The organism is Mycobacterium sp. NGS64, from assembly GCF_059812245.1.
The window spans coordinates 343193-570904 of the sequence record NZ_JCALCI010000004.1; the positions used below are offsets into that span (position 1 = coordinate 343193).

Sequence of the window (227712 nt, forward strand, 5' to 3'; positions counted from 1 at the left end):
GGCCGAACGGCAGGGCCGTTACAAGTTACTGATCTGCCTGCGGGAGGAATCTGTCCCGGATCTCGACGACTGGCGCCAGCTCATCCCGTCGCTCGGGCAGTCGCGGATGCGCCTTTTGCCGATGGGGACGAGCGAGGCAGTCGACGCGGTGTACAAACCGGCCGAAGAGATGATGCCCCGTTCGCTGGCCCGCCGGGTGGTGGGCATCGTCGCCGGCGAGGACCTGCACCGCGCCCGCGGCGCCCCATTTGCCGATGTCGATCGTGCCGCCGACGACTTCGACGCCCTGGAGGTCGAACCCGCGCTGCTCAGCCTCTTCTGCCGCGAGCTCAACGAGGAGCGGAAGCGGCGCGGGCAGAGCCACTTCGACGACCGGCTGGTCCAGGACGCCAGGCGGGACATCCTGTCGAACTACTACCAGTCGTGCGTGCGCGACCTTCCCCCGCGTGTCGCGCAGTTCATCGAGTCAGAGCTCATTACCGAAAAGGGATTCCGCGACAGCTATGTCCGCGAGGAAGCGGTGCCGTCGCGGCTGACCGAGGACGAACTGTCCCGGCTGATCGGGTCGCGGCTGCTACGGCTGCAGGAACGCTACGGCGCGCAACGCATCGAACTCACGCACGATGTGCTCACCGACGCGGTCCGCGAACACCGAGATCGGCGACGCACGGGAAAGACCAAGGCCACCTTGGCATCCCGCGCCGACGGCTCGCAAGTCGGACTCGAAGCCGCCCAGCGGCGCGCGGCCGCCCTACGGAAACGGTTACAGATTCTCGCTGCCGCGTTGGCGGTCACCGCCGTCGTCGCCCTCGTTGCCGTGATGCTCGGTGTGCAGGCCGTCCAAGCGCGACACGAGGCGCAGAGCCAGCTGCACCAGAAGCTGCTCACCCAGCGGCAGATCCTGATCGCCGAGGCGCAGGACATGCTGGCCGGCACCCAGCCCGGCGGGGACGCGCGCGCCTTCCAGCAGATCCTCGCCGCGCGCGCCCTGCTCACTCCCGCCGACGACGGCCCGCTCTACACCGCGGTGGCCCAACGAGCCAGCACCCTCAAAATCATCACCGGGCACACCGGCGCGGTGAACGGTGTGGCGTTCAGCCCCGACGGGCGCCGGCTTGCCAGCGTCGGCCTCGACAAGACGGTGCGGGTGTGGAACGCCGAGACCGGCCAACAGGTCGGCGCGGCGATGACCGGTCATCAGGACAACGTGATCGGCGTGGCGTTCAGCCCCGACGGGCGCCAGGTGGCTTCCGCGAGCATGGACAAGACCGTCCGAATCTGGGACGCCGAGACGGGCCACCCGGTCGGCGCACCCCTTCGCGGTCACACCGGTTCGGCGCTCGGGGTCGCGTTCAGCCCGGACGGGAACTGGCTGGCCTCCGCGAGCAGCGATCGCACCGTGCAGCTGTGGGATGTCCGGGCCGGCTACACGCCCGGTCCGCGGCTCGTCGGCCACACGGGTTCGGTGGTCGGCGTGGCGTACAGCCCCGACGGGCAGCGGCTGGCTTCGGCGAGCGACGACCAGACCGTACGCCTGTGGGACGCCCGGACCGGCCAACCGATCGGCGCCCCCCTCGTCGGGCACATCGGCCCGGTGCTCAGCGTCGCGTTCAGCCCCGACGGGCACCGGCTGGCTTCCGCGAGCATGGATACGACGGTCCGGATATGGGATGCCGACACCGGTCAACCGGTCGGCGCGCCCCTCACCGGTCACACCGGGCCGGTGCAAAGCGTGGCCTTCGACCCCGCCGGACACCGGTTGGCCAGTGCGAGCGCTGACCAGACCGTTCGACTGTGGGACGCCGACAACGGCCAGGACCGGGGCCCGTTGCTCGTCGGACACAGCGGCATCGTGAACGGCGTGATGTTCAGCCCGGACGGGCGCCGCCTCGCAACCGCAAGCAGCGACGCCACGGTCCGGCTGTGGGACGCCGGCCAGCCGTTCGGCGCACCGATGGTCGGCCACACCAGCAAGGTGAACAGCGTGGCGTTCAGCCCCGACGGACACCGCCTGGCCTCGGCCAGCGACGACCAGACGGTGCGGCTGTGGGACGCCGGCACCGGCCAACCGGTCGGCGCGCCCCTGCGCGGCCACACCGGCAAAGTGAACAGCGTGGCGTTCAGCCCCGACGGGCGGCGCGTCGCCTCGGCGGGCGACGACCAGACGGTGCGGCTGTGGGACGCCGGGACCGGCCAACCGGTGGGCGCGCCGCTGCGCGGTCACACCGGCCCCGTGCTCAGCGTGGCGTTCAGTCCCGACGGCCGCCAGCTGGCGTCGGCCGGCGACGACCAGACGGTGCGGCTATGGGACGTCGCCAGCGGCAAGTCGGTCGCCCTCACCGGCCACACCCGCAGGGTGGACAGCGTGGTGTTCAGCCCCGACGGCCGCCGGCTGGCCTCGGCCAGTGTCGACCAGACGGTGCGGCTCTGGGACGCCGGCACCGGCCAATCGCTCGCCGTCCTCGCCGACCACACCGGCCCGGTGTTTAGCGTGGCGTTCAGCCCGGACGGTCGCCGGCTGGCCACCGCGAGCGGCGACCAGACGGTGCGGGTGTGGGACGCGGGAACCGGACAACCGGTCGGCGACCCCTTGAGAGGAACTGGCGACACCGTGAACGCCGTGGCCTTCAGTCCCAACGGACGGCGACTGGCCACCGCGGAAAGCGAAGGCACGCTACAACTTTGGGATGCCACCACCGGCCAGCCGTTCGGCGCCTACCTCGAGGGACACACCGGCCCGGTGCTCAGCGTGGCGTACAGCCCCGACGGGCAACGGCTGGCCTCCGCGGGTGCCGACACCACGGCGCGGCTATGGCCGGCGGATGCGTCACCGGAGATGCTGTGCGCCAAGCTGACCTCGAACATGAGCCGCCAGCAGTGGCGCGACTGGGTGTCGCCCGACATGGGCTACGTCAAGCTGTGCCCGGGACTGCCGATCGCGGGTAGTGGCTAGCTCGGCACCGGATGCCGGACGAACGTCCGCGGCTGGGTGAAGGCCCGGATCCCGTCGACGCCGAGTTCCCGGCCGAGGCCCGACTGGCCGCAGCCGCCGAACGGCAGGCGCGGGTCTTGGGCGGCCAGGCCGTGGCAGTTGACGCTGACCGTGCCCGCGACGAGCCGGCCCGTGATCCGGTCGGCCAGCGCGTCGTCCCCGGTCCACACCGACGCGGTGAGTCCGAATTCTGTTGCGTTGGCGGCGGTTACGGCGTCGTCGATGTCGTCGTAACCGAAGATCGGCAGCACCGGGCCGAACTGCTCCTCGGTGGCCAGCCGCGAATCGGCGGCGAGCTCGGTGACGACCGTCGGCAGCGCGAAGTAGCCGCCGGAGTCGGCGTCGGCCTCGCGGATCCGCCCCGCGGTGCGCACCGACGCGCCCTGGGCCTCGGTGTCACCGACCAGGGCGGCAACCCTGTCGCGCCCGGCGGCGGTGTGCAGCGGGCCGAGCGTGGTCTCGTCGGCGAGCCCGTCGCCGATCACCTCGCGCTCGCAGCGCGCGAGCACCGCCTCGGCCAGTTCGCCGACCTTGCCGGCGGGCGCGTACAGCCGCTTGATCGCCATGCAGACCTGGCCGCCGGTGGTGTAGGTCGCCGTCACCAGCCGCTCCACCAGCTCGTCGGTGACCTCGATGTCCGGCGCGATGATCGCGGCGTCGTTGCCGCCGAGCTCGAGCAGCACCGGGGTGAGGCGCGCGGCGGCGGCCGCCATGACGGCGCGCCCGGTGGCGACGCCGCCGGTCAGCGAGATCAGGTCGATGCCCGGGTGGGTGACCAGCGCCTGGGCCAGCTCGCTGCCCGGTCCGGACAGGACGTTCACCACGCCCGGCGGCAGCGCCGCGGCCACCGCCCCGGCGAGCTGCAGTGCGGCCAGCGGACAGCTCGGCGGCACCTTGACGACGGCGGTGTTGCCCGCCGTCAGCGCCGACGCGAGCTTCGTCATCGTTAGCGCCAGTGGCCAGTTGAACGGCAGCACCAGCGCGGCCACGCCGTACGGCTCGCGATGCAGCCGCGGGTAAACGGAGCCGGGGTCGACCTGCTCGGGCGCCAGCGCCGCCTCGGCCATCGAGCCGATCAGCGCGGCGAGGCCCGGCCCGGTGCTGATCTCGAAGTTCGCCTCGGTGAGCACCTTGCCGTGCTCGCGGGTGTACAGCCGCGCGCCATCGCGGGCGGCTAGCTGTTCGGCGGCCGTGGCCGCGGCCACCGAGATGGCGGCGACGCGCTCGGCGACGCCGAGCGCGCGCCAGCCCGCCGCCGCCCGCTTCGCCGCCGACACCGCGGCGTGTAGTTGGGCACGGTCGGCGGCGGGTGCGTGGCCGACGATCTCGGCCGGCCGGGCCGGGTTGTGCACCGGGTAGGTTCCCGCGGCGCCTTCCTGCGGCTGGCCGCCGATGGTCAGGACCGAATCGGTCGCCGGCGCTTGGTGGACCGTAGTTGTCATCGCCCGTCTCCCTTGACCCGGTGCGGTTGTCCAGCCATGGTAAGTCGCTATGACGCCGATCACATTTTTGGTCCGATGAAAGCCGTCGTGCTGCGCGAGGTCGGACAGCCCACGGCGGTGGAGGAGCTCGCGTTGCGGCCGCTGGCCAGCCACGAGGTCCGGGTGCGGTTGCACGCCAGCGGGGTGTGCCACAGCGATCTGTCGTTGCGCGACGGGGCGATACCGACGCTGCTGCCGTCGACGCTCGGACACGAGGGCGCGGGGATCGTCGCCGAGGTCGGCGCCGACGTCACCACCGTCAGCCCGGGCGACCACGTGGTGCTGACGTGGAACGTGCCCTGCCGCTCCTGCCCGCATTGCCTGCGCGGCGAGGCCCAGCTGTGTGTGCACGGCTACGACCACGCCTACGGCGGCCCGTACGCCGAGGGCGCCGGCGCCCCGGTGTGGCCGGGAATGGGCGTCGGATCGCTGGCCGAGGAAACGCTGCTGCCGGCCGCGGCGGTGGTGCGAGTCGACGACTCGCTGCCGCTCGACCTCGCGGCGCTGCTGGGCTGCGGCGTCACCACCGGGGTCGGCGCGGTGATGCGCACCGCGGCCGTGCGCCCCGGGGAGAGCGTGCTCGTAATCGGTTGTGGCGGTGTCGGTTTGGCCGCCATCCAGGGCGCTCGGCTGGCCGGGGCGGCGCCAATCATCGCCGCCGACCGGGCCGCCGGCCAGCTGCCCGCCGCGGTGGCCAACGGCGCAACCGACACCATCGACGCCAGCGAGACCGACGTCGTCGCCGCGGTGCGCGACCTCACCGGGGGTCTGGGGGTCGACCACGGGGTCGAGGTGGTGGGCAAGCCCGCGACCATGCGCCTGGCCTACGAGGCCACCCGGCGCGGCGGCAAGGTGACACTGGTGGGCGCCGCCGGCATCGCCGAGGAGGTGACGTTTCCCGCGCTGTCGTTGATGGCCGACGGCAAGGCGATCCAGGGCAGCGTCTACGGCGCCAGCGACCCGGCGCGCGACATCCCGGTGCTTGCCGCGCTGGCCCAACGCGGCAAGCTCGACCTCGAAGCGTTGGTGACGCGGCGGATCGGCATCGACGACGTCGAGGCGGCGTTCACCGACATGTCCGCGGGGCGCGGCGCCCGCAGCGTGGTGTGCTTCGCGTAATCCTCAGGGCGACAGCGTGATTGCCTGCTCCGGGCAGTTCTCCTCGCCCGTTTTGGCCTGCGCCTCGAGTTCGCCCGCGACCTCCTCGACGAGCACGACGCAGTGGCCCACGTCGTCGGCGTCGAAGACGCCGGGCGCCAACGTGTAGCAGCGGCCGTGTCCCGTGCAGCGGTCGGCATCCACAGCAATGCGGGTCATGACGCCGGGAACACCAGCGGCAGCGACTCCACCGACCGCAGCGCGGCGGTATAGCTCAGCTGCGTGCCGGGCTTGACCTCGTAATCCGGGATGCGGCGGTGGAATTCGCGCAACGCCACCCGCAGCTCCATGCGGGCTAGGTGCGATCCCAGGCAGCGGTGTGGGCCACCGCCAAAGGCGCGGTGCCGGTTTGGATTACGCGTGAAGTCCACCAGCTCCGGGTCGGGGAACTCGGCGGGGTCGGTGTTGGCCGCGCCGAGCAGCGGGCTGACCCGTTCACCCTTGCTGATCGGGCACCCGCCCACCTCGGTGTCCTGGATGCAGACGCGGGCCACGCCCGGCACGGGCGTCTCCCAGCGCAACAGCTCCTCGATGGCGCTCGGCAGTATCTCGGGCTGCTCGACGAGCTGGCGACGGTGCTCGGGGTGGCGGGCCAGGAACACGAAAAAGCAGTCCAGGGAGTCGGTTACGGTGTCGAGCCCGGCGATCAGGAACAGGATGCAGATGTCGAGCAGTTCCTCGCGGGTTAGCGGTTTGCCTTCCACATTCGCCGCGATCATGGCGGACAGCACGTCGTCGCGCGGATTGGCGATGTGGTCGTCGATGGCACGGTCGAAGTACTCGTAGATCTGTTGCGCCGTCGGAGCACCGGACTCGTGGCGGCGGTCGTAGCCGGAGTCGCCCGGCGGGCGGATGATGCCGTCCTTCCACTCCAGGAACTGGTCGAGGTCCTCCAGCGGCAGGCCGAGCAATTGCAGGAAAACGGTGCAGGGGAGGGGGACGGCGAACTCTTCGTGGAAGTCGCATTCGCCGCGACCGGCGAAGCGGTCGATCATCTCGTTGACGAGCTCGCTGACGCCGGGTTCGCGCCGGGCCATCTCCCGCGGGGTGAACAGCGGGTCGAGGACGCGGCGGTATTTCGCGTGATCGGGCGGGTCGATTTGCAGCGGGATCATCGGTCGGACGTTCCCGAGGTCGACGGCGTCCATGTTCGACGAGAACAACTCGGTGTGCTTGAGGGCCATCTCGATGTCGGCCAGACGACTGAGAACCCACGCCGACGGCGACCGGAACACCGGGGTGGTTTCGCGCAACGCCTTGTACATCGGCTGCGGATCAGCGAGTCCCGCGAACGCCTGATCGACATACCCTTCGGTTTCTGTCATGCGGTCAATGTGACACCAACATCGCTATTTAGGCAATGATTGAATAAATGCGGCAACGGCCGAATGCCGCTGGTCAGCAGATTCTCCAGCGGGTACCGTGGACCGTCGCGGACGAGTTGGCCGGGCGGCCGCGGCTCGCATCGTCGAGTCGAGGAAAGTCCGGACTTCACAGAGCAGGGTGATTGCTAACGGCAATCCGAGGTGACTCGCGGGAAAGTGCCACAGAAAACAAACCGCCACCCTCGCGGTGGTAAGGGTGAAACGGTGCGGTAAGAGCGCACCAGCATTCCGGGTGACCGGAGTGGCTAGGCAAACCCCACCCGAAGCAAGGCCAAGAAGGCCGCATCGAAAGGTGCGGCCGCGCAGGCGTTCGAGGGTTGCTCGCCCGAGCCTGCGGGTAGGCCGCTCGAGGCACCCGGCAACGGTGTGTCCAGATGGATGGTCGCCGCCCCGCCGCCGTTGCTGATGCCGCGGCGGCGGGGAACAGAATCCGGCTTACAGGCCAACTCGTCCGCCCACCTGCTATGGGGGTTAGCGCACCGCCTTGGCGAGTTTGCGCAGCGCGTCGTCGAGTTGCTGACGGCACCGCTCGGCGAGGTCGGCCTCCTGCTGGTACAGCAGCCCATAGGTGAAGGTGTCCTCACCGGCCGTGTGCGCGGCCTCGGCCTGATGACCCAGGTGCTCGCGGCTGACGACGCTGTCCTGGTGATCGCCCAGCAGCGTCTGGATGACCTTCGCCTGCTCGGACACCTGCGTGGCGCCGGTGGCCGCGGCGGTGTAGCGAAGTCGCTTCGCGCGCTTGCGAATTCGATGCAGCGCCAGGTCTCGATCGTGCTCGTCGCCGGATTCCACCTGGGCGGCGGCCTTCGCCGCCTTGCGGACCTTGCGGTAAGCCGCATCGAGGGTCACCGGCGCGGCCTCCTCGCCCGGAACCGCCGCAGGAGCTTCGGCCACCCACGCCTCGAGGGCGTCGAGCAGCCGGAAGTATCGCTGCGAGCGCATCGCGATCAGCGACCGCCGCAGCCCGGTCTGGTAGCGGCGGCGCGCCCCGTCGACGAGGCGTTCGCGGATGCGTCCGCGCACCAGCTCGGGTGGCAGCTTGTCCAACGCCTGCTGGTAGCGCTCGGCCAACACCTCGGCGTCGCGGGCCGCGCCCAGCACGTTGCCCAGCTCGCGGAGCTCGTCGAGGATCCACGCGTTCTCGGACAACCCGAACGAGTCGCCGGAGTCGGCCAGCAGGCTGCGGATCTTGCGGATGGTCACCCGCATCTGGTGCACCGCATCGTAGGCGTCGGCGCGCACCGCCCGATCCCACACCAGCAGCTCGCCGACCTGCTCGGCCACCGCCCGGTGCACCGGGTCGGCCGGCTCGGCCGCGCCGTCGGAACGCGCCGGCGTGCCGAGCACGCGGGCCAGCTTGGAGGCGTGACCGGCGGGCGCGGCACCGGCGTCCAGCAGCCGGTTGCTCAACCGGCTCAGCAGCTCGGTGTCGGCAGCGCCGTTGCCCTCGGCGAGCTCGAGTTCCCACTCGCGCCACTCCTGTTCGGCGGGCTGGGCGTTGGAGTCGCCGGCCGCCCACGCGGTGACGTGGTCGTTGCTGAACTCGGCCAGCGCCGCCCCGTCCGCGCCGTAGAGCACCTGGGTTTCGCGTTCGGTGCTGATCCGGGCGACGGGTACGAGCGGGCGCTCCCGCACGATGGCGAGCACCACATCGCGCAACTCGCCCGGCACGGTGTCGGGCTCTGAGGCGTCCAGCGGTGCGCGAACCTCGGTGCGCGCCTCCGGGCCGGACGGCAACTTGAGGTGCCAGCCCGCGTCGTGACCGCCCGTGCGGCGGCGCAGGGTGATCTTGTTGCGCGCCAGGTCCTGCCCCGGCGTGTCGAAGTACGTCGCGTCCAGCGATTCGACCGCCGACTTGTCGACGTGAGCGATCGCGGCGATGCCTTCAAACGACGGCGACACGGTGGACTCCACGACGTCGAACTTGCGCTCCACCTCCAGATGACGCGAGGTTTTCGGCGCTTTTACAGGCATTCTCGGCTCCATTGAGGCGGCGTGGTGGGCAACCCATAGGGTGCCATATCGCGGTGCTACTGGTTGAGATGCATCGCCCCGCCGGTCAGCTGACGGAACGTTTGGATTTCGCTCTCCTGGAACGGCCGCCCGTCGGGTTGCAACAGGTCGTGGAACCACACGTCGGGAATCGAGGCGTACGGGTGATCCCATGAGTCCCACGGGAAGTACGTCTGGGTCTTGCCCGCGACGAGCCCCCAATTGATCGCACCGACCTTGCGGCGCTTGGCAATTGGCAGGATGTCCGCGACGGTGCTGCCCAGCGGCCGGGCCAGGTACTCGGTGCAGACGATCGGCCGGTCCTGCGAGGCGAGCTCGTCGATGCGGTTCTCGAAGCCGGCCGGCTCGCCGTAGGAGTGGAACGTCAGGAAGTCGGAGTTGCCCAGCTGAATGGCGGCGATCGCGCTGGTGCTTCCAGCGTCGGGCCATTCGCCCTGCCACACCGCGCTCGTCAACGGCTGGACGGGATCGACCGAACGGGCCCACGCGAACACCTGCGGCAGCAGGTCCGCCACGAGCTGCTCCTTGTCCGGCCGCTCGACCGACGCGTAGTGGTGCGAGGGGTTGTCGGGCTCGTTCCACAGGTCCCAACCCAAAACCCGGTCGTCGTTGCGGAATTGGGTCAGCACCCCCGTCACGTAGGCGCGCATGGTGTCGAGGTAGCCGCGGTCGCCGAGGCGTTCGGCGCCCGGGCCCTGCACCCAGCCGGAGTTGTGCACGCCGGGCGTCGGGGACCGCTGCGGCCCGACCTTGGGGAAGGGGTCCCAGCACGAGTCGAACAAGACGAACAGCGGCTTGATGCCGCGGTCGGCGGCGATGGCGACGAACTGGGCGAGGCGGGCCTGGAAGCCGCGCTGATCCTGGGTCCACAGCTGGTCGTGCAGAAAAACCCGCACGGCATTGAATCCGGCGGAGCGGGCCCAGCCCAGCTCGACGTGGATGCGCAGCGGGTCGAAGGTGTCAGGCTGGAACATCTCCAGCTGGTTGATCGCGTTAGAGGTGACGTAGTTGGCGCCGACCAGCCAGCCCTGCGCCCGGTACCAGCGGTCGGCGCGCTCGGTCGACCACCGGCTCGATTCCGGTGGGCCGGGCGGCGGTTGCGCGGCGGCGCGGGGCACTCGCGTCAGGGCGGCGCCGCCCGCCAATAGCAGCGGCAACGCCAGGACCGTTCGGCGGTGCACGAGGCCACCACGATTACTGCCGACGATTTCTTCAACCCCGCTCACGAGCCCCGGTCGCCCATAGCGGTAACCCTACCAGCGGTGTCACACAAGAGGTTTCAGCAATCTCCAGGATGACCGGGACCGCCGCTTCCAGCGGGGGAAAGGGCGGGTGGCGCGCCTTTCGGCTAAGCGGACGTCAGAAGCAGTGCTCCTCGGCGGGGAACGAGCCTGCGGCCACCTCTTGCGCGTATTGCGTTGCGGCCTTTCGCAATTCGGCCCCGACGTCGGCGAACCGCTTGACGAACCGCGGCGGCTTGCCGCCGCTCAGGCCGGCCATGTCCTGCCAGACCAGGACCTGGGCGTCGCAGTTGGGCCCGGCCCCGATCCCGATGGTCGGGATGGTGAGCTTGCCGGTGATCTGGGTAGCCAGCTCGGCGGGCACCATCTCCATCACGACGGAGAACGCGCCGGCCTCGGCGACGGCGATCGCGTCGTGCACGGTTTGCTCCGCGGCGTCACCGCGGCCCTGCACCTTGAAGCCGCCGAGGCTGTTCACGCTCTGCGGCGTGAAGCCGATGTGGGCCATCACCGGGATGCCCGCCGCGGTCAGGCAGGCGATCTGGTCGGCCACCCGCTCGCCGCCCTCGAGCTTGACGGCGTGCGCGCCGCCCTCCTTCATGAACCGGGTCGCGGCGGCCAGCGCCGCGGCCGGGCCGGCCTCGTAGCTGCCGAACGGCAGGTCGGCGACGACCATCGCCTGTTGGGCGCCGCGCGCGACGCCGCGCACCAGCGGGATGAGTTCGTCGATCGAGACCGGAACCGTGGTGTCGTAGCCGTACACCACGTTGGCGGCCGAATCACCGACCAGCAGCACCGGGATGCCGGCGTCGTCGAAGATCCGGGCGGTCGAATAGTCGTAGGCCGTGAGCATGGCCCACTTGTGGCCTTCGGCCTTCATTTTCTGCAGGTGGTGGGTGCGAATCCGGGCCGGCGGCTTGGCTTGCGCAGGCGGATTGGCACCATAAGGATTCTGCTCAGACATCATTGTCCCTGGTAGTTGGTCGGATCGATCCTCGTGGCCATTGCGGTCCCCGGGTTCGCTGACTCCCGCCATTCTGCCATCTCGGGTGCGCGGTTGCACCGCCTGTGTGGTGTGAGTCATACCATTTCCGCATGCAGCGGCTCAGCGGACTCGACGCCAGTTTCCTGTACCTCGAGACCGCCGCGCAGCCCATGCATGTTTGCTCGATCATCGAGGTGGACACATCGACGATGCCGGGCGGCTACACCTTCGACCGGCTGCGCGACGCGCTGACGCTGTTCCTGAAGGCGATGCCGCAGTTCCGCGAGAAGCTCGCCGACAGCGCGCTGAACCTCGATCACCCGGTGTGGGTGGAGGACGAGAGCTTCGACGTGGATCGCCACCTGCACCGCATCGGGTTGCCGCCGCCGGGCGGCCGCAGCGAGTTGTCGGAAATCTGCGGGCACATCGCGTCGCTGCCGTTGGACCGGAGCCGGCCGCTGTGGGAGATGTGGGTGATCGAAGGGGTGGCGGGCGCCGATTCCGATCGGCTGGCGGTGATGACCAAGGTGCACCACTGCGGGGTGGACGGCGTGACGGGCGCGAATCTGATGTCGCAGCTGTGCGCCACCGAGGCCGACGCGCCCGCACCCGATCCGGTGGACGGCGTCGGCGGCGGCAGCGGATGGCAGATCGCCGCGGGCGGGTTGGTCCGGTTCGCCCGCCGGCCGCTGCGGCTGGCCAACGTGGTGCCCCAGACCGTGTCCTCGGTGGTCGCGACGGTGCGCAAGGCCGCCGAGGGTCAGGCGATGGCGCGTCCGTTCGCCGCGCCGCGTACCGCGTTCAACGCCTCCATCACCGGCCGCCGCAACATCGCGTACGCGCAGCTGGACCTCGAGGACGTCAAGACCGTCAAGAACCACTTCGGCGTCAAGGTCAACGACGTGGTGATGGCCCTGGTGTCCGGGGTGCTGCGCCAGTACCTGGCCGAGCGCGACGCGTTGCCCGACACGTCGCTGGTGGCCTCCGTTCCGGTGTCGGTGCACGGAAAGTCGGATCGCCCGGGCCGCAACCAGGTTTCGGCCATGTTCTCCAACCTGCACACCGAGATCGCCGATCCGGTCGAGCGCCTCAAGGCCATCGCCGAGGCGAATTCCCTTGCCAAGGAACACAGTTCGGCCATCGGTGCCTCACTGCTGCAGGACTGGACGCAGTTCGCCGCGCCGGCGGTCTTCGGCGTCGCGATGCGGCTGTACGCCCGGACCCGGCTGACCGAGGCCATGCCGGTGCACAACCTGGTGGTCTCCAACGTCCCGGGTCCGCAGGAGCCGCTGTACTTCCTGGGCTGCGAGGTCAAGGCGATGTACCCGCTGGGCCCGATTTTCCACGGCTCGGGGCTCAACATCACCGTGATGTCGCTGAACGGGACGTTGGACGTCGGGCTGATCTCGTGCCCGGAGTTGCTGCCGGACCTGTGGGAGATGGCCGACGACTTCGCGGTGGCGATGGAAGAACTGCTCGCGGCCGTCGGATAGTTCGCCGCTGGAGGCGCACATCAGAATCTCAGGTTGGCTCTGGCAGCATATGTGGGCATGGGGTTGACTCGCCGCGACAAGGTCGCGCGCACGCTGCTGATCTGGATGGCGCTCGCCGCCGTGGCGATGCTGCTCGGCGGCTGTCTCCGCGTTGTCGGTGGGCGCGCCGTCATGGCTGGGCCCAAGCTGGGCCAGGCGATCGAATGGACGCCGTGCCGCTCGTCCAACCCCAAGGCCAAGATCCCCAGCGGCGCGATGTGCGGCAGGCTGGCCGTGCCCGTCGACTACGACCACCTCGACGGCGACGTGGCGACGCTGGCGATGGTTCGGTTTCCCGCGACCGGGGACAAGATCGGCTCGCTGGTGATCAATCCCGGCGGCCCCGGCGAGTCCGGCATCGACGCCGCGTTGAGCGTCGTGCAGACGTTGCCGAAGCGCATTCGTGAGCGCTTCGACCTGGTCGGGTTCGACCCGCGCGGGGTCGGGTCGTCGCGGCCGGCGATCTGGTGCAATTCCGACGCCGACAATGACCGGCTGCGCACCGAGCCGAACGTCGACTACAGCCCGGCCGGCGTGGCCCACATGGAGGACGAGACCAAGCAGTTCGTCGGCCGCTGCGTCGACAAGATGGGCAAGGACTTCCTGGCGAACGTGGGCACGGTCAACGTCGCCCGCGACCTGGACGCCATCCGCGCGGCGCTGGGCGACGACAAGCTGACCTACCTCGGCTACTCCTACGGCACCCGGATCGGCTCGGCCTACGCGGAGGCCTATCCCACCAAGGTGCGCGCGATGATCCTCGACGGCGCCGTCGACCCGAACGCCGACCAGATCGAGGCGGATCTGCGTCAGGCCAAGGGATTTCAGGACGCGTTCAACGACTTCGCCACCGACTGCGCCAAGCAGCCGACCTGCCCGCTGGGCACCGACCCGGCCAAGGCGGTCACCGTCTATCACAGCCTGGTCGACCCGATGGTGGACCCGAACAACGAGATGGTCGGCCGGCCGATACCCACCAAGGACCCGCGCGGGTTGAGTTATGCCGACGCCATCGTGGGGACCATCATGGCGCTGTACTCGCCGTCGCTGTGGCACCACCTGACCGACGGCCTGTCCGAGCTGGCCGACCACCGCGGCGACACCATGCTGGCGTTGGCCGACATGTACATGCGCCGCGACCCGCACGGCCACTACACCAACGCCACCGACGCCCGGGTCGCGATCAATTGCGTTGACCAGCCGGCGATTACGGACCGCGCCAAGGTGATCGACGAGGACCGCCGGTCCCGGGAGATCGCCCCGTTCATGAGCTACGGGCAGTTCACCGGCGACGCGCCGCTGGGCACCTGTGCGTTCTGGCCGGTGCCGCCGACGAGCAAGCCGCACGCCATCACGGCGCCCGGCCTGGCGCCGACGGTGGTGGTGTCGACCACGCACGACCCGGCGACCCCCTACAAGGCCGGCGTCGACCTGGCGCAGGAGCTGCGCGGCTCGCTGCTGACCTTCGACGGCACCCAGCACACGGTGGTCTTCCAGGGCGACAGCTGCATCGACGACTACGTGACGCAGTACCTGATCGGCGGCGACACGCCGCCGAGCGGCGCCAAGTGCTAGGGGCGTCGTTTCGCCGAGACTAGTAGCGACGCGCCGCCCTGGGCCTTGATTGTGAGCTGGCGGTTTTCGGTGTGCGCCTAGGGCGGGGTTTCGGCGATTTTCCCGCCCTGGGCTCACATGGAACCCCCACGATTCACACCCAACGCCCGACGACGCGACCAGGTCGCGACGCGCCGAGGCGAGATCAAGCCGTGACCGTTTCGCGTTCGGACGGGTATTCGGTGCTGCAAATATTGACAGCCATGTCGCGCCTGAGACCGCTGAGCTCGGCGCTGCTGTCGTTCGGGATTCTGGTTGCGGGACAACCGTTGCTGCCCCTGCCGGTGGCCGGCGCGACCCCGGAACCGGGTGCGGGCCAGACCCCGACCCCGGCTCCGCCGGCCGCTGCGGCGCGCCCGCAGAACTGGGGCAGCTGCAGCCAATTCCTGACCGACACCAGCGACGTCCCCACCGCCCAGTGCACCACCGTGTCGGTCCCCGTCGACTACGCCAATCCGGGCGGCGCGCAAGCCAAGCTGGCGGTGATCCGCGTGCCCGCGACGGGACGACGGATGGGATCGCTGTTGATCAACCCGGGCGGGCCGGGCGCGTCCGCGGTCGACATGGTCGCCGGCATGGCATCGGACCTGGAGAACAGCGATATCACCCGCAACTTCGACCTGGTCGGGTTCGACCCTCGAGGGGTGGGCCACTCGACCCCGCCGTTGCGCTGCCGCAGCGACGCCGACTTCGACGCGTTCCGCCGCGAACCGATGGTCGATTACAGCCCGGCCGGCGTGGCGCACATCGAGCAGATCAACCAACACCTGGCCCAGCAATGCGCCAGCCGGATGGGCAACGCGTTCCTGGCCAACGCCGGCACCGCGTCCGTCGCGCGCGACATGGACACGGTCCGCCAGGCGCTGGGCGACGAACAGATCAACTACCTCGGCTACAGCTACGGCACCGAACTCGGCACCGCCTACCTCGAGGCGTTCGGCGATCACGTGCGGGCGATGGTGCTCGACGGCGCCATCGACCCGACCGTGGACCCGGTCACCGAGAACATCAACCAAATGGCCGGATTCCAAACGGCTTTCAACGACTACGCCACCGACTGCGCCCGCGCGGCCGGATGCCCGCTGGGCACCGATCCGGCTCAATTCGTCAACCGCTACCACGCGCTGGTCGACCCGCTGGTCGCCAAGCCGGGCCGGACGTCGGACCCGCGCGGGCTGAGCTACGCCGACGCGACCACCGGCACCATCAACGCGCTTTACACCCCGGCGCACTGGAAGTACCTGACGAGTGGCCTGCTCGGACTGGCGCGCGGCACCGACGCCGGCGACCTGCTGATGCTGGCCGACGATTACGAGGGCCGCGACAAGACCGGGCACTACAGCAACGACCAGGACGCGTTCAACGCCGTGCGCTGCGTCGACGCACCGACACCGACGGATGCGGCGACCTGGGTCGCCGCCGATCAGAAGATGCGCCAGGTCGCCCCGTTCCTGAGCTACGGGCAGTTCACCGGAAACGCGCCGCGCGACCTGTGCGCGCTGTGGCCGGTGCCCGCCACCTCCAGGCCGCACGCCGCGGCGCCCGTCGCGCCCGGCAAGGCCGTCGTCGTCTCCACGACCCATGACCCGGCCACGCCGTACCAGGCCGGCGTCAACCTGGCCCGGCAGCTCGGCGCGCCGCTGATCAGCTACGACGGCACCCAGCACACCGCCGTGTTCAACGGCGACCAGTGCGTGGACACCGCGGTGGTGCGTTACTTCGTCGCGGGCGCACTGCCGCCCGCGTCGCTGCGGTGCCGGCCCTGAGCCAAACCTCGGGCCTGCCGTCGGCCGTCCTGCTACGTTGCTTGCACCTGACGGATGGAGGACCGCCGGGCTAGTGACAACCGGGGCTAGCTGGTAGGTGGACCGACATGTCGTTTCTCATCGCGGCGCCGGAGCTGATGGCGGCGGCCGCGTCGGATCTGGCCGGTATCGGGTCGACGCTCGGCGCGGCCCGCGCGGCGGCGGCCTCGACGACGGGGGTGCTGGCCGCGGGGGAAGACGAGGTGTCCGCGGCCATCGCGGCGCTGTTCTCCGCCCACGGCCAGCAGTTCCAGGGACTCGGCGCGCACGCGGCCGTGTTTCATGACCAGTTCGTGCAGGCCCTGCGTGCGGCGGCCGGGGGGTATACGGCGGCCGAGGCGGCGAATGTTTCGCCGTTGCAAGCCGTTTGGCAAGACGTGCGAGGGGCGATCAACTCGCCCACGGAGTTGTTGCTGGGGACCCCGTTGATCGGCAACGGCACCAATGGGGCGCCGGGGACCGGACAGCCCGGCGGGCCGGGCGGGCTCTTGTGGGGCAACGGCGGCAACGGCGGGTCCGGCCTGCCGGGGCAACCCGGCGGCCGGGGCGGTAACGCCGGGTTGCTCGGCAACGGCGGGGCCGGCGGGGCCGGTGGGGCCGGCGCAACCGGCGGCGTCGGGGGCGCGGGCGGCACTGGCGGCGTCCTCTTCGGCAACGGCGGTGTCGGCGGCACCGGCGGCGCCGGCCTCGCGGGCGGCGTTGGCGGAACGGGCGGGCCCGGCGGGGCGGGTATCGGTCTGCTGAGCATGGGCGGCACCGGAGGCATGGGCGGGACCGGCGGCACCGGGTTGTCGGGTACCGAGGGCTCCATCAACGGCGGCGACGGCGGGGCCGGCGGCGTGGGCGGGGCCGGCGGCGCAGGCTCGGGCCTGTTCGGCGAAGGGGGCACCGGCGGCGCCGGTGGCGATGGCGGCCCCGGCGGCTCTACCAGCTTCAATGGCGGCGTCGGCGGCACCGGTGGCGCCGGCGGGGCCGGCGGTACGGGCCTCAACGGCGGCCACGGCGGCAACGGCGGCGTCGGCGGCCAGGGCGTGCTCACCACCGCCAGTGGTGCCATCGCCGGCGGCGGTGGCGGCGGCGGTGGCGTGGGAGGCAGCGGCCAATTGGGCGGCTTGTTCGTCACCGGCGGCGCTGGCGGCGCCGCGGGAGCCGGGGGCCAAGGCGGCGGCGCGGAAATAATCGATCCCGCCCTCGGCCTCGACCTCACCAGCAGCGGCGGCGTCGGAGGTCAAGGCGGCGGCCCCAACCTGCTGATCCAGGGCGGTACCGGTGGCGGTGGCGGCGGCGGCGCGGCAGTCAATGTCGGTGCCACCACGATCACCGGCGGCAGCGGGGGCAACGGAGCGGGTCCCGGCGTCTTCGTGCTCAACGGTGGCGTCGGCGGCACCGTCAGCGGGGCCAACGCCTCTGCTGTGGACGCCGCCGGGGGCGGGGGTGGCGGTGGCGGCATCGGCGTCGCCAACGCCGGTGGCAGCGGCGGCACTGGCGGCGGCGTCGACGGCGGAACCGGGGGCAGCGGCGGTCCCGGCGGCATCGGTGGCGTCGGCGGAACCGGCGGCGGCAACGGCCACAGCGGCACCGGAAGCGGCGGCGCCACCGGTGGCGCGGGCGGCCTCGGCGACGTTCTCGCCGGTGGTGGCGGCGGTGGCGGTGGTGGCAGCGCCGCCGTCATAAGTGCCGGCAACGGCACCGCCACCGGCGGCCGCGGCGGCACAGGCCTCTAGCGCACCCGAATCAAGGGCGGAGCGCTGCAACGGTTCTGAGCGGGCGTCGGTAACACAAAATTAACAGCGGTTGCCTACTGTTCGAGTTATGGATCGACAGAAGGAATTCGTCCTCCGCACGTTGGAGGAGCGAGACATCCGCTTCGTTCGGCTCTGGTTCACCGATGTGCTCGGCTACCTGAAGTCGGTAGCCATCGCGCCGGCCGAACTCGAAGGCGCCTTCGAGGAGGGCATTGGCTTCGACGGATCCTCGATCGAAGGCTTCGCGCGTGTCTCCGAATCCGACACCGTCGCCAACCCCGACCCGTCGACCTTCCAGGTGCTGCCCTGGGCGACCCCGTCCGGCCACCACCACTCCGCGCGGATGTTCTGCGACATCACCATGCCCGACGGCTCGCCGTCGTGGGCAGACCCGCGGCACGTGCTGCGCCGCCAGCTGCAGAAGGCCAACGACCTCGGCTTTTCCTGCTACGTGCACCCCGAAATCGAATTCTTCTTGCTGGAGTCCGGCCCCAACGACGGGTCGAGGCCCATCCCCGTCGACAGCGCCGGCTACTTCGACCAGGCGGTGCACGACTCCGCGTCCAACTTCCGCCGGGACGCCATCGAGGCCCTGGAGTTCATGGGCATCTCGGTCGAGTTCAGCCATCATGAGGGCGCGCCCGGTCAGCAGGAGATCGACCTGCGCTTCGCCGACGCGCTGTCGATGGCCGACAACGTCATGACGTTCCGCTACGTCATCAAGGAAGTCGCGATCGAAAACGGCGCGCGGGCGTCGTTCATGCCCAAGCCCTTCGCCGAACACCCCGGCTCGGCCATGCATACCCACATGAGCCTGTTCGAGGGCGACGTCAACGCGTTTCACAGCACCGATGACCCGCTGCAACTCTCGGACGTGGGCAAGTCGTTCATCGCCGGGATCCTCGAGCACGCCTCGGAGATCAGCGCCGTCACCAACCAATGGGTCAACTCCTACAAGCGGCTGGTGCAGGGCGGCGAGGCGCCCACCAACGCGTCGTGGGGGGCGGCCAACCGGTCGGCCCTGGTGCGGGTGCCGATGTACACACCGCACAAGACGTCGTCGCGGCGGATCGAGGTGCGCAGCCCCGACTCGGCGTGCAATCCGTACCTGGCGTTCGCCGTGCTGCTGGCCGCCGGACTGCGCGGCGTGGAGAAGGGCTACGTGCTGGGGCCGCAGGCCGAGGACAACGTCTGGGACCTGACGCCCGAGGAACGCCTCGCGATGGGATACCGCGAGCTGCCCACGAGTCTCGACGCGGCGCTGCGCGCCATGGAGGCCTCCGAGCTGGTCGCGGAAACGTTGGGGGAGCACGTGTTTGACTTCTTCCTGCGCAACAAGCGCACGGAGTGGGCCAACTACCGCAGCCACGTCACGCCCTACGAGCTGCGCACCTACCTGTCGCTCTAGCTCACACCCTGCGCCGATCGGTCTGAGAGACGGGCGGCTTGCGCTACGGTCGTGGTCGTGACCAAACCCGCGACCGAACGCCCGCGGCTGCCCAGCGTGGGCCGCCTCGGGTTGGTCGACCCTCCCGCCGGTGATCGTCTGGCGCAGCTGGGTTGGTACGAGCGCGACGACCAGAACTACATCGACCGGTTGTGGGCGTTGTCGCGCGCGCCCGACCCCGACGCCGCGCTGCGGGTGCTGGTGCGGCTGTGGGAGAACCCGGACAGCGATTGGGACGAACTGAGCGCCGCGCTGCTCACCGAACGCGGGCTGCGCGGCCGGCTGTTCGGGGTGCTCGGCTCGTCGCTGGCCCTCGGGGATCACCTCGCCGCCAATCCGCAGTCCTGGAAGTTGTTGCGCGGCAAGGCCCGCCTGCCCTCGCGCGACGAACTGTGCGCGACATTCCTCGAGTGCGTCGACGAGGCGCTGAGCGGCCCCGGGTCGGCGCTGGAACGCCTGCGCATCCTTTACCGGGACCAGCTGCTGGTGTTGGCAGCCCTCGACCTGGCCGCCACGGTCGAGGACGAGCCGGTCCTCCCGTTCACCGTGGTGAGCGCCCAGCTGTCGGACCTGGCGGACGCCGCCCTGGCCGCCGCGCTGCGGGTGGCCGAGGTCAGCGTGTGCGGCGACCGCACGCCGCCCCGGTTGGCGGTCATCGCGATGGGCAAATGCGGTGCCCGCGAACTGAACTACGTCAGCGATGTCGACGTCATCTTCGTCGGTGAGCGCGCGGACGCGGTCACCACCCGGGTGGCCAGCGAGATGATGCGGGTGGCGTCGTCGGCCTTCTTCCAGGTCGATGCCGGGCTGCGGCCGGAGGGCCGCAGCGGCGAGCTGGTGCGCACCGTCGAATCGCACATCGCCTACTACCAGCGTTGGGCCAAGACGTGGGAGTTCCAGGCGCTGCTGAAGGCCCGGGCGGCCGTCGGCGACGCCGAGCTCGGCGAGCGCTACCTGGCCGCGCTGACGCCGATGGTCTGGGTCGCCTGCGAGCGTGAGGATTTCGTCGTCGAGGTCCAGGCCATGCGCCGCCGGGTGGAGCGGCTGGTGCCTGCCGAGGTGCGCGCGCGCGAGATCAAACTCGGCAGCGGCGGCCTGCGGGACGTGGAGTTCGCCGTGCAGCTGCTGCAGCTGGTGCACGGCCGCACCGACGAGTCGCTGCACGTGGCCTCGACGGTCGACGCGCTGGACGCGCTGGGCCGGGGCGGCTACATCGGACGCGAGGACGCGGCGAACCTGACCGCGTCCTACGAGTTCCTGCGGTTGCTCGAGCACCGGCTGCAACTGCAGCGGCTCAAGCGCACCCACCTGCTGCCGGAGGTCGATGACGAGGAGGCGGTGCGCTGGCTGGCGCGCGCGGCGCACATCCGGCCCGACGGCCGCCACGACGCGGCGGGGGTGCTGCGCGAGGAACTCCGGCACCAGAACGTGCGGGTGTCCGGCCTGCACGCCAAGCTCTTCTACCAGCCGCTGCTGGAGTCCATCGGGCCCGCCGGCTTGGAGATCGCGCACGGCATCACCTCCGAGGGCGCCGAGCGGCAGCTCGCGGCGCTGGGCTACGAGGGACCGCAGACCGCGCTGAAGCACATGTCGGCGCTGGTCAACCAGAGCGGGCGGCGCGGCCGGGTGCAGTCGGTGCTGCTGCCACGGCTGCTGAACTGGATGTCCTACGCGCCCGATCCCGACGGCGGGCTGCTGGCCTACCGGCGCCTGTCGGAGGCGCTGGGCGGGGAGAGCTGGTACCTGTCCACGCTGCGCGACAAGCCCGCGGTGGCCCGGCGCCTCATGCACGTGCTGGGGACCTCCGCCTACGTGCCGGACCTGCTGATGCGCGCGCCCCGGGTGATTCAGGACTACGGCGACAGCCCGGGCGGGCCCAAGCTGCTCGAGACCGACCCCGCCACGGTGGCCCGGGCGCTGATCGCCTCGGCGAGCCGCCACGCTGATCCGGTGCGGGCGATCGCGGCCGCGCGCACGCTGCGGCGCCGCGAGCTGGCCCGCGTCGGCTCGGCCGACCTGCTCGGTTTCCTCGAGGTCACCGATGTGTGCAAGGCGCTCACGTCGGTGTGGGTGGCCGTGCTGCAGGCCGCCCTGGACGCGATGATCCGGGCCAATCTGCCCGAGGACGGTAGGGCGCCGGCGGCCATCGCGGTCATCGGCATGGGCAGGCTGGGCGGCGCCGAGCTGAGCTACGGGTCTGACGCCGACGTGATGTTCGTCTGCGAGCCCGCCCACGGCGTCGACGACTCGCACGCGGTGCGGTGGTCGACGACGATCGCCGAGCAGGTGCGGGCGCTGCTGGGCACGCCCAGCGTCGACCCGCCGCTCGAGGTCGACGCAAACCTGCGGCCCGAGGGTCGTAGCGGCCCGCTGGTTCGCACGCTCAGTTCCTACACCGCCTATTACTCGCAGTGGGCGCAGCCGTGGGAGATCCAGGCGCTGCTGCGCGCGCACGCGGTCGCCGGCGACGCCGAGCTGGGCCAGCGGTTCTTGGTGATGGCCGACCAGACGCGCTACCCTCCCGACGGCGTGTCGGCGGAGGCGGTACGCGAAATCCGCCGCATCAAGGCCCGCGTCGAATCCGAGCGGCTGCCGCGGGGGGCGGACCCCAACACCCACACCAAGCTGGGGCGCGGGGGACTGGCCGACATCGAATGGACCGTGCAGCTCATGCAGCTGCGGCACGCGCACGAGGTGCCCGCGCTGCACAACACGTCGACGCTGGAATCCCTGGACGCCATCGCCGCGGCCGGCCTGGTGCCCGCCGAGGATGTGGACCTGCTGCGGCAGGCCTGGCTGACCGCCACGCGGGCCCGCAACGCGCTCGTGTTGGTGCGCGGCAAGCCCACCGACCAGCTGCCGGGGCCGGGCCGTCAGCTCAAGGCGGTCGCGGTGGCCGCGGGGTGGTCGTCCGACGACGGCGGCGAGTTCTTGGACAATTATCTGCGGGTAACGCGCCGGGCAAAAGCCGTGGTGCGCAAGGTGTTTGGAAGTTGAGTCAGGAGGCCGGCGCGTTGGACGCCACTTTCGAGGTGCTCAGCGCGGCGGAAGCCCAACGCGTGACGGCCCTGTACACCCCGCTGGCCGACGCGGTCCGCGATCTCATCGACGCCACGATCCGGACCGAGGCCGACGAGGGCGTCGTCGCCGACGCGCGATCCGCGATCGAGGCCGTCACCAAGTCGCTGCGGCAACGGACGCGGCCGATGGGGGTGACCTACCGCGTCGACGGCGGCCGACCGCTGACTCTGGGCAACGCCGCGATCGGCCTGGGCAACCCGATCGCCCCGCCGGTGATCGTGCACCACGACGGCGGCGGCCGGTGCTGGAGCGAGTTCGTCCTCGGGACCGCCTACGAGGGCCCGCCCAAGCTGGTGCACGGCGGGGTGAGCGCCCTGGTGCTCGACCACATGCTGGGCGAGGCGGCCAGCGAGGGGCTGTCCAAGCCGCGTTTCACGGGGACCATCACCGTGAAGTACCTGCGCGGCACCCCGCTGGGCCCGCTGCGCTCCGAGGCGTGGGTCGAGCGCAAGGAGGGCGTCAAAGTGTTTGCACGCGGCACTATTTCGGACGCGCACGGGGTCACCGTCGAGGCCGAGGGCGTCTTCATCGAGCCGTCGTGGGCGAGGGAAGCCGAATGAAGTTCTACGTCAGCAGCGCCTTCTTGAACACCCGGGAGATCGTCGAAATCGCCAGGGCCGCCGACGAACTCGGCTACAACGGTGTTGGCATCCCCGACCACGTCGTCAACCTGGAGACCCTGGACACCCCGTACCCGTACACCAAGGACGGCCAACGACGGTGGCAGGCGTTCACCGACTGGCCCGACCCCTGGGTCCTCGTCGGCGCGCTGGCCCAGGTCACCACCCGGCTGCGGTTCGTCACCACCGTCTACATTCCCGCCATGCGCAACCCCTACTCGGCGGCGAAAGCCATTGGCACGGCGGCGGTTTTGGCGTCCGGCCGGGTGGAGCTCGGGATCGGTGTCGGCTGGTGCCGTGAGGAGTTCGCCTTGATGGGTGAGCGGTTCGACGCCCGCGGCAAACGCACCGACGAGATCATCGAGCTGATGCGGGCGCTGTGGCGACCGGGCTGGGCCGAGTTCGAGGGCGCGTTCTATCGGACACCGCGCCTGGAAATGGAGCCGACGCCGCCGCCGATACCCGTGTACGTCGGCGGGCTCAGCGACATCGCGTTGCGCCGCGCCGCCCGCAACGACGGCTGGATCGGCGACCTGATCAAGACCGATCGGGCCATCGAGGCCGTGGGCCGGCTGCGGGAACTGCGGGCCGAACTCGGCTTGTCCATGGACGATTTCACCATCCTGACCCCGCTGACCGACGCCTTCACCACCGCCGACTATCAGCGCGCCGCGGACGCCGGCATCACCGGCATCATCACGATGCCATGGATGTTCTACTCCGGCCCGGACGCCACGCTCGCCGACAAGATCGACGGCATGCAGCGCTTCCGTAAGGACCTGTCGCTCGACCGCTAACCGCCCCGGGGGGTCCGAAAGCATTCCGTCTCCCGCTGGTTTGGCATAACGTGTCTGGGGTGGAGCTGTTTGGAAACCACGAAATAGTGCCGGTCGAACTGCTCTGCTCGCAATACGCTTAATCGCGAAAGTGAGCGGAAAACCCGATATCCGAGACTTCGCTGTGGTTGGCGCAGGTCTGGCGGGTCTGCGCGCTGCGATAGATCTCAGTGCCGCAGGCGCGACTGTGACCGTATTCGAAGCACGAGACCGCGTCGGCGGGCGGGTACTCTCCGCGCCGCCGAGCGACGCAAACGTCGCGGCGCCACCGCTGGTGCTCGACCTGGGCGCGCAGTGGGTCGGACCTGGCCAGACCGAAGTACTGCGGCTCGTGGAGGAGCTCGGGCTGCACCTCATCTCGACCGATGTGCCGGGCCGGGTGATCTGGGATCTCGACGGCCGGGTGACGCTGGGCGTTGGTTCGCACCCTCCGCTGCCTCCTCATGCTCTGGCGGAGGTGCTGGTGAATGCGGCGAAGGTGGCCTGGATGTCTAAGCGGATCCCGCCTGAGGCGCCATGGCGAGCTTCGAAGTCACAGCAGTGGGACCATCTCACGGCTGAGGAATGGATACACCGGCATCTCCGAACTGCGAGCGGGCAGGAATTTGCCCGCATGTATGTGAGGGGGAGTGCGTCGATCGAGCCGCGCGACACCTCTCTGCTGGGGATGCTCTTTGACCTGAGGTCGACGGGGACCGTGCGGCAATTGATCACTGCTGAGGCGTTCCGTGTGCAGGAAGGCAGTTATGAGCTCGCCCGACGACTGGCCGATCGGCTCGGTGAGCGAATCAGGTTTGCCGATCCGGTGCGCGCCATTACGCAGGATAAGCAGGGGCTTCTCGTCGAATCCGATAGCTGCGTGCTGCACTGTCGACGGGGAGCGGTCTGCCTTCCGCCGCCGCCGGCCGGCCGGATTTTGTACACGCCCGCCCTACCTGAGCAACGAAGCCGTTTGCTGGCCAACCTCCCAATGGCTCCGTCGATCAAGTTCCACGCCGTCTATCAGCGCCCGTTCTGGCGTGACCGGGGGTTGAGCGGACAGGCCTGGGGGGCCACAGGTGCCGTGGGTCTGACTTACGACAACTCACCGGACGACGGGACCGGGCGCGGTGCGCTGGTCGGGCTGGTGGTGGCCGATGAAGCCCGCCGGCTAAGTGGTCTCGATTCCGTTGGCCAGGAGCGGGAAATCCTTGCGTCGCTGGGTCACCTGTTTGGTCGGGACGCCGTGACCCCAGAGAGACTAGTGATCCAGAATTGGTGCGCCGAGGAGTGGACGGGCGGCTGCTTTGCCGCATATTTCCCGCCGGGCGCCTGGACCAGCTACGGGAAGGCGTTCTGCGCGCCGTGTGAGCGGATCCATTGGGCGGGGACGGAGACGTCTGGCGAATGGCATGGCTACATGGAGGGGGCCGTGCGTTCGGGAATCAGGGTCGCCAGAGAAATGCTGCTGGCCGACGCGGGAGCCGCCTGATTACTTACCACCGGAGCCGTTCCTGCGGATCGCGTGCGCGGCCGAGTTTTGCTTGCTGGCCTCGCCCGCCTTGCTTGGTTGCTTCTTTCGCCCTCGTAACCACCACCAAACGGCGGCGCCAAAAATAGTGAGCCAGCTTGCCACGGTACCTGCGCGGCACCCCGCTGGGCCCGCTGCGTTCCGAGGCGCGGATTGACCGCCAGGAGGGCGTCAAAGTCTTTGCGCGCGGGACTATTTCGGACGGGCACGGGGTCACCGTCGAGGCGGCGGGCGTCTTCATCGAGCCGTCGTGGGCGAGGGATACCGAATGAAGTTCTACGTCAGCAGCGCCTTTTTGAACACCCGGGAGATCGTCGAGATCGCCAAGGCGGCCGACGAACTCGGCTATGACGGTGTCGGGATCCCCGACCATGTCGTCAATCTGGAGACCCTGGACACCCCGTACCCGAACACCAAGGACGGCCGGCGGCGCTGGCAGCCCTTCACCGACTGACAGCGCTTCCGCAAAGACCTGTCGCTCGACCGCTAGAATTTGCCGGTGGCTTTCACGGTCGTTTTCAGCAACGGTGAACCGCGCGATTACGGCGCCTTCGACAGCTACGAGGTCACCGACGCGGGGGTGCTGATCATCTCGATGCATCGCGAAGACGTCGAGCGGCATTACGTCGCGCCCGGTGGCTGGCTGGAGGTCGTCGAAATGGCCGAGGGGCAACCGGTGCGGATGACCCGTGGGATCCTGGGCCGCCGCCCCGGTTGAGCCTGCGGCGGAGACAGTTTCACCGCCGAGCAGACGCAGAATCGCACCAAAGCGCGGCGGCGAGGGCGATTCTGCGTCTGCTCGCGACGGTTAGACGGGCTTAAACGTCGAAGTAGAGCGAGAACTCGTAGGGGTGCGGCCGGATCTGGACCGGCAGGATCTCGTACTCGCGCTTGAAGTTGATCCACGTCTCGATCAGGTCGGGCGTGAAAACGCCGCCCTCCGTGAGGTATTCGTGGTCGGCCTCGAGCCGGTCGATCACTGCGGACAGCTGGGTCGGCGCCTGCGGGATGTTGGCGGCCTCCTCGGGCGGCAGCTCGTAGAGGTCCTTGTCGACCGGCGCCTGCGGCTCGATCTTGTTCTTGATGCCGTCCAGCCCGGCCATCAGCATGGCCGAGAACGCCAGGTACGGGTTGCCCGACGAGTCGGGGCAACGGAACTCCAGCCGCTTGGCCTTCGGGTTGCTGCCCGTGATCGGGATGCGCACGCACGCCGAGCGGTTGCGCTGGCTGTACACCAGGTTGATCGGCGCCTCGAAGCCCGGCACCAACCGCTTGTAGGAGTTCACCGTCGGGTTGGTGAACGCGAGCAGCGACGGGGCGTGGTGCAGCAGGCCGCCGATGTAGTGCCGCGCGGTGTCCGACAGGCCGGCGTAGCCCGTCTCGTCGTACATCAGCGGGCTGCCGTCCTTCCACAGCGACTGGTGGGTGTGCATCCCGGACCCGTTGTCGCCGAACAGCGGCTTGGGCATGAAGGTGACGGTCTTGCCGGCCTGCCACGCGGTGTTCTTGACGATGTACTTGTACAGCTGCATGTCGTCGGCCGCGTGCAGCAGCGTGTTGAACTTGTAGTTGATCTCGGCCTGGCCGCCGGAGCCCACCTCGTGGTGGCCCTTCTCCAGGGAAAAGCCCGACTGGATCAGGTTGTGCAGCATCCGGCTGCGCAGGTCGACGTAGTGGTCGACGGGCGCGACCGGGAAGTACCCGCCCTTGGGGCGGACCTTGTAGCCGCGGTTGGGGCTGCCGTCGCTCTCGTTCGGCTCGCCGGTGTTCCACCAGCCGGAGATCGCGTCCACCTCGTAGAACGAGCCGTTGGTGCGCGAGTCGAAGCTGACCGAGTCGAAGATGTAGAACTCGGCCTCGGCGCCGAAGTAAGCGGTGTCGGCGACCCCGGTGCTCTTCAGGTAGTTCTCGGCCTTGCGCGCGATGTTGCGCGGGTCGCGCGAGTAGGGCTCCAGGGTGAACGGGTCGTGCACGAAGAAGTTGAGGTTCAGGGTCTTGGCTTCGGTGAACAGGTCGATCCGAGCGGTCGCCGGGTCCGGGAGCAGCAGCATGTCGGATTCGTGAATCGACTGGAAACCGCGAATCGACGAACCGTCGAAGGCCAAGCCGTCCTCGAACACGCTCTCGTCGAAGAACGAAACCGGAATCGTGAAGTGCTGCATGATGCCTGGCAAGTCACAGAACCGGACGTCGACAAACTCGACATCCTCGTCCTTGGCGAGTTTGAAGACGTCGTCGGGCGTCATTTCCGTCACAGAATTGCTCCTTTACTTGGTGATCCGCGGCCTGACGCTATGGAGCTGATGTTGCCCGTCAGTCAACCCGATGTTGCGCAGAGGTTACGTGACCATGCTTCCCCGCACCAGAATCCGGGTCGCTGACGGGTTCTATTGTGGGGCCATGGACGGCAGCATCGTATCTGGTCGGCAAGACGGACACACCGTCGCATCCCCGCTGCGTCGCGGGCTTGCGCGGCGGTTCCACCGGGCCGTCGGAAGCCGCCCGTGACCGACGGTTTGCCGGGATCGCGGTCCGCTTTTCCGGGCGAGAGCCTCGGCCTGCCGCAGGCGGGCCCGGGATCCTTGGCGCCGATGGGCCGACGGCTGGTCGCGCTGATGATCGACTGGCTGATTTCGTACGGCCTGGGCGCGCTGGCCATGGCGTTCGGCCTGTTTTCCCAGCGGACGCTGGCGACCGCGGTGTTGGTGATCTGGTTCGCGCTCGGGGTGGTGGCGGTGCGGCTGTTCAGCTTCACACCGGGGCAGTTGGCGCTGGGTCTGCAGGTGGCGTCGGTGGACGGGCGGGTGCCGGTCGGGCTCGGCCGGCTGGTGGCGCGCGGGCTGCTGATCGCGACGGTCATCCCGGCGCTGTTCACCGACTCCGACGGCCGTGGCCTGCACGATCGGCTGACGGGGACGGCGGTGCTGCGGCGGTGACCGACGTTACCTGCGGCGCACCGTGCGCTGCACGCCGCGCATCTTGCCGGCGTTCGGCAGTGGCCCCTTCGGCATGACGCCGGCGCCGGCGCGCGAGCCCAGGGCGGCCAGCCGCGACTCCAGCGTGTCCATCTGCTTGGTGGTGATGTTGGCCGGAAGCTTGGTGAGGTGGCGCTCCAGCTTGCCCAGCGGCACCTCGCCCTCGCCGTTGCCGACGACGATGTCGTAGATCGGCACCTCGCCGACCAGCCTGGCGGTGCGCTTCTTCTCCTGGGCCAGCAGCGGTTTGACCCGGGCGGCCGATCCCTCGCCGACCAGGATCACGCCGGGCCGGCCGAGCACCCGGTGCACCGCGTCGAAGTGGCCGGTCGCGGCGACCCCCGGGGTCACCCGCCACTTGCCCCGCAGGTTGTCCAGCACCCACGCGGCCGCGCCGGTCTGACCTTCGGCTTTGCTGTAAACCGCGCGCTGGGCCCGGCGGCTGAAGATGATGAACGCCGCCAGGACGCCCAGCACCACGCCGAACGGGATCATCGTGATCATGGTCAGCCCGCCGGCCCAGATGCCGACCGCCACCGCGGCGCCGACGATCAGCACAAACGCGCCGATCATGTACGGCAGCAGGCGCTTATCCTCCTTGCGCTGCATGTTGAACGCCTGCCACAACTGGCCGCGGCGCTCCTTCGCGGCGGCCTTGCGGGCGGCGGTTGCCTGAGCCCGGGCGGCCTTGTTCTCGGCGGCGGTGCGGGGTTTAGCCATAAGCACCAAGGATACGTTCGGCCACCGAACGCCGGGACACTCAGGCCGTCGAGGCCCGGTCGCTCACGGCTTGGCCGTAGAGCCGCCCGGCCCGGTACGACGACCGCACCAGCGGCCCGGACAGCACCCCCGAGAAACCGAGGCCCTCGGCGTGCCGGGCGAACTCGTCGAACTCCTCGGGTGTCACCCAGCGCTCGACCGGGTGGTGGCGCGACGTTGGGCGCAGGTACTGGGTGATGGTGATGATGTCGCAGCCGGCGTCGCGCAGGTCGGCCAACGCGCCGCGCACCTCGTCGGCGGTTTCGCCCAGCCCGAGGATGAGGTTGCTCTTGGTGATCAGGCCGAAGTCGCGGGCCGCGGTGAGCACGTCAAGGCTGCGCCGGTAGGTGAAGGCGGGCCGGATCCGCTTGAAGATCCGCGGCACCGTTTCGACGTTGTGCGCCAACACTTCCGGGCGTGACTCGAAGACCTCTTCGAGCCGCGCGGGCTCGCCGTTGAAGTCGGGGATCAACAGCTCGACGCCGGTCGACGGGTTGAGCTCCTTGATGGCCCGGACCGTCTCGGCGTACAGCCAGGCGCCGCCGTCGGGCAGGTCGTCGCGCGCGACGCCGGTGATGGTCGCGTAGCGCAGTTCCATCGTCCGCACGCTCTCGGCGACCCGCCGGGGCTCGTCGCGGTCCAGCGCCGCCGGTTTTCCGGTGTCGATCTGGCAGAAGTCGCAGCGACGGGTGCACTGGTCGCCCCCGATCAGGAAGGTGGCCTCCCGGTCCTCCCAGCATTCGAAGATGTTCGGGCAGCCGGCCTCCTCGCACACCGTGTGCAGGCCCTCGCGGCGGACCAGGCCCTTCAACTGGGTGTACTCCGGACCCATCCGGGCCCTTACCTTGATCCACGGCGGCTTGCGTTCGATCGGGGTCTGCGCGTTGCGCACCTCCAGGCGCAGCAGCTTGCGGCCTTCGGGAGCGACAGTCACATCGTTGATGCTACGCGGGCAACCGGGTGGTCACGCACCGGAAGCGCGCCGTCCAGGGCGTCGCAGACCGCGACGGCGACCGCCGCCCGCACGTCGTCGACGGAGACGGTGCGCCGCAGTTCGGCGGACAGCGACGTCACTCCGGCGTCGCTGATGCCGCACGGGACGATCGAGTTGTAGGCGCCCAGGTCGCAGTCGCAGTTGAGGGCGAACCCGTGCAGCGTCGTCGCCCGCGACACCCGCACGCCGACGGCGGCGACCTTGCGGGCCGGCCGGCTGCCGCCGGCGGGCACCCAGACCCCGGACCGGCCGTCGACCCGGGCGGTGTCCAGGCCCACGTCGCCGCACACCTTGATGAGCGCTTCCTCAAGGCGCCGAACGTATTTGACGACGTCGAGCGGCTCGGCCAGCCCGATGATCGGGTAGCCGACCAGCTGCCCGGGACCGTGCCAGGTGATCTTGCCGCCGCGGTCGGTGTCCACCACCGGCGTCCCATCAACCGGTCGCTCGTGTGCCTCGGTGCGCCGCCCGGCGGTGTAGACCGCCGGGTGCTCCAGCAGCAGCAGGGTGTCGGGACCGCCGGCGACCCGGGCGTCGGCCAGGTCGCGCTGCAGCTGCCAGGCGGTGCGGTATTCGACCGTCCCGAGCTGGCGGACGTCGATCGCGGCCGAACTCGACCGGATGGAATCACTCACCCCGCCGACGCTACTCGGCCCGTCCCCGACCGGCGACGCGACGTTATTAGTCGTGGTCGCGGCGGGCCGTGGCGTAGGCGAGCGCCTCGCCAATGGTGTTGTGGTGGAACTCGAAACCGGCGCGCTCCAGCGCCGACGGAATGGCGCGCTGACCGATGAGCAGCCCCTCGTCCGCGAACTCCCCGAGCGCGGCCCGCACCGCGAAACCGGGCAGCATCAACGGGGTCGGGCGATTGAGCGCACGGCCGAACGCGGTGGTGAACTCCGCGTTGGTCACCGGCGCCGGCCCGGTTAGGTTCACCGGGCCCGACAGCGACGGGTGTGAGATGGCGAACAGCAGCGCCCGCACCTCGTCTTCCAGGGTGATCCACGACATGTATTGCCGGCCGCTGCCCAGCCGGGCGCCCAGGCCCGCCGCGAACAGCGGCCGCAGCCGGCGCAGCGCGCCGCCCGACTTCGACAGCACTAGGCCGGTGCGGGCCAGCACCACCCGGGTGCCCGCGTATTGGGCGGGCAGTGTCGCGGCCTCCCAGTCCTCGCACAGCTGCGCGAGGAAACCGCTTCCCGCCCGGGCGTTTTCGTCGACCACCCGATCCCTGGTGTTGCCGTAGTAGCCGACCGCGCTGGCATTGATCAGCGTTTCGACGCCGGCGTCGGCGACGGCGTTGGCCAGCACCTCGGTCGGAGCGATGCGGCTGTCGCGCAGGCTCTGCTTGAAGGCGCCCGACCAACGGCGCTGCCCGACGTTGACGCCGCACAGGTTGACGACGGCGTCGACGTCGATCAGCGCATCGGCGTCGAACTCGCCGCTCTCCGGATTCCAGTGCAGCTCTTCGGAATTCGTCGGCGGGCGGCGCACGATGCGCAGCACCGGGTGGTCGGCGGCGCGCAGCGCGGCGGCCAAGGCGGAGCCGATCAGGCCGGAGGAACCCGCTATCGCGATGACGGGCTTGGGCACGTCGTCAGAGCCCCAGGTCAGCCTCGAAGGCTCCCTCTTCGAGCCGGTTCTTGATCGTGGTGAGGAAACGTCCGGCGTCGGCCCCGTCGATCAGCCGGTGGTCGTAAGTCAGCGGGAGATAGCAGATCGAGCGGACGCCGATCGACTCGTTGCCGAACTCGTCCACGATCACCCGCGGCCGCTTGACGATCGCGCCGGTGCCGAGCATGGCCGCCTGCGGCGGAACCAGGATGGGGGTGTCGAACAGGGCGCCCTGGCTGCCGATGTTGGTGATGGTGAACGTGCCGCCGGACAGCTCGTCGGGCTTCAGGTTGCCCGACCGGGCACGCTCGGCGATGTCGGCGATGGCCCGGGCCAGCCCCGCCAGCGACAGGTCGCCGGCGTTGTGGACGACGGGCGAGAGCAGGCCCTGCTCGGTGTCGACGGCGAAGCCGAGGTGCTCGGCGTCGTAGTAGGTGATCTCCTTGGTTTGCTCGTTGTAGCTGGCGTTGATGTTGGGGTGGATCTTGAGGGCGTCGATCACGGCGCGGGCGATGAACGGCAGGTAGGTCAGGTTCACCCCCTCACGCTCGGCGAACGAGGACTTGGCCCGGGCCCGCAGCCCCACGATCTTGGTCATGTCGACCTCGTGGGTCTGGGTGAGCTGCGCCGTGGCCTGCAGCGATTCGCGCGTCTTGGCCGCGGTGAGCTGCCGGATCCGGCTCGCCTTCTGGGTGGTGCCGCGCAGGTGGGCCAGCGCGGGCGCCGGGGTGGGCGCGGCGGCGGGAGCCGCCTTGCCCTCCGCAGCCGGGGCGGCGGCGGGCGCCGCGGCCGGTGGGGGCGCCTGCTTCGCCTGTTCCTTTTTCTGGGCCGCGGCGAGCACGTCCTGCTTGCGGATGCGACCGCCGACGCCGGTGCCGGCGACCTCGGAAAGGTCGATGTTGTTCTCGTTGGCCAGCTTTCGCACCAGCGGGGTCACGTACGGCGCGCCGTCCGCGCTGGGGGCGCCGGCCTGCGGCGCGGCGGGAGGGGGCGGTGCCGGTTCGGGTTGCGGCGCCGGTGCGGGTTTGGCCGCCGCCGGCTCCGGTTTGGGTTCGGGCTTCGGCTCCGGCTTGGGCTCGGGTTGTGGTGCGGGCGGCGCCGGGGGCGCCGAGGGAGCCGGCGCGGCGGCCTCCGTTCCGGCGCCGATCCGGGCCAGCTCGCCGCCGACCGGGACGGTCGCGTCCTCCTCGGCGGTGATGCTCACCAGGACGCCGGCCACCGGCGAGGGAATCTCGGTGTCCACCTTGTCGGTGGACACCTCCACCAGCGGCTCGTCGACCTGAACCGAATCGCCGACCTTCTTCAACCAGCGAGTCACGGTGCCCTCGGCCACCGACTCGCCGAGCTCGGGCATCAGCACCGGCTTGGAGTCGCCGGAACCGCCGCCCGACGCGGCCGGCTGGGCGGGCGGCGCCGGCGCCGCCGGCTGGGGCTCGGGTTCGGGCTTGGCCTGAGGTTCGGGCTGGGGCTCCGGCTCCGGCTGTGGTTCCGGTTGGCTGGGCGCCTGGGGTTGGGCCTGGGGTTGTTCTCCGGCGTCGCCGATCACGGCCAATTCGCCGCCGACCTCGACCGTGTCGTCCTCCTGGGCGACGATCTTGGTCAGCACACCGGCGGCCGGCGACGGGATCTCGGTGTCCACCTTGTCGGTCGACACCTCGACGAGGGGCTCGTCGAGTTCGACCGTGTCGCCCTCCTGCTTGAGCCAGCGGGTGACCGTCCCCTCGGTGACGCTCTCACCGAGTGCCGGCATCTGGACGGAGAAGGCCATCTTTTCTGACTCCTCGATCGCTCGTGGGTCGGGGCGGGTCGACTATCAAAACTATCCTGTCACTGCGCATTCGTCGGCACACATCCAGGGCGACCGCGTTCGGCTGCCGGGTCGGCGCCGACGCGCTTGCTACCGTGTGGCCACTGGCGTCAGGGTCCAGTCACAGCGGGAGGTGCGATGCCGGAGCTACAACAGGTACCCCAGCGGTTCGTCGACAGCACCGACGGCGTGCGCATCGCCGTATACGAGGAGGGCAACCGCGAGGGCCCGACGGTCGTGCTGGTGCACGGCTTCCCCGACTCGCACGTGCTGTGGGACGGCGTCGTCCCGCGGCTGGCCGAGCGATTCCGGGTCATCCGCTACGACAACCGTGGCGTCGGCATGACGTCGGCGCCCAAGGCGGTCTCCGCCTACACCATGGCCCGATTCGCCGACGACTTCGCCGCGGTGATCGGCGAGCTGAGCCCCGGCCAGCCGGTGCACGTGCTTGCCCACGACTGGGGTTCGGTGGGCATCTGGGAGTACCTGAAGCGGCCGGGCGCGAGCGACCGGGTCGCCTCGTTCACGTCGGTGTCCGGCCCCAGCCATGAGCAGCTGGTCGACTACATGTTCAGCGGGCTGCGCCAGCCCTGGCGGCCGCGCAGGTTCCTGCGCTCGATCACACAGGCGCTGCGCCTGACCTACATGGTGTTCTTCTCCATCCCGGTGCTGGCGCCCCTGTCCCTGCGGCTGGCGCTGTCGGTCCCGGCCCTGCGGCGCAATGCCGTCGACAACATCCCCGCCGAAAAGATCCACCATTCGGACAAGCTGCCCTCCGACGCCGCCCGTTCGGTGAAGACCTACCCCGCCAACTACTTTCGCTCGTTCTCCATGCGTGGCCGGCCGCAGACCGTGGACGTGCCCGTGCAGCTCATCGTCAACACCCGCGACAAGTACGTGCGGCCCTACTCGTTCGACGAAACCGCACGCTGGGTGCCGCGGTTGTGGCGCCGCGACATCAGGGCGGGCCACTTCTCGCCGATGTCGCACCCGCAGGTGATGGCGGCCGCGGTGCACGACTTCGCCGACCTGGTCGACGGCAAGCCGCCGAGCCGGGCCATGCTGCGCGCGCAGGTCGGGCGTCCCCGCGAGTACTTCGGCGACACCCTGGTGTCGGTCACCGGCGCGGGCAGCGGCATCGGGCGGGAGACCGCGTTCGCCTTCGCGCGCGAGGGCGCCGAGCTGGTCGTCAGCGACATCGACGAGGCGACCGTCAAGGAAACCGCCGCCGAGATCGTCGCCCGCGGCGGCGTCGCGCACGCGTACGTGCTCGACGTGTCCGACGCCGACGCCGTCGAGGCGTTCGCCGAGCGCGTCAGCGCCGAGCACGGCGTCCCCGACATCGTGGTCAACAACGCCGGCATCGGCGCGGCCGGGGGATTCCTGGACACCCCCGCCGAGCAGTTCGACCGGGTGCTCGACATCAACCTGGGCGGTGTGGTCAACGGCTGTCGGTCCTTCGGCCGGCGCCTCGTCGAGCGCGGCACCGGCGGCTACATCGTCAACGTGGCGTCCATGGCCGCCTTTTCGCCGCTGGGATCGCTGAGCGCCTACTGCACCTCTAAGGCGGCCACCTACATGTTCTCCGACTGCCTGCGGGCCGAACTCGACGTTGCCGGCGTCGGGTTGACCACCATCTGCCCCGGCGTCATCAACACCAACATCATCAGCACCACCCGCTTCGCCGCGCCGGACGGCAAGGACGAGCGCGTCGACGAGCGGCGCGGCCAGATCAGCCGGATGTTCGCGCTGCGCCACTACGGGCCGGACAAGGTCGCCAAGGCGATCCTGTCGTCGGTCAAGAAAAAGAAGCCCATCCGGCCCGTCGCTCCGGAGGCCTATGCGGTCTATGGCCTGTCCCGCGTGGCGCCGCAGGCGTTGCGCAACGCCGCGCGGGTGCGGGTGATCTAGACGATGGTGGCGACCCGCTTCGCCCGGCTACGCCGCGCTCGCGGTCGCCACTAAACCCCCGTCTGCCGGGCGCCTTGGCGTCCCACCGCCAGCCCACCGCCGACGGCGAGGAGCCCGACGACGGCCAGCGGGATGGTCCAGCTCCGCCGACTGTTCACCGAGGACTGGCATTGGGCAACGTAGTCGGTGTGGGGGAGGACCTGGTTCAGGATGGGGATGTTGGCGCCGTTCTTGTCGTTGGCGCTCCTGGCGCTCGACAAGTCGGTGGCAATTCCGTTCCCGCATGACACGGAGTTGCCGCTGCCGTCCGACACGGACACCGGCACCAGCAACCCGATGATGCCGGCCAGCAGGAGCACCGCGCCCACCGCGATGATCAACCGTCGCACAGTCACAATTGGCCTCCCGTCACACGCGTGTCTGGTAACGCCTTAGTAACCACTGGTCGCGGCCGTTAAACGTTTGCCGCGGCCCGATCCGGCGCATGGTTTCGGCCGACCGGGGTATCCGGACCCAATGACATTGGCTGCAACCCGTGAGGTAAGGGCGTCCCGCCAGCAGATCTGGGACACGATGACCGACGGCTGGACGTATGCGCAGTGGGTGGTGGGCAACAGCCGGACCCGCGCGGTCGACCCGAATTGGCCGCAGCCCGGCTCCGCGATCAAGCACTCGGTCGGAGTGTGGCCGCTGGTGATCAGCGATGCGACCGTGTCCGAAAGCTGCACGCCGGGTGAGGAACTCGTCCTGCGCGCCGGGCTCGGGCGATTGGGGTCCGCGCGAATAACGTTGCGGCTCAGTGATACTCCGGACGGTGGCTGCCGGATCGAAATGATCGAGGTGCCGGCGTCCGGCCCGATGCGGATCGTCCCCGACCGGCTGGCCCTGGCCGCCGTCTATCCGCGCAACCGGGAGTGCTTGCTGCGGTTGACCGCGCTCGCCGAACGGCTCGAGCCGAGCCAGGTCAAATAGGCGCATGGCCGACGAGACGGCCGACGCCGTCGTCATCGGGGCCGGGCACCACGGGCTGGTGGCCGCGTCGATGCTGGCCGACGCGGGGTGGGACGTGCTGGTGCTCGAGGCCCAACCTGAGCCCGGCGGCGCGGTGCGCAGCGCCGAGCTGACACCGGGATACATCACCGACTTGTTCAGCTCGTTCTACCCGATGACGGTGGCCTCGCCGGCGATGGCGGCGCTGCGGCTGGAAGACCACGGGCTGCGGTGGTCACACGCGCCCGCGGTGGTGGGCCACCCGCGCAACGCGGCCGACGACGACCCGCCCGTCATCTACCGCGACCCGGCCCGTACCGCAACGGAATTGGCGCGCCGCGAGCCGACCGACGGCGACAATTGGTGGCGCGCGGTGGAGTTGTGGCGCAAGATCTCCGCGCCGCTGCTGGACGCCATGCTGGCGCCGTTTCCGCCGGTGCGCCCGATGCTGCGGCTGCTGCTGAAACTGGGCACGGCCGACGCCATCCGGCTGGCCCGCCTGTTGATCCAGCCGGCCAACACCATGGTGGACGAGCTGTTCGACGGCGAGGCGCCGCGAATCCTGTTGCTGGGCAACGCGATGCACGCCGACGTACCGCCGGACGCGCCGGTCAGCGGCGCCATGGGCTTTCTGATGACGATGCTCGCCCAGGACTGCGGCTGGCCGGTGCCCGTCGGCGGGTCGGGACAGCTGACGGCCGCATTGGTGAGGCGGGCCAACTCGGCCGGCGCGCGAATCGAGTGCGGCCAGAACGTTTCTCGCATCCAGGTGCGCGGCGGCCGGGCGGTCGCGGTGACCACCGCCGGCGGGCGGACCGTGCGGGCGCGCCGGGCGATCGTGGCCGACGTGACGGCGCCGCGGCTGTTTTGCGAGATGCTGCCCGCCGATGCGGTCCCGGCCGGGCTGCGTCGCGAGCTCGAGCATTACGTGTGGGATCCGCCGGTGGTGAAGGTCAACTATGCGCTGAACGGCCCCATCCCGTGGCGATCGAACGGCCTGCGGGGCGTGGGCACCGTCCACCTGGGGGCCGACGCCGACGGGCTGGTGCGTTGGATGGCCGACCTGAACACCCGGGCGGTGCCCGAGCACCCGTTCATGCTGTTGGGCCAGACCACCACCGCGGATCCGACCCGGTCGCCGGCGGGCACCGAAAGTGTCTGGGCCTACACGCATTTACCGCGCAACGTGGCCGACGACGCCTCGGCCGAACGGCTGGCCAAGTCGATGGACCACGTGATCGAAGAGCACGCCCCCGGTTTCGGCGCGGCGGTGATCGACCGGTTCGTGCAGCGCCCGTCGGACCTGGAGGCCAGCGACGCCAACCTGCATTTGGGCGCCCTCAACGGGGGAACCGCGCAGCTGCAACAGATGGCGATCTTTCGCCCCGCGCCGGGGATGGGCCGCGCCGAAACCCCGGTCGAGGGGCTGTATCTCGGCAGCGCATCGGCCACCCCGGGCGGCTCCGTGCACGGCGCCTGCGGGCGCAACGCCGCCAACGCCGCGCTGGCCGCCGCTCGCGTGACGGGCTGGCCGCGCCGCAAGCTGGGCCGCGCGGTCCTCAAGCGGCTGACGGCATAGCCCGGCGCACCGCGAGCGTCACGCTGGCGCGCCGTTCGGCGCCGAGCGCCACGCCAGCGCTGCGCTCGACGGGATCCTCTAGCCGTTCTCGGCGATGTCCTCCAGCACCGCGAACATGGTGCGCGTCGGCACGCCGGTGCCGCCCTTGGGCGTGTATCCCCACGGGCTGCCGGTGTTGTAGGCCGGCCCGGCGACGTCGATGTGTGCCCAGCCCACGCCGTCGGCGACGAATTCGCGCAGGAACACCCCGGCCACCAGCATGCCGGCGAAGCGCTGGCCGCTGATGTTGGACAGGTCGGCCACGGTTGACTTCAGGTCGTCCTTGAGCTCGTCGGGCAGCGGCATCGGCCAGCCGTTCTCGCCCACCCGCTGCGAGATCGCGGCCACCCGGTCGCGGAACTCGTCGCTGCCCATCACCCCGGGGATCCGGGCGCCCAGCGCCACCGTCTGCGCGCCGGTCAGCGTGGACGTCTCGATGAGGTAGTCCGGGTTGTCCTCGCACGCCCGCACGATCGCGTCGGCCAGGATGAGCCGGCCCTCGGCGTCGGTGTTCTGCACCTCGACGGTGATCCCGCCGTACTGCGTCAGCACGTCGCCCGGCCGCTGCGCGGTGGCCGACGGCATGTTCTCGGCCATCGGCACCGTGGCGATCACGTCGATGGGCAGCTGCTGCTGCGCGGCCAGCGCGACCGTCGCGATGACGGCGGCCGCGCCGCCCATGTCGGACGTCATGTAGTGCATCGACGCCGCCGGCTTGATCGAGATGCCGCCGGTGTCGAACGTGACGCCCTTGCCGACGAGCGCGACCCGCTTCGCCTGTTTTGATTTCTTGGCCAGCTTGGAGCCGCGATGGATGAGCCGCACCAGCCGCGGCGGCCGCGACGAGCCCTGCCCGACGCCGATCACCCCGCCGTAGCCGCCCTTCTGCAGCGCCTTGTCGTCGAGCACCTCCACCTCGAGGCCGACCGATTCGCCCAAAGCCTTTGCGCGCTTGGCGAATTCGGCGGGGAACAGGTGACTGGGAGGGGTGTTGACCAGGTCGCGGGCCGTGGCGACCGCGGTCGCGACGGCCGCGCCGTGCGCCGCCTGCTTCTTGGCGTCCTTGCCCGTCGCCAGCACCGTGATCTTGCGCAGCCCCTTGTCCTTGGGCGCGGTCTTCTCGCTGCGGAACTCGGTGAACCGGTAGCTGCCCAGAACCAGCCCCTCCACGGCCGCGGAGCAGACGTCCTCACCCGGCAGCTCGCCGAGCGTGGTGATCACCGCCTCGGCGGTGCCCAGCGACCGCGCCGCCGCGCCGGCGGCGCGCCGGATCGTGTCGGCCGGCCACTCATCGCGCGGCTTGCCCAGCCCGATCGTCAGCACGCTAGACACCGGCAGCGACGGCACCACCAGCCGGTGCACATGCTCACTGCCGCCGGTGGCTTCCAGCGCCCGCAGGCCGTCCTGGATCTCGGCCACGGCCTCGTCGGACAGGAACGGCTCGGCGGCGGTGACGACCGCGCCCGGCCTGTCCTCGTCGCCGGTCGAGACGACCGGCACCAGCAATACCGTGGAGCCCGCACTGCGTTTGGGCAGGGATGTGGCGACGTTGACGGAGGGAGCCTGGTAGCCCGGTTCGGTGGTCACGGCAAACCACCCTAATCACAAGCGCTGGGGTTTTCCTCGTCAGCGTGCCCGCCATGCAGGTCGAAGGCCATCACCGGGTCGTCAAAGCCCTTGAGCAGCAACGGGCCGTGGGGGGCCGCGGGCCAGTCGGGCAACTTCTCGTGCAGCTCGGCCGCGGCCAGGATCTGCCCCGGCGCCGCGGCCGCGACAAGCCTGGCGGCCAGGTTGACCGGGAGGCCGAAGTAGTCGCCGTTGATCGCCAGCACCGCGCCGTACGCCAGGCCCGCGCGCACCTGCAGGTCGGCTTCCCGGGCCCGCGGGTGGTCGACCAGGTCCAGCGCCGCCCTGACCAGCCCCTCGGGCGACGAGCACACCCACATCGCCGCGTCGCCGATGAACTTCACCACCCGCCCGCCGTCGGCGTGCACCACGTCGGCGACCGTGGCACCGAACTCGGTGAGCAGGTCCGACAGCTGCGCGGGCGTCAGCGCCTGCGTCAGCGCGGTGAAGCTGGACAGATCGGCAAACCCGACGCCGCACACGACGCTCGCCGACGTGTCGAGGAGGACGCGCTCGAAGTAGGTCCGGGCGCTGGTCAGGTGATGCCGGTGAACCACGTCGATCAGGGCCCCGATGCGGGGGATGAACTCGGCGACCGAGCGGTACGCCTGCGCCGTGGCGAGCTCGTCGTGGGTGTAGTTCATCTGGATGTCGGGGGTCCCGGCGCGGATCATCGTTCCCTCGGCCTCCGCCAGACGGGCCATCGCGGCGCCCAGCACCCGCAGCAGGCCGAACGCGCCGTCCTCGCCGACCACCGCCTTGAGCGCGAGCCAGGTCGACAGGGCGTCGACGTCGGCCTGGCTCAGCACGGGAACGTCGGCGCCTGCGACTGTCAACCCGAGCAAAGCCCAGGCGTGCGCCACTTCGTCGGCCGAGATGCCGAGCTCGTCGGCCGCGGTTTGCAGCGTGTAGATCGGGCGTCCCGACCACGCCAGGACGTCGCCGGCAAGCCCGAACAACCGCCCGCGGCGCTCGGCTTCGACCATCTCGTCGGCGGTGAAGCCCAGGTCGCCCAGGTACTTGATCAGGTCCGCCCGCTCCCGCGGGTTGGCGATTCCCGCGGCCTCAAGCTCGGAAAAGTCGAGCGGATCGGACACCTGCCCAAGTGTGCCAGTACTCGAGCGCATTAGGGTGGGACGCCGTGAGCCGCGCCGGCGACGATGCAGAGCGAAGCGATGAGGAGGAGTGGCGCATGACCGATGCGCCGGAATTGCAAAAGGGACCGCTTCAGGAGCGCCATCGCGAACTGGGTGCAAACTTCGCGGAGTTCGGCGGCTGGCTGATGCCGGTGTCCTATGCGGGCACCGTCAGCGAACACAACGCCACCCGCAACGCGGTGGGCCTGTTCGACGTCAGCCACCTGGGCAAGGCGTTGGTCCGCGGGCCGGGTGCCGCCGCGTTCGTCAACTCCGCACTCACCAACGATCTGGGCCGCATCGGGCCGGGCAAGGCGCAATACACCTTGTGCTGCACCGAATCCGGTGGCGTGATCGACGACCTGATCGCCTACTACGTCGACGACGACGAAATCTTTTTGGTGCCCAACGCCGCGAACACCGCCGCGGTGGTCGATGCGCTGCGGGCCGCCGCCCCGGACGGCATGACCATCACCAACGAGCATCGCTCCTACGCGGTGCTGGCCGTGCAGGGCCCGCGATCGGCGGACGTCCTCGGTGAGCTGGGCCTGCCGACCGACATGGATTACATGGGCTACGCCGACGCCTCGTACTCGGGGGTGCCGGTGCGCGTCTGCCGCACCGGATACACCGGGGAGCACGGCTACGAGCTGCTGCCGCCGTGGGACTCCGCCGGTGTGGTGTTCGACGGGCTGGTCGCGGCGGTGCGCGCCGCCGGGGGAGAGCCCGCCGGCCTGGGCGCCCGCGACACGCTGCGCACCGAGATGGGCTATCCGCTGCACGGGCACGAACTTTCGCTCGACATCTCGCCGCTGCAGGCCCGGTGCGGCTGGGCGATCGGTTGGAAGAAGGATGCGTTCTTCGGCCGCGAGGCGCTGCTGGCCGAAAAGGAAGCGGGACCGCGGCGCCTGCTGCGCGGGCTGCGGATGGTCGGCCGCGGCGTGCTGCGTCCCGGGCTCACGGTCCTGGCGGGGGAGCGGCCGGTCGGGGTCACGACGTCCGGGACGTTTTCTCCGACACTGCAAGTCGGCATCGCGCTGGCGTTGATCGACACCGACGCCGGGATCGACGACGGTCAGCAGGTCACCGTCGACATCCGCGGCCGTGCCGCCGAATGCGAGGTCGTGCGGCCGCCGTTCGTCGCCGTGAAAACGCGTTAGCGAACCTTCGGTGGCAAAAACCCGGTGGCGCGCGGATATAGAATCGGCCCCATGACCAGCGACTCGCCCGAGTTCACGGTTCTACGCGCGTCCAATCCGGCGACCGACACCGAACGTGAATCAATCCTGGCCGACCCGGGTTTCGGCAAATACTTCACCGACCACATGGTGTCGATCGACTACGCCGAGGGCCGCGGCTGGCACAACCCGCGCGTAATCCCCTACGGCCCGATCGAACTGGACCCGTCGGCGATCGTGCTGCACTACGCCCAGGAAGTCTTCGAGGGCCTCAAGGCCTACCGCTGGGCCGACGGCTCAATCGTGTCGTTTCGCGCCGAAGCCAACGCGGCGCGCATGCGGTCGTCCGCGCGGCGGCTGGCCATTCCCGAGCTGCCCGAAAACCTGTTCATCGAATCCCTTTGCCAGCTCGTCGCCGTCGACCAGGCCTGGGTGCCGCGGGCCGGCGGCGAGGAGGCGCTGTACCTGCGCCCGTTCATCTTCGCCACCGAGCCCGGGCTGGGCGTGCGGCCGTCCAAGCTGTACCGCTACCTGCTGATCGCGTCGCCGGCCGGCGCCTACTTCAAGGGCGGCATCAGCCCCGTCACCGTGTGGGTGTCGACGGAGTACGTGCGCGCCAGCCCGGGCGGCACCGGCGCAGCCAAGTTCGGTGGGAACTACGCCGCCTCCCTGCTGGCGCAGGCCGAGGCCGCCGAAAACGGTTGCGACCAAGTGGTCTGGCTGGACGGGGTCGAACGCCGCTTCATCGAGGAGATGGGCGGGATGAACCTCTTCTTCGTGTTCGGCAGCGGCGGATCGGCGCGGCTGGTCACCCCGGAGCTGTCCGGGTCACTGTTGCCCGGCATCACGCGGGATTCGTTGCTGCAGTTGGCAATTGACGCCGGGTTTGCCGTCGAAGAACGCAAGATCGACATCGACGAGTGGCAGAAGAAGGCGGCCGCCGGCGAGATCACCGAGGTGTTCGCGTGCGGCACCGCCGCCGTCATCACCCCGGTCTCGCGGGTGAAGTACGGCGACAGCGAGTTCACCATCGCCGACGGGCAACCCGGTGAGGTGACGATGGCGCTGCGCGACACGCTGACCGGCATCCAGCGCGGCACCTTCGCCGACACCCACGGCTGGATGGCCCGGCTGGGCTAGGTCGCGCGAGCAGACGCAAAGGCCCCCGCGCGCGCGGCGTGTCGGGGGCTTTTGCGTCTGCTCATCAGTGAAAACCCGCCAGCGCCACGGCGCTCACCGTGGTGGTGAGCTCGATCGCGGCGCCCAGGACGTCGCCGGTGATGCCGCCGAACCGGCGCACGCAGTGCGCCACCAGCGCCGCGCCGCAGGCCAGCGCGACCAGCACCGCCACCGGACCCTGCCACGGTCGCGAACCCGCCAGCACCGAGGCGGCCAGCAGCGTCGCCGCCCAGGCCGCCACCACCGGCGCCGGCTGGCTGCCGGCCACCCGCGCGCCCAGCGCGCTGCCGTCGGCCGCCGGCACCGACCGGCGGCAGGCCAGCACCGCCGCGACCCGGCCGGAAAACACCGCCAGCACAATGGCCGACGGCTTCAGCGTCGAGAACGCCAACCCCTGCAACAGGATCACCAGCACGACGGCCGCCACACCGAACGGACCCGTCGACCCGTCGCGCATCACCGCCAGCGCGCGCTGCGGTGGCCCGTAACAGCCCAGCCCGTCGGCTGTGTCGGCGACGCCGTCGATGTGCAGCCCCCGGGTCGCCAGCAGCAGCGCCGCCACGGCCAGCAGCCCGGCCAAGGGGCTGGACGGGCCGAAAACCGCGGCGCCGCACCACGTGACGCCCGCGGCCAACGCCCCCAGCGCGGCGCCGACCACGGGCAGCGCGGTCATGGCGCCGCGGCCCATCGGCGCGTTGTGCGCACCGGGGACGGGCAGCACCGTGCCGAACGCGAAAGCCGTTGCCAGGGAACGCATCACTGCGCCAGCGGGCCGGACGGACCGGCCACCCCGGCCTGTGCGAAGGTCGCCATCGACGACAGCGCGGCCACCGCCGCGCGCAGCACCGGCAGGGCCACCGCGGCGCCGGTTCCCTCGCCCAGTCGCATCCGCAGGTCCAGGATCGGGTCCAATTCCAGCGCGGTCAGCGCCAACTGGTGACCCGGCTCGGTGGACCGATGACCGGCCTGCCACCATTGCCGGGCACCGGGTGCCAGACGCTCGGCGACCAGCGCGGCCGCGGTCACGGCCATGCCGTCGAGCAGCAGCGGGGTGCGCCGCACGGCGGCCTGCGCGCAAAACCCGGCCATCGCGGCCAAATCCGCGCCGCCGCAGCAGCGCAGCAGCCCGACCGGGTCGGGCAGCACGCGCCGCGCTCGGAACAGGGCGTCGCGCACCGCGGCCGTCTTGCGCGCCCATCCCGCGTCGTCGATCCCGGTCCCGAACCCGACCGCGACCACCGGCTCGGCGTTCGTCAGCGCCGCCACCAAAACCGCGGCCGCCGTGGTGTTTCCGATGCCCATGTCGCCGGCGATGAGCAGGTCGGCGCCGGCGTCGACCTCCTCGTCGGCGATGGCCCGGCCCGCGGCGATCGCGGCGAGGGTCTCGGTGTCGGACAGCGCGTCCTGCGTGGTGATGTCGCCGCTGCCGCGCCGCACCTTGTGGGCGCCGATGCGATCCGAGGCCGCCTCGGAGTCGACCGCCAGGTCCGCCAGCCGAACCGTCGCACCGGCGATGTCGGCCAGCGCGTTGATCGCCGCGCCGCCGGCGTCGATGTTGGCGACCATCTGGGCGGTCACCTCCGGCGGGTACGCGGACACTCCGGAGCGTGCGACGCCGTGGTCGCCCGCGAAGACGACCACCCGCGCGCGCTCGAATTGCCTTGGCGGACAGTGCCCTTGGCAAGAGGCGACCCAGACCGACAGGTCCTCGAGGCGGCCCAGGGCGCCGCGCGGCTTGGTCAGCGTGTCCTGCCGGGCGCGGGCGGCGGCGGCGGCGTCCGCGTCGGGCGGTGAAACCGGGGCGAATTCCATCAGGTTACCGACGGCTTGATCTGCACCGCCTGCCCGGCCACCACCAGCACCACCCGGTCGCACAGCTCGGCGATCCGCTGGTTCAGGCTGCCCAGTTCGTCGGCGAACCGGCGCCCGGCCGCGGTCGCCGGCACCACCGTCAGGCCGACCTCCGGGCTGACGAGCACCAGCGTCGAGCCGAATTCACCTACGGCGGAAAGCATTTCGTCGACAGTACCGGCTACCGACCCGCCGTCCCACGCGTTGTTGCGGTCCAGCGTCCCCGTGAGCCAGCCGCCGAGGTCGTCGACCAGCGTCGGGCTGCCGGGCGACTGGCGCAATTGCCCTGTGACGTCGTCGGTTTCGACCGTCGACCAATGCGCGGGCCGACGGTCCCGGTGTCGCGCGACGCGGTCCGCCCAGTCCGCGTCGGCCTGGCCCGTCACGCGGGGGGCCAGGTAACGGACGGGCTGCCCGGGCGGCAGCGACGTGGCGATGGCCTCCTCGGCCCAGCGGGACTTGCCCGACCTGATCCCGCCGAGCACCAGGGTGCGCACCGCGGTCAGGCGGCTTTCGGGCGCCGGTCAGCCGACACTGCTGCCGCGCTCGACTTGGGGCCGGGGCGTGCGCATGCGGCGCAGCTGGGAAGCCCGGCCGGCGGCGTAAATGCCCAGCTTCCAACGGCTTTCGGTGTTGTCCGGGAACTTCGCATCGACCAGCCTGCTGACCTTGCGGCCCAGCAGCACCCCGTCGACGCCCATCACGACCATCAGCACCAGCATCGCCGGGGAGGCATACAGCTGCACCTGCGGGACGCCGAACGAGGCGAACAGCAAGACCAGCGTCGCTGGCATGAACAGGCCGAGCGCGTTGCGCCGGGAGTCCACCACGTCGCGCACGTAGCGCTTGATGGGTCCCTGATCGCGGGGCAACAGGTAGGCCTCTTCGCCGGCCATCATGCGCTCGCGGCGATCCGTCATCCGCGCGCGGCTGGCCGTTCTCTCGGCTCGGCGCTCCTCGCGGCTGAGTTTGGGGCCGGCCAGCGTCTTGCGCCGGGCCCGCGCCTCGGAGGCCGTCATGGGCGCCGGTGCGACCGGGCCCTTCCTCGCGTTGCGCCGCGCCTCGCTGCGCTTGGGGGTGGGCCGGCCCTTGGGGCCGGTCCGGCGCGGGACGGCGTCCCCGGAGACGTCCGCCTCGACTACGGCGACTTCGAGGTCGCCATTCTGGCCCTTTTTGCGGCCCATTAGCTTCACAATGGCCAGGTTACTTCGCGGGGGGGCTCGCCCGTAACGCACCTGGAATGCGTTGTTATTGGTCATGCGCCAGCGCAACGCGTGACGCTTAGGCTTGACTGTGATGAATGGCTACCTGTGATGGACGACGGCACGATGGCCTCGGATGACGCTGCCGCTGGCCTCGCACCGGGCCGTCTGCGCCTGCCCGCCATGCAGGTCTTGGTCGCACCGGATTGCTACGGGGACAGCCTGTCCGCGGTGGAGGCCGCCGCCGCCATCGCAACCGGCTGGACCCGATCGCGTCCGGGCGATCGATTCACCGTCGCGCCCATGTCCGACGGCGGCCCCGGCTTCGTCGAGGTGCTTGGCCGGCGGCTGGGGCAGACGCGGCGCGTCCGCGTGTGCGGGCCGCTGGACACCACGGTGGAGGCGGCCTGGGTGTTCGACCGCATTTCGCGGACCGCGTACCTGGAGTGCGCGCAGGCCTGCGGCCTGGCCCTGCTCGGCGGTCCGCCTACCCCGGAAACCGCGGTGGCGGCTGACAGCAGCGGCGTCGGGCAGCTTCTCGACGAGGCCCTGCGGGCCGGCGCGACGCGGATCGTGGTCGGGTTGGGCGGCAGCGCGTGCACCGACGGCGGCAAGGGGATGATCACCCAGCTCGGGGGCCTGGCGGAGGCCCGCCAGCGGATGACCAACGTGGACCTGATCGCCGCATCGGACACCGAGTACCCCATGGTGGGCCCGTGGGGGGCGGCCCGGGTGTTCGGGCCGCAGAAGGGCGCGGACGCTGCCGCCGTCGCCGCGCTGGAAGTCCGCCTGGAGGAGTGGGCGCTGCAGCTGGAGGTGGCGGCCGGGCGGGACGTGAGCTCGGAGCCGGGCGCAGGGGCCGCCGGCGGCATCGGGGCCGGGCTGATGGCGCTTGGGGGCCGTTGCGAGCTGGGTGCGGCGATCATCGCCGAGCACACCAACCTGGCCGACGACCTCGAGGCCGCGGACATGATCGTCACCGGGGAGGGCCGGTTCGACGAGCAGTCGCTGTTCGGAAAGGTGGTCGGCTACCTCGCCGAATCGGCCCGACCGCTGGGCATACCCGTGATCGTGCTGGCAGGCCAGGTCGACCTGGAGAATTCCGCGGTCCGCTCGTCGGGCATCATGTCGGCGCTGTCCATCGCCGATTACGCCGGTTCGGTGCGATTGGCGCAGGCCGACGCCGCCAATCAGCTGATGGGTTTGGCCTCGGAGGTCGCGGCGCGACTCGGGAATAGCGGTCCAGCAAGGTACCGTTGATGCAGTGGGCTTTTTCCGGAGCGCATCGCCCGGACTTCGAGCCAACCAGGACCACTAGGAAAAGTGCCAACTAGGAGACGCAATGACGGTGCAAAACGAGTCAACCGCCAAGACCCACGGCGTGATCCTGACCGAAGCCGCCGCTGCCAAGGCGAAGTCCCTGCTGGACCAGGAGGGCCGCGACGACCTGGCGCTGCGCATCGCGGTCCAGCCGGGCGGGTGCGCAGGGCTGCGCTACAACCTGTTCTTCGACGACCGGTCGCTGGACGGCGACCTGACCGCGGACTTCGGCGGCGTGACCTTGACGGTCGACCGGATGAGCGCGCCCTACGTCGAAGGCGCGTCCATCGACTTCGTCGACACCATCGAAAAGCAGGGCTTCACCATCGACAACCCCAACGCCACCGGTTCGTGCGCCTGCGGGGACTCCTTCAACTGACCTGTTCGGCGGCTCAGTAGGAGCCGCCGGTGCGCAGCACATACGAGCAGACCTCGATCTGCCCCCGCTGAAATAGCAGCTGGGCGACCCCTTGCACGTCGCCGCGCGCCGGGCCGCCGGTCGCGGGCGTTACCCGCATCGTGAACAGCGCCTGCGCCTGATACTGCGACAGGTACACGATCTTGTCGATCGACGTCAGCTCCACCTCGGTGAACTGCTTGCGGAAGGCGTCGCTGCTCATCTTGGCCAGGGCCTGATCCGACCGCTTGTCGCGCACGCCGTCGTACATGCCGCACAGCGCGTTGCGGACGATGACGTCGATGTCGCGGTGCTCGAGCGCGTCCAGGTACTGCTGGATCGCCGCTTTGGCCGCGCCGTCGGACAACGCCGCGCCGGTGTTGGCCCCGTTGGTGCGGACCCCGTAGGTGATCGCCAGCGTCAGCGCGGCCGCCAGCGCGACGGCCAGCAGCACGCCAATGACCAAGCGCCGCTTGGATCGTTGCTGCGGATAGGGCACCGGCTGCCCGGCATAATTCGCCGGCGCGGCAGTGGGCTCATTGGGGAAGTCAAGCGGCTGGGACTCGGGCGTTGGTCCGCCGGTGCCGACAGTCTGGTCCGGCCGGTGCGGACCTGCCATGTGGTTCTCCTACGCTGGTGGACGGGACCAGGAGCGGGTTGCGGCCAGGCGGGTCCCGGCGGCTGACTGAGTTGCTTGAGTTGTTTCTAGGCAGGCTAGCGCACGACTTTGCGCGGACCGTGACGCGACGACGCTCGATGTGCCTGAGTAAGCTAGATAACCTTACTAACGAAGGAGATTTCGTGACCATCGCGGTAACGGGTTCGATTGCGACCGACCACCTGATGCGGTTCCCCAGCCGCTTTTCCGAGCAGCTGCTGCCCGAGCACCTGCAGAAGGTGTCGCTCAGCTTCCTGGTCGACGACCTGGTCATCCATCGCGGCGGCGTCGCGGGCAACATCGCCTTCGCCATCGGTGTGCTGGGCGGCGACGTCGCGCTGGTCGGCGCGGCGGGCGACGACTTCGCCGACTACCGCGACTGGCTGGTCTCGCACAACGTCAACTGCGACAACGTCCTGATCTCCGAGACCGCGCACACCGCGCGCTTCACCTGCACCACCGACGTCGACATGGCCCAGATCGCGTCGTTCTACCCCGGCGCCATGTCGGAGGCCCGCAACATCAAGCTGGCCGACGTGGTGTCGTCCATCGGCACGCCGGAGCTGGTCATCATCGGGGCCAACGACCCCGAGGCCATGCAGGTGCACACCGAGGAGTGCCGCAAGCTCGGGTTGCCCTTCGCCGCCGACCCGTCCCAGCAGCTGGCCCGGCTCTCCGGTGACGAGATCCGCACGCTCACCGACGGCGCCAAGTACCTGTTCACCAACGACTATGAGTGGGACCTGATGCTGTCCAAGACCGGCTGGACCGAGGCCGACGTGATGGCGCAGGTCGAGCTGCGGGTGACCACGCTGGGCCCCAAGGGCGTGGACCTGGTCGAGCCCGACGGCACCACCACCCACGTCGACGTGGTGCCCGAGACCAGCCAGGTCGACCCCACCGGCGTCGGCGACGCGTTCCGGGCCGGCTTCCTCACCGGCCGCAGCGCCGGCCTCAGCCTGGAGCGCTCGGCGCAGCTGGGCTCGCTGGTGGCCGTGCTGGTGCTGGAGTCCACCGGAACGCAGGAGTGGGCCTGGGACCACGAGGTCGCGAAGAGCAGGCTGGCCGGCGCGTACGGCGAGGAAGCCGCCGCCGAGATCGCCGCGGTGCTCGCCTAGGTTGACGCCGCGAGCCTAACCGCACTGCGAAATCGGACGTGCTTTTTCGCAGTGGCGTTAGGCTCGCGAGCCTGGGTCAAAGCTGGACGGGGTAGACCGGCTCGCTGATCTGCGGCACCACGCTGTGCTCGACGAAGATCGCGTGCCAGAGCATGAAGATCAACACCGTCCACAGCCGGCGGCTGTGATCGCTTGTGCCGCTTCGGTGTTCGTCGAGCATCCGGCGCACGGCCGCCGTGTCGACCAGGCGATGGGCCTGTGAGGAGTCCACCAGCTCATACGCCCACTCCAGCAGTTCGCCCGCGCGCAGCCAATGCCGGATCGGCACCGGGAAGCCCAGCTTGGGCCGGTGCAGCACATGCGCGGGAACGATCGGCTCCAGCGCGCGCCGCAACGCGTACTTGGTGGTGGTCCGGGTGATCTTGGCCTCGACGGGCAGCCGGGAGGCGACGGCGAAGACCTCGGGATCCAGGAACGGCACCCGAAGCTCCAGCGAGTTGGCCATCGTCATCTTGTCGGCCTTGACCAGGATGTCGCCGCGCAACCAGGTGAACAGGTCGACGTGCTGCATGCGGGCCACCGGGTCCCAGCCGGCCGATTCGGCGTACACCGACGCAGTCACATCGGTGTGGGTCCACTCGTCGCGGAACCCTGGCAGCACGTCGCGCAACTGCGCGTCGGAGAAGCTACGGGCGTTGCCGTAGTAGCGCTCCTCGAGCGTCAGCGAGCCGCGGTGCAACAGGCTCTTGCCGCGCATGCCCTCCGGTAGCGGCTTGGACACCTTGCCCATCGACCGGCGCAACGGGCGCGGCAGGTAGTCGAAGGGCTTCAGCGACAACGGCTCCCGATAGATCGTATAGCCGCCGAACAGTTCGTCGGCGCCCTCACCGGACAGCACCACCTTCACGTGCTTGCGGGCCTCGCGGGCGACGAAGAACAGCGGGACCAGCGCCGGGTCGGCGACGGGTTCGTCGAGGTACCAGACGATCTCGGGCAGGGCGGCGACGAACTCGTCGGGGCTGACCACCTTGGCGATGTGGCGCGCCCCGATGGCCTCCGCCGAGGCCACCGCGACGTCGATCTCGGAGAAGCCCTCGCGCTCGAAGCCGGTGGTGAACGTGATCAGCCTGGGGTTGTGCCGTATGGCCAGCGCGGCGATGGCGGTGGAGTCGATGCCGCCCGACAGGAACGCCCCGACGGTGACGTCGGCGCGCATGTGCTTGGCCACCGAGTCCTCCAGCACCGCGGTGATCTCGTCGTAGCGGGCCTGTTCGGTGTCGGCGGTGGTGGGCGTCGCGGCGAATCGCGGCACGAAGTAGCGGGTGACCTCGGGTTGCTGCCCGGGCCGGATGCGCGCGTAGCAGCCCGACTCCAGCCGCCGCACCCCGCGGTGCAGTGTCTCGGGCTCCGGCACGTACTGCAGGACCGTGTAGTGCTGCACCGCGCGGTCGTCGATACCGGTGTCGAACCCGACCAACTCGGCGAGGTCCATCAGGCACTTCTTCTCGCTGGCCAGCGCGGTGCCCCCGGTGCCGGTGGCCATGAACAGCGGCTTGATGCCGAACGGGTCTCGGGCGCAAAACAATTCGCGGGTCACGGTGTCCCACAACGCGAACGCGAACATGCCGCGCAGGCGGTGCAGCACGTCGGTGCCCCAATGGTGGTATCCCGCGACGATCGCCTCGCCGTCACCGTCGGTGGCGAACGCGGCGCCGTGCTTGGCGGCCAGTTCGTCGCGCAGCTCGAGGTAGTTGTAGATCTCGCCGTTGAACACCAGCACGTAGCGGTCGGGCGCCTCGGGCGGGCCCCAGCGCAGCGGCTGATGCGAATGGGCGATGTCGATGATCGACAGCCGGTTGAAGCCGAACACCACCGAGCCGTCCGCGCCCGGGTCGGCCCACGTTCCCGGCTCGTCGGGCCCCCGGTGGCGCATCAGGTGCGACGCGGCGGAAATGGCGCCATCGGCGCGGGCGGCGGCCGCCGCGGCGTCAGCTCTGCCGCCGCCAGGACCGGCCGGGGCCGCAACGAACGCCAGCAGACCACACACGGCGCCCCAGTATGCCCCACTTGTGCGGCGATCGGGGCGCCGCACGCCCGTGACCGGCCGGGGTTTGCGCGACGGCGTCAGCGGCGTGGTCTACGCTGCGTAGTATTCGAATCCGAGCAGGAGGCGCCAACGTGACACCTCGCGAGCAGGTCCGTTCGCAACGTCTGTCGCAGCGCAGGTTCCAGCGTCGTCTCCGGCCGCTGGCCCTGGCCGCGACGCTTGGCGTGCTGGCGGTCACCCTGAGCGGATGCAGCTGGTCGGAGGCGATCGGCATGGGCTGGCCGGAGGGCATCACCCCGGAGGCCCACCTCAACCGGGAGCTGTGGGTCGGAGCGGTGATCGCCTCGCTGGTCGTCGGCGTCATCGTGTGGGGGCTCATCTTCTGGTCGACGGCGTTTCACCGCAAGAAGGCGACCGAAACCGACCTGCCGCGGCAGTTCGGCTACAACATGCCGTTGGAGCTGGTGCTTACCGTCACGCCGTTCCTCATCATCTCGGTGCTGTTCTACTTCACCGTGGTGGTGCAGGAGAAGATGCTGCACCTGGCCAAGGACCCCGAGGTCGTCATCGACGTCACCTCCTTCCAGTGGAACTGGAAGTTCGGTTATCAGCGGGTCAACTTCAAGGACGGCACGCTGACCTACGACGGGGCCGACCCGGTGCGCAAGAACGCGATGGTCTCCAAGCCGGAAGGCAAGGACCAGCACGGCGAGGAGCGCGTCGGCGCCGTGCGCGGGCTCAACCCGCAGGACCGGACCTACCTCAATTTCGACAAGGTCGAGACCCTGGGAACCGCTACGGAGATCCCGGTGCTGGTGCTGCCGGCCGGCAAGCAGATCGAATTCCGGTTGGCCTCCGCGGACGTGGTGCACACGTTCTGGGTGCCGGAATTCCTGTTCAAGCGCGACGTGATGCCCAACCCCGAGGCGAACAACTCGGTCAACGTGTTCCAGGTCGACGAGATCCAGAAGACCGGGGCGTTCGTCGGTCACTGCGCCGAGTTCTGCGGCACGTATCACTCGATGATGAACTTCGAGGTGCGGGTCGTGCCGCCCAACGACTTCAAGGCCTATTTGCAGCAACGGATCGGCGGAAAGACCAACGCCGAGGCACTGCAGGCGATCGCGCAAGCCCCGCTGGCGGTGACCACCCATCCGTTCGATACCCGTCGCGGTGAAGCGACCCAAAACCAGCCCGTAGGTTAGGACGCTCAATGAAGATCGAAGCCAGGCTGTTCGAATTCATCGCCGCATTCTTCGTTCTTTCGGCGGTGCTCTACGGGATCCTGACTGCGCTGTTCGCGACCGGCGGGGTGGAGTGGGCGGGGACCACCGCCCTGGCGCTGACCGGCGGCCTGGCGGTCATCACGGGAAGCTTTTTCTGGTTCATCTCGCGTCGGCTGGACACCCGGCCGGAGGACTATGAGGGCGCCGAGATCAGCGACGGTGCAGGAGAATTGGGCTTTTTCGCGCCGCACAGCTGGTGGCCCATCCTGGTGGCGCTGGCCGGATCGGTCGCGGCGGTCGGCATCGCGCTGTGGCTGCCCTGGTTGATCGTCGCCGGGGTGGTGTTCATCCTCGCGACGGCGGCCGGACTGGTCTTCGAGTACTACACGGGCCCCGAGAAGCACTGATTTGCGACTCAAAGGTCACAATCAGGGCATCACTTGATCCGGGCCCGTTTTCCGCGACTTCTTTGCTCTATCCCGTTCGGTAGGGTTTGCCCAGGCAACATGAGAAACTCCCAAGCGCGCGCGCACCGATGCAGCCGCGGGGCCTCGCGCGCTGGTGATGCAGTTGGACAGGGCAGGCAACTATGAGCGGGCCGAATCCTCCGGGATGGGAACCTGACGAACCCGATTCCGGCAGCGACCTCACCCACCAATCGGATTCCGGCCTCGACGCGGGACAAGACGCGGTCGAACCCCACGACGAGCTGGGCCCCATCGACGACAGCGCCGACAGCGCCGAGATCGCGGCGGCGGACCAGACGGGCCAGACGGACGCCTACTCGCGGGCGTATTCGGCTCCCGAATCCGAGCACTTCGTCACCGGCCCCTACCTGCCGGCCGACATGCGGCTGTACGACTACGACAGCTACGACGAGCCCGTCGACCCCGACGACGAACACCGCGCCCCGCGCTGGCCGTGGGTGGTCGGCATCGCCGCGATCGTGGCCGCGATCGCGCTCGTGGTCTCGGTGTCGCTGCTCGTCACGCGCACCGACACCAACAAGCTCGCCAACCCCGCCACCACCACCGTCCCGTCGACGCCGCCGATCCAGGACGAGATAACGACCACGAAGCCGCCGCCGCCTCCTCCGCCGCCACCGCCGACCACCGAGGCCCCCCCTCCGCCCACCGAAACCCAGACGGTGACGGTGACGCCCAGCCCGCCGCCTCCGCCGCCTCCGCCGCCCCCACCGGCGACGAGCACACCGGCGCCCCCGCCGGCGACCACGTCGTCCGCGGCGGCCTCGCCGCCGGCGACCACCACCCCGACCGGCCCGCGGCAAGTGACCTACTCGGTGACCGGCACCAAGGCCCCCGGCGACATCATTTCGGTGACCTACGTCGACGCGTCGGGCCGGTCGCGCACCCAGCACAACGTGTACATTCCCTGGTCGATGACCGTGACACCGATCTCGACGTCCGACGTCGGATCAGTCCAGGCGTCCAGCCTTTTCCGGGTCAGCCGGCTCAACTGCTCGATCACCACCAGCGACGGGACGGTGCTGTCGTCGAACAACAGCGACGCGCCGCAGACGAGTTGCTGATGGTCAGCAGGTATTCCGCCTATCGGCGGGGTTCGGACACCATTCCGCCGGATGTCATCGATCGCATACTGATGGGCGCGTGCGCCGCCGTCTGGTTGGTGCTGCTGGGCGTGAGCGTGGCCGCGGCCGTCGCGCTGGTGGACCTGGGCCGGGGCTTTCACAAGGCGGCCAGAGGATCGCACACCTCGTGGGTGTTGTACGCCGTCATCATCGTTTCCGCGCTGATCATCGCGGGGGCGATCCCGGTGCTGGTGCGGGCTCGTCGCATGGGTCTGATCGAGCCGGCAGCCCGGACGCCCGCGCGCCCGCCGAGCCGGCCTCCGGTGCGGCTGATGGCCCCCGCGCCGCGCACTGCGGCCGAGCGGGCCCGCCAGCCGCGGGCGGCGGAGCCGGCCGCCGAGTGGTCGGGCGCGGCGGTGGACCGGATCTGGTTGCGCGGCACCGTGCTTCTGGCGGGGACGATGGGCGCCGCGCTGATCGCGGCGGCCACGGCGACGTACCTGATGGCCGTCGGGCACGACGGCGGGTCCTGGGTGGGCTACGGGCTGGCCGGGGTCATCGTCGCAGGGATGCCGGTGGTGGAATGGCTGCACGTTCGCCAATTGCGCCACCGCGCTGATGGGCACTAGCCGCCCGCCTCGCGACACTTAAACGTGTGCGACGACACGCCGAAGCAGGTCGCAGCCAGTTAAGCCTCGTGGCGGCCGAGTATGACGGCGACCAACATCGCACCGACCGTCGCCAGTATGTCGCCAGTACGTCCGGCTGGATCGTCGTCCGGGTGATCGCTGAGGACAAACCCGAACACGTCGTGCATCGCGTTCGGGCCGCGTTGGCGCGCCGAGGGCACCGCGAAAGTTAAACCACCGCTACGGTTTTCGGCGTGTCGGGTGCGTGGTGTAAGTGTCGCGAACGCTAGTGCTCGCCGTTGGTGGAGCCGTTGGAGCCGTTGATGCTCTCCTGGTATTCGCGCAGCGCGGTGAGGGAGCGTTGCTCGCCGGAGTGCGCCGCCTCGCGCAGCGCGGCGTCCTCGGACGCCGGATCGGCGAACAAGAAGCTGCCGCTGCCCGGTGTGCCGGCGGAGCCCAGCTTGTTCATCCGCTTGGGCAGCGCCGCGCCCTCGTACTCCAGCGGGATCGGGTGGCCGTGGTCATCGACCGGTCCGAGCGGCTGATGCAGCTCGATGTAGGCACCGTGCGGCAGCCGCTTGATGATGCCCGTCTCGATGCCGTGCGCGAGCACGTCGCGGTCACTGCGCTGCAGACCGATGCACCACCGGTAGGTGATGAAGTAGACGAACGGCGGCAGGATCACCATGCCGATGCGCCCGATCCACGTCGTCGCATTCAGCGAGATGTGGAACTTGAACGCGATGATGTCGTTCATCGCGGCCAGGGTCAGCGCCATGTAGAAGGAGATCGCCATGGCTCCGATCGAGGTCCGCACCGGAACGTCACGCGGCCGCTGCAGCAAATTGTGGTGCGCGTAGTCGCCGGAGAACCGCTTCTCCAGGAACGGGTAGATGATCAGCAGGATGAACACCGCGCCCATGATCAGCGCGACCCAGACCGGGGCGGGGATGGTGTGGTGCCAGAAGTAGAACTCCCAGGGCGGCCAGATGCGGGCCAGGCCCTCCGTCCACATCATGTAGAAGTCGGGCTGGGAGCCCGCGGAAACCTGAGATGGCTTGTAGGGACCCAGGTTCCAGATCGGGTTGATCTGTAGCAGGCCACCCATCAGGCCCAGCACGCCGACGATGGCCGCGAAGAACGCGCCGGACTTCACCGCGAAGATCGGCATCACCCGCACGCCGACGACGTTGTGTTCGGTGCGGCCGGGGCCGGGGAACTGGGTGTGCTTCTGGAACCACACCAGCGCCAGGTGAAGACCGATCAGGGCCAGGATGATCCCCGGCAGCAGCAAAATGTGCAGCGCGTAGAGCCGGGGGATCAGGATGGTGCCGGGGAAGTCGCCGCCGAACAACGCCCAGTGCAACCAGGTCCCGATCACCGGCATGCCCAGCGTGATCGACGACAGCGCGGCGCGCAGGCCGATGCCCGACAGCAGGTCGTCGGGCAGCGAGTAGCCGAAGTAGCCCTCGAACATCGACAGGATCAGCAACAGGGAGCCGATCACCCAGTTGGCCTCGCGGGGACGGCGGAACGCTCCGGTGAAGAAGATGCGCGCGAGGTGCACCATGATCGCCCCGGAGAACATCAGGGCGGCCCAGTGGTGGATCTGGCGCACGAACAGGCCGCCGCGGACCTCGAACGAGATGTTCAGCGCCGATTCGTAGGCGCGCGACATCTCGACGCCGCGCAGCGGCTGGTAGATGCCGTTGTAGGTGACGTCGACCATGGACGGGTCGAAGAACAGCGTCAGGTACACGCCGGTGATCAGCAGGACGACGAAGCTGTACAACGCGATCTCGCCCAACAGGAACGACCAGTGGGTGGGGAAGACCTTGTTGAGCTGCCTACGCACCGCCGCCGACGGGTGATAGCGCGTGTCGATGTCCTCGCCTTGGCGGGCCAGGACGTCGCCGATCTTCGGGGGACTCAGTTTGGGACTCATGTTGTCGTCCTCTCCCAGAATGCCGGACCGACGGGCTCGATGAAGTCACCGTTGGCGACCAGATACCCGTTGGAGTCAATGGTGATCGGCAGTTGCGCCAACGCACGCGCGGCGGGGCCGAATATCGGCTTGGCGAAATGCAGTGCGTCGAACTGCGACTGGTGACACGGGCACAGGATTCGGTAGGACTGCTCCTCGTACAGCGACGCGGGGCAGCCCAGGTGCGAGCACACCTTGGTGTAGGCGAAGAATTCGCCCCAGTTGAAGCTTTCCTGACCCTGACGCTTGACCATCCGTGGCATGTCGGTCGGTCGAATGCGGATGAGCATCACCGGGTTTCGGACGCCCATCTGGATCGCGGTCAGCTTCTCGTGCGACTCGGGGGTGGTGCCGTCGCCGTCGGACTCGCGCCACGGGAAGACGGTCTCCATGCCGCCGGCGTCCATGTCCTCGGGGCGCATCTTGACGAACGGCGCTCCCGAATGCGACCCGGTGGCCCGCGCCAGGAAGATGGTCTCGCCGTGATAGCGCGGGGTCCAGCCCGACGTCCACAGCGCGGCCTTCATGCCGTCGGCGGTGGGCACGACGGGCTTCCACGGGTTCTTGATCAGGCCGCCGGCAAACGCGACCAAGGTGCCCAGGCCGAACGCGCCCAGACCCATGCCCAGCGACAGCCCGACGAGCTTGCGCCGCCCGATCGTCGAACCCTGGTAGGCGTCGCCCAGGTTCGCCACGACCGTCTTGCGGTCGATCTCGCGCGAGGCGCCGTCGTGGCGCTCCTGAATCGAGATCTCTTCCGGGATAAACCTTTTCTGGTAGAGCACGGCGCCGATCGCGATGCAGAGGATCGACATCCCGAAGGTGAAGCCGTACAGCGGGGTGGCCAGGTCGTAGAGGAAGCTGCCCGAGGCCTCCTTGGGCCGGTATTCCCACGGCCAGAACAGGAAGACCACCAGCAGCGCCAGCCCGAACCCGCCGCCCAGCAAAAGCCAACGCGCCACCGATCGCTCGGCACGCTTCTCGGCCTTGGTGCCCTCGAGGGGCCAGCGCGGCTCCTTGAAGACGGTCTCGACCCCGTCGAGCCTGCCGCCTAGCGTCACGAGTTCCTGCTGCGACATCGCGGCCAGCGCCGCCTCGTCGGGCTCCCGGCCCACCGGGTCCTTATCGGTGTCGCTCATGATGCTCGCGCCCCAATCCACAGTGCCAACCCGATGGCTGCCACCATCCCGATGATCCAGAAGGCCATGCCCTCGGGTGCGGGTCCGAATCCGCCGAGGCCATAGCCGCCCGGCTGCCGTTCTTCGCTGACCGCTTTGACGTAGCCGATGATGTCCTTCTTGGCGTCGAAGGACAGCTGGCGGTCGGAGAACTTCGGCATGTTCTGCGGGCCGGTCAGCATCGCGGTCAGGATCTGCTGCTCGTTGGCCGGACCCAGGTCGGGCGCGTACTTACCGGACGACAGCGCGCCGCCCTTGCCGGTGAAGTTGTGGCACGACGAGCAGTTCAGCCGGAACAGGTCGCCGCCGCGCCCCAGGTCTTCGCCGCGCAGCGAGTGCATCGCGAGGCTGCCGTCGGGGTTGCGCACGACGGTGGGTCCACCGCCGTTGGCCTGCACGTACGCACCGATCGCGTCGATCTGAGCCTCGTCGAAGATCGGTTCCTTGCGCGGTGCCTGCGCCTCGCCGCGCATCGCGGGCATCCGGCCGGTGGACACCTGGAAGTAGACGGCCGCCTCGCCGACGCCGACCAGGCTCGGCCCGTGGTCGACCACGCCCTGCAGGTTGGCGCCGTGGCAGGACACGCAGGACGTCTCGAACAGCTGCTTGCCGGTGCGCAGCAGCGCCGACGACGACTCGTCGGCGACGGCCACCTGCGGGGTAGGGGTCAGCACGGCCGCCAGGCCACCGGCGATGGTCAGCGCGATCAGCAGCAGCAAGCCCCCCGACAGCCGGCGCCGCAGGCGCCGTCGCGAGCGATCACGCTGCCCTTTTCGCGGCTGACCGCGCCGCGCACCGTTTCGGGTAGACCCCAGTTTCTTCAACCGAGCACTCCTGTCCGTCTAGGTCTAGCGCCGGCTCATCGGATGAAATAGATCACGGTGAACAGCGCGATCCACACGATGTCGACGAAATGCCAGTAGTAGGAGACGACGATGCTGGCCGTCGCCTGCGCGGGCGTGAACTTGCTCATCGCGGTGCGGGCCAGCAGGAAAATAAAGGCGATCAAGCCGCCCGTCACGTGCAGGCCGTGGAAGCCGGTGGCCAGGTAGAAGACGGTGCCGTAGGCGCTGCCGGGGATGGTCGTCCCGTGCGACATCAGGTGGTAGTACTCGTAGCCCTGGCCGAGGACGAAGAACAGGCCCATCAGGAACGTGATCACATACCAGCGGCGCAGGCCGAACACGTCACCGCGTTCGGCCGCGAACACGCCCATCTGACACGTGAACGACGACGCGATCAGCACGAGAGTCACCGGCACGGCCTGGTAGAGATTCAACTCGGTGGGCGGCGGCGGCCACTTCCCGCCGGCCTGTGCCCGCGCCGTGAAGTACATCGCGAACAGGCCAGCAAAGAACATGAGTTCGCTGGAAAGCCAAACTATGGTGCCGACGGCCACCATGTTGGGCCGATTCAGCGAATGCACTCGCGACGTGATCGCAGTACCCGAGGTCCCCACAGCGCTGGTCACATCCGCAAGTATGACGCTTTGTAGTTGTCGAACTCTACCCGGGTCGGAAATTTCGCGAATCGGCGTTTCCGGCACCCTGAGCGGCCCCCCGTCCGGCAACGGTTGGGGGCGCGGTGATCCTCGTGGGACCATCGGCGCGTGCCCGCGTCACCCGAACCCGCTGAGACCCCCGGTGAGCCGCCGTCGTGGTCCCGGGTCCTCGGCCGCCTGACGGGCGGGCAGGACCTGGCGCGGGGCCAGGCCGGCTGGGCGATGGACCAGGTCATGTCCGGCGACGCGAGCCCCGCCCAGATCGCCGCCTTCGCGGTGGCGATGACGATGAAGGTACCCACCGCCGCCGAGGTGAGCGAGCTGGCCGACGTCATGCTCAGCCACGCCCGCGCGATGCCCGCCGCGGGAATTCCCGACGACGCGGTCGACATCGTGGGCACCGGGGGCGACGGCGTCAACACGGTCAACCTGTCCACGATGGCGTCGATCGTGGTGGCCGCCGCCGGGGTGCCGGTGGTCAAGCACGGCAACCGGGCGGCGTCGTCGCTGTCCGGGGGCGCCGACACGCTGGAGGCGCTCGGGGTGCGCATCGACGCGGAACCCGACGAGGTCGCGCGCAGCGTCGCCGAAGTCGGGATCGGGTTCTGCTTCGCGCCTTTGTTTCACCCGTCCTACCGGCACACCTCCGTCGTCCGCCGCGAGATCGGGGTGCCGACGGTGTTCAATCTCCTTGGGCCCCTTACCAATCCGGCCAGACCGCGGGCGGGTTTGATCGGCTGCGCGTTCGCCGATCTCGCCGAGGTGATGGCCGGGGTGTTCGCGTCGCGCCGGTCCAGCGTGCTGGTGGTGCACGGCGACGACGGCCTCGACGAGCTGACCACCACCACCACGAGCACGATCTGGCGGGTGCAGGCGGGCACGGTGGACCGGCTGACGTTCGACCCGGCCGGCTTCGGGTTCGACCGCGCCGAGCTGCACGAGCTGGTCGGGGGCGACGCCCAGGCCAACGCCGCCGAGGCGCGTGCGGTGCTGGGCGGGGCCAAGGGCCCGGTCCGCGACGCCGTCGTGCTCAACGCCGCCGGGGCGATCGTCGCCCACGCCGGCCTATCCAGCCGCGCCGAATGGCTGCCGGCCTGGGAGGACGGGCTGCGGCGGGCCTGCACGGCCATCGACTCCGGGGCGGCCGAAAAGCTGCTCGCGCGATGGGTGCGGTTCGGCCAGCAGCCCTGACTCGACCTGCGCCAGATCCTGTTGGGAGGCCAGCCGCGCCGAGCGGGCCAGCGCGGCCCACGCCGACCAGGCGCCGGCCGCCCGCACCGGCGAGGCCCATCCGTCGTCGGTGGCGCCCGAAACCCGCACGATGCGCACGCCGGGCGCGGCCAGCCAGCGCGCGATGAGGGCCGTCTCCTCCACCAGCGCGCCCCCGAGGGGGGCCGCCGCGCGCAGGATCGCCTGTGCGCCAGCGTGAATCGCGTCGATCACCGGCATCGGCGGCACCCCGCGCCTGGCCGTGCCGGCCGCCGCGAGCTGCCCGTAGCGAACGACGGCCAGGTGGTAGCCGCCCTGGCCGTCGGGCGCGGCGGCGATCAGCTCGGGCAGCGCGGCCAGCGCCCGCAGCCGCTGGCCGCGCCACAGCACCTCGATGGCGGCCGCGACGCGGTCGCGCAGCCGCGCCGCGCTCTCGAAGTGTCGTTGCTCGGCAAGCGCCGTGACCTGGTGTACGGCGGCGGCGAGGGGGCCGTCGTCGAGCCCGTCGATCAACGCCGCGACCCGCGCCACCGCCGCGGCGTACTGGGTGGCCGTGGCGCCGCGCTGCGCCGGACACGGCGACACCTCGACCTCCGGACAGGCCGGCCCGTGCAGCGCCGAGCGGCCCAGCCGCGAGGTGCAGGTCCGGGCGCCGGTGAACCGCGCCAACACGGCCGCCGTTTCGGCGGCGTCGGCGCGGGACCGAAACGGCCCGACGGCGCGGTCGTGGCGCGGCGCCCGCACCGCCGCCAGCCGCGGAAACGCCTCGTCGGTGAGGGCCAGCCACCACCACCGCTGCGGGAACCGGGACCGCCGGTTGTAGGGCGGGGCGTGGGCGGCCAGCATCCGCAGCTCTCGCACGCCGGCCTCCAGCGCGTGCGCGCACTCGATGTGGTCGACGGCGCCGGCCAGCGTGACCATCTCCTTCATCCGGCCGCGGGGATCGGCGCCGGTGAAGTACTGGCCCACCCGTCGCCGCAGGTCGACGGCGGTCCCGACGTAGAGCACCTCGCCCGCCGGTCCGCGGAACAGGTAGACCCCGGGCCGGTGTGGCAGCCCTTCGGCCAGCACTTTTTTGCGGCGCTGGGCCGGCGTCACGTCGGGCAGGTAGGAGCGCAGGTCGGCGTAGGTGTGCACGCCCTGGTTGCCGACTCGCTCGATGAGCGCGTGCAACACCTCGACGGTGGCGCGGGCGTCGTCGAGCGCGCGGTGCGTCGGCTGCGCGGCCACGGCGAACAGCCGCGCCAGCGCGGCCAGCCGCACGCTGGGGGCTTCCTCGCGGCTGAGCACCCGGCGGGCCAGGCGGACCGTGCACAGCACCGGCGGCCGGGGCCAGGCGATGTCGCATCGCCGGGCGGCGGCCCGCAGGAATCCGACGTCGAACCCGGCGTTGTGCGCGACCAGCACCGCGCCCCCGGCGAACTCGAGAAACATCGGCAGCACGGCGTCGATGGTCGGGGCGTCGCACACCATCGCCGTCGTGATGCCGGTGAGCTGGACGATCTGGGGCGGGATGCTGCGCTGCGGGTCGACGAGGGTGGCGAACTCGCCCAGCACGACGCCGCCGCGGACCTTGACCGCCCCGATCTCGGTGATGGCGTCGCAGGGCGCGCCGTCGGCGCTTTTCGTGCGCCCGCCGGTGGTCTCCAGGTCCACCACGACGAAAGTCGTTTCGCGCAAAGGGAGTTCGTCGACGGGGGAGGCGGCTGGGTCCCAGCGCGGGCCCAAGTCGGCGAAACTCAGCTGAGTCGCACCGCTCGCACCCATGGCGGTGACGTTAGGCATGTCCACCGACAGCGGTGGGGTTCCCACGCCGGGAGGGACGCGGCGGGCAATACATGTCGGTGGCCGTCGTTAGCGTGCGGGTATGAGCTTCACGAGGCCAGACCGAGAGGACGGCACCTGATGGCATACGGCAACGGCAAGGCGCACCCCGACGGGGGTGCGCCGGTGGTGATCGATTGTGACGACTGCGCGGTGCGCGGCCCGGGCTGCCGCGACTGCGTGGTCAGCGTCCTGCTCGGGGTGCCGGAGACGTTGTTGCAGGACGAGCGGGAGGCCCTCGAGGTGCTCGCGGAGGTCGGGCTGGCGCCGCGGTTGCGTCTGGTGCCGATTCATCGCGGCCGCGGGTCTGGTGTAGCTTAATTGCCTTGTGCGCCAAAACCGCTGGACCGTCTTAGGGGATTGCCATCATTCACAAAGTAAGGCCAGAAATCTTTCCGATTTCTTAACGATCCCGCTTGGACAAACGTCGATATCGTTTCGTAACCTGTTTGAGACCTAAACTCGTCCGACGGCGCACCGGCAGTGCCAGGCATAAGCCGTCCTAGGCCGTTTAAGGATGCAATTTTGAGCTTCGCTAGTAGGTACCCGCGTGCGCGTGTCATTACACGTACTGCCCTCGGGACGTTAGCGGGCTTGACCGTCTTCGCGGGGACTTTTGCCGCGAATTCCTCGGCGGATCCGGCCGAGGACGCGCTGGCGAAACTCAACCAGCTGTCGCGTCAGGCCGAGCAGACCACCGAGGCGATGCACACCGCACAGCTCGACCTCAACCAAAAGCTGGCGGCCCAGCAGGCGGCGGAGAAGAAGCACGCCGACGACCAGGCCGCGGTGGATTCGGCGAAGGCGCGCCTGGCCGCCTTCCAGGGAGCCGTCAACAAGCTCGCCGCCGCGCAATACATGGGCGGCCGCGTCGACGGCATGGAGGCGATGCTGACCGCGGGGTCGCCCCAGGGCCTGATCGACAAGCTGGCCGTGCAGCGGCTGATGGCTACCCAGATGCGCACACAGATGACGAACTACCGCATCGCCGGTGAGCAGGCCGCCAAGGCCGAGCAGGCATCCGCCAAGTCCGCCGCCGACGCGAAGAGCGCGGCCGAGCAGGCCGCCGCGGTACGGGCGAGCCTGCAGTCCAAGCAGAGCCAGCTGCAGGTGCAGATCGCCGTCGTCAAATCGCAGTACGTGTCCCTGACGCCGCAACAGCGCACCGCGCTCGCCGACCCCGGGCCCGTCCCGGCGGGTCTCCCGGCTCCGGGCGCGCCGGCGCCGGACGCGGCGCCACCCGGCGCGCCGCCGGGCGACGCCCCGCCCCTCAGCGCGATGATGCCCGGAATGCCCGGTCCCGGGGTGCCCGGAATGGCCCCCGGCGGTGTGGGCGGCGGTGACCGTGCGACCGTCGTGCAGGCCGCGCTGACCCAGGTCGGCTCGCCCTATGTGTGGGGCGGTGCCGCACCCGGCGGGTTCGACTGCTCCGGTTTGGTGATGTGGGCGTTCCAGCAGGCCGGCATCTCGCTGCCGCACTCCAGCCAGGCGCAGGCCCAGGGCGGTCAGCCGGTGGCGATGTCGGATCTGCAGCCCGGCGACGTGGTGACCTTCTATAACGACGCGTCACACAGCGGCCTTTACGTCGGTGACGGCATGGTGATCCATTCCTCCACCTACGGCCAGCCGGTGCGGGTGGTTCCGATGAATGCTGCAGGCCCAGTCCACGACGTCCGCCGCTACTGACCGTCCTGCCTGGCATCGGCGGCTGCCGATCCTGCTGGCTTGGGTGTTTGCCCTCGAGCTAATTGTGGCCGCGGCCGTGCCCTTCGACGAGGCCGCCGACAGCCAGGCAAGACACGCGCAACTGGTCACGCCCGCGCGCAGCCAGGCCGGTGCCGGGGCGAAATCGCTGGTGGTCGGCGACCGCACCGTTCGGCTGGTCGGACTGGGCGGCCCGGCCAGCGACCGGCTGCTGTCCCGGGTGGCGGCCAACATCGGCGCCTCGATCAAGGCGGTGGAGGCCTTCTGGGGTGTCGACTGGCCGCGCGAGATCTCCGTGCTCGCCGCCGGCTCCGACGAACAGTTTCGCGCCGCGGCCGGCGGTGGACCGCCGTCGCAGTGGGCCGACATCGCGGCCGTGACGGTCGCCGAGCGCGTCGACCCCGTCCACCGGGTGGTGCTCGGCCAACGGATCGTGTTCGCGCCGGGCGCTGCCAACATGAACGAGGGTGCGCTGCGAATTGTCTTGACGCACGAGCTTTTTCACTACGCCGCCCGCCCTTACACCACGTCGGATGCGCCCGAGTGGCTCACCGAGGGGGTGGCCGATTTCGTCGCCCGGCCGCAGACCCCGGTGCCCGCCGATGCGTTGCCGGTGCCGCTGACGCTGCCGACCGATGCCGACCTGGAGGCGCCGGGGCCGCAGCGCTCGCTGGCGTATGACCGCGCGTGGTGGTTCGCCCGGTTTGTGGCCGACACCTACGGGCCGCCCAAGTTGCGCGACCTGTACCTGGCCAGTTGCGGTGTGGGGCACACCGACGTGCCCACCGCCGTGCACGCGGTCCTCGACATCGACCCCGCCGGGCTGCTGGTGCACTGGCACCAGTGGGCGGCCCGCTAGTGCGGGATTGCCTGACTCCTCCTCAGACCGTGACACGGTCTGCATCGTCGCCAGGCTAGCCTACGCAGGTGAGCCGGGTCCTGCTGGTAACCAACGACTTTCCGCCCCGCCCGGGCGGCATCCAGTCCTACCTTGGCGAGTTCGTCGGGCGGCTGGCCGGCGCCGGCTCGCACTCCGTGCTGGTGTACGCGCCGCAATGGAAGGGCGCCGACGCTTTCGACGACGCCGCCGAGGCGGCCGGGTACCGGGTGGTGCGCCACCCGGGCACCCTCATGCTGCCGGGCCCGGCGGTGGACGGGCGGATGCGCCGGCTGATCGGGGAGCACGGGATCGACACCGTCTGGTTCGGTGCGGCCGCGCCGCTGGCGCTGCTGGCGCCGCGCGCCCGGCAGGCGGGGGCGACCCGGGTGCTGGCCAGCACGCACGGCCACGAGGTCGGCTGGTCGATGCTTCCGGTCGCGCGGTCGGTCCTGCGTCGCATCGGCGACGGCACCGACGTCGTCACGTTCGTGAGCCGCTACACCCGGTCGCGCTTCGCGTCGGCGTTCGGCCCCGAGGCGAGGCTGGAATACCTGCCGCCCGGCGTGGACATCGACCGGTTTCGGCCCGATCCGGCCGCCCGGGCCGAGCTGCGTGCGCGCTACGGGCTCGGCGAGCGGCCGACCGTGCTGTGCCTGTCGCGGCTGGTGCCGCGCAAGGGTCAGGACGCCCTGATCAAGGCGCTGCCCTCGATCCGGCGGCGGGTGGACGGGGCGGCGCTGGTCATCGTCGGCGGCGGACCGTACTTGGACGCGCTGCGCAAGCTGGCCACCGACTGCGGCGTGGCCGAGCACGTGACGTTCACCGGTGGTGTGCCGGCCGCCGAACTGCCGGCCCACCACGCGCTGGCCGACGTCTTCGCGATGCCGTGCCGCACGCGCGGCGCCGGCATGGACGTCGAGGGCCTGGGCATCGTCTTCCTGGAGGCCTCCGCGACGGGCGTGCCGGTGATCGCCGGCCGCTCGGGCGGGGCCCCGGAAACCGTGCGGCACAACAAGACTGGGCTGGTGGTCGACGGCCGCTCGGTGGATGAGGTCGCCGAGGCCGTCGGGGAGTTGCTGGCCGATCCGGAGCGGGCCGCCGCGATGGGCGCGGCCGGCCGCGAGTGGGTGACGTCCCAGTGGCGCTGGGACACGCTGGCGACGCGGCTGGGCGACCTGCTGCGCGGCTAACAGCAGTGTTCGCCGGGCCCGGCCCGGCCACCAGACGTAAAAGCCCCCATTTCCGCGCCGAAATGGGGGCTTTTACGTCTGCTGGCGGTTAATCCTTCTCGTAGATCGATTCGATGTCGGAGGCGAACTTCTCGGCCACCACGTTGCGCTTGACCTTCATCGTCGGCGTCAGCTCGCCGGTATCCTCGGTGAAGTCCACCGGCAGGATGCGGAACTTGCGGATCGACTCCGCGTGCGACACCGCCAGGTTGGCATTCTTGACGGCCGCGTCGATCTCGGCGAACAGGTCGGGGTCGGTGGCCAGATCGCCCACCGACGCGTCGGCTGGCTTTTGGTTGCGTTCCTTCCAGGGGCCGAACGCCTCGGGGTCGATGGTGATCAGCGCGCCGATGAACGGCTTGGCGTCGCCCACTACCATGGCCTGGCTGATGAGCGGGTGCGCCCGCAGCTGGTCCTCGAGCACCGCGGGAGCGACGTTCTTGCCGCCGGCGGTCACGATGATCTCCTTCTTGCGGCCGGTGATCTTCAGGAAGCCGTCCTCGTCCAGTGCGCCCAGGTCGCCGGTCTTGAACCAGCCGTCGGTGAACGCGTCACGGGTGGCTTGCTCGTTGTGCCAGTAGCCGCTGAACACCACGCCGCCGCGCACCAGCAGCTCGCCGTCCTCGGCGATGCGCATGCTGTTGCCGGGCAACAACGTTCCGACGGTCCCGATCTTGACGTTGCCGACCTGGTTGACCGTGATGGCCGAGCTGGTCTCGGTCAGGCCGTAGCCCTCGTGGATGGTCAGGCCCACCCCGCGGTAGAAGTGGCCCAGCCGCGCGCCCAGCGGAGCGCCACCCGACACGGAGGCGTGGCAGTCGCCGCCCAGCGCCGCGCGCAGCTTGTGGTAGACCAGCCGGTCGAAGAGCGCGTGCCGGGCCCGCAGCAGCAGGCCCGGTCGCCCGCCGTCGGCGTGGGCCTGGCTCCAGTCGACCGCGGTTTGCACGGCCATCGCGAAGATCCGGCCGTTGCCGTCGTTGGCGGCGTTCTGCTCGGCGGTGTTGTACACCTTTTCGAACACCCGCGGCACCGACACCACCACCGTCGGCTTGAACACCGCGAACATCGGCAGCAGGTTCTTGATGTCGCTGGTGAAACCGACCGTCACCTTGTTGGCGAACGCGGACAGGGTCAGCGACCGGGCCAGCACGTGGGCCAGCGGCAGGAACACCAGCAGCCGCTGACCCTCGTTCAGCAGGGTCGGCAGGCATTCCTTGGCGCCCCGGCTCTCGTAGAGCAGGTTGGAATGGGTGAGCTGGCAGCCCTTGGGCCGCCCGGTGGTGCCCGAGGTGTAGATCAGGGTCGCCGGGTCGTCGGCGCGCAGGGCGTCGAGTCGGGCGGTCAGTTCGGCCGGCTCGACGTCGGCGCCGGCCTCGACAAGCTGCTCGAGCGCCTTGGGGCCCGAACCGTCGATGTGCAGCACCCGGCGCAGCTCGGGCAGCTCGGCGGTGAGCTCGGTGACCATGGCGGCGTGGGCGTCGGTCTCGGCGAAGGCCACCACCGCTCCCGAGTCCTGCAGCACCCAGCGCACCTGCTCGGCCGACGACGTCTCGTAGATCGGCACGGTGACCGCACCCACCGCCAGGATCGCGAGGTCCAGGATCGCCCACTCGTAGCGGGTGGCAGAAAAGATGGACACCCGGTCGCCGGCCTGCACCCCGAGGGAGATCAGCCCCAGCGCGGCGGCACGCACCTCCTTGGCCGCCTCGGCGCAGGTGACGTCGGTCCAGACCCCGTCGATCTGCCGTTGGAAGATGACGAAGCTGGGGTCGTCGCGCTCGTGCTCGAAGACCATGGCCGCGACGTTTTCGTGCTCGCCGACGGTAAAGCGGGCGGGGACGCTGTACTCACGCACTCTGGTGACCTCGATTGGCTCGTGAAGTTGCCCGCCCCGTTGCGGGGCCGGCTTGCTGTTGCCCAGCCTAATCCGCGAATTTGCGCAGCATGGCTGAGGTCGGCCGGGCCGCCGCGAAGCTTTCGGCGTACCGCCGGGTGCCTAGACGCGGGCGATCCGGATCGGTGTGTGAAGCTATGGCGGTGAACAGCATTCAGATCGCCGACCAGACGTTCGTCGCCGCCGACGGCGCGCGGGTGGGCGCCGTGGTCGCCGACCCGTCGTCGTGGCGCCGGTGGTGGCCGGACCTGCGGCTGCAGGTCGTCGAGGACCGCGCCGAGAAGGGGATCCGGTGGACGGTCACCGGCGCGCTGACCGGCACCATGGAGATCTGGCTGGAGCCGTCGCTGGACGGGGTGGTGCTGCATTACTTCCTGCACGCCGAACCGACCGGCGTGGCGGCCTGGCAGCTGGCAAAGTTGAACTTGGCGAAGATGACGCACCGCCGTCGGGTGGCGGGAAAGAAAATGGCGTTCGAGGTCAAAAGGACGGCGGAACGTTCGCGTCCGGTCGGCGTTTCTCCGGTAGCTTAACCGGATCAAGGTTGGGCGGTAGGAGTACCGTTTCGCCCCGAAGGCCGGGGTAGTCCTGTACGTACGGGGCTTACTCGCTTGCGGGAGAGAGGGCATCAGCCAGGTGGCGGAAAAGACGACGCAGACCATCCACATCGACGCCGATCCGGGCACGGTCCTGGAGGTGATCGCCGACATCGATTCCTACCCGGAGTGGATCTCGGAGTACAAGGAAGCCGAGGTGCAGGAGCGGGGCGCCGACGGCTACCCGAAGACGGTGCGATTCGTGATGGACGCCGGGGTCATCAAGGACACCATGGTCATGTCCTACAAGTGGCCCAAGGACCGCCAGTCGCTGAGCTGGACCCTGGTCTCCAGCTCCCTGCTACGCTCGCTCGAAGGCTCGTATCGCTTGGCGCCCAAGGGATCCGGTACGGACGTCACCTATGAACTCTCGGTCGACCTGGCCATCCCGATGATCGGACTGCTCAAGCGCAAGGCCGAGCGGCGCCTGACCGACACCGCGTTGAAGGATCTAAAGAAACGAGTCGAGGCTGAGTGAGTCCAGCGCCACCCCGGCCCGGATCAGCCTGTTCGTTGGGAAGGGCGGGGTAGGAAAGTCCACCCTGGCAGCTGCCACCGCGGTCGGCGACGCGGCCACGGGGCAGCGGGTGCTGGTGGTGTCGACCGATCAGGCGCACTCGCTCGGCGACGTGCTCGGTGTCCCGGTCCCGCCCAGCGGTGAGGGCGAGCTGGTGCGGGTGCTCGCCGATGACGCGGAGGCCGGCGGCGGCTTCCTCGACGCGCTGGCGCTGGACACCCTGGCACTGCTGGAGGCCCGGTGGCACGACGTGGTCAGCACGTTGGACGGCCGGTTTCCCGACTCCGAGTTGAGCACCATTGCGCCCGAAGAACTTTCGGCGTTGCCGGGCGTCCAGGAAGTGCTGGGCCTCTACGCGGTCGGGCAGCTGGCGGCCTCGGGGCGCTGGGATCGCATCGTCGTCGACTGCGCCTCGACCGCGGATGCGTTGCGCATGCTGACCCTGCCCGCCACCTTCGGGCTCTACGTGGAACGCGCGTGGCCACGCCATCGCCGGCTGTCCATCGCCGCTGACGACGCCCGCTCGGGTGCGATGGTGGAGCTGCTGGAGCGCATCAGCGCCAGGGTCGATCGCCTCAGCGAGTTGCTGACCGACGGGGATCTCGTCACCGCGCATCTGGTGCTCACTCCCGAGCGGGTGGTGGCCGCCGAGGCGGTGCGCACGCTGGGTTCGCTGGCATTGATGGGGGTGCGGGTCGAGGAGCTGATCGTCAATCAGGTCCTGACGGAGGACGAGTCCTACGAGTACCGCAACCTGCCCGAGCACCCGGCGTTCTATTGGTACGCCGAGCGCATCGCCGAACAACGCGTCGTGCTCGACGAACTCGACGCCACCATCGGCGACGTGGCGCTGGTGCTGACCCCGCACCTGCCCGGCGAGCCGATCGGCCCCAAGGCGCTGGGTGCGCTGCTCGACAGCGCCCGTCGACGCGGCGGGGCGCCGCCGCCGGGGCCGCTGCGGCCCGTCGTGGACCTCGAATCCGGGTCGGGGCTTGGGTCGATATACCGTATGCGGCTAACGTTGCCCCAACTTGATCCCGGAGGGCTTTCGTTGGGCCGAGTCGAGGACGACCTGATCATCAGCGCTGGAGGGTTGCGGCGCAGGGTCCGGTTGGCGTCGGTGCTGCGGCGCTGCACGGTGCTCGACGCGCACCTGCGGGGCGGTGAGCTGACTGTTCGCTTTCGACCGGATCCGGAGGTGTGGCCTAAGTGAGTGGGGCTCATTCCGAAATCGGTCCGGAGTTGCGCAGGCTCGCCCAGGCGATCCTGGACGGGATCGACCCGGCGGTGCGAACGGCGGCGGCGTTGACGGCGGGCGGCGGCGTCGGGACCGGCAAGTGCCAGCAGGTGTGGTGCCCGGTGTGCGCGCTGGCCGCGTTGGCGACCGGTGAGCAGCACCCGTTGCTCACCGTGATCGCCGACCACAGCATCGCCTTGCTGGAGGTGATCCGCGGGATCGTCAACGACGTCAACGACATCGACCGTTCGCCGACGCCGCCACCTGACGGGTCGCCCGGCGGCCCCGGCGCGGAGCCCCCCGACGGTGACGGCACCGTCAAGACCCGATACCAGCCCATCCCGGTCACCGTCGAGGAGTGACCCGCCCGCGGACAAGGTGGTCCCTTTCGCCGGGGATCGGTACAGTTGGCCAGAACACTGCGGGTGGCGGGAGCGAGAGGGAGGGCCATGTGGTACTGGCTATTCAAGTACGTTCTGCTGGGCCCGCCGCTGTCTCTGCTTGGCCGACCGAAAGTTGAAGGGCTGGAATACGTTCCGACTTCCGGACCGGCGATCCTGGCGAGTAACCATCTCGCCGTGATGGACAGCTTCTTCCTGCCGCTGGTGGTCCGGCGCCGGATCACCTTCCTGGCGAAGTCCGAATATTTCACCGGCACCGGCCTGAAGGGCTGGTTCAGCCGGTGGTTCTTCACCGCCGTCGGGCAGGTGCCGATCGACCGCACCGACGCCGACGCCGCGCAGGCCGCGCTCAACACCGCGGAGCAGGTGCTGAAGCAGGGCAAGCTGCTGGGCATGTACCCCGAGGGCACCCGCTCGCCCGACGGCCGGCTGTACAAGGGCAAGACCGGGCTGGCGCGCCTCGCGCTGCACACCGGTGTCCCGGTGATCCCGGTGGCGATGATCGGCACCAATGTGGTCAACCCGCCGGGCACCACGATGCTGCGCTTCGGGCGCGTCACGGTGCGGTTCGGCAAGCCGATGGACTTCTCCCGGTTCGAGGGAATGGCCGGCAACCGCTTCATCGAGCGGGCCGTCACCGACGAAGTGATCTACGAGCTGATGCGGCTCTCCGGGCAGGAGTACGTCGACATCTACGCGGCCAGCATCAAGGAGCGCAGCAACGGCGACGGATCGACCGGTGAGGCGGCGCGGATCCCCGAGACGGCCGTCGGCTAGCTCGCGGCCGATACCGGCGTCAGCGGGCGCGCGGCCGAATCCCGCGCTGTCGCCCGCGCGGTGACGGTCAACCCGGCCGCGACGATGACCGCCAGCGCCCACCACACGTAGGACGCCCCGACGAGTTGGCGCCACCAGTTGGCGGCGGTCTCGTGGTGCTTGGGCAGCAGGTCGATCGGCGTCCACCTCATCAGCGCCACCCCGACGGCGCTGAGCACGCCCAGCGCGACGTTGCGGCGCCGCCAGGCCAGCACCCCGGTCACCAGCACCGTCGGCAGCGCCCAGACCCAGTGGTGCGACCACGACACCGGGGAGACCACCAACCCGAACAGGGCGACGCAGATCACCGCCATGATGGGCTCGTCGGCCCGCAGCACCCGCCGCATCGCCCAGATCGTCGCCGCCAGCACCAGCAGGCACGCGGCGACCCACAGCGGGAATCGCTCGTGCTCGTCGAGCCCCAGCCGCGCCAGGGCGCCCGCGATGTTTTGGTCGGTGTTCAGCGCGGCCTCACCGATCCGGTCGGTGTGGTGGACGGTGCGGGTCCAGTACTCCCATGAATCGCTCCAGGCCAGCGCGAAGCCCAGCAGGGTCATCGCCACGAACGACGCCATGGCCGTCAGGGCCGCGCGGTTGTCGCGGCGCAGCAGGAAGTAGAGCAGGAAAACCGCCGGGGTGAGTTTCAGCGCGATGCCCAGGCCCAGCAGCACCCCGCGCGGCCACGGCGTGCGGCGCGGCACGCAGTCGGCGATCACCAACGTCATCAGCACGACGTTGATCTGGCCGAACGCGAAGTTGGAAACCACCGGCTCCAGCCAGGTGGCCGCCGCGGCCGTGATGAGCACCGCCAACCACAGCCTCCGCAGCCACGCCGGGCCGCCCAGCACGGCCGACGTGCTCCACACGTCCAGGCCGGTCAGCAGGATCGTGGTCGAGACGATCAGCAGCACCAGCGTCAACACCGTGATCGCCACGCTGGCCGCCGGCATGTGCAGCCAAGAGAACGGGCAGAACACGATGGCGGCCAGCGGCGGATAGGTGAACGGCAGGTTCAGCCCGATCGGTGTGTGGAACTTCACGTCGCCGCGGTAGAGGGGATGGTTGTCCAGCCAGGCCTGCCCGCCCATCTGATAGATGTCGATGTCGATGCGATACGGCGTGTGCCCGAACAGGTCCACGGCCACGTAAATCGTCGCTGCGGCCGCGGCCAGCCAGGCCAGGCACCACAGCAATACCCGCCCGGGGCCACGTTTCGTTACGAAGCCCGCGCCGGGCGCCCGCCATCTACTCATGTCGGAAAACAGCGTAATGGGTGCCGGCACCTCCGACGTGTCGCAGCGCGGCTCCCGCGTTGCCCGGAAATGCAGGCGTAGGTTTCTGGAGTGCTCCACTGGTTCGTGTTCGGGGTGGCCCACTGGTTCGCGCACGACATCATCGACCGCGGCCGGCTCCCGTTACTGTGCTGCCTGGTCGCGTTCATCCTGACCTTTTTCGTCACGCGGACGTGCGTGCGGGTGATCCGCCACCGCGCCCAAACCGGTCGTTCGGCGCGATGGTGGCAACCGCGCAACGTTCACATCGGGGAGGTGCATATCCACCACGTGGCGTTCGGCGTGGTGCTGGTGATGCTCTCGGGGTTGACGTTGGTGACCCTGTCCGTCAGCGGGCAGGAGCCCGAATTCACCTTGGCGGCAACCCTTTTCGGGATCGGCGCCGCGCTGGTCCTCGACGAGTACGCGTTGATCCTGCACTTGTCCGACGTCTACTGGGAAGAGGACGGCCGCACGTCGGTGGACGCGGTGTTCGCGGCGGTGGCGGTGGCCGGGCTGTTGATGATGGGCCTGCACCCGCTGATGTTCTTCCTTCCGTTCTGGCACGGCGCCGACGCGGTGGTGCTGCGCGCCGGGGTGGCCGGTGAGCTGGTGTTCACGTTGCCCCTGGCTGTGGTGGTGGTGCTGAAGGGCAAGGTGTGGACCGGTTTGCTGGGCATGTTCATCGTCGTGCTGCTGGTCATCGGCGCGATCCGGTTGTCGCGTCCGCACGCCCCGTGGGCCCGGTGGCGCTACACCACCCAGCCGGACAAGATGCGGCGTGCGCTGCAGCGGGAACGGCGGCTGCGCCGCCCGGTGGTGCGGGTCAAGCTGTGGGTGCAGTGCGCGATCGCCGGAACTCCGCGCCTGCCCGACGAGCGCCTGGTCGACGCAACGCTCGACCACGACGTGCACGCCGCACCGCCGCCGACGGGGCCCATCCTGATCAGCCGATAGTTGCCGCCGGGACTTGTCCTAGGCTTTCGCGGGTGCGGTACTTCTACGACACGGAATTCATCGAGGACGGCCGCACCATCGAACTGATCTCGATCGGGGTGGTCGCCGAGGACGGCCGCGAGTACTACGCCGTGTCCACCGAATTCGATCCCGAGCGCGCCGGCAGTTGGGTGCGCGCCAACGTGCTGCCCAAGCTGCCGCCCCCGTCGTCGCAGCTGTGGCGCTCGCGCAAGCAGATCCGCCAGGACCTGGAGGAGTTCTTCGGCGTGGGGGGGACCGAGCCGATCGAACTGTGGGCCTGGGTGGGCGCCTACGACCACGTGGCGTTGTGCCAGCTGTGGGGCGCGATGCCCGCGCTACCCCAGGCGATACCCCGCTTCACCAGGGAAGTGCGTCAGCTGTGGGAGGAGCGGGGATCCCCCCGGATGCCGCCGCGGCCGCGAGACGCCCACGACGCCCTGGTCGACGCCCGCGATCAGCTCCGCCGATTCCGGCTGATCACCTCCGGCGACGACGTTCGCCCTGATCAGTCGTGATCAGGCACTGTTCGGACCCGGTTACCATGGACCGATGAACTGGACCGTCGACATACCGATCGACCAGCTGCCGCCGCTGCCGCCGCTCTCGACCGAGCTGCGTACGCGGCTGGACGCCGCGCTGGCCAAGCCGGCCGCCCAGCAGCCCAGCTGGGACGCGGAACAGGCCGCCGCGATGCGCACGGTCCTCGAGAGCGTGCCGCCGGTGACGGTGCCGTCAGAGATCGTGCGGCTGCAGGACCAGCTGGCCCAGGTCGCCCGGGGCGAGGCCTTCCTGCTGCAGGGCGGCGACTGCGCCGAGACGTTCGTCGACAACACCGAACCCCACATCCGCGGCAACATCCGCACCCTGCTGCAGATGGCCGTCGTGCTGACCTACGGCGCCAGCATGCCGGTGGTCAAGGTGGCCCGCATCGCGGGCCAGTACGCCAAGCCGCGGTCGGCCGACATCGACGCGCTGGGCCTGAGGTCCTACCGCGGCGACATGATCAACGGCTTCGCCCCGGACGCCGCCGCGCGCGAGCACGACCCGTCGCGGCTGGTGCGCGCCTACGCCAACGCCAGCGCGGCGATGAACCTGGTGCGGGCGCTGACGTCGTCGGGGCTGGCGTCGCTGCACCTGGTGCACGACTGGAACCGCGAATTCGTGCGGACCTCGCCGGCCGGCGCGCGGTACGAGGCGCTGGCCAGCGAGATCGACCGGGGCCTGAAGTTCATGAGCGCCTGCGGGGTCGCCGACCGCAACCTGCAGACCGCCGAAATCTATGCCAGCCATGAGGCTTTGGTGCTCGACTACGAGCGGGCGATGCTGCGCCTGTCCGACGTCGAGGGCGGCGAGCCGCAGCTGTACGACCTGTCGGCGCACACCGTGTGGATCGGCGAACGAACCCGCCAACTCGACGGCGCGCACATCGCGTTCGCCGAGGTGATCGCCAACCCGATCGGCGTGAAGATCGGCCCGACGATGACCCCCGAGCTGGCCGTCGAATACGTGGAGCGCCTCGACCCGCACAACAAGCCGGGACGGCTGACGCTGGTGAGCAGGCTGGGCAACAACAAGGTGCGCGACCTGCTCCCGCCGATCGTCGAGAAGGTGCAGGCCGCCGGGCACCAGGTGATCTGGCAGTGCGACCCGATGCACGGCAACACGCACGAGTCGTCCAACGGCTACAAGACCCGCCATTTCGACCGCATCGTGGACGAGGTGCAGGGGTTCTTCGAGGTGCACCGCGCGCTGGGCACCCATCCCGGCGGCATCCACGTCGAGATCACCGGCGAGAACGTCACCGAGTGTTTGGGTGGGGCGCAAGACATTTCGGACACCGACCTGGTCGGGCGCTACGAGACCGCCTGTGACCCGCGGCTGAACACCCAGCAGTCGCTGGAGTTGGCGTTCCTCGTCGCCGAGATGCTGCGCGACTGAGTTCTTCTGGGCGCGAGCGCGCGTGTTTGTACGGCGACACGCCGTGGAAGGCGTACAAACACGGACGCTCGCGGGAAGAAAGCTAGAGCAGTCCGCTGAGATTGCTGCCGATCGTCCAGGCCACGGTGGCGACCAGCCCGGTGAACGCGATCACGACGGCCACCCACACCAGCACCATCCGCCGCGCGTGCTGGCGGGCCCAGACGAACTCGCTCATCGCGATGCCCGCGAATTCGCCTGCGACCGGCTGGTATTCGTTCTCCCGGTCGTCGGGTTGGCGGGGCAGCTGCCGGGTGGGATTGCGGACCGGTGCCGCGGCCGGCGGGCGTGATTGCGGGGCGGCGGACGGGCGCTGGCTCATCCGGCTGCGGTGCAGCGCGGCCGACCGGTGCTGGGCGGAGTTGCTTGGCGCGGGCACCCGGAAGTCCGGCAGCGCGAGTTCTTCGGCGATCGCCGCCAGGTCGGCGCCCATCTCGATGGCGTCGGCGTAGCGGTCGGCGGGGTCGCGCGCGGTCGCCCGTGCCACCAACTCGTCGAATTGCGCTGGCACGCCGTCGATTGCGGCGCTGGGCGGCCGCACGTCCGCGTCCAGGCGCCGGTAGGCGATCGACAACGCCGAGTCGCCGGTGAACGGCGTGTGCCCGGTCAGCAGCTCGTAGGTGAGGATCCCGGCGGAGTAGACGTCGCTGCGGGGGCCGGCGTTGCCGTCGCGCACCTGCTCGGGCGACAGGTAGGCGGCGGTGCCGAGAATGACGCTGGTGGAGGTGATTCCGGCGGCGGCGACGGCGCGGACCAGCCCGAAGTCGGCGATCTTGACATCGCCGTCGTCGGAGATCAGGACGTTCTCGGGCTTGACGTCACGATGCACCAGGCCGGCGCGGTGCGCGGCGGCCAGGCCGCCCAACACCGGGCGAAGCACCGCCGCCACGGCGTGCGGCGGCATCGGACCGCGCTCGGCCAGCAACTCGCGCAGCGTCCCGCCCTCGATGAGCTCCATCACCAAAAACGGATGCCGGGCGTCCATGCCCTGGTCATAGACCGCGACCAGCCCCGGATTTTTCAGGCGGGCGACCGTGCGCGCCTCGAGCTGGAAGCGGGTCAGGAACTGGTCGTCGCCCGCGTAGCGCGAGTCCATCACCTTGACCGCGACCGGGCGGTCCAGCCGGACGTCGAGGCCGCGGTACACCGTCGAGGTGCCGCCGCTGGCAATCCTGGACTCCACCAGGTAGCGGCCGTCCAGCAGCGTGCCCTCCAAGGGGTCGCGGATCCCGGCTTCGCTCACCGGGCCATCGTAGGTGCGGGTCGCGAAAACCTGGGTACAAGGCGCTAAGCAGGGCCTACACTGGCGCCGTGAGCAGTATTCCGGCCGGCGACGACGTCCTGGATCCCGACGAGCCGACCTACGATCTGCCGGGGGTGGCCGAGGTACTCGGCGTACCGGTCAGCAAGGTAGCCCAGCAACTGCGCGAGGGCCACCTGGTCGCGGTCAAGCGCGGCGGCGGGGTGGTGGTGCCCCGGGTGTTCTTCACCAAGTCCGGTGAGGTGGTCAAGAGCCTGCCCGGGCTGCTGACGATCCTGCACGACGGTGGCTATCACGAGACGGAGATCGTGCGCTGGCTGTTCACCCCCGACCCGTCGCTGACCATCACGCGCGACGGCAGTCGCGACGCGGTCACCAACGCCCGCCCCGTCGACGCCCTGCATTGCCACCAGGCGCGCGAAGTGGTGCGGCGCGCGCAGGCTATGGCGTACTAGTAGCCGATTCCCGCGCCCGGTACAACGCGTACCAGGCGGCCAGCGCGCAGGCGGTGGCCAGCGAGAAATGCAGCCACGAGTACATGCCGTGCGACCCGTCGGGTTTGAAGATCACCATCACCCAGGTCGACAGGCCGGCGATGGCCGCGACCGCCCGCCGGGACTGGGCCAGCGGGGCCGCCACCGCCAGGGGCCAGGAGTAGTACCACGGCAGGGCGGCCGGGACGAACAGCACCACGATCAGCATCGACCACGCGATCCCGGTCAGCGCGGCGCGGTCGTCGCGGCGGAACCGCCACCACAGCAGCGGCAGTGAGACCGCGATGATCGCGATGCCGATGAACCGGGTGATGCGCAGCGTTGCGTAGAAGTCGACCGGGAAAAAGCCGCTGCCCAGGGCGTGGATCAGGTTGGCGACCGCCGTGGGCACCGTCAGCCAGTTGATGATCTTCACCGACCCCGCCAGCGCGGTCAGCCACCCCAGCCCGACGCCGGCCGCCGCGGACAGGATCGCGAACACGACGGCGAACACCGCCAGGGACGTCGCGGTGGCCGCCAGAAACGCCGGCAGCGCCCGGTATCCCCGCCGGTCGCGGAGATGCCGCATCCACACCCACACCATGAAAGGCAACGAGATTCCGGCGGTGGCTTTGACCGCGATCGCCGCCGTGATCAGCACGACGCCCAGGACGTGGCGGCGCTGGAAGGTGAGCGCGATGCCGGCGGCCATCAGGCCGACCATCAGCATCTCGTTGTGCACGCCGCCCATCAGGTGGATGAGCACGAGCGGGTTGAGCGCGCAGATCCACAGCGCCAGCGCCCCGTTGGTGCCCAGATGATGGGCGAGCCGGGGAGTGGCCCAGATCAGCAGCGCCAAGCCCGGCAGCATGCACAGGCGCAGCAGCATCGTCCCGGCGATCACGTGGTTGCCCACCACCATCGTGACCAGCTTGGCGATCAGGATGAACAACGGCCCGTAGGGCGCCGTCGTGATCGTCCAGATCGGACTTACGTTGTCCAGCAAGGGGTTTGGATTCGCGACCGGGCCGACGGCGTACGGGTCGAAGCCGTCGCGCAGCAGCGCGCCCTGTGCCAGGTAAGAGTAGGTGTCGCGGCTGAAGACGGGCACCGACAACAGCAACGGCGCCAGCCAGAAGGCGGTGGTCGCCCGCATGGTGAACTCGGTGGCGTGCCCGCCCACCGCGCGCCGGCCCAGCGTCACCCACGCGATCAGCATGAGGCCCACGCCCGTCCACAACACGATCGAGGACAGCACCAGTCCGTGGCCGAAGCGCAGCCAGGACAGGTGCAGCGCTTCCAGCAGCGGGTCGTGCGGTTTGGTGCTGCCGGCGCCCAGCCCGCCCAGGGTGATCAGTACCGAGCCCAGGAAGCCCAGCTTCGCCGGCCCGGCCTCTGGCGTGGCGCCGAACGCGACAAGCCGTGAAAAGTGCTGCGCTACAGGATGTTTGGCGGCAGGGGCCTGGGCGGGACTCGTCATTTGCTCAGGCGGACCGATTCGTGGCCATCCTGGCGAGCTCGGCCAGCCCCGCCTTGGCCGCCGCATTGATGGGGGCAGCCGCGAGCGTGGCCAGCGCTCGTTCGGTCAACGCGGCGATGCGTTGCTCCGCCGCGGCCAGCGCGCCCACCGACTCGATGACGTCACGCAGTTCGGCGACCTGCGCATCGGTCAGCTGCGCACCGATCGAGCCGCGTAACCGGTTGGCCGCCAAGGGGTCCGATTTGTCGGCCAGCTCCACCGCCTCGGCCAGCAGCACGGTTCGCTTGCCGGACCTCAGGTCGTCGCCGGACGGCTTGCCCGTCACCACGGGGTCGCCGAACACGCCCAGCACGTCGTCGCGCAGCTGGAACGCGACACCGATGTCGGTCCCGAATTCTTTGAAGGCCCCCTGCACGTCGGGCCGGTCGGCGGCGGCGGCCACGCCCAACTGCAGCGGTCGCGCGACCGTGTAGCACGCGGTCTTGAAGGTGTCGACGTTCATCGCCGACGCGATCGACTCGGCGCCGCTGTTCTCGGCGACGATGTCGAGGTATTGCCCGCCCAGCACCTCGGTGCGGATGTCGGCCCACACCCGCTGGACGCGACCGCGCGCGTCGGGCGACAGTGTGGCCCCGAAGACGATGTCGTCGGCCCAAGCCAGGGCGAGGTCGCCGAGCAGGATGGCCGCCGACGTCCCGAACTGCTCGGGTGAGCCGCGCCAGCCCCGGTCGCGGTGCAGCGCGGCGAAGCGCACGTGCGCGGTCGGCTTGCCGCGACGGGTGGAGGAGGCGTCGATCACGTCGTCGTGCACCAGCGCGCAGGCGTGCAGCAGTTCGAGCGCGGAAAACAGCAGCAACACTTCGGGTTCGGGCTCACCGCTTGCCACCGACCGCCAGCCCCAGTAGGCGAACGCGGGCCGCAGCCGCTTGCCCCCGTTGAGCACGAAGTCCTCCAGGGCGGCGACCAGGACGTCGTAGTCGGCGCCGATGTAGGCCGTCCGCTCGCGCCGCTCGTGCAGGTACCGCCGGAGTTGCTCGGTGATCGCGCCGGTCAACTCGCCGGTTGCCGCTGCCTCTGAAGCATTCAGGCTCAGCGCGGCGCCCCTTTCTGCTCGGCTTGGCGGGCATTTGTTCTAGGCCCGACAGTGTATGTCGCTTCCGGGACCCCAGTTGCTTCGACTGCCTCACTATTCCGCCCCTATGCTGGCGATCTGGGAAGCAAGTCGTCTGGTGGATCTGATCGATAGGAGCCGCGTGACCCTCAACACCATCGCGCTCGAGTTGGTGCCCCCCAACGTCGAAGACGGTAAGGAACGGGCCCTCGAAGACGCGCGGAAAGTGGTGCGGTACTCGGGCGAATTCGGCCTCGACGGCCGGATCCGGCACGTGATGATCCCCGGGATGATCGCCGAGGACGACGATCGGCCCGTCGCCATGAAGCAGAAACTCGACGTCTTGGACTTCTGGTCGATCATCAAACCCGAATTGCCGGGCTTGCAGGGCCTGTGCACCCAGGTGACCGCGTTCATGGACGAGGTGTCGCTGCGCGGCCGGCTGACCGACCTGTGCGCCGCCGGCATGGAGGGCGTCGTCTTCGTCGGCGTCCCGCGCACCATGAACGACGGCGAGGGCTCCGGCGTCGCGCCGACGGACGCCCTGTCGATCTACCGCGACCTGGTGACCAACCGCGGCGTGATCGTGATCCCCACCCGCGAGGGCGAGCAGGGCCGGCTGAACTTCAAGTGCAACCAGGGCGCGACGTACGGCATGACCCAGCTGCTGTACTCCGACGCCATCGTCGGCTTTTTGACCGATTTCGCCAACAACACCGATCACCGCCCCGAGCTTCTGCTGTCCTTCGGGTTCGTGCCCAAGGTGGAGAGCCGCGTTGGCCTGATCAACTGGCTGATTCAGGACCCGGGCAACGCCGCGGTGGCCCGCGAGCAAGAGTTCGTCCAACGGTTGGCCGGCAGCGAGCCGGACCAAAAGCGCCGACTGATGGTCGACCTGTACAAGCGCGTGATCGACGGGGTCGCCGAGCTCGGCTTTCCGCTGAGCATCCACTTCGAGGCGACCTACGGGGTTTCCGGGCCCGCGTTCCAGACCTTCGCGGAGATGCTCGACTACTGGTCGCCCTAGGCTGCCCACGGGCGACCCGCAGCGCCCGGCGAAATACGCCGCGCTTGCGATCGCCCTAGCTCGGCGGCTGGTCGCGCGGCGCGGTGAGCCGCGGCGAGCGGTCGCGGCTCATCCAGGCCAGCACCGCCACCACCCCGGCCGCCGCGAAGGACGCGATGCCCAGCCACACACCCGCGCCGGTGAAGTTACGGGTGTTCGGGTCGGTGTAGCGGGCGTTGGCGCTCATGGTGGTCACCACGCCCGGTTTGAGCTTCCACGACACCACGTCGGACTCGACGCGGTCGCCGTTGGTGGACGTCACGACGCCGGGGAAGGCGACCGTCAGCTCGACGTCGGCGTCGTTGTCGGTCACCGACGTCAGGTCGGCCCGGCCCTCGAGGATCACCAGGTTGCCGTTCCGGCGCAGCGACAGGTTCACCCCCTGGGCGTCGGAGTTCATGTTCGCCAGCTGCGGCAACTCGGCGAAGGTCAGGTCGGAGAACACCGCCTGCGACCCCACGTAGCCGTCGCTGTCGTAGTTCGACACCGCCACTTTCTGGCCGAACGGCAGGTTGTTGGTGTCGAGCTGCGGGCCGGTGTCCTTCGGCGTCTTCGGTTTGGCCGCCGCGATGATCTCCCCGGACACCAGGTCGTCGGGGGAGACGGTGAGCGACGCCCGGACCCGCAGGCACCCGCTGGCCAGGGGCACGATCAGCAGCAGCATCGCGATGGCCAGCGCGCGGCGCCGCCGGGGCGTGAAGCCGCGGGGCCGAACCGGGGCGGGGCTGGCGTGCACGAGGGTCATCGTGCCAGATCCGGCGCGCCGGGTGTGGCGCCCCGGGCGGTGTCGCTACAGCGGAAGGGCGCGGCCCAGGATCGCGAACGCGCGTGGGTCCCCGGCGAAGTGGTAGCGGCGGATGACGTCGGTGAAGCCCAGCCGCCGATACAGCCGCCAGGCCCGGTTCGGTTCCCCGTTGATTTCCGGGGTGGAGAGCAGGACGTTCTCCTCGGAGCGCCCGGCGAGCAGCCGGCGGGCCAGCGCCTCGCCGATGCCGCGGCCCTGCGCGCGGGGGTGGATGTGCAGCTCGGTCAGCTCGAAGTAACTGTTCATCAGCCGGGCGATCTCCTGGGGCGGCGAGCCGCCGCGTTGCAGGCCCAAGACCACCTGCTGCTGCCACCACTGCCCGGGCGCGCCGGGGTACCCGTAGGCCACGCCGAGCAGGGGGGCGTCGCTCAGTTCGGCGGCCGACGGGGGCTGGGCGCCGGGACCCTCGGGCGCCTCGGCCTCGACGGCGGCCACCCCTTGCCAGCCGTGCCGGCGGATGTGTTCGAGCCACATGGCGGCGCGCTGGTTCTCGGTGCCCCGCGGGTATCGCATCGCTTCGACGTAGACGCCGAGGGCGTCGGACAGGCGGCGCTCCATATCGCTCGGCGGCAGATCGATGAGGAATATCGCCAACTCGCGGTGTCCTCCTCATCGGGTGGCTTCAGGTGTGAGTTCGGTCCCGTGGCGCTGTCGCCATTATCCGACCCCCGCGGCCCCGCGCACCCGGCGGCTTCGGGTAGCAGCGCGGCGAATCGGGCCGGTTCGGCAAGCGGGTTGCGGCGCACCGGCGTTGCGAGGTCGACCGACGCGCGAGGGCGCCCGGGATAGAATCGCTGCCGAACCAGTGGTACGCCACAGATTGACCTCGTATCATTTGTGGTAGTTGCCCTTAACGGGCATCCGCGTGCTATCGATAGTTACGTGCCAAACTGTCGGCAAGGAGGGACGAATGCCACTCTCCGATCATGAACAGCGGATGCTCGATCAGATCGAGAGCGCCCTCTACGCGGAGGACCCTAAATTCGCGTCGAGCGTCCGTGGCGGAGGGTTGCGCGCGCCGACCGCGCGGCGGCGCCTGCAAGGCGCGGCGCTGTTCGTCATCGGCCTGGCGATGTTGGTCTCCGGGGTGGCGTTCAAAGCCACGATGATCGGAAGCTTCCCAATTCTGAGCGTCTTTGGCTTCATCGTGATGTTCGGCGGCGTGGTCTATGCGATCACCGGCCCACGGCTGGCGGGCAGGCCGGACCGTTCCGGATCGGCTCCGGGATCGGCGCGCCAGCGTCGCAACAAGAGCGGCGGCTCGTTCACCAGCCGCATGGAGGATCGCTTCCGCCGGCGCTTCGACGAGTAGCGGGCATAACGCGTCGTAAGAGGTAGCCATCATGGCTACCTCTTTTTTTGCGCTCGAGCGAGCGATGCGCGGGGCGTAGTTCATTTCGACTCCCAATCGAGCCCAAATCGAGCCCGGCACGCGCGAGACACCCCACTGGGCCCCACCAGGTCGCCCCACCGCGCCCCACCCGGCGATTTCACGGCCCTGAGGTGCGGTTTTCCGGCCCGACCATCGGGCCGCAAGGCGACGTCGGGAGCGATCAGCCAGCGGCTGGAGCGTGCGTGGTGGCCCAAGAGCGGGAAAACTCGGCCACGACACCCTGGAAATGGGGCGAAGTGGGGGATGGTGGGGTATGGTGGCTGAAGCGTTTGGGTGAGGCGAGAGCCGGGTCTCCACGGGAGGTGAGCTGGTGTTTCTCGGCACCTACACGCCCAAGCTCGACGACAAGGGGCGGCTGACGTTGCCCGCCAAGTTCCGCGACACGTTGGCAGGGGGGTTGATGGTCACCAAGAGCCAGGACCACAGCCTCGCGGTCTACCCGCGGACGGAATTCGAGGCGCTGGCGCGCCGGGCCAGCAAGACCTCACGCAGCAACCCCGAAGCCCGAGCCTTCCTGCGCAATCTCGCCGCCGGCACCGACGAGCAGCATCCCGATGCGCAGGGCCGCATCACCCTGTCGGCCGACCACCGCCGCTACGCGAACCTGACCAAGGACTGCGTGGTGATCGGGGCGGTCGACTACCTCGAGATCTGGGATGCGCAGGCCTGGCACGACTATCAGCAGACCCACGAAGAGAACTTCTCCGCGGCCAGCGATGAAGCACTCGGCGACATTATCTGAGGCGCATGCCCGTGCATCGTGGCCTCTGCCCGAACCGACCCTGGCGTACTTCCCCAACGCCAGGTTCGTATCTTCGGACAGAGACCCGGGTGCAAGGGCGGCCCTTCGGGCCGACGGGGGCGCGAGGGCGGCCCGCCGGGCCGACGGGGGCGCGAGGGCGGCCCTCCGGGGAGGCGTTGCGGTGGCTGAGAATTCGGACGACTTCGGGCATGTGCCCGTCCTGCTGGATCGCTGCGTCGAGCTGCTCACCCCCGCCCTGACGCGCCGGCACCCGGACGGCAGCGGAGCGGTCCTCGTCGACGCCACGCTGGGCGCCGGCGGTCACGCCGAGAGATTCCTGACCGACCTGCCCGGCCTGCGGCTGATCGGGCTCGACCGCGATCCCACCGCCCTCGACATCGCGCGAGGCCGATTGGGCCGGTTCGCCGACCGGGTCACCCTGGTGCACGCCCGATACGACGGCCTCGCCGACGCGCTGGCCGAATCCGGCTGTGCCGCAGCCGAATCCGTCGACGGGATCCTGTTCGACCTCGGCGTGTCCTCCATGCAGCTCGACCGCGCCGAACGGGGCTTCGCCTACGCCCAGGACGCGCCCCTGGACATGCGGATGGACCCGTCGTCGCCGTTGACCGCGGCCGACATCGTCAACACCTACGACGAGGCCTCGCTGGCGGACATCCTGCACCGCTATGGCGAGGAGCGGTTCGCCCGCCGCATCGCCAAGCAGATCGTCGGCCGGCGGGCCCGCGCCCCGTTCACCTCGACCGCGGAGTTGGTAGAGCTGCTGTACCAAGCGATTCCGGCACCCGCCCGGCGCACCGGCGGACATCCGGCTAAGCGGACGTTCCAGGCGCTGCGGATCGCCGTCAACGACGAACTGACCTCGCTGCGCGACGCCCTTCCCGCCGCGCTGGACGCGTTGACGGTCGGCGGGCGCATCGCGGTCATGGCCTACCAATCGCTGGAGGACAGGATCGTCAAGCGCGTATTCGCCGACGCGGTCGCGTCGCGCACGCCGGTAGATCTTCCGTTCGAACTTCCCGGCCACGAGCCGAGATTCCGGTCGTTGACGCGTGGCGCCGAACGCGCGGACGCTGCCGAGGTCGAACGCAACCCGCGCAGCGCCGCGGTGCGATTGCGGGCGGTGCAACGGCTGGGGGCAGACGGGCAATCACGGCAGGCTAGTGGGAAAGGCGACGCATGAAGGTAAAGCGCCAGACGCCCAAGCGGCGGGGCGGACGCGACGGATCCGCCCGCAAGGGCCGGCGCGCCGCGACCGACTCGCCGTCGGCTCGCCGCACCCGGCCCGGGAGCGCCTCGGCCAACGCCCGCGAGGGCCGGTCGCATCACTCCGGGCCGCAAACCAGCCCGATCGCCCGGCCGGTCGAGCGGCCGGGCCGGCCCAAGAACGCGAGCCAGGCCAAGGCGCGGGCTAAGGCACGGAAAGCTAAGGCGCCCAAGGCTATCCGGCCTCGGCTGACCGAGCGGCTGGCCACCCGGCTCGCGTCGATCGACCTGCGGCCGCGGACGCTGGCGAGCAAGGTTCCGTTCGTCGTGCTGATCATCGGCGCGCTCGGCCTGGGGCTGGGCCTGACTCTGTGGTTGTCCACCGACTCCGCCGAGCGTTCCTACCAGTTGAGCCACGCCCGCGAGAAGAACCGGATGCTGCAGCAGCAGAAGGAGTCGCTGGAACGTGATGTGCGCGAGGCGGAATCGGCGCCCGCGCTGGCCGAAGCGGCCCGCAAACAGGGCATGATCCCGACGAGGGACACCGCGCACCTGGTCCAGGACCCGACCGGTAACTGGGTCGTCGTCGGCAGCCCGAAGCCCGCCGACGGCGTTCCGCCGCCGCCGCTGAACAGCAAGATCTCCGACGCGCCCCCACCGGCCCCACCGCCTCCGCCGCTTCCGCCGGAGGTCCCGGTCCGGGTGATGCCGGCGCCCGGGGCCCCACCGGTGCCGACGCGGTCGGGACCTGAGGCGCTGTTGCGGGCCCCGGACGGCTCGTCGACCGTGGGCGGCCAGCACCTGCCCGCACAGCTGCCCGTCGCGCCGCTGCCGGGGATGCCGGGCGGCCCGGCAACCGGGCACTTCCAGGGTGTGGTGCCGGTGCTGCCGACGCCGGGACTGCCGTCCCCGGCGGGCCCGGCGCAGCCTCCGGTGCCCGCCGAGGTCTCGATTCCCATGGGCGGCCTGCCGATCCCGGCCCCCGCGCCGGTGGCCGCCCCGCTGCCCGCGGAAGTGCCGGTCCCGGTGCGCCCGGCAATGCCCGGTCCGGCCGCGCAAGCCCCTGCGGCCCCGCAACCGGGCGCGCTGGCTAACGGCCAACAGTTCGGGCCCCTCACCGCCGCGACGCCGGGTGCCCCCCGGTGAGCCGCGGCGAGGACAGGCGGGCACGCCGGTCGCCGTCGGTGCGCCCGACGCGCCGGCCGCGTAAACCGCAGGAGCCCAAGGACCTCCGGCAACCCAAGAACCCCCGTAAAGCCAAGCCGGGCAAGCAAACCCGTCCGGCCGAGGCGGCGGGCGTCGGACACTCGGCGCGCGAGCGGCGCACCCGCCAGATCGTGGAGGCGGGGACGCGTGGCGCGTCGTTCGTCTTCCGGCATCGGGCCGGCAACGTCGTGATCGTGGTATTGATGGCGGTCGCCGCGGCGCAGCTGTTCGTCTTGCAGGTCACCGACGCCCCGAAGCTGCGCGCCCAGGCGGCCGGACAGCTGAAGGTCACCGACGTCGAGAAGGCGGTCCGCGGCAGCATCGTGGACCGCAACAACCAACAGCTTGCCTTCACCATCGAGTCCCGCGCATTGACGTTCCAGCCCAAGCGGATTCACCAGCAGCTGGAGGAGGCGAAAAAGAAGAACCCCGCCGCCCCCGATCCGCAGGAGCGGCTGCGCGACATGGCCAAGGAGGTCTCCACCCGGCTGAACAACAAGCCGGACTACGCGACCGTGCTGAAGAAACTGCAAAGCAACGAAAACTTCGTCTATTTGGCGCGCGCCGTAGACCCCGCCGTCGCGAGCGCGATCTCGGACAAGTTTCCCGAGGTCGGCTCCGAACGCCAGGATCTGCGCCAGTACCCGGGCGGATCGCTGGCGGCCAACATCGTCGGCGGCATCGACTGGGATGGCCACGGACTGCTCGGGCTGGAGGACTCGCTGGATTCCGTCCTTTCCGGAACCGACGGCTCGGTCACCTATGACCGCGGATCCGACGGCGTCGTCATCCCGGGCAGTTACCGCAACCGGCACCGGGCCGTCAACGGTTCGACCGTCCAGCTAACCCTCGACGACGACATCCAGTTCTACGTCCAGCAGCAGGTCCAACAGGCGAAGAATCTGTCTGGGGCGCACAACGTTTCGGCCGTCGTGCTGGACTCCAAGACGGGCGAGGTGCTGGCGATGGCCAACGACAACACCTTCGACCCGTCGCAGGACATCGGGCGCCAGGGCGACCGGCAGCTGGGCAACCTGGCCGTGTCGTCGCCGTTCGAACCGGGATCGGTGAACAAGGTGATCACCGCGTCGTCGGTCATCGAGTACGGCCTGTCCAACCCCGACGAGGTATTGCACGTGCCCGGTTCGATCCAGATGGGCGGCGTCTCCATTCACGACGCCTGGGACCACGGCGTGATGCCCTACACCACCACCGGCGTGTTCGGAAAGTCGTCGAACGTCGGCACGTTGATGCTGGCGCAGCGTGTCGGCCCGGAACGCTTCTACGACATGGTCCGCAAGTTCGGGCTGGGCCAGCGCACCAACGTCGGGCTGCCCGGTGAGAGCGCGGGCCTGGTGCCGCCCATCGACCAATGGTCGGGCAGCACCTTCTCGAACCTGCCTATCGGCCAAGGGCTTTCGATGACCCTGCTGCAGATGACCGACATGTACCAGACGATCGCCAACGACGGGCTGCGGGTCCCGCCGCGGATCATCAAGGCCACCATCGCACCCGACGGCACCCGGACCGAAGAACCGCACCCGGACGGTGTCCGAGTGGTGTCGCCGCAGACCGCGCAGACCGTTCGCGGCATGTTGCGCGCCGTCGTGCAAAGCGACCCGATGGGCTACCAGCAGGGCACCGGGCCGTCGGCCGCCGTGTCCGGCTATCAGATGGCCGGCAAGACCGGGACCGCCCAGCAGATCAACCCGGGCTGCGGCTGCTACTTCGACGACGTCTACTGGATCACCTTCGCCGGCATGGCCACCGTCGACAATCCCCGCTACGTCATCGGCATCATGATGGACAACCCGCAGCGCAACGCGGACGGCACGCCCGGGCACTCGGCGGCCCCGCTGTTCCACAACATCGCGGGCTGGCTGATGCAGCGCGAGAACGTGCCGCTTTCGCCCGACCCCGGCCCGCCGCTGACGCTGCAGGCCACGTAGGCGTTCGGTGGGAACGCAGGGCGGAATCCGGGCCCGAATCAGGGCCTCGGCGCACACTGAAGGCCCCCAACGCGCACTCAATTGACGAGCCCACCCGGTCGGCCGCTGCCCCTCGGTAGGGTGTCATGGCCGATCAAAAGGACCACGCGGGTGGACGGGAGGTGTGTCGGTGCCCACTGGTTTGCGCCCCAGCGCCGGCGCGGGCGCCCGGTTGCCGGAACTGGCGGCCCAGGTCGGCGCGGTGATGGCCGACGGGGTGGCGGTGCCCGACGTGCCGGTCACCGGCGTGACGCTGCGCGCGCAGGACGTGCGGCCCGGTGACCTGTTCGCCGCGCTGCCCGGCTCGGCCACGCACGGCGCCCGGTTTGCCGCCGACGCGATCGACGGCGGCGCCGTCGCGGTGCTCACCGACGCCGCCGGGGTCGCCGAGATGGGCGAGGCGGCCGCGACCGTGCCCACCCTGGTGCACCCCACGCCCCGCGGCGTGCTGGGCGGCCTGGCCGCCGCGGTGTATGGCAACCCGTCGGAGAGGGTCACGGTCATCGGGATCACCGGAACGTCCGGCAAGACCACCACGACCTACCTGGTGGAGTCCGGCCTGCGTGCGGGCGGGCGAACGGCCGGGCTGATCGGCACCATCGGCATCCGCGTCGACGGCGCCGACATCCCCAGCGCGCTGACCACCCCGGAGGCCCCCGCGCTGCAGGCGATGCTCGCGGCGATGGCCGAACAAGGGGTGGACACGGTGGTCATGGAGGTGTCCAGCCACGCGTTGGCCTTGGGCCGGGTGGACGGCACCGGGTTCGCGGTGGGCGCGTTCACCAACCTGTCCCGCGACCACCTCGACTTCCACCCCACCATGGCCGACTACTTCGAGGCCAAGGCCGCGCTGTTCGACCCCGAGTCGCCGCTGCGGGCCCGCCGGGCCGTCGTGTGCATCGACGACGACGCCGGTCGCGCGATGGCCGCCCGCGCTGAGGAACCGATTACCGTCAGCGCCGCCGGCGAACCCGCCGACTGGCGCGCCGTGGACGTGGCACCGATAGGCCCGGGGGGCCAAGAGTTCACCGCGGTGGACCCCGCCGGCGTGCACCACCGCGTCGGCATCCGGCTGCCCGGCCACTACAACGTCGCGAATGCCCTTGTGGCGCTCGCGATCCTGGACGCCGTGGGCGTCTCCCCGGAGCAGGCGGCCCCGGGCTTGCTGCAAACCCGCGTCCCCGGGCGGCTGGAAGAGATCGACCGCGGCCAGGGTTTCCTCGCGCTGGTCGACTACGCCCACAAGCCCGAGGCGCTGCGCGCGGTGTTGACCGCGCTGGCGGGTCCGGGGCGCCGGCTGGCGGTGGTGTTCGGCGCCGGCGGCGACCGCGACCCGGGCAAGCGGGCGCCGATGGGCGAAATCGCCGCGGAGCTGGCCGATTTGGTCGTCGTCACCGACGACAACCCGCGCCGGGAGGATCCGGCGGCCATCCGCCGGGAGATCCTGTCCGGGACGGCGGGCGGCTCGGCGCAGGTCGTCGAGATCGGCGACCGCCGGGACGCGATCGAACACGCGGTGGCCTGGGCCGGCCCCGGCGACGTGGTGCTGGTCGCGGGCAAGGGCCACGAAACCGGGCAGCAGGGGGCCACCGAGACCCGCCCGTTCGACGACCGGGTCGAGCTGGCCCGCGCGCTGGAGGCCCTCCGGTGATCGACCTGACCGTCGCCCAAATCGCCGAAATCGTCGGCGGCACACTGGCCGACATCACACCGGAGGACGCCGCCGAACTGCGCGTCACGGGGACCGTCGAGTTCGACTCGCGCGCCGTCGGCCCGGGCGGGCTGTTCCTGGCGCTGCCCGGCGCGCGATCCGACGGCCACGATCACGCGCCCTCGGCCATCGCGGCCGGGGCGGTGGCGGTGCTGGCCGCGCGTCCGGTCGGGGTGCCCGCCATCGTCGTGGGCCCGACGGGGGAGGACGACACCCGGGCCGGGGTGCTCGAGCACGACGCCGACGGATCGGGCGCCGCGGTCCTGGCCGCGCTGGCCAAGCTGGCCCGGGCGGTGGCGGCCGAACTGGTCGCCGGCGGGCTGACCATCATCGGGATCACCGGCTCGTCGGGCAAGACCTCGACCAAGGACTTGGTGGCCGCCGTGCTGGCGCCCCTCGGCGAGGTGGTCGCCCCGCCGGGGTCTTTCAACAACGAGCTGGGCCACCCCTGGACGGTGTTGCGCGCGACGCGGCGCACCGACTACCTCGTTCTCGAGATGTCGGCGCGGCACCCCGGCAACATCGCCGCGCTGGCCGAGATCGCCACCCCGGCGATCGGCGTGGTCCTCAACGTCGGCACCGCCCATCTCGGCGAATTCGGCTCGCGGGAGGCCATCGCGCGAACCAAATCCGAACTGCCACAAGCTGTTCCGTCGACCGGCGTCGTCATCCTCAACGTCGACGACCCGGCCGTGGCGGCGATGGCCGACGTCACCACCGCCCGGGTTGTCCGGGTCAGCCGCGCGAGCCAGACGGATGCCGGTCCGAGCGACGTGTGGGCCGATGGAGTGTCGCTGGACGAACTGGCCCGGCCGCGCTTTACCCTGCACGCGATGGACAGCGCCGCCCCGGTACAACTCAGCGTGTTCGGCGACCACCAGGTCACCAACGCGCTGTGCGCCGGCGCGGTTGCGCTGCAATGCGGCGCCGGCATCGAGCAGGTCGCCGACGCGCTGGCCGGGGCGGGGCCGGTGTCGCGCCACCGCATGCAGCTGACCACCCGCGCCGACGGCGTCACGGTGATCGACGACGCCTACAACGCCAACCCCGACTCGATGCGGGCCGGGCTGCAGGCGCTGGCCTGGATCGCCAATGGGCCCGACCCGGCCCAAAAGCGCAGGAGCTGGGCCGTGTTGGGCGAGATGGCCGAGCTCGGCGACGACGCGATCACCGAGCACGACCGCATCGGCCGGCTCGCCGTGCGCTTAGATGTGTCTCGACTCGTTGTCGTCGGAACCGGGAGGTCGATGAGCGCCATGCACCACGCGGCGGTCATGGAAGGCTCTTGGGGGGCCGAGACGGTCAACGTGCCCGACGGCGACGCGGCGCTGGCCCTGTTGCGCGCGGAGCTGCGGCCCGGCGACGTCGTCCTGGTCAAGGCGTCCAACGCCGCCGGCCTGGGCGCGCTCGCGGACGCGCTGGCGGCCGACACCGGGGCGCGCCCGTGAGACAGATCCTCATCGCGGTCGCGATCGCGCTGACCGTGTCCATCCTGCTGACCCCGGCGCTGATCCGGCTGTTCACCCGCCAGGGCTTCGGCCACCAGATCCGCGAGGACGGCCCGCCGACCCACCACACCAAGCGCGGCACCCCGTCGATGGGCGGCGTGGCGATCCTGGCCGGCATCTGGTCCGGGTACCTGGGCACCCACCTGGCGGGCCTGGCGTTCGACGGCGAGGGGATCTCCGCGTCGGGTCTGCTCGTGCTGGGCCTGGCCACCGTGCTGGGCTTCGTCGGCTTCCTCGACGACCTGATCAAGATCCGCCGGTCGCGCAACCTCGGGCTGAACAAGACGGCCAAGACGGTGGGGCAGATCGTCGCCGCCGTGCTGTTCGGCGTGCTGGTGTTGCAGTTCCGCAACCCCAACGGCCTCACACCGGCCAGCGCGAACCTGTCCTATGTGCGCGAAATCGCCACCGTCACACTGGCTCCCGGGCTGTTCGTGCTGTTCTGCGTCATCGTCGTCAGCGCCTGGTCCAACGCGGTCAACTTCACCGACGGCCTGGACGGGCTGGCGGCCGGGTGCATGGCCATGGTCACCGCCGCCTACGTGCTGATCACCTTCTGGCAGTACCGCAACGCGTGCGTCACCGCGCCCGGCCTCGGCTGCTACAACGTGCGCGACCCCCTGGACCTGGCAATCGTCGCGGCCGCCACCGCCGGCGCGTGCATCGGCTTTTTGTGGTGGAACGCCGCGCCGGCCAAGATCTTCATGGGCGACACCGGCTCGCTGGCGCTGGGCGGCATCATCGCGGGGCTCTCGGTCACCAGCCGCACCGAGATCCTCGCCGTCGTGCTGGGCTCGCTGTTCGTCGCCGAGGTCACCTCGGTCGTCCTGCAGATCCTGGCCTTTCGCACCACCGGGCGCCGGGTGTTCCGGATGGCGCCCTTCCACCACCATTTCGAACTGGTCGGCTGGGCCGAGACCACGGTGATCATCCGCTTTTGGCTGCTCACCGCGATCACCTGCGGGCTGGGCGTGGCCCTGTTCTACGGTGAGTGGCTGGCCACGATCGGAGCCTGACGTGCTGGACCCGCTCGCGCCGGGCGCGCCCGTGCTGGTGGCCGGCGGCGGCGTCACCGGCAAGGCCGTGCTCGCGGCCCTGGCCCGGTTCGGCGCCGTCCCCACCCTCTGCGACGACGACCCCGAAACGCTGCGCCGGTTCGCCGACGGCGGGGTCGCGACCGCGACGACGTCGACGGCCGCCGAAAGGGTCTCCGACTATGCCCTGGTGGTGACCAGTCCCGGTTTCTCGCCGTCCACGCCGCTGCTGGCCGCCGCCGCGACGGCCGGCGTGCCCATCTGGGGCGACGTCGAGCTGGCCTGGCGGCTCGACGCCGCCGGCCACTACGGCCCGCCGCGCCGCTGGCTGGTGGTCACCGGGACCAACGGCAAGACCACGACGACGTCGATGCTGCACGCGATGCTGGTCGCCGGCGGGAAGAGCAGCGTGCTGTGCGGCAACATTGGCGACCCGGTCCTTGACTTGCTGGACCGGCCCGCCGACCTGCTGGCCGTCGAGGCGTCCAGCTTCCAGTTGCATTGGGCGCCCTCGCTGCGGCCCGAGGGCGGCGTCGTGCTCAACATCGCCGAGGACCACCTGGACTGGCACGCCACCATGGCCGAATACACCGCGGCGAAGGCCCGGGTGCTGGACGGCCGGGTGGCGGTGGTCGGGCTGGACGACGCCCGGGCCGCCGCGCTGCTGGACACCGCGGCCGCGCCGGTGCGGGCCGGTTTCCGGCTCGGCGAACCGGCCGCGGGCGAACTCGGTGTGCGCGGCGGCATGCTGGTCGACCGCGCCTTCGCCGACGACCTGGCGCTGCTGCCGGCCGAATCGATCCCGGTGCCCGGCCCGGTCGGGGTGCTGGACGCCCTGGCCGCCGCGGCCCTGGCCCGCAGCGTCGGCGTGCCGGCCGAGGCCATCGCCGGCGCCGTCGCGTCCTTCCGGCTCGGCCGGCACCGCGCCGAGGTCGTGGCCGTCGCCGACGGGATCACCTACGTCGACGACTCCAAGGCCACCAACCCGCACGCCGCGCAGGCGTCGGTGCTGGCCTACCCGCGGGTGGTGTGGCTGGCCGGCGGTTTGCTGAAGGGCGCATCGGTGGACGCCGAGGTCGCCAGCGTCGCATCGCGGCTGGTCGGCGCGGTGCTCATCGGCCGAGATCGCGCGGAGGTTGCACAGGCGTTATCGCGACACGCGCCGGATGTCCCCGTCGTCCACGTTGTGACAGGCGAGGATGCTGATATGGATGCGACTGCTGTGGTTCCTGATGCTTCTGTGACAGAAGTGAGACCTTCCGACGGCGACCTCGGCGCTCGCGTCATGACCGCGGCCGTGGCCGCGGCCCGGGACCTCGCCAAGCCCGGCGACACGGTGCTGCTGGCCCCGGCCGGCGCGTCGTTCGACCAGTTCGCCGGTTACGCCGCCCGCGGCGACGCGTTCGCCGCCGCCGTCCGCGCGGCGATCCGGTAGCCGCCGTGCGAAACGCGCTGACCCGGCGGCTGCGCCGGGGCAAGGGCAGTAAACAGGCCGCCACCCCCGAGCGGGCCGAGGCGGCCGTCCCGGACGAGGTCGCCGACGACGCTGCCGACGCCGACGACATCGACGCCACGACGGACGCCTTCGAAACCGCCGACCCGCCGGACGCCAGGGCGGGGGGCGCAGGAGGCGTGAAGGCCCGGGTCGCGGCGCTGCCAGCCGGCCTGCGCGGCCGGTTCGGCGCCTGGCTGGGGCGGCCGATGACCTCGTTTCACCTGATCATCGCCGTCACCGGGCTGCTGACCACGCTCGGTCTGATCATGGTGCTGTCCGCCTCGGGGGTGCGCTCGTACGGCGCCGACGGGTCGGCGTGGGTGATCTTCGGCAAGCAGGTGCTGTGGACAATCATCGGGCTGGTCGCGGCCTACGTCGCGATGCGCGTGTCGGTGCGCTTCATCCGGCGGGTGGCCTTCACCGGCTACCTCGTCACGATCATCTTGCTGGTGCTCGTGCTGGTTCCCGGGATCGGCAACCTGGCCAACGGCTCGCGTAAGTGGTTCGTGATCGCGGGCTTCTCGATGCAGCCGTCCGAGCTGGCCAAGATCGCGTTCGCCATCTGGGGCGCCCACCTGCTGGCGGCCCGGCGAATGGAGCGGGCCTCGCTGCGCGAGATGCTGATCCCGCTGGTCCCGGCCGCGGTCATCGCCCTGGCGCTCATCGTCGCCCAGCCCGACCTGGGGCAGACGGTGTCGCTGGGCATCATCCTGCTGGCCCTGCTGTGGTACGCGGGGCTGCCGCTGCGGGTCTTCGTCACCTCCCTGCTGGCCGTGTTCATGGCCGGCGCGGTCCTGGCGATGTCCGCGGGGTACCGCTCGGACCGGGTGCGGTCCTGGATCAACCCCGAAAACGACCCGCAGGACACCGGCTATCAGGCCCGGCAGGCCAAGTTCGCGCTGGCCCACGGCGGCATCTTCGGCGACGGCCTCGGCCAGGGCGTCGCCAAGTGGAATTACCTGCCCAACGCCCACAACGACTTCATCTTCGCGATCATCGGCGAGGAGCTCGGCTTCATCGGCGCGTTCGGGTTGCTGGCCCTCTTCGGGGTGTTCGCCTACACCGGGATGCGGATCGCGCGCCGCTCGGCCGACCCGTTCCTGCGGCTGCTGACCGCCACCACGACCATGTGGATCCTCGGGCAGGCGTTCATCAACATCGGCTACGTGATCGGCGTGCTGCCCGTCACCGGCCTGCAGCTGCCGCTCATCTCCGCCGGCGGAACATCCACGGCCGCAACGCTTTTCATGATCGGGATCATGACCAACGCGGCCCGGCACGAACCGGAGGCGGTGGCCGCGCTGCGGGCCGGTCGTGACGACAAGGTGACCCGGCTGTTGCGGCTGCCGCTGCCGCAGCCGTACGTGCCCAGCCGCATCGAGGCGTTCCGCGACCGCAAGAAGGTGGGACCGCAGGCCGCCGGCAAGGGGCCCAAGGCGCCGGCGCGCAAGGCGCCCCGCGCCGCCGACGCGCCGGTGCGGGGAGCCGCGGGGCGAAGGGCCGCCCGCCCGACGCGCCAGTCTGGGGGCGGCGCCCGTGGGCGGGGAGGGCATCATGGATCAGGCCAGCGCTACGCCGCTCAGGGAGCCGGCCAGCGTAAGACACGGCGAACTCGCGCATTGGAAGGTCAGCGTTACGGGTGAACGGCACGATCAAACAGCCGGCCGGCGGGCTGGGGGCTAGCCCCTCGCCCGCCGGTGCTGCATCATCGGCCCGTGATTCCCTATCGGTCGTGCTGGCCGGCGGCGGGACGGCCGGCCACGTGGAGCCCGCCATGGCCGTCGCCGACGCACTGCGCGCCCTCGACCCGCGCGTCCGGATCACCGCCCTGGGTACCCGCCGTGGGCTGGAGACCAGGCTGGTGCCCGAGCGCGGCTATCACCTCGAGCTGATCACCCCGGTCCCGCTGCCGCGCAAGCCCAGCGGTGACCTGGCCCGGCTGCCGCCGCGAGTGTGGCGCGCCGTCCGCGAGACCCGCGCGGTGCTCGACGCCGTCGCCGCCGACGTGGTGATCGGCTTCGGAGGGTATGTGGCGGTGCCGGCGTACCTGGCCGCCCGCGGCATCCCCGGCCTTCGTCGCCGCGTACCGGTGGTGATCCACGAGGCCAACGCCAGGGCGGGGATCGCCAACCGCGTCGGCGCGCGCACGGCCGACCGGATCCTTTCCGCGGTGCCGGATTCCGGGCTGCGCGGCGCCGAGGTGGTCGGGGTGCCGGTCCGGGCGACCATCACCGCGCTGGACCGCGCCGCGCTGCGCGCCGAGGCCCGCCAGCACTTCGGTTTCGCCGACGACGCGCGGGTGTTGCTGGTGTTCGGCGGCTCGCAGGGCGCGGTCTCGCTGAACCGGGCGGTGTCGGCGGCCGCCGCCGACCTGGCCGCCGCGGGTGTCTCGGTGCTGCACGCCCACGGCCCCAAGAACACCCTCGAGCTGCGCACGCCCGGGCCGGGCGATCCGCCCTACGTGGCGGTGCCCTACCTGGACCGGATGGACCTGGCCTACGCGGCGGCCGACCTGGCCATCTGCCGCTCGGGGGCGATGACGGTCGCCGAGGTGTCGGCCGTCGGCCTGCCGGCCATCTACGTGCCGCTGCCGATCGGCAACGGCGAGCAGCGGCTCAACGCGCTGCCGGTGATCAACGCCGGCGGGGGCATGGTCGTCGCCGACGCCGACCTGACGCCGGCCCTGGTGGCCCGCGAGGCGGGCGGGTTGCTCAACGACCCGGCGCGGCTGGCGGCGATGACGACGGCCGCCGCGCGGGTGGGACACCCGGACGCGGCGCGACGGGTGGCCCAGGCGGCGCTGGACATCGCGGCGCGGAGGCGAGGGTGACCGGCGACCAGCTGCCGCCCGAGCTGCAGCGCGTGCACATGGTCGGCATCGGGGGAGCCGGCATGTCGGGCATCGCCCGCATCCTGCTGGACCGGGGCGGGCTGGTTTCCGGGTCGGACGCCAAGGAGTCGCGCGGCCTGCACGCCCTGCGCGCCCGGGGCGCGCTGATCCGCGTCGGCCACGACGCGTCGTCGCTGGATCAGTTGCCGGGCGGCGTGACGGCGGTCATCACCACGCACGCCGCCATCCCGAAGACCAACCCCGAGCTCGTCGAGGCGCGCCGGCGCGGCATCCCGGTGGTCCTGCGGCCCGTCGTGCTGGCCAAGCTGATGGCCGGGCGCACCACGCTGATGGTCACCGGCACGCACGGCAAGACGACGACGACGTCGATGCTGATCGTCGCCCTGCAGCATTGCGGGCGCGACCCGTCGTTCGCGGTCGGCGGCGAGCTCGGCGAGGCCGGCACCAACGCCCATCACGGCAGCGGCGACTGCTTCGTCGCCGAGGCCGACGAGAGCGACGGCTCGCTGCTCGAGTACACGCCCAACGTCGCGGTGGTCACCAACATCGAGACCGATCACCTGGACTTCTACGGCAGCGCTGACGCGTACGTCGAGGTGTTCGACGCGTTCGTGGAGCGGCTTGCGCCCGGGGGAGCGCTGGTCGTGTGCACCGACGACCCTGGGGCGGCGGCGCTGGCCGAGCGCACCGCCGAGCTGGGCATCCGGGTGCTGCGCTATGGCTCCGCGGGGGAAGACCTGGCCGCCAGGTTGTTGTCGTGGGAGCAGCAGGGGATCGAGGCGGTCGCGCACATCCAGCTCGCGGGCGAGGAGCACCCGCGCGTGATGCGGCTGTCGGTGCCCGGGCGGCATATGGCGCTTAACGCCCTGGGCGCGCTGCTGGCGGCGCTCGAGATCGGCGCGTCGGCCGACGAGGTGCTCGACGGGCTGGCCGGATTCGAGGGCGTGCGGCGCCGCTTCGAACTGGTCGGGACCTCGGGAACCGGCCTGGAGGCGGTGCGGGTGTTTGACGACTACGCCCACCACCCCACCGAGATCGCCGCCACGCTGGCCGCGGTCCGCACCGTCCTCGAGCAGAGCGGCGACGGCCGCTCCATCGTGGTGTTCCAGCCCCATTTATATTCGCGCACAAAGGCTTTCGCCGCCGAGTTCGGTCGGGCGCTGGACGCCGCCGATGAGGTGTTCGTCCTGGACGTCTATGGCGCGCGCGAACAACCGCTCACCGGCGTCAGCGGGGCCAGCGTCGCCGAGCACGTCAGCGTGCCGGTGCGCTACCTGCCGGATTTCTCCGCGGTCGCCGGGGAGGTCGCCGCGGCCGCGGGCCCCGGCGACGTCGTCGTCACGATGGGTGCGGGCGACGTGACGCTGCTGGGTCCGGAGATCGTGACCGCGCTGCGGCTGCGGGCCAACCGCAGCGCGCCGGGCCAACCGGGGATGCCGCGATGACCGAGCCGAACGAGGCTAACCCGCCCAACCCGCCCGATCCCGGCGCCGACACCGCCGACGGCGTGATCACCGAACCGGTCGCGACGGGCCAGCAAGGCGAGGCCGCAGCCGAGGATCGGGCCGAGTTCGAGGGGCCACGCCGGCGGGCCCGCCGCGAACGGGCCGAGCGCCGGGCGGCACAGGCGCGCGCCCGGGCCATCGAGGAGGCCCGCCGCGAGGCCAAACGCCAGGCCAGCGGGCGCATCGTCAACCAACCCAGACCCGCCCGCGGCGTGGTGCGGGGGCTGAAGATGCTGCTGATCAGCGTGGTGGTGGCCGTCGTCGGTGTAGGGCTGGGGCTGGTGCTGTACTTCACGCCCGCGATGTCGGCGCGCGAGATCGTCGTCACCGGAACCGGCACGGTGACGCGCGAGGAGGTGCTGGACGCGGCGCGGGTACGGCCCGGCACGCCGCTGCTGCAGATCAACACCAACCAGGTCGCCGAGCGGGTGGCCGCGATCCGGCGGGTGGCCAGCGCGCGCGTGCAGCGGCAGTACCCGTCGGCCCTGCGCATCACGATCGTCGAGCGGGTGCCGTTGGTGGTGAAGGACTTTCCGGACGGCCCGCACCTGTTCGACCGCGACGGCGTCGACTTCGCGACCGCCCCGCCGCCCCCTGCGCTGCCCTACATCGACGTGGCCGACCCCGGCCCGAGCGACCCGGCGACCAAGGCCGCGCTGCAGGTGCTGATCGCGCTGCGCCCGGAGGTCTCGGGCCAGGTGGGCCGGATCGCGGCGCCGTCGGTCGCCTCGATCACGCTGACGCTCAATGACGGGCGGGTGGTGATCTGGGGGACCACCGACCGCACCGAGGAGAAGGCCGAGAAACTGGCCGCGCTGCTGACGCAGCCCGGGCGGACGTACGACGTGTCCAGCCCCGATCTGCCGACCGTGAAGTAGCTGAGCGGGCCCGGAATGTGCGGCCAGCCGCACGCTCGTCGCCCAACGTGCGGCCAGCCGCACGCTCGACGTCACAAAAAATTTGCGTGCCGCGCGTCGGCGCGCCTGCGGGATTAGCGCCCGCCTGACCCATACCGTTCTGTTTGCGCGGAAGTACTTGACATAACTCTAACTCTATGGTTGAGGTTGAGGGTTTGCCAAGCGGACACACCGAGTCCCACCAGGGAGGAAGAAGTAATGATGACCCCCCCGCACAACTACCTGGCCGTCATCAAGGTTGTGGGTATCGGTGGCGGCGGCGTCAACGCCGTCAACCGGATGATCGAGCAGGGCCTCAAGGGCGTGGAGTTCATCGCCATCAACACCGACGCCCAGGCGCTGTTGATGAGTGACGCCGACGTCAAGCTCGACGTCGGGCGCGACTCCACCCGCGGGCTGGGCGCCGGGGCCGACCCTGAGGTCGGGCGCCGGGCCGCCGAGGACGCCAAGGACGAGATTGAAGAGCTGCTGCGCGGGGCTGACATGGTCTTCGTCACCGCCGGCGAGGGCGGCGGCACCGGCACCGGCGGGGCGCCCGTCGTCGCCAGCATTGCCCGCAAGCTCGGCGCGCTGACCGTCGGCGTGGTCACCCGGCCGTTCTCCTTCGAGGGCAAGCGGCGCGGCAATCAGGCCGAAAGCGGCATCGCCGCGCTGCGGGAGAGCTGCGACACGCTCATCGTGATCCCCAACGACCGGCTGCTGCAGATGGGCGACGCCGCGGTATCGCTGATGGACGCGTTCCGCAGCGCCGACGAGGTGCTGCTCAACGGCGTGCAGGGCATCACCGACCTGATCACCACACCCGGCCTGATCAACGTCGACTTCGCCGACGTCAAGGGGATCATGTCCGGCGCGGGCACCGCCCTGATGGGCATCGGCTCGGCCCGCGGCGAGGGCCGCTCGCTCAAGGCCGCCGAGATCGCGATCAACTCGCCGCTGCTGGAGGCGTCGATGGAGGGCGCCCAGGGCGTGCTGATGTCGATCGCCGGCGGCAGCGACCTGGGCCTGTTCGAGATCAACGAGGCCGCCTCGCTGGTCCAGGACGCCGCACACCAGGACGCCAACATCATCTTCGGCACCGTCATCGACGACTCGCTGGGCGACGAGGTGCGCGTCACCGTCATCGCCGCCGGGTTCGAGGCCAGCGGGCCGGGACGCAAGCCGGTGATCGGCGCCGGGGAGAAGGCCGGGGCGCACCGGATCGAGTCGGCGAAGGCCGGCAAGCTCACCTCGACGCTGTTCGAACCCGTCGACGCGGTGAGCGTGCCGGTGCACACCAACGGCGCGACGTTGAGTATTGGCGGCGACGACGACGACGTCGACGTGCCGCCGTTCATGCGCCGCTGACGCCGTGCGCGTGACACGGGAACGGCCCGGCCGTCCGGATACTGGTCACGTGAGCGTTCGCATCCGGCGGGTGACCACCACCCGCGCGGGCGGTGTCTCGGCGCCGCCGTTCGACACCTTCAACCTGGGTGACCACGTCGGTGACGACCCGGCCGCGGTGGCCGCCAACCGATCCCGGCTGGCCGCTGCCCTCGGGCTCGGCGCCGATCGGCTCGTGTGGATGAACCAAATCCATGGCGATCGGCTCGAGGTGGTCGACGGTCCGCGGAGCTCCGCGGTCGACGGCACCGACGCGCTGGTGACGAGCACCCCGCGATTGGCGCTGGCGGTGGTGACCGCCGACTGCGTTCCGGTGCTGATGGCCGACGCGCGCGCCGGCGTGGTCGCTGCCGTGCACGCCGGTCGCGTCGGCGCGCAGCGCGGTGTGGTGGCGCGCACGGTGGAGGCGATGCTCGGGCTCGGCGCGCAGGCCGGCGACATCTCGGCGCTGCTCGGGCCGGCGGTCAGCGGCCGCAACTACGAGGTGCCCGCCGCGATGGCCGACGAGGTCGAGGCGGCGCTGCCGGGCAGCCGGACCACCACGTCATCCGGCACCCCCGGACTGGATCTTCGTGCCGGAATCGCTTGCCAGCTAAGGGATTTGGGTGTCACGGCGATCGACGTCGACCCCCGCTGCACGGTGGCCGATCCGACCCTGTTCAGTCATCGCCGCGACGCGCCGACCGGTCGGCTGGCGTCGCTGGTCTGGATGGAGTGACCTTCATGGCGGGGGACATGGCGGCCGGGCAAGACCGCGAAACGGAATTGACGCACGCATTGGCCGCGGTGCGTTCCCGACTTGCGGCGGCCGCGGAAGCGGCGGGCCGCAATGTCAGCGAAATTGAACTTCTCCCCATTACCAAATTCTTTCCAGCAACCGATGTAGCGATTTTGTCCCGATTGGGTTGTCGATGCGTTGGCGAATCCCGCGACCAGGAAGCCGCGGCGAAGGTCGCCGAAGTCGCGCGGTTGGCCGCTAGTTCGGCGCTTGCGGACTTGCCGAATATGCACTGGCACATGGTCGGCCGCATTCAGCGCAATAAGGCGCGGTCGCTGGCCAACTGGGCGCACACCGCCCACTCGGTCGACAGCACCCGGCTGGTGACCGCGCTCGATCGGGCGGTGTCGACGGCGCTGTCGGAGGGACGCCGGTCCGAGCCGCTGCGCGTCTACGTCGAAGTCAGCCTCGACGGCGACGTGTCCCGCGGGGGCGTCGACATCACCGGGCCCGGCGCCCTCGATCAGGTCTGCGGGCAGGTCGCGGACTCCAAAAGCCTGAAGCTGCTCGGCTTGATGGGCATCCCGCCGCTCGACTGGGACCCCGAGCGGGCCTTCGGCCTGCTGCGATCGGAGCACCGCCGGGTGCTCGAATCGCACCCGGATGCGGTGGGCTTGTCCGCCGGCATGTCCAGCGACTTCGAAATCGCCGTCAAACATGGTTCGACATGTGTGCGTGTCGGTACCGCGCTATTGGGTCCGCGGCGGCTACCGTCACCGTAATTAGTCACTGTAGTCACACCTTCATCACAGACACCAATAATCCCAGGGGCTAGAAGGGTTAAGCGATGAGCACACTGCACAAAGTCAAGGCCTACTTCGGTATGGCTCCGATGGAGGACTACGACGACGAGTACTACGACGACCGGGCGCCCTCTCGCGGATTCCCCCGCCCGCGTTTCGACGACGGCTACGGGCGCTATGACGGGCGCGACTTCGACGACCCGCGCGGCGAGCCCGCCGACTACCCGCCGAGCTACCGCGGCGGCTACCCGGAGGAGCGGGGCTACAGCCCCCGCGAATTCGACCGCCCGGAGATGGGCCGCCCGCGCCTCGGGTCGTGGCTGCGGAACTCCACGCGCGGCGCGCTGGCGATGGACCCGCGCCGGATGGCGATGCTGTTCGAAGAAGGCAGCCCGCTGTCGAAGATCACCACGCTGCGGCCCAAGGACTACAGCGAGGCGCGCACCATCGGCGAGCGGTTCCGCGACGGCACCCCGGTCATCATGGACCTGGTGTCGATGGACAACGCCGACGCGAAGCGGCTCGTCGACTTCGCGGCCGGCCTGGCCTTCGCGCTGCGCGGCTCGTTCGACAAGGTCGCGACCAAGGTGTTCCTGCTGTCGCCCGCCGACGTCGACGTGTCACCCGAGGAGCGTCGCCGGATCGCCGAAACCGGCTTTTACGCTTACCAATAGGCGCTCCCCGGCCGCCGGCTAGCAGGTCGGCGGCCGTGAGATGTGTGCCCGCACCGTTGACTCGGTACGCTGGCGGCTGATATTCGGGTCATCTCATCGGTTAGGTCGGGGCGTCGGAGTTGGTGCTGTTCTTTCAGATCCTTGGGTTCGCGCTGTTCATCTTCTGGCTGCTGCTGATCGCCCGGGTCGTCGTCGAGTTCATCCGTTCGTTCAGCCGCGACTGGCATCCGACCGGCATCACCGTGGTGGTTCTCGAGATCATCATGTCGATCACCGACCCGCCGGTGAAACTGCTGCGGCGGCTGATTCCGCAGCTCACCATCGGGGCGGTCCGCTTCGACCTGTCGATCATGGTGCTGCTGCTGGTCGCGTTCATCGGCATGCAACTGGCGTTCGGCGCCGCGGCGGGAGCCGCGCCGTGAGCGCGCCGACGGAGCCCGGAGACGGTTCGGCCACGTTTTAGCGTCGGTTCGGCGGCCGCGATTTAAAAACTTTAAGGGTTTGGATTTTATTGGTCTTAGTGTTTGAAATTGGTTCTTAATTATTGGGCTAATCGGCTACCGCCGGGTCTGGTGTGACAGGATGGACGGCAGTTGCACGACGGCAACCACTCCGTTCTACACTTTCCAGATCGTTTGACAGGAACTCGAGGGGACGAACAATGCCGCTTACACCAGCCGACGTCCACAATGTGGCGTTCAGTAAGCCGCCGATCGGCAAGCGCGGTTACAACGAAGACGAGGTCGACGCCTTCCTCGACCTGGTGGAAAACGAGCTGACGCGGCTCATCGAGGAGAACTCCGATCTGCGTCAACGCATCGAGGAGCTGGACCGCGAGCTGGCCGCCGGGGGTGGCGGCGGCGCCGCCCAGCCGACCCAGGCGATCCCCACCTACGAGCCCGAACCCGAGCCGGTCAAGCCGGCGCCCGTCGTGGCACCCCCGCCGCCCGCGGCCCCCGCGGCCTCCGCGGGAACCAACGAGGAGCAGGCCCTCAAGGCCGCCCGGGTGCTGAGCCTGGCCCAGGACACCGCCGACCGGCTCACCAGCACCGCCAAGGCGGAATCCGACAAGATGCTTGCCGACGCGCGCGCCAATGCCGACCAGATCCTCAGCGAGGCCAAGCACACCGCCGAGACCACGGTCGCGGAGGCGCGGCAACGTGCCGACGCGATGCTGGCCGACGCCCAGAGCCGCTCGGAGACCCAGTTGCGGCAGGCCCAGGAGAAGGCCGACGCCCTGCAGGCCGACGCGGAACGCAAGCACTCCGAAATCATGGGAACCATCAACCAGCAGCGCACCGTGCTGGAGGGCCGCCTCGAGCAGCTGCGCACGTTCGAGCGCGAGTACCGCACCCGCCTCAAGACCTACCTCGAATCTCAGCTCGAGGAACTCGGCCAGCGTGGGTCGGCGGCACCCGTCGACTCCAGCGCCGACGCCGGTGGGTTCGACCAGTTCAATCGGGGTAATAACTAGCCTGGCAGCCGCGCCTAGCCACGACGCGGCACATTAACTGCACTAGACCTGGCAGTCCCGCTCGTCGCCTGGAGGATGGCCGATGCTGATCATTGCGCTGGTACTCGCCCTGATCGGGCTCGTCGCGTTGGTGTTCGCGGTCGTCACCAGCAACGAGTTGGTCGCCTGGGTGTGCATCGGCGCCAGCGTCCTGGGCGTGGTGCTGCTGATCATCGACGCCCTGCGGGAACGCCAGCGGCGCGACGCCGGCGGCGAAGTCGCCGAAGACGCTGCGGGGGACGGCGAGGACGCGACGGTCGATTACCCCGAGGAAGTCCCGGAGGAGGGCGAACGAACCGCCGCCGAGGACACCACCGTCGGCGAGTCGTCACAGGGGCTCGAAACCAGCGACGAGTCCGCGGTGCCCGCCGACGGCCGCGGCGAGGACCGCACCACGTAGTCGTCAGCGGGTCGGCGTATTCAGCAGCTCGCGGACCTCGTCGTCACTGACCTGGTGGAAGTCGGCGTACACCTGCCCGACGGCTTCGAACCCCGGCGGCATGGTCGCGCACACCACGTCGTCGGCTTCCTGCCCGATCTCGCGGCACGTCGACGGGGGGCCGACCGGGACCGCGACGACGATCGACCGCGGGCCCGCGGCCCGCAGGGCGCGGACGGCGACCAGCATGCTGGCTCCCGTGGCGATGCCGTCGTCGACCAGGATCACGGTCTTGTCCCGCGGGTCGGCAATGGGGCGGCCGCCCCGGTACGCCTGCTCGCGCCGGTGGAGTTCGGCCGTCTCGCTGGCGATCACCTCGCGGACCTGCTCGTTCGTGATGTGCAGGCTCGAAACCACGTTGTCGTTCATCACCACCGCACCGCCGCTGGCCAGCGCCCCCATCGCGAGCTCCGGCCAGCGCGGCACCCCGAGCTTGCGGACCAGGAACACGTCGAGCGGGGCGTGCAGCGCCGCCGCGATTTCCCACGCCACCGGGACGCCGCCGCGGGCGAGCCCGAAAACCAGTAGATCGTCCTCGCCCCGGTAACACGCCAATTGCTCGGCGAGCACGCGGCCGGCCTCGCGACGGTCGCGGAACGTGCGCGTCGCCGTTCGCCGAAGAAAGCCGCTCGGTGGGTTCATTGGTCGCATTCGCCAGGCTTGGCCTTTATCTAGCCTACGTGCGGCGTCGAGGTTCGCGAAGAAGGTTATGGGGACGGATTCTCGCGGTGAGTTTCCTCACTCAGATAGCCTTGTGCGCGAGGGGAATTGGCGGCGACACGAGAGGAACAGCGAAATGAGTCGGCGCACCTACACGTCCTACAGCATCGCCTGCGCGGTGGTGTGGGCCGTCATCTTGATCGGGGTTTCGGCGGTGGCGGGCGCCGACACCCGGCGCACGTTCCTGCTGGTTGGCTTCGGATGGGGGATCGGCTGGCTGTCGGCGACGATCGCCCGGGCCGTCTACCCGCCGCCGAAGCGGGGCATCGGGTCGTAAAACCGGGTGTGAGGGGGGACTTGGCCGTCTGCGACACGAGGTCTTTGAGTTGAGCCGCTGATCAGCCAGCGGTTGGGTCACGCCAGGCGCGACTCGATGAATGCGCGGGTGGCTTCCTCCAGACGGCGCCGGGCCGCGTCGGGGACTTCGCGCAGTGGACCCTGCTCGGAGAGCACTGCCAGCCCGTGCACCGTGGCCCAGATGGGGTATTCGATCCCGGCGCGGCGTGCCGGATCGAGCACGCCGGCGTCAACCAGCTCGTCGAGCGCCACGCGCAGCTGATCCAGCGGCAACGGGCCCTTTCGCGCCTCCAGGTCCCCGGCTCCGTAGGCGTGCTGATGGGGAAGGGCGAACGCGGTGGCGAACAACCCCGGTTCGGCATGGGCAAATTCCAGATACGCGCGGAAGATCGCGCGGAAGCGACGGCGCGCGGCACCGGCATCGCCGTAGGCACCGCGCACCCGGGCCACGTCAGCTGCCATGCGGGCGGCGAGCTCGCCCAAGGCCTCCGCGCACACCGCCGCTAGCAGCTCATCACGATCGGCGAAGTGCCGATAAGCCGCGTTGGGCACCACCCCGACCATCCGTGCGGCTTCCCGCAGCACCACCGCGCCCGGGCCGCCGGCGCGGGCCAGCTCGACGCCCGCGGCGAGCATTCCGTCGCGAACTGCGCCTCGTGGGCGCCGCCGACCGGCCTCGGTCACTTCATCCGCCGCTTTGTTCGCCATCACCACAAATTAGTGGACACCGTCCACGTAATGCAATAAAGTGGACGCCGTCCACATAAAAGTGGACGCCGTCCACGAAACGCCGCCTTGGTGTGTTGGAGGAACCGCCATGACTAAATCCGTGACGCCGTCTGTTGCCGGCCCCGCCGGGACCCGCATCGTTGCCCACCAGGTCAATCGCCTGGTGATCGACTCCGATAGCGGTTTCGACGATCTGTGCCAGCGCTACGAGGCACTCGTCCCCGATATCGGGCCAGATGAACTGAGGGTCCTGCTGAAAAAGGGCGACCTGGATGAAGTGGTGCGCTACACCGCCGCACGCACACCGCACACGTTTGCCCGGTTTTGGTCCTTGGATCCGACGCCGATGATGCGGCTACTGGGGCACAAGACCCGGGTGATGACCTACATGATGGGCAATAACGTGGTCGTGGAGACGATGTACCGCCACAATCCGGCGGTCATGCTCTATGCCCCGCTGCGCACCGCAATCTATGAGGATTCATCCGGCGCAACCCATTTCAGCATCGACCAACCCTCGACACGTTTCGCCAGCTTCGGAGATCCCCGCATCACCGAGGTGGGCGGCCTGCTCGATGCCAAGCTCGCCGAGTTGCTGTCGCTACTCAGGCTGCCGGTGCCCGTCGAACTCGGGCAAAACCATCCAGATCGACGCCGCGACAACGAAGTCCAGCACCATGCATGAACCAACCGAACGACTCCTCGATCACGACGGTGGTCAATTGTATGTGCGCGACCATCCGGGCCGTACTCCGGCGATCGTGGCGATGCACGGATTTCCCGACGACTCCCGTATCTATGACCGCCTCATCGGTCCGGTCTACCCGCAGCGGGTGGTGACATTCGACTGGATCGGCTACGGGCGTTCAAGCCGGCGCGATTCGCGGGAATCGAGCGTCATCAACCGTCAAGAAGAGCTGCTGGCCGTCTGCGACGCCCTACAGCTCGAGCAGGCGGTGTTGGTCGGACATGACGCATCGGGACCGGAAGCCATCGAGTTCGCCCTGGCCCGTCCGGAACGCGTTGCCCGGCTGGTGTTACTGAACACTTACTACGGGCGGCGGCCGAACCTTCGGTTGCCCGAAATGATCGCTCTGATGGCCGATCCCGCGTTTACACCGTTGACCGACGCTCTGGTCAACGACCCCGATCAGCGGTTGTGGCTGTTGGCCTACACCGGCCGTCGCTTCGGCCTCGATGGGAGCCTTCCCCCCGACGGCATCGGCGTCAGCTCCATCGTGCCGCAATTTTTCGGCGACAACAGCCAATCCGATGCGCTTGCCGAAATCCGGTCATGGACCGGCGGTCTTCCCGCGGCCCTAGACCGCCAGGACGCGGTGATCGCATCCGCCAGGCTGCAGACCGTCGAAGTGCCGGTGTCGGTGATATTCGGCCGCGATGATCCGAATCTGACTCCTGATGTGGCACAACACATCTGCGCACTATTCACGAACTCTGAAGTGCACCTGATCGATCGCGCCTCCCACTGGCCCCAATGGGATCAACCCGAGGTGGTCGCCGATCTCATCAAGCGATCCATTGCCACGCCCGTAACGCCGACCCCCAATAGTTAGGAGATTGAGATGAGCAACGAGCTTCTCGACAGTGTGCTGGACGCCCACGGCGGGCTGGCGAACTGGGACCGCGTCAGCGCGGTCACCGCCGAGATCGCGGTCGGAGGGCCGTTTTGGGCCCTGCGAGGCCAGCCGGACCTGGCGCCCATGCTGACGATCTCACTAGACGCCCACCGCGAACACATCACGACGATGCCTTTTCCTGGGCCCGATCAGTGTTCAGTGTTCGACGTGGAGCCAGAACGGCTATGCGTTCGGACCACCAGCGGAGAGGTCGTTGAGGAGCGCACCGATCCGCGGACGAGCTTTCCCCCGTTTGACCTGCAATCCACGAAGTGGGATGGGATCCAGACCGCCTACTTCACCAGCGCGGCAAACTGGAACTACTTCACCCAGCCGTTCAGCTTCACTTACCCCGGCGTGCGGGTCAGCGAAATTCGGCCGTGGCGGGAAGGTGACGAAACCTGGCGGCGCCTCGCAGTGCACTTTCCGCCGAACAACGCCAACCACAACTCCGATCAGGTCTTTTACTACGACCAGCACTTCATGCTGCGTCGGATGGACTACGCCCCCGATGTGACCGGTAATGCTCCCGTGGCGCACTACACCGATGACCCCAAGACATTCGACGAGTTCGTCTTCCCGACCCGCCGTCGCGTCTACCGGCGCGGCGACGACGGCATCGCCGACCAACGCCTCGCGATCATCACCGTGGATGTTTCCTTGGTCCGCGTTCAGTGACGTGCCCAGCGCTGCGTGGGCCACCGCGATGTTTGATCGCCTGCCACGATGTCAGCAAATGCAGAAAACCCACTCCGACCACCCTCAGAAGCGGTTTTTGTCTCTACAGCGAATCTTTTGTGTGATCGCGGCTTCGCCGCTCAACACACGCCATCGGTGAGATCTGGCGAGTCGGCACCTGATCGTCGTCCGTGCTCGGGTCGACTCACTCTAATGTCAGGCGGTCGGGCTGGTGGTCGAGTTGGGCGGGAGCGACTCGGCACCCGGCGGCTTGGGCTCCGGTGTGCAGGCGTCGGTCCCAGACGGCGACGATCAAGCCGGGGTCGCCGAGTGCCAACGCGCTGGCCAGATGGACAGCGTCGGCTCCGCGTAAGGCATAGGCTCGGGCGAGGTGGCCGGCGTGCTGTTCAACCGTCGCGGTGAGTTCGACCGGGCGGGTAGCGGCCCAGAAGTCCTCCCAGTCAAGCTCGGCTGCTGAGAGCTCGGATTCGGTTAGGTCGTGATTGCGGGCTGCGGCGGCGAGCGCGGCGCGGACTTCGGGGTAGGCCAGGCGGCTGGACAACGCGGCGTCGCAGCCGTCCCATAGCGCGGACGCCAGCGAGCTCCCTGTCTCGGTTGTGAGAAGTTTGACGAAGGCGCTGGCGTCGAAGTAGACGAGCGGCACTGGTCAGCGCCGCTGGTCGCTGACGTGGTCAGACACCGGCCGCCGCGATCGGGGTCCGGACCGTCCGGCAGCGACAGGCCGCTGCGCGGTGGCCTTGCCAATCACGCCTTCGGCCGTGAGACGCTCCAAGGTGCCCGTGCTGTCCAGCGCAGCGAGTCGCGCGACCGGAATCCCGCGGTCGGTGATGACGACCTCACCACCAGCCCGAGCTCGATCGAGCCAATCGCTGAGGTGCGCACGCAACTCGGTCACGGATACATCCACACCCTGAACTGTACACTCACTTAACCCTGATTTGTACATATCACTAGTGGCTGCGGCAACGACCGCGCAAGCCGGATGCGAGGTGACCACGGGCCGATACGCCGAGGTGTACGCGAGCCTGGATGTGTGATCGCGGCGCGGCTTCGCCGCTCAACAGACTCCATCGGCTCGGAAATGAACGCGAGCGTTCATTTCGCTCGCCTCAGTCGTGTGTCCGAGGGGGGACTTGAACCCCCACGCCCATTAGTAGGGCACTAGCACCTCAAGCTAGCGCGTCTGCCATTCCGCCACTCGGACAAGACCAACGAGAGTTGGCAGCTAAGGCTATCGGATCGGCCCGCGCGGACCCAAGTTAGCTCGCCGCGGGGCGGGGGTTCCGGGCCGAGCCCGGCGGCGCCGGCAGTGGTAGGAAAGGTGGTTGTGACCGATCACACCGAGCTGCCGTCCAATCGCTTCGATGACGTGGTCGAGGTCGTCAGCAAGCTGATCCGGTTCGACACCACCAACACCGGTGAACCCGAGACCACGCGGGGCGAGGCCGAGTGCGCGCAATGGGTCGCCGAGCAGCTCCAAGAGGTCGGCTACCTGCCGCAGTACGTCGAGTCCGGCGCCCCCGGCCGCGGCAACGTGTTCGCCCGCCTACCGGGCGCGGACAGCTCGCGCGGCGCCCTGCTGATCCACGGGCATCTCGACGTGGTCCCCGCCGAGCCCGCCGATTGGACTGTGCACCCGTTTTCGGGCGCGATCCGGGACGGCTTCGTCTGGGGCCGCGGCGCGGTCGACATGAAGGACATGGTCGGCATGATGATCGTGGTCGCCCGACACTTGAAGCGGGCCGGCATCGTGCCGCCCCGCGATCTCGTGTTCGCGTTCGTCGCCGACGAGGAGCACGGCGGTCACTACGGGGCGCAATGGCTGGTGAACAACCGGCCGGAGCTGTTCGATGGCGTCACCGAGGCGATCGGCGAAGTAGGCGGGTTCTCCCTGACCGTGCCGCGCCGCGACGGGGGAGAGCGCCGGCTCTACCTGATCGAGACGGCCGAGAAGGCGATGTCGTGGATGCGGCTGAGCGCCCAGGGCCCGGCCGGACACGGGTCGATGGTGCACGACCAGAACGCCGTCACTGCCGTCGCCGAGGCGGTCGCCCGGCTGGGCAGGCACCAGTTTCCGCTGGTGGTGACCGACACCGTCGAGCAGTTCCTGGCCGCCGTCAGCGAGGAGACCGGCTTGAGCTTCGACATCCATTCGGACGACCTGGCGGGGACGATCGACAAGCTCGGCCCGATGGCCCGCATGCTGAAGGCCGTCCTGCACGACACCGCCAACCCGACGATGCTCAAGGCCGGGTACAAGGCGAACGTCATCCCCGCGACGGCGGAGGCGGTGGTGGACTGCCGCATCCTGCCCGGCCGCAAGGCGGCGTTCGAGGCCGAGGTGGACCAGCTGATCGGCCCCAGCGTGACCCGCGAATGGATCAGGGACCTGCCGTCGTACGAGACGAGCTTCGACGGTGAGCTGGTCGATGCCATGAACGCCGCCGTGCTGGCGGTCGACCCGGACGGCCGGACGGTGCCCTACATGCTTTCCGGTGGCACCGACGCGAAATCCTTTGCGCGCTTGGGGATTCGCTGTTTCGGCTTCAGCCCGCTGCGGCTGCCGCCGGACCTGGACTTCGCCGCGCTGTTCCATGGCGTCGACGAACGGGTACCCATCGATGCGCTGAGGTTCGGCACCGAGGTGCTGGAACACTTCCTGACACACTGCTAGCAGACAACCAAAGAGAGGATCGCCCATGAGCCTGCCGGCCGACCCGTACGACGCGCTGCCGAAACTGCCGTCGTTCACACTGAATTCGAATTCGATCACCAACGGGCAGCCGCTGGCCACCCCGCAAGTCAGCGGGATCATGGGCGCCGGCGGGGAGGACGTCAGCCCGCAGTTGAGCTGGTCGGGGTTCCCTCAGGAGACCCGCAGCTTCGCCGTCACCGTCTACGACCCGGACGCCCCGACGCTGTCCGGGTTCTGGCACTGGGCGGTGGCCAACTTGCCCGTCGACGTCACCGAGCTACCCGACAACGCCGGCGACGGCAGCGATTTGCCCGGCGGCGCACTGACTTTGGTGAACGACGCCGGCATGCGCCGCTACGTCGGCGCCGCGCCGCCGCCGGGGCACGGCCCGCATCGTTACTACGTCGCGGTGCACGCCGTGGACGTCGAGAAGCTCGACCTGCCCGAAGACGCCAGCCCGGCGTTCCTCGGGTTCAACCTGTTCCAACACGCGATCGCGCGCGCCTACATCTACGGGACGTATGAGCAGAAGTAGGCCGCACATTCGCGAAAGTGCAACTGCCGACAGGCCCAGTCGGGCAACGCGTCGGTAGTTGCACCTTCGCGGCACGGGTGCGCCACAGGCCGCCTACGGTGCGATAGCCTCGGCGATCTGCCGTGGCATGAAGTTCACCAATTCGGGGATCAGGCCGCCGAATTCCGTTCCGCCCAAGGTGACGGTGACGACCTGAAGGGGCTGGCCGATACCCGGGGAGACCTCCATGGTCGCCGAGATCGGTTGTGGCGGAGTGAGAATCCCATCGAAAGGCATGTGCACCACGATCGGCGTGTTGGCGGGGACGATCGTGATGCCCGGGAGGAGCGGCGGGAAGGCGCCGATCGTCACCGTCTCGGCGACCGGGATTGTCAGGTCGATGACGGTATGGCCGTTGAGGAAGCCGTTCAGGGCGTAGGCGGGCATGTCTACGAGTGCGCCGACCGCCGCGACTCCGTTTCCGGTCTGAAGTGCCGCCCCGAACACCGTGGCGCCCGTCGCGAGTCCGTCCAGGGTGGCGATCGGCGGGCCGATGATGGCGAAGCCCAGCGGCAGGGTGGATGTGTTGAAGGCGTTGACGAAGTTCTGCGCCATCTGTTGGGGGATCGAGCCCGGCGGGAGCAGGTTGACGAGGGACTGTTGCTGTTCGGCCGAGATCGAGGCCAGGGGAAGAAGGTCCCCCGCCGGGCCCTCGATCGTGTACGAAGGCGCGCTGAGCAGCGACGGGTTGCTGGGGTCGACCCCGATCGCCTTGATGTCGATTCCGCTGAGGAACAGATCCAGGAATGCGCGCGGGACCGCCTGAACGGCGCCGTGGTAGTCGCCCGTCATGACCGAATTGCCGGCCGTGCCCAGGTCGCGTTCGAACACGGGGAGGGTTTTCTGCAGGTCCGCGCCGAACTGTTGCAGGGCCGCGTTGGTCGCCTGGTTGTAGCTGTTCTGCTGGTTGATGAACGATTCCATCGCGGGCACAAAGGTCGATGTCCCCTGGATGCTGATCTGGATGTTGGCCGGAATGTTGGCCAACGTGGTGGGGAAGTTCTGCAGCTGGCTGGCCACCACCGTGCCGACGGTGTGCGCGTAGCCGTTCTGGTTGCTGATGACCTGCCGCAGGGCGGGAAACGGGTCGGACATCCAGTCGTTGTAGATGGTTTGCAGGTTGGCGCCGGTGTTGGCGAAGAGCGTCTGCCACGGCCCGCCGGCTTGGGAGGCGGTCGTGCCGGCCGCGAACAGTCCCGGCAGCAGCCTGACCTCGATCCCGTCCCACTGAGCGGTCAAGAAGGAACCGATCTGCTGGCCGGCTCCGCTGAAGATCGAGCCCACGGGGCTTCCGCCGAGCAGGCCGCCCAGAACCCCGCCGCCGCTGCCACCGCCGAGGATCGGGGCCAGGCCACCGAGGATCGGATCGGTGGCCGCGGCGGGCGCGCTCATTGCGTTGGCCGCGTTGGCGATCTCGGTGCTGAGGTATGCGGCCGCCCCGCCGTTCAACAGGTTCGAGAATTCGTTGTGAAACGCCGCCGCCTGGGCGCTCAAAGCCTGAAATTGCTTACCGTACAAGCCGAATAGGCGCGAGATCGCGGTCGACACGTCGTCGGCGCCCGCGGCGGCGAGGCTGGTGGTGGAGCCCGCCGCCGCCGAGGGGGCCTCGTCGAGGCTGGAGCCGATCCCTGCCAAACTCTGGGCCGCCGCCGACACGATTTCCGGCTCGGCGACTAGAAAGGACATACCTTCCCCCTCGACTCACACCCCTTCCGCATACGCGACCATATTCGCAAATGCGGGGCCCACACGCACCCAGAATGCTGGGTTTTGACCGCAGTCCGAGCGATCCGGCTAGCCGGTGGGGGTGATCGCCGCGGCTATCGCGTCCGGAATGGTGATGAACAGCGTCGGGAAGAGGCCGCCGAATTCCGTGCCGCCGAGGGTCTGGTTTATGGGGATATTGATGCCGAGAAGGTCCAACGGAATTGTGACCGTAAGCGGCTCGGGCGGAGTAAGAAGCCCGTCGAACGGCACGTGGGCTATGGCCGGCAGCGTGACAGAGCCCACCCCCGGGGCCGACACCGTGATGGGCAGCGGCAGATCCACGAGTAGCTGTCCGTTGAGGAGGCCGTCCAGGGCGAAGGCAGGCATGTCCCCGATTGCGTTCAACATTCCCAGGACGTTGCCTGTCTGCGCAGCCGCACCGAAGGCCGTCGCGCCGTAGGCGATTCCGTTCGCCATGGCGAACGGCGGGCCCAGAATTGCGAAGCCCAGCTGCAACGGCAACCCGAATACGGCCTGGCCCGCAAGGGTGACGCCTAGAGGCAAGACCGTCGTGGTTAGGGCGAAATTCGCTGTGACGTTTGCGTTGACGAGTGTGTCGATCGCGTTGGCGAAGTTGCCCAACATCATTCCCGGGATGGACCCGTGCGGGGCCAGGCTGGCCACGCCCACCGGCTGCTGTCCTATCGCTGTCAGGATCGGCAGCAAGTCGGCCACCGGGCCCTCCAACCCGACCGGTCCCGCAATGGTGACGTCGAAGACCGGCGGGAGGAGGCTGGTGACACTGCCGCTGATCGCCAAGTGGCTGGTATCGAATCCGGTGATGAACAGGTCGATCGGCGCGTGCGCCGCGTCCTGCACCGCCGCGAAGTAGTTGCCGACGGCTACGGCGTCCCGGGCCTCCGACATGTCGCGGAGCGCGGCGGGCAATGTGCCCTGCAGGTCCGAGCCCATCTTGGTGAGCGACGAGCCGACGGTCCCCCAGAAGCCGGTGGTGCCGCCGACGAAATCCTGTCCGATGGCCGCCGGGTTGAAGGTCGCAGCGCCCTGCACGGCGATCTGGACGTTCGCCGGCACGTTCGCCGGGAACCCGGGCAGGTCGTAGGTGATCGCACTCGCGATGAGCTGCGCGTAGTGGCTCTGGTTGGCGATGATCTGACTGACGATCGGGAACGGATGGCTCGCGAATTGCGCGCCCATCAGGCTCAAATTCGTCGCCGTGTGCTGGAAGAGGACGGTGTACGGGTTGGGGTAGGGGGCCGGGCTGCCGGGTGGCACCGGCGCGAACAGCCCTGGGAACAACGAATTCACCAGACCCTGCAGTAGCGGCACGTCTTGGAAGAGGCCGGTGCCAACGCCCGCAAGGTTAGAGAGCGTTACCCCGTTGCTCAGCTCGTTGGAGAAGAAGTTACCGACGTCCAGTCCGACGCCGTTGAGTGTCGGCCCCAGCAAGGCGCCGAGGGGACCCGAGGTGAGGCTCAGGCCAGGCGTTAAGTTGCCGAGGTTGAACGGTCCGAAGAAGTCGCTGAGGGTGGGGAAGGCATTGAGGATCGCCGGGTTGAGAAATAGTGAACCCAACCCGTTGGCGAATTGAGTACCGATGCTGTTGAAGGGGCCGAAGAGCTGGCTCAAGCTGCTGTTCAGGCCGCCGAGCAGCCCACCCCCACCGGTGCCCAGGCCGAGCAGTCCGTCCAGTCCGCCCAGCAGGCCGCCGCCGCCGGACGAACCGCCGAGCAGCCCGCCCCCGCCGAGCAGGCCGCCCCCGCCGAGAAGCCCGCCGAGCAGTGGGTCGGACGCTGCAGCGCCGCTCGCGGTCATCATCTGCTGCGCATTGGCGATCTCGGCGCCGAGGTAGGCCGCCGCCCCGCCGTTCAACAGGCTCACAAATTCGTTGTGAAATGCCGCCGCCTGAGCGCTCATCGCCTGGAATTGCTGCCCATATGTGCCGAACAACTCCGAGATGGCGAGCGACACGTCATCCGCGGCAGCCGTGGTGATGGCCGTGGTCTGGCCCGCCGCGGCCGCGGTGGCCTCTCGCAATGTGGAACCGAGGCCGGCCAAATCTCCGGCGACTGCCTCGACCGTTTCTGGCGCAGCAATTACAAAAGACATGGCCGTCTCCCCTCGAAGGCTCTCCCGATTAGCCAACTGAGATACCGGTCACAATGTTAACCAATTTGTGACGCGCTAAACCCGAGTTCTGCTGTTTCTAGCAGTTAGTTCCACAAATGCACAACCCGCATGGCGGGAGAGCGTATTGGCAAGGCGTTCAACCGCTTTAATTGACACGCGCCAAATAGGACGGCTATCCCGGCTCGCCAAGCCGTTCTGAGTCGCCCGTCGGTCGACCCGGGTCGATGGCCGCGGACCCCACCGCGTCGCCGAGCGAGGCGAACCCGCCGTCATGCAAGCGTCGGGCGATGCCGTCGTGAATGTGCTTGGGCCACAAGCCCCCTCCGTAGATGAAACCGGTGTAGCCCTGCAGCAGCGACGCGCCCGCGGTGATCCGCTCCCACGCGTCGTCGGCCGTCTCGATGCCGCCCACGCTGATGAGCACCAGGCGGTCACCCACCCGGCCGTAGAGCCGACGCAGCACCTCGACCGCCCTGCGCGCCACCGGCGGCCCCGAGATACCGCCCGCGCCAAGCTTTTTCACTCTCGGCGTGTTCAGTCCCTCCCGCGACACGGTGGTGTTGGTCGCGACGATCCCGGCCAGACCCAGCTCGACGGCCAGGTCGGCGATGTCGTCGACGTCGGAATCGGAAAGGTCGGGTGCGATCTTGACCAGCACCGGCGTCGACGTCGTCGAGGCCTCCAGCAGGACGCCCTGCAGGATGGGCCGCAGCGATTCCACCGCCTGCAGGTCGCGCAGCCCCGGAGTGTTCGGCGAGCTGACGTTGACCACCAGATACGACGCGAGCGGTCCCACCAGCCGGGCGCTGGCCCGATAGTCGCCGATGGCGTCGGCGGCCGCGACCGCCTTTGTCTTGCCGATGTTGACCCCGATCGGCACCTCGGGGCGGCGGTGGGTGAGGCGGATCGCCAGCGCGCCGGCGCCGCGATTGTTGAACCCCATCCGGTTCAGCAGGGCCCGGTCGGCGGGCAGCCGGAACAGGCGGGGGCCGGGGTTGCCGGGCTGCGGTTGCGCCGTGACGGTGCCCACCTCGGCGTATCCGAAACCCAACGCGCCCCAGGTGAGCAGCCCCTTGCCGTCCTTATCGAAGCCGGCGGCCAGGCCCAGCGGTCCGGGGAAACGTACCCCGAACACCGTGCTGGCCAGCACCGGGTCGGTCGGGCCGAGCCGTCGGTGCAGCGACCGCCGCGCGACGGGCAGAACCGTGACGGCGCGCAGCAGTGCGAACACCAGCGTGTGAATGCGTTCGGGCGGGAAGAGGAACAACAGCCGGCGGGTAAGCCGGTACATCACAATTCCGGTTGGTCGGGCCGCCGGCTGTCCAGACGAGTCTTCTTGCGGCGCAACAACACCCGTCGGCTGCCGTCGGTGTAGAGGCGCACCCGGGTGAGTTCCCAGCCGCGATATTCGGCCTCGATGGACAGCCGGATGGACGCGCTGAGCCGCGTCACTTCCGGCGGCAGGCGCAGCGGGATCCATTCGTATTCGTCGGACATCTCCGCTTCCCAGCCCGCCGGCAGCCGGCTCCACCGCGGCGCTTGACGGCTCGTCACGGCGTGCCCGCCGCGTGCTCGATGACCTGGACACCCGCACCCGACCCCGACACCACGTACAAGGTGCCCGACGCTTCGTCAAAAGCCAGCGAGTTGGGTTGCTGCACGGTTGGGTATCGCACCCTTTCGACGGGAATTCCGGTTGACAGATCGTAACCAATGACGACGTTCGCCGCGGTGAGGGACACCCAGGCCAGCCCCCGGGAACCGGCCAGGCCGTACGGGGACTGCCGCACCGGGTAGGCCTGCCGCAGGATCAGCGGATCGACGCCGTAGACCAGCAGCTGCCCGCCGCGGGTGTCGGCGACCAGGACGCGACCCAGCGAGTCGGCGGCCAGGGTGGTCGCGCCCTCCCCGGCACGCAGCGCCTGTTGGGCGCGTCCGTCGGCGCCGATCGTCGTCACCGAGGTCTGGCCCCGATCCAGGACCACTATCGTATTCCCTTGTGCCACAATCGCATCCACACGAGCGAAGATCTTATTGCGGCTGCTGATGGTGGCGCTGCGTACCGAGGCCGGTGTCCGGGAGGCGAAGGTGTAGAGGGCGCCGTCCGAGCTGCCCAGCACCAGCGTTCCGTCGGCTCGCTGGGCGACCGCGGTGAAGTCGACCTGCTGGGCGTTGGCGACGGGCACGCGGGTCGCGCGGCCGGCGGACAGGTCGACGACGAAGTAGCCGCCCCGGGTGGCCAGGAAGGCCGTGCCGCGGCCGTCGCCGGTCAACGCGGTCGCCGGGCCCGGCAGGTCGACCACCCGCGGCGGGGCCTGCGGGTCACCGAACTGGGTGAGGCTGGCGGGCGCCTCCGGGTCGGTCCCGGGGGCCAGGACGGCCAGTTGACGGGTGGCCCCGTCGAAGATTGCCGCGGCGCCGTGGCCGGCCAGCTGTCGCACCTTGCCGGCCGCGGGTTGCGACGCCGGCGGGGAGACTGCCGGCTGGGCGGGTTCGATCGTGGGCGGCGCACTACCGAGCGGATCGCCCGAGCAACCCACGGCGGCTACCAGCAAAAACGCCAGCGCAAGGAACGCGCCCTGGACTGCCGGTTTGTCGCCCGTATGTCGTCGCAGCAATTATTTTCCCTCGCGTCACCAATGTGAAATTCAAATTTTAGGGAACGGTTTCGCATCCAATATGGCCATGTTGCCTGCATGGGGTCGGACTGGAGAGGTATGGTCGCGTCATGACCGTCATCGTTGACCGGCATGTCGCAGACAAAGAGTTTGCTGTCGAGGACATCTCGACGGGAATCTTTGCCAGCGGGTACGGGCAGCTCGGTGATGGGCGCAGTTTCTCCTTCCACATCGAGCACCGCTCGCTCGTCGTCGAAATCTACCGCCCACGCCTCTCCGGCCCCGTTCCGCAGGCCGAGGACGTGGTCGCGCGGGCGATCCGCGGCCTGGTCGACATCGACCTCACCGACGAGCGCAGCCTGACCGCCGCCGTACGCGACTCGATCGCGCACGCCGTGCCGGTCTCCCGCTAGCGAACCAGTCGCGCCCGCCCGTACCGAGTACGGTCGTCGTCGTGACCGTCATCCTGCTCAGGCACGGCCGCTCCACCTCGAACACCGCCGGTGTGCTGGCTGGGCGGTCGGAGGGCGTCGACCTCGACGACAAGGGCCGCGAGCAGGCCGCCGGGCTGATCGACCGGATCGGCGACCTGCCGATCCGCGCGGTGGTCACCTCCCCGCTGCTGCGCTGCCGGCGCACCGTCGAGCCGCTGGCCGAAGCGCTGTGCCTCGAGCCGCTGATCGACGAGGAGCTCGCCGAGGTGGACTACGGCGACTGGACCGGCCGCAAGATCGGCGAGTTGACGAAGGAGCCGTTGTGGCGGGTGGTCCAGGCCCACCCCAGCGCGGCGGTGTTCCCCGGCGGCGAGGGCCTGGCGCAGGTCCAGGCCCGCGCTGTGGCGGCCATCCGCGCGCATGACCGGCGGCTGGCCTTAGAAATTGGCGGAGAACTCGGCGGAGCAGACGGCGCCGACGCGCTCTGGGTGGCCTGCACCCACGGTGACGTCATCAAGTCCGTCGTCGCCGACGCGTACGGCATGCACCTGGACGGGTTCCAGCGCGTCACCGCCGACCCCGGGTCGGTGACCGTGATCCGCTACACCCCGCTGCGGCCATTCGTGTTGCACGTCAACCACACGGGCGCCCGGCTGTCCGCCGCGCTGCGGGCGGGGCCCCCGCCGAAGGACGAGTCCAAGGGTGATGAGGCTCACGATGAGTCGAAAGGGGAGTCGCAAACCGGGCCGGCCGAAGCGGTGCCGACGAGCGACGCGGTGGTCGGCGGGTCGACTGATTAGTTTCGCTGCGGCGGGGCAATCGAATCGCACGGCAACGGCAACAGCCGGTATTTTGGAGGTGCCATGGCCCGCGCAATTCACGTCTTCCGCACCCCCGACCGCTTCGTGGCCGGGACCGTCGGCCAGCCCGGAAATCGCACGTTTTACATACAGGCCGTGGGCGATTCGCGGGTGGTGTCGGTGGTCTTGGAGAAGCAACAGGTCGCGGTGCTCGCGGAGCGCATCGGCGCGCTGCTGCTCGAGGTGAATCGAAGGTTCGGCACGCCGGTTCCGCCGGAGCCCGCCGAGATCGACGACCTCAGCCCGTTGATCACGCCCGTCGACGCGGAGTTCCGGGTCGGGACCATGGGCCTCGGCTGGGACTCGGAGGCGCAGACGGTGGTGGTCGAGTTGCTAGCCGTCACCGACGCCGAGTTCGACGCCTCGGTCGTGCTCGACGACACCGAGGAAGGCCCCGACGCGGTGCGGGTCTTCCTGACGCCGGAGTCGGCACGCCAATTCGCCACCCGCTCCAACCGCGTCATCTCGGCCGGCCGTCCGCCGTGCCCGCTGTGCGACGAACCGCTGGACCCCGAGGGCCACATCTGCGCGCGCACCAACGGCTACAAGCGCAGCGCGCTTCTCGGGCCCGACGATGACGCCGAGGAATAACGAGGCGCACGAGCGGGAGGTGCTGCGGGACGGCGAACTGACGGTCCTCGGACGCATCCGCTCCGCCAGCAACGCCACCTTCCTGTGCGAGTCGACGCTCGGCGAGGTCAGCGTGCACTGCGTCTACAAACCGATCTCCGGTGAGGCGCCGCTGTGGGATTTCCCGGACGGGACCCTGGCCGGGCGCGAACTCGGGGCGTACCTCGTGTCGGTGCAGTTGGGCTGGAACATCGTGCCCTACACCATCATTCGGCATGGGCCGGCGGGCCCGGGCATGCTGCAGCTGTGGATACAGCAGCCCGGTGACGCGGTGGATTCGCCCCCCACGAACCTGCCCGACCTGGTCGACCTGTTTCCCGCCGACAAACATGAGCCGGGTTATCTGCCGGTCCTGCGGGCCTACGACTACGCCGGTGACGAGGTGGTCCTGATGCACGCCGACGACATCCGGTTGTGGCGGATGGCGGTGTTCGACGTGCTGATCAACAACGCCGATCGCAAGGGCGGCCATGTCCTGCGCGACCTCGAGGGCCACATCTACGGCGTCGACCACGGGGTGTCCCTGCACGTGGAGAACAAGCTGCGGACCGTGCTGTGGGGCTGGGCCGGCAAGCCGATCGACGACAACACGTGCCAGGCGATCGCCGGGCTCGCCGAGTCCCTGGCCGGCTCGTTCGCCGACGAACTGGCCGGGCACATCACCAGCGCGGAAATTGCGGCGCTGCGCCGGCGCGCGTGCCGGCTGCTGGACAACCCGGTCATGCCGGCGCCCAACCGGCACCGCCCCATTCCCTGGCCGGCGTTCTAGTGCGGCGATCGCAAGCGCGGCGGAGCCGGGCGCAGCGGGTCGCCGCCACCGGTTAAAGCGGCCTAGGTCGTCGGCGATACTGAACCGGTGACTTCCGCGCCGGGTGAGATGACGGACGCCGCCCTCGCCGCCGATCTCGCCGCAGACGCGGGGGAGCTGTTGCTCAAGGTGCGCGACGAAATCGGTTTCGGCCATCCCTGGGCCCTCGGCGACGCGGGGGACAGCCTGGCGAACGCGTTGATCCTGCGCCGGCTGCGGGCCGAGCGGCCCGGCGACGCGGTGCTCAGCGAGGAGGCCTACGACGACCTTTCCCGGGTCAATCACGACCGGGTGTGGATCATCGACCCGCTGGACGGCACCCGCGAGTTCTCCACGCCGGGACGCGACGACTGGGCGGTCCACATCGCGCTGTGGCAGCGGCCCACCGACGGGCAGCGCGAGATCACCGACGCGGCCGTCTCGCTGCCCGCCCGTGGCAACACGGTGTACCGCAGCGACACCGTGACCGCCGGCGCCGCGCGCACCGGCATCCCCGGGACCATCCGAATCGCGGTCAGCGCCACCCGGCCACCAGCGGTGCTGTATCGCATCCGCCAGACGCTGCACATTCAGCCCGTGGCGATCGGATCTGCGGGCGCCAAGGCGATGGCCGTCATCGACGGCGACGTCGACGCGTATGTGCACGCCGGGGGGCAGTGGGAATGGGACTCGGCGGCCCCGGCCGGGGTGCTGATGGCCGCCGGCATGCATGCGTCGCGGCTGGACGGCTCGCCGCTGCGCTACAACCAGCTCGACCCGTACCTGCCCGACTTCGTCATGTGCCGCGCTGAGCTGGCGCCGATTCTGCTCGGCGCCATCCGCCAGGAATTTCGCTGATCCCGTGCGCGTTTAGAGTCGACGTTATGCAGACGTGGTCTTCCGCACAGGTCCCGGTGCTGCCGGGGCGCGGCCCGGAGCTGCGGCTGTACGACACCTCCGACCGGCAGGTGCGCCCGGTGGCGGCCGGGTCCAAGGCCACCATGTACGTCTGCGGCATCACCCCCTACGACGCCACCCACCTCGGTCACGCGGCCACCTACCTGGCCTTCGACCTGGTGCACCGGCAGTGGCTGGACCTCGGTCACGATGTGCACTACGTGCAGAACGTCACCGACATCGACGACCCCCTACTCGAACGCGCCGAGCGCGACGGCGTCGGCTGGCGCGAGCTGGGCGATCGGGAGGTCGACCTCTTCCGCCAGGACATGACGGCGCTGCGGATACTGCCGCCGCGCGAGTACGTCGGCGCGACGGAGGCGATCGCCGAAGTGGTGGAGCTCGTCGAGAAGATGCTGGCGTCGGGTGCGGCGTACGTCCTCGACGGCGACTATCCCGACATCTACTACCGGGCGGACGCCACCGTGCAGTTCGGCTACGAGTCCGGCTATGACCGCGACACCATGCTGCAGCTGTTCGCCGAGCGCGGCGGCGACCCGGACCGCGCCGGCAAGACCGACGAACTCGACGCCCTGTTGTGGCGGGCGGCGCGGCCCGGCGAGCCCAGCTGGCCCTCGCCGTTCGGCGCCGGCCGGCCCGGCTGGCACGTCGAGTGCGCGGCGATCGCGCTCAGCCGAATCGGCAGTCCCGTGGACATCCAGGGCGGCGGCAGCGACCTGATCTTCCCGCATCACGAATTCACCGCCGCCCACGCCGAATGTGTCCGCGGCGAACGCAGATTCGCCCGCCACTACGTGCACGCCGGGATGATCGGCTGGGACGGGCACAAGATGTCCAAGAGCCGCGGCAACCTGGTGCTGGTGTCGGAGCTGCGCGCCCAAGGTGTCGAGCCGGCGGCGATCCGGTTGGGGCTGTTGGCCGGGCACTACCGCGCCGACCGCTCTTGGAGCCGCCAGGTGCTCGACGAGGCGACCGAGCGGCTGGGGCGCTGGCGGGCCGCGACCGCCCTGCCCGCCGGCCCGGACGCCGCCGACGTCATCGCCCGGGTGCGCCAGTACCTTGCCGACGACCTCGACACCCCGAAAGCCCTTGCCGCGCTTGATGGTTGGACGACGGATGCGCTCGAGTACGGTGGCCATGACGCCGGGGCGCCGGTGTCTGTGGCGACCGCCGTCGACGCGCTGCTCGGGGTGCAGCTCTAGGAAGCGTTGCAACTACTCGAAGGCGATGACGCCCCGGATGTTCTTGCCGGCGCGAAGGTCTTTCATGGCCTCGTTGATGTCGTCCAGCTTGTACTTCTGGGTTACCAGCTCGTCGAGCTTGATCAGCCCCGCCTCGTACATCGATAGCAGCTTGGGCATGGCTTCGCGCGGGTTCATCTCGCCGTAGAGGGCTCCTTTGAAGGTCTTGCAGGAGTTGACCATGTCGCCGAGCATCATCGGGACCATCATGTCGGTGATCTTGGCCATTCCGGTCAGCACACAGGTTCCGCCCTTGCGCAACAACATCATCGCCGTAAAGATCAGGTCTGCGGGGACGACCCCGGGTGTGAGCACGACGCGATCGGCCATGACCCCCCAGGTGATCTCCTTGACCAGTTCCACTGCCGCACCGGCGTCGACGGCGGTGTGGGTGGCGCCGAACGTCGGCGCGATCTCACGCTTGAATTCGTTGGGGTCGACAGCGACGATGTGCTTGGCGCCCGCGATCTTGGCGCCTTGCACCGCGTTCATGCCGATTCCGCCGACACCAATCACGACGACGGTGTCACCCGCTCCCGTGCCCGCCGCGACGGATCCCGACCCGAATCCCGTTGTCACACCGCAGGACACCAGTGACGCGGCCTCCAGGGGGATCCAGTCGTTCACTTTCACCAGCGAACGCTCGGACGCCACCACGTACTCGGAGAACGTGCCGACCTGCATCATCGCCATCAGGTCCTCGTCACCGAGGTGGCGACGCCGGGTGCCGTCGGTGGTCATTGCCTTGCTGTAGATGTCGGAGCCAATGTCGCACAGGTAGCTGTAGCCGGTAGCGCACCATCGGCAGCTGCCGCAAGCAGGCAGGAACGAGATCGCCACGTGGTCACCGGGTTTGAGTGTCTTCACCTCGGGGCCGACCACTTCGACGACGCCGGAGCCCTCGTGGCCGCCGAGCATGGGGAACCATTCGGGCACGGAAAGGCCGGATGCCCGCATCATTTCTTCCATCTCCGGGGTCGGCACGCTGTCGCCGGTGTAGAAGTGCTCGTCTGAGTGGCAAATTCCCGCGTAGGCCATCTTGACCAGGACTTCACCCGCGTGGGGTGGGTCGAGCTCTACTTCGGCGACTTCCCAGTCCACGCCGACACCGCGCAACACCGCTGCCTTGGACTTCATCGTGTCTCTTTCATCTCGAACTGCCGCCCGGTCTCGGACTCGACGAGCTTGCGATCGATCAGCATTCGCGCTTCGTGGTTCACCATTTGCGAAGTTCCTTCACTGCGTCGGAGGTGCGCGGGGCAAGGGTTAGGTACGGGATGAAACTGCTGCTACCGCAACGGATCACGGAGTTGACAACCTCGGTCAGATGCTCGTGGTCAACCAGCCCGCCAAGCATGTACTTGTTCTCCATCCAGAACCGGATGGCTGCCTCCAACGCGTCGGGATCCCAGCTCGTGTTGAACTCCGTCTGCGCGTCGCCCTTGCCGCCGAGGCTGTCGCCAACGGCAAGACGGGTGAAGCCGATTTCCGGATGTTCGATGCGCCACGCCTCGACGAGTTTGTCCAACGCACCCTTGGAAACCGCGTACGCCCCTAGCAGTGGCCACGGAGTCGTATAGGACGCACTCAGCGACGATAGGTACACGGCCGAGCCGGCCGTCGCAGCCAGGTGTGGCGCAGCGGCCGCAGTGACGAGCGAAGCGCCGGTGACGTTGGTGGCGAACAGCTGCGCCCATTGTTCCGCCGTCACCTCGGACAGCGGTGCGAGCACGCCCATACCGGTCGTGTACACCAGGGCATCAAGGCCGCCTAGCGCGCCGACCGCCTCGGAGATCGCTTTCTGGCAACTGTCGGTTACGGTGACGTCGCAGGCGACCGCCACCGCACCGTTGCCCGCTTCCTTGGCCGCGTCGACCAACCGGTCGTATCGGCGCGCCAACAGCGCGACGTGCGCGCCCCGCTGTGCGAGCCCGATTCCGATGCATCGGCCCAGACCCGAGGAGGCGCCCACGACCGCGACTCGCAACGGGCGTGGTTCGTTGTCAGACATCGAGCTTCGCGCTCACGGAGCCGAGGGTTGCGCCTATGGTGCGTTCGAACCGGGCGTGGTCGAAGCTGCGGATCTCGACGTCGTGGTCACCCGCCTCGGCGCGCAGGGCGCCCACCGTGCACTGCTCGCGGGTGCGGTGTTCGAACGGGTCGAACGAATACCACCGGCAAGCGTTCTCGTAGGTGATCTTGTTGACTTCGTCGTCGGGCAGCCCGGCCATGACGAGGGCGAGTTCCTCGGCCGCCGAAGGCCACGACGAATCGGAGTGCGGGTAGTCGCACTCCCAGGCGATGTTGTCGATGCCGATGTCGTGGCGGAGCTTGATTCCGATCGGATCGGCGATGAAGCAGGTCAGGAAACGCTCCCGGAAGATTTCGCTGGGCAACTTGGAGCCAAAGTCCTGGCCGGTCCACAGGTGATGCATCTCGTAGGTGCGGTCCAGCCGATCGATGAAGTACGGAATCCAACCCGTCCCGCCTTCCGACAGCGCGAAGCGGACGTCGGGGAATTTCTTGATGACGCGCGACCAGAGTAGGTCGGCGGCCGCCGAGCACACATTCATCGGCTGCAGCGTGATCATGACGTCGATGGGGGCGTTGTCGGCCGTCATCGTGATCTTGCCCGAGGACCCCAAGTGGACCGAGAGCACCGTGTTGGTGTCCGAGAGCGCCCGCCACATCGGGTCCCAGTACTCGTCGTGGAAGCTCGGGAATCCGAGCGTGGCGGGGTTTTCGGTGAAAGTGACGGAGTGGCAGCCTTTATCGGCGTTACGACGGATCTCTTTGGCGCACAACGCCGGGTCCCAGAGCACGGGCAGTCCCATCGGTAGGAAGCGTCCCGGATAGGAGCCGCACCAGTCGTCGATGTGCCAGTCGTTGTACGCCTGAGTGACGGCGAGCGCGAGGTCCTTGTCGGGGTGGGTCGCGAACAGCCGGCCGGCAAAGCCGGGGAAGGACGGGAAGCACATCGACCCGAGCACGCCGCCCGCGTCCATGTCCTTGACTCGCTCGTGGATGTCGTAGCAGCCCGGTCGCATCTCGTCGAAGGCGGTGGGCTCGATGCCGTACTCCTCGCGCGGGCGCCCGGCCACGGCGTTGAGGCCGATGTTGGGAATGATCGCACCGTTGAACGTCCAGACCTCGGACCCGTCAGGTTGGCGGATGACTCGCGGTATCTGGTCGGCGTACTTGCTTGAGACCCTGCCCTCGAACAGGTTCGGGGGCTCGACCAGGTGGTCGTCGACGCTCACCAGGATCATGTCTTCGGGCTGCATGGGTCTCCTTGGGCAGAGGTTGAAAACGACATTATCAGCAAAGCGGAGGCACTATTTCGATTTATGGAAATATACATTTCCACCGCGGCAGCGAGCGTCCGCAACCAGCGGCTGCACCGATCACCGCCGCAGGACTTTTTGGGGTTCGACGGCAAACGAGAGCAGGAGACGGTCGAGGATTTTGGCGGCCCGCCTGCGCGCCCTGCTGGGGTTTGCGGCATGCGCCACTAGAAGCGACGCTTCCTCGAGCGCGGCGACGATCATGTGCGTCAGTTCCCCGACGGGCTGATCGTCGATGATCCCTTGAGCAATCGCTTCGCGGACCACGTCGTTGATGAGTGCAATGCTGTTGCCCTCCTGGATTTCGCGTAGCGTTTGCCAGCCCAGTACCACCGGTCCGTCGAGGAGTATCACCCGCTGCACTGCTGGCTCCTGTGCCGCTTCGAGGAACCCGTGCAGACCCCTCGTGAGCCGCTCCCAGGGGTCCGCCCCCGGCGGGGGAGCGGCGATGGACCGAAGCGTGAGGTCGTTCTCGACGTCTTCGAACACGGCGCGAAACAGCTCGGCCTTGTCCTTGAAGTGGTGGTAGAACGCGCCCCGAGTTCCGACGCCCGACTTGGTCACGATGTCGCTGATGCTCGTGTTGAAAAATCCGTATTCCACGAAGAGTTCGCGACCCGCGTCGATCAGGTCCAGACGAGTCTGCTCCCCTCGGGCCCTCCGTTCGTCGTCCGCCCCACCGCGCTTCGCCATGCCGGCGATCGTAGCAACATTCAAGTTGAATGTTGAGTGGCCCGGCCTGTTCTTTTCCTCAGCGCACGATCCCGCGAACGGTCATCAGGCCGAGCTCGGCGTGCGACTTGAAACCCGGCGGCGCGTCGCAGATTGCGGGGATCGAGTTCACGGGTTCCATCGCGGTCCAGGCGTAGCCGACATAGCCAGGCTTCGCGTGCTCTCGGGCTTCCTGGCTGCCCCGCAGGATCAGCTCGGTTCCCGGGTCGCCCTCGATCACCACGCGGTAGTGGTAATACGGCTCCCAATCAGGCTTCGGTTCGATCGCGTCGTGTTCGACGAACGAGTACAACTCGTGCAACGTGATGAATGGCCGGCCGTCCACCCACGCCGTCCACAGGTGATGTTGGGAGGCGACGGTGCCCTTCTTGATCACACCTTTAAGGCCCGGCATGTCCATGTCCGGGGTCCCCTCATAGGGAATATCGCGGGTGGCAGTGCCCAATTCCACGTCCCTGGTGAACTTTTCCACCGTTTTACCCAGTCCTTCGACGACCATCGTCAGCGACTGCGCGAACAACGACCACGCGTCCTGGAAGAGATTGCCCTTCGCGAACTCGGACGGGGTTTTTCCGAAACCCATTTCGTCCAGATACTTCAGGGTGTCCCGGTTGAAGTTCACCGCCTCATAGATGTGGATGTGGTCGGTCTTGCCGACGATCCGGGCCAGCGTCAGGACGAGCAGGTCCGCCGCATAGCCGGGGTGGATGCCGCCGCCATGAAACGACGTGCCGCCCTCTTGGCACGCCGCTTCGATCTTGTCGATGTCCGCGCTGTTGGTCTCGGTACGATGCCACCACGCGCCACCCGAGGCGACGACGCTTTTACCTCCGCGCAGCAGCCGGCAGATTTCGTCGACGTCCGACCAGAGCGGCGCGTAGAACACGCAGTCGGCGTCGAGAGCCTCCAGGGCCGCCTTGTCCGTGGTTGCGAGCACGCCTATCGGCTCCACCCCGACTAGCTCGCCCGCGTCTCTGCCGACCTTTTCTGGACGGTTGCAGAGCACTCCGACCACTTCGTAGAGAGGATTGTGTGCGAAGTGGCGCAGCGCCAACGTGCCGACATTTCCCATGCCCCACTGGATCACGCGATACCTTCGCTCGGCCGCGGGCGAGCATGATTCCAGCGGTGATGCGAGCGTCATTGCGTCTCCTTAGGGCGGCCCCCACTGGAAAGGTACACCCGCGAAATCAAGGTATGCAGATTTCGGAAACTAATGTTTCCGCCCACGGGGTGCGGGTGCTCGACGGCCTGAGCAACCTTCATCCGGTATGTTGCCGCTATGGCAGACGACGAGGTTCGCGCATATGGTTCGGTCGCTCCGTTGAAAGTTGGCTTGCTCAACGATTATCCGACCACCGGCGACACCGACAACGACAGCATCGATGCGCTATGGCTGGTGATGGATGAAGCCAGATCCTCGGGGCTCATCGACCGGCCGATCGAACTCGTCACCCGCAACGTGGTTGGCCTGCCCAATGGAACCTACCTCGCGGTCGAGCGGGCCTTCGACGAGCTTGTGGCCGAGGGCTGTCTGGCGATCTACGGGCCGTGGGTGTCGGACAACGTGGTGCCGCTGCGTTCGCATGTCGAGGCCACCGCTCGCGTTCCGATCGTCACCCTCTCGGGTTCGGAGGGTGCGCTCGGGGAGTGGTGCTTCGCGCTGAACAACGGCTCGATGGCCGAGGAGCCGGTGATGCTGGCCGCGGTGATGATCGGCGACGGCCGGTCGCGGATCGCGATTGCCTACGAGTCATCGCTGATCGGCAAGGAGTACCTCGCCTTCGCTCAGAAAGCCTACGACGCCGCCGGCTTGAACGTCGTTGCAACCGTGGCGATTCCGCAAGTGGAGGACGACAAGACCGAAGCGGTGGCAGCGCTGCGCGCGTCGGAACCCGACGCGCTGGTGCACGTCGGGTTCGGGCACGGTCTGTGGGGCTTTACGGATGCGCTTCTGGCTAATGGCTGGGATCCGCCGCGGTACACGACAACCGCCTTCGAAATGGCCCACATCAGCGCGGAGTGGATGCGCCACCTGTCCGGCTGGATCGGTCTGGACAGCTACGACGAGCGCAATACCGTCGGGCAGGCGTTCCTCGACCGGTTCGAGACCCGATACGGACGCCGGCCCGGACATTCGATGCCGGGCTTGTCGCACGACGCGGCCACCGTGATCGTGCGCGCCATCGCCGCGGCGCGCCCGCTGACCGGAGAGGGCGTGAAGAACGGGATGGAGCAGGTGAAGCTGGTCCCGTCGGCCAGCGGCGCTCCCGGAACGTTCTTGCGGTTCGGCCGGTTCATCCGACAAGGCTGGATGGGGTCCGATTATCTCGTGGCTCGCCGGGTGCTCCCGGACGGCAGTGCGCATGTCTTCCATGCGGCTCCCAGTGACCACATTGCCCGCGCGGTCACCCGACCCTCACGCTAGTTGGATCGCACCGAACACCGGCGCGGTCACGATGCCGGGCGGTTGGGCAAGCACGTAAGGGATGGCGCGAACCGCGCCCATCGCGATCATCAGGTGACCCGGGATGGCGTGCTGGCCCGGCGACGCTGAAGCGTCAGATCCGACGTCGAGCTGCAGTTCGAAGTTCGGCTGGCCTTTGATGACCGCGCGGATGAGCGGCGCCTTCTCGCCGGGCGCCAGCGGCGCCATATTCCACTGGGGAAGGTCGCGGGTGAGTACCCACTCCTCGTGTATGGCCAGCAACGGGCGCCCCGACCAGTGACCGGTCCACGAGAACCGCTGCCCGACAACCGTTCCTGCCTCGATCGTCCCCGCGAGGACCTCGATGTCATGGGGCAGCGTGGTCGCGTCGACGGTCACGTCGATGTGCGACAGGGTGATCCCGAGGACGTCGGCCGTGGCGTTGAGCGCTTGGCGGTAGGCCATGTCAAGTTTATTGATGATCGGGGAATCGACGGTGACGTCTTCCGGCGGTCTGCCCATGCCCATGAGGTCGACGAGCATCGGGCGGCTGTCGACGGCCGACACGTCGGTGGCTTCATAGAGGTCGATCCGGTCGATGGTTTTGCTCAGCCCCGTCACCGTGGCGACCAGGCGCTCGAACATGAACCCGGGGTTCTCGCCCGCTGCGTGAAACCGTGACCCGCCCTGTCGGCAGGCATCGACGAACGCGGACTCGGTTTCCGCGCCGTAGGTGGGCAAATGGTTGTACGACGTCGTGGTGATGACCGTGCTGCCCGCCGCGAGTAGCCGGCAGATGTCCTCAGCGTTCGTCTCGATCGCGTGGGCCTTGCTGGCCGCGTGCACGACGACATCGGCGCCCAGCGCGATGATCTCGTCCTTGTCCGCCGTGGCGATCACGCCCGTTGTCGGCGGCAGCCCGCACAGCGCGCCGGCATCAAGACCGCTTTTTGCCGGGTCGTACACGAGCACACCGACCAGTTGATAATGAGGATTCTCAATGAGCTCCTGCAGCGCGGCGCGACCAACCGCACCCGTCGCCCATTGCACGACTCGAGTAACCAATCGAACGCTCCAGGTTGTGCTTTCGCAGTTTGCCCGTCTTCTGGTTCGTTCAACCTACATGATGTACGTTTGCAACCGACAGCATGTAGGTTGATCAAACGGGCGCGAGGTGGCAGGTGGTCGAGCCGGCGGTTACTGACGACTTCGAGACGATCCGGGCGCAGCGCATCCGCGAGGCACAGGAGAAGTTCAACGCCGGGATGGGCGCCGACGGCGACGCGACCCCCTATCCGTTGCTGCGGGAGCTGCGCAAGAAGGCGCCCGTCCACCCAGGCTGGCCGGAGATGGGCGTCCCCGAGGACGGGCCGGGGGGCAAGAAGACCTTCACGGCGTACTCGTTCGACGCCGTCAAAGCCGTCTTCACGGACAATCTCACCTTCAGCACCCGAATCTACGAAGACATGGTGCGGCCCCTGCAGGGACCGACCATCCTGGAGATGCAGGAGCCGGAGCACGCCACCTACCGCCGGTTGCACGAGTTCGCTTTCGCCAAGTCCTCGATGAAACGCTGGGACTCCGAACTGGTAGGGCCGCTGGTGGATTGCACCGTCGCGAAGTTCCGCGACGACAAGCGTGCCGACTTGGTCGACGCGGTGTTCATGCCGATCCCGGTGCGGATCATCGCGGCGCTTCTCGGATTGCCGGAATCCGATATCGGAGAGTTTCACCGGCTGGCGATCGACCTGCTCGGCTTTCGTGCCGACATGGAGACTGCCATGAAAGCGTCGGCGGAGATGAAGGAGTACTTCGTCGGCGTGCTCGCCGACCGACGCAAGTCGCCGAAGGACGACATGGTGACCATCCTGTCGCAGGCCGAGATCGACGGCGTCAAGATGTCCGACGAGCAAATCTACGGATTCATGCGCAATCTTCTGCCCGCCGGAGCGGAGACAACGTCGCGATCGACAGCGAGCCTCGCGTTGGCACTGTTGACCCACACCGACCAGCTCGACGCGGTGCGCGCCGACCGCAGTCTGTTGCCGCAGGCGATCGAGGAGGGCATCCGGTGGGAGACGCCCCTGCTGAACTTCATCCGGGAGGTCAGCACCGACACCGAATTCTTCGGGCTGGACATCCCGAAGGGATCGACCATGATGGTGAACCTCGGCAGCGCCAACCATGACGAGACGCGCTGGGCGGACGCCGAGTCATTCAATATCTTCCGGGAGCGCAAGCCGCACATCGGGTTCGGTCACGGGGCGCACCTGTGCCTGGGAATGCACTTGGCACGGTTGGAGAGCACCAAGTTCTTCAACGCGCTCTTCGACCAACTTCCGGGCCTGCGCCTCGATCCCGACGCCCCGCCGCCCTATGTGAGCGGCACGATGTTCCGTTCGCCGCCGCGGCTGGACGTGGTATGGGATTGAGGTTCGCCTGAACATGACGCGTGTGATCCAATGGGCGACCGGGGTGACCGGCATGATGTCGCTGCGCCACGTGTTGGCCCGGCCGGACCTGGAATTGGTCGCGGTGCGGGTGTACGACCCGGCCAAAGCCGGCGTCGACGCGGGCACCCTGTGCGGGGCTCCCGAGGCGGGCGTGCTGACCTCTGCCGACCGCGACGCCGTGATCGCCGCCGACGCTGACGTCGTGCTGTACATGGGAAAGGTCGAAACCGACACGCCCGGCTGCTTCGCCGATGTGTGCGACTTGCTGGCTTCGGGCAAGAACGTGGTGGCCACCGGCAGCCGGTTCATCCATCCCCGCTCGCTGCACGAATCGCTGGCCGACGGCATCGAAAAGGCTTGCAGTGCGGGCGGTTCATCCTTTCTCGGGCTCGGCCTCTACCCGGGCTTCGTCGGTGAGTCGCTGGCGCCGATCCTGTCGCGGCTCACCGAGCGCACCAGCCGCATTAGTGTGCGCGAGGTGCTGAACTACTCGACCTACGCCAGCCACGACCTGATTTTCAACGCGATGGGTTTTGGTCATGCACCGGACGACACGACGCCCTTGCTGACTAACACCGACTACGCCGCGAGCGCATGGATCGGCAGCGCGACGGTGCTCGCGCAGGCCCTCGGGCTGGAAATCCGCTCCATCGAGGGCTTCCGTGAGGTCGCGACGACACCGAGGGCGCTGACGGTGGCGGCCGGGGAGATCCCCGCGGGAACCGTGGGGGCCATGCGATTTGGTGTGGTGGTCGACTGCGGCGAAACCACGATTGCGGTCGAACATCTCACCAGAATGGCCGACGATCTGGCCCCCGACTGGCCGACGGAAATCGGTTATGCGGTGACCTTCGAGGGCAGGCCCAACATGAGTTTCCATCTCGTAATCGGCTCGCACGACGAGGATCACGCCGAGCAGGGTTGCCTGGCAACCGCCATGCATGCCATCAACGCCATCCCGGCCGTGATTGCGGCCGAGCCGGGGCTCTACGACCTCTCGACAATCGCCCCGTTCGTTGCGCACTGGACCGAGTGCGGCGCCGTGCCCACGACGTAAAAGGTGTGCACCGCGTAACAGCGAGCACAGTCGCCTCCACGCGTCAGTGTGCGATGACGGGCCCGCCGCCAAAACCCGTGTAGCTGCGGATCAGTGGCAGATCCGCCATGGTTGCGAAACCCGCGGGCGCGGAACATATTGCGGGTATCGCATTGACGACTTGCAGCGCAACAGCGACGAGGCCTGCCCGCACATGCTCCGCGACCGACGCCGGCCGCGAGAAGCTGGCGAGGCACAAGAAGTGCACGCGCATAGACGGGTCCCCTTCCAGCGTGAGTGTCCACCCGTCATCCGGTTTTGGCCAATGTTCCGGGTACTCGCCGCCCACCGTCCATAGCGTCTCGAATTCGATGAGCGGCTCGCCGTTGCGCTGCCCGACGAAATTCCAGCGCTGACCGGCAGTTGTGCCCGCGCGTATCTTATGGTCGAAGATCTGGAAGTCCTTGGTGGCCGGCACCGCGTCGACGGTGACGATGACATCGTCGATCGCGGCGTTCAAAGTATCGGCGATGAACCAGGTCTGCTGGGTGAACAGGGCGGTGTTGAAGGTTAGGAACTCGTTGGCCGTCGGGCTGATGTCCTCGGTCGGTCTCCCGAACCACATTCCGTCGAAAGTGATGTCGGTGCTCTCCCATAGTGACCAGTCGGCCCGCTCCTGCAGTGTGAACCGATCGATCGAGCGGCTCATCCCCGACAGCGCTAACGGCAGGACACCAGACAGGTTGCCCGGGTTGAGACCGCTGGCGTGGATCGTGCTGTTGCCCTTCTGACAGGCCGCGAGCAGCCGCCGGCGGTCGGCTTCGCCGATGCGCTGCGGGTGGAACAGAAACGAAACGGTCGCAACGTTTTTCCCACTCTCCAGAAGCGCGCACACATCGTCGAGGCTGGTGAACGACGGCGCGTAGAGCACGACGTCGGCGTCCATCGCGAGGATTTCGGCGACATCAGTGGTGGCGGTGACGCCAATTGGGCTTTGGCCAACCAGCGTGCCCACGTCGACACCGTTCTTAGCCTCGGAATACACTCGCGCCCCGACCAGCTCGAGATCGGGCCGATGGTCGAGGATCGTCTTGATCATCTCGGTGCCGACGGCACCGGTGGCCCACTGGATGACTCGAAGCCGTCGGGATCTCGCGGTCAATTTCTGGACTCCCTTCAAACCCTGGTGAGGGCCCTTACTCTAGCCGTGCCGGTAATCTTTACTCTCACGTTGCGTGGGGTCACGTTCTCAACCCGGGGCGTCCTCAGCTCCGCTAGATGAAGTCCGACCCGCCGTCGACGTTGACGGTGGCTCCGGTCACGTAGCCGTTTCGCCGTGACGCCAGATATGCGGTGACGGACGCAATCTCTTCGGGCAACCCGGCACGACCGATGTCACAGGGATGCCCGTAGGTCTTCTCGACCCACCTCATCACATCCTTCGGATCGGACGAGTCCAGCCCATCTGCGGCCAGCACATCGCGAAGTATCTCGGTGAAACTAGCCGTTACGATGGTGCCCGGGCATACGCAGTTAACCAGGATACCTTCGGCGCCAAGGCTTTTAGATAAGTTCTTGGTAAAGCTCGACAGTGCCGATTTGCTAGCCGTATAGGCGACCAGACGCGGGCTCTGGCGCTGGATCGAGTGTGCCGAGAGGGTAACGATGCGAGCCCAGTCGGCCGATCGCAACAATGGCAGTGCGGCGCGGACCGAGCGCACTGCGGAGAGCGTGCCGAGATCGAATGCCGCGTGCCAGTCGTCGTCGTCAAGCTCCTCGAACGCGCCGGCGTTAGGACCGACCGTGTGCACCAGGACATTCAGGCGGCCCCAGGCATCACCAACGGCTGCGAACCCCGCTGCGATGGACTCGGCGTCGGCCATGTCGACGCTGATCGCCAGCACCTCAGGGGCGCCCGCCCGCCGGATTTGCTCTGCAGCTGCGTCCAACGTGGTCCGACCGCGTGCCATGATTGCCACCGAAGCGCCCTCGGCCCCGAGGCTCTCGGCGATCGCCAGGCCCATCCCCTTGCTGCCTCCGCTCACGACCGCCGTCGCACCCTCGAAGCCAAGGTCCATTGACCTGTCCTTTCGTACAGTTGCCGATGAAGCGCTACTGGCCCTTTACGATTCGGGGAGCAAGATGCACGATTTCGCTGACCACAGTGGGGTTCGCACGCGAAACGGCGATCAGGGAAAGCATTGCGTTGGCCACGTCCACGACGGCGGACATCTTGGCGGGAATCTGGCCTTTCTGCGCCCAGGACCGGTACAGACCGGCCAGCAGGTCGCGGTCGGCGCCGCGCAGGATCTCGGTGTCTTCGGTGGGACCGACGCTCACCCGAATCACCGCGAGGTCGGGATGCTCGGCCCGCCAGGACCGCAGGATCTCGTCGAGCGCGGCCTTGCTCGCGTGGTAGGCGGCAACGCCTGCGCGGGGCCGGCCGACGTCGTGGCTCGACGCGACGACGACCACCGCGTTGTCCGCCAAGTGTGGCAGGGCCGCTCGCAGCACGTGGGAGGCGCCGACGGCGTTAACGGAGTACGCATGCAGCCAAGTCTGCACGTCAGTGTCCTCGATCAGCGCGAACGGCACCACGGCACTGGTGAACACCACCGCGTCGAGCCCGCCGAACTTGGCGGCGACGTCGCCGATGACGGATTCGATGGCTCGCGGGTCGGACACGTCGAGCTCGTATGCCGAGCCGTCGAGCCGATCGGCAAGTTTCGATAGCCGGTCCAACCGCCGAGCGGCGAGTGCCACCTTGGCGCCCCTGGCGTGGGCGGCATTCGCCAACGCCTGCCCGATGCCGGAGGACGCTCCGATGATCAGCATCCGCGTCCCAGCGATGTTGGAGTGCCGGTCGTTCATTTCCCCGCTTCTTTGATTAACTGATGATTGAGGTTACCGCGATTCTCGCATATGAGAATTAACATTATCGATAGCGTGGAGCAACCATTGCTCCGTCGTGGAAACAGGAGGCGACATGATCGACTTCAAGGGAAAGGTTGCGCTTGTCACCGGCGCGGGCGCGGGCATCGGACGCGCCACGGCGACGGCATTCGCCGACCTGGGTGCGTCGGTCGTCGCACTCGAGGTCGACCCGGAGCGGTCGGAGGACCTGCGCAGCCTGCTCGACGAGCGGGGGCTCGTCGTCACCGGCGACGCGACCGCCGCCGCCGACGTGACGGCGCTCGCCGAGACGATCGGCAAGCGGTATGGACGTCTTGACGTGCTGGTGAACAACGTCGGCCATTTCGTGACGCGACCGACGCCTTTCGAGCGGCTCACCGACGAGCAGATCGATGACATTTATCGGGTGAATCTCAAGCACATCTTCCTGGTCAGCCGCGCCATGCTGCCCCTGCTGCGCGCCGCTGACGGGAACGCGAGCATCACAAACGTCTCGTCGATCGAGGGCTTCCGAGGGATACCTCGGTTTGCGGTATACGGCGCGTTCAAGGCGGCGGTGACGGGCTTTACGATGAGCCTCGCCCTCGAATTGGGCCCGGAGGGCATCCGGGTGAATGCCGTGGCGCCCGAGACAACCGATAGCGCCCAGGTGCCGCTCAACCGCATGATTCACGAATCGCACCGGCATCATATTCCGCGCTGGATTCCGCTGGGCCGCTTCGGGACCCCGCAGGACATTGCGGGCTGCGTTCTGTTTCTGGCGAGCCCGCTAGCCGCCTGGGTGTCGGGGACTGTGGTGCATGCCGACGGCGGAGCGCTGGCCGCCGCGGGGTGGTATCGGGACGATCAGGGGACGTGGACAAACATGCCTGTCATCAAAGGCAACAGCGGGAAACCCGCGGAGACGGTGGGCTGATACCAGACGATCCTGTCAAACCTTGTTCGCGGCTCACGATAACGCCTATTCTCAACCGGTCGGACGTGTTTTCTCGGCGTGTGGAAGAAGGGATTGTCGGGCTGTCACATGACGAACCCCGTTGACTACAGTACCGATTCGGCTTTCATCGAGCCGGTTGGGCCGGGCGGCGGGCGTTCGTTGTGCAGGGTTGGGTGGGGGCTTTTTATTGTGGCCTACCTGGTCTTCGCAATCGTGACCGTTGCGAACATCCAATCGGGCACTCACGAAGATCCCAGGATTACCAACCCAAACCCGGGTCCGGCACCGTATCCGCCGTTCCTCGGCTTCGACAACTGGCCATTGGCGGTTGGTCTCAGCTCAGTTCCGATGGCGATCGGCCTGATCGGAACGCTGGTGTGGCTCTCGGTGCGACAGCGCAAGGTGCACTGGACGGTGGTGATCGCGTTCGCCGGCCTGATCACAGGGGCGCTGGATCCTTTGGCCAACTGGGCGACATTCGCGATCTTCGACCCGCGCATGCTGCACTTTCCACTGTCCTGGCCGTATGTGAACATTTCGCCGGACCTGGAGCCCGCGCTGGCCTTTCTCGGCGGATACGCCGCGTACTACCTCCTCAACGGTCTGGCTTTCCTGAAGCTGCACGACCGGTTTGTCGACCCGCTGCTGCGGCGCACGAGTTGGCTCGCCCGCCATCGACTGGTCGCGGTGTTCCTCGGCGCAACACTGGTCGCAATCCCCATCAATGGGCTGATCCAGTTCACCTGGATGCGTTTCGGCATTTTCTTCTACACCGAAGCCGTCGGGCCGGTATTGCGAATAGGCCATGTCTATTTCCCACTGATCATGGCGGTGTACGACTCAATAATCTTCGGCATGGTCGCCGTCATGTGCGTCCGCAAGGAAGACGGCGAGCTGGTGCTGATCAACCGGATCGCCCGCTGGCTGCCGGCGCGTCGGGACGCTAGCAGGACCACGCTGACGCGACAGCTCCTCATCTCGGTTGCAATAGGTCTCGTGTCGTTCGCGACGCCGTTGGCGGTGCTGTCCGGGCTGCGGGCCGCCGGGCTGTCCGAACCCGCTTACGAGCAGAACCCGTATCCGAATATCAAGGTGTACGACCCATACGGGCATCTCCGGGAATCGGGCAAGCCGGGCCCCTTCTACAAGTGAGCCACGAATTACCGCTGGCCGGCCCCGAAATCGTTACTCGACTCGCTATGCCTGGGCAACCCCGACGTCTACTGAGATCGCAGCTGTGGTAACGAATTTCGACTCATCGGAGGCCAGCCACGCAACCGCGTTCGCGACATCCTCGGGCATCGTCACCGCGTTGGGTAGAAGCTGCTTACTGAAGCCGTATTGAGGATGAGAGTAGGAATCGGCCGCCTGCTGCATCGCCTCCATCATCCGGCCGCTGCCCATCGGCGTGGCGACCGATCCCGGGTGCAGGCTGTTCACCCGGATGTCGTAGCGGCCGAGTTCGACGGCGAAGGATTTCGCGAGCCCGGTGACACCGTGTTTGCTCGCCGTGTAGGCCACCATGAAGGGCTCCATCTTTACCCCCGCCACCGATCCGATGAGAATGATCGACCCGCCCCGCCCTCCGGCAATAATGTGCTTGGCGCCGGCCATCACCGTGTTCCAGGTGCCGACCAGGTTGATGTTGACGGTGTCCTGAAAATCGCTGGGGGAGACCTGATCCCAAGCGGCCGGGCAGCAGATGCCGGCGTTGGCGACGATCACGTCGAGCCGGCCCAATTGGGCTACGCCCTTGTCGACCGCGGCGCACAACGCGTCGTAATCGCGGGTGTCGACGATGGCGGTGACGGCCCGTCTGCCGTTCGCAGTGACGAGGTCGGCGGTTTCGGCCAACTCCTCGGGGGTGGCCGAATCGTATGGGACGCTTGGCGGCAGTTGGCCCGCGATGTCGACGAGGATGGTGTCGGCGCCGTCGGCGCTCAACCTGACGGCGTGGGCACGGCCCTGGCCGCGGGCCGCCCCCGTGATGAATACAACCTTGCCGGTCATGTCTGGCACACAGGTACGCTACATCAGCACGCCGCCTATGAGAACATCCTTTATCTTTGGTTGAGAATGAGTATTCTACGATCGCATGGGTGTACTTGACGGACAGACCGCATTCATTCTTGGCGCCTCGGCTGGAATCGCTCAGGCGAGTGCCAGGCTGTTGGCCGTCGACGGTGCCACGCTATACCTGCTCGGCAGGTCGAGCACGCGCCTGGAAGCGACCCGCGAGGGTATCCTCGCCGTAGCTCCGAAGGCCGAAATCGTACTCCAGAAGGGCGATCCGGAAGACGAGGCGACCGTCGCGTCAGCCGCCCAGGCGGCCTTCGACGTCAACGGGCGGCTGGACATCGTCGTCGGTACGGTGGCCGTCGGGGGCACAGGTCCGTTGATCGAGCAGGACCTCGAGACCTTCACCAACTTCGTGATGGGCAATCTGCGGTCCAATTTCCTGGCGATGCGCTACTCGGCGCCGCTGATGACGAACGGCGGGTCGATCGTCTTCATCTCGTCGACGTCGTCGAAGATCCCGATGGAGGGATTGGGGCACTACTCGGCCGGCAAGGCCGCGCTCGAGATGATGATCCGGGTGGCGGCATCCGAACTGGGGCCGAAAGGAATTCGCGTCAACGCCGTCCGGCCGGGCTTGACCGAGGCGGCCACCACCCAGGGCTACATTCATCTGGAGGAGTTGACCAGCGCCTTCCTCGAACGTGTCCCGTTGGGCCGGCTTGGGGTGTCCGACGATATCGCGCCCGGCGTCCGGTACCTCGCCGGCCCCGAGTCGAGTTGGATGACCGGGCAGAGTTTCGCGATCGACGGCGGCAACGAGGTGAGGGGCGCGCCCCGTGGCCCGATGTTCACCGTCTAGCCGAAGTCCAACGCGTCGCGGGGCGCGGTGATCGGCAGATCCAGCGAGGTGGCGATGCCGGGGGCGGCATCGACGACGTAGGGGATGGCGTTGACCACGCGCATGGCAGTCGCTTCCATGGCATCGTCGTTGGCTGACTTCGCGGTCGGTTCGGTACCGAAACGCAGATCGCAGTGGATGTGCGGTTCACCCTCGATGACGATGCGGTAGGTGCCGTGCGGCGCCGACGCCCATTCGGGTGCGAGATCCGGGGCCATGCGGTTGATGTGTTCGATGGTGATCACCGGATGGCCGCCGACGACACCGGTGGTCTCGGCGCGCACCGCCCCACAGGTGCCGGCAGGGATGAGCCCGCACGCCACGTGGAGATCGCGCGGCGTGACCACCCGCTCGTAGCGTTCGGTCACCTCGTCGAGCTCGACACCAAGGGCTCGTGCCACCAGACCGATCGGTGGTCCCCAGGCGAACCGCTGTGCGCCTTCCAGCTCGAGCAGCGGCGTGAAGTCGAGTGGACGACCAAAGCCCATCGCGTCGAACATCGAGTACTCATTGGGGTAGGCCGAGTAGTCGATGATCTCCTGCGCGCGGACCGATCGGATGGTATTGGACAGCGTCGACAGCATGACGGCGAACTGATCACCGGCGAAACCCGGTTCGATACCCGAGGTGTATATCGTGACGCCGCCGGCGAGCGCCGCCGCGCGCACTTGATCTGCCAGATCGGGAATCCAGCTGTCGGGAAACATCATTCCGGGTGTGTTGGTGGTGACGACGTTGATGCCGGCCTTCAGAAAACGGACATAGTCGGGAACTGCGGCCGCATCCATGTCGGCACCCAACGCCGCGTAGACCACGCAGTCTGGCCTGAGCTTGATGATGTCGTCGAGGTCGGATGTGGTTGTCACGCCGATGGGGCCAAGGCCGACGATCTCACCGGCATCGCGGCCCGTCTTCTCGGGACTGTGCACCCACACCCCGACAAGGTCGAGGTGCGTTCGGCGGTGAATCGCCCGCACCGCGATGCTGCCCACACCGCCCGTCGATATGACCGCTACGCGTAACACTTTGTCTGACAAGGGCCTTGCTCCTTCACTCGGTGCTTCTTGGCTACAGATCGGGGATCGGAAGCGATGAGTTCGGCCCTTAGCGGGCCGACAACAGCCCGCTGAGCTGCCGCGCCAATTCCGATTTCTTCACCTTCCCGGTCGCGGTGAAAGGGAGGTCCTGTTTTGTGGTGACCCAGATGAACTTCGGCACCTTGTACGCCGAGAGCCGCGCGCGCAGTTGCTCTCGCAGAGATTCGCCATTGAGTGTCGATTCGCCTCGGGGCACCACTGCCGCGGCGACCACCGTCCCGTTATCGCCCTCGGCGCCGACCACGTAGGCCTCGAGAACGCCGTCGCACTCGGCCAGTGCCAGTTCGACTTCGCCGGGTGTGACGTTGGTGCCCCCGCTCGTCTTGATCAGGTCGCCCAAGCGTCCGGTGAACCTGATCCAACCGTCGTCGTACTCGACGCCGCAGTCGCCGGTCCGGTAGTAGCCGTCCGGGGTGAACACCTCCTCGCGCTCGCGCTTGTGCAAGCGTTGCATCAACGAGTACCCCCGAACCCATATTTCGCCTTGCGCGCCAACGGGGGCTAGCTGTCCCGTATCGGGGTCGACGATCAGATGGTGCAGCCCTTCAATTGGTGGGCCGCCGATTTCGGACCGATCCGGCGACTGCGGCAGATACGGGTCGATGCCCAGGTGGTTGCCGCACAGCTCGCTCATTCCCAGGCCGCTCGAGCCCTTGGGCTGACGCTGCGGTGGCACGATCGCGGGCATGCTCGTGCGGTGCACCGAACTCAGATCGCGTGCCGAGAAATCGGGATGTTCGGCCAGCGCCTTGCCCTGCTGCGGCCAGCCCAGCGCGATGGTCGCGCGGTGGCGTTCCATGAGCTCCAACGCCTCTGCCGCGTCGAACGCGGGCTGGGTGACTAGGGTCGCGCCGTGGTGGATCACCGCGTGCAATCCGGTGATCAGCCCGCCCACCCAGAAGAAGGGCATGGAGGTGAACATCACGTCGTCGCGGGTGACGGTGTACATGAACGTGAGGTTGTAGGTGTGGCGCACCAGTGTCCCCTGGCTGTGCACGGGTCCCTTGGGGTCGCCCGTGCTGCCTGACGTGTAGATGATCATCGCGTCATCGGCCGGTGTCACACACGATTCGACGTCGACGAGAAAGTCGGTGTCGGAAAGCGACATCGGGCGATCGGCGTCCATCGTCGTCGTCCAGGTGCGGTCGGATGCTGCTCCCCACACCGCGACGGTTCGCAGGAACGGGGCTATGCGCACCGCGATGCGGCCCGGCTCGCGCTGATCGGCCAATCCCGGCAGCGCCTCCTCCAGGAGGGCGAGGAAGTCCTGATTGCGGAATCGTGACCAGGAGAGGATCGCCTTCAGGTCGGCATGACGCGCAGTCCAGGCCAGTTCGGACGCCTTGTAGAAGGTGTTGAGCGGAATGGCCACCGCGCCGATGCGTGTGGAGGCAAACCAGGCCAGCGCCCAGTCGACGCTGTTGGGCATCAAGATTCCGACGTGGTCGCCCTTGCCGATGCCCTGCGTCAACAGGGTGGTCGCCAATGCCGCCGAGCGCCGATCGAGATCGGCATAGGTCAATGACTGGCCGTCGGCGATGAGGAAAGCCTTGTCTCCGAAGCGTGCTGCGCAAAATCTCACCAGTGCGGGGATCGTGGGTGAGATCTTCGGGAAGGGCATGAGCGAAGGATAGTAGGATTTCCATAAATCGGTAACACCCGTTCTCACCCACCGGGCCGCGCATACACTATCCGCCATGGCCACCGAACTGCGGACCTCGACAGCCGGCGACAGATTGGACCGTGTCGAGTCGAGCCTCGCGATCAGTCAGCTGCCCAGCAAATATGCGATGGCCCTCGACGCCCGGGACCTCGACGCCCTGGTGGCCCTGTTCGTCGACGATGTCGGCGCGGGCGCGGAGGGCCGTGGCAGGGATGCGTTGAAACGTTGGTACGACGGGGTGCTTCGGCGGTTCTACCGCAGCATTCATCTGATCTGCGGTCACCAGTTTGACTTCGTCGATGCCGAACACGCGGTCGGATCGGTCTATTGCCGCGCCGAACACGAGGACGGTGACGGGTGGTACGTGATCACGATGCGCTATGACGACGTCTACGAGCGCCGCGATGGCCGGTGGTGTTTCGTGAAGCGGCGGGAGCATCCCTGGTATTCGGTCGATGTGACGGAGCGGCCGGGGCCGGATTTCATGCGCTGGCCGACTGACGTTCCGTTGCGCGCGGCCATGCCCCAACGCATGCCGACTTGGCAGGCATTTTGGGCCGACGGGGATCCGTCACTGCCCGAACGGCTGTCGGCGTGCCCGTAGGGCCGTTCCCCATGGTCAGCCCCTTGGTTTACAAACTGGGCGGAAACTGACATTCTCAACTGGTGTAAGCAGGCGTTTCCGCCGTTGCTAGGCTATTGGTGCGCTCGCACCTGTCCCACCGCGACCAATGGAGGCCGTCATTTCCGCCGACAAAGTACTCAGCGGTGTTCGTGTGCTGGAAGTTGCCGCGTGGACCTTCGTGCCGTCGGCCGGCGCCGTCCTGGCGGAATGGGGGGCCGAGGTCATCAAGGTCGAGCCGCGTGAGGGAGGTGACCCACAACGCGGCCTCGTCACAATGGGCATCGTGGACGAGGGCGGTGGCACCGTCAACTACATGATCGAGATACCCAATCGGGGGAAGAAGTCGATCGGCGTCGATCTCAGTACTCCCGGCGGCCAAGACGTTATCCGCAAGCTGGCCGCGACCTGCGACGTGTTCCTCACCAGCTACCTGCCCAGCCGGCGCAAGAAAATGGGCATCGACGTCGACGACATTAAGGCCGTCAACCCTGCCATCGTGTACGTACGCGGGTCGGGCCACGGTCCGAAGGGGCCCGATGCCGACAAGCCCGGTTATGACGGCGTCTCCTACTGGGCGCGCGGCGGCATCGCCACCATGCTCACCGAGGACGCCGAGGAACTGGTGCGCTCGCGACCCGCCTTCGGCGACCTGCTCGGAGGAATGACCATCGCCGGTGGGATCGCGGCCGCGTTGTACCGAAAGGCGACCACCGGACAGGGATCGGTGGTGGATGTCTCTCTCCTCGGGCTGGCGGCCTGGAACCTCAGCCCCGACATCGCCGTGAGCCAGATCCACGGCGGCGGCGCGGTCCCGAACTGGCGCCACGCCGACGCACCCAATCCGTTGGTTGGGACCTACCGCACCAAAGACGATCGCTATGTCCAGCTGATGATGTTGCAACTGGACAAGTTCTATGGGGAAGCGATGCGCGCCATCGGCCTACCCGAACTCGTCGATGATGCGCGATTCGCCGAGGCAGCAACGCGATTCGCCAACCGAGCGGAACTCATCGCGCTGATGGACGAAGCGTTTGCCCAACGTACGCTCGCCGAATGGCGTGAGGCGCTTGCAGGCCTTTCCGGCGCCTGGGGCGTGGTACAGACGCCGGGGGAGGTGTGCCACGACCCGGCCGTGACCGCGAATGGCTATATCGCCAACACGACGACGATGAACGGTTCGCCGTACGCACTGCCAACCAACCCCGTCCAGTTCGACGAACAGGCCGTAGTCCCGCCGGGGGCCCCCGAACACGGCCAACACACTGAAGAGGTCTTGATGGACGCAGGCATGGATTGGGACACCATCGCAAGCTACAAAGAGGATGGGGCGATTCTTTGAGCGCGGCGGCACCGAAGGCGGTTGTCGGTGATCCGGTTGAATTTGATCCGTTCTCTCAGGACTTCTTCGACGGCGCGTTTGACACCTATCGGCGGCTACGCGACGAGGCTCCGGTCTATTACAACGCCAAGTGGGATTTCTGGGCCCTGACCCGCTACGCCGACGTGGCGCCCGCCACCAAGGACCACGAAACCTATTCGTCGGCCAAGGGCGCGACCCTGGACATGGTGCACGCGCATGACGATGCGCTACCGGTGCCGAAGGTGATCATTTCGATGGACCCACCGGAGCACAACAAGATGCGCGGGCTGGTCAGTAGCGTGTTCACCCCGCGCGCCATTGCCGCGCTGGAAGGTATGGTGCGCGAGAAGGTTTACGAACGTATCCACGCTATCGATCCCTCTTCGTTCGACGTGGTGGCCGATTTCTCGGCCCTGTTTCCCAACGAGATCATCACCGCCATGCTCGGGGTGCCGAAGCAAGATCGTGACCAGATCCGGCACTGGCTCGACCTGCTGCTCGAACGACGTCCCGGTCAGATCGCAGTCCCCCCAGAAGGTTTCGAGGCATCGACGAAGACCGGTATCTACTACTACAACCTTGTACAGCAGCGGCGCGCCGAACCCCGCGACGACATGATCAGCAGGCTCATCGAGACGGAGATCGAGCGCGACGGGAAGGTGGAGAAACTCAGCGACGTGGACATCACCGGGTTCGCGACCATGCTCGGAGGCGCTGGTGCCGAGACCGTGACCAAGCTGATCGGCAACGCCATGGTGGCCTTCGCCGACTTTCCCGACCAGTGGCAGAAGTTGCGACAGGACCGCAGCAAGATTCCCGCGGCGATCGAAGAGTTGTTGCGCTACGAGGCGCCGTCGCAGTATCAGGTTCGCACTGCCACCCGCGATGTGATGCTGCACGGCAAGGCGATTCCCGAAGGTAGTGCCGTGCTGCTCGTCACCGGGTCAGCGACGCGCGACGAACGGATGTTCCCGGATCCCGATCGCCTCGACATCGACCGTGAGCGCAAGATGGGCTTCAATCTCGCCTTCGGCTACGGCATCCACAGCTGTCTGGGAGCGGCGCTGGCGAGGATGGAAAGCCGCATCGCACTCGACGCGCTGCTCGACCTCATCCCCGAGTACGAAGTCGACCGCGGCGGGTTGCGCCGAGTGGCCATGTCGAATGTTTTTGGCTGGGCCAACGTTCCGGTGCGCAAAAAAGGCTGATCCGCTTCGAATTACTTTGGGCTCGTTCGCGATTGCCTGGTCACGATTGTCGGACCCGCCAAGGGATTCGCGAGCACACCGGGTGCGGCGTCGACGACTTCGGGTACCGAGTTGACCGCTGCCAGCGCTGTTGCGGACACACCCGGATTGGCCCGGCCTGACGGCGACTGTCCGAAGTACAGTTCCAAACACATACTGGGCTGTCCCTCGACTCGGATGACCATGCCACCTTGGTTTTCCCTCGACGGCCTGGGCCATCGCTGCGGCCAGGGGGTGGAACTTACCGTTGCGAAATACTGCACCGCGACCACTGGCCGGCCATCGATGACGCCGGCGAGCTGCCACCGGTGCGCGCAAATCGTCCCCGCCGGAATCACGCCGATTGCGGTCTCCAGATCCTTTGGTGCGAGCAACGTTTCCCAATCCAGTTCAACTCCGTCGAGTTCCAGGCCGAGGATGTCGGCGATGTAGCGCACCACGGTCTCCCAATCGTGGTTGACCTTGCCTGACGCGATCCGAGCGGGCACGTGCCCGTCCGGCTTTCCAAATCCCATGGATTCATGCAGGACATCCCAAATGGGATAGGACTTGTCGAGGTCGATCGCATATTCGTCCATGCGATAGGACTCCACGATGCCGGCGCCGGCAAGCAGGGCGGTAGGGATGTTGAGACTGATGAAGCCCGGCTCGGCGCCGGTGGCGTAGAAAGATGAATTACCCTTTGCCGCTGCGGCTTCTAGGGCCGCGCGCCACTCCGGCGGCGCCGCAGGCGGGTAGACCATCGGGATCGTCGAGATCGTCACAACGTTGATCCCTGCCTCGAGGTACGTGACGATGTCGGCAATCGCGTCGTTCTCGCGCCGGACGGCGGTGGCACAGTAGGTAACACAGTCCGGCGTGAGAGCCAGCACCGCGTCGAGATCGTCGGTTGCCGATACACCCACTTCCGCGACGCCACACAGGTGACCCGCGTCGACTCCGGCCTTCTCGGGCGTGGACACTTTGACTCCGACGAGTTCCAGTGCCGGATCGTCGATGACTGCCCGCAGTGCCTCCTTGCCGGTCAGTCCCGTACCTACGTGAACAACCCGATACTTTCTGGATTTCTCAGTCGGCATCGCTCAATCTCCTATGTGACAGCAGTGAATTCGTCGTCGGCGCAGATCATTGCGCTACCGCACGCACGGGTACGCGTCCCCAGCCGAAGACATTCGGCATCTTGACCCGTTGCAGTCCCGCGACGTCTACCTCGAACTCGGGGATCAAGTCCAACAGGACATCGATGGCAATGCGTCCCTCCATGCGCGCCAGTGCCGCGCCGAGACAGCTGTGTATTCCGTAGCCGAATCCGAGGTTGTGGCCGGAGTGCCGACGATTGATGTCGAAGCGATCAGCATCGACGAACGCACGCTCATCCCTGGTGGCCGAACCATTGATGAGCATCACCGGCTTGTGCTTGGGTATCACCGTGCCATGAAGCTCGACATCGACATTGCTCCAACGGATGTCGTATTGCGACGGTCCCTCGTAACGCAGCAGCTCTTCGAATGCCGCGGGGATAAGGCTTCGGTCTCGCCTTAGTGCCTGCCATTGGTCCTGGTGTCGCGCAAACACCACTGCGGCGCTGGCGACCAGCTTGGTCACCGTCTCGGCGCCGGCACCGCCGAGCATCGACGCAAAGGCCGAAATCTCCGTGTCGTCGAGGCGGGTCATGGTGCCGTCATCGCGTTCGATCTCGACCTCGGTGAGCCGCGAAATCATGTCGTCTTGCGGGTTGGCGCGTTTCTCGACGACAAGGTCGTAGTAATACCTCCACATGGTCACCGCCGACTCGCGGCCGTGCGGTGTCGTGCTGATGTTTCCCGGCTCGCGTTCCAGCAGCGCGTCGAGCCAGTGCCGGATCTGCTGGCGACCGTCCGGCGGCACCCCCAACATCGTGGTGATGATCTCGACGGGGAACAGCGCCGAGAAGTCCTCGACCATGTCGAACGACGTCACATCGATGGTCTGCGTGATTGTGTCGATCACATTCCGGATCATCGGCTCGAGCTTGGCGATTGCACGCGGGGTGAATACCTTGTTCACCAGCGACCGCATTCTGGTGTGCTGCGGAGGGTCCATCATGATGATCACCCCGTGCGGGACCATCGCGTCGGGATCGATGAAATGATCGAGGGTCACACCCTTCGCCGAGGAATACGTTTCGTGATCACGCATCGCGGGCGCGACATCCTCATAGCGGGAAAGGGCCCAGAAGTCGTACTGCGTGCTGTGGTAGACCGGCGCACGATCGCGTAGTTGGCGGTAAGTCTCGAACGGATCGTTGAAGAACTCGTCTGAGAAGGGATCGAAGTGAACGGATCCCGGAGACGTGCCGGAATGATCGTCCATTGCCCTCCTTTACGTTTCGATGTGCGCCACGTGATCTTGGGTCATGTGGCCGATCCGTTCAGCGCCTCACTTTCTCCGCCCCCGCATCGGCTGGAGCACTAGGCCCCCACGCCGCCCTCCTTCAGGAAGTTGAGGGTGTACTCCTGGCTCGTCAGCCCGTCGGGCTCGAGCCCGATCAGTGCCAGCAACGATTCCCACTTCGCCGAGTCGACAAACCAGTCCCAGCGCGTGATATGCCCCTCGTCGTTGGTCCAGATATAGTCCCACTCCCGCAGCTCCAACCGCGTCCCGTCGGGGAGGGTCCCCGCATAGGTGTCGCAGGAAGAGAAGCCCCAATCGCCGGCCACACATTCGAACGGGCTGACTAGCCGGTAGTCCGGCATGTGCTTCCACCACATGCGCCACTCCGGGGTGAGAATATCGCCGTCGGGCGCATACTTGGCGATCGCCGCTGCGACCTCGCCGGAGAGCATATCGGTGGCCGACTGCGGGACACCGTCGTTGAACATGGGACTCATCATCACGGAATCGGGTGCCCAGATGAACTCGTCGCCGAACGAGACATGTCGGCCGCGTTCAATCGGTTTCGCATAGCCCTCCCACTTCGCGAAGGCAATCCTCTCGTGTAGCGCCACGCGGTCCCGGCTCATCTCATGTCCTTTCGGCTAGTGCAGCTCGGCGAATCTCTTCAAATAGGGCCATGCGATCGCGGGTGGTATCCCGCCGCAGAGTGGCGAGATGTTGAACATTTCACCTGCTGCGATGCGCTTCCGCGCTTCGTCGACCGAGAGGATTACGTGTGACGACGTATTGCGAAGCTCCTCGATGGTCGTGGCGGTGGTGATGTTGGCGGACACGGCGTTGTCGGGGTTCCACTCCGAGTAGGCCATCGCATCGTGCAGGAGGTACTTGCCGATCTCGTCCCACGCCGCGTCGACGTCGTCGGCGACGAAGCAGTTGGTCGCCGCGTCACGGTCGGGAATGAGGACGAAACCGGGCTCGAACCCGTTGTCGCGGCATGCCTTTTCGTAGGCTTCCCGCATTCCGGGCACCCCGCCGTTGGCAAGCAACCCGAGACCGTTGCGTCCAGCACGCCGGGCGGCTGCCAGGCTGGCGCCGCCCCAGCTCATCATGGGACCTTCCGGCGTGCGCGGTCGTGGGGTGACCTTCATTCGCCTGCCGCCGTGTTCGACCTCCTCGCCGGCGAGGAGGCGGCGCAGCACGCCGAGCTTCTCGTCCGCCAGCCTGCCGCGGTCGGACATCGAGAGGCCGAAGTGATCGTATTCCTCAGCGCGATATCCGATTCCGAATACGTAGGTGGCTCTGCCCGCGCTGATGTGATCCAGCACGGCGATGTCCTCGGACAGCCGTGCCGGATCGTAGAAGGGCAGCAAAATCGTCAGGTTCAGCATCAGTTGCTTCGTGCGAGCGGCAATGGCCGCGCCGAGCAGCAACGGCGACGGCAGATAACCGTCGTCCGCGCAGTGGTGTTCGCACAGCACGACGGCGATACAGCCATGCTGCTCGGCCCATGCCGACATCTCACTGGCCGCGGCGTACAACTCGGTGGCCGGCGCCCCGATGGAGGGCGCTCGCATGTCGAAGCGAAGGGTGAACATACCTGTCTAATCCCGCTGCCGTGCATCGGAACCCATGACTTCGGCACTTGCCTGCATGATCAGCCGAACCACTTCATTGCGTGACATGGACTTGAAGAGTTCAGACGCCATCCGGACGTCATCGCCCGTGGCGATCGTCGGTCCGTTGCCAAGGTTGGCGAATGCCTCTTCCACCACGCTCGCGGCGGTCACCGCGCCAGCGGGAATCTCGTCGACAGATTTGAGTCGGCCGCGCTCGAACTCCAGTTGCCGCAAAGCCGGTGTGTCGGTCATGCCGAGGACCAGACCCAGGACGTCCACGCCCTTGTCGTGCAACTCCGCCCACAGCCCCTCGGTGAAAACCATGTCGAAGGCCTTGGTTCCTCCGTATGCCACCATGTTTCGGCCACCGGCGAGCGCAGCACCCGAAGTAAAGTTCACGATGCCGCCGCGTCCTCGCTCAACCATGAGGCCCGCGAAGTGATGACACAACCGCATCAGTACCAGGCAGTTGCGTTGCAGCAGGGCTTCGGCTGCCGATACCGGATTGGCAAGAAAAGGTTGGTAATTCGGATCGCCGCCGGCGCAGTACACCAGCATGCCGACCTCGAGGTCTGCGGTGGCGTCGATGATGGACTGCGAAGCGTCGGCCTCGGTGAGATCGATGGCGAGCGTCCGAGTTTCGGCACCGGTGCGCTCGTGAATCGCCTCGGCCACCGTGTCGAGAAGGTGCTGGCGGCGAGCGACGAGCGCAACGTTCACGCCTTCCTGCGCCAACCGATCGGCGAACAGCGCGCCGCATCCGTCGGACGCGCCGACGACCACCGCCCACGGTCCGTATCTCTGTGCGATGTCACTCATGGGCGCCCGTCACTGCAGCGAGCCGAACCGAGGTGTAGGTACGACGGTCGATCCTCCAGCCATCCGGCGTCCGCACGGCGTGGTCGTCGTAGTAACCGACGGGGTTCGCGCCCGAGCCGTCCTCCATCAGGATCAGCGCGTCGACGTAGGTGCGGATCGTCGCGGTATCCCCGTCTATTGCTATGGCTTGGTTGGTCATTCGATGGATCGTATGCGCCGCGCCGACGTGGGCTGCCTCCATAAACTGTGCAACCTCTGCGCCGCCGGTCCACTGGCCGACCACACCGTAGTCGACGCGCGCATCCTCGGTGAAGACTGTCGTCAGAAGCCAGTATTGCCGGCTGTCGATCGCGGTTGCGTAGCGGACCGTCAGGTCGAAAACGTCGTCGCGGTCCGACATCAGAGGTCACCGTTCGGGTGGATCACGACGCGCGGTGGCCCTGCGGACCGCCGCGCCGCCTCCAGTGCCGCTGGCACCTCGTCCAGACCGATGATCTTGCCGACGCTGGGCAGTGGGTCCAGCTTCCCCTCGACCACCGCATCCAGAACGCCGTACCAGTCCTGCGGCAGCGGCCCTCCACCGAACTGCAGCGTGAGGCCGTTCCGGGTGGCTGCGGTGATGTCGAGGGTGTCGCCGGTGTACCAGCCACCCGCGCAGTAGATGCGCGACGAGAACTCCGCTTCCGCGACAATCTTGTCGATGAGACCCGCAGCACCAACGCATTCGAATACCACGGCGGAGCCGGCGAGGTGGCGTTCGGCACGAACCTTGCGGAAGACCTCGAACACCGACTGCTGTGCCGGGTCGACCAGAATATGCGCGCCGAACCCCGTGTGGGCCAGTTCGCGTCGGTCGGCACTGAAGTCGGACACGATGATCGGATCAATCCCGCGCGCGCTCAGCGCGGCGACCGCGGACAGCCCGATGGCGCCCGCGCCTAGGACGATCGGGATCTCGCCGGGCTGCAAGTTCGAGGCGCGGACGTAGAACTCGCCGACTGCGAAGGCGTCGACCACGGCGACCGCATCGCTGGAGACCGCACCCTCTACCACCCTCGCCGTTGCCTCGGGTACCACCAGCAACTCACCGAAACTGCCCTGGGCCTCGGGGTGCTGTCCGATGATGCGTAAACCGCCGGCGCCGCCGTCAACCAACCGGATAGGCATCGACGTCACCCTGGCCCCGATCGGGAAGGCATCGCTGCATCCAGGGCCGTGGCCGATCACCTCGCCCACGAACTCGTGCCCCATGACGATGTCGCGGTCGGGGTCGTAGAGCGACCGGCCCGTCGGATCGTCGATCGCCAAGTCGGGATGGTCCATGTAGTGCACATCGGACGCGCAGATCGCGGTGCTGAGCGTCTTGAGCAGCAGGTCACCCTGCCCGGGGATGGGATCGGCAGTCTCGCGAACCGTAAGCTCACCGCCTCGCAGCACCACGGCCCGCACTGGCTCTCACATCCTCATGGGATATTCTCTATTATTAGAGAAACTTTTATCTGATTACTGAGTCGACCGTAGGATGCGGCGCGAAGGGAGTCAAGATGCGCGGAGTCACTTCAGCGCCCGCCGAGCGTGTCCTCGATGTCGTCGAGTTGCTCAGCCGGCCGGAAAGTGGCGGGCACCGCTTTTCCGACGTCGCTCGCGAGCTCGGTCTTTCTCAGGCGACGGCACACTCCATACTCAAGACTCTGTGCGACCGCGGTTGGGCGACCAGGGATCCCATTTCCAAGAAGTTTGACCTCGGCCTGGCCGTGGCCGTCATCGCGGAGAGGTTGGAAGCCAAACGCCCACTTCTGGCCCTCGCTCGCGAGGCCATCCGCCGTCTCGCAGAGACGACCCGTACACCGGCCTCGGTAGTCGAGCGCACCGGAGATGAGCTGGTGATTACCGCGTTCGAAACTCCTGACGGGTCGACTAAACCAGTCGCTTCACATGAGCGAATCCCGTATGCCCCGCCGTTCGGGATCGCCTGCGCCGCTTGGGATATCCCAAGCGAACAAGAATCATGGATTCAGCGCGGCGCGGCAGGTGACTCGTCGCTGGCAGAGCGCCTTCGCACGGTGTTGGCCCAGACGCGAGACCGCGGTTATGACATCGATTGGATGACGCCGGCGCTGGCGCAGGCGGCTCATGCGATCGAAACGTTGTCGAACGAGACGGTGCCGCACAATCTGCGCTCCGTGGTCGACCAACTGCGCGTCGAGTTCATTTCTGCGAACTTGCTATCCGGCGACAGCGCACGCGATGCGCTCCCGGTTGCCACAATCTCTGCGCCCGTGTTGGACGAGAGAGGCCATGTGCGACTCATTCTCGGGCTCCACCCGCTACGCGTTATGACGATGGGCGAAATCCGTGCTGCGGCGAAACCGCTGCTGCGCGAGATCGACCGACTGGGAGGCCTCAGAGCGCCATGACGTGCGCAGCTACCTCTTGCGTCGGTCATGGACGAATCCCCGCACGACATACGCGCGGACGAAGTCGCCCACCGCGACGTCGTTACCGTCGTGATACGGCGACGGGGTTGTGAACAAGGAGAACAAGATTCGCGCAAACCACTCCGACGCCGACCGAATGTCGAGGTCGCTGCGCACCTCACCGGTCAGCCTCGCCGCCGAAATGTACGGCGCGAGAAATTCGCCACATTCGCGCAGAAGCGTCGACGCATTCTTCGTCAACATCAGGTCGACTTGCTCTTGGTCGAAATACAACTCGGATTCCACCACTCGGCGGGCCTGGGTGACGAAAACGCCTGCCCGGACCAGCTTGTCCTCGAGGGTGCTGCCGCCATCGCGTTCGATCGCCCTGGCCAGCTTGCGGTAGAAGCCCTGCGACGCCGCCTCCGCACAGGCCTCGACAATCGTTTCCTTGTCCCGGAAGTACTCGTAGAACGTGCTCCTGGACACCTCCGCGGCGCGCGCGATGTCGACGATCGTCGTCTTTCGCAGCCCGTGCGTTCGGAAGCAGGCGAAGGCGGCAGAGATGAGCACCGCGCGGGTGTCAACGGCGGTCGCGCGGGTCATCAGGCTCCCTTGCATCGGCGAACTCAGCGATCCGGCGCGAGAATCAGACCGCTCGTCGGGACGCCCGTGCCGGACGTGACGAGCACGTGTTCGACGTTATCGACCTGGTTGTAAGAGGTGCCGCGAACCTGACGGACGCCCTCGGTGATGCCGTTCATGCCGTGGATGTACGCCTCGCCGAGCAGCCCACCGTTGGTGTTGATCGGCATTCGGCCCCCGAGCGACAACTCGTCGACCGAGACGAAGTCTTTGGCCTCCCCGCGGCCGCAGAATCCCAGCTCTTCGAGCTGGGTGAAGACGAAGGGCGTGAAGTGGTCGTAGAGGAACGCGGTCGAAATGTCCTGCGGTTTAAGGCCGGAATCGCGCCACAGCTTGTCACCGACCACACCCATCTCGGGCAGGCCGGTGATGTCCTCGCGGTAGTAGCTCGTCATCACCTCGCCGTCGTAGGCGGCGCCCTGCGCGGCGGCTGTGATGACGGCGGGCGGCTTGGCCAGGTCTCGCGCTCGCTCGACGCTGGTCACCACCATCGCGACGCCGCCGTCGCTTTCCTGACAGCAGTCGAGGAGCCGCAACACCGGCTCGATGATCCAGCGCGACTGCTGGTGCTGCTCAATGGATATCGGCTTGCCATAGAACCAGGCGTCGGGATTCTTGGCGGCATGCTTGCGATCGATCACGGAAATCTTGCCGAAATCGGCATTGCTGACCCCGTACGCCGTCATGTACCGCTGCGCATGCAGCGCGACCCAGGCGGCGGGTGTCATGAAGCCGAACGGGGCATAGGGCGCCATCCACAAGGGCGTCACGCCGGGCTGGCGTCCGGCACCGCCGAAGCGAAAGCCGGAGCGCTCGTTGAACGCGCGGTAGCACACCACCGCTTCCGCCGCGCCCGTTGCAACCGCCATCGCCGCCTGCATCACGGTTCCCGCGGCCGCGCCGCCACCGTGCGGGACTCTGGTGAAGAACGTCAGGTCACGGATTCCGACGTTACGGGCGACCTCGATTTCCTCGTTCTCGTCGACGCTGAAGGTGACCATGCCGTCGATGTCGGCGGGCTTTAGCCCGGCGTCGCGGATCGCGGCGAGCACCGCCTCGCAGGCGAGCTGCATCTCGGTGCGGCCCGATTCCTTGGAAAACTCGGTTTGGCCGATACCGACGATCGCTGCCTTGCCGCCAATACCGTCGCTCATACATCCACACCCTGGAGCAGGCTGAGCACCGCGGTTCCCGAGACGTGGTCGCCCAGACTGTTGGTGCCCTTGAAGATGACCTCGATCAGCCCTTCACCGTCGGCCGACGACTTGCCGGTCACCGATCCCGTAAATCGCAGCGGGTCATTCGGGTAGGCCGGTACGCCGAGACGAATGGACAGCTTCTTGATCATCGCCTCGGGGCCCGCCCAGTCGTGCAAGAACTTCACGCACAGTCCGTTGGTCGTCAGGATGTTTAGAAAGATGTCCTTGGAGCCCTGGGAATTGGCGAAGTCGCGGTCGTGGTGTACCGGCATGTAGTCACGGGACGCGATGGCGCCGGCGACGATCAACGTGGTGGTCACCGGTACGTCCAGCGGGGTGACTTCGTCGCCCACATTGATGGAGTTCCATGCCCGTGTGGTGGTGCGGTCGACGGTGGAGGTCATTGGCTTCCTTCCGGGTATGCGGCGCCGAGGCGGGCGAGTTGTTGAGAGGCGGAGCCGAGCGACAGCTCGATTTGCTTGGCCCACAGGAAATACCGGTGGAGCGGGTAGGTGACGTCGATGCCCATCCCGCCGTGTACTTGCTGGGCCGATGCGACGACCCGAGCGCCGGCCTCGGCGGCCCAGAACTTGGCGATCGCCGCTTCGCGGCTGGCGGGCCGGCCCTCATCGATCAGCCACGCCGCGTGCCAGGTGGTCCAGCGGATCGCCTCGACGTCGATGAACGCATCGGCCAGCCGTTGCTGCACCGCCTGGAACGAGCCGATCGGCCTGCCGAATTGCTCGCGTTCGCTGGTGTAGGAAGCGGCGAACTTCAGCGCTCGTTCGGCCACGCCGACCTGCATTGCGCACAGCCCGACGAGCGCCCTGGTGTACAGGGAACCGACCGCGTCCGCTCCGCGGGTGTTGTCGAGCCGGTGTCCGGCGGCGCCGGTGAGTTCGACGTCCGCGTAGGGCTCTCCGTTGGTGGTGCTTGCCGGCGTCACCGTTACACCGTCGCCTGGTGTCTCGACAACGAACAGGCTTGGGCCGTCATCGGCCAGCGCTGAAACCACGATGGCGTCGGCAAGCTGGGCGGCCGGCACCAGCTCCTTGCTGCCATCCAGGATCCAGGTGCCCCCGTCGGCGCGTGCCCTGGTGCGTGGCGCGGTCGGATCGGAGTTGCCCGGTTCGGCGAGTCCGGCGGTCAGAATCACGCCGCCGTCCACGACTTTTGGCAGGTAGCGCTGCTGAATTCCCGAATCACCGTGCCGCGCAATAGTATCCGCGCCGAGCATGAGGGTCGCGTAGGCGGGGACAGGCGCAACGCTCCGGCCGACCTCGGCGAGCAGCACGCCGAGCTCGAGGAAGCCGCCGCCACTGCCGCCAACGGACTCGGGCATCGCGATGCCCAGCAAGTCCGAGGATGCCAACTCGCGCCACAGCGCTTCGTCGAAGCGAACCTCGCCTGATTCCAGTTCCGTGAGACGTTCGGGGGTGGCGCGGTGCTCGAAGAGCTGACGTGCCACCTTGCCGACGGTCTCCTGTTCTTCGGTGAAGGAAAAGTCCATGCTCGCCCTTATTTCTCGTCGGTCAGCGCACCGGCCGGAACTGGTGCAGAACCAGATCCTCGCCGCTCGGGATTGCTTCGAACTTTTCGTAGAAGACCTCAACGGGGAGCCCCACCTCGATTGCCTCGGGCTCGATGTCGCAGAGGTTCGAGACGATGCGGACTCCTTCGTCGAGTTCGATCAGCGCCACCACGTAGGGATATTGGAGGAAGGGCAGCGGCGGATATTGCGGCATGATGAAGCTGTAAACGACGCCGCGCCCGGTCGATTCGACGGAGCCCCAGTTGAGCGACTGACAATGTCCGCACATCGGCCGCGGCGGCACGCGCAAAGTATTGCAGTCATTGCACCGCTGGATCAGCAGCTTGTGGTCCTTCAGGCCCGACCAGAAGAACTCGGTGTCCGGGCTGATCGATGGAGCAAGTCTGTTGGCCATCAGTCCCCTGCCGTTCCGGCGGGGGCCCCACCCGTCTTGAATCGCAGGGTGCGGAACCGCTGGCGGCCGATCACTTCACCGTTCTGATCGCGGTAGGTCGTGATCCAGGTGACGAAGTAGCCGTTGCCCATCGCCGTCTTTTTCTCGTCGGAGATGGTCTCGAAAACAGTTTCGGCCGTGATGTCGTCACCGACGCGCGGGTATCGCTCGATCTCGAACTCGGAATTGGTGGCGACCGTGCCCGTATAGCCGGCATCGGCGAGGAACTGCAGCGGATTCTCCTTGAGCTCGACCGGGACTCCGCCGCGCTCGTGGATGCCGACAAGCTTGGGTGGCGCCATGGTCCACGACTGCAGCATCACCGGAGGCGACACGAGGCCGCCATAGCGGGAGGAGGCGGCGAACTCGGGGTCCAGATACGCCGGGTTCATGTCGTCCAACGCGTAGGCCCAGTGCCGAATCATCGCCGCATTTACGGGATCTGGCGCCTTGACGGGCTGCCCGGAACTGATCGGTTTGCCGATGAGCGCATCCAGGCGCTCGCGCAGTGGGTCCTTCGTTGTCTCAGTCACGGCTAAGCACCTTCCTCCTAGGATGCGCTGGCCCGCATGTCGCGGGGCGCGCGGGGCATCCCGAGACCGGCCATAGCGATGATGTCGCGTTGAAGCTCGTTGGCTCCGCCGCCGAACGTGTTGATGACCGCCATCCGATACGCGCTCTCCAGCTCGCCCTTGAGGGGGGCCGCCGAGTCCTTACGCACACCGGCCTGCCCGACGACCTCGAGGAGTTCGCGTGCTACCTGCTGGGTGAGTTCGGTGCCGAATACCTTTGCCGCCGAGGCCTCACCCATGCCGAGCGCCCCGGAGCTCATGGTCGCGTTGACCCGCAGGTTGAGCAGCCGGTAGGCGGCGACTTGGGCTTCCACCCGCGCCAGCGCCTGCTGCACCCAGGGCTTGTCGATGACCAACCCGTCGTCGAGCGACGTCGTCGACGCCCATTTGAGCGTCTTCGTGAACAACGGTTCCAGCGCGCCGAGGTTGCCCAGGGCGGCGCGTTCCAGGTTCAGCTGGTTGGTGATCAAGGTCCAGCCTTGGTTCTCGCCGAGCACGATGGCATTTTCTGGTACTCGGACGTCGTCGTAGAACGTGTAGTACGTGGACACTCCCGGCATCGTGTGCAGCGGCTTCCAGGAGAACCCCGGTGAGTCGGTCGGCACGATGAAAAGCGTGATGCCCTTGTGTTTCTTGGCGGTCGGATCGGTACGTGCGGCCAACCAGATGTAGTCGGCGAACTCGGCGCCACTGGTGAACATCTTCGAACCGTTGATCACGAACTCGTCGCCGTCGCGAACTGCCGTGGTGCGCAGCGACGCGAGATCGCTTCCGGCCCCGGGCTCCGAGTAGCCGATCGCGAATTCAACAGTTCCCTTGAGAATTGCGGGGAGGAACTTCGTCTTTTGCTCCTCGGTTCCGTACTGAATGAGTGTGGGGCCCACTGTGTTCAGGGTGATCATCGGCAACGGCGCGTTGACCCGGCGCGCCTCTTCCGAGAAGATGTATTGCTCCAGCGCTGTCAGCCCGCCGCCGCCGTATTCGACGGGCCAGGCGACGCCGAGCAGCCCGGCTTCGCCGAGCGCGCGCCGGCATTCGGCGATCGCGGCGCCTCCCTCGAGCAGGTTGGCAACAGCGGCGCGGCGCTCCGGGGTCATCACCGCCTCGAGCCGGGTCCGGTAGTCCTTGCGGAGCTGTTCCTGTTCGGGTGTGTAGTCGAAGTCCATCAATCGCCCGTTCCCAGTCGAATCGGCATCCGTTTCACGCCCGGCACCATGGTGGCGCGAAGTCGTGACACGTCACCGGTGAGTTCCAGCGTCGGATATGTGCCCAGCAGCACCTCGAACATGACCCGGGCCTCCAGCCGGGCGAGTTGCGCGCCAAGACACGCGTGCTCACCGGCGCCAAAAGCAATGTGCGGGTTGGGGTTACGGGTGATGTCGAACTCTTCGCACGTAGGTCCGAAGATTTCCTCGTCGCGGTTGGCGGCGCCGTAGAGCATGACGACGGTGTCGCCGGCCTTGATCTGTTGGCCGCGGATCTCCACGTCCTGGGTGGCGCAGCGCGCCATATGGGTGACCGGGCTGGTGAATCGCAGCATCTCCTCGACCGCGGAGGGTAGCAGCGCCGGGTTCGCTCGCAGCAGCGCGAACTGGTCGGGATGGTCGATCAACGCCAACGTCCCCAACGCGATGAGGTTACGGGTCGTTTCGTTGCCGGCAACCAACAGCAAGAAGGAGAAGTTGAGTAGATCGGCGTCGGTGAGTTGCTCCCCGTCCACTTGGGCCGCGGCAAGAATGCTCAGCAGATCGTCCTGTCCGCTGACCTCGCCGGACCGACGCGCGGCGATGAGCTTGGTGAAGTACTCGTACAGCTCCCCGAGCGCAACCACCGAGTCCAGTTCGATGTCCGGGTCGGCGGTGCCAACCGCTGCGTCCGACCAGGCGCGGAACTGCTCCCAGTCTTCGGGCGGCGCCCCGAGCATCTCGGCGATCAGCCGGGTGGGAAGAGGCGCCGCGATCTCCTCCGCGAATTCGTACTCACGCGATGGGTCGACGTTGTCCACGATGCCCTTCACGATCTGGCGCACCTTGGGCTCGAGCAACTGCACCTGGCGGCGGGTGAAGCCCGAGTTGATGAGCTTGCGAAGCTGCCGGTGCCGCGGCGGATCGGTAAAGATCAGGTTCCCCTCCTGAACGGGTTCGGGCTGGGCGGGGTCCGGGATCGAGATGCCCTTCGTCGAGGAGAAAGTCAATGGGTGACCGGAGACGTAGCGGATGTCCTCGTACTTCAACAGCGCCCAGAAGTTCGTGACGTCGTTCCAGACGACGGGCGTTGTGTTGCGAAGTTCCCGGTAGACCGGGTAGGGATCGCCGGCGTAGAAGTCCGGTGAGTGCAAAGGAACCGTGGTAGTGGGCACCGCAGCCTTCCTCGACGCTGAGAGCTGTTCGGACAGATAAATAAAGAATGTCCGTTTCCAAGGTGTCTACAGTAGAGCCGACTTGTCTGTCAAACACCGGCTATTTGGCTTAAATAAAGGTGGATTGCCGTTGACGGCTTCTTCCGCGCCGTGTACACACGCTCAGAGAGTGTATGTTATGGCTACGTCACCGGGCCGTGCCCCGATCAGCGGTCAGGAAGGCAGGCAGATGATGGCTGGCTCACGGTCTCTCCGCGACGCCTACGGGCATTACATCGACGGCCGATGGGCCGATCCGGACAGCGGGCGCTACGACGTCGTAAACCCCGCGACCGAGGCGGTGATCGGTTCTGCGCCGGACGCCAGCGTTGCGCAGGTCCAACAGGCGGTCGCAGCGGCCAGGGCCGCATTCGATTCGGGTCCCTGGCCGGCGGCGGCGCCGGCGGAGCGCGCCAGATGCCTGCAACAGCTCAGCGATGCGCTACTGGCCAACAGCGAGGAGTTCTACGCCCTCGCGCAGGCGGAGTGGGGTTGTTCGGCAAACGAGCGCTTGATCCACGTCGAAGGCCCGGCATTCATGGTCGGTCACGCTGCAGAGCTCGCGATGGAGCCCGCCGAGGAACCGATGGACGCGTGGGGCGCTGCGGGCACCACGCTGTTGCGCTACGAACCGCTTGGTGTGGTGGCGGCCATGACCCCGTGGAATTTCCCGCACACCATTAACGTGATGAAGCTGGGTGCGGCGCTGGCGGCGGGAAATACGCTCGTGCTCAAGCCATCGCCGTTGACGCCCCTGGCCGGGCTGGCGCTGGCTCGTATCGTCGAGGAGGAGACGGACATCCCCGCCGGTGTCGTCAACGTGGTTACTCCGACCAGCGTCGAGGCCAGCAGGAGCCTGACCCTGGATCCCAGGGTCAACATGGTCAGCTTCACCGGCAGCTCGGCCGTCGGCCGCGACGTGATGGCCGGCGCAGCGACCACGATGAAACGCGTTCTGCTGGAGTGCGGTGGCAAGTCCGCGACCGTCCTGTTGCCTGACGTCGAGATCACCGACGAATTGTTGGAGCGGCTGCTGTTCGAAGGATGCACGATGCATGCCGGGCAGGCCTGCATCCTCAACAGCAGGCTGCTGTTGCCCGATGCGATCCACGACGAAGTGGTGGATCGACTTGCGCGGCTGGCTCGCGGGGTGGTGATCGGCGATCCCACCGACCCGGCGGTAACGATGGGCCCGCTAATCAGCCGCGAGCATCGGGACCGGGTCGAGGGATTCGTCGAACGTGCCGAGGCCGACGGCGCAACCGTGGTCGCCGGGGGAGGGCGCCCGAAAGATCTGAGCCACGGATTCTATTTCGAGCCAACGATACTGACGGACGTCTCACCCGATTCGTATATCGCGCAAGAGGAAGTGTTCGGTCCCGTGCTGACAGTGTTGCGGTACCGCGACGACGATGACGCGGTGGACATCGCCAACAATTCGGCGTATGGGCTCGGGGGCGCGGTGTGGGGAAGCGACGTCGACCGCGCGGTGGCGATCGCCCGCCGGATTAGGACCGGGCAGGTCTCGATCAACGGGACGATTCCCGGAGACGCACCGTTCGGGGGCTTCAACCAGAGTGGTATCGGCCGGGAAGGTGGTGTGATGGGATTGCGGGCCTATATGGAGCCCAAGGCCATCGGAGTGCCCGCGTGAACGGGCCCCTTGCGGGTTTGCGTGTTGTCGAGCTGGCCTCCGACATTGCGGGTCCGTACTGCGCCAAGTTGCTCGTCGACCTTGGCGCCGACGTCTGCAAGGTCGAGCCCCCAACGGGTGACCCGTTGCGCCTATGGGGTCCCTTTCCGTCGGCCGATCCTGATCCGGAACGAAGCGGGCTGTTCGCGTATCTCAACGCCGGAAAGTCCGGCGTCACAGTCGACTTGGCAGGTGATAGCGAGCGCGCGCACCTTCACGAGCTCATCGCGCAGGCGGACGTGTTTATCGAAGACCTGGACGCCTGCGCGCCCGAGCGGCAGGACTGGGGTCTGGACGTGGACGCTCTTGGCCGGATCAACCCCGACCTCGTCGTGGTCCGGATATCGAGCTTTGGCCAGGGCGGGCCGCTGCGTGACCGGGTGGCGACTCCATTGACCCTGCAGGCGGCCGGGGGTTGGGTCAATGCGCGCGACCCCGGGAGGGCGCCGGTGCAAGCCGGTGCACGGATTCCGGAGTACATAGCCGGCGCGTATGCGGCCCTAGGGGCGCTCACGGCGCTGCGGATCGCCGCAGCGGGGACGAACCGCCCGGTGGAGGTGGACGTCTCGATGTTGGAGACACTCCTGTCGACGCTGCCCTATCCCATGCTGATGGCAGCGCGACTGAAAAGCCTTGGTTTACCGACTAATTCGAAGGCGGCACCGATGTTGGGCATCGTGCGTGCGGCCGATGGCTGGATCGGAATCAACTGCCTGACCGGCCAGCACTGGCTGGACGTGTGCGCCATGGTCGGGTTGCCCGAGTTCGGCGAGCACCAACTTGCGATCATGCTCGGCGGCCCCGAGCGCGACGAGTTTTTCGCCAAGGCCCAGCCCTTCCTGGATTCGATGACCGTCGCCGACCTGGTCGACCTGAGCCAGGCCATGCGGATACCCGCGGCGCCGGTCACCGAAGGCAATACCATACTGGACTGTCCGCAGTACGCCGAGCGAGGATTTTTCATCGAGGCGGCGGCTGACGCATGGCGATTCACCAGACCCGGAGCGCCGTTTCGGTTTTCGAAGACACCGGTTCCTTCGCCGCTTCCTGCCCCGGCCCGCGGAAAAGCCTCCCAGGCTGCCTGGAGCGAGCGCGGCGCGCGCCGCTCGGACGGCCGCGTCGAGACAGTGCCGGATGTCGCCGTGCCCTTCGCCGGATTGAAGGTCTTCGACTTGAGCACCTTCTGGGCCGGGGCGTATCTGACGTGCTACCTCGGCGCGTTCGGGGCTGACGTGATCAAGGTCGAATCCATTCAGCGCCCCGACGGCCACCGCTACTCCGGCTCGCTGCTGCGGGAGGGAGACGACTGGTATGAACGCGGGCCTCTTTGGCAGGGAACCAATCTCAACAAACGCGACATCACGCTTGATCTCACTTCGACAGCCGGCCGCGAGTTGGCTCTGCGGCTGGCCGCAGAAGCCGACGTGGTGGTGGAGAACTTCTCCCCGCGCGTGGTTGAGCAGTTCGGCCTCGATTACGAGTCGCTCGCCAAGATTAACCCCGCACTGATCATGGTGCGGATGCCCGGCTTCGGGCTGGAGGGGCCGTGGCGCGACTACGTGGGCTGGGCACTGAACATCGAACAGGTGTCCGGTATGTCGGCCATGACCGGTTACCCAGACGGCCCGCCGTGCAATCTACAAGGGCCCGCCGATCCGATCGCCGGTGTACACGCAGGTGTGGCGCTGCTGGCCGCGCTCGAGCACAGGCGGTCCACCGGTGCGGGCCAGCTCGTCGAGGTCGCGCAGATCGAGGTTGGCGCGGCGGTGACCGCCGAGCCCGTGATCGAGTACTCGCTAACGGGCACGGTGCGACCACGAGAGGGAAACCGCCACCGCGAATACACCCAGGGTGTCTATCCGACCAGCATCGCTGGCGAGTGGATCGCGCTGTCGGTGCGCCATGACGCTGACTGGGTTGCACTGCTGGGCGCCCTCGGCCGCGCTGACCTGCGAGGCGACCCGAAATTCGTGACCGCAGAGGCGCGCCGGCATCATCATGACCAATTCGACGAGATTGTCGCGAGTTGGACGTGTACGCAACCCGCCGAGGAGCTGGTGGCAACGCTTGTCCGCCATGGCCTTCCAGCCGCGCGATTAATTGCAGCCGACGAGATGTATGACGTCGAGCAGCTCGATGCGCGTGGTTACTATCAGGATCTGGTCCACCCGATTACTGGGCGACAGAGGTTTCCGGGCTGGCCATTTCAAATTTCGCCGGGTCCGGCACACCATCACAGGACCGCAGCCCCGACGCTGGGGCAGCACAACGCCGAGGTGTTGGGAGCGCTCGGACTTTCCGACGCGGAGATCGCCGCGCTGCGCGACCAACATGTGATCGGGCAACGCCTGCTCAACGCCTAGCTGTCGTCAACCATCGCTGCGATCGTGTCGACGACGCAAGCCGGTCGGTCGTTTCCCTCGACCTCGACGGTGACACGAACCGTGGCCCGCCCCCCGCGGTCGCTGCGTTCGACCTTGAGTAGCTCGGCTCCGGCCCGGATGCGGGAGTCGACCGGTACCGGCGCGGGGAACCGCAGCTTGTCGGAGCCGTAGTTCACCTGCATCGACAGCCCGGTCACCCGGTAGATCTGCTTGACGAGAACGGGCACCAGCGACAAGGTCAGATAGCCGTGTGCGATGGTCTTGCCGTAGGGACCGGCCGCCGCTTTCTCGGGGTCGACGTGAATCCACTGATGGTCACCGGTCGCCTCGGCGAACAGATCGATCTCCTTTTGGGTGACCCGAAGCCAGTCGCTGTACCCCAGGTGCTCGCCGACATGCGCCTCGAAATCGGCGATCCCGTCGTACTCCTTCGGAGACGTGGGCGCCTGAGTCATGCCGGAACCTTGAGCCCCAATTGCTCAATCGCGTTGCCGCCCATGATCTTTGCTTTGACGTCATCCGAGAGGCCGTCCAGCCGGTCGACGAAGCTCAGCGGGTCGCCGATGCCTTCCGGATGCGGGAAATCGGAGCCGAACATCACGTGGTCCTCGCCCATGATCTCGACGATTCCCTTGACGTCGTCCTCGAGGAACGGGTGGATGTAGATGTTTCGCTTGAACACCTCGACGGGATGCTCGTCGAATTCCTTCGGCATGATCTTGTATGCGGTGTTGAGTTGCTCGAGTAGGTTGCGCACCCAGCCGCTCCCGTTCTCCACGCACAGGATCTTCAGGTCCGGGAACCGTGAGAGCGCGCCGTGGCAGATCATAGCTGCCAGCGTGTCCTCGATCGCCCGGTGCCCCATCACGACCTCCCGGAGGGCACTCGGTTTGAAGGACAGATACTCCTCGCCGCCCTCCCACTCCATGAGGTGTTTCTGGTAGCCGCTGTCCGATGCGTGCATGGTGACCGGCATGCCGGCGTTGACGACCTCTTCCCAGAAGGGGTCGAACTCGGGCAGGCCCATGGACCGCGAACCGCCGAAGCGGCTGGGCACGGGCGCGGGGCGGACCAGGAATGTCTTCATACCGCGCTCGAGGCACCAGTGAAATTCTCTGATGGCTTCGTCCACGATCGGCAGGCAGATGACGGGGGTCGGGAAGATCCGCTCGTGGTAGTTGAATGTCCAGTGTTCGTGCATCCACTCGTTGAGCGCGTGGATGATCGCGTGGGTGAGGATGACGTCGTCGGTGGTGCGCTCCTCGATGAGGCTGGCAAGGGTCGGATACATCACGCACTGGTCCAGGCCCAGCTCATCCATCAGCTCCAGTCGGGGTGCGGGCGCCTGGTATGCGGGGATGACATCCATTGCCTCGCCGACGAACTCGCGAAAGTTGAGTCCTTCGGGGTTGTTGCCCAGAAAGTAGTCCTCGGCGCTGCCCGGCCTGGCAACACGCGCGAACGTTGGGTTGGGGATCATGTGGCTGATGTGGTCCTTGACAACCAGTTTGGGTCTGCCGTTGACCTCGACGTAGCCGACTTTTCCGCGGTGCTCCTTCGGCAGGTACTTCGTGAGCGCGTCCGTCGTCTCGTACATGTGGTTGTCGATGTCGAAAACCGGGTACGGCAATGAACGGCGAGACATGGGACTTCCTCCTGATCAGCGAATATGATCATTTACGCTATCTGAGAACGACGTTATCATCATCGGTCCTTAACCTCCACATCTCAGCGGCGTGAGACGGGTCAGACCACCGCATTCCACACGTCAACAACCGCACTCGACGAGGTCACAGTGGTGAGCAGGGACAGGGTGTTGTCGATGATCGATTCGGCATACTCCCGCGGGTACCCACTCACCGCATCCCGCGGTAGTACGAACTGATAGCCACGGTTGACCGCATCCATGACGAAGTTGGTGATGGCGATATTCACCGAGACACCCACTCCAACAATGGTTTTTATCCCCAGATTGCGCAGCACCGAGTCCAAATCGGTGCCGCACATCGGGCCGACGCCGTGGGTGCGAGTGAGGACGAGGTCGGAGTCGAGCGGGCCGAATTCCGGGAGCACGGAGGCGCCCGGGCTGCCGGGCGTGAGGTCGACGGTGAAGGATTTCCCCGCCGCGAACAATCGGGCGTTCGTATTCGAACCACGACCGTCGGCGCGCCGCTGGATCAGGCAATGCACGACCGTCACACCGGCCGCCCTGGCGGCGTCGAGCAGCTTCGCGATGTTGGGGATGGCTTCGCGGCGGGCCTCTTCGGCGAGCAGTGGAAGGCCGGCCTGCGGCCCTATAACGCCGCCCTGACACTCCTGCGTCACGAGGGCGGTGATACCCGGATCGAGCAGTTTCGTCAGCGTTGGTTGCGGCATGAGAATACACGTTATCGTGCGTGACGATTCGATTTCCACGAGGAGGCCCGATGCAGACGTGGGAGCTCGAGGTGCGGGAGTCGGTACGCCAGACCCTGGCCGACTACACCGCGGCCACAGATCGATTCGATCTGCGGGCGCTGGCAGCCTGCTTCACCGACGAGGGCGTCTTGGAGTTCACCGGAGGTGCCGGACCGCTCACCGGACCCGCAGAAATCGAGGCCGGTTTGGGCGCCGCGGTAACCCAGCCTTCGAGTTCGGGGCGGCCGGCGCCGACGCACGTCCGGCACCACGTCTCCAGCATCCGCTTCGGTGCGGTCGCTCGCGACAGCGTCGAGGTCAGCAGTTACTTCGCCGTCCACACCGACATCGGCCTTGACCATTGGGGCCGTTACCGCGACGTGCTGGTACCCGTGCGCGGCCGCTGGTTGTTTGCGCATCGCCGCATCAGCGTGGATGCATTCGCGGCCGGCAGCCTGATGGCATGAGGCCAATCAGGCGGCGATGAATTCCTTGGCGAAGGCGCGCGACCGGTCGATGACCTCGGCGCGGTCGGCGCCCGCCGGCGCGATGGTCAGCCAGGTGACCCCCGCCGCCTCCAGCCGCGCGATGGTCGCGTGACGCTCGTCGTTTGACCTGTTGTCGTCCAACAGCTTTCCGGCGGAGAAGCAGATGTCCAGCGGCTCGGTGCGGCCGATTTCGGCCGCGTATTGCTTGGCCCAGTCGATGGCGAGCTCCAACTCGTCGATCGTCGAGATCTCCGCCGTGCGCGACGCCGCGGCGTAGCCGAAGGTATTGAACGGTGCCCACCCCTGAGCGCGCGACACCGCCCGGCGGACCGCGGGCTTGCTGTTGCCGCCGACCCACACCGGTGGCGGAGTGGCGGGCAGTGGCCGCAGCCGGACGCCTCGTGCGGCGAACGACGTTCCTTCGTAGGCGATGTCCGCACCGGTGAGCACCTTGTCGAGGACGTCGAGTGCCTCGTCGAGCAGCGCGCCACGGTTTTCGAAATCGATTCCGAGGGCTTTGAATTCGGGCTTCAGGTAGCCCGCGGCGGTCCCGAGGATGAGCCGCCCGTTGGACAGCGCGGCGAGGCTCTGAATCGATTTGGCGCCGAGAAACGGGTTGCGGTACGCCGCGATGTAGACATTGGTCAGCAGCTTGACTTCTGTCGTCGCGGCGGCGGCGAAGGCCAAGGCGACGAACGGATCAGGGGCATGATGGCCGCCGTGGTCGAGCCATTTCGCGTCCGGCGCGGGGTGGTCGGTCACGTGGACTGCCGCGAATCCGCTTGTCTCCGCAGCTCGCGCGATGTCGGCGATCGCGTCGGCGGTCACGAACTCCTCGACCGCCTCGACGCGTTGGGTGGGCAGTTCGAGGGAGAAGCAGACGGTCACGAGAGTCCTTTCATTCCGGAGACGAGTGCGGCCAGACGTTGCGCGTGGTAGTCGGGGTCGCCGAACATCAATTGGCTGGCTTTGGCGCGCCGCACGAACAGGTGGGCATCGTGTTCCCAGGTGAACCCGATGCCGCCGTGAATGCGCATGTTGTCGAGCGCAATCTGAAGGAAGGCTTCCGAACAGACCATTTTCGCTACCGACGCCGCTGTCGGCAGGTCATCGGTGCCGGCCGCGTCCGCCGCATGTTCCTCGGCCGAACGAGCACCCTCGACCTGGACCAGCATGTCGGCGCACCGATGCTTGATCGCTTGGAAACTGCCGATGGGCCGACCGAACTGGATTCGCTGCTTGGCGTAGTCGACGGCCATGTCGAGGCAGCGTTGCGCTGCGCCCACCTGCTCGGCGGCCAGTGCCACGATGGCGAGGTCCGAGGTGCGCGCCAGGAACTCGGCGGCGGCGCCGTCGGCTCCGATCAACGCCGCCGGTGCCCCGCCGAAGCCCAGGCGGGCCACCTTGCGGGTGCGGTCGAGGCCGGACAGCGGTGTGCGGCTAACACCCTCGGCCCCGGGTCGGATCGCCAGCAGCGAGATGCCGGCGCCCGTGCGGGCCGCGACCAGGATGACGTCCGCGGTGTGACCATCGATCACGAGCGGTGCCTCCCCGTGGATCCGGTACGCGGCACCGTGGCGCTCCGCGCGTAACGTCACGGCGGCGGGGTCCCAGGCGCCGAGTTGGCCGTTGAGGACCAGCGTCGCGGTGGCAGAGCCGTCGACGAAGCCGGGGACGAATTCTTCGGCCGCTGCCTTGTCGCCGCTGGCGAGAACGGCCTGTGTCGCCAGCGCCACGGTGGCGAAGAACGGCGAGCAAAGCAGCGCGCGCCCCATTTCTTCGAAGACCACGGCGAGTTCGGCCATACCGGCACCCGCGCCGCCCAACTGCTCGGGAACGCCGATGCCGTGCAGGCCTAACTCGCCGGCCATCTGACGCCACGACGCCTCGTCGTAGCCGGTGTCCGTCGCCATCAGCTTGCGCACGGTCTCGCTGGGTGATGTGGCAGTCAGGTAGTCGCGTACGACGCCGCGCAGCTCGTCGAGCTCACTCAGGGGCACGGGCCTGCCCGATCCCGTTGTGCGCCAGCGATTGTGAAGGTGCCATGTCTCCTCTGTGCCGTCGCGGCCGTGCCGGCTTCGCGTGCTACTCAGGCGCCTCGGCCATCCAGCCCGGGATAGCCATTGCCGCATCAGGATAGTATGTTTTCTGGAAATAGAGAATTTACATTCTCGCTTAAGGAGCGACGCGGTGACGACCAAACTCGATTACGGCATCTTTGACTGCGACACCCACTGCTACGAGACTCGGGACGCGTTCACCCGCTATCTGCCGGAGAAGTTCAGGGACCGGGCGATCACCACCGTGCGCGGGGCGGACGGCGTCGAGGTGATCCTTGCCGGGCATCGCGTCGCCACCTTCAACAGCGAGGGCGGTCTGGGTCTCGACGTCGCTTACCGGCCCGGCTCGCTCAAGGAGATGCTCAAGCAGATGGGATCGGGCAACCCCGAGGAGTCCTACGAGCCGCAGCCCATGCAGCCGGAATTCATCGAGCGTGCGGCACGCCTGGCCGTCATGGCCGACCAGAACATCGAGCGCATGGTCATCTATCCAAGTGGCATGGCGTTGGCCGCCGAGCACTACGTCGATGACACAGCGGCACTGTATGCGAATCTGCGCTCCTTCAACCGATGGTTCGATGAGGAGTGGGGTTTCAACTACAAAGACAAAATCTACGCCACCGCGCTGATGTCGTTGCGCGACTTGGATTCTGCGATCGCGGAGACGGAGGCGATCATCGCGCAGGGGGCGAAGTTCGTGCTGCTGCCGACTGGGCCGGCCTATGGCCGGTCGCCCGGCGACCCGTACTTCGACCCCGTTTACGCACGCCTGCAGGAGGCCGGCTGCGTCCTGGTGTTCCACATCATGCCGTTCTGGTACTTCAACGCGATCTCGCCCGCCTGGGGACAGAACCCCGACCCCGCCTCCTGGCACATGTCGGCGTGGCAGTGGATGAACATCTATGGGCAGCGCCCGATCGAGGAGACGTTGTCCGCGCTCATCTTCGACAACCTGTTCGGTCGCTTCCCGGGCCTGAACGTCCTTGTCGCCGAGCACGGCGCGGAGTGGGTGCCGTTCTTCGTCCGGCACATGGACAAGAGCCGCGGCATGGGCCGCAACGGCCCGTGGATCGGCGGCAAGTTGACGGAGCGACCGTCGGCGATCTTTCGCCGTCATGTCCGTGTGGTGCCCTATCCCGAGGACGACATCCCTGCCGTCGTCGCCGGTCTCGGCTACGACGACTGCCTGGTGATGGGCTCGGATTACCCGCACGCCGAAGGCCTGGCAGTGCCGGCCGAGTTCGCCAAGCTGCTCGATCCGCTCGACGACGCCACCAAGCGGCGGATCATGCGCGACAACGCCGACCAGCTGCTCTCCCGCAGTTAACCGGGGCATGACCGACCAGGACTCGTCCGCCGTCGAGCTCGACCTGTTGAGAGCGTCGGCGCGCCAGTTCCTGGCCGAACGCGGGGAGAGGGGAATGGTCAAGGACCTTGCGGCGATGGACTGGACCGGGCTGCTTGTCGATGAGGTCATGGGTGGCGCGGGTTGGCGTCCGGTCGAGGCGTGCGTCGTGGCCGAGGAGCTCGGGCGAGCGCAGGACGGGTCGGCGTGGTTCGGAACAACGCTGGGCGCCGCCGCGCTTGCCTGCGGGCCCGAGGAGGTCAGGGAACAATTACTGGCCGGCTTGCTCGACGGCACGGTGGCGGCGGGCTTCGCGGTCCTCGACGAGCCCGCGCGAGTCATCCGCGGGGATGCGGTCGACATCGTCCTTCTGTTGGGACGCAACGGAATTCACCTGCTGCGTGACCTGGATCGCGACCGGTTCGAGCTGGATGTAGACCTGCTTGACGTCACCAGGACGGTATGGCGCTTCGACGTGACGGACGCGCCCAGCGCCTTGATCGGATCTCCCGAACGGGCCGACCAGTTGATCGCCGTTGCGCGGCTGCTGGTTGCCGCCGACTCCGTGGGCGCCGTGTCGATGACCCTGGAACGGTTGACCGCATACCTCAAGGAGCGCGTCGCGTTCGGTGCGCCGATCGCGAGCTTTCAAGCGATTCAGCACCGGCTCGTCGAACTACTTGTCTTCGAGGTCAAAGCGCGCGCCGTCGTCATGAGGGCGGCGCGGGCAATCGCGTCAGCCGACGAAAGGGCGACCGTGCTGACGGCGGCGGCGCACGCGTTCGTAGCTGCGAACGCCACCGCAGCCGTCGACGAGTGCATGCAACTGTCGGGCGGCATCGGCTTCACCTGGGAGTATCCGCTGCACCACGAGCTGCGTCGTGTCTTCACGAACGGCCATCTGATCGGCACGGCGCGCTCGAGTCGGGCGTTGGTGGCGGAGGTGTCGGGTTGGTGAGCGTCGCCGCGAACCGGCCCACCGATGCGCAGCTGGCCGCGTTCAGGCAGCGGGTCAGGGCACACATCGCCGAGCATGCACCGGCGATCGAAGCGCGCGAAGGGCACCGGGCGCCTGAGACCGCCGAGCAAGAGGCCCAGCTGCGCGCGTGGTTCGCCGGCCTGTTCGAGGCCGGGTTCGTCGGTGCGGACTGGCCGGCCGAATACGGCGGTCGCGACGACCACCACCCGCTGCACGATCGCATCGTCAGCGAGGAGATCCTGCGCGCCCGCGCGCCACGGCCCGTCGACCAGGTCAACCTCGCCGCGCACGTCTTGTTGCACTTCGGATCCGAAGAACAGAAGCAGAGGCTGCTGCCCCCGATCCGGCGCAGCGAGCACGTTTGGTGCCAACTGCTCAGCGAACCCGATGCGGGCAGCGACATCGCCGCCGTGCGCAGCCGTGGCGTGCGGCAAGCCGACGGCGGCTGGGTCATCGACGGGCAGAAGACCTGGATCACGGACGGGCACTGGGCCGACATGGGCCTCGCCCTGATCCGCACCGACCCGGCGTCGTCGCGCCACCACGGCCTGTCGGTCTTCACCGTGCCGCTCTCGGCGGACAGTGTCGAAGTTCGTCCGATCCGCACGATCGGCGACGCGATTGAGGTCAATGAGGTCTTCCTGACCGGAGTCAGGCTCGGTGCGGAGAGCCTGATCGGCGAGGTGGGCCAGGGTTGGTCGATCATCATGGCCGGCCTGGACTTTGAACGATTCGGCATCGGCGGCAACGTCATTTTGCTCGAACTCTTGATCGATGATCTGGTCACCGTGGCGCGTCACGCGCTCATCGACGGCGCGCCCGCGTTGGACTCCGCCGACATCCGCCAGCAAGTGGCCGAGTTGGCTGTCGAGGCCGAAGTGGCCAAGGCGTTCATCGACGACCATGTGGAGCGGCTGACGTCGGGTGAGGAACGACCGGGCGACGGTTCGATCGCGAAGCTGAGCTTCGCCGAGACATATCATCGAATCGCGGCCTACGGCGCTGAGCTGGCCGCGTCGACGGTTGCCGTGGGGGCCGCGAATCCCGATGTGGAACAGGCCAAACAACGCCTGCGGGAATGCTGGCTGTGGTCGCGGGCCTACACGATATCCGGTGGTAGTTCGGAGATGATGCGCAACATTCTGGCCAAGCGGCGACTGCACCTGCCGAGCCGATGACCGCCCACCCAGCCGGGCAGACCTACTGGTCGCTCGTCGAAACGGCAGCGCGGGCGTATCCCGATCGAGTGATCCTCGCCGACGACTACGGGCGCACCCTGTCGTGCGGACAGCTGTGCGAATCCGCGCTGACGTGTGCAGCGGCACTGGCGCAAAAGGGAATTGGTGCGGGGACGGTGGTGACGTGGCAACTGCCGACGACGCTGGAAACGATGGTCGTCATGGTGGCGCTGGCGCGCCTTGGTGCAGTCCAAAACCCAGTTCTGCCGATCTGGCGGGAGAGTGAACTGCGCTTTGTGACAACGCAACTCGCGACCGATGTCATCATCGTGCCCGGATTGTGGCGCAATTTCGACCACACCGCTCTCGCGCACAAGATCAACGGTGACCAGTCCATGTCTGTGGTGGTCATCGACCACGATGCGCCCATCACCGATGCACTTAGACTGCCCGCCGGTGATCCGGCGGCGCTGCCCCCACCGCTGCACTCCGGCGAGGACACGCGCTGGATCTACTATTCGTCGGGCACCACGGCGGCTCCGAAAGGCGCGCGGCACTGCGACCGCTCGGTCATCGCCGGCTCGGCAGGCGTCATCGGCATCGTCGGCGCCTCCAGTAGCGACGTCAACCCGATCGCTTTTCCGGTGTCGCACATCGGGGGAGCGGCCATGCTCGCCGCCGCCCTGTATACCGGCATGCGGTTGGTGCTGTTCGACGCCTTCGATGCCGCTGAGACTCCCTTCGCCATCGCTGCGCACCGCCCGACACTGTTGGGCAGCGCCACCCCGTTTTTCGTCGCCTTCATGGCGGCGCAGGCCAAGCACGGTGACGAACCGCTCTATCCCGATCTGCGTGGCTGCGTCGGCGGCGGTGCCCCCATCACCTCGGAGCTGGGCCGTCAAGTGCGGCAGACTTTCTCGGTCGACGGCGTGGCCAATTCCTGGGGCCTGACCGAGTTTCCGGTCGCTACTTCTCAAGCGCCGAACGGCCCGCCGGAACTGCTTGATTACACCGTAGGCAAACCTGTGCCGGGCGTATCAGTGCGAGTCGTCGACGAATCCGAGCGGCCGGTTATGCCCGGGGCGGAGGGGGAGCTGCGGCTTAAGGGCCCGCAATGCTTCCTCGGCTACGTCGACGCCTCCTTGGATGCCCAAGCGTTCGACGCCGAGGGGTGGTTTCGCACAGGCGATCTGGGGCGCATCGACGACCAGGGCAACGTCGTGGTCACGGGGCGCATCAAGGACGCGATCATCCGCAACGCAGAGAACATCTCGGCACTCGAGATCGAGGGCGTGCTGGCGAGCCATCCTGCGGTCGCCGACGTCGCGGTCATCGGCGTGCCCGATGAGCGGACCGGCGAACGGGTATGCGCTGTCGTCGTTGCCCGGCCAGGCGCGGCGGTGACGCTCTCCTCGGTTTTCGAGCATTGCCAGGCCCGGGGGCTGAGCAAGCACAAGACGCCCGAACGACTCGAAATCGTCGATGCGCTGCCCCGCAACCTCACCGGCAAGGTGCTCAAGACTGAACTGCGCGCCAAGTTCGGAACGTTGGCGCGCCCGGCCGCTACAGGCCGATAAGCTCCTTGAGGTTGCCGCCCATCACTCGCGCTGTGGTGGCCGCCGGAAGGTTCTCGAGTTCCTTGACGAAGTCCCCGGGCGCGGCCAATCCCTCCGGGTGCGGGTAGTCCGAGCCGAACATCACCCGGTCTGCACCGAGAATGTCGATGAGGTGCGACATGTCCTCCTCGTGGAAGGGGTTCACCCACACGTGCCTGCGGAAGACGTCGCCCGGGTGCTCGCTGAAATCGCGCGGCTTCTTGCGGTAGACCCGATCGAATGCATCCATTAGGCGATTCGCCCACGACCCGCCGTTCTCGACCACGCCGATGCGCAGGCCCGGGAACCGCTCGAACACGCCGTGTGCGATAGACGCCGCCAGCGTGTCGAAGATGTGGCGGCTCTCCTCGTAGATGAAGCCGCGGAACTTCGTCAGCTGGAAGCCCTGGAACTCGTTGCCGCCCTCCCAGTCGGAGAGGTAGCGGTCGTAACCGGAGTCGGAGTTGTGCATCTGGACCGAGATACCCGATGACTCGACCAGCCGCCAGAAGTCGTCGAACTCGGGTAGCGCCGGCGAGCGGGACGTGCCGTCTTCCCTCGGCACGGGCGCCGGTCGGATCAGCACCGTCCTGGCCCCGTTTTCCAGGCACCACTCGAGTTCTGCGACGCCCTTTGCGGGATCGTTCAGCGAGATCGCCGGGACCGGGAAGATGCGGTCCTTGAAGTTGAACGTCCAGTCGTCGAGCAGCCAGCGGTTGAAGGCGTGGGTAACCGCGTGGGTGAGTTCGGCGTCGCCTTTGGTCCGTTCCTCGAGCATGCCCGCCGTGGTCGGGAACATCAGTGCGCCGTCGACCCCTTGGCGGTCCATCAACGCCAGGCGCAGGTCGGGACGCCGGAACTCGTCCGGGCAGCGGATCGGCTCGGCAAGCTCCCGCAGTGTCTTGCCCTCCGGGTTTATCCCGCGGTAGTAGTCGGCCCAGGCGCCGGGAGTGGGGATCACCTCGTAGGTGGGGTTGGGAATTGTCTCGGTGATGACGCCGAGGATCTGCAGCTTTTTGCGACCGTTGACGTCGACGAATTTCAGTGCTTCGGAGTACTTCTGCGGCAGATAGCGCGTGTAGGCGTCGATCGTCTCGTACATGTGGTTGTCGGCGTCCCAGACTTCCAATGTCTTGTTCACTTTTCGCCTCCAACATGTGAGAGAATATGTGTTCTCAAATATAGCAAACAGCCGTATCCGGGTGTGGCCTGGCCTAGAGATTCATGAAGTGGCCACCGTCGACACCGAGGGTCTGTCCGGTGATATAGCGCGCTGCGGGGCCGACCAAGAACGCGACGGCCGATCCGATATCGCGCTCGGGATCACCGATTCGTCCGAGCGGCACCCGCCGTGAAAGGCGCTGCTCCATCGCCGGTTCGGCTTCGATCGCGGCGGTCATCGCAGGCGAATAGGCAAGTGGTGAAACCGCATTGACGGTAATCCCGTGGGGTGCCCACTCGCGGGCCAGGCTCTTGGCGAAGCCGCGAAGTGCGCCCTTCATCGTCGCGTAGAGGGGAAGCGTCGCGCTGCCCTCGATACCCGCAGGCGATGTCATGACCAGGAAGGTACCGCCCTGCCTCTTGAGCGCTTCGAATGCCGCGGCGGCGCAGTGTTGGGCGCCGCCGACGGACACCGAGTAGTGGTCGTCCCACAGCAACCGGCTCACCTCCTCCAGCCGATGCGGCTGGCTGGAACTATTGCTGGTCGCGTTGTGCACCACCGCGTCGAGCCGGCCGGTGGTGGTGAGGGCGATGCCCACTGCTTCGGCGACCTGTTCGGGTACGGTCACGTCGCAGCGTGCCCAGCTCGCTCGGTGCCGCCGTGCGGAGATCCCGGCGACGACATCACATCCGGTCTCGGAACGGGATGCGACCACGACATGCGCACCGTTGGCGGCCAGCGCGATCGCGATGCCGCGTCCCAGCCCCGCGCCTGCACCGGTCACCAGGACCGTGTGACCGTCAAGTCTCACGGCAGCATCACCGAACCCCCGTCCGCGACAATGGTCGTCCCGACGAGGTGATCGATGTCGTGACGGAGCAGGAACTTCGTGGTCTCCACGACGGAGTGGATCAGCGTGCCGTCATCGGCTAACGCGGCCGCGGTCAGGTGGGACGCGTCCAACGCTGGCGCGAACAGGGTCGCGGGCGCCGCGATGAGGTTGACCACGATTCCGTCGGAACACCATTGCCGTGCAGCCGATTTCGCCATCGCCCGGATGCCTTCGATCGCCGTGGTGTAGCCCACCCCGCCGGCCGCACCCGTCATGCCGATCGTGGGGACGACGAGAACGATACGGCCGCTGCGCTGCGCCATCGCGGTATGCGCGTGCTGCAAAGCGACAAGCGTGCGCCACATGGCCTCACCGGCGTCGACCGTCGTCGCCGAGCCGGTGCCGACGACGATCACGACGCCGTCGACCGCAGGTGGCAGCGGCGCATCAAGCGCTGCCGCGACGGCTCCGAGTCCGTCGGTGAGCGCGCTTGCCAGCGGGTCAGTGGATCCGAGAACAACAGTCGACACGGGAAGAAACCTCAGCCGACGGCCAGCGCGGCGAGCTCGCGTTTGACGACCTTGCCGACATCGTTGCGCGGGAGCTGCTCGACGAACACGATGCGCACTGGAACCCGATACGGCGTCAGGCGTTCGCGGCACCACGCCACGAGCCCGTCTTCGGATACCGATTCATCGCCGCGGACGACGAATGCCCAGGGGACCTCCCCGAGCCGCTCGTCGGGCACGCCGACCACGGCGGCCTCGCGCACCCCGTCTGCGGCGACCAGGACGTCCTCGACGGTTCCGGGAAACACCTTGAGCCCGCCGCGGTTGATCATGTCCGACACTCGGCCGTCAAGCCACAGGAATCCGTCGTCATCGAACCAGCCGAGATCGCCGGTGTGGAACCAACCGTCATCGGTGAGCCGGTCCAGGAAGGCCGGATCGATCTTGCGCGCGGCCGTCGTCGGTGTCCGCACCAGCACCTCATCGTCGATGATCCTGACGTCGATCCCCGGCAGGGGTCGGCCGACGGACCCGAGTTTGGTCTCGCCCCACTCGCGGGCGTCGGCAGCCGACCAGCCCACCACCTCGCCGCCCAATTCGGTCTGGCCGTAGGAGTTCAGCACGATCACACCGAATTTGTCGCGGAATCGCGCCGCCTGGACGGGCGATAGCGGAGCGGTGATCGACCGCACGATCTTCAGCGGCGACAGGTCCGTGACCGAATCGTCGTGCAGCACCATGGTCAGCGCCGCGGGCGGCAGCACCGTTGATCGCAGCTGGTGCCGCCGGACAAGCGCGGCGAAGTCACCGGGGGAGAAACGGTCCATCAGAACCACGCCCGAGCCGGCCCGGAAGGCGAACAGGACCTGATAGATGCCAGCCCACAGCGACAACGACAGCGGAACAAGGTTAGGCATCGGCGACTGCTTAGGCTTGCCCCCAGCGGGTTTCGCGCCACGAAGTTTGTCGAGTAGTCGATCGATCAGATCGAGCACCGTGCTGTGACGAAGCGGCACCGGCTTCGGCGGGCCGGTGGTGCCCGACGTGAACTGCAGCAGCGCAACGTCGCCATCGTAGGACCGCGCATCGCCCGAATGCATCGCCGAGGCGGCAATCGCCCACGCCAGCGCGTCGCCGGTGATGACCGGCAGGTGGAACGCCGAGAACCGTTGCACAAGTGCGGGAGTGGTGATAACGGCAACGGGCTGCAACGTCTCCAGCTGGGTCGCGATCTCGGCATCGGCGGCCCTGGGGTTCAGCGGCGTGTACACACCGCCGGCGCGCCACGTGCCGAACAGCGCGGCGATGGTCGTGGCATCGTTCGGCAGCATCGCCGCGACCACTTGTCCCGTCGTCAGCCCGCGTTCGCCGAGCAGCGTCCCGAGCCGGTCGGCGCTGGCAGCCAGCTCGTCGCGCGACACCTCAGCGCCGAGCGTATGTACTGCGACTTCAGGCAGGCCGTCCAGCAGATCCACCAGGCTCACGAATCGGCCTCCAGCGGAGCCCAGTTCGGAGCTCGCCTGTCCGCGAAGGCAAGCGGACCCTCGTTTTGATCCGGATGCCCCCACATCGACGTCAGGTGCTTAGCACCCGCGCGGCACGCATCCGTCAGGCCGTATTCGAGTGCGCCCCACAGTGCACGCTTGGTGGCGCGCATCGCCGCGGGCGAGTTCCTGGCGATCTTTTCACCCAGCTCCTGGGCGACCTCGCGCAGCTTTTCCGGCGGGTCGACGACCTGGCTGATCATGCCGAGCTGATACGCACGCTGGGCGCTGAGCCGTTCATGGCTGCCCACCAGGGCCATCCGCAGCACGGCCTCGGCGGGCATCTTGCGCATCAGCGTGATGGTCTCGAGCGCACTGACCTGACCGATCGACACATGCGGATCGACGAAGCTCGCGTCCGATGACGCGATGACGACGTCGGCGTCGGCCACCCAGTGCAGGCCGCCGCCGGCGCACACCCCGTTGACGGCGGTGATGACCGGCTTGTCGACGTTGCAGTGCCACGCCGTCAGCTTGAGGTCCAGTGTGCGCATGGTCTCCTGAAACTGCAGCACGGCCTCACCGTCGAGCTCCGCGACGTCGGCGCCCACCTGAAAGGCTCGACCATTACCGGTGTGCACAATGACCCGAACGTCGGGGTCGGCGTCTAATTCGGCCCAGGCTCTCGGGAATTCCTCTCGCATCACCACGTCGTAGGCGTTGAGGCGCTCCGGCCGGTCGTTGATGATCCAGCCGACGGGCCCATGCCGCTCAACGATCAGCCTCTGGTAGGTCATGAAACCTCCGCCGCCGCGTCCGACAGCGGCTGCCACTGCGGCCGGCGCTTTTCGCGCCACGCCCTGGCGCCCTCGCCGTGGTCGGGGTGATTGCGCAGCCGCCAGATCTCATCCGCGGCATCCCGGCGGGCCTGCGTCATCCCGACCTCCAGCGAATGCCACAGCGCCTTCTTGGTGGCGCGCATCGCGGTCGGCGAATTCGTCGCGATCGCGGCGGCGAGGCGCCCGGCCGCCGCGCGCAGCTGGTCGGCGGCCACCACCTCGGACAGAATGCCCAACTCGTAGGCGCGTTGCGCCGAGATGCGTTCGCCCTTGCCGCTCAACGCCATTCGGGTGATCGCCTCCATCGGAGACTTGCGAAGCAGCGTGATCGCCTCATAGGCGACGGCCTGGCCGAGCGACACGTGCGGGTCGACGAAAGAGGCCTGCTCGGCCGCGATCACGATGTCGGCGTCGGCCACCAGGTGCAGTCCGCCGCCCGCGCAAACACCGTTGACCGCCGCGATCACCGGCTTCCACACCCCGCAGTGCCACGACGAGATCTTCAGTTCGGCGTCCCTGGTCCGGCGTGAATGCCTGCGCATTGCCGCCTTGTCGCGCGCCACCTGCACCACGTCCATTCCGGTGCAGAAGGCCTTGCCGTTGGCGGTGTTGACGATCACGTGGACGGCGGGGTCGGCCTCGAGGTCGGCCCAGGCGGATTCGAGCTCGTCGAGCATCAGCGAGTCGAAGGCGTTGCCCGCGTCCGGCCGGTTCAGGATCAGCCAGCCGATACCATCAGATTTCTCCACCACCAGGCGCTGATAGCTGCTCACGAGCGCGGAATTTCCTTCCAGGGTTTGCCCTTCCATGGGTCCGGTTCCTTGGGTAACCCGAGCACACGCTCGCCGAGGATGTTCTTGTTGATGTCGGTGGTGCCGCCCTCGGTGCCGTTGGCGAGGCTGCGCAGCATTCCGTGGACGTCCCGCGGCAGGGCGTCCGGGTCGTCGGTGGCCGGCCAGGCGACCGCGTCGGTGCCCAGCAGATCCACCATGAGGTCCTGGATTTGCTGGTTCAGGGTGGCCTGGTGCACTTTGCCGATCGAGGACGCGGCCCCCGGCGACTGACCGGCCGAAAGTGCCGCGCGGACACGGTCATTCGTCCAGCCACGGATCTGCTCCTGGGCCCACAACCGCATGACTTTGTTCCGGACGACCGGGTCGTGCCATCGGCCGGTCTCGCGCGCCAGCGCTATCAGGCGGTCGGCGCCGGAGCCGCCGAGGCGGCCCATGCCTCCCGACCCGGAACCCGAAACCATCTGCCGCTCACTGGACAACGTCGATGCGCTGACACGCCATCCGTCGTTGACCTCGCCCACACGGTGCGCGTCGGGAATCCGCGCATTGTCGATGAAGACCTCGTTGAACTCCGCCTCACCGGTGATCTGGCGCAGAGGACGCACCTCCACGCCGACTTGATGCATATCGAGCAGGAAGTACGTAATGCCTTTGTGCTTGGGTGCCTCTGGGTCGGTTCTGGCGAGCAGGATCGCGAAGTCGGCCTCGTCGGCCCACGTGGTCCAGACCTTCTGGCCCGAGATCACCCACTCATCGCCGTCCCGGACGGCTCGCGTCGCCAACGAGGCGAGGTCGGACCCGGCGCCCGGTTCGCTGAAGAGCTGACACCACTTTTCCTCGTTGCGCACGATCGGCGGCAGGAAACGCAGCCGCTGCTCTTCGGTGCCGTGGCTGAACAACGCTGCGGCAGCGTTGTTGAGCCCCAACGGGTTCAGCCGGGCCAGCCGCAGCGGACGCAGCACCTGATCGATCGCCCGGGCCACCTCGTTGCCGATTCCCAGACCGCCGTATTCGCGAGCCCACGTGGGCACGACGAGGCCGGACGCGGCGAAGGCCGGATACCACTGCCGGTACTCCTCCTGACTCCGCACGGCTCGGAGGGCGGCTGGGCTCTCAGCGGCTGCCGTGCGCCAGGAGATCGGTACCTCGGCGTCGACCCATCGCTCGACGGCCGCGACGGCGTCTGCGGTGGCGGTGGCCTCGGTGATCGGCAGCGGTGTCATGATCGTCTAGCGTCCTTGGAACTTCGCCTCGCGCCTGTCGCGGAACGCCGCCAACCCCTCTTTGAAATCCTCGCTGCGGCTCGACAACTCGAGCGCCATCGCCTCGTTCTGCAGGTGACGGTCGAGGTCGAGCCCGTTACCGCTGTGCAGCAGCCACTTGGTGAGGCCCAGCGCCACGGTGGGTGCGTCGCCGAGGCCCGTGATCAGTTCGCTCGCGACCGCGTCCAATTCGTCGGCGGGGGCCGCGGCGTGAATGATGCCCCACTCGGCCGCGGTGGTTCCGGAGATCTCGTGGCCGAGCATCAACAGTTGCCGGGTGCGCACCATGCCGATGAGGCGGGGCATCAGCCAGGCGGCGCCGCTGTCCGGCGTGAAACCGCGGGCCATGAAAGGCTCCCAGAACCGCGCGTTTCCGGCGGCGACGCAGAAGTCGGAAGCCAGTGCGATGTGGAACCCGAGGCCGGCGGCCCAGCCGCGTACCACACACACGATGGGCACCTGCGTCTCGAGCATCAAGGGGATGAGCCGGTTGGCCTTGTTTGGCAGCCTCCGCTGTGTGCTGCCCACCCTTGGCTTGCGCTCCGAGCGACTGTTGTTGGCGATCAGGTCGGAGCCGGCGCAGAAGTCCGGTCCTTGGGCGTCGATCCGGATGACACGCACCGACTCGTCGGTGCCGGCCGCGGCGAGATGCGTGATCATCGCGTCGAGCATCACGTCGTTGACCGCGTTTCGGCGCTCGGCACGGTCGAAGGTCAGGTGCAGGACCTGACCGTGTTGTTCGGCGCCGAGGCCGGGCACGCTGTCGTAACTCATGGCCTCAGCGCTCGGCGAACCGTGCCGACACCGCGGTGAGCAGGTCGGCGAGGTTGGTCGCGCCGCCCGGCGGATCGGGTAGCCGGACGGGTCCGCGTTCGCGGCTCGGCAACAGGATCGTGGCATGTCCGGGCGCCGTCACCTGGCAACGGTGATTCGTCGCCGCCAATTCGAGGTCGACGGCGGGCCGGTCGTCCTCGGCAAGATACTTGCGCACCACTTTTCCGGTGATGGTGTGCAGGTCGCCGACGTAGTTGAAGAGCCGGAACTCGCAGTCGAGCTTCCACAGCCAGGCGTCGTCCCCCATCCAGTCCGTGCACAGGTGGATCAGCCAGGTCTCGCGCATGCGGCCGTAGTCGAAAGTGGTGGGGTTGCCCGCATTGCGGGCCGCGTCCGGTTCCCAGTGCACGCGCTGCTGCACATCCGGGACGCCGTGTTCGTTGGGCGTGTAGAAACGGGGAATGCGTTGCCGGTTGCGCCACGCCAGCCGCAGGGGCCGCACGCCGTACATCCCGGTGCCCATGCCGACGTGCCAGCAGACCATGTCGGTGACCGTCAGCGGGCCTTTGGTCAAGGGTCCCACCTCGTCGCCCTCGTCGACGTCCTCCCACCACCGCGGTTCGGCACCGCGCGGCGACTCGCGCGCGTATCTTTCGTCCAGTTCGGCGATCTCGTCCGGCGTCCACGACTTCAGTTCAACGGTCTCGTACTTCTTGCGTCCGCGGGCCTTGCCGCGCTCGGTGCGGATCATGTTGCGGTACTGCCCACCCAGAATGACGCCCTCGTCGTCGCGGAACACCTGCGCTGACCATTCGTGCACGGCGCGCTCGGCGAATTCGCTGCTCTTGTCCAGTGCAGCAACCAGAGCGTTGCGCCGGAAGACCCGATGATTCGCCCGCAGCGGCGCCCACCACTCCCGCGCGGAGGAGGCGTAGAAGGCGTGGACGCCGCGCAGCGGGTCGCCCTTGGTCAGCGCACGGTCCTCGTCGGAGAGCGTGGTCACCTCGTCCTCACCGATCAGCGTGTCGCCCCCCACGAGGGCCGGCGGCGCGATCGACTCACCCCAGATGGATTTCGCGGCGTACTCAGGATCGGCCCACAGCGGGTTGGCGTCGCCGTAGCTCTCCGCCACGTGGCGGAAGCAGTCCTCGTTCGGGCGGTAGTAGTGCGGGGGCTGGGTGTGTGGAACGGCGATGCCGATGGTGGCGCGCAACCGGGCCAGTCCCTCGTCGGTAATCTGACCGGTCTCCGGCATGGAAATTAAGATACCCGAAAAGCGGAAACGCCGTTAACGCAGGGATGAACCAGATGAGTGAAGAACGATCGGGAATCGTGGTAGGCGTCACCGACGGCGGGGTGCAACGAATCACCATCGACCGCGCCGATGTCGGAAACTCGCTGTCGCCCTTGGCGCGTGACGCGCTCACGGAGGCGTTCACGCGGGCGAACGACGATCCCGCCATCCGCGCCGTGCTGTTGGGCGCCACGGGTGACCGGCACTTCTGCACCGGCGCGGGCTTGGCGCCGCAGACGGGGGACGCAGTTGCACAATCGAAAGCCGTCGCCGAGAAACGACCCGGCGACATCGCTCGCATGCTCCAGCAGGGCTGGCAGCGATTGGTGGCGTCGGTATTGGACTGCGACAAACCTGTGGTCGCCGCGGTCAACGGCACCGCTGCGGGCGCCGGGGCCAGCCTGGTCCTGGCATGCGACCTCGTCGTCATGTCAACGGAGGCAAAGCTTGTCGAGGCGTTCGTGCACCGCGGGATCCTGCCGGATTCGGGCGCCATTCACCTGCTGACCAGAATTGTGGGGCTGCGCAAGGCGACCGAACTGCTGATGCTCGGCGAGCCTGTCGACGCTGCCACCTGTGAAAGGCTCGGACTTGTCAACCGGGTGACCGCAGCCGGCGACACCGACGCCACGGCGGAAGAGCTTGCCAGACGGCTCGCTGCGGGGCCGACCGTGATGCTGGCACTCACCAAGCGGTTGTTGTCCGTTTCATCGGAGTCGGGCCGCGATCGCGCATTCGAACAGGAAGCCTGGGCGCAGGAGGTGGTGTCGCGGACCGCTGACCTGCAAGAGGGCCTGCGGTCTTTCGCCGAGCGGCGCCCCCCACGGTTCCAGGGTTTCTGACGCTCAACCCTGCTCAACCCGTTGGGGGCCACCACGAATGGTGAACGCGGAGCTATCGTCGATCTCGTCGATCGACGCTGCCACCGACTCCGCGGTCAGCGACGGGTCCTCGATTCCTTTGGTGACACCGATGAACACCCGCGACACCTTGCCTGCGCCTACCGAGTAGATGTGCGCAGTGCGGTCGCAGCTGCGGTGTGCCAGGTAGATGACCACGGGCGTGACGAGTTCGGGGTCCATCTTCTTGCCGGCCTCACCCATGATGTCCTCGGTCATCCGCGTCCGCGCGATGGGTGCAATGGCGTTGATGGCGATGCCGTTGCGGGCGCCCTCGATCGCAAGAACATGCATCATGCCGACGAGACCCATTTTCGCCGCACCGTAGTTAGCCTGACCGAAGTTGCCGAAAAGCCCGGTGCCCGAGGTCGTCTGAACGATTCGGCCGTAATTCTGCTCCCGCATGACCGGCCAGACCGCCCGCGTCACATTGAAGGCGCCGGAGAGGTGCACGGCGATGACCGCGTCCACCTGCTCGGCGGTCATGTTCTTGAACGCGGCGTCGCGCAGGATCCCGGCATTGTTGACCAGAACGTCGATCCGCCCGAAGGCATCGATCGCCGCCGCCGCGATCGCCGCACCGCCCTCCTCGGTGGCAACCGACTCACCGTTTGCGATCGCGGTGCCCCCCGCGGCCCTGATCTCGTCGACCACCGCTTGAGCCGCCGACGTCGACGCGCCGCTGCCGTCCACCGAACTTCCCAGGTCGTTGACCACGACACGCGCGCCGCGGCGGGCGAGCTCGATGGCGTGGCAGCGGCCGAGCCCGCCGCCGGCGCCGGTGACGATCGCTACCTGGTCATCGAAAGTCATTGACTGCATGCGTGAGAGGTTACATTTACTAAATCGAGAGCGAGCATTTGCATCGGAGGGCACTCTGTTGACTGGCACCACGCAGTTGCTGCGGCATGCGCACCGGCGAGCCGAGGAGCTGCGGCCCCGGTACCGGGCGGCCGGATCCTGGGTCGGGGAGCCGGTTGACATGGTGCGATCGGCCGCCGCGTTACATCCCGGCCGGCCGGCCGTGGCGGACCGCGGCGCCGAACTCACCTACGGTGAGCTGGACCGGCGCATCGATTCGGCCGCACTGGCCATGGTCGATGCCGGCGCAGCCCCGGGCACCGTGATCTGTCTCGTCGTCGGCAACGACGTGGACTCGGTGGTGGCCGTTCACGCGGCGCTGCGAGTCGATGCGGTGGTGCTGATCGTGCCGCGCAGCGCCGGGCCCAAGCAACTGGCCGACATCCTCACACGCACCGGCGCGCGGTTCGGCGCGGCGCCGAACTGGACGGCGATCAACCAGCCGGAACTATCCGAGGGTTGTCATTGGATCGAACTGGGTGACCACGAGCGCGTCGACGCCAACCCGCCCCGCCCGGTGCGGCCGGCGGACGAACCGTCCTTCGTGCTCTACACCTCAGGCACTACATCTCGACCCAAGGGCGTGATCCATTCGCTGAGCACGTTGGCCAAGGCGTCGACGAACTACATCACCGCAGCGGGCCTCGGGTCGGACGACCGGATCTTTCTGATAAGTCCACTCGCGTCGGTCACCGGGGTGCTGCAAGCGCTGTTCATCGCTCCGATGCTGGCGATACCGGTAATTCTCGAGGATCGTTGGGATCGGTCGGCGACTTCCGACCTGCTGACCACCTCCGGCGCGACGTGGTACGGCGGCCCCGACCGGCTGCTGGCCCAAATGCTCGACGAGGCCGCGGCGCGCGGCGCTGACGTCACGCTACGCGCGGTGTATCTGGGCGGGACCATGCTGGATCGGCAGATCGTCGAACGTATCGAGGACGAATTCGGCATCGTCGTCATGCGCGCCTACGGATCCTCGGAGATCCCGGTCAGCACGTCTGGCCTGCGAACCGAATCCCGAGAAGTGCGTCATGCGGATGACGGAGTCGCGCTCGGCGACGTCGACGTGCGGGTTGGGTCGATGGCCGAACCCACCGAGTGCTGCGTCAAGGGCCCGCACACTTTTCTCGGGTATACCGACGCCGCGGACGACGAGCACGGGTTCGAGGGTGAGTGGTTCCGCACCGGCGACGTGGCAGAGGTCATCGACGGGCGGGTGCGGATCATTGGTCGCATCAAGGACATCGTGATTCGCAACGGGTTGAAGATTCCGTCCGCCGAAGTGGAGGAGGCCGTTTCGCGGATCGATGGGGTCCGCGAGTGTGCCGCCTACTCGGTCGCCGACGACACCACCGGTGAGCGGCTGGCCGTGGCAGTGGTGCTCGAACCCGACATCGAGATCTCGCTGGCAGAGGTCGGCCGGGCACTGGTCGCTGAAGGTCTGCCGAAATACAAGCTGCCGGAGGAGCTGGTGTTCTGGGACGAGCCGCTTCCGGTCAACGCGAACGGCAAGGTCGACCGCACCAAGCTCGACGCACGATCCGCGGGGCGCCGGCGGCTCCTGGCCGACCGAGTCGCCACTACCCGGTAGCCGGATAGAAAACCGGGACTAGGAATCCGTCCTCGTCGTCGCGGAAGGCAAGGACCAGTTCCATGTCCGCGCGCAGATCATCGACGCGGCAGCGCTCCACGACCGTCATCAGCCGCGGTCCCTGCTCGAGATCCACCATTGCCAGCACGTAGGGAGTCCGCGCGTCAAAGGGAGCGCCATTCTGATGAATGACGGTCCACGTGTAAAGCCGCGCGCGTCCGGTGGCCGGCACCAACTCGACGTCCTCGCTCCAACAGAGCGGACAGAACGGCCGCGCGTACAACGACGTCTGACGGCAGGAGCGGCAGGCGTTGACCATCAGCCTGCGGTCCTGCGTCGCTGACCACCACGCTTGCCCGTCGGCGTCGATCGTGGGCCGGTCTGGAGCCGTCACTACAGCCTCCCGAGGATCATCGTGGCGCTGTGGGTGAAGAACCCACCCATCGCGTGGACACACGCCAGGTGGGCCCCGCCGACTTGGCGCGGCCCGCATTCCCCGCGCAACTGGCGCACCGCTTCGACCATGAGGAACATTCCCCGCATGCCGGGGTGGCACGCGGCCAGCCCGCCTCCGTCCGTGTTGGTCGGAAGCGCTCCACCGGGGCGCAGGGCGCCGGACCCGATCAGCGGCCCGCCTTCGCCCTTGGCGCAGAAGCCGAGGTCCTCCAGCGTCAGCAGCACGGTGGACGTGAAGGAGTCATAGAGCTGGCAGACATCGATGTCGGCCGGACTGACGCCCGCCTGGGCGAAGGCTCGCGGGCCCGAGCGCGCGGCGGGCGACGTCGTGAAGTCGGCCCATTGGCTCATGCTTACGTGGGACGTCGCGTCGGCGGCCCCGAGAATCCAAATCGGTTCCTTCGCACAATCCTTGGCCACGCGCTCGCTGGCGAGCACGACGGCGCCGCCGCCGTCGGTGCGCAGGCACACATGCTTGGAGGTGAACGGGTCGGCCAGCATCGGCGCGGCTGCGACGTCGGCCACGGTGATGCGGTCGCGCTCAAATGCGTTCTCGTTCATGGCCGCCCATTCATGGGCGGCGACGGCGACCTCAGCCAGTTGGTCGATCGTGGTACCGAATTCGATCATGTGACGCCTGGCCACCATGGCGTATTTGGCGATCAGTGTCGCGCCGTAGGGTGCCTCGTACTGCAGTGCGCCGCCCGTTCCCATGGCGGCAGCGGAGGCTCGTACCCGGCGCTTGACGTCGGAGCGCGCGGTGGACCCGTAGGTCAATAGAGCGACCTCGATTTCCCCGGCCGCGATCGCGGCGGCGGCATGAGCGGCCATCACTTCCCACGACGATCCGCCGACATTGGTCGCATCGACCCACTTGGGCCGCAGACCCAGGTATTCGCTGACCTCCACCGGCGGCAGCAACGTCCCGTGCCCCCCGAAACCGTCGATGTCCTCCTTCGTCAGGCCGGCATCGGCGACCGCCCGCCGCGAGGATTGGGCCATCAGCGCCATGGCGGTCTTATCCGGGACCCGGCCGCAGTCGGACAGGGCAGCACCCACAATGGCGACGCGGTTCGACGGCATAGCTCATGGTTATCACATTGTCGTCTCGCTGATAATGGCCGCTCGCAAAAGCATGGAAACCGTATTCTCGGTCCGCTACGGTGAGCCTATGACGGCGGCGTTGCGCGACGCGTTGCGGGGGCAATCGCTGGTGCTATGTCTCGCGCTGCTCAACTCACGCACCCCCGACGTGCCTGCGGTTGCTGCGGCATGCGGGTACGACGCCGTTTACGTCGACCTCGAACACACTCCAACCTCGCTGGACACGGCGCAGCTGCTCTGCGCAAGCGCGCTGGGGGCGGGCATCTCCGCCCTGGTGCGGGTGCCGTCGCACGATCCCGGCCTAATCTCGCGAGTATTGGATTGTGGAGCAGTGGGAGTCATTGTCCCGCACGTCAATTCGAGAGATGAGGCGAAGGCCGTCGTGCAAGCGGCGAGGTTCCCGCCGATTGGCCACCGGTCGATATCGGGCTTCAACGCGGTCAGTGGATATCGGCCACTGACCGCGCCGCAACTTGTGGAGCTGTTCGAACAACGCACGGTCGTGGCCGTGATGATCGAGACGCCGGAAGCTGTCGATGCATCCGATGCCATCGCCTCAGTGGAGGGCATCGACATGATCCTCGTCGGACCGAGCGATCTTACCGCCGAAATGGGCATTCACGGGCAGTACGAGAATCCACATTTCCAAAGTGCAGTAGAATCGGTAGCGGCGGCTTGTCGTAGTCACGGCGTGGCGCTCGGGATTGCCGGAATAAAGTCCCTTGAACTGCTGAATCGGTTCGTGGGACTGGGATTGCGGTTTATCTCGGCGGGGACTGACATCGGGATGATGACCGAGGCGGCCACGGCGCGAGCACAAGCGCTTCGTGGCCTGGACAAGTCACCGCGGAAAACGATTTGACGAACGAAACCGAGAGCGGAAGCGACGCCAACACATCAGGAGGACCGGATGCCGACAGCCATCTACACCGAGCCCGTCACAGACCCAATGGCGTGGACAGGCGCCGACTTCACGAGCAAGGAAGACTTCGCCTTCGACCTGTCGGCCCGCAATGTGGCTGCGCTGGAATCGATTTTGGCCAAGACCGCGAATAAGGATCGGGATGACATCACGGCAGAGGACGCTCGACACCCCGATCTCGACGACGATCTGGCCCGGCTCTACCGGGAGCTGATGTTCGGCAAGGGCCTGGCGTGCGTACGCGGCTTCCCCGTAGAGCAGCACTCGATAGAGGATTTGGAACGCATTTACTGGGCGTTCTGCACCCACCTCGGATATCTCGTGTCTAACAACTCCTTTGGGCACCGGATGGTGCGCGTCCAGGAGGAAATCCTGCCCGGCGGCGTGCAACCCGCCCGCGGAACCAAATCCCGCGCCGAGCTGGCAATGCACAACGATGCCGCCGACATCCTGTCGCTGCTGTGCGTGTATCCGGCGGCGCAGGGCGGAGAGAGTCAGTTCGCCAGCGGGCCCGCAGCCCACAACCGGATTCTCGCGGAACGCCCGGACCTGCTCGACGTGCTCTACCGGGGTTTTCCGCACCATCGGCGCAGTGAGCAACCCGACGACCAGCCCGACGTGACACCCTATGACGTGCCCGTCTTCTCCCAGATCGACGGACGCATCTGCATCAACTTCACTTACAGCAGCATCCTTCCCGCCATGCACGCGCTCGGCCGCGAGTTCACGCCGGAGGAGACGGAGGCAGTGGAACTGCTGCGCACCATTCTTGTCGAGCAACAGGTCGAGTTCCGGCTGGAATCCGGTGAGGCCGCAGTGGCGAACAACTTCGCGATGTGCCATTCGCGCTCGGACTTTGTGAGCAGCAACGACCCGAAGAAGGCGCGCTGCTTCCTGCGAGCATGGATGGAGGTGCCACGCGAAGACCGCCGGCTGCCGATCGGCCGTGAGTATTTCCACATGGAGAACAAGGACCTGCGTCTCGGGTATGACGTCGTCGAGGGCCGAGACGGGACAATTGCCCGCAACGACTACAAGAACGTCAACGCCGAACTGGCCGATATGTTCAAGGCGGCGCAGGCGAAACCCAAAGTCAAGAACACGTGAGCGTACGCGCTCGTCTGGTCTACGAACGGTGGACCGATCCCGTCGCCGGCGACATCCTCAATGTCGGTGACATCGATCTGGTCAAGCTCGACTTGGACGCGGACGACGAGAAGGGCTGGGCTGCACTGGAATCCGCGCACGGATACCAAGTAGCAACCCGCACCGATGTGGCTGGATACGCCCATGGTGCGCAGTGGCTGGTAGGGCCGGAGTTGGTGAGACGTTGTGAGAAGCTGCTCGCCGTGTGCTCGGCCGGCGCCGGGTATGACGTCATCGACGTCGACGCGTGTACGCGGGCCGGAATCGCGGTGTGCAACAACTCCGGCCCCGGCGCCGAAGCGGTCGCCGAGCACGCCCTGGGTTTCATGCTCGACCTGGCCAAGAAGATCACGGTCGCCGACCGGAGGCTCCGGGCCGGCCCGCTGAGTGACCGGTTGGTCCTGCGGGGGAGTCAACTACTGGGCAAGACCCTCGGCGTCATCGGGCTCGGGGCCATCGGGGGTCGCCTCGTCGAGCTATGCGCGCCTTTCGAGATGGAGGTCCTGGTTTTCGACCCCTACCTCGACGAGGTGAGCGCACACTTGCGCGGGGTGCGAGTCGTCACACTCGCCGAACTCCTGGGGCGTTCGGATTTCGTACAGGTGACGTGCCCGTTGACCGCTGAGACGCAGGGGCTCATCGGCAAGCCGCAGTTCGGGGCGATGAAGCCGACGGCATTTTTCATCAGCACTGCGCGCGGACCCGTCCACGACGAAGCGGCGCTGCTCGAAGCGCTCGTCAGCGGAGGCATCGCGGGAGCGGCCCTCGATGTGTTCCACGAAGAACCGCCCCGCCACGACAACCCCCTGCTGCATCTCGACAACGTGATCGCGACGCCGCATACAGCGGGAATCACGGTCGAGGCCACGCGCGACCTCGCCATTGCCACCGCCAAGCAGTGGCAGACGATATTCGCCGGCGCCCTGCCGCCACGCTTGCTGAATCCCGATGTCTGGCCTCGCTACTCCGACAGATTCAAGGACATCTTCGGATTCCGCCCAAGCGCCACAACGGCTTTGGAGAAAGGAGGCCGCGCCCGGTGACGCAATACGACACGATCGAGGTGGAGGTCAGGGACCGCACCGCGTGTGTGACTCTCAACCGCCCCGAGGTGCTCAACGCGATCAACGACGAAATGATCGCCGAATTGACGGTCGCTTACGCAGAAATCGAACGATCGCAGGACATCTGGACGGTCATCATCACCGGTGCCGGTCGTGCTCTCTGCGTCGGAGCGGACGTCAACAAGGCCGCAGACCACGACATGGAGAACGCGGCGGGAATCGACAATCAAGGAGAGCCCATCCTCAGCTCGCTGCGGCAGTGGGACGCACCGCAGGAGGCGACGCCCCCGTGGCTGCAGATGACCAAGCCGATCATCTGCGCGGTCAACGGCATCGCGTGCGGTGCCGGGATGGACCTGGTGACCACCGCGGACATCACCGTCGCCTCGGAGCGTGCGACGTTGATGGATCCGCATGTCAGCATCGGCGTGACATCCGGACGCGAAGGGGTCAGGCTCGCGAGGATCCTGCCGCTGCCCGTCGCGATGAGACTGATCTTGATGGGCAAACACGAACAACTCGACGCGCAGCGCGCCTATGACCTTGGTGTCTTCACCGAGGTGGTCGCGCACGACGCACTGATGCCGCGAGCCTGGGAGATCGCCGACCTCGTGAATTCCAATGCGCCGCTTGCGGTCCGGGGCTCACGGATGGCTGTGCGCAAGGGCCTGACGCTGCCCATCTACGAGGCCGAGCTGCTCGCCGAGAACTACCGCATGAAGGTTGCCCTGACGAAAGACGCCGTCGAGGGACCGCGCGCCTTCCTCGAAAAGCGGAAACCGGACTGGAAGGCGCTGTAGCGCTAGATGGGGCCAGCGCTACAAGAGACCAGCGCTACGCGAGCCCGAAGAATCTTTTCGCGTTGGTGGACAACACCTTACGCTTGGTCTCCTCGTCCAAGCCCTCCGTCGCCTTATTGGCCACTTCGAGGCTTCTGGGCCAGTTGGTGTCGTTGTGGGGGTAGTCGGTCTCGAACATGAGCTGGTCGGGCCCTACGAGATCGAGGATGCGGAAGGCGACCGGGTCGCCGAAGGTGGAGAAGTAGACGCGGCCGGGCACCTGGCTGCTTGGCGGTTCGGTCAGCAGGGGATGGATGCCGCCCCAGGCCCGACGGTCCTCCCAGACCTCGTCCACACGCTGCAGGTAGTACGGGATCCAGCCGGCCTGCGCCTCGGCGAATGCGAGCTTGAGGTCGGGAAATTGGACGAGCTTGGCGGAGAACAGCCAGTCGACCAAGGCGATGGTGCAGTTGACGGCCATCAGCGCGCTGGTAACCACGTGCGGAGAGTCGGGGGAGGACTTGGTCAGCGAGGAGCTCGACCCGATGTGCAGCATGATGCCCACGTGGTTTCGCTCGCAGGCGGCGAAGAACGGATCCCAGTAGCCGCTATGGATGGACGGTAGGTCGAGACGGCTGGGTAGCTCCGAGAAGCACACGGCGCGCATCCCTTTGGCGGCGACCCGTTCGACCTCCTTGGCCGCGAGTTCGACGTCCCAGAGCGGGATGATGCCGAGCGGGATCAGCCGACCGTTTGAGCTAGCGCCCCATTCGTCGATCTGGAAGTCGTTGTAGGCCTCGACGCAGAGTTTGGCGAGCTCTTTGTCCTTGCCGTACAGGAAACGTTGCCCACAGAATCGGACGAGGGTGTTGGGGAAGCACGCAGAGGCCTCGATGCCGGCGATATCCATGTCGGCGAGCCGGTCCGCGGGACGAAAGCAGCCCGGGCGCATCTCGTCGTAGGTGATCGGGTCGGTGGTGAGTTCGTCGAGGTCGTAGCCGGCGGCCGCGCTGATCAGCGGGATCGGGATGACCGCATCCTCGTAGTGCCAGATGTCGGCTTCGCGGCCCTCGTCGTCCTCGACGAACGCGACGTCGGACGTGACGCTGGGGTCCATGCGTCCGCGGGTGCGAACGATTCGCGGCCCGATGTCCTGATAGCGCTGGGGCAGGCGGCTCGTCCACAGATCGGCGGGCTCCACCAGGTGGTCGTCCGGGGAGACGATCAGAATGTCTGCACTCAACGCTGCACCTCTTCGGCGGCCGCCTGCGGCTGCAGCCGGCGGCGCACTGAGTCGAAAAAGAGAATCACCGTTTACACGGTACCCCATCCGCTCGCTCAGGCGCACTTGTGCTCGAAATCCAAACGCGCCGTTGGCCGTGCGGTCCGTTGACGAGCTTATCCGGTGGAAATCAGGACTTGCCGCAGACGGCGATCGACATACGCGTGTAGGTAGATCCCACGCTTCGGGCGTCGAGGGCGTATTCTAAACGGCACTATGGCTGCGAAGAAGACCGCCGGTCGCGATAGCGAAACCGGCTTGGAACTTGTTGAAAACGACCTCGAGGCGCCCAGCACGTGGCAGCAGCGCACGATCGAGCGGCGCCTGAGCACCGCGAGAGCGCGTGCTCTCGCCCGCAGTTCGCGGTTTCTTGCCACCGCGCTGGAGCTGGTCGAGGAGTCGGGGAAGGCCGACTTCACGATCCAGACGCTCATCGACAGGTCGAATCTGAGCCTGCGGGCTTTTTACCAACATTTCGCGGGCAAAGAAGAACTCATGTTGGCGCTTTATGAGAACGTCACGAGTCAGTTCACCGAGGACATCCGGCAGGACGTTGCGGCGGCCGACGGCCCGATGGAGCAGCTCGAGGCCTTCTGCCGAGGCGTGTTGTCCCGCGCGGAGTCGTCGCAGGCCGTCGGTGGCCGGGTCATGACGATCTACAACCTCAGCCTCGAGATCGAGCGCCCGGACGACTTCGCCAAGGTGTGGGAGCCTCACCTGAAGCTGCTGACGAAGATCCTCACGTCATGTGCCCGGGCGGGCCTGGTGCGCACGGATCTGACGCCCGCACAGCTGACCACGTTGCTTAACACCACGCTCACCGCGCTTGCCCAGATTGGGGTCTTTCATCTGGGTGGCAAGAGCCCAAGGCTCACCGAGGACCAGTTGTGGGCGTGGTGCAAGCAGGCCGTCACACCGCCGGTCACCGAAGTCGAGGTCAGGCCGGCGCGCAAGGCAGCGCCCCGGGGCGTGTCGGGGCGCAGGACCAAGAAGCTAACGGGGTAGGCCGAGCCCACGCTGGGCGATGATGGACCGGTGGATTTCGCTCGTCCCCGCATAAATCGTGGTGCCCAGCGAGAACCGCAGTGAGTGCTCGAACCGCCCGCGTTCTGGCGCGGTCGGCTCGAGATAGCTGCGCAAGCCGTCCGCGCCGACGAGCTCGACGACGTCCTCGCTGGCGCGTTGGAGCGCCTCGGTGCTGAATACCTTCGACATCGAACCCTCGGCCACCGGTGTGTCGCCCTGTTCGAGCATCCACACGCACCGCCGCTGCAACAGCATCGATACCTCGGTCTCGATCGCGACCCGGGCGAGCCGGCGCCGGACGTCGACATTGGCGATCGGCGGTGAGCCATCGTCGGAAATGGTGGTGGTGGCCCAATGTTCGGCATGCTGTAACAGCCTGACTAGGTGCGGACCCCAGCCCGAGGCGTGTTCATCGCGCAGGGACAGCCCAAGCACCGCCCAGCCGCCGTCGACTTCGCCGATTCGCCACTCGTCGCCGACGCGGACGTCGCTGTAAAAGGTGATGTTGGTGCGCTCGCCAGACAGGGTCCACACGGCTTGTGCCTCAAAGCCATTGGAGTCGCGCGGCACCAGAAACATCGTCAGCCCCTTATGCTTCGGCTTTTCGGGGCTGGTGCGCGCCAGCAGGAACACGAAGTCCGCGATGTGACCGTTGGTGGTGAACATTTTGGAACCGTTGATCACCCAGTGGTCGCCGTCGCGAACGGCTTTGGTGGCGGCCGCCGCGACGTCGGACCCGCATTCCGGTTCGGTGAAACCGAAGGCAATGGTGATGTCGCCGTTGATCGCACCGGGAAGGATGCGGTCCTTCAACGCTGGGGTGCCGATCTCTCGAATGATCGACGCGACCATTCTGGTCGTCTCGGAGAGGTACATCGGCGCGTCGAAGCGCATCAGCTCCTCTTTGACGACCTGGTCGTCCCATGCGTTGCGGTTCTGCCCGCCGAGCTCGACGGGCCAGGCGGGCGCGAAATAGCCTTTGTTGACTAGGCCTTTGGCGAACCCTTCGTCGTGTGAGACGCCGCTGCGGTAGATGCGTTCCTCGAATTCGGAAGTCAGCACGTCTTGGAGGTGGGCGCGGACCTCGTTGCGGTAGGCCGCCGTATCTCCATCGAGCTGAAAATGCATCTATGCACGCCAATCTGTCGTCTCACACGCCCAGCCGGGCCGGTCGGTAATGATACTCTCAATTTCGAGAGCAACCATATCCGCACGTGACGGGACTGGCGATCGTGGACCTGAGCTTGACCGGCGAGCAGCGACAGCTGGCGGACTCGTTCGCCGCGCTCTTTGCGCGAGAGTCCACCCCCGAGCGCGTCCGGGCAGCCGAGCCGGTGGGATTCGACCCCAAGCTCTGGAAGGCGCTGCTGGACATTGGGGCGATACAGATGGCGGTCGACGAGGCGGCCGGAGGGTGGGGCGCCTCGGAACTGGAACTGGCGCTCATCGCAGAACAGTTCGGCCGCGCGATCGCCTCCGCACCCGTTATCGAAGCGCAGGTCGCCGCGCGGCTGCTGGCCCAGTCAGGCGAGGCTGGAGCGGGGTTGTTGAGCACCGTCCTCGCGGGCGAACGGCTGATCGCATTCGCGCCTCGCGCGGGGCATGGCCGGCGAGTGGGGCTGGCGCCCGCCGGGGCGGTGGCGGAGGAGGTCATCGTCCTGGCGGAGGGGCAGCTGCTCGCGGTGCCGATCGGCACGAACCGCACAGTGGTGGCAAACCTCGCATCAATGCCCCTGGCGGACATCATAATTGGTGATGACGCCGTTGTGCTCGCCGACGGACTGCGGGCGCTCGAGATGTTCTCGGGCGCGCTGGACTTATGGCTCGCCCTGACCGCGGTCGCGTTGGCGGGTGCGGCCAAGAAAGCCGTCGAGATCGGCGGTGACTATGCCAAACAACGGCACGCGTTCGGAACCGCGATCGGCTCGTTTCAGGCGGTGTCACACCCACTGGCGGACAGCGCCACCGCGGCCGACGGGGCCCGCCTGCTCGGACTGAAGGCGGCGTGCGCATTCGCCGACGAGCCCGATCGGGTTCGCGAACTGGCCGCCATGGCCTTTGGGTTCGCCTACGAAACGGCGCGGGACGCGACACGGCGCAGCCTGCATATCCACGGTGGGTACGGATTCGGTATGGAGAGTGACATTCAGTTGTATTACCGCCGGGTCCGGGGCTGGGCCATGGTCTTCGGTGATCCCGTCGGCGCTTTGGACCGGGTGGCCGATGCGCGCTACGGGCCGGCCGCCGGGTGATCGCGGCGCTCAAGGATCGCGAAGCTCAGCGTCGCTCGTGCCGCGAGCCGGTCTCGGCCCACATCGAAAACGTCGACGGCGACCACGATCATGCGTTTTCCCGCGCGGACCAGCGATGCGCTCGCGCGCGCGGGGCCCTGCACGATCGGCGCCAAAAAATGGATGGACATGTCCGCGGTGCCCGCCCCGCTGCCCTCACCGGCGTACTTGACCGCAAGTCGACCCCCGGCCACATCGATCAGGGTGGCGACCAAACCACCCTGTAGGGCGCCCCGGTAGTTCACCAGGTCCGGTCGGTTGTGCAGGTCAACGACGACCGACTCGTCGTTGTCGACGACGTCGTAGAAGGGCAGCTGACCGAAGAGGTGACCGGGGATCGTCACCGGCATGGGTTGTGGCGCCGATTGACCAGACGATGCGACAGCAGTCATGCGTCGGACCGGACCTGGTCTTTGACCGCCAGGACAACCGGGGGAGCGGTGCGCCAGTTGGGGACGCCCTGCTCCTCGCCGGCGGCCGGAAGCTTGTCCTCGCGGATCTGGGCCCAATGGGAGTGATTGAGTTGGTGCAACGCGAAACACGATTGCAGCGCGTTGTAAAAGCCCATGTTGTCGACGGACTGGTTCACGGACTCCTTGATCAGCAGGGCCGCCATGGTCGGCACTTTGGCGATTCGTCGCGCCAGCTCGAGGGTGCGCTCGGCGAGTTCGTCGCGCTTGAAGATCTTGCTGACCATGCCGAGCCGGTAGGCCTCCTCGATCCCGATCGCGTCGCCGGTCAACATCAGCTCCTTCGTGCGCCGCGGCCCGAATTCCCAAGGATGGCCGAAGTACTCCATTCCGCACATCCCCAACCGCGTGCCGACGACGTCGGCGAAGCGCACCTCTTCGCTTCCGACGATGAGATCGCACGCCCAGATCAGCATCAGTCCTGCCGAGAACACGTCGCCGTGTACCTGCGCGACGGTGATCTTGCGCAGATTGCGCCATCGCAGGTTGTTCTGAAAAAAGTAGTGCCATTCCTGCAGCATCGTTCTCTCCGCGCCGTCGCGCGTGCCTCCGTTGATCGTCACAGTGCGGTGCTGTTCCGGCCCCGGGCTGAACTCGGCGCGCGCCTGTTTGGAGCCGATATCGTGGCCGGACGAGAACATCGGCCCCTCGCCGGCGAGGATGACGACGCGGACGGTGTCATCGGCCTCGGCGCGGGCAAACGCATCATCGAGTTCCACGAGCATGCCCCGGTTTTGGGCGTTGCGCTGGTCGGGCCGGTTCAGCGAGATACGAATGATCATGCCGTCGTCGAAGCTCTCCCACTTCAAGAATTTGTAATCGCTCACCACTGACTCCTGCTTTCTCGGCCGTGCCCGGTAATGGTGTTATCTCTATATGAGAAGATATGTTCTCACGCGGTGGCCGATGGCGGCCGGAAGGGGTGCGGATGGCGGTCGGTCAGCGAAAGCCGCAGGTAATTCTTTGGGGCCCGGGGCAGGTGGGTGTGGGGGCGTTGCGCGCGCTCATCGCACACCCGGGCCTGGAGTTGGCCGGCGTGGTGGTGCACTCGGAAGCGAAGGACGGCAGGGACGCGGGAGAGCTGTGCGGAATGCCGGCGACCGGCATCATCGCCACGCGAGATATCGATGCCGCGTTGTCGGCGGACGCGGACGTGGTGGCTTATTTCGCCTCGGGTGACTATCGCTACCGCGAAGCGGCGCAGGACATAGCGCGCTGCCTCCGCGCGGGAAAGGATGTTGTCTGTACCTCCCTGGTGCCCATGTGTTACCCACCGGCGGCCGACAAGGAAACCGTCGAACTGCTCGAGGCGGCTTGCGCGGAGGGCGGCTCCAGCTTCTTCAATAGCGGCGTCGACCCCGGTTGGGCGAACGACGTGATCGCGCTGACGATGACGGGATTCAGCAGCCGCGTCGACACCATCACCATGCTCGAGATCCTCGATTACGGGCCGATCAACCAACCCGACATCATGTTCGATTTCATGGGGTTTGGCCATGCGCCGGACCATCCGGCGCCGCTATTCAACCCGGAGCGACTGGCCGCATTGTGGGCACCCGTCGTTCATCTGGTCGGCGACGGCGTCGGACTTCCACTGGACCACGTCGACACATCCATCGAGAAATGGCTGGCCACTGAGCGATACGAGGTGGCATCGGGCTGGATCGAGCCGGGCACGATGGGAGGTATGCATTTCAAGCTTGCCGGCATCGTCGGCGGCGAAGAGCGTGTCGTGCTGGAGCACATCACCCGCATGGGCGAAGCTTCCGCGCCGGATTGGCCGCGGCACCCATCACCGCACGGTGGCTACCGGGTCGTCATAGAGGGTCTGCCCACCTACACCGTCGACATCGACATGCACGGCCGTGGGTACAACATGCGAGGCCTGACCTACGCGACGGTCATGCGCGAACTCAACGCCATCCCCGCCGTGATGGCCGCCCCGCCCGGCTTGCTCTCTTCCCTCGATCTGCCTCTGGTCACCGGTCCGGTGCGCGGCGGAACCTGGCGGGGCGTAATGCCTTCGAGGGTGAACTCGTGAGTGCGCAGCACGTCGCGCGGACGTCGGCGGACCTCTGGGAGGTCATGCGTACCGCGTCGGCCGTCCGGCGTTATCGCGACGAACCCGTCCCCGACGAGGTGATCGATGCCTGTCTGCGCGCGGCGAGTTGGGCCCCGTCCGGCGGTAATCAGCAACCGTGGAAGTTCGTCGTACTCAGATCAAGTAGCGTGCGCGACGTGATCACGGCGGCGGCCCACCGGACGTGGGACGTGATGACGGAGTTCTATCGGTTTTCGATGCCGGAGGACGCGGCTGACGACCCCAAATCGCGCGTGCTGCGAACGATGGCCGAGCACATGCGCGTCGGTGGGGCCGCGCCGGTGCTGTTGCTGTTCTGTGTCCAGCCCCAGCGGGGAACCACCGAACTACAGCAGGGGGGCTCGATCTTTCCCGCCGTGCAGAACTTTCTGCTGGCCGCCCGCGCGCAAGGCCTCGGGGCGGCGATCACCCTGTGGCACGGGTCCTGCGAGGACCAGCTGCGGGCGATGGTCGGAGTTCCTGATGACTGGAAGATCGCGACGCTGCTTACGGTGGGCTGGCCGAAGGGCCGCCACCACCCGGTGCGGCGCAAGCCGCTCGACCAAGTGGCGGCGACCGATCATTGGGATCAGCCTTGGAGGAAAGCAACAGAGTGAGGACCCGCAGCCCGGAAATCTCCCTATATCTGCGAACGTTCACCGATGGCCCGCAACATGATTGGCGCGCGATGCTTGTATCGGCACAGGCGATGGACATGGCCGGCATCGACCGCGTCGTGGTTTCCGACCATGTGGTGTTCGGCGAGAACTTGGGGGCCTACGCCGACCCGTCGGTGGGTGGTGCGGCCGGCGGTCGCCAGCCCACCGGCCCGGACGGAAGCTGGCTGGAACCCCTGGTGGTCCTGACGGCGATCGCGGCAACCACCAAGCGAATCCGGCTCGGGACCTCGATACTGCTGGCGGCCCTGCGGCGACCCGCGGTCCTGGCCAAACAACTCGCCACACTGGACGTGCTTTCCGAGGGCCGCGTCGACCTCGGGGTCGGGGTGGGATGGCAACGAGAGGAATACGTCGCCGCTGGACTGTCGTTCGCTCGTCGCGGGCGACTGCTGGATCACACGCTGGAAGTCTGCACGACGTTGTGGACCGAGCAACGCGCGTCCTATGAGTCGCCCGAACTGTCCTTCGACGCGATCCACCAGATGCCGAAGCCGGTGCAACCCGGCGGCGTGCCGTGTTGGATCAGCGGAACGGTGAACGACGCAGTCGCACGGCGAATCGCGCGGTTCGGCAGCGGTTGGATTCCGTGGGGCTCGGCGTTCGCCGACCTACCAACCGCGATCGCGGAGATGAAAGACAAGATTATCGCCCATGGTGGCGACCCCAGCCATCTCCAGATCCAAGGCGCCGCACGTGCCGTGAAGGGCGATGACGGAACATTCGACTATTCAGCATCGGTCGCGTCGGTGCCGGCACTGGTCGCCGCAGGCGTCACCGATGTCCGCTTCACCGTCGCGGTGCCTGAGGACGGCGATCAAGCGGTGGAGGTGCTGTCGCCGCTTGTGAAGGCGTTCCGCGACGTTACCCGGTGAGCCGCTAACGGCGCTCAGCATGCAATTACGTGATCACGCCAGCTCCGCGAAACCCGCTGTCCTGCTTCATCCCTCCGGTATCAGCGTCAGCTTCGCCGAATTAGAAGCCAGCGCGAACAGACTCGCGCATTTCCTGCGACGATCGGGGCTCGTCGCCGGGGACACCATCGCGGTTCTGATGGAGAACAACGAACACATCCACGCCGCGATGTGGGCGGCCAAGCGGAGCGGCCTGTACTACACGCTGGTCAACACCCATCTGAGCCACGCCGAGATCGCCTACATCGTGGCAGACAGTGCGGCCAAGGCCATCATCTCCTCACAGGCGATGCGGGATGCCTGCAGGGAACTTTCCGACCACCTCGCGGCCGGGTTGCCGGCGATCGCGCTGATCGCCGACGACGACCTCGCCGGCTGGCGGCGCTATCCCGAATGCGTCGCCCAGGAGCCGTCGACACCTGTCGCCGACGAGTGCGACGGCCAGCTGCTGCAGTACTCCGCGGGCAGCACCGGCCGCCCGAAGGGGATCCGCCGCCCGCTGAATCCGCGCGGCTCCGGGGTGTCGGGTTCGTCGACACCCGTCTTTGAGGCGCTCGGCGTGAGAAACGACTCGGTCTATTTGAGTCCCGCCCCTACTTACCACACCGCGCCCGCCATGTGGACCATGGCCGCGCAAGCCGCCGGCGCGACAACGGTTCTCATGCAGAAGTTTGACGCCGAAGATGCCCTAGCCTGTATCCAGCGCTACGGTGTGACGCACGCCCAGTTCGTGCCGACGATGTTTGTGCGGATGCTGCGGCTTCCTGAAGAAACGCGGAGCCGCTACGACCTATCGACTTTGCGACGCGTGGTCCACGCCGCCGCACCTTGTCCACCGGAAATCAAACGCCAGATGATCGACTGGTGGGGGCCGATCGTCGACGAGTACTACGGGTCATCGGAAGGGGCGGGTATCTCGTTCATCCGCGCCGAGGAGTGGCTTGCCCGCCCGGGTTCGGTGGGCAAACCCATGCTTGGTACGCCGCACATCCTCGACGACGACGGCGTCGAGCTCGGACCCGGCCAGATCGGTGAAATCTATTACGAGGGCGGCTATCCGTTCGACTACCTCAACGACGAAGCGAAGACCGCGGCGGCTCGAAATCCACGCGGCTGGGTCACCGTTGGCGACATCGGCTATCTCGACGACGAGGGCTACCTGTATCTGACCGATCGCCGCAACCACATGATCATCTCCGGCGGGTTGAACATCTATCCGCAGGAGACCGAGAACCTTCTCGTCAGCCACCCACTCGTGGTCGACGCCGCCGTGTTCGGCGTGCCGGATCCAGTGATGGGTCAGTCGGTGACTGCCGTGGTGCAGTTGGCGGATCCTGCCCTCGCGTCCACCGCACTCGCCGACGAACTAATAGCGTGGCTTCGCGATCGCCTGGCGCACTACAAGTGTCCGCGGGCCCTGCATTTCGAGGCACAGTTGCCGCGGACTGACGCCGGCAAGCTCTACAAGCGAAAGCTCATCGCGAAATACGCAGAAGACGGTAGGTCGTAAGCCCAGGGATGTTGCCGCGCTTGATGATTGGGCGCGTCCGATATTGCTAGTGGAAGTCGGTAATCGACGCGGGCGTGCCGAAGGGGTACGTTTCGCCCATGATGTCGCTGCACGACAAAGTCGTCTTCATTACGGGTGGCGCCCGCGGAATCGGGGCCGAGGTCGCCCGTCGGCTGCGCAACAAGGGTGCCAGGCTGGTGCTGACCGACCTCGACAAGGCCGAACTGGCGGCGGTCGCCGCCGAACTCGGCGAGGAACGGGTGCTCACCGCGGTCGCCGACGTGCGCGACCTGCCGGCCATGCAGGCCGCGGCCGCCAAGGCCGTCGAACGCTTCGGCGGCATCGACGTCGTCGTGGCCAACGCCGGCATCGCCAGCTACGGCTCGCTGTTGCACGTCGACCCGGAGGCGGTCAAGCGGGTGCTGGACGTCAACCTGCTCGGCGTCTTCCACACCATGCGCGCCACGCTGCCGGCCGTGATCGACCGGCGCGGCTACGTGCTGGTGGTCTCGTCGCTGGCCGCCTACGCGGCGGCCCCGGGGCTGGCGCCCTACAACGCGACGAAGGCCGGCAACGAAATCCTCGCCAACGCGCTGCGACTCGAGGTCGCCAACCTCGGCGTCAGCGTCGGTTCGGCGCACATGTCCTGGATCGACACCGCCCTGGTCCGCGACAGCAAGGCCGACATCCCCGCCTTCGGCGAGATGATCGCGAAGCTGCCGTGGCCCCTCAACAAGACCACCACCGTCGACGAGTGCGCCGACGCCATCGTCAAGGGCATCGAGGGCCGTCGGCGCCGGATCTTTTGCCCGCCGTGGGTCGGGCTGCTGCGCTGGCTCAAGCCGGTGCTGTCCAGCCCGGCCGGCGAATTCCCCGTCCGCAGCGTCACCGACAAGCTGTTGCCCCGGATGGACGCCGAGGCTGCCGCGCTCGGCCGCTCGCTGTCGGCGTTCAACGTCGAGTCATTGCGCGAAACGCGGGGTTCAGTGCCCGAGTAGCGCGACTAGTCGGCGGGCTATTTGCGACGCCGGCGCAGGTAGCGCTCGAACTCGGCGGCCAGCGCGTCGCCGTCGATCTTGCCCAGGGCATCGTTCATGTCGACCTCGGCGTCGCCGCGCTGCTCGAGCGACGAAACGTATTCGGCCAGGTCCTCGTCCTCGGCGGCCATCTCGGTGATGGCCTGCTCCCACTCCTCAGCCTGCATCGGTAGGTCGCCCAGCGGAACCTCGATGTCGAGGACGTCCTCCACGCGGCGCAGCAGGGCCACGGTCGCCTTCGGGTTCGGCGGGTTCGACACGTAGTGCGGCACCGCGGCCCAGAACGTGACCGCGGGGATCCCGGCGGCCACGCAGGCGTCCTGGAACACCCCGGCGATCCCGGTCGGGCCCTCGTAACGGGTCTCCTCGAGGCCGAAGCGCTTCGCCGACTCCGGGGAGTACGCGGCGCCCGACACCGGAACCGGCCGCGTGTGCGGCGTGTCGGCGAGCAGGGCCCCGAGGATGACGACGGTGTCGACGTTCAGCTTGTCGGCGATGGCCAGCAACTCGGCGCAGAACGTGCGCCAGCGCATGTTTGGTTCCACGCCGTGCATCAGCACGACGTCGCGGTCGCTGCCCGGGGGCCGGCAGTGGGTGATCCGCATCGCCGGCCACACCAGCTCGCGGGTGACCCCGTCGATCTGCCGGATGACCGGCCGATTCACCTGGTAGTCGTAGTAGGCCTCGTCGTCGATCTCCACGATCGGGTCGGCCTCCCAGATGGCGTCCAGGTGTTCGAGCGCGTCGCTGGCCGCGTCGCCGGCGTCGTTCCAGCCCTCGAACGCCGCCACGACGATGGTGTTGTGCAGTTCGGGCAGCGCACGGGCTTCCGGGCCACGATCCGGCAGGGTCACAGAAATCAGCGTACGGCCTGCTGCAAACCGCCCGCGCCGTTCCGCGAGGCTTCCTCGGCAGAGATCTGTTCAGCCGGCTGCATTGCATAGGACGACTATCCTTATGGGTGTGACTGCCGCCAACGAACACCGCTCGGAAATGCGTTCGGCTGCAAACTGGTTAACCTTGATAACTATCACGTCGCCGACACGATCCGCGAGCTATCGATCGGGCGACGAGTTGGGCGTCCAGACGTCGGTCGGGTGACAACGTAGACTTTTCTGGTCGAGAGGCGTTGCAACGGATACTTCGGGGTCCCCTGGTATCCGCCACGCTCGGCAGAGTCAAGGACGCCTTCCGCTACGGAAGGAACGTACGTGAACGCCGTTAAGACAGACTTCGCGCCGAACATCCGCCCCGACTGCACCGACGCACTGACGGCTGCGTTGCGCCAGCGGATCATGGTGATCGACGGCGCGATGGGCACGGCGATCCAGCGGGACCGGCCCGACGAGGCTGGCTATCGCGGCGACCGTTTCACCGAGTGGCCGACCGCCCTGCAGGGCAACAACGACCTGCTCAACCTGACGCAGCCGCAGATCATCGAGGGCATCCACCGCGAGTACCTCGAGGCGGGCGCCGACATCTTGGAGACCAACACTTTCAACGCGAACGCGATCTCGCTCTCCGACTACGGCATGCAGGAACTGGCCTACGAGCTGAACTACGCCGGCGCCGCCCTGGCCCGCAAGGCGGCCGACGAGTACACCACCCCGGAGAAGCCCCGCTACGTCGCCGGCGCCATCGGGCCCACGACGCGGACCGCGTCGATCTCGCCCGACGTCAACGACCCCGGCGCCCGCAACGTCTCCTACGACCAGCTGGTCGCCGCCTACCTCGAAGCCGCCAACGGCCTGGTCGACGGTGGTGTCGACCTCCTCATCATCGAGACGATCTTCGACTCGCTGAACGCCAAGGCGGCGGTGTTCGCCGTCGAGACGCTGTTCGAGGAGCGGGGACGCCGCTGGCCGGTGATCATTTCGGGCACCATCACCGACGCGTCCGGGCGGACGTTGTCCGGTCAGGTCACCGAGGCGTTCTGGAACTCGATCCGGCACGCGAAGCCGCTCGCGGTCGGCCTCAACTGCGCGCTGGGCGCCCCAGAGATGAGGCCCTACATCGCCGAGGTGTCGCGGATCGCGGACACCTTCGTCTCCTGCTACCCGAACGCCGGCCTACCCAACGCCTTCGGCGAGTACGACGAGACCCCGGACCGTCAGGCGGGCTACATCGCCGACTTCGCCGAGGCCGGCCTGGTCAACCTGGTCGGGGGCTGCTGCGGGACGGCGCCACCGCACATCGCCGAGATCGCCAAGGTTGTCGAGGGCAAGGCGCCGCGTGAGGTGCCGCAGATCCCGACGGCGACCCGCCTGTCGGGCCTGGAGCCGCTCAACATCACCGGGGACTCCCTGTTCGTGAACATCGGTGAGCGCACCAACATCACCGGTTCCGCCCGGTTCCGCAACCTGATCAAGGCCGAGGACTACGACAGCGCGCTGTCGGTCGCCCTGCAGCAGGTTGAGGTCGGTGCGCAGGTCATCGACATCAACATGGACGAGGGCATGATCGACGGCGTCGCCGCGATGGACCGGTTCACCAAGCTGATCGCGGCCGAGCCGGACATCAGCCGCGTCCCGGTGATGATCGACTCCTCCAAGTGGGACGTCATCGAGGCGGGCCTGAAGAACGTGCAGGGCAAGCCGATCGTCAACTCGATCTCCCTGAAGGAGGGCGAGGAGAAGTTCGTCCGCGAGGCGCGGCTGTGCCGCAAGTATGGCGCCGCCGTCGTCGTGATGGCTTTCGACGAGCAGGGTCAGGCCGACAACCTCGAGCGCCGCAAGCAGATCTGCGCGCGCGCCTACCGGATCCTGACCGAAGAGGTCGGCTTCCCGCCCGAGGACATCATCTTCGACCCGAACTGCTTCGCGCTGGCGACCGGTATCGAGGAGCACGCGTCCTACGGGCTCGACTTCATCGAGGCCTGCGCCTGGATCAAAGAAAACCTGCCCGGGGTGCACATCTCCGGCGGCATCTCGAACGTGTCGTTCTCGTTCCGGGGCAACAACCCCGTCCGCGAGGCGATCCACTCGGTGTTCCTGTTCCACGCCATCAAGGCCGGCCTGGACATGGGCATCGTCAACGCCGGCGCGCTGGTGCCCTACGACTCGATCGACCCCGAGCTGCGGGACCGCATCGAGGACGTCGTCCTGAACCGCCGCGAGGACGCGGCCGAACGGCTGCTGGAGATCGCCGAACGGTTCAACAGCAAGGGCAAGGAAGAGGACCCCAAGGCGGCCGAGTGGCGCAGCCTTCCCGTCCGCGAGCGGATCACGCACGCCCTGGTCAAGGGCATCGACGCCCACGTCGACGAGGACACCGAGGAGTTGCGCGCCGAGATCGCTGCCGCGGGTGGTCGCCCGATCGAGGTGATCGAGGGCCCGCTGATGGACGGCATGAACGTCGTCGGCGATCTCTTCGGCTCCGGCAAGATGTTCCTGCCGCAGGTCGTGAAGTCGGCACGGGTCATGAAGAAGGCCGTCGCGTACCTGCTGCCGTTCATCGAGGCGGAGAAAGAGCAGAACGGCACTGCAGCAGCGAAGGACACCAACGGAACGATCATCATGGCGACCGTGAAGGGTGACGTCCACGACATCGGCAAGAACATCGTCGGAGTTGTCCTGCAGTGCAACAACTTCGAGGTGATCGACCTCGGCGTGATGGTCCCGGCCGAAAAGATCCTGAACGCCGCCAAGGAGCACGACGCCGACATCATCGGGCTGTCCGGCCTGATCACCCCGTCGCTGGACGAGATGGTCAACTTCGCCGCCGAGATGGAGCGCGAGGGGATGGAAATCCCGCTGCTGATCGGTGGTGCGACGACCTCGCGCGCCCACACGGCCGTGAAGGTGGCGCCGCGTCGCAGCGGTCCGGTGGTCTGGGTCAAGGACGCGTCCCGCTCGGTGCCGGTCGCCGCCGCGCTGCTCGACGACAAGCAGCGTCCGGCGCTGCTGGAGGCCACCGAGAAGGACTACGCATCGCTGCGCGAACGGCACGCCCAGAAGAACGAGCGGCCGACGCTGACGCTGGAGAAGGCCCGCGCCAACCGGACGCCGATCGACTGGGACGGCTACACGCCGCCGGTCCCGGCCCAGGGCCTCGGAGTACGCGAATTCCCCGACTACGACCTCGCCGAATTGCGCGAATACATCGACTGGCAGCCGTTCTTCAACGCCTGGGAGATGAAGGGCCGGTTCCCCGACATCCTCAACAACCCGACCTCGGGTGAGGCGGCCCGCAAGCTCTACGACGACGCCCAGCAGATGCTCGACACCCTGATCAAGGAGAAGTGGCTGACGGCCAACGGGGTCATCGGCTTCTTCCCGGCGAACGCGGTTGGGGACGACATCGAGGTCTACACCGACGACTCCCGTACCGAGGTGCTGACCACCCTGCACAATTTGCGCCAGCAGGGCGAACACCGCGAGGGCATCCCGAACCGGTCGCTGGGCGACTACATCGCCCCCAGAGAAACTGGGCACCGGGACTATATCGGCGCCTTCGCGGTCACCGCGGGGCTCGGCAGCCAAGAGAAGATCGCGGAGTTCAAGGCGGCCCTCGACGACTACAGCGCGATCCTGCTGGAGTCGATCGCCGACCGGCTGGCGGAGGCGTTCGCCGAACGGATGCACGAACGGGTCCGCAAGGAGTTCTGGGGATACCAGCCGGACGAGCACCTGGACAACGAGGCGCTGATCGACGAGAAGTACGTGGGAATCCGCCCCGCCCCCGGCTACCCGGCCTGCCCGGAGCACACCGAAAAGGTGACGCTCTGGAAATTGATGGACGTCAAGGAGCGGACCGGCATCGAGCTCACCGAGTCGATGGCGATGTGGCCCGGTGCCGCCGTCAGCGGCTGGTACTTCTCGCACCCGCAATCGCAGTACTTCGTGGTCGGCCGGATGGCCCAGGACCAGGTCGCCGACTACGCCAAGCGCAAGGGCTGGACCCTGCAAGAAGCCGAGCGCTGGCTCGCCCCCAACCTCGGCTACAACCCGGAGGACTGACCTAATAACCTTCAGGACGGCCGTGCCGGCGGCCGACCGGAAGTCCAGGTGACGTGCATGGCTGTCCGGGCGATGCGCCAGCCCGCGGGGCCGCGGACGAAATCGGCTTCACACCAGGTGCCGCTGGTGAACAGATCGCCTTCGGGGTGGACGTGATGGTTGACCTGGTTCCAGCGCGCCGACGCTCCGACGCCCCCAGGGCCGGCGTTGACGAGGTAGTTCAGCCCGAGGTGCTGGGTCCGGGCGAACTGCAGCACGCCGCGGCGCGTGTTGGCCACGATCGAATCAATCCCCTCGGCGTTCCCGATGGGAAACGAGACGACCGCATCGTCGGTGAAAAATCCACGCGCCCAGTCGTCGTCGAAGTTGCGCTCGTCCAGTGAGCACAGGTATCGGTCCACCAATTCGGCGATCTCGCTCTTGATGCCAATGTCCATGCGCCCGAGGCTAAAACTTCAACATTGCTTTAGGTCAAGTCGACACTAAGGCGCTTCGTCGCTCCACGTCTGCGGCAGCATCGGCTCCCGCACGGCGTCGCCGATATCACGTCCGCGTAGGTGCGCAAACCCTTGCGCATGTGGCACAGCCGATTTCGGGAAGGTTCCGGCGAAACCGACTGTCCCAGCGCCGACGTCGGACGCGCCGATCCCGGCCGATGAGGTCATTTGCCCGTCGTCTTCCAGATACTCGAACCGATGCTTTCGAACGCGCCGGTGTCCTCTGGCGGCTCGCTGCGCGCCCGCTGGTTCGCCGGCCGCCAGCTTCGTTCCGGCCAGCGCGGCGGTGCCGGCGGCGGCAGCCAGGGTCGCGTTGGCCGAGGCGCTCGGTGCAGACCCCTCGCCGTCGGGGTCCCCACCCACAACGTAAAACACTTGGGTGTCCGCGGCGGCGGGAGCCGAAGCGTCAGCGGCAGCGGGCGTGGTCGACGCGCCGGCCGGGGCCGCGGCCGGCGCGGCGGTGCCGGCGGCCGCCAGCGTGACACCGGCGGTCGCGGGCCAGCTTTGGCGCTCGGGCGCGGCGGCGCCCACCACCGGCGGCCCGGCGGCGCCGGTGGCGTCGAGTCCGGCAAGACCGGCCAGCCCGGCGAGCCCGATGGGCAACAGAAAGGGCCCGAGCGCCGGGGTGAACGGCCCGAAGTAGATCAGCGGGTCCAGCACGGAGTAGGCAAGGATCGTGAACACCTCGCTGGACACCAGGGACACCAACGCGTCCAGCGCCTGGGTGACGACGCCGCCCAGCGGACCCGGCAGGATATGCCCGGCCGCGCTTTGCAGGCCGGTGAGGAAATCCATGAGGAACTGAAGGATCAACTTCGTCGGGTCGGGGAAGCTGCTGGCGGAGGGCGTCGCGGCCGCGCTGACGATCTGCGGCGCCGGCGAGGTGGCGGGCGTCGCCGCGAGGCTTTCCGCCGAGACCGCTTGGTAGACGCTCATTGCGGTGGCCGCCTGCACCCACATGCGCAGGTAGTCGGCTTCGTTGAGGGCGATGGGAATGGTGTTCACCCCGAAGAAGTTGGTGGCGACCAAAACGGCGTGCACCGCGTGGTTGGCCGCCAGCTCGGCGAGCGTGGGCATTTCGGCCAACGCGGACGCATACCCTGCGGCGGCCGCCTCGTGCCCGGTCGCCGCGGCCGTCGCCACCGCGTTGGCCTCACCGAGCCAAAACAGGAACGGTTGGTGGGCGACGACGAATCGCTCGGCGCTGGGCCCCGCCCAAACGGCGCTTCGCACCGCCGCCAGCAGCCCGGTGAGTTCTGCTGCGGCGCAGTCATATTCGTTCGCCAGTGCGCGCCACGCAGCGGCTGCATCGAGCAGGGGGCCGGGTCCCGCGCCCGTCGAGAGCAGCGTCGAGTGCACTTCCGGGGGAACGGCGAACCAGATCGGGAAGGTCACGGACGGCCAGCTCCTTCGACACGCGATCAATATGGTTAGGCTAACCTACATTAGTTGGCCTAACTTGTCGCTCCTTCCCGCGAAACCGCCGTGACTTCGCTGGCCGGCACGTGGAACAATCGCTGGCCGTGAAGACCTTCGAGGATCTGTTCGCCGAACTCGGCGATCGCGCGCGTACCCGGCCGGCCGGTAGCGCCACGGTCGCGGCGCTGGACGGCGGCATACACGGGCTGGGCAAGAAGATCCTGGAGGAGGCCGGCGAGGTGTGGCTGGCCGCCGAACACGAACCCGACGACGCGCTGGCCGAAGAGATCAGCCAGTTGCTGTACTGGACGCAGGTGCTGATGATCGCGCGCGGACTGTCCCTCGACGACGTCTACCGGAAGCTGTGAGCATGCTGCGCGTTGCGGTTCCCAACAAAGGCACGCTGAGCGAGCCGGCCAGCGAGATCCTCTCGGAGGCCGGCTACCGTCGCCGCACGGATGCCAAGGACCTCACCGTCGTCGACCCCGTCAACCAGGTCGAGTTCTTCTTCCTGCGGCCCAAAGACATTGCGATCTACGTGGGTTCGGGGGAGCTGGATTTCGGCATCACCGGTCGGGACCTGGTGCGCGATTCCGACGCACCGGTGCGCGAACGCCTGGCGTTGGGTTTCGGTTCGTCGAGCTTCCGCTATGCCGGGCCGGCCGGGCGGGACTGGACGACGGCCGACCTGGCCGGCAAACGGATCGCCACCGCTTACCCGAACCTGGTCCGAAAAGACTTGGCGGAAAAGGGCATTGACGCGACAGTCATCCGGCTCGACGGCGCGGTGGAGATCTCGGTGCAGCTCGGTGTGGCCGACGCCATCGCCGACGTCGTCGGGTCCGGGCGCACCCTGAGCCTGCACGACCTGGTGGCGTTCGGTGAGCCGCTGTGCGATTCGGAGGCGGTGCTGATCGAGCGCGCCGACGACGACGGCCACGGCGAGGCCAAGGCCGTCCGCGAGCAGCTCGTCGCGCGGGTCCAGGGTGTGGTTTTCGGCCAGCAATACCTGATGCTCGATTACGACTGCCCGCGTTCGGTGCTGGACAAGGCCACGTCGATCACGCCGGGATTGGAATCGCCGACTATCGCGCCACTCGCCGATCCGGATTGGGTGGCGATCCGTGCGCTGGTGCCCCGCCGCGGCGTCAACGAGGTCATGGACGAGCTCGCCGCCATCGGCGCCAAGGCGATTCTGGCTTCGGACATCAGGTTCTGCCGGTTCTGATCGTCGTGCCGCGACCGCGGCTGTGTTAGCGTCCGCTCTAGGGCTGATGAATTACCAACGCCCGTTTCTCCATGGGCTGTCATCCCTTACCGTTGCCGCGCTGTTCGTCCCCCAGGAGGGTCTCCGTGACACACGCGCTTATTCTGCTGCTGGCTTTACTGATTGGTGTCGTCGCCGGGTTGCGTTCGCTGACGGCTCCCGCCGTCGTCGCCTGGGGCGCCTACCTCGCCTGGATCGACCTGCACGGCACCTGGGCGTCCTGGATGGGCAACATCATCACCGCGATCGTCTTCACCCTTCTCGCCATCGGCGAACTCGTCAACGACAAGCTGCCAAAAACGCCGGCCCGCACGGCGCCACCCATCTTCGCCGCCCGGATCATCACGGGCGGGCTGGCGGGCGCGGTGCTGGGCGCGTGGCCGCACTGGACGTTCTCGGCGCTCGGCGCGGGCATCATCGGGGCGGTGCTCGGCACCTTCGGCGGCTATCAGGCGCGCAAACGTCTGGCCGCCGTGGCCGGTAAGGACCTGCCGATCGCGCTGCTCGAGGACGCCGTCGCGATCTTGGGAGGGTTCGCCATCGTCGCGGTGACGGGCCACGTGCTGACGGAATACATCCTGACGGCGGTTAAGTGACGGAGCATTTCGACGCCATCATCGTCGGCGCCGGGCAGGCCGGGCCGCCGCTGGCGGGCCGGCTGACCGCGGCCGGGCAGCGCGTCGCGATCATCGAGCGCAAGCTCGTCGGCGGCACCTGCGTCAACACCGGATGCATCCCGACCAAGACCCTGGTGGCCAGCGCGCACGCCGCCCACTTGGCCAGGCGCGGCGCGGAATACGGCGTGGGGACGGGGTCGATCAGCGTCGACATGGCGAAAGTCAAGGCGCGCAAAGACGACATCATGCTCAGCGACCGCAAGGGCGTCGAAAGCTGGCTCGAGGGAATGGAGGGCTGCACCCTCATTCGCGGTCACGCCCGCTTCACCGACCCGCACACGATCAGCGTTAACGGCGACCTGCTGCACGGCGAGCGAATCTTCCTCAACGTCGGCGGGCGCGCCGTGGTGCCCGACATCCCGGGACTGTCCGACATCGACTACCTCACCAACGTGTCGATCCTCGAACTCGACACGCTGCCAACGCATCTCGTCATCCTCGGCGGCAGCTACATCGCGCTGGAGTTCGCGCAGATGTACCGGCGCTTCGGGGCCCAGGTGACCGTGGTCGAGCGCGGCCCGCGGCTGGCGTCCCGCGAGGACGAGGACGTCTCCGCCACGGTCAGGGAGATCCTTCAAGCGGAGGACATCGACATCGTCGTTGGCGCTGACGATGTGCGAATCACCAAGACCGCCAACGGGTTTGAACTGACTCCGCGGGCCGGTGCCCAGCCCATCGCCGGGAGCCATCTGCTGATGGCGGTGGGGCGGCGCCCCAACACCGACGACCTCGGTGTCGAGGCCGCCGGGGTGCAGACCGAACGGGGCTACATCGTCGTCGACGACCAGCTCAAGACCAGCGTCGACCACATCTGGGCGATGGGCGACTGCAACGGCAAGGGCGCCTTCACCCACACGTCGTACAACGATTTCGAGATCGTCGCCGCCAACCTGCTGGACAACGACCCCCGCCGGGTGAGCGACCGCATCACCACCTACGCGCTCTACATCGACCCGCCGCTGGGGCGCGCGGGCATGACCGTGAGCCAGGTTCGCGCGTCCGGCCGCAAGGCGTTGGTCGGCAAGCGGCCGATGACGCGCGTCGGCCGGGCGGTGGAAAAGGGTGAGACGCAAGGCTTTATGAAGGTGGTGGTGGACGCCGACACCGACGAGATCCTGGGGGCCGCCATCCTCGGCGTCGGCGGCGACGAGGCGATCCACGCCATTCTGGACGTCATGTCGGCCAAGGCGCCCTACACGACGCTCTCGCGCACGATGCACATCCACCCGACCGTCAGCGAGCTGATTCCCACGATGCTGCAGGAGATGTCGCCGCTCGACTAGCAGGTCTACGGCGCTTTGGCGTACCTGCGCACGACGTCGTCCTCGCCGAACGAGCTTGTGTGCTGCTGGCCCTGAGCGTCGCGGCCGAAAAATGTCCACCGCTGCGGGCTCGTCTGCGGCCCGCTGATGATCTTGACCGTATACCGAAGCTCGGTGCGGTTCGCCGTGCCGATGACGTCACCGACACGAACCTTCGAAGGATGAATCTGCTGTTCGGCCATGAGTCCCCTAGTGGTGGGTAGTCGTTGCGGGGCGTCGAGACCGGCGGCGCCTGTTACGCGCGCCGGAGGGGCGGTGGGAGGGCACCGTGACTGCGCTGCGGGGCCTGTCCTCGCCGACGAGGGCGTGGATGGCGGGGGAGGCCGCGCTGACCGTTTGGGGCACCGCGCGAATGGCCGCCTTGCGCATCATCGACTCGGTTTCCCGGCGCTGCTCGGGCAACACGATGGTGACGACGTCGCCGGAGGCGCCGGCGCGGGCCGTGCGGCCGGACCTGTGCAGGTAGGCCTTGTGCTCGGCGGGCGGGTCGACGTGTACCACCAGTTCGATGTTGTCCACGTGCACGCCGCGGGCGGCGATGTCGGTCGCCACCAGCACCCGGGCGTGTCCGGCGGCGAAGGCCGCCAGGTTGCGGTCGCGCGCGGGTTGCGACAGGTTGCCGTGCAGCTCCACCGACGCGATACCGGACTGGGTGAGCTGGCGGGCCAGCTTTCGCGCCTGATGCTTGGTCCTCATGAAGAGGATTCGCCGGGAGTCTCCCGCCGCCAACCGGTAGACCAACTCCTTCTTGGCTTGGGCCCCGTCGACGCAGAAGAGGTGATGCGTCATTTCCGGAGCCGACGACGTCGCTTCGACCACCGACCGCGTCACCGGATCGGTGAGAAATCGCTTGACCAAGGTGTCGACGGCGCCGTCCAGGGTGGCCGAAAACAGCATCCGCTGGCCGACGGCAGGGGTGGCCGCCAGGATGCGGGTGACCGTCGGCAGAAAACCGAGGTCGGCCATGTGGTCGGCTTCGTCGATGACCGTGACCTGAACGGCGTCCAGGCTGACCACGCGTTGTTTCATCAGGTCGTCGAGGCGGCCCGGGCAGGCCACGACGATGTCGATGCCCGCCCTCAGCGCCGCCGCTTGCCTGTTCTGCGAGACCCCGCCGAAGATCGTGGCAACGCGCAGGCCTCGCACCTTGGCCAGCGGCTGGATGGTCGCGGCGATCTGGGTCGCCAGCTCGCGGGTGGGCGCCAGCACCAGCCCGGTGGGCCGGCCCGGTTGCCGGTTGGCTGGATCAAGCCGAGTGACAAGGGGAATCGAGAACGCGAGCGTCTTGCCGCTACCGGTCTTGCCGCGGCCCAGGACGTCGCGGCCGGCGAGCGTGTCCGGCAGCGTCTGCACTTGTATCGGAAACGCGTGGTGGACGCCCCGCGCGGCGAGCGCGTCGACCAGTGGCGGGCTCACGCCGAGGTGAGCAAAGGTGTTGTCTTCCAGCATGTTTTGATGTCCCTAAAGCTTCGATGGAGGCGAGATTGCCGGTGTGGCAATATCGGTCGCCGCGACTCGAGCTTCCGCAGGTGCGCCTGGTCGTCTTGGACTCGGCGCCCCGGAGGGGATCTGAGCAAAAGAAAACAAAGAATCGATCACGACTCGCCGGCAACCCAGTGGGTCGCCGACGCTTTAGACAGGGTACCGCACCTGCGGGCGAATCCGCGTTTCGGACGGTTTTTCGCCCGCCCGATGCCTCACGCGGCCGGTTCGGTCGGATGCGAGATCGGTTGCGTCGCAGCAGCATCCGGCCAACCCGGGTAGGGCGGTGGCGTTCCGCCGAAGGTCGGGCAGTGCTGCTGGTGGGGGCACCACTCGCACAACCGCGACGGGCTGGGGCGGAAGTCGCCCGTCGGCGCCGCGGACTGGATGGCGCGCCAGATCGCCATCAGCGTCTTCTCGAAGCGCAGCAGCTCGTCGTGGTCGGGCGCGTAGTCCAGCACCTGGCCGTCGGCCAGGTAGATGATGCGGAGCCGGGTGGGCAGCACGCCGCGGGAACGCAGCAGCGCCACCGCGTAAAACTTCATCTGGAACATCGCCTTGAACTCGGCCAGCGCCCGCGCTTCGGGCGGCGCCTTGCCGGTCTTGTAGTCCACCACCCGCAGCTCGCCGGTGGCCGCGACGTCGATCCGGTCGATGAAGCCGCGCAGCAACGTGCCGTCGGCGAGTTCGACCTCGACGCGCTCTTCGCAGCTCTGCGGATCGAACCGGGTCGGGTCCTCCAGCCGGTAGTAGCCGGTGAGCAACGCGCGGGCCTCCGCCAGCAGTTCGGTTCGCTGTTCGGGATCGACGTCGCCGGCCAGCTCGGGCTCGGCGCCCACGACCCGGTCCCACGCGGGCTCCACCAGCGACGTGGCGGTGTCGGGGCCGCGCAGCTCGGCGGGCAGGCCGTAGAGCTGCTCGAGGGCGGCGTGCACCACCGAACCGCGCAGCTGCGCGGTCGACGGCGCCTCGGGCAGCCGGTCGATCGCCCGGAAGCGGTAGAGCAACGGGCATTGCTTGAAGTCGGCCGCGCGCGACGGTGATAGTGCCGGCCTGGCGCGTCCCTCCGGCTGGTCCGTCATGTGCGCAGCCTAGGACCGGGCCCCGACAACCCCCAAGCACCCGCCGCGGCGCGTCGGCTGGCACGCTAGACGGCGTGTCCGCGACCGGCCCATTCACCGTTGGCGAACGGGTCCAACTCACCGACGCCAAGGGTCGGCACTACACGATGTCGCTGACCCCCGGCGCCGAGTTCCACACCCACCGCGGGTCGATCCCGCACGACGCGGTGATCGGGCTCGAGCAGGGCAGCGTGGTCAAATCCAGCAACGGCGCCGATTACCTGGTGTTGCGCCCGCTGCTCATCGACTACCTGATGTCGATGCCCCGCGGTCCACAGGTGATCTACCCCAAGGACGCCGCCCAGATCCTGCACGAGGGCGACATCTTCCCGGGTGCCCGGGTGCTCGAGGCCGGGGCCGGATCCGGTGCGTTGACCTGCTCGCTGCTGCGCGCCGTCGGGCCCGACGGGCGGGTGGTCTCCTACGAGCAGCGCGCCGACCACGCCGAACACGCCCGCCGCAACGTCTCGGTGTTTTTCGACAGCGAACCGGACAACTGGCAACTGATCGTCAGCGACCTGGTGGACTCCGACCTGCCCGACGGCTCCTTCGACCGCGCCGTGCTCGACATGCTCGCGCCGTGGGAGGTGCTCGACGCGGCGGCGCGCCTGTTGATAGCCGGCGGGGTGTTGATGATCTACGTCGCCACGGTCACCCAGCTGTCTCGAACCGTGGAGGCGCTGCGGGCCCAGCAGTGCTGGACCGAGCCGCGGTCGTGGGAGACCCTGCAACGCGGCTGGAACGTCGTCGGGCTGGCCGTGCGGCCGCAGCACTCGATGCGGGGGCACACGGCGTTCCTGATATTCAGCCGACGGCTCGCCCCGGGCGTCGTCGCCCCGGCGCCGCTGGGCCGCAAGCGCCCGGGCCGCGACGGTTAGGACTAGTCGTCACTCCTGGTCAGGCCCCGCCGGACCGACAACAGCTCGAACTCGGGATGCGCCGCCACCAGGCGTTCGGCCGCGTCCAGCACGTCGACCGCGTGGCGGCGGTCACCGGACACCAAGGCCACGCCGATGCCCGCCCGTCGGTACAGCTCCTGCGCGCCGATTTCGGCGGCCGACACGGCGAACTTGCGCTGCAGCTCCGCCACGACAGGCCGAATGACCGACCGCTTCTGTTTGAGTGATCGCACCCCAAGCTCCGGGCCCAGCAACACGTCGAACTCGAGCCAGCCGATCCACATGGCGGCTAGCCCGTGGGAGTCGACGGGGGCGGGGCCGGAGGGGGTGCCGGGCTGGGGGCAGGCGCGGGCGGCGTCGTCCCGGTAGCCGAGTTGCCCAGTGCCAGCAGCATTTCCGCGGTCCGGCGGGAGAGCTGCCATCCACCCTGGAACGGGGTGAACTCCATCGGGAAGGTGAAGTTGCCGTTGTTCGGCTGGGCGGTCTTGACGGTCACGGTGGCCATCACGTGCGACGGGTTCTTGTCCGACCAGGCGACGTCGTTGGCCGCGAAGGTCATCGGGAGATACCCGTTGTCCCGCAGCGCGTTGGTGAACTTGTCCAGGGTGCCCGCGCTGTCGGGGGTCGCGCCCTCGACAAGGTTCACCTTGTTAACGCCCGGCACGTTCGGGTCGGCGAGCCGGTTCAGGACGTCGATCAGGGCGTCGGGCGGGGGCAGCGGCGCGGTCGGGGGAGCCGCGACGATCAGCGGGGTCGACGTCACCGGGACCGCCGAGGAGGACGACGCGACGACCTTGGTTCCGGTGTGCGCGCAGCCGGCCAGCCCGACCGCCGCCACCGCCGCGACGGCACTCAGCGCAACGGTCAAGCATCGGTGCATAAGGTTCGTTCTGTGTCTAGGCGATCGGGCCCGCCGTCGGGCCAACGGGTGCAACGGAAGTCACACCGGGCCCGGCACGCCGGAGAAGGCGGTGCCGGCGGAGCCGGTGGCAAGGGCTTTTGGGGCCACGGCTGTCCTTTCGCTCGGCAAGATTCGTGGCAGAGATTACCAGTGGAACCAAAGTCTTAACTTTTCGTGAGCATTTGACTCCGCACATCAACCGGCAATCGCCGGTAGCGTTGAAGTACCACCGCACATTTCGGGGCGGGAAAGGAGCGCAACATGGGTGACTCAGAGCGTTCTGAAGCATTCGGCAATGCCCGTGAAACTGGCATGTCCAGCGGCGATGCTGCCGAATTGGAACAGTTACGCCGTGAGGCAGCGGTGCTGCGCGAGCAACTGGACCATGCGGTCGGGTCGGCAGGCGGCACACGATCTGCACGCGACGTGCATCAACTCGAGGCTCGCATCGACTCCCTCGCGGCGCGAAACTCAAAGTTAATGGAAACCCTCAAAGAGGCGCGTCAGCAACTGTTGGCGCTGCGCGAAGAGGTCGACCGGCTTGGTCAGCCGCCCAGTGGCTACGGCGTTCTGTTGGGGGCGCACGACGACGACACGGTCGACGTGTTCACCTCGGGTCGCAAGATGCGCCTGACGTGCTCGCCCAACATCGAGGTCGGTTCGCTGCGCAAGGGCCAGACGGTCCGGCTCAACGAGGCCCTGACCGTCGTCGAGGCCGGCACGTTCGAATCGGTCGGCGAGATTTCCACGCTGCGCGAGGTGCTCAACGACGGTCACCGCGCGTTGGTCGTCGGCCACGCCGACGAGGAGCGCATCGTGTGGCTGGCCGAGCCGCTGGTCGCCGAAGACCTGCCGGAGGGGCACCCCGATGCGCTCAACGACGACAGCCGCCCGCGCAAGCTGCGTCCGGGTGACTCCCTGCTGGTCGACACCAAAGCCGGTTACGCCTTCGAGCGCATCCCCAAGGCCGAGGTCGAAGACCTGGTGCTGGAAGAGGTGCCCGACGTCAGCTACCAGGACATCGGCGGCCTGACGCGCCAGATCGAGCAAATCCGCGACGCCGTCGAGCTGCCGTTCCTGCACAAGGAGCTCTACCGCGAGTACGCGCTGCGCCCGCCCAAGGGTGTGTTGCTCTACGGCCCGCCCGGTTGCGGTAAGACCCTGATCGCCAAGGCGGTCGCGAACTCGTTGGCCAAGAAGATGGCCGAGGTGCGCGGCGACGATGCCCGCGAGGCGAAGTCGTACTTCCTCAACATCAAGGGCCCCGAGCTGCTCAACAAGTTCGTCGGCGAGACCGAGCGGCACATCCGCCTGATCTTCCAGCGGGCCCGCGAGAAGGCCTCGGAAGGCACGCCGGTGATCGTCTTCTTCGACGAGATGGATTCGATCTTCCGGACCCGCGGCACCGGGGTCTCCTCGGACGTCGAGACGACGGTGGTGCCGCAGCTGCTCAGCGAGATCGACGGCGTGGAAGGCCTCGAGAACGTCATCGTCATCGGCGCCTCCAACCGCGAGGACATGATCGACCCCGCGATCCTGCGGCCCGGTCGCCTCGACGTGAAGATCAAGATCGAGCGCCCGGATGCCGAAGCGGCGCAAGACATCTTCTCGAAGTACCTGACCGAGACGCTGCCGCTGCACGCCGACGACCTCGCCGAGTTCGAGGGCGACCGCACGGCCTGCATCAAGGCGATGATCGAGAAGGTCGTCGAGCGGATGTACGCCGAGATCGACGACAACCGGTTCCTGGAGGTCACCTACGCCAACGGTGACAAAGAGGTCATGTACTTCAAGGACTTCAACTCCGGGGCGATGATCCAGAACGTCGTCGACCGGGCGAAGAAGAACGCGATCAAGTCGGTGCTGGAGACCGGTCAGCCCGGCCTGCGCATTCAGCACCTGCTCGACTCGATCGTCGACGAGTTCGCCGAGAACGAGGACCTGCCCAACACCACCAACCCCGATGACTGGGCGCGGATTTCGGGCAAGAAGGGCGAGCGGATCGTCTACATCCGCACCCTGGTCACGGGCAAGTCGTCGAGCGCGTCGCGGGCCATCGACACCGAGTCAAACCTGGGCCAGTACCTGTAGCGAGGCCGTGCGGCCGCGCCCCGGCGCACGTCTCGGCGCGGCGGCTTACGTCTCGAGCGAGTAGCTGTTGGTCAGGTTGTCCTGCAGCACCTGTGCGGCCTCGGTTCGGGTGTCCACGCGCAGCTCCTCGGTGAGCACGCGCGGCTTGTAGCTCCACCCGTCGGGCAACTCGAGTCGACTCGCCAGCCCGGGCAGGTCTTCCCGCTTGAGGTTGGGGTCGGTGACCTGGCTCCAGGTCTGCATGACCCAGCGTTTCCCGTGGGGATCGATGAGTTCGTAGACCTCTTCGCCGGCGTTGAACACGAAAACCGTGTGGCGGCTGACCTTGTTCACGCTGAACGGCGCGGGGTTCATCGACGACAGCAGGACGGTGGCCTGCAGGATCATCTCGATGCCCCCGAAGGTCTTCGTCACTTGTGGACCCTGCCGCTCCTTTTCGATGGAGTTCATCAGCCAATAGCGGGGGCCGTTGAGCAGGGCCGCGGCCGCGCCGTTCTCGGCGGCGATCGCGTGGGGGTCCAACGCCGACCACAGCTCGGCGGGACAGTCGTTGAGCGGGAAGCTGTTGTAAACCGAGGCCTGCGGGCCGGCCTCGCCGGGAGTCACGAGAAGCACTTCCCCGTAACGCTTCCCGGCCAGGTCACCTACCGGTTCGTCCACTTCCTCTTCGGCGCGGTGGCGAGACACCCTGTGAAATTAATCACTGCCCCGGTTGGCGTCAACTTCACACGCCGGTGCGGCCACGGCGCCGCGGTAGCGGTTGCGCGCGATCAGGGTCGTGTGCAAGTCGTCGATGAGCGGGTCGAGGAACGTCGACCGGTATTCGGCGTCGCCGGCCGCGCGGGCGCTGATGTACATGAACGTCAACGCGCCGAGGAACAACGACATGTGGATCAGCGAATCGGGCACCGGCAGCGTGAATCCCAGCACCGTCGCGGTGCTCGTGTAGGTGTGGGTCCATTCGTTGAGCAGCGACGGGCTGAGCACGATCAGCCCGAGGATCAGGTAGATGCTGGCGGTGACCACCGCGACCACCAGAATCTGAGCCAGCTGCGAGGCCGCCAGCACGAAGATGACGTTGAGGCGTTCGGCTCGCTTCAGCGGTGCGCAATCGGGCGTATCCGGCATGGCCGCGAAGGGCGTGTCGGCGAGAACCGCGGCGTCGGTGGGCAGCGTCGCCGTCGACCGCAGCATCGGCCGGGCCCGGTCGCGGGTGGCGGAGATGACGAAGGCCGCGGCGATCGAGACGAGGAATGCCATTGCCAGCACCAGCCGTTCCCCGCTGATCGTCGCCGCCATCAGCCAGACGTAGGTGTTGAAGAACACCAAGGCGGTCAACAGCACGACGGGCAGCGCCCGCACCGCCAGGGCCCCGACCGTCGTCAGGTGCGACAGCATCATGCGCACCGCCCACCCGACGACCGATCCGACGCCGCAGCCGGTCAGGACCAGCACCGCGGCCACCACGACGGTTTCCTGCGCCAGTTGCGCGGGCCCGCCCACGATGGTTCCGACGCACGCCACGAGGACCACGGCGACCGTCGACACGGCCGCGCGGGTGCGGCCGCTGTGTGACCGCGAGACCAGCCAGCCCACGACGGCCATCAGCGGAAGGGCGAGCCCGATGATGGTCAGCAGGATCACTTCGGAGGTCGTCGGCTCCCCGTTTATATGGACGTCGCGGCCACCGGTGATCAGGTAGATGGGCAGGACGCAGGCCTGCAACGTCGCGTACGCCGCCAGCATCGGGGCCGACCGCGGCCAGAGCCGCCGCCAGCGCGACCGCCTCGTCAGCACCGACGGCAAACCCCGGTTCAGGAACCAGCTTTCGGCCGCGGCATTCGCCGTCCCGCGCGCGGGGCGAGGGGAAAGCTCCATGCCGGCAAACCTAGCGGCACCGCGCCGCCAGCTGGCGCTAATCGCCCCCGATTCGGGCTTCATTGTCGCTGGCCCGGGGTCGGTCGCCTGGCCGGTCACAACCCCGCCTCGGGGTCTACATCGTCACCCGGCCTATCTTGAAGTAATGCAAAGGATTATCGGGACGGAGGTCGAGTACGGCATCTCGTCGCCGTCGGACCCGACCGCCAACCCGATCCTCACCTCGACGCAGGCGGTCCTGGCCTACGCGGCCGCCGCCGGCATCCAGCGCGCCAAGCGCACCCGCTGGGACTACGAGGTGGAATCGCCGCTGCGCGACGCCCGCGGCTTCGACCTGAGCCGCTCGGCCGGGCCCCCGCCGGTGGTCGACGCCGACGAGGTGGGCGCGGCCAACATGATCCTGACCAACGGGGCGCGGCTCTACGTCGACCACGCGCACCCGGAATACTCCGCCCCCGAGTGCACCGACCCGCTGGACGCGGTGATCTGGGACAAGGCCGGTGAGCGGGTGATGGAGGCCGCCGCGCGGCACGTCGCCAGCGTGCCCGGCGCCGCGAAACTGCAGCTCTACAAGAACAACGTCGACGGCAAGGGCGCCTCCTACGGGTCCCACGAGAACTACCTGATGTCGCGGCAGACACCGTTCTCGGCGATCATCGCCGGCCTGACCCCGTTTCTGGTGTCGCGGCAGGTGGTCACCGGTTCCGGCCGGGTCGGCATCGGTCCCGCCGGCGACGAGCCTGGCTTCCAGCTGTCGCAGCGCTCCGACTACATCGAGGTCGAGGTCGGGCTGGAGACCACGCTCAAGCGCGGCATCATCAACACCCGCGACGAGCCGCACGCCGACGCCGACCGGTATCGCCGGCTGCACGTGATCATCGGCGACGCCAACCTGGCCGAGACGTCGACGTATTTGAAGCTGGGCACCACGGCGCTGGTGCTCGATCTGATCGAGGAGGGCCCCGCCCACGGGATCGACCTGAGCGACCTGGCGTTGGCGCGTCCGGTGCACGCGGTCCACGCCATCAGCCGCGATCCGTCGCTGCGGGTGGCGGTGGCCCTGGCCGACGGGCGCGAGCTGACCGCCCTTGCGCTGCAACGGATTTACCTCGACCGGGTGGCGAAGCTGGTCGACAGCCGCGACCCCGACCCGCGTGCGGCCGACGTCGTCGAGACCTGGGCGGATGTGCTGGACAAGCTCGAGCGTGACCCGATGGACTGCGCCGAGCTGCTGGACTGGCCGGCCAAGCTGCGGCTGCTCGAGGGCTTCCGGCAGCGGGAGAACCTGAACTGGTCGGCGCCGCGGCTGCACCTGGTCGACCTGCAGTATTCCGACGTGCGGCTGGACAAGGGGTTGTACAACCGGCTGGTCGCGCGCGGTTCGATGAAGCGCCTCGTCAGCGAACACCAGGTGCTCGATGCCGTCGACAATCCGCCCACTGACACGCGCGCATATTTCCGCGGTGAATGCCTGCGCAGGTTCGGCGCCGACATCGCCGCGGCCAGCTGGGACTCGGTGATTTTCGACCTCGGCGGCGATTCGCTGGTGCGCATCCCGACGCTGGAGCCGCTGCGCGGCAGCAAGGCCCACGTCGGAGCTTTGCTGGACTCCGTGGACAGCGCGGTCGAACTGGTGGAACAACTGACCAGCTAAGTGGCGTTGGATCGGGCAACGTCGGCGTTGACCGGTACTGTAGAAGAACCGGCGGGCGCGTGACGCCGGTCAACACGAGCCGATGACAAAGCAGGAGGCGGCGATGGCTCAGGAGCAGACCAAGCGTGGTGGTGGCGGCGGCGACGAAGACGATTTCGCCGACGGCACGGCCGCGGGCCAGGAGCGTCGCGAGAAGCTTGCCGAAGACACCGACGACCTGCTTGACGAGATTGACGACGTCCTTGAGGAAAACGCCGAGGATTTTGTCCGCGCGTATGTCCAAAAGGGCGGACAGTGACCTGGCCGTTCGCCGATCGACTGTCCTTTAACTCCCCACTTCCCGGGAATCCGGCTGTAGACCTGTCCTCGTTTGCTGACCACCTCCGCCGCCACGCGCCGGAGTTGCTGCCGGCGAGTTTTGGCGGCGGCGCGCAAACCCTTGCCGCGGGCGACCAGCTGCCGCACGGCACCACGATCGTCGCGTTGAAGTACCCGGGCGGCGTCGTCATGGCGGGTGACCGGCGCTCGACGCAGGGCAACATGATCGCCGGGCGCGACGTGAAGAAGGTGTACATCACCGACGACTACACGGCCACCGGCATCGCCGGGACCGCCGCGATCGCCGTCGAGTTCGCCCGGCTTTACGCCGTGGAACTCGAGCACTACGAGAAGCTCGAGGGCGTGCCGCTCACGTTTGCCGGCAAGGTCAACCGGCTGGCGATCATGGTGCGCGGCAACCTGGCCGCGGCGATGCAGGGGCTGGTCGCCCTGCCGCTGCTGGCCGGCTACGACATCCAGGCGGCGGATCCGGAAAGCGCCGGCCGCATTGTGTCTTTCGATGCCGCCGGCGGGTGGAACATCGAGGAAGAGGGCTACCAGGCGGTGGGATCGGGCTCGATCTTCGCCAAGTCCTCGATGAAGAAGCTGTATTCCCAAGTGTCCGACGCCGATTCCGCGCTGCGGGTCATCGTGGAGGCGCTCTACGACGCCGCCGACGACGATTCCGCCACCGGCGGGCCGGACCTGGTCCGCGGCATCTACCCCACCGCGGTCACCATCGGTGCAGAGGGGGCGGCCGAGGTGCCGGAGAGCCGCATCGCCGAACTGGCCCGGGAGGTCATCGAAAGCCGCTCGCGGGCGGACACTTTCGGGCCCGACGCCGAACCGCGGGGTAAGAAGAAGTGAGCTTCCCGTATTTCATCTCGCCCGAACAGGCGATGCGCGAGCGCAGCGAGCTCGCGCGCAAGGGAATCGCCCGGGGCAAGAGCGTGGTGGCGCTGGCCTACGCCGACGGGGTGCTGTTCGTCGCGGAGAACCCGTCGCGGTCCCTGCAGAAGATCAGCGAACTCTACGACCGCGTCGGCTTTGCGGCCGCGGGCAGATTCAACGAGTTCGACAACTTGCGCCGCAGCGGCATCCAATTCGCCGACACGCGGGGCTACGCCTACGACCGCCGCGACGTGACCGGCCGGCAGCTGGCCAACGCGTACGCGCAGGCGCTGGGCAGCATCTTCACCGAGCAGGCCAAGCCCTACGAGGTCGAGTTGTGCGTCGCCGAGGTCGCGCACCACGGTGAGACGAAACCGCCTGAGCTGTACCGCATTACCTATGACGGGTCGATCGCCGACGAGCCGCATTTCGTGGTGATGGGCGGGACCACCGAGCCGATCGTCACCGCGCTCAAGGACTCCTACGCCGAAAATGCCCACCTGCGTGAGGCTTTGGGCATCGCGGTTGCGGCGCTGCGGGCGGGCAGCTCGGACGCGTCCAACGGCGACCAGCCCGGACTCGATGTGGGCAGCCTCGAGGTGGCCATCCTTGATGCCAACCGGCCGCGGCGGGCGTTCCGGCGGATCAATCGCCCCACCCTGGAAAACTTGCTGAAGAAGTCGGCTGGCCCGAAATCCAAGGACGCAAAATCCGGCGGGGAAGAGTCGGAAACGAAGGGCGAGTCCTCGGACTAGATCCGCCAGATAACATCCGTGGGCGCGGCTTCTGCACCTTTGCGGCGCGACAACCAGTACCCTCGATAACGTGCAGCGACGAATTATGGGCATCGAGACCGAGTTCGGTGTCACCTGCACGTTCCACGGCCATCGCCGGCTGTCTCCGGACGAGGTCGCCCGGTACCTGTTCCGGCGGGTGGTGTCGTGGGGCCGCAGCTCTAACGTCTTCTTGCGAAACGGCGCGCGCCTCTACCTGGATGTGGGCAGCCACCCCGAGTACGCCACGGCCGAGTGCGACAGCCTGGTGCAGCTGGTCACGCACGACCGGGCCGGCGAATGGGTGCTGGAAGACCTGCTGGTGGATGCCGAACAGCGGCTCGCCGACGAGGGCATCGGCGGCGACATCTACCTGTTCAAGAACAACACCGACTCCGCGGGCAACTCCTACGGCTGCCACGAGAACTACCTGATCGTGCGGGCCGGCGAGTTCTCCCGGATTTCCGACGTGCTGCTGCCGTTCCTGGTCACCCGCCAGCTGATCTGCGGGGCCGGCAAGGTCCTGCAGACCCCCAAGGCGGCGACGTTCTGCCTTTCCCAACGCGCCGAGCACATCTGGGAGGGCGTCTCCTCGGCCACCACGCGCAGCCGCCCGATCATCAACACCCGTGACGAGCCGCACGCCGACGCCGAGAAGTACCGGCGCCTGCACGTCATCGTCGGCGACTCCAACATGTGCGAGACGACCACCATGCTCAAGGTGGGCACCGCGGCGCTGGTGCTGGAGATGATCGAGGCCGGCGTGCCGTTCCGCGACTTCTCGCTGGACAACCCCATCCGCGCGATTCGCGAGGTCAGCCACGACGTCACGGGACGGCGGCCGGTGCGACTGGCGGGTGGGCGGCAGGCCAGCGCGCTGGACATCCAGCGCGAGTACTACAGCCGCGCCGTCGAGCACCTGCAGACCCGGGAGCCCAACGCCCAGATCGAGCAGGTCGTCGACCTGTGGGGCCGACAGCTCGATGCTGTCGAGAGCCAGGACTTCGCCAAGGTGGACACCGAGATCGACTGGGTGATCAAGCGCAAGCTGTTCCAGCGCTACCAGGACCGCTACAACATGGAGCTGTCCGACCCGAAGATCGCCCAGCTGGACCTGGCCTACCACGACATCAAGCGCGGCCGCGGCGTCTTCGACCTGCTGCAGCGCAAGGGTCTGGC

Annotated in this window: 211 protein-coding genes, 1 tRNA gene, 1 other RNA gene and 6 pseudogenes (2 of these 219 only partly in view); 118 read left to right on the top strand and 101 right to left on the bottom strand. The window is 67.9% G+C overall.

What is annotated here, in order from left to right; translation table 11 throughout:
- Window positions 1-2953, top strand: partial view of a WD40 repeat domain-containing protein gene (locus AC5Y4S_RS19570; RefSeq protein WP_500034321.1) — the 3' portion only. It extends 515 nt beyond the left edge of the window; only the last 2953 of its 3468 coding nucleotides appear in the window; its start codon lies beyond the left edge, outside the window; it ends in the stop codon at window positions 2951-2953.
- Here the strand turns inward: AC5Y4S_RS19570 and AC5Y4S_RS19575 are convergent.
- Window positions 2950-4434 carry an aldehyde dehydrogenase family protein gene (locus tag AC5Y4S_RS19575; RefSeq protein WP_500034322.1) on the bottom strand — a complete coding sequence of 495 codons (1485 nt, stop codon included), beginning with the start codon at window positions 4432-4434 and terminating at the stop codon, window positions 2950-2952. The genes AC5Y4S_RS19570 and AC5Y4S_RS19575 overlap by 4 nt on opposite strands.
- A 75-nt stretch (window positions 4435-4509) precedes the next feature.
- Between AC5Y4S_RS19575 and AC5Y4S_RS19580 the strand changes: the two genes are divergently transcribed.
- Complete coding sequence (locus AC5Y4S_RS19580; RefSeq protein ID WP_500034323.1) at window positions 4510-5592, top strand: Zn-dependent alcohol dehydrogenase; 1083 nt, start codon at window positions 4510-4512, stop codon at window positions 5590-5592.
- Window positions 5593-5595: 3 nt separating this feature from the next.
- Here the strand turns inward: AC5Y4S_RS19580 and AC5Y4S_RS19585 are convergent, their stop codons facing one another.
- Window positions 5596-5790: a ferredoxin gene (locus AC5Y4S_RS19585; RefSeq protein WP_500034324.1), complete on the bottom strand. Its 195-nt coding sequence runs from the start codon at window positions 5788-5790 to the stop codon at window positions 5596-5598.
- On the bottom strand, window positions 5787-6956 hold the full coding sequence (locus AC5Y4S_RS19590) for a cytochrome P450 (protein WP_500034325.1): 1170 nt from the start codon (window positions 6954-6956) through the stop codon (window positions 5787-5789). The genes AC5Y4S_RS19585 and AC5Y4S_RS19590 overlap by 4 nt, the downstream gene beginning before the upstream one ends.
- Window positions 6957-7068: 112 nt before the next feature.
- On the opposite strand from AC5Y4S_RS19590, the gene rnpB reads away from it, so the two are divergent.
- Window positions 7069-7470: RNase P RNA component class A (gene rnpB, locus AC5Y4S_RS19595), an RNA gene on the top strand.
- 17 nt (window positions 7471-7487) lie between these two features.
- Here the strand turns inward: rnpB and AC5Y4S_RS19600 are convergent.
- The 3 genes from AC5Y4S_RS19600 to panB all read right to left on the bottom strand — a co-directional run bounded on the left by AC5Y4S_RS19600 (window position 7488) and on the right by panB (window position 11234).
- Entirely contained in the window at window positions 7488-8990 is a 1503-nt protein-coding gene (locus tag AC5Y4S_RS19600; protein ID WP_500034326.1) for a CYTH and CHAD domain-containing protein, read from the bottom strand.
- 56 nt (window positions 8991-9046) lie between these two features.
- On the bottom strand, window positions 9047-10210 hold the full coding sequence (locus tag AC5Y4S_RS19605; protein WP_085190458.1) for a glycoside hydrolase 5 family protein: 1164 nt from the start codon (window positions 10208-10210) through the stop codon (window positions 9047-9049).
- Between the two features lie 178 nt (window positions 10211-10388).
- Window positions 10389-11234 (bottom strand): 3-methyl-2-oxobutanoate hydroxymethyltransferase, encoded by an 846-nt coding sequence (panB, locus tag AC5Y4S_RS19610; protein ID WP_500034327.1) that lies wholly within the window; start codon window positions 11232-11234, stop codon window positions 10389-10391.
- A gap of 131 nt (window positions 11235-11365) precedes the next feature.
- On the opposite strand from panB, the gene AC5Y4S_RS19615 reads away from it, so the two are divergent.
- The 12 genes and pseudogenes from AC5Y4S_RS19615 to AC5Y4S_RS19670 all read left to right on the top strand — a co-directional run bounded on the left by AC5Y4S_RS19615 (window position 11366) and on the right by AC5Y4S_RS19670 (window position 26163).
- Window positions 11366-12748: a WS/DGAT/MGAT family O-acyltransferase gene (locus AC5Y4S_RS19615; RefSeq protein ID WP_500034328.1), complete on the top strand. Its 1383-nt coding sequence runs from the start codon at window positions 11366-11368 to the stop codon at window positions 12746-12748.
- Window positions 12749-12799: 51 nt separating this feature from the next.
- Entirely contained in the window at window positions 12800-14362 is a 1563-nt protein-coding gene (locus tag AC5Y4S_RS19620) for an alpha/beta hydrolase (RefSeq protein ID WP_500034622.1), read from the top strand.
- 233 nt (window positions 14363-14595) lie between these two features.
- Window positions 14596-16167, top strand: coding sequence for an alpha/beta hydrolase (locus AC5Y4S_RS19625; RefSeq protein ID WP_500034623.1), 1572 nt, complete (start codon window positions 14596-14598; stop codon window positions 16165-16167).
- A 107-nt stretch (window positions 16168-16274) separates the two neighbouring features.
- Window positions 16275-17930: a PE family protein gene (locus AC5Y4S_RS19630; protein ID WP_500034329.1), complete on the top strand. Its 1656-nt coding sequence runs from the start codon at window positions 16275-16277 to the stop codon at window positions 17928-17930.
- 88 nt (window positions 17931-18018) lie between these two features.
- Window positions 18019-19359 carry a type I glutamate--ammonia ligase gene (glnA, locus tag AC5Y4S_RS19635; RefSeq protein ID WP_068101920.1) on the top strand — a complete coding sequence of 447 codons (1341 nt, stop codon included), beginning with the start codon at window positions 18019-18021 and terminating at the stop codon, window positions 19357-19359.
- Between the two features lie 51 nt (window positions 19360-19410).
- Window positions 19411-22395 (top strand): bifunctional [glutamine synthetase] adenylyltransferase/[glutamine synthetase]-adenylyl-L-tyrosine phosphorylase, encoded by a 2985-nt coding sequence (locus AC5Y4S_RS19640; protein ID WP_500034330.1) that lies wholly within the window; start codon window positions 19411-19413, stop codon window positions 22393-22395.
- The gene (locus AC5Y4S_RS19645) at window positions 22392-23039 is read left to right on the top strand and encodes a PaaI family thioesterase (protein ID WP_085187314.1); all 648 of its coding nucleotides are present in this window, start codon (window positions 22392-22394) and stop codon (window positions 23037-23039) included. The genes AC5Y4S_RS19640 and AC5Y4S_RS19645 overlap by 4 nt, the downstream gene beginning before the upstream one ends.
- Window positions 23036-23896 (top strand): TIGR03619 family F420-dependent LLM class oxidoreductase, encoded by an 861-nt coding sequence (locus tag AC5Y4S_RS19650; RefSeq protein ID WP_500034331.1) that lies wholly within the window; start codon window positions 23036-23038, stop codon window positions 23894-23896. Before AC5Y4S_RS19645 ends, AC5Y4S_RS19650 begins: the two co-directional genes overlap by 4 nt.
- A 163-nt stretch (window positions 23897-24059) precedes the next feature.
- Window positions 24060-25406, top strand: coding sequence for a flavin monoamine oxidase family protein (locus tag AC5Y4S_RS19655; RefSeq protein ID WP_500034624.1), 1347 nt, complete (start codon window positions 24060-24062; stop codon window positions 25404-25406).
- Window positions 25407-25549: 143 nt separating this feature from the next.
- Window positions 25550-25717 (top strand): annotated as a pseudogene (locus AC5Y4S_RS19660) (hotdog family protein); the annotation flags it as partial.
- Window positions 25714-25896 (top strand): annotated as a pseudogene (locus AC5Y4S_RS19665) (LLM class F420-dependent oxidoreductase); the annotation flags it as partial. The pseudogenes AC5Y4S_RS19660 and AC5Y4S_RS19665, both read left to right, overlap by 4 nt.
- 48 nt (window positions 25897-25944) lie before the next feature.
- Entirely contained in the window at window positions 25945-26163 is a 219-nt protein-coding gene (locus AC5Y4S_RS19670; RefSeq protein ID WP_066937719.1) for a hypothetical protein, read from the top strand.
- A 100-nt stretch (window positions 26164-26263) separates the two neighbouring features.
- On the opposite strand, the gene glnA (AC5Y4S_RS19675) is transcribed toward AC5Y4S_RS19670, so the two are convergent.
- Complete coding sequence (glnA, locus tag AC5Y4S_RS19675) at window positions 26264-27700, bottom strand: type I glutamate--ammonia ligase (RefSeq protein ID WP_068101914.1); 1437 nt, start codon at window positions 27698-27700, stop codon at window positions 26264-26266.
- 261 nt (window positions 27701-27961) lie between these two features.
- Between glnA (AC5Y4S_RS19675) and AC5Y4S_RS19680 the strand changes: the two genes are divergently transcribed.
- Window positions 27962-28381 carry an RDD family protein gene (locus AC5Y4S_RS19680; protein ID WP_068184285.1) on the top strand — a complete coding sequence of 140 codons (420 nt, stop codon included), beginning with the start codon at window positions 27962-27964 and terminating at the stop codon, window positions 28379-28381.
- Between the two features lie 6 nt (window positions 28382-28387).
- Here the strand turns inward: AC5Y4S_RS19680 and AC5Y4S_RS19685 are convergent, their stop codons facing one another.
- Genes AC5Y4S_RS19685 through sucB form a run of 5 tightly spaced genes read right to left on the bottom strand, consistent with a single transcriptional unit; the run spans window position 28388 to window position 33555 of the window.
- Window positions 28388-29140, bottom strand: coding sequence for a DUF4191 domain-containing protein (locus AC5Y4S_RS19685; RefSeq protein WP_500034332.1), 753 nt, complete (start codon window positions 29138-29140; stop codon window positions 28388-28390).
- 40 nt (window positions 29141-29180) lie between these two features.
- Window positions 29181-30113, bottom strand: a complete 933-nt coding sequence (gene lipA / locus AC5Y4S_RS19690) for a lipoyl synthase (protein WP_500034333.1) — start codon at window positions 30111-30113, stop codon at window positions 29181-29183.
- Window positions 30110-30808 carry a lipoyl(octanoyl) transferase LipB gene (gene lipB / locus AC5Y4S_RS19695; protein WP_500034334.1) on the bottom strand — a complete coding sequence of 233 codons (699 nt, stop codon included), beginning with the start codon at window positions 30806-30808 and terminating at the stop codon, window positions 30110-30112. The genes lipA and lipB overlap by 4 nt, the downstream gene beginning before the upstream one ends.
- Window positions 30809-30854: 46 nt before the next feature.
- Complete coding sequence (locus tag AC5Y4S_RS19700; protein ID WP_500034335.1) at window positions 30855-31766, bottom strand: TIGR01777 family oxidoreductase; 912 nt, start codon at window positions 31764-31766, stop codon at window positions 30855-30857.
- 4 nt (window positions 31767-31770) lie between these two features.
- Window positions 31771-33555: a 2-oxoglutarate dehydrogenase, E2 component, dihydrolipoamide succinyltransferase gene (sucB, locus tag AC5Y4S_RS19705; protein ID WP_500034336.1), complete on the bottom strand. Its 1785-nt coding sequence runs from the start codon at window positions 33553-33555 to the stop codon at window positions 31771-31773.
- A 177-nt stretch (window positions 33556-33732) separates the two neighbouring features.
- Between sucB and AC5Y4S_RS19710 the strand changes: the two genes are divergently transcribed.
- Complete coding sequence (locus AC5Y4S_RS19710) at window positions 33733-35505, top strand: SDR family oxidoreductase (RefSeq protein WP_500034337.1); 1773 nt, start codon at window positions 33733-33735, stop codon at window positions 35503-35505.
- A 50-nt stretch (window positions 35506-35555) separates the two neighbouring features.
- Here AC5Y4S_RS19710 and AC5Y4S_RS19715 read toward each other — a convergent pair whose 3' ends face one another.
- Window positions 35556-35900: an aminopeptidase gene (locus AC5Y4S_RS19715; protein WP_500034338.1), complete on the bottom strand. Its 345-nt coding sequence runs from the start codon at window positions 35898-35900 to the stop codon at window positions 35556-35558.
- Window positions 35901-36021: 121 nt separating this feature from the next.
- On the opposite strand from AC5Y4S_RS19715, the gene AC5Y4S_RS19720 reads away from it, so the two are divergent.
- Window positions 36022-36477 carry an SRPBCC family protein gene (locus tag AC5Y4S_RS19720; RefSeq protein WP_500034339.1) on the top strand — a complete coding sequence of 152 codons (456 nt, stop codon included), beginning with the start codon at window positions 36022-36024 and terminating at the stop codon, window positions 36475-36477.
- Window positions 36478-36481: 4 nt separating this feature from the next.
- Entirely contained in the window at window positions 36482-38074 is a 1593-nt protein-coding gene (locus AC5Y4S_RS19725) for a phytoene desaturase family protein (RefSeq protein WP_500034340.1), read from the top strand.
- A gap of 78 nt (window positions 38075-38152) precedes the next feature.
- On the opposite strand, the gene AC5Y4S_RS19730 is transcribed toward AC5Y4S_RS19725, so the two are convergent.
- Both AC5Y4S_RS19730 and AC5Y4S_RS19735 read right to left on the bottom strand, forming a co-directional pair.
- The gene (locus AC5Y4S_RS19730) at window positions 38153-39700 is read right to left on the bottom strand and encodes a leucyl aminopeptidase (protein ID WP_500034341.1); all 1548 of its coding nucleotides are present in this window, start codon (window positions 39698-39700) and stop codon (window positions 38153-38155) included.
- 11 nt (window positions 39701-39711) lie between these two features.
- The gene (locus AC5Y4S_RS19735) at window positions 39712-40836 is read right to left on the bottom strand and encodes an adenylate/guanylate cyclase domain-containing protein (RefSeq protein ID WP_500034342.1); all 1125 of its coding nucleotides are present in this window, start codon (window positions 40834-40836) and stop codon (window positions 39712-39714) included.
- 95 nt (window positions 40837-40931) lie between these two features.
- Between AC5Y4S_RS19735 and gcvT the strand changes: the two genes are divergently transcribed.
- Window positions 40932-42035, top strand: coding sequence for a glycine cleavage system aminomethyltransferase GcvT (gene gcvT / locus AC5Y4S_RS19740; RefSeq protein ID WP_500034343.1), 1104 nt, complete (start codon window positions 40932-40934; stop codon window positions 42033-42035).
- 51 nt (window positions 42036-42086) lie between these two features.
- Window positions 42087-43193, top strand: a complete 1107-nt coding sequence (locus AC5Y4S_RS19745) for a branched-chain amino acid aminotransferase (protein WP_500034344.1) — start codon at window positions 42087-42089, stop codon at window positions 43191-43193.
- 64 nt (window positions 43194-43257) lie between these two features.
- On the opposite strand, the gene AC5Y4S_RS19750 is transcribed toward AC5Y4S_RS19745, so the two are convergent.
- The 4 genes from AC5Y4S_RS19750 to AC5Y4S_RS19765 are packed head-to-tail and all read right to left on the bottom strand — an operon-like array spanning window position 43258 to window position 46276.
- Window positions 43258-43992, bottom strand: a complete 735-nt coding sequence (locus AC5Y4S_RS19750; RefSeq protein WP_500034345.1) for an adenosylcobinamide-GDP ribazoletransferase — start codon at window positions 43990-43992, stop codon at window positions 43258-43260.
- Window positions 43989-45047: a nicotinate-nucleotide--dimethylbenzimidazole phosphoribosyltransferase gene (gene cobT, locus AC5Y4S_RS19755; protein WP_500034625.1), complete on the bottom strand. Its 1059-nt coding sequence runs from the start codon at window positions 45045-45047 to the stop codon at window positions 43989-43991. The genes AC5Y4S_RS19750 and cobT overlap by 4 nt, the downstream gene beginning before the upstream one ends.
- On the bottom strand, window positions 45044-45580 hold the full coding sequence (locus AC5Y4S_RS19760) for a bifunctional adenosylcobinamide kinase/adenosylcobinamide-phosphate guanylyltransferase (protein WP_500034346.1): 537 nt from the start codon (window positions 45578-45580) through the stop codon (window positions 45044-45046). Before AC5Y4S_RS19760 ends, cobT begins: the two co-directional genes overlap by 4 nt.
- Before the next feature lie 27 nt (window positions 45581-45607).
- Window positions 45608-46276 carry a DUF3043 domain-containing protein gene (locus tag AC5Y4S_RS19765; RefSeq protein WP_500034347.1) on the bottom strand — a complete coding sequence of 223 codons (669 nt, stop codon included), beginning with the start codon at window positions 46274-46276 and terminating at the stop codon, window positions 45608-45610.
- Between the two features lie 192 nt (window positions 46277-46468).
- On the opposite strand from AC5Y4S_RS19765, the gene AC5Y4S_RS19770 reads away from it, so the two are divergent.
- Entirely contained in the window at window positions 46469-47545 is a 1077-nt protein-coding gene (locus AC5Y4S_RS19770; RefSeq protein WP_500034626.1) for a glycerate kinase family protein, read from the top strand.
- 82 nt (window positions 47546-47627) lie between these two features.
- Window positions 47628-47984: an iron-sulfur cluster assembly accessory protein gene (locus AC5Y4S_RS19775; protein ID WP_067158452.1), complete on the top strand. Its 357-nt coding sequence runs from the start codon at window positions 47628-47630 to the stop codon at window positions 47982-47984.
- Between the two features lie 13 nt (window positions 47985-47997).
- Here AC5Y4S_RS19775 and AC5Y4S_RS19780 read toward each other — a convergent pair whose 3' ends face one another.
- The gene (locus AC5Y4S_RS19780) at window positions 47998-48621 is read right to left on the bottom strand and encodes an Rv0361 family membrane protein (protein ID WP_500034348.1); all 624 of its coding nucleotides are present in this window, start codon (window positions 48619-48621) and stop codon (window positions 47998-48000) included.
- Window positions 48622-48803: 182 nt separating this feature from the next.
- Between AC5Y4S_RS19780 and AC5Y4S_RS19785 the strand changes: the two genes are divergently transcribed.
- On the top strand, window positions 48804-49778 hold the full coding sequence (locus AC5Y4S_RS19785; protein WP_068106826.1) for a carbohydrate kinase family protein: 975 nt from the start codon (window positions 48804-48806) through the stop codon (window positions 49776-49778).
- A 76-nt stretch (window positions 49779-49854) separates the two neighbouring features.
- Here AC5Y4S_RS19785 and asnB read toward each other — a convergent pair whose 3' ends face one another.
- On the bottom strand, window positions 49855-51825 hold the full coding sequence (gene asnB / locus AC5Y4S_RS19790; RefSeq protein WP_500034349.1) for an asparagine synthase (glutamine-hydrolyzing): 1971 nt from the start codon (window positions 51823-51825) through the stop codon (window positions 49855-49857).
- 131 nt (window positions 51826-51956) lie between these two features.
- Here asnB and ctaC point away from each other — a divergent pair, with 131 nt between their 5' ends.
- The 5 genes and pseudogenes from ctaC to AC5Y4S_RS19815 form a co-directional block, all read left to right on the top strand.
- Window positions 51957-53030: an aa3-type cytochrome oxidase subunit II gene (gene ctaC / locus AC5Y4S_RS19795; RefSeq protein ID WP_500034350.1), complete on the top strand. Its 1074-nt coding sequence runs from the start codon at window positions 51957-51959 to the stop codon at window positions 53028-53030.
- A gap of 8 nt (window positions 53031-53038) precedes the next feature.
- On the top strand, window positions 53039-53458 hold the full coding sequence (locus AC5Y4S_RS19800) for a cytochrome c oxidase subunit 4 (RefSeq protein ID WP_068106830.1): 420 nt from the start codon (window positions 53039-53041) through the stop codon (window positions 53456-53458).
- A 182-nt stretch (window positions 53459-53640) separates the two neighbouring features.
- The gene (locus tag AC5Y4S_RS19805; protein ID WP_500034351.1) at window positions 53641-54600 is read left to right on the top strand and encodes an MmpS family transport accessory protein; all 960 of its coding nucleotides are present in this window, start codon (window positions 53641-53643) and stop codon (window positions 54598-54600) included.
- Entirely contained in the window at window positions 54600-55229 is a 630-nt protein-coding gene (locus AC5Y4S_RS19810) for a DUF2561 family protein (RefSeq protein WP_500034352.1), read from the top strand. The genes AC5Y4S_RS19805 and AC5Y4S_RS19810 overlap by 1 nt, the downstream gene beginning before the upstream one ends.
- A 65-nt stretch (window positions 55230-55294) precedes the next feature.
- Window positions 55295-55462: pseudogene (locus AC5Y4S_RS19815) on the top strand (hypothetical protein); the annotation flags it as partial.
- Between the two features lie 53 nt (window positions 55463-55515).
- Here the strand turns inward: AC5Y4S_RS19815 and qcrB are convergent.
- From qcrB to ctaE, 4 genes are read right to left on the bottom strand one after another with little or no spacing between them, the layout of a single operon-like run.
- On the bottom strand, window positions 55516-57174 hold the full coding sequence (gene qcrB / locus AC5Y4S_RS19820) for a cytochrome bc1 complex cytochrome b subunit (RefSeq protein WP_500034353.1): 1659 nt from the start codon (window positions 57172-57174) through the stop codon (window positions 55516-55518).
- Window positions 57171-58352 carry a cytochrome bc1 complex Rieske iron-sulfur subunit gene (gene qcrA, locus AC5Y4S_RS19825; RefSeq protein ID WP_500034354.1) on the bottom strand — a complete coding sequence of 394 codons (1182 nt, stop codon included), beginning with the start codon at window positions 58350-58352 and terminating at the stop codon, window positions 57171-57173. Before qcrA ends, qcrB begins: the two co-directional genes overlap by 4 nt.
- A complete protein-coding gene (gene qcrC / locus AC5Y4S_RS19830; RefSeq protein ID WP_500034355.1) occupies window positions 58349-59215 on the bottom strand; it encodes a cytochrome bc1 complex diheme cytochrome c subunit in 867 nt (288 codons plus the stop codon). Before qcrC ends, qcrA begins: the two co-directional genes overlap by 4 nt.
- Window positions 59216-59250: 35 nt before the next feature.
- Window positions 59251-59862 (bottom strand): aa3-type cytochrome oxidase subunit III, encoded by a 612-nt coding sequence (ctaE, locus tag AC5Y4S_RS19835; RefSeq protein WP_066913412.1) that lies wholly within the window; start codon window positions 59860-59862, stop codon window positions 59251-59253.
- A 138-nt stretch (window positions 59863-60000) separates the two neighbouring features.
- Between ctaE and trpD the strand changes: the two genes are divergently transcribed.
- Entirely contained in the window at window positions 60001-61083 is a 1083-nt protein-coding gene (gene trpD / locus AC5Y4S_RS19840) for an anthranilate phosphoribosyltransferase (protein ID WP_500034356.1), read from the top strand.
- Here the strand turns inward: trpD and AC5Y4S_RS19845 are convergent.
- Window positions 61021-62886, bottom strand: a pseudogene (locus AC5Y4S_RS19845) (DEDD exonuclease domain-containing protein); the annotation flags it as partial. The gene trpD and the pseudogene AC5Y4S_RS19845 overlap by 63 nt on opposite strands.
- Before the next feature lie 120 nt (window positions 62887-63006).
- Between AC5Y4S_RS19845 and AC5Y4S_RS19850 the strand changes: the two are divergent.
- From AC5Y4S_RS19850 to pimB, 4 genes are all read left to right on the top strand, one after another.
- A complete protein-coding gene (locus tag AC5Y4S_RS19850; RefSeq protein WP_500034357.1) occupies window positions 63007-63246 on the top strand; it encodes a hypothetical protein in 240 nt (79 codons plus the stop codon).
- A 204-nt stretch (window positions 63247-63450) separates the two neighbouring features.
- Complete coding sequence (ripC, locus tag AC5Y4S_RS19855; RefSeq protein WP_500034358.1) at window positions 63451-64611, top strand: peptidoglycan hydrolase RipC; 1161 nt, start codon at window positions 63451-63453, stop codon at window positions 64609-64611.
- A gap of 43 nt (window positions 64612-64654) precedes the next feature.
- A complete protein-coding gene (locus AC5Y4S_RS19860; RefSeq protein WP_500034627.1) occupies window positions 64655-65488 on the top strand; it encodes a hypothetical protein in 834 nt (277 codons plus the stop codon).
- Between the two features lie 68 nt (window positions 65489-65556).
- Entirely contained in the window at window positions 65557-66699 is a 1143-nt protein-coding gene (pimB, locus tag AC5Y4S_RS19865) for a GDP-mannose-dependent alpha-(1-6)-phosphatidylinositol monomannoside mannosyltransferase (protein ID WP_500034359.1), read from the top strand.
- Window positions 66700-66787: 88 nt separating this feature from the next.
- On the opposite strand, the gene AC5Y4S_RS19870 is transcribed toward pimB, so the two are convergent.
- Entirely contained in the window at window positions 66788-68593 is a 1806-nt protein-coding gene (locus AC5Y4S_RS19870; protein ID WP_500034360.1) for an AMP-dependent synthetase/ligase, read from the bottom strand.
- Between the two features lie 182 nt (window positions 68594-68775).
- On the opposite strand from AC5Y4S_RS19870, the gene AC5Y4S_RS19875 reads away from it, so the two are divergent.
- From AC5Y4S_RS19875 to AC5Y4S_RS19895, 5 genes are all read left to right on the top strand, one after another.
- Window positions 68776-69165 (top strand): polyketide cyclase / dehydrase and lipid transport, encoded by a 390-nt coding sequence (locus AC5Y4S_RS19875; protein WP_142282060.1) that lies wholly within the window; start codon window positions 68776-68778, stop codon window positions 69163-69165.
- A gap of 103 nt (window positions 69166-69268) precedes the next feature.
- Window positions 69269-69706 (top strand): SRPBCC family protein, encoded by a 438-nt coding sequence (locus tag AC5Y4S_RS19880; RefSeq protein WP_068184891.1) that lies wholly within the window; start codon window positions 69269-69271, stop codon window positions 69704-69706.
- Window positions 69699-70958: an ArsA family ATPase gene (locus AC5Y4S_RS19885; protein ID WP_500034628.1), complete on the top strand. Its 1260-nt coding sequence runs from the start codon at window positions 69699-69701 to the stop codon at window positions 70956-70958. Before AC5Y4S_RS19880 ends, AC5Y4S_RS19885 begins: the two co-directional genes overlap by 8 nt.
- Complete coding sequence (locus tag AC5Y4S_RS19890; RefSeq protein ID WP_500034361.1) at window positions 70955-71344, top strand: hypothetical protein; 390 nt, start codon at window positions 70955-70957, stop codon at window positions 71342-71344. The genes AC5Y4S_RS19885 and AC5Y4S_RS19890 overlap by 4 nt, the downstream gene beginning before the upstream one ends.
- Window positions 71345-71431: 87 nt before the next feature.
- Window positions 71432-72160, top strand: a complete 729-nt coding sequence (locus AC5Y4S_RS19895; protein ID WP_500034362.1) for a lysophospholipid acyltransferase family protein — start codon at window positions 71432-71434, stop codon at window positions 72158-72160.
- On the opposite strand, the gene AC5Y4S_RS19900 is transcribed toward AC5Y4S_RS19895, so the two are convergent.
- The gene (locus tag AC5Y4S_RS19900) at window positions 72157-73452 is read right to left on the bottom strand and encodes a glycosyltransferase 87 family protein (protein ID WP_500034363.1); all 1296 of its coding nucleotides are present in this window, start codon (window positions 73450-73452) and stop codon (window positions 72157-72159) included. The two genes, AC5Y4S_RS19895 and AC5Y4S_RS19900, sit on opposite strands and share 4 nt — an antisense overlap.
- A 90-nt stretch (window positions 73453-73542) precedes the next feature.
- Between AC5Y4S_RS19900 and AC5Y4S_RS19905 the strand changes: the two genes are divergently transcribed.
- The 3 genes from AC5Y4S_RS19905 to AC5Y4S_RS19915 are packed head-to-tail and all read left to right on the top strand — an operon-like array spanning window position 73543 to window position 76386.
- A complete protein-coding gene (locus tag AC5Y4S_RS19905; RefSeq protein WP_500034364.1) occupies window positions 73543-74427 on the top strand; it encodes a hypothetical protein in 885 nt (294 codons plus the stop codon).
- Window positions 74428-74459: 32 nt separating this feature from the next.
- Complete coding sequence (locus AC5Y4S_RS19910) at window positions 74460-74963, top strand: polyadenylate-specific 3'-exoribonuclease AS (protein ID WP_068184908.1); 504 nt, start codon at window positions 74460-74462, stop codon at window positions 74961-74963.
- 34 nt (window positions 74964-74997) lie between these two features.
- A complete protein-coding gene (locus AC5Y4S_RS19915) occupies window positions 74998-76386 on the top strand; it encodes a class II 3-deoxy-7-phosphoheptulonate synthase (protein ID WP_068184911.1) in 1389 nt (462 codons plus the stop codon).
- Between the two features lie 82 nt (window positions 76387-76468).
- Here AC5Y4S_RS19915 and AC5Y4S_RS19920 read toward each other — a convergent pair whose 3' ends face one another.
- Window positions 76469-77668 (bottom strand): protein kinase domain-containing protein, encoded by a 1200-nt coding sequence (locus tag AC5Y4S_RS19920; RefSeq protein WP_500034365.1) that lies wholly within the window; start codon window positions 77666-77668, stop codon window positions 76469-76471.
- 68 nt (window positions 77669-77736) lie between these two features.
- Here AC5Y4S_RS19920 and AC5Y4S_RS19925 point away from each other — a divergent pair, with 68 nt between their 5' ends.
- A complete protein-coding gene (locus AC5Y4S_RS19925; RefSeq protein ID WP_068184917.1) occupies window positions 77737-78141 on the top strand; it encodes an Rv2175c family DNA-binding protein in 405 nt (134 codons plus the stop codon).
- On the opposite strand, the gene AC5Y4S_RS19930 is transcribed toward AC5Y4S_RS19925, so the two are convergent.
- Window positions 78128-79639, bottom strand: coding sequence for an alpha-(1->6)-mannopyranosyltransferase A (locus tag AC5Y4S_RS19930; protein ID WP_500034366.1), 1512 nt, complete (start codon window positions 79637-79639; stop codon window positions 78128-78130). The genes AC5Y4S_RS19925 and AC5Y4S_RS19930 overlap by 14 nt on opposite strands.
- Before the next feature lie 4 nt (window positions 79640-79643).
- The gene (gene idsA2 / locus AC5Y4S_RS19935; RefSeq protein ID WP_500034367.1) at window positions 79644-80693 is read right to left on the bottom strand and encodes a bifunctional (2E,6E)-farnesyl/geranyl diphosphate synthase; all 1050 of its coding nucleotides are present in this window, start codon (window positions 80691-80693) and stop codon (window positions 79644-79646) included.
- Window positions 80694-80892: 199 nt separating this feature from the next.
- On the opposite strand from idsA2, the gene AC5Y4S_RS19940 reads away from it, so the two are divergent.
- The gene (locus tag AC5Y4S_RS19940) at window positions 80893-81777 is read left to right on the top strand and encodes a mycobacterial-type methylenetetrahydrofolate reductase (protein ID WP_085186104.1); all 885 of its coding nucleotides are present in this window, start codon (window positions 80893-80895) and stop codon (window positions 81775-81777) included.
- Between the two features lie 55 nt (window positions 81778-81832).
- Here the strand turns inward: AC5Y4S_RS19940 and lppM are convergent, their stop codons facing one another.
- Window positions 81833-82561, bottom strand: coding sequence for a lipoprotein LppM (gene lppM, locus AC5Y4S_RS19945; RefSeq protein WP_500034368.1), 729 nt, complete (start codon window positions 82559-82561; stop codon window positions 81833-81835).
- A 45-nt stretch (window positions 82562-82606) separates the two neighbouring features.
- Window positions 82607-83215 carry a GNAT family N-acetyltransferase gene (locus AC5Y4S_RS19950; protein WP_500034369.1) on the bottom strand — a complete coding sequence of 203 codons (609 nt, stop codon included), beginning with the start codon at window positions 83213-83215 and terminating at the stop codon, window positions 82607-82609.
- Window positions 83216-83531: 316 nt separating this feature from the next.
- Here AC5Y4S_RS19950 and AC5Y4S_RS19955 point away from each other — a divergent pair, with 316 nt between their 5' ends.
- From AC5Y4S_RS19955 to AC5Y4S_RS20050, 20 genes are all read left to right on the top strand, one after another.
- On the top strand, window positions 83532-83933 hold the full coding sequence (locus AC5Y4S_RS19955; RefSeq protein WP_068126470.1) for an SCO2097 family morphological protein: 402 nt from the start codon (window positions 83532-83534) through the stop codon (window positions 83931-83933).
- A gap of 391 nt (window positions 83934-84324) precedes the next feature.
- Complete coding sequence (mraZ, locus tag AC5Y4S_RS19960; protein WP_067159148.1) at window positions 84325-84756, top strand: division/cell wall cluster transcriptional repressor MraZ; 432 nt, start codon at window positions 84325-84327, stop codon at window positions 84754-84756.
- On the top strand, window positions 84731-85960 hold the full coding sequence (gene rsmH, locus AC5Y4S_RS19965; protein ID WP_500034370.1) for a 16S rRNA (cytosine(1402)-N(4))-methyltransferase RsmH: 1230 nt from the start codon (window positions 84731-84733) through the stop codon (window positions 85958-85960). The genes mraZ and rsmH overlap by 26 nt, the downstream gene beginning before the upstream one ends.
- Window positions 85957-87129 (top strand): cell division protein FtsL, encoded by a 1173-nt coding sequence (ftsL, locus tag AC5Y4S_RS19970; RefSeq protein WP_500034371.1) that lies wholly within the window; start codon window positions 85957-85959, stop codon window positions 87127-87129. Before rsmH ends, ftsL begins: the two co-directional genes overlap by 4 nt.
- Window positions 87126-89138 carry a peptidoglycan D,D-transpeptidase FtsI family protein gene (locus AC5Y4S_RS19975; RefSeq protein WP_500034372.1) on the top strand — a complete coding sequence of 671 codons (2013 nt, stop codon included), beginning with the start codon at window positions 87126-87128 and terminating at the stop codon, window positions 89136-89138. Before ftsL ends, AC5Y4S_RS19975 begins: the two co-directional genes overlap by 4 nt.
- 163 nt (window positions 89139-89301) lie before the next feature.
- Window positions 89302-90828 carry a UDP-N-acetylmuramoyl-L-alanyl-D-glutamate--2,6-diaminopimelate ligase gene (locus AC5Y4S_RS19980; protein ID WP_500034373.1) on the top strand — a complete coding sequence of 509 codons (1527 nt, stop codon included), beginning with the start codon at window positions 89302-89304 and terminating at the stop codon, window positions 90826-90828.
- Window positions 90825-92336, top strand: coding sequence for a UDP-N-acetylmuramoyl-tripeptide--D-alanyl-D-alanine ligase (locus tag AC5Y4S_RS19985; RefSeq protein ID WP_500034374.1), 1512 nt, complete (start codon window positions 90825-90827; stop codon window positions 92334-92336). Before AC5Y4S_RS19980 ends, AC5Y4S_RS19985 begins: the two co-directional genes overlap by 4 nt.
- Entirely contained in the window at window positions 92333-93412 is a 1080-nt protein-coding gene (mraY, locus tag AC5Y4S_RS19990) for a phospho-N-acetylmuramoyl-pentapeptide-transferase (RefSeq protein ID WP_500034375.1), read from the top strand. Before AC5Y4S_RS19985 ends, mraY begins: the two co-directional genes overlap by 4 nt.
- 1 nt (window position 93413) lies before the next feature.
- On the top strand, window positions 93414-94865 hold the full coding sequence (gene murD / locus AC5Y4S_RS19995) for a UDP-N-acetylmuramoyl-L-alanine--D-glutamate ligase (protein WP_500034376.1): 1452 nt from the start codon (window positions 93414-93416) through the stop codon (window positions 94863-94865).
- Window positions 94866-94993: 128 nt separating this feature from the next.
- A complete protein-coding gene (gene ftsW, locus AC5Y4S_RS20000; protein WP_500034629.1) occupies window positions 94994-96568 on the top strand; it encodes a putative lipid II flippase FtsW in 1575 nt (524 codons plus the stop codon).
- Window positions 96565-97755, top strand: a complete 1191-nt coding sequence (gene murG / locus AC5Y4S_RS20005; RefSeq protein WP_500034377.1) for an undecaprenyldiphospho-muramoylpentapeptide beta-N-acetylglucosaminyltransferase — start codon at window positions 96565-96567, stop codon at window positions 97753-97755. The genes ftsW and murG overlap by 4 nt, the downstream gene beginning before the upstream one ends.
- Window positions 97752-99221: a UDP-N-acetylmuramate--L-alanine ligase gene (gene murC, locus AC5Y4S_RS20010; protein ID WP_500034378.1), complete on the top strand. Its 1470-nt coding sequence runs from the start codon at window positions 97752-97754 to the stop codon at window positions 99219-99221. The genes murG and murC overlap by 4 nt, the downstream gene beginning before the upstream one ends.
- Window positions 99218-100159 carry a cell division protein FtsQ/DivIB gene (locus tag AC5Y4S_RS20015; protein ID WP_500034379.1) on the top strand — a complete coding sequence of 314 codons (942 nt, stop codon included), beginning with the start codon at window positions 99218-99220 and terminating at the stop codon, window positions 100157-100159. The genes murC and AC5Y4S_RS20015 overlap by 4 nt, the downstream gene beginning before the upstream one ends.
- Window positions 100160-100399: 240 nt before the next feature.
- Window positions 100400-101545 (top strand): cell division protein FtsZ, encoded by a 1146-nt coding sequence (gene ftsZ, locus AC5Y4S_RS20020; RefSeq protein ID WP_068108701.1) that lies wholly within the window; start codon window positions 100400-100402, stop codon window positions 101543-101545.
- A 49-nt stretch (window positions 101546-101594) separates the two neighbouring features.
- Complete coding sequence (pgeF, locus tag AC5Y4S_RS20025) at window positions 101595-102302, top strand: peptidoglycan editing factor PgeF (RefSeq protein WP_500034380.1); 708 nt, start codon at window positions 101595-101597, stop codon at window positions 102300-102302.
- Between the two features lie 5 nt (window positions 102303-102307).
- Window positions 102308-103084: a YggS family pyridoxal phosphate-dependent enzyme gene (locus AC5Y4S_RS20030; RefSeq protein WP_500034630.1), complete on the top strand. Its 777-nt coding sequence runs from the start codon at window positions 102308-102310 to the stop codon at window positions 103082-103084.
- 65 nt (window positions 103085-103149) lie between these two features.
- Window positions 103150-103779 carry a cell division protein SepF gene (locus AC5Y4S_RS20035; protein WP_068108493.1) on the top strand — a complete coding sequence of 210 codons (630 nt, stop codon included), beginning with the start codon at window positions 103150-103152 and terminating at the stop codon, window positions 103777-103779.
- A gap of 119 nt (window positions 103780-103898) precedes the next feature.
- Entirely contained in the window at window positions 103899-104201 is a 303-nt protein-coding gene (locus tag AC5Y4S_RS20040; RefSeq protein WP_067149893.1) for a YggT family protein, read from the top strand.
- Window positions 104202-104440: 239 nt separating this feature from the next.
- Complete coding sequence (gene wag31, locus AC5Y4S_RS20045; protein ID WP_067149887.1) at window positions 104441-105253, top strand: DivIVA-like cell division protein Wag31; 813 nt, start codon at window positions 104441-104443, stop codon at window positions 105251-105253.
- A gap of 82 nt (window positions 105254-105335) precedes the next feature.
- Window positions 105336-105692 carry a hypothetical protein gene (locus AC5Y4S_RS20050; RefSeq protein WP_500034381.1) on the top strand — a complete coding sequence of 119 codons (357 nt, stop codon included), beginning with the start codon at window positions 105336-105338 and terminating at the stop codon, window positions 105690-105692.
- Between the two features lie 3 nt (window positions 105693-105695).
- Here the strand turns inward: AC5Y4S_RS20050 and AC5Y4S_RS20055 are convergent.
- Window positions 105696-106397, bottom strand: a pseudogene (locus tag AC5Y4S_RS20055) (phosphoribosyltransferase); the annotation flags it as partial.
- A gap of 130 nt (window positions 106398-106527) precedes the next feature.
- On the opposite strand from AC5Y4S_RS20055, the gene AC5Y4S_RS20060 reads away from it, so the two are divergent.
- The gene (locus AC5Y4S_RS20060) at window positions 106528-106728 is read left to right on the top strand and encodes a hypothetical protein (RefSeq protein ID WP_500034382.1); all 201 of its coding nucleotides are present in this window, start codon (window positions 106528-106530) and stop codon (window positions 106726-106728) included.
- Between the two features lie 77 nt (window positions 106729-106805).
- On the opposite strand, the gene AC5Y4S_RS20065 is transcribed toward AC5Y4S_RS20060, so the two are convergent.
- Window positions 106806-107456 (bottom strand): TetR/AcrR family transcriptional regulator, encoded by a 651-nt coding sequence (locus tag AC5Y4S_RS20065; protein ID WP_500034383.1) that lies wholly within the window; start codon window positions 107454-107456, stop codon window positions 106806-106808.
- A gap of 109 nt (window positions 107457-107565) precedes the next feature.
- Between AC5Y4S_RS20065 and AC5Y4S_RS20070 the strand changes: the two genes are divergently transcribed.
- Genes AC5Y4S_RS20070 through AC5Y4S_RS20080 form a run of 3 tightly spaced genes read left to right on the top strand, consistent with a single transcriptional unit; the run spans window position 107566 to window position 109792 of the window.
- Window positions 107566-108162, top strand: coding sequence for a DUF302 domain-containing protein (locus AC5Y4S_RS20070; RefSeq protein ID WP_500034384.1), 597 nt, complete (start codon window positions 107566-107568; stop codon window positions 108160-108162).
- A complete protein-coding gene (locus AC5Y4S_RS20075) occupies window positions 108155-109051 on the top strand; it encodes an alpha/beta fold hydrolase (RefSeq protein WP_500034385.1) in 897 nt (298 codons plus the stop codon). Before AC5Y4S_RS20070 ends, AC5Y4S_RS20075 begins: the two co-directional genes overlap by 8 nt.
- A gap of 9 nt (window positions 109052-109060) precedes the next feature.
- Window positions 109061-109792 (top strand): hypothetical protein, encoded by a 732-nt coding sequence (locus AC5Y4S_RS20080; protein ID WP_500034386.1) that lies wholly within the window; start codon window positions 109061-109063, stop codon window positions 109790-109792.
- A gap of 205 nt (window positions 109793-109997) precedes the next feature.
- Here AC5Y4S_RS20080 and AC5Y4S_RS20085 read toward each other — a convergent pair whose 3' ends face one another.
- From AC5Y4S_RS20085 to AC5Y4S_RS20095, 3 genes and pseudogenes are all read right to left on the bottom strand, one after another.
- Window positions 109998-110456, bottom strand: coding sequence for a type II toxin-antitoxin system VapC family toxin (locus AC5Y4S_RS20085; protein WP_500034387.1), 459 nt, complete (start codon window positions 110454-110456; stop codon window positions 109998-110000).
- Between the two features lie 3 nt (window positions 110457-110459).
- A pseudogene (locus AC5Y4S_RS20090) lies at window positions 110460-110765 on the bottom strand (type II toxin-antitoxin system Phd/YefM family antitoxin); the annotation flags it as partial.
- A 166-nt stretch (window positions 110766-110931) separates the two neighbouring features.
- A tRNA-Leu gene (locus AC5Y4S_RS20095) sits at window positions 110932-111017 on the bottom strand.
- A 123-nt stretch (window positions 111018-111140) separates the two neighbouring features.
- On the opposite strand from AC5Y4S_RS20095, the gene AC5Y4S_RS20100 reads away from it, so the two are divergent.
- Together AC5Y4S_RS20100 and AC5Y4S_RS20105 are read left to right on the top strand one after the other, a co-directional pair.
- Window positions 111141-112487, top strand: coding sequence for a M20/M25/M40 family metallo-hydrolase (locus AC5Y4S_RS20100; RefSeq protein WP_500034388.1), 1347 nt, complete (start codon window positions 111141-111143; stop codon window positions 112485-112487).
- 25 nt (window positions 112488-112512) lie between these two features.
- Complete coding sequence (locus tag AC5Y4S_RS20105; protein ID WP_500034389.1) at window positions 112513-113043, top strand: YbhB/YbcL family Raf kinase inhibitor-like protein; 531 nt, start codon at window positions 112513-112515, stop codon at window positions 113041-113043.
- A 93-nt stretch (window positions 113044-113136) separates the two neighbouring features.
- On the opposite strand, the gene AC5Y4S_RS20110 is transcribed toward AC5Y4S_RS20105, so the two are convergent.
- The 5 genes from AC5Y4S_RS20110 to AC5Y4S_RS20130 form a co-directional block, all read right to left on the bottom strand.
- Window positions 113137-114768 carry a PE family protein gene (locus AC5Y4S_RS20110; RefSeq protein WP_500034390.1) on the bottom strand — a complete coding sequence of 544 codons (1632 nt, stop codon included), beginning with the start codon at window positions 114766-114768 and terminating at the stop codon, window positions 113137-113139.
- A gap of 108 nt (window positions 114769-114876) precedes the next feature.
- A complete protein-coding gene (locus AC5Y4S_RS20115) occupies window positions 114877-116919 on the bottom strand; it encodes a PE family protein (protein ID WP_500034391.1) in 2043 nt (680 codons plus the stop codon).
- A 193-nt stretch (window positions 116920-117112) separates the two neighbouring features.
- Window positions 117113-118231: a quinone-dependent dihydroorotate dehydrogenase gene (locus AC5Y4S_RS20120; protein WP_500034392.1), complete on the bottom strand. Its 1119-nt coding sequence runs from the start codon at window positions 118229-118231 to the stop codon at window positions 117113-117115.
- Window positions 118231-118437 (bottom strand): DUF5703 family protein, encoded by a 207-nt coding sequence (locus AC5Y4S_RS20125; RefSeq protein ID WP_068108689.1) that lies wholly within the window; start codon window positions 118435-118437, stop codon window positions 118231-118233. The genes AC5Y4S_RS20120 and AC5Y4S_RS20125 overlap by 1 nt, the downstream gene beginning before the upstream one ends.
- Before the next feature lie 53 nt (window positions 118438-118490).
- On the bottom strand, window positions 118491-119555 hold the full coding sequence (locus AC5Y4S_RS20130; protein WP_500034631.1) for a YncE family protein: 1065 nt from the start codon (window positions 119553-119555) through the stop codon (window positions 118491-118493).
- A 113-nt stretch (window positions 119556-119668) separates the two neighbouring features.
- Between AC5Y4S_RS20130 and AC5Y4S_RS20135 the strand changes: the two genes are divergently transcribed.
- The 6 genes from AC5Y4S_RS20135 (at window position 119669) to mshC (ending at window position 124389) form a co-directional block, all read left to right on the top strand.
- On the top strand, window positions 119669-119971 hold the full coding sequence (locus AC5Y4S_RS20135) for a hypothetical protein (RefSeq protein ID WP_068108438.1): 303 nt from the start codon (window positions 119669-119671) through the stop codon (window positions 119969-119971).
- Between the two features lie 41 nt (window positions 119972-120012).
- On the top strand, window positions 120013-120792 hold the full coding sequence (locus AC5Y4S_RS20140) for a histidine phosphatase family protein (RefSeq protein ID WP_500034393.1): 780 nt from the start codon (window positions 120013-120015) through the stop codon (window positions 120790-120792).
- Between the two features lie 63 nt (window positions 120793-120855).
- On the top strand, window positions 120856-121443 hold the full coding sequence (locus tag AC5Y4S_RS20145; protein ID WP_068108432.1) for a DUF3090 domain-containing protein: 588 nt from the start codon (window positions 120856-120858) through the stop codon (window positions 121441-121443).
- Complete coding sequence (locus AC5Y4S_RS20150; RefSeq protein WP_500034394.1) at window positions 121427-122251, top strand: SCO1664 family protein; 825 nt, start codon at window positions 121427-121429, stop codon at window positions 122249-122251. Before AC5Y4S_RS20145 ends, AC5Y4S_RS20150 begins: the two co-directional genes overlap by 17 nt.
- 108 nt (window positions 122252-122359) lie before the next feature.
- On the top strand, window positions 122360-123127 hold the full coding sequence (locus AC5Y4S_RS20155; protein ID WP_068108429.1) for a 3'(2'),5'-bisphosphate nucleotidase CysQ: 768 nt from the start codon (window positions 122360-122362) through the stop codon (window positions 123125-123127).
- A 26-nt stretch (window positions 123128-123153) separates the two neighbouring features.
- Window positions 123154-124389 carry a cysteine--1-D-myo-inosityl 2-amino-2-deoxy-alpha-D-glucopyranoside ligase gene (gene mshC / locus AC5Y4S_RS20160; RefSeq protein ID WP_500034395.1) on the top strand — a complete coding sequence of 412 codons (1236 nt, stop codon included), beginning with the start codon at window positions 123154-123156 and terminating at the stop codon, window positions 124387-124389.
- A 12-nt stretch (window positions 124390-124401) separates the two neighbouring features.
- Here the strand turns inward: mshC and AC5Y4S_RS20165 are convergent, their stop codons facing one another.
- The 5 genes from AC5Y4S_RS20165 to AC5Y4S_RS20185 form a co-directional block, all read right to left on the bottom strand.
- Window positions 124402-125565: an NDMA-dependent alcohol dehydrogenase gene (locus AC5Y4S_RS20165; RefSeq protein ID WP_500034396.1), complete on the bottom strand. Its 1164-nt coding sequence runs from the start codon at window positions 125563-125565 to the stop codon at window positions 124402-124404.
- Window positions 125566-125644: 79 nt separating this feature from the next.
- Window positions 125645-126439: an SDR family oxidoreductase gene (locus tag AC5Y4S_RS20170; protein ID WP_500034397.1), complete on the bottom strand. Its 795-nt coding sequence runs from the start codon at window positions 126437-126439 to the stop codon at window positions 125645-125647.
- Window positions 126432-127712, bottom strand: coding sequence for an amidohydrolase family protein (locus AC5Y4S_RS20175; RefSeq protein WP_500034398.1), 1281 nt, complete (start codon window positions 127710-127712; stop codon window positions 126432-126434). Before AC5Y4S_RS20175 ends, AC5Y4S_RS20170 begins: the two co-directional genes overlap by 8 nt.
- Window positions 127713-127832: 120 nt before the next feature.
- Window positions 127833-128465: a TetR/AcrR family transcriptional regulator gene (locus tag AC5Y4S_RS20180; RefSeq protein WP_500034399.1), complete on the bottom strand. Its 633-nt coding sequence runs from the start codon at window positions 128463-128465 to the stop codon at window positions 127833-127835.
- Window positions 128466-128523: 58 nt separating this feature from the next.
- Window positions 128524-129648 (bottom strand): NAD(P)H-dependent amine dehydrogenase family protein, encoded by a 1125-nt coding sequence (locus AC5Y4S_RS20185; RefSeq protein ID WP_500034400.1) that lies wholly within the window; start codon window positions 129646-129648, stop codon window positions 128524-128526.
- Between the two features lie 138 nt (window positions 129649-129786).
- On the opposite strand from AC5Y4S_RS20185, the gene AC5Y4S_RS20190 reads away from it, so the two are divergent.
- Window positions 129787-130932 (top strand): ABC transporter substrate-binding protein, encoded by a 1146-nt coding sequence (locus tag AC5Y4S_RS20190; RefSeq protein ID WP_500034401.1) that lies wholly within the window; start codon window positions 129787-129789, stop codon window positions 130930-130932.
- Here AC5Y4S_RS20190 and AC5Y4S_RS20195 read toward each other — a convergent pair.
- Entirely contained in the window at window positions 130924-131982 is a 1059-nt protein-coding gene (locus AC5Y4S_RS20195; RefSeq protein WP_500034402.1) for an NAD(P)H-dependent amine dehydrogenase family protein, read from the bottom strand. The two genes, AC5Y4S_RS20190 and AC5Y4S_RS20195, sit on opposite strands and share 9 nt — an antisense overlap.
- 131 nt (window positions 131983-132113) lie before the next feature.
- Between AC5Y4S_RS20195 and AC5Y4S_RS20200 the strand changes: the two genes are divergently transcribed.
- Window positions 132114-133364 carry a cytochrome P450 gene (locus AC5Y4S_RS20200; RefSeq protein WP_500034403.1) on the top strand — a complete coding sequence of 417 codons (1251 nt, stop codon included), beginning with the start codon at window positions 132114-132116 and terminating at the stop codon, window positions 133362-133364.
- Between the two features lie 13 nt (window positions 133365-133377).
- Entirely contained in the window at window positions 133378-134442 is a 1065-nt protein-coding gene (locus tag AC5Y4S_RS20205) for an NAD(P)H-dependent amine dehydrogenase family protein (protein WP_500034404.1), read from the top strand.
- 43 nt (window positions 134443-134485) lie between these two features.
- Here AC5Y4S_RS20205 and AC5Y4S_RS20210 read toward each other — a convergent pair whose 3' ends face one another.
- From AC5Y4S_RS20210 to AC5Y4S_RS20220, 3 genes are all read right to left on the bottom strand, one after another.
- Window positions 134486-135553 (bottom strand): NAD(P)H-dependent amine dehydrogenase family protein, encoded by a 1068-nt coding sequence (locus tag AC5Y4S_RS20210; protein ID WP_500034632.1) that lies wholly within the window; start codon window positions 135551-135553, stop codon window positions 134486-134488.
- 142 nt (window positions 135554-135695) lie between these two features.
- A complete protein-coding gene (locus tag AC5Y4S_RS20215) occupies window positions 135696-136499 on the bottom strand; it encodes an SDR family NAD(P)-dependent oxidoreductase (RefSeq protein ID WP_500034405.1) in 804 nt (267 codons plus the stop codon).
- 34 nt (window positions 136500-136533) lie between these two features.
- Window positions 136534-137292: an SDR family oxidoreductase gene (locus AC5Y4S_RS20220; protein ID WP_500034406.1), complete on the bottom strand. Its 759-nt coding sequence runs from the start codon at window positions 137290-137292 to the stop codon at window positions 136534-136536.
- Window positions 137293-137407: 115 nt separating this feature from the next.
- Here AC5Y4S_RS20220 and AC5Y4S_RS20225 point away from each other — a divergent pair, with 115 nt between their 5' ends.
- Window positions 137408-138250: an SDR family NAD(P)-dependent oxidoreductase gene (locus tag AC5Y4S_RS20225; RefSeq protein ID WP_500034407.1), complete on the top strand. Its 843-nt coding sequence runs from the start codon at window positions 137408-137410 to the stop codon at window positions 138248-138250.
- 369 nt (window positions 138251-138619) lie between these two features.
- Window positions 138620-139423 carry a hypothetical protein gene (locus AC5Y4S_RS20230; RefSeq protein ID WP_500034408.1) on the top strand — a complete coding sequence of 268 codons (804 nt, stop codon included), beginning with the start codon at window positions 138620-138622 and terminating at the stop codon, window positions 139421-139423.
- Between the two features lie 45 nt (window positions 139424-139468).
- Here AC5Y4S_RS20230 and AC5Y4S_RS20235 read toward each other — a convergent pair whose 3' ends face one another.
- The gene (locus tag AC5Y4S_RS20235; RefSeq protein ID WP_500034633.1) at window positions 139469-140281 is read right to left on the bottom strand and encodes a mycofactocin-coupled SDR family oxidoreductase; all 813 of its coding nucleotides are present in this window, start codon (window positions 140279-140281) and stop codon (window positions 139469-139471) included.
- 85 nt (window positions 140282-140366) lie between these two features.
- Between AC5Y4S_RS20235 and AC5Y4S_RS20240 the strand changes: the two genes are divergently transcribed.
- On the top strand, window positions 140367-141149 hold the full coding sequence (locus tag AC5Y4S_RS20240) for an SDR family NAD(P)-dependent oxidoreductase (protein WP_500034409.1): 783 nt from the start codon (window positions 140367-140369) through the stop codon (window positions 141147-141149).
- Here the strand turns inward: AC5Y4S_RS20240 and AC5Y4S_RS20245 are convergent.
- Complete coding sequence (locus tag AC5Y4S_RS20245) at window positions 141146-142225, bottom strand: NAD(P)H-dependent amine dehydrogenase family protein (RefSeq protein ID WP_500034410.1); 1080 nt, start codon at window positions 142223-142225, stop codon at window positions 141146-141148. The genes AC5Y4S_RS20240 and AC5Y4S_RS20245 overlap by 4 nt on opposite strands.
- 67 nt (window positions 142226-142292) lie before the next feature.
- Window positions 142293-143906 (bottom strand): class I adenylate-forming enzyme family protein, encoded by a 1614-nt coding sequence (locus tag AC5Y4S_RS20250; protein ID WP_500034411.1) that lies wholly within the window; start codon window positions 143904-143906, stop codon window positions 142293-142295.
- A 115-nt stretch (window positions 143907-144021) separates the two neighbouring features.
- Here AC5Y4S_RS20250 and AC5Y4S_RS20255 point away from each other — a divergent pair, with 115 nt between their 5' ends.
- From AC5Y4S_RS20255 to AC5Y4S_RS20265, 3 genes are all read left to right on the top strand, one after another.
- Complete coding sequence (locus AC5Y4S_RS20255; protein WP_500034634.1) at window positions 144022-144552, top strand: nuclear transport factor 2 family protein; 531 nt, start codon at window positions 144022-144024, stop codon at window positions 144550-144552.
- Window positions 144553-144679: 127 nt separating this feature from the next.
- Complete coding sequence (locus tag AC5Y4S_RS20260) at window positions 144680-145912, top strand: CaiB/BaiF CoA transferase family protein (RefSeq protein WP_500034412.1); 1233 nt, start codon at window positions 144680-144682, stop codon at window positions 145910-145912.
- Window positions 145909-147141, top strand: a complete 1233-nt coding sequence (locus AC5Y4S_RS20265; RefSeq protein ID WP_500034413.1) for a cytochrome P450 — start codon at window positions 145909-145911, stop codon at window positions 147139-147141. The genes AC5Y4S_RS20260 and AC5Y4S_RS20265 overlap by 4 nt, the downstream gene beginning before the upstream one ends.
- Before the next feature lie 11 nt (window positions 147142-147152).
- On the opposite strand, the gene AC5Y4S_RS20270 is transcribed toward AC5Y4S_RS20265, so the two are convergent.
- The 7 genes from AC5Y4S_RS20270 to AC5Y4S_RS20300 all read right to left on the bottom strand — a co-directional run bounded on the left by AC5Y4S_RS20270 (window position 147153) and on the right by AC5Y4S_RS20300 (window position 153431).
- Window positions 147153-148259 (bottom strand): dihydrodipicolinate reductase, encoded by a 1107-nt coding sequence (locus AC5Y4S_RS20270; protein WP_500034414.1) that lies wholly within the window; start codon window positions 148257-148259, stop codon window positions 147153-147155.
- A 46-nt stretch (window positions 148260-148305) separates the two neighbouring features.
- Window positions 148306-149532, bottom strand: a complete 1227-nt coding sequence (locus tag AC5Y4S_RS20275; protein WP_500034415.1) for a cytochrome P450 — start codon at window positions 149530-149532, stop codon at window positions 148306-148308.
- Window positions 149533-149630: 98 nt separating this feature from the next.
- Window positions 149631-150182, bottom strand: a complete 552-nt coding sequence (locus tag AC5Y4S_RS20280) for a nuclear transport factor 2-like protein (protein WP_500034416.1) — start codon at window positions 150180-150182, stop codon at window positions 149631-149633.
- 15 nt (window positions 150183-150197) lie between these two features.
- Window positions 150198-151151, bottom strand: coding sequence for an LLM class flavin-dependent oxidoreductase (locus AC5Y4S_RS20285; protein ID WP_500034417.1), 954 nt, complete (start codon window positions 151149-151151; stop codon window positions 150198-150200).
- A 6-nt stretch (window positions 151152-151157) separates the two neighbouring features.
- Window positions 151158-151991, bottom strand: coding sequence for an SDR family NAD(P)-dependent oxidoreductase (locus AC5Y4S_RS20290; RefSeq protein WP_500034418.1), 834 nt, complete (start codon window positions 151989-151991; stop codon window positions 151158-151160).
- The gene (locus AC5Y4S_RS20295; RefSeq protein WP_500034419.1) at window positions 151984-152391 is read right to left on the bottom strand and encodes a nuclear transport factor 2 family protein; all 408 of its coding nucleotides are present in this window, start codon (window positions 152389-152391) and stop codon (window positions 151984-151986) included. Before AC5Y4S_RS20295 ends, AC5Y4S_RS20290 begins: the two co-directional genes overlap by 8 nt.
- A complete protein-coding gene (locus tag AC5Y4S_RS20300; protein WP_500034635.1) occupies window positions 152391-153431 on the bottom strand; it encodes a zinc-binding dehydrogenase in 1041 nt (346 codons plus the stop codon). The genes AC5Y4S_RS20295 and AC5Y4S_RS20300 overlap by 1 nt, the downstream gene beginning before the upstream one ends.
- Before the next feature lie 104 nt (window positions 153432-153535).
- Between AC5Y4S_RS20300 and AC5Y4S_RS20305 the strand changes: the two genes are divergently transcribed.
- Window positions 153536-154408: a helix-turn-helix domain-containing protein gene (locus AC5Y4S_RS20305; protein ID WP_500034420.1), complete on the top strand. Its 873-nt coding sequence runs from the start codon at window positions 153536-153538 to the stop codon at window positions 154406-154408.
- Between the two features lie 9 nt (window positions 154409-154417).
- On the opposite strand, the gene AC5Y4S_RS20310 is transcribed toward AC5Y4S_RS20305, so the two are convergent.
- The 8 genes from AC5Y4S_RS20310 to AC5Y4S_RS20345 are packed head-to-tail and all read right to left on the bottom strand — an operon-like array spanning window position 154418 to window position 161147.
- Window positions 154418-155014: a TetR/AcrR family transcriptional regulator gene (locus AC5Y4S_RS20310; RefSeq protein WP_500034421.1), complete on the bottom strand. Its 597-nt coding sequence runs from the start codon at window positions 155012-155014 to the stop codon at window positions 154418-154420.
- 23 nt (window positions 155015-155037) lie between these two features.
- Window positions 155038-156207, bottom strand: coding sequence for a lipid-transfer protein (locus AC5Y4S_RS20315; protein WP_500034422.1), 1170 nt, complete (start codon window positions 156205-156207; stop codon window positions 155038-155040).
- Window positions 156204-156656 (bottom strand): MaoC family dehydratase, encoded by a 453-nt coding sequence (locus tag AC5Y4S_RS20320; RefSeq protein ID WP_500034423.1) that lies wholly within the window; start codon window positions 156654-156656, stop codon window positions 156204-156206. The genes AC5Y4S_RS20315 and AC5Y4S_RS20320 overlap by 4 nt, the downstream gene beginning before the upstream one ends.
- A complete protein-coding gene (locus AC5Y4S_RS20325) occupies window positions 156653-157762 on the bottom strand; it encodes an acyl-CoA dehydrogenase family protein (protein ID WP_500034424.1) in 1110 nt (369 codons plus the stop codon). Before AC5Y4S_RS20325 ends, AC5Y4S_RS20320 begins: the two co-directional genes overlap by 4 nt.
- Before the next feature lie 22 nt (window positions 157763-157784).
- Window positions 157785-158198: a Zn-ribbon domain-containing OB-fold protein gene (locus tag AC5Y4S_RS20330; RefSeq protein WP_500034425.1), complete on the bottom strand. Its 414-nt coding sequence runs from the start codon at window positions 158196-158198 to the stop codon at window positions 157785-157787.
- Window positions 158198-158770 carry an FAS1-like dehydratase domain-containing protein gene (locus tag AC5Y4S_RS20335; protein ID WP_500034426.1) on the bottom strand — a complete coding sequence of 191 codons (573 nt, stop codon included), beginning with the start codon at window positions 158768-158770 and terminating at the stop codon, window positions 158198-158200. Before AC5Y4S_RS20335 ends, AC5Y4S_RS20330 begins: the two co-directional genes overlap by 1 nt.
- A gap of 17 nt (window positions 158771-158787) precedes the next feature.
- Window positions 158788-159975 carry an acyl-CoA dehydrogenase family protein gene (locus tag AC5Y4S_RS20340; protein WP_500034427.1) on the bottom strand — a complete coding sequence of 396 codons (1188 nt, stop codon included), beginning with the start codon at window positions 159973-159975 and terminating at the stop codon, window positions 158788-158790.
- Window positions 159975-161147: a cytochrome P450 gene (locus tag AC5Y4S_RS20345; protein ID WP_500034636.1), complete on the bottom strand. Its 1173-nt coding sequence runs from the start codon at window positions 161145-161147 to the stop codon at window positions 159975-159977. Before AC5Y4S_RS20345 ends, AC5Y4S_RS20340 begins: the two co-directional genes overlap by 1 nt.
- Before the next feature lie 253 nt (window positions 161148-161400).
- Between AC5Y4S_RS20345 and AC5Y4S_RS20350 the strand changes: the two genes are divergently transcribed.
- Window positions 161401-162861 (top strand): aldehyde dehydrogenase family protein, encoded by a 1461-nt coding sequence (locus AC5Y4S_RS20350; protein WP_500034637.1) that lies wholly within the window; start codon window positions 161401-161403, stop codon window positions 162859-162861.
- On the top strand, window positions 162858-165263 hold the full coding sequence (locus tag AC5Y4S_RS20355; RefSeq protein ID WP_500034428.1) for a CaiB/BaiF CoA transferase family protein: 2406 nt from the start codon (window positions 162858-162860) through the stop codon (window positions 165261-165263). The genes AC5Y4S_RS20350 and AC5Y4S_RS20355 overlap by 4 nt, the downstream gene beginning before the upstream one ends.
- Here the strand turns inward: AC5Y4S_RS20355 and AC5Y4S_RS20360 are convergent.
- From AC5Y4S_RS20360 to AC5Y4S_RS20370, 3 genes are all read right to left on the bottom strand, one after another.
- Window positions 165260-165739 carry a MaoC family dehydratase gene (locus AC5Y4S_RS20360; protein ID WP_500034429.1) on the bottom strand — a complete coding sequence of 160 codons (480 nt, stop codon included), beginning with the start codon at window positions 165737-165739 and terminating at the stop codon, window positions 165260-165262. The two genes, AC5Y4S_RS20355 and AC5Y4S_RS20360, sit on opposite strands and share 4 nt — an antisense overlap.
- Window positions 165736-166929 (bottom strand): amidohydrolase family protein, encoded by a 1194-nt coding sequence (locus AC5Y4S_RS20365; RefSeq protein WP_500034430.1) that lies wholly within the window; start codon window positions 166927-166929, stop codon window positions 165736-165738. Before AC5Y4S_RS20365 ends, AC5Y4S_RS20360 begins: the two co-directional genes overlap by 4 nt.
- A 101-nt stretch (window positions 166930-167030) precedes the next feature.
- Complete coding sequence (locus AC5Y4S_RS20370; RefSeq protein WP_500034431.1) at window positions 167031-167660, bottom strand: cysteine hydrolase family protein; 630 nt, start codon at window positions 167658-167660, stop codon at window positions 167031-167033.
- 50 nt (window positions 167661-167710) lie between these two features.
- Here AC5Y4S_RS20370 and AC5Y4S_RS20375 point away from each other — a divergent pair, with 50 nt between their 5' ends.
- Complete coding sequence (locus tag AC5Y4S_RS20375) at window positions 167711-168148, top strand: nuclear transport factor 2 family protein (protein WP_500034432.1); 438 nt, start codon at window positions 167711-167713, stop codon at window positions 168146-168148.
- A 6-nt stretch (window positions 168149-168154) separates the two neighbouring features.
- On the opposite strand, the gene AC5Y4S_RS20380 is transcribed toward AC5Y4S_RS20375, so the two are convergent.
- Entirely contained in the window at window positions 168155-169057 is a 903-nt protein-coding gene (locus tag AC5Y4S_RS20380; RefSeq protein WP_500034433.1) for a TIGR03619 family F420-dependent LLM class oxidoreductase, read from the bottom strand.
- Complete coding sequence (locus AC5Y4S_RS20385) at window positions 169054-170169, bottom strand: acyl-CoA dehydrogenase family protein (protein WP_500034434.1); 1116 nt, start codon at window positions 170167-170169, stop codon at window positions 169054-169056. The genes AC5Y4S_RS20380 and AC5Y4S_RS20385 overlap by 4 nt, the downstream gene beginning before the upstream one ends.
- A 190-nt stretch (window positions 170170-170359) precedes the next feature.
- Here AC5Y4S_RS20385 and AC5Y4S_RS20390 point away from each other — a divergent pair, with 190 nt between their 5' ends.
- Genes AC5Y4S_RS20390 through AC5Y4S_RS20405 form a run of 4 tightly spaced genes read left to right on the top strand, consistent with a single transcriptional unit; the run spans window position 170360 to window position 175308 of the window.
- Window positions 170360-171556: an amidohydrolase family protein gene (locus AC5Y4S_RS20390; protein WP_500034435.1), complete on the top strand. Its 1197-nt coding sequence runs from the start codon at window positions 170360-170362 to the stop codon at window positions 171554-171556.
- 7 nt (window positions 171557-171563) lie between these two features.
- Window positions 171564-172532: an acyl-CoA dehydrogenase family protein gene (locus AC5Y4S_RS20395; RefSeq protein WP_500034436.1), complete on the top strand. Its 969-nt coding sequence runs from the start codon at window positions 171564-171566 to the stop codon at window positions 172530-172532.
- Entirely contained in the window at window positions 172529-173731 is a 1203-nt protein-coding gene (locus AC5Y4S_RS20400) for an acyl-CoA dehydrogenase family protein (RefSeq protein ID WP_500034437.1), read from the top strand. Before AC5Y4S_RS20395 ends, AC5Y4S_RS20400 begins: the two co-directional genes overlap by 4 nt.
- Entirely contained in the window at window positions 173728-175308 is a 1581-nt protein-coding gene (locus AC5Y4S_RS20405) for a class I adenylate-forming enzyme family protein (RefSeq protein WP_500034438.1), read from the top strand. The genes AC5Y4S_RS20400 and AC5Y4S_RS20405 overlap by 4 nt, the downstream gene beginning before the upstream one ends.
- On the opposite strand, the gene AC5Y4S_RS20410 is transcribed toward AC5Y4S_RS20405, so the two are convergent.
- The 9 genes from AC5Y4S_RS20410 to AC5Y4S_RS20450 form a co-directional block, all read right to left on the bottom strand.
- Entirely contained in the window at window positions 175295-176428 is a 1134-nt protein-coding gene (locus AC5Y4S_RS20410; protein WP_500034638.1) for an amidohydrolase family protein, read from the bottom strand. The genes AC5Y4S_RS20405 and AC5Y4S_RS20410 overlap by 14 nt on opposite strands.
- A 112-nt stretch (window positions 176429-176540) precedes the next feature.
- Window positions 176541-177299, bottom strand: a complete 759-nt coding sequence (locus AC5Y4S_RS20415; protein ID WP_500034439.1) for an SDR family NAD(P)-dependent oxidoreductase — start codon at window positions 177297-177299, stop codon at window positions 176541-176543.
- The gene (locus tag AC5Y4S_RS20420) at window positions 177296-177850 is read right to left on the bottom strand and encodes an SDR family oxidoreductase (protein WP_500034440.1); all 555 of its coding nucleotides are present in this window, start codon (window positions 177848-177850) and stop codon (window positions 177296-177298) included. The genes AC5Y4S_RS20415 and AC5Y4S_RS20420 overlap by 4 nt, the downstream gene beginning before the upstream one ends.
- 11 nt (window positions 177851-177861) lie before the next feature.
- Window positions 177862-179313, bottom strand: a complete 1452-nt coding sequence (locus AC5Y4S_RS20425; protein ID WP_500034441.1) for a class I adenylate-forming enzyme family protein — start codon at window positions 179311-179313, stop codon at window positions 177862-177864.
- Window positions 179310-180110, bottom strand: a complete 801-nt coding sequence (locus tag AC5Y4S_RS20430; protein ID WP_500034442.1) for an enoyl-CoA hydratase/isomerase family protein — start codon at window positions 180108-180110, stop codon at window positions 179310-179312. Before AC5Y4S_RS20430 ends, AC5Y4S_RS20425 begins: the two co-directional genes overlap by 4 nt.
- Window positions 180107-180925, bottom strand: coding sequence for an enoyl-CoA hydratase/isomerase family protein (locus tag AC5Y4S_RS20435; RefSeq protein WP_500034639.1), 819 nt, complete (start codon window positions 180923-180925; stop codon window positions 180107-180109). Before AC5Y4S_RS20435 ends, AC5Y4S_RS20430 begins: the two co-directional genes overlap by 4 nt.
- Entirely contained in the window at window positions 180922-182169 is a 1248-nt protein-coding gene (locus AC5Y4S_RS20440; protein ID WP_500034443.1) for an acyl-CoA dehydrogenase family protein, read from the bottom strand. The genes AC5Y4S_RS20435 and AC5Y4S_RS20440 overlap by 4 nt, the downstream gene beginning before the upstream one ends.
- Before the next feature lie 6 nt (window positions 182170-182175).
- On the bottom strand, window positions 182176-182982 hold the full coding sequence (locus AC5Y4S_RS20445; protein ID WP_500034444.1) for an enoyl-CoA hydratase/isomerase family protein: 807 nt from the start codon (window positions 182980-182982) through the stop codon (window positions 182176-182178).
- Window positions 182983-182986: 4 nt separating this feature from the next.
- Complete coding sequence (locus AC5Y4S_RS20450; RefSeq protein ID WP_068178487.1) at window positions 182987-184237, bottom strand: hotdog family protein; 1251 nt, start codon at window positions 184235-184237, stop codon at window positions 182987-182989.
- 44 nt (window positions 184238-184281) lie between these two features.
- Between AC5Y4S_RS20450 and AC5Y4S_RS20455 the strand changes: the two genes are divergently transcribed.
- Window positions 184282-185118 carry an enoyl-CoA hydratase-related protein gene (locus AC5Y4S_RS20455; protein WP_068178484.1) on the top strand — a complete coding sequence of 279 codons (837 nt, stop codon included), beginning with the start codon at window positions 184282-184284 and terminating at the stop codon, window positions 185116-185118.
- A gap of 3 nt (window positions 185119-185121) precedes the next feature.
- Here AC5Y4S_RS20455 and AC5Y4S_RS20460 read toward each other — a convergent pair whose 3' ends face one another.
- Window positions 185122-185997, bottom strand: a complete 876-nt coding sequence (locus tag AC5Y4S_RS20460) for an SDR family NAD(P)-dependent oxidoreductase (protein WP_500034445.1) — start codon at window positions 185995-185997, stop codon at window positions 185122-185124.
- 109 nt (window positions 185998-186106) lie between these two features.
- Between AC5Y4S_RS20460 and AC5Y4S_RS20465 the strand changes: the two genes are divergently transcribed.
- A complete protein-coding gene (locus tag AC5Y4S_RS20465) occupies window positions 186107-187627 on the top strand; it encodes a class I adenylate-forming enzyme family protein (protein ID WP_500034640.1) in 1521 nt (506 codons plus the stop codon).
- On the opposite strand, the gene AC5Y4S_RS20470 is transcribed toward AC5Y4S_RS20465, so the two are convergent.
- Complete coding sequence (locus tag AC5Y4S_RS20470) at window positions 187617-188021, bottom strand: Zn-ribbon domain-containing OB-fold protein (RefSeq protein WP_500034446.1); 405 nt, start codon at window positions 188019-188021, stop codon at window positions 187617-187619. The two genes, AC5Y4S_RS20465 and AC5Y4S_RS20470, sit on opposite strands and share 11 nt — an antisense overlap.
- Window positions 188021-189166 carry an acetyl-CoA acetyltransferase gene (locus AC5Y4S_RS20475; protein ID WP_500034447.1) on the bottom strand — a complete coding sequence of 382 codons (1146 nt, stop codon included), beginning with the start codon at window positions 189164-189166 and terminating at the stop codon, window positions 188021-188023. The genes AC5Y4S_RS20470 and AC5Y4S_RS20475 overlap by 1 nt, the downstream gene beginning before the upstream one ends.
- Window positions 189167-189218: 52 nt before the next feature.
- Between AC5Y4S_RS20475 and AC5Y4S_RS20480 the strand changes: the two genes are divergently transcribed.
- Genes AC5Y4S_RS20480 through AC5Y4S_RS20495 form a run of 4 tightly spaced genes read left to right on the top strand, consistent with a single transcriptional unit; the run spans window position 189219 to window position 193119 of the window.
- Entirely contained in the window at window positions 189219-190049 is an 831-nt protein-coding gene (locus AC5Y4S_RS20480; RefSeq protein WP_500034641.1) for an HpcH/HpaI aldolase family protein, read from the top strand.
- 48 nt (window positions 190050-190097) lie between these two features.
- On the top strand, window positions 190098-191216 hold the full coding sequence (locus tag AC5Y4S_RS20485) for a TauD/TfdA family dioxygenase (RefSeq protein WP_500034448.1): 1119 nt from the start codon (window positions 190098-190100) through the stop codon (window positions 191214-191216).
- Window positions 191213-192298, top strand: coding sequence for a hydroxyacid dehydrogenase (locus AC5Y4S_RS20490; protein WP_500034449.1), 1086 nt, complete (start codon window positions 191213-191215; stop codon window positions 192296-192298). The genes AC5Y4S_RS20485 and AC5Y4S_RS20490 overlap by 4 nt, the downstream gene beginning before the upstream one ends.
- Window positions 192295-193119, top strand: coding sequence for an enoyl-CoA hydratase/isomerase family protein (locus tag AC5Y4S_RS20495; RefSeq protein WP_500034450.1), 825 nt, complete (start codon window positions 192295-192297; stop codon window positions 193117-193119). Before AC5Y4S_RS20490 ends, AC5Y4S_RS20495 begins: the two co-directional genes overlap by 4 nt.
- 34 nt (window positions 193120-193153) lie before the next feature.
- Here AC5Y4S_RS20495 and AC5Y4S_RS20500 read toward each other — a convergent pair whose 3' ends face one another.
- Window positions 193154-194341: an amidohydrolase family protein gene (locus AC5Y4S_RS20500; protein ID WP_500034451.1), complete on the bottom strand. Its 1188-nt coding sequence runs from the start codon at window positions 194339-194341 to the stop codon at window positions 193154-193156.
- 255 nt (window positions 194342-194596) lie between these two features.
- Between AC5Y4S_RS20500 and AC5Y4S_RS20505 the strand changes: the two genes are divergently transcribed.
- Window positions 194597-195385, top strand: a complete 789-nt coding sequence (locus AC5Y4S_RS20505; RefSeq protein ID WP_500034452.1) for a TetR/AcrR family transcriptional regulator — start codon at window positions 194597-194599, stop codon at window positions 195383-195385.
- On the opposite strand, the gene AC5Y4S_RS20510 is transcribed toward AC5Y4S_RS20505, so the two are convergent.
- On the bottom strand, window positions 195374-196534 hold the full coding sequence (locus AC5Y4S_RS20510; protein ID WP_500034453.1) for an acyl-CoA dehydrogenase family protein: 1161 nt from the start codon (window positions 196532-196534) through the stop codon (window positions 195374-195376). The genes AC5Y4S_RS20505 and AC5Y4S_RS20510 overlap by 12 nt on opposite strands.
- 104 nt (window positions 196535-196638) lie before the next feature.
- Between AC5Y4S_RS20510 and AC5Y4S_RS20515 the strand changes: the two genes are divergently transcribed.
- Complete coding sequence (locus tag AC5Y4S_RS20515; protein WP_500034642.1) at window positions 196639-197658, top strand: acyl-CoA dehydrogenase family protein; 1020 nt, start codon at window positions 196639-196641, stop codon at window positions 197656-197658.
- Here the strand turns inward: AC5Y4S_RS20515 and AC5Y4S_RS20520 are convergent.
- Entirely contained in the window at window positions 197637-198047 is a 411-nt protein-coding gene (locus AC5Y4S_RS20520; RefSeq protein ID WP_500034643.1) for a PaaI family thioesterase, read from the bottom strand. The two genes, AC5Y4S_RS20515 and AC5Y4S_RS20520, sit on opposite strands and share 22 nt — an antisense overlap.
- A 38-nt stretch (window positions 198048-198085) precedes the next feature.
- The gene (locus AC5Y4S_RS20525) at window positions 198086-198994 is read right to left on the bottom strand and encodes an enoyl-CoA hydratase (protein ID WP_500034454.1); all 909 of its coding nucleotides are present in this window, start codon (window positions 198992-198994) and stop codon (window positions 198086-198088) included.
- A gap of 101 nt (window positions 198995-199095) precedes the next feature.
- Here AC5Y4S_RS20525 and AC5Y4S_RS20530 point away from each other — a divergent pair, with 101 nt between their 5' ends.
- From AC5Y4S_RS20530 to AC5Y4S_RS20550, 5 genes are all read left to right on the top strand, one after another.
- Window positions 199096-200208: an NAD(P)H-dependent amine dehydrogenase family protein gene (locus AC5Y4S_RS20530; protein ID WP_500034455.1), complete on the top strand. Its 1113-nt coding sequence runs from the start codon at window positions 199096-199098 to the stop codon at window positions 200206-200208.
- 44 nt (window positions 200209-200252) lie between these two features.
- Window positions 200253-200864, top strand: a complete 612-nt coding sequence (locus AC5Y4S_RS20535; RefSeq protein WP_500034644.1) for a nitroreductase family protein — start codon at window positions 200253-200255, stop codon at window positions 200862-200864.
- Complete coding sequence (locus tag AC5Y4S_RS20540; protein ID WP_500034456.1) at window positions 200861-201799, top strand: TIGR03619 family F420-dependent LLM class oxidoreductase; 939 nt, start codon at window positions 200861-200863, stop codon at window positions 201797-201799. The genes AC5Y4S_RS20535 and AC5Y4S_RS20540 overlap by 4 nt, the downstream gene beginning before the upstream one ends.
- A gap of 19 nt (window positions 201800-201818) precedes the next feature.
- Entirely contained in the window at window positions 201819-203348 is a 1530-nt protein-coding gene (gene fadD4, locus AC5Y4S_RS20545) for a fatty-acid--CoA ligase FadD4 (protein WP_500034457.1), read from the top strand.
- A gap of 98 nt (window positions 203349-203446) precedes the next feature.
- On the top strand, window positions 203447-204346 hold the full coding sequence (locus AC5Y4S_RS20550; RefSeq protein ID WP_500034458.1) for an SDR family oxidoreductase: 900 nt from the start codon (window positions 203447-203449) through the stop codon (window positions 204344-204346).
- Window positions 204347-204363: 17 nt separating this feature from the next.
- Here AC5Y4S_RS20550 and AC5Y4S_RS20555 read toward each other — a convergent pair whose 3' ends face one another.
- The gene (locus AC5Y4S_RS20555) at window positions 204364-205233 is read right to left on the bottom strand and encodes a PAC2 family protein (protein WP_500034645.1); all 870 of its coding nucleotides are present in this window, start codon (window positions 205231-205233) and stop codon (window positions 204364-204366) included.
- Between the two features lie 363 nt (window positions 205234-205596).
- Between AC5Y4S_RS20555 and metH the strand changes: the two genes are divergently transcribed.
- Complete coding sequence (gene metH / locus AC5Y4S_RS20560) at window positions 205597-209343, top strand: methionine synthase (RefSeq protein ID WP_500034459.1); 3747 nt, start codon at window positions 205597-205599, stop codon at window positions 209341-209343.
- Window positions 209344-209354: 11 nt separating this feature from the next.
- Here metH and AC5Y4S_RS20565 read toward each other — a convergent pair whose 3' ends face one another.
- Together AC5Y4S_RS20565 and AC5Y4S_RS20570 are read right to left on the bottom strand one after the other, a co-directional pair.
- On the bottom strand, window positions 209355-209780 hold the full coding sequence (locus AC5Y4S_RS20565; protein WP_500034460.1) for a nuclear transport factor 2 family protein: 426 nt from the start codon (window positions 209778-209780) through the stop codon (window positions 209355-209357).
- Between the two features lie 45 nt (window positions 209781-209825).
- Window positions 209826-211235, bottom strand: a complete 1410-nt coding sequence (locus AC5Y4S_RS20570) for a PPE family protein (RefSeq protein ID WP_500034461.1) — start codon at window positions 211233-211235, stop codon at window positions 209826-209828.
- Window positions 211236-211345: 110 nt separating this feature from the next.
- Here AC5Y4S_RS20570 and AC5Y4S_RS20575 point away from each other — a divergent pair, with 110 nt between their 5' ends.
- From AC5Y4S_RS20575 to AC5Y4S_RS20590, 4 genes are all read left to right on the top strand, one after another.
- Complete coding sequence (locus AC5Y4S_RS20575) at window positions 211346-211627, top strand: phosphoribosyl-ATP diphosphatase (protein WP_068126071.1); 282 nt, start codon at window positions 211346-211348, stop codon at window positions 211625-211627.
- Window positions 211628-211629: 2 nt separating this feature from the next.
- Window positions 211630-212487 (top strand): ATP phosphoribosyltransferase, encoded by an 858-nt coding sequence (gene hisG, locus AC5Y4S_RS20580; RefSeq protein WP_500034462.1) that lies wholly within the window; start codon window positions 211630-211632, stop codon window positions 212485-212487.
- A gap of 125 nt (window positions 212488-212612) precedes the next feature.
- The gene (locus tag AC5Y4S_RS20585; protein ID WP_500034463.1) at window positions 212613-213122 is read left to right on the top strand and encodes a DUF4126 domain-containing protein; all 510 of its coding nucleotides are present in this window, start codon (window positions 212613-212615) and stop codon (window positions 213120-213122) included.
- Window positions 213119-214486: an FAD-containing oxidoreductase gene (locus AC5Y4S_RS20590; RefSeq protein WP_500034464.1), complete on the top strand. Its 1368-nt coding sequence runs from the start codon at window positions 213119-213121 to the stop codon at window positions 214484-214486. Before AC5Y4S_RS20585 ends, AC5Y4S_RS20590 begins: the two co-directional genes overlap by 4 nt.
- Window positions 214487-214491: 5 nt before the next feature.
- On the opposite strand, the gene AC5Y4S_RS20595 is transcribed toward AC5Y4S_RS20590, so the two are convergent.
- The 3 genes from AC5Y4S_RS20595 to AC5Y4S_RS20605 all read right to left on the bottom strand — a co-directional run bounded on the left by AC5Y4S_RS20595 (window position 214492) and on the right by AC5Y4S_RS20605 (window position 217089).
- Window positions 214492-214707 (bottom strand): hypothetical protein, encoded by a 216-nt coding sequence (locus AC5Y4S_RS20595; RefSeq protein WP_068126080.1) that lies wholly within the window; start codon window positions 214705-214707, stop codon window positions 214492-214494.
- Between the two features lie 7 nt (window positions 214708-214714).
- Window positions 214715-215974, bottom strand: a complete 1260-nt coding sequence (locus AC5Y4S_RS20600) for a DEAD/DEAH box helicase (RefSeq protein WP_500034465.1) — start codon at window positions 215972-215974, stop codon at window positions 214715-214717.
- A gap of 248 nt (window positions 215975-216222) precedes the next feature.
- Window positions 216223-217089, bottom strand: coding sequence for a RecB family exonuclease (locus AC5Y4S_RS20605; RefSeq protein WP_500034466.1), 867 nt, complete (start codon window positions 217087-217089; stop codon window positions 216223-216225).
- 74 nt (window positions 217090-217163) lie between these two features.
- Here AC5Y4S_RS20605 and trmI point away from each other — a divergent pair, with 74 nt between their 5' ends.
- Window positions 217164-218006: a tRNA (adenine(58)-N(1))-methyltransferase TrmI gene (trmI, locus tag AC5Y4S_RS20610; RefSeq protein WP_500034467.1), complete on the top strand. Its 843-nt coding sequence runs from the start codon at window positions 217164-217166 to the stop codon at window positions 218004-218006.
- Window positions 218007-218008: 2 nt separating this feature from the next.
- Here trmI and AC5Y4S_RS20615 read toward each other — a convergent pair whose 3' ends face one another.
- Complete coding sequence (locus tag AC5Y4S_RS20615) at window positions 218009-218311, bottom strand: DUF503 domain-containing protein (RefSeq protein WP_500034468.1); 303 nt, start codon at window positions 218309-218311, stop codon at window positions 218009-218011.
- Window positions 218312-218316: 5 nt separating this feature from the next.
- Complete coding sequence (gene lppK, locus AC5Y4S_RS20620) at window positions 218317-218907, bottom strand: lipoprotein LppK (protein WP_500034469.1); 591 nt, start codon at window positions 218905-218907, stop codon at window positions 218317-218319.
- A gap of 282 nt (window positions 218908-219189) precedes the next feature.
- Between lppK and arc the strand changes: the two genes are divergently transcribed.
- Window positions 219190-221019: a proteasome ATPase gene (gene arc, locus AC5Y4S_RS20625; protein ID WP_068178408.1), complete on the top strand. Its 1830-nt coding sequence runs from the start codon at window positions 219190-219192 to the stop codon at window positions 221017-221019.
- Between the two features lie 45 nt (window positions 221020-221064).
- Here the strand turns inward: arc and AC5Y4S_RS20630 are convergent, their stop codons facing one another.
- Both AC5Y4S_RS20630 and AC5Y4S_RS20635 read right to left on the bottom strand, forming a co-directional pair.
- Window positions 221065-221679: a hypothetical protein gene (locus tag AC5Y4S_RS20630; protein ID WP_142282074.1), complete on the bottom strand. Its 615-nt coding sequence runs from the start codon at window positions 221677-221679 to the stop codon at window positions 221065-221067.
- Between the two features lie 36 nt (window positions 221680-221715).
- The gene (locus AC5Y4S_RS20635) at window positions 221716-222897 is read right to left on the bottom strand and encodes a hypothetical protein (RefSeq protein WP_500034470.1); all 1182 of its coding nucleotides are present in this window, start codon (window positions 222895-222897) and stop codon (window positions 221716-221718) included.
- Between the two features lie 145 nt (window positions 222898-223042).
- Between AC5Y4S_RS20635 and dop the strand changes: the two genes are divergently transcribed.
- From dop to pafA, 5 genes are all read left to right on the top strand, one after another.
- A complete protein-coding gene (gene dop, locus AC5Y4S_RS20640; RefSeq protein ID WP_500034471.1) occupies window positions 223043-224551 on the top strand; it encodes a pup deamidase/depupylase in 1509 nt (502 codons plus the stop codon).
- A gap of 103 nt (window positions 224552-224654) precedes the next feature.
- Window positions 224655-224849, top strand: a complete 195-nt coding sequence (locus tag AC5Y4S_RS20645; RefSeq protein ID WP_066913345.1) for a ubiquitin-like protein Pup — start codon at window positions 224655-224657, stop codon at window positions 224847-224849.
- Window positions 224846-225736: a proteasome subunit beta gene (gene prcB, locus AC5Y4S_RS20650; protein ID WP_500034472.1), complete on the top strand. Its 891-nt coding sequence runs from the start codon at window positions 224846-224848 to the stop codon at window positions 225734-225736. The genes AC5Y4S_RS20645 and prcB overlap by 4 nt, the downstream gene beginning before the upstream one ends.
- Window positions 225733-226515, top strand: coding sequence for a proteasome subunit alpha (gene prcA, locus AC5Y4S_RS20655; RefSeq protein WP_500034473.1), 783 nt, complete (start codon window positions 225733-225735; stop codon window positions 226513-226515). The genes prcB and prcA overlap by 4 nt, the downstream gene beginning before the upstream one ends.
- A gap of 70 nt (window positions 226516-226585) precedes the next feature.
- A protein-coding gene (pafA, locus tag AC5Y4S_RS20660) for a Pup--protein ligase (protein WP_096866143.1) crosses the window boundary here: on the top strand, window positions 226586-227712 show its 5' portion. It continues 232 nt past the right edge of the window; 1127 of the gene's 1359 nt are visible here — the first part of the coding sequence; it begins with the start codon at window positions 226586-226588; the stop codon falls past the right edge of the window.

Bases quoted from the DNA above. Each gene is read 5' to 3' on its own strand.
- AC5Y4S_RS20235 (WP_500034633.1), bottom strand. From the start codon at position 140,281: ATGACCGGCAAGGTTGTATTCATCACGGGGGCGGCCCGCGGCCAGGGC.
- AC5Y4S_RS20060 (WP_500034382.1), top strand. From the start codon at position 106,528: ATGAGTCGGCGCACCTACACGTCCTACAGCATCGCCTGCGCGGTGGTG.
- panB (WP_500034327.1), bottom strand. From the start codon at position 11,234: ATGTCTGAGCAGAATCCTTATGGTGCCAATCCGCCTGCGCAAGCCAAG.
- AC5Y4S_RS20120 (WP_500034392.1), bottom strand. From the start codon at position 118,231: ATGTACCGGCTTACCCGCCGGCTGTTGTTCCTCTTCCCGCCCGAACGC.
- AC5Y4S_RS19710 (WP_500034337.1), top strand. From the start codon at position 33,733: ATGCCGGAGCTACAACAGGTACCCCAGCGGTTCGTCGACAGCACCGAC.
- AC5Y4S_RS20075 (WP_500034385.1), top strand. From the start codon at position 108,155: ATGCATGAACCAACCGAACGACTCCTCGATCACGACGGTGGTCAATTG.
- lppM (WP_500034368.1), bottom strand. From the start codon at position 82,561: ATGACCCTCGTGCACGCCAGCCCCGCCCCGGTTCGGCCCCGCGGCTTC.
- AC5Y4S_RS20605 (WP_500034466.1), bottom strand. From the start codon at position 217,089: ATGACGGACCAGCCGGAGGGACGCGCCAGGCCGGCACTATCACCGTCG.
- AC5Y4S_RS20065 (WP_500034383.1), bottom strand. From the start codon at position 107,456: ATGGCGAACAAAGCGGCGGATGAAGTGACCGAGGCCGGTCGGCGGCGC.
- AC5Y4S_RS19650 (WP_500034331.1), top strand. From the start codon at position 23,036: ATGAAGTTCTACGTCAGCAGCGCCTTCTTGAACACCCGGGAGATCGTC.
- AC5Y4S_RS20165 (WP_500034396.1), bottom strand. From the start codon at position 125,565: ATGAAGTCCAAGGCAGCGGTGTTGCGCGGTGTCGGCGTGGACTGGGAA.
- lppK (WP_500034469.1), bottom strand. From the start codon at position 218,907: ATGCACCGATGCTTGACCGTTGCGCTGAGTGCCGTCGCGGCGGTGGCG.
- AC5Y4S_RS20080 (WP_500034386.1), top strand. From the start codon at position 109,061: ATGAGCAACGAGCTTCTCGACAGTGTGCTGGACGCCCACGGCGGGCTG.
- AC5Y4S_RS19895 (WP_500034362.1), top strand. From the start codon at position 71,432: ATGTGGTACTGGCTATTCAAGTACGTTCTGCTGGGCCCGCCGCTGTCT.
- AC5Y4S_RS20105 (WP_500034389.1), top strand. From the start codon at position 112,513: ATGAGCCTGCCGGCCGACCCGTACGACGCGCTGCCGAAACTGCCGTCG.
- AC5Y4S_RS20475 (WP_500034447.1), bottom strand. From the start codon at position 189,166: ATGCCGTCGAACCGCGTCGCCATTGTGGGTGCTGCCCTGTCCGACTGC.
- AC5Y4S_RS19775 (WP_067158452.1), top strand. From the start codon at position 47,628: ATGACGGTGCAAAACGAGTCAACCGCCAAGACCCACGGCGTGATCCTG.
- AC5Y4S_RS20280 (WP_500034416.1), bottom strand. From the start codon at position 150,182: ATGAGCCGGGACCGCGTGGCGCTACACGAGAGGATTGCCTTCGCGAAG.
- AC5Y4S_RS19585 (WP_500034324.1), bottom strand. From the start codon at position 5,790: ATGACCCGCATTGCTGTGGATGCCGACCGCTGCACGGGACACGGCCGC.
- qcrB (WP_500034353.1), bottom strand. From the start codon at position 57,174: ATGAGTCCCAAACTGAGTCCCCCGAAGATCGGCGACGTCCTGGCCCGC.
- AC5Y4S_RS20645 (WP_066913345.1), top strand. From the start codon at position 224,655: ATGGCTCAGGAGCAGACCAAGCGTGGTGGTGGCGGCGGCGACGAAGAC.
- AC5Y4S_RS19590 (WP_500034325.1), bottom strand. From the start codon at position 6,956: ATGACAGAAACCGAAGGGTATGTCGATCAGGCGTTCGCGGGACTCGCT.
- AC5Y4S_RS20230 (WP_500034408.1), top strand. From the start codon at position 138,620: ATGGCGATCGGCCTGATCGGAACGCTGGTGTGGCTCTCGGTGCGACAG.
- AC5Y4S_RS20565 (WP_500034460.1), bottom strand. From the start codon at position 209,780: ATGGACATTGGCATCAAGAGCGAGATCGCCGAATTGGTGGACCGATAC.
- AC5Y4S_RS19725 (WP_500034340.1), top strand. From the start codon at position 36,482: ATGGCCGACGAGACGGCCGACGCCGTCGTCATCGGGGCCGGGCACCAC.
- AC5Y4S_RS20450 (WP_068178487.1), bottom strand. From the start codon at position 184,237: ATGCCGGAGACCGGTCAGATTACCGACGAGGGACTGGCCCGGTTGCGC.
- AC5Y4S_RS19915 (WP_068184911.1), top strand. From the start codon at position 74,998: ATGAACTGGACCGTCGACATACCGATCGACCAGCTGCCGCCGCTGCCG.
- AC5Y4S_RS19800 (WP_068106830.1), top strand. From the start codon at position 53,039: ATGAAGATCGAAGCCAGGCTGTTCGAATTCATCGCCGCATTCTTCGTT.
- wag31 (WP_067149887.1), top strand. From the start codon at position 104,441: ATGCCGCTTACACCAGCCGACGTCCACAATGTGGCGTTCAGTAAGCCG.
- AC5Y4S_RS20170 (WP_500034397.1), bottom strand. From the start codon at position 126,439: ATGTCTGACAACGAACCACGCCCGTTGCGAGTCGCGGTCGTGGGCGCC.
- ftsL (WP_500034371.1), top strand. From the start codon at position 85,957: ATGAAGGTAAAGCGCCAGACGCCCAAGCGGCGGGGCGGACGCGACGGA.
- AC5Y4S_RS20070 (WP_500034384.1), top strand. From the start codon at position 107,566: ATGACTAAATCCGTGACGCCGTCTGTTGCCGGCCCCGCCGGGACCCGC.
- AC5Y4S_RS20440 (WP_500034443.1), bottom strand. From the start codon at position 182,169: ATGACACCGCTGCCGATCACCGAGGCCACCGCCACCGCAGACGCCGTC.
- AC5Y4S_RS20035 (WP_068108493.1), top strand. From the start codon at position 103,150: ATGAGCACACTGCACAAAGTCAAGGCCTACTTCGGTATGGCTCCGATG.
- sucB (WP_500034336.1), bottom strand. From the start codon at position 33,555: ATGGCCTTCTCCGTCCAGATGCCGGCACTCGGTGAGAGCGTCACCGAG.
- AC5Y4S_RS19600 (WP_500034326.1), bottom strand. From the start codon at position 8,990: ATGCCTGTAAAAGCGCCGAAAACCTCGCGTCATCTGGAGGTGGAGCGC.
- AC5Y4S_RS20275 (WP_500034415.1), bottom strand. From the start codon at position 149,532: ATGGACGATCATTCCGGCACGTCTCCGGGATCCGTTCACTTCGATCCC.
- AC5Y4S_RS20135 (WP_068108438.1), top strand. From the start codon at position 119,669: ATGACCGTCATCGTTGACCGGCATGTCGCAGACAAAGAGTTTGCTGTC.
- AC5Y4S_RS20615 (WP_500034468.1), bottom strand. From the start codon at position 218,311: ATGTGGATCGGCTGGCTCGAGTTCGACGTGTTGCTGGGCCCGGAGCTT.
- AC5Y4S_RS20600 (WP_500034465.1), bottom strand. From the start codon at position 215,974: ATGCTGGAAGACAACACCTTTGCTCACCTCGGCGTGAGCCCGCCACTG.
- fadD4 (WP_500034457.1), top strand. From the start codon at position 201,819: ATGCAATTACGTGATCACGCCAGCTCCGCGAAACCCGCTGTCCTGCTT.
- AC5Y4S_RS20125 (WP_068108689.1), bottom strand. From the start codon at position 118,437: ATGTCCGACGAATACGAATGGATCCCGCTGCGCCTGCCGCCGGAAGTG.
- AC5Y4S_RS20505 (WP_500034452.1), top strand. From the start codon at position 194,597: ATGGCTGCGAAGAAGACCGCCGGTCGCGATAGCGAAACCGGCTTGGAA.
- AC5Y4S_RS20480 (WP_500034641.1), top strand. From the start codon at position 189,219: ATGGAAACCGTATTCTCGGTCCGCTACGGTGAGCCTATGACGGCGGCG.
- AC5Y4S_RS20360 (WP_500034429.1), bottom strand. From the start codon at position 165,739: ATGACTCAGGCGCCCACGTCTCCGAAGGAGTACGACGGGATCGCCGAT.
- AC5Y4S_RS20155 (WP_068108429.1), top strand. From the start codon at position 122,360: ATGACGGACGCCGCCCTCGCCGCCGATCTCGCCGCAGACGCGGGGGAG.
- AC5Y4S_RS20635 (WP_500034470.1), bottom strand. From the start codon at position 222,897: ATGGAGCTTTCCCCTCGCCCCGCGCGCGGGACGGCGAATGCCGCGGCC.
- AC5Y4S_RS20395 (WP_500034436.1), top strand. From the start codon at position 171,564: ATGACCGACCAGGACTCGTCCGCCGTCGAGCTCGACCTGTTGAGAGCG.
- AC5Y4S_RS20305 (WP_500034420.1), top strand. From the start codon at position 153,536: ATGCGCGGAGTCACTTCAGCGCCCGCCGAGCGTGTCCTCGATGTCGTC.
- AC5Y4S_RS19805 (WP_500034351.1), top strand. From the start codon at position 53,641: ATGAGCGGGCCGAATCCTCCGGGATGGGAACCTGACGAACCCGATTCC.
- AC5Y4S_RS20535 (WP_500034644.1), top strand. From the start codon at position 200,253: ATGCGTACCGCGTCGGCCGTCCGGCGTTATCGCGACGAACCCGTCCCC.
- AC5Y4S_RS20050 (WP_500034381.1), top strand. From the start codon at position 105,336: ATGCTGATCATTGCGCTGGTACTCGCCCTGATCGGGCTCGTCGCGTTG.
- AC5Y4S_RS19745 (WP_500034344.1), top strand. From the start codon at position 42,087: ATGACCAGCGACTCGCCCGAGTTCACGGTTCTACGCGCGTCCAATCCG.
- arc (WP_068178408.1), top strand. From the start codon at position 219,190: ATGGGTGACTCAGAGCGTTCTGAAGCATTCGGCAATGCCCGTGAAACT.
- AC5Y4S_RS20145 (WP_068108432.1), top strand. From the start codon at position 120,856: ATGGCCCGCGCAATTCACGTCTTCCGCACCCCCGACCGCTTCGTGGCC.
- AC5Y4S_RS20260 (WP_500034412.1), top strand. From the start codon at position 144,680: ATGGAGGCCGTCATTTCCGCCGACAAAGTACTCAGCGGTGTTCGTGTG.
- AC5Y4S_RS20250 (WP_500034411.1), bottom strand. From the start codon at position 143,906: ATGCCCTTCCCGAAGATCTCACCCACGATCCCCGCACTGGTGAGATTT.
- AC5Y4S_RS20405 (WP_500034438.1), top strand. From the start codon at position 173,728: ATGACCGCCCACCCAGCCGGGCAGACCTACTGGTCGCTCGTCGAAACG.
- AC5Y4S_RS20370 (WP_500034431.1), bottom strand. From the start codon at position 167,660: ATGCCGCAACCAACGCTGACGAAACTGCTCGATCCGGGTATCACCGCC.
- AC5Y4S_RS20185 (WP_500034400.1), bottom strand. From the start codon at position 129,648: ATGACGCTCGCATCACCGCTGGAATCATGCTCGCCCGCGGCCGAGCGA.
- AC5Y4S_RS19900 (WP_500034363.1), bottom strand. From the start codon at position 73,452: ATGAGTAGATGGCGGGCGCCCGGCGCGGGCTTCGTAACGAAACGTGGC.
- AC5Y4S_RS20220 (WP_500034406.1), bottom strand. From the start codon at position 137,292: ATGAACGACCGGCACTCCAACATCGCTGGGACGCGGATGCTGATCATC.
- AC5Y4S_RS20240 (WP_500034409.1), top strand. From the start codon at position 140,367: ATGGGTGTACTTGACGGACAGACCGCATTCATTCTTGGCGCCTCGGCT.
- AC5Y4S_RS20295 (WP_500034419.1), bottom strand. From the start codon at position 152,391: ATGTCGGACCGCGACGACGTTTTCGACCTGACGGTCCGCTACGCAACC.
- AC5Y4S_RS19575 (WP_500034322.1), bottom strand. From the start codon at position 4,434: ATGACAACTACGGTCCACCAAGCGCCGGCGACCGATTCGGTCCTGACC.
- glnA (WP_068101920.1), top strand. From the start codon at position 18,019: ATGGATCGACAGAAGGAATTCGTCCTCCGCACGTTGGAGGAGCGAGAC.
- AC5Y4S_RS20410 (WP_500034638.1), bottom strand. From the start codon at position 176,428: ATGTACGAGACGATCGACGCCTACACGCGCTATCTGCCGCAGAAGTAC.
- AC5Y4S_RS20350 (WP_500034637.1), top strand. From the start codon at position 161,401: ATGGCTGGCTCACGGTCTCTCCGCGACGCCTACGGGCATTACATCGAC.
- AC5Y4S_RS20510 (WP_500034453.1), bottom strand. From the start codon at position 196,534: ATGCATTTTCAGCTCGATGGAGATACGGCGGCCTACCGCAACGAGGTC.
- AC5Y4S_RS20550 (WP_500034458.1), top strand. From the start codon at position 203,447: ATGATGTCGCTGCACGACAAAGTCGTCTTCATTACGGGTGGCGCCCGC.
- AC5Y4S_RS20150 (WP_500034394.1), top strand. From the start codon at position 121,427: ATGACGCCGAGGAATAACGAGGCGCACGAGCGGGAGGTGCTGCGGGAC.
- qcrA (WP_500034354.1), bottom strand. From the start codon at position 58,352: ATGAGCGACACCGATAAGGACCCGGTGGGCCGGGAGCCCGACGAGGCG.
- rsmH (WP_500034370.1), top strand. From the start codon at position 84,731: ATGAAGCACTCGGCGACATTATCTGAGGCGCATGCCCGTGCATCGTGG.
- AC5Y4S_RS20530 (WP_500034455.1), top strand. From the start codon at position 199,096: ATGGCGGTCGGTCAGCGAAAGCCGCAGGTAATTCTTTGGGGCCCGGGG.
- AC5Y4S_RS19955 (WP_068126470.1), top strand. From the start codon at position 83,532: ATGCCACTCTCCGATCATGAACAGCGGATGCTCGATCAGATCGAGAGC.
- ftsZ (WP_068108701.1), top strand. From the start codon at position 100,400: ATGACCCCCCCGCACAACTACCTGGCCGTCATCAAGGTTGTGGGTATC.
- AC5Y4S_RS20290 (WP_500034418.1), bottom strand. From the start codon at position 151,991: ATGAGTGACATCGCACAGAGATACGGACCGTGGGCGGTGGTCGTCGGC.
- AC5Y4S_RS19685 (WP_500034332.1), bottom strand. From the start codon at position 29,140: ATGGCTAAACCCCGCACCGCCGCCGAGAACAAGGCCGCCCGGGCTCAG.
- AC5Y4S_RS20015 (WP_500034379.1), top strand. From the start codon at position 99,218: ATGACCGAGCCGAACGAGGCTAACCCGCCCAACCCGCCCGATCCCGGC.
- AC5Y4S_RS19720 (WP_500034339.1), top strand. From the start codon at position 36,022: ATGACATTGGCTGCAACCCGTGAGGTAAGGGCGTCCCGCCAGCAGATC.
- AC5Y4S_RS19780 (WP_500034348.1), bottom strand. From the start codon at position 48,621: ATGGCAGGTCCGCACCGGCCGGACCAGACTGTCGGCACCGGCGGACCA.
- AC5Y4S_RS20320 (WP_500034423.1), bottom strand. From the start codon at position 156,656: ATGACCTCCACCGTCGACCGCACCACCACACGGGCATGGAACTCCATC.
- AC5Y4S_RS20340 (WP_500034427.1), bottom strand. From the start codon at position 159,975: ATGGACTTCGACTACACACCCGAACAGGAACAGCTCCGCAAGGACTAC.
- AC5Y4S_RS20375 (WP_500034432.1), top strand. From the start codon at position 167,711: ATGCAGACGTGGGAGCTCGAGGTGCGGGAGTCGGTACGCCAGACCCTG.
- dop (WP_500034471.1), top strand. From the start codon at position 223,043: ATGCAAAGGATTATCGGGACGGAGGTCGAGTACGGCATCTCGTCGCCG.
- gcvT (WP_500034343.1), top strand. From the start codon at position 40,932: ATGACCGATGCGCCGGAATTGCAAAAGGGACCGCTTCAGGAGCGCCAT.
- AC5Y4S_RS20485 (WP_500034448.1), top strand. From the start codon at position 190,098: ATGCCGACAGCCATCTACACCGAGCCCGTCACAGACCCAATGGCGTGG.
- AC5Y4S_RS19615 (WP_500034328.1), top strand. From the start codon at position 11,366: ATGCAGCGGCTCAGCGGACTCGACGCCAGTTTCCTGTACCTCGAGACC.
- hisG (WP_500034462.1), top strand. From the start codon at position 211,630: ATGCTGCGCGTTGCGGTTCCCAACAAAGGCACGCTGAGCGAGCCGGCC.
- AC5Y4S_RS20330 (WP_500034425.1), bottom strand. From the start codon at position 158,198: ATGGCCAACAGACTTGCTCCATCGATCAGCCCGGACACCGAGTTCTTC.
- AC5Y4S_RS20430 (WP_500034442.1), bottom strand. From the start codon at position 180,110: ATGACCTACCAGAGGCTGATCGTTGAGCGGCATGGGCCCGTCGGCTGG.
- AC5Y4S_RS20455 (WP_068178484.1), top strand. From the start codon at position 184,282: ATGAACCAGATGAGTGAAGAACGATCGGGAATCGTGGTAGGCGTCACC.
- AC5Y4S_RS20175 (WP_500034398.1), bottom strand. From the start codon at position 127,712: ATGCAGCCCGAAGACATGATCCTGGTGAGCGTCGACGACCACCTGGTC.
- AC5Y4S_RS20270 (WP_500034414.1), bottom strand. From the start codon at position 148,259: ATGCCGACTGAGAAATCCAGAAAGTATCGGGTTGTTCACGTAGGTACG.
- AC5Y4S_RS19930 (WP_500034366.1), bottom strand. From the start codon at position 79,639: ATGACGAGTCCCGCCCAGGCCCCTGCCGCCAAACATCCTGTAGCGCAG.
- AC5Y4S_RS20595 (WP_068126080.1), bottom strand. From the start codon at position 214,707: ATGGCCGAACAGCAGATTCATCCTTCGAAGGTTCGTGTCGGTGACGTC.
- mshC (WP_500034395.1), top strand. From the start codon at position 123,154: ATGCAGACGTGGTCTTCCGCACAGGTCCCGGTGCTGCCGGGGCGCGGC.
- AC5Y4S_RS19850 (WP_500034357.1), top strand. From the start codon at position 63,007: ATGGCATACGGCAACGGCAAGGCGCACCCCGACGGGGGTGCGCCGGTG.
- AC5Y4S_RS20460 (WP_500034445.1), bottom strand. From the start codon at position 185,997: ATGCAGTCAATGACTTTCGATGACCAGGTAGCGATCGTCACCGGCGCC.
- AC5Y4S_RS20445 (WP_500034444.1), bottom strand. From the start codon at position 182,982: ATGAGTTACGACAGCGTGCCCGGCCTCGGCGCCGAACAACACGGTCAG.
- AC5Y4S_RS20190 (WP_500034401.1), top strand. From the start codon at position 129,787: ATGGCAGACGACGAGGTTCGCGCATATGGTTCGGTCGCTCCGTTGAAA.
- AC5Y4S_RS20205 (WP_500034404.1), top strand. From the start codon at position 133,378: ATGACGCGTGTGATCCAATGGGCGACCGGGGTGACCGGCATGATGTCG.
- AC5Y4S_RS19770 (WP_500034626.1), top strand. From the start codon at position 46,469: ATGCAGGTCTTGGTCGCACCGGATTGCTACGGGGACAGCCTGTCCGCG.
- AC5Y4S_RS19810 (WP_500034352.1), top strand. From the start codon at position 54,600: ATGGTCAGCAGGTATTCCGCCTATCGGCGGGGTTCGGACACCATTCCG.
- AC5Y4S_RS20285 (WP_500034417.1), bottom strand. From the start codon at position 151,151: ATGTTCACCCTTCGCTTCGACATGCGAGCGCCCTCCATCGGGGCGCCG.
- AC5Y4S_RS20520 (WP_500034643.1), bottom strand. From the start codon at position 198,047: ATGCCGGTGACGATCCCCGGTCACCTCTTCGGTCAGCTGCCCTTCTAC.
- AC5Y4S_RS20225 (WP_500034407.1), top strand. From the start codon at position 137,408: ATGATCGACTTCAAGGGAAAGGTTGCGCTTGTCACCGGCGCGGGCGCG.
- AC5Y4S_RS20110 (WP_500034390.1), bottom strand. From the start codon at position 114,768: ATGTCCTTTCTAGTCGCCGAGCCGGAAATCGTGTCGGCGGCGGCCCAG.
- AC5Y4S_RS20030 (WP_500034630.1), top strand. From the start codon at position 102,308: ATGGCGGGGGACATGGCGGCCGGGCAAGACCGCGAAACGGAATTGACG.
- AC5Y4S_RS19630 (WP_500034329.1), top strand. From the start codon at position 16,275: ATGTCGTTTCTCATCGCGGCGCCGGAGCTGATGGCGGCGGCCGCGTCG.
- AC5Y4S_RS20315 (WP_500034422.1), bottom strand. From the start codon at position 156,207: ATGAGCGACGGTATTGGCGGCAAGGCAGCGATCGTCGGTATCGGCCAA.
- AC5Y4S_RS20365 (WP_500034430.1), bottom strand. From the start codon at position 166,929: ATGTCTCGCCGTTCATTGCCGTACCCGGTTTTCGACATCGACAACCAC.
- AC5Y4S_RS20310 (WP_500034421.1), bottom strand. From the start codon at position 155,014: ATGACCCGCGCGACCGCCGTTGACACCCGCGCGGTGCTCATCTCTGCC.
- AC5Y4S_RS20180 (WP_500034399.1), bottom strand. From the start codon at position 128,465: ATGGCGAAGCGCGGTGGGGCGGACGACGAACGGAGGGCCCGAGGGGAG.
- AC5Y4S_RS20115 (WP_500034391.1), bottom strand. From the start codon at position 116,919: ATGTCTTTTGTAATTGCTGCGCCAGAAACGGTCGAGGCAGTCGCCGGA.
- AC5Y4S_RS20325 (WP_500034424.1), bottom strand. From the start codon at position 157,762: ATGGACTTTTCCTTCACCGAAGAACAGGAGACCGTCGGCAAGGTGGCA.
- AC5Y4S_RS20215 (WP_500034405.1), bottom strand. From the start codon at position 136,499: ATGGACCTTGGCTTCGAGGGTGCGACGGCGGTCGTGAGCGGAGGCAGC.
- AC5Y4S_RS19580 (WP_500034323.1), top strand. From the start codon at position 4,510: ATGAAAGCCGTCGTGCTGCGCGAGGTCGGACAGCCCACGGCGGTGGAG.